The organism is Mucilaginibacter achroorhodeus (assembly GCF_007846095.1).
In the GTDB taxonomy this organism is placed as follows: Bacteria; Bacteroidota; Bacteroidia; order Sphingobacteriales; family Sphingobacteriaceae; genus Mucilaginibacter; species Mucilaginibacter achroorhodeus.
On sequence record NZ_VOEI01000007.1, the window covers coordinates 57068 to 286963 of the forward strand.

Genomic DNA, 229896 nt, shown 5'->3' on the forward strand with positions numbered 1-229896 from the left:
AGATCCACCATGTTACCTGCTTCTTTGGCTGCCTGGGTACCGCTGTTCATGGCTACGCCAACATCTGCCTGGGCAAGTGCAGGGGCGTCATTTGTACCATCACCCATCATGGCTACCAGTTTACCCGCAGCCTGTTCGGCTTTAATGTAACGCATTTTATCTTCAGGTTTAGCTTCGGCAATAAAGTCGTCAACACCGGCTTTTTCAGCAATAAATTTTGCAGTTAGCGGGTTATCACCTGTTACCATTACGGTTTTGATACCCATTTTACGCAGGCGCTCAAAACGCTCAGCAATGTCAGGCTTAATAATGTCCTGCAATTCTATCACACCAACAACTTCTTCGTTTTTAGCAACTACCAATGGGGTACCGCCTTTAGAAGAAATGGTTTTTACGCGTTCCTCAATCTCGTTGTCAAACTTATTACCGGCATTAATGGCCAGGTTGCGAATAGAGTCAAATGCACCCTTGCGAATACGTGTACCATCCGGCGTGTTAATACCGCTTGCCCTTGTTTCTGCAGTAAATTTGATAAACTCAGAATCCTTTGGCGCAGTTAACGCAAACTGACTAACGCTTTGTTGTGCAAGCTCAATGATAGATTTACCTTCTGGAGTTTCATCAGCCAATGATGATAGCACACAAGCCCTTACAAAATCATCCTGGGCTACGCCCGGTGCCGGCCAAAAATGAGTTGCTTTACGGTTACCTATGGTGATGGTGCCTGTTTTATCAAGCAGCAACACGTCGATATCGCCTGCAGTTTCTACCGCTTTACCAGATTTTGTGATCACGTTTGCACGCAATGCCCTATCCATCCCGGCAATACCAATTGCTGATAACAAACCGCCGATAGTGGTTGGTATCAAACAAACAAATAAGGAGATCAGCGCTGCTATAGTGATGGTTGTGTTAGCGTAAGCTGCAAAGGGCTGCAGTGTTACACATACAATAATAAATACCAGCGTAAAGCTTGCCAAAAGAATTGTTAAAGCGATCTCGTTAGGGGTTTTCTGGCGCGATGCACCTTCAACTAATGCGATCATTTTATCCAGGAAGCTTTCGCCCGGCTGGGTAGTTACCACCACTTTAATATTGTCTGATAATACTTTGGTACCACCGGTAACCGACGATTTATCACCACCTGCTTCGCGGATAACCGGGGCAGATTCGCCAGTAATGGCAGATTCGTCTATTGTAGCCAAACCCTCGATGATCTCACCGTCGGTTGGGATAGTATCACCAGCCTCGCAAACAAACACATCACCTTTAAGCAACTGGTTTGATGAGCGGGTTACGATAGAGCCATCGTCCTGTAGCACTTTTGCAGGTGTGTCCTCACGGGTTTTGCGCAAGCTATCTGCCTGTGCCTTACCACGTGCTTCGGCAATAGCCTCGGCAAAATTGGCAAACAACAAGGTTAGCAACAGTATGATGAAGATGCTTAAGTTGTAAGCGAACGAACCCTGACCAGCATGTGTGAAACTATAGAAAGTAACATACAGCATGATAACGGTACCAACCTCCACCGTGAACATCACGGGGTTGCGCATCATGGTTTTGGGGTTAAGTTTTATGAACGACTCTTTTAATGCGCTTTGCACTAAAGCCGGTTCAAATAATTTATTAGATGAAGTTTTCATTTTCCGTTTTCAGATAAACCCTCCCTTGCGAGAGGGTAAAGGGATATTATTTAAGCATTGTAAAATGTTCGGCAATAGGACCCAGAACCAAAGCCGGGAAGTATGACAGCGCATTAAGCACCAGGATAACGGCAAACGTCATGATACCAAAGGTTACCGTATCCGTCCTTAATGTACCGGCAGATTCCGGAATGTATTTCTTTTGAGCCAGCAAGCCGGCTATTGCAACCGGACCAATGATTGGCAGGAAGCGACCAAGCAGGATAATAATACCTGTAGATACATTCCAGAATATGTTGTTATCGCCCAAACCTTCAAAGCCCGAACCATTGTTGGCGTTAGATGAAGTATTCTCATATAACATCTCAGAAAAACCATGGTAGCTTGGGTTGTTTAGCCATGCTGACGGTTTTACCGCCCAGTTAGCAGCACCGTAATTTGTGAAAACATAGCTTGCCAAAGCGGTACCTGCCAGTATCAGAAACGGACTAAGCAAAGTGATCAAAGCAGCGATCTTAACCTCCCGAGCCTCTACTTTATGCCCAAGGAATTCGGGAGTACGACCCACCATTAAGCCCGAAATGAATACAGCTATGATAATGTAGATGAGGTAGTTTAATACCCCTACACCACAACCGCCAAAGAAGGCGTTAATCATCATGCCTAACATTTGCCATAAGCCGGTCAATGGCATGGTACTATCGTGCATACCATTTACAGAACCAGTTGATACGATAGTGGTTAGGGTACTCCAGTAAGCTGTCGCCATTGGGCCAACCCGAACTTCTTTACCTTCCATAGCACCGGTTGATTGGCTTACTCCCATTTTCGCGATGGCGGGGTTGCCACCCAACTCGCTAAATATCGTCGGGATCATCAGCATCAGCATACCAATGGTCATCACACCGAATATTACCCAACCCATTTTCTTCCTGCGGGTAAAATATCCAAAGGCAAGTACCATTGCGATCGGCACTAACATTTGTGCTACTATCTCTGCAATGTTGGTGGTGTAGTTAGGATTCTCTAACGGATGCGCTGAGTTGGCACCAAACCAACCACCACCATTTGTGCCCAGGTGTTTTATAGCAATAAACTGAGCAGCCGGGCCGCGCGATACGTTAACCGTATCGCCCTGCATGGATATAAATTGATCTTTGCCGGCGTAGCTTGCAGGCGTACCATTAAACGCAAGTATTAAAGCAAGTACAATTGATAAGGGCAGCAACAAACGGGTTACCGAACGTACCAGGTACACCCAAAAGTTGCCTACATCATTGGTTGTTTTATCGCGTAATGCTTTAAACACTGCAACAGCACAAGCTATACCGGTAGCAGCACTTGTAAATTGCAGAAACATAAAGATGAAGTGCTGTATAAGATAAGTAGCACCACTTTCACCGCTGTAATGCTGCAGGTTAGTATTAGCCACAAAGCTGATGATAGAGTTGAAAGCCAGATCGGCGGTCATACCCGGGTTACCATCTGGGTTAAGCGGAAGCTTGTCCTGGAACATCAGCATAAAAAAGCCGTAAACCAACCATAATGAGTTAATGGTGATCATGGCTTTCAGAAACTGCTTCCAGTTCATGGGCTGGGATGGGCTTATACCTGATAGTTTATAGATAAGGTTTTCGATGGGCTTCATAAAATCAGTCCATACCTTTTCGCCTGCAAACATCCTGGCCAGGTATTTACCAAGTGGTATTGCAATAAGCAATGTGATAGCGAACGAGATCAATATCCCGGAAAGTTCAGTATTCATTTTATGTTAAAATTTTTCGGGTTTAAGCAGTACATACACCATGTATGCGAACACTGCAAGTGAAATGATAAATAGTGCGATCATGATACTTTAGATTTTTTCGAACCAATCAATAGATTTAAAGAATAGCCGACAGCATACAAGCAGGGTCAGCAAAAGAATTATAGTGATCATTTTATTAAATGTTTGAACACCATAACCAACCGACATGCCATCAATTATAAAATATTGATTTACAGATAATTGAAATATTTTTAGAAAATACGTCAACAAAAAACCCTACCAAAATGGAAGGGTTCAATATCATTTTGAGAAGATTAAGCGTCTTTTTTCTCTTAAGAATAGTTATTGAGCAATCTTATACTCTTCAAGCTTGCGGTATAGTGTAGTTACGCCAATGCCAAGGAGTCGGGCAGTTTCGGCTTTATTGCCGTGGGTGCGGGCAAGTATTTTTTGGATGTGATGGCGTTCAATGGTTGCCAGATCTACCGCGTTAGAGTCCGTATTAGCGTATTTAAAATCCGGCGGGAGCAGATCAGCGGTGAGGATATCATTATCGGCAAGTATCATCACCCGCTCTATTACGTTCTTTAGCTCGCGTATATTACCTTTCCAATTGTGGCGGTTAAGCAGAGTTAAAAACTCATCATTCATTTTAGGCTGATTTTTACCTGCTTGCGCTGCAAAACCTTTAAGGAAGTAGTTAGCTAATAGTTCTATGTCCCCTTTTCGCTCGTTCAATGACGGAAGCTCAAGTGTGAAAACCGATAAGCGGTAGTATAGATCAAGCCTGAAATGACCTGCCTCTGCCTCTTTTTGTAAATTGCGGTTGGTAGCCGCAATAATACGGATGTTAACTTTGGTCTGTTGCGTATCACCAACCCTGATGAACGTTTTATTCTCCAGTACGCGTAATAACTTGGCCTGCAGATCGAGGCTCATCTCCCCTATCTCATCCAGAAATATGGTGCCATGCTGCCCTTCTTCAAGCAAGCCTTTTTTATCTTTCACAGCGCCGGTGAATGCTCCCGCTTTATAACCAAAAAGTTCGCTCTCTAACAGCTCTGCAGTGAAGCTGCTGCAATTAATGGCCACGAACGGCATTTGCCTGCGTTCGCTCTCGTTATGTATAGCAGCAGCAAAAACCTCCTTGCCCGTACCGGTTTCACCAAGTAACAAGACAGTAGTATTGGTTACAGCCACACGGCGGGCAAGCGAAACGACCTCTTGTATCTGTTTTGAATTGCCAATAACGCTTGAAAAACCAAGTTTTGCCCCTGTTTTCTTTTTTTCATCAAAGGTGCGCTTTTGAGCAACGGCCTTTTCTATAGCCTGGTTAACAAGCGGTATTATCTTGTCGTTATCATCGCCTTTGGTGATGTAATTAAATGCGCCGTTTTGAATGGCCCTTACCCCATCGGCAATGGTGCCATAAGCCGTAAGGTTGATCACCTCAACGTAGGGCTTTTTCTCTTTGATTACCTTAACCAGGTCTACCCCGTTGTAATCAGGTAGCTTAACATCGCTTAATACCAGTAAAACATCCTCTTGCTGCAATAGCTTTAAGCCATCTTTTCCGGTAAAGGCCTGCAATACCCTAAACCCCTCTAAACCAATGATCCGCGAAAGCAGGTCATTCAATTTTTTTTCGTCGTCGATAATGAGGATCGTGTGTTGCATTTTAAATGCAATACTATGATTAATAATTTAATTTGCTTAAGCGCAAAAATAAATAGTATCAGGCACTACCATTACATATAGCTTTAAAACAACAAAACTGCTTTACTTTGTTTTTCTTAGCGTAAGCGTTATCACATTTACCGACAGCGGTTCGATGTTTACAGGCTTGTTAGCTACCCACTTTACACTGCGAATTACAGGTTTAATGGCGTCCGGATTATCAACGCTGTTAAATGCAAGCTTATCTTTGTCGCTTAACTGCATCCACTGCATATCCTTACCAGATACTGTAGCACCCTGCAGATCAAAACTTACCTGTTTGGCCGTTAGTGAGGTGTTAACTACTTTGATTATTAATTTACCGTTTTCCCTATCAATGGTAGAACTGCTATATAAACTATCCTGGCCGGTTAATGCCTTGCCATTATCGGTAACGGGCACCACCTCCGATCCTTTGTTTGCAGAGAATGCTTGCTGTACATAATAATTGGGGGTAGCAACCGAACGTAGGTTATCAAACCAGATAAGGTCTGGTCGCCACTGCCATGCATCAACGTGGGCAAGCAGCGGTGCATATGAGGCCATGTTCACCACATCGGCATTGCGCTCCAGGCCGGTCATGAATGCAGCTTCGCAGAGTGCCGCCCACCAGGTGTTATGGCTTTCGGCATGCTTATCTTTCTGCGCATCATCTTTTATGTGTGCTGCATATTCTCCCGCGAAGATCTTTGTCTTATCTCGGCTGTATTTGTCGTAGCGGTTTGCATTACGCAAAAACCACTCGGGCGGCGCATAATAGTGCTCATCTATTAAACCGGCATTTTCTGCACGTAACGCCTTGTTCAGGTAATCGAAAAGTTCACCACCGGAGAACGGCCCTGCGCTGGTAACCATAGCAACCTCGGGATGTTTATTGTGGATAGCTGCGGCGAAAAGCTTGTAGCGTTCAAGGTATTGCTCGCCCCATTGTTCGTTACCTATACCAATAGTTTTTAAATTGAACGGCGCAGGGTGGCCCATATCGGCACGTAACCTGCCCCATTTGGTATTTAAACCACCGTTGGCAAATTCAATCAGATCAAGTGCATCTTGTATGAATGGGTCTAATTGATTGATTGAAATCACCTCGCCGCTGTTAAATTGGCAAGCCATGCCGCAATTTAAAATAGGTAATGGGGCTGCACCGATGTCTTCGCATAATTGAAAATAGTCAAAGAAGCCTAAGCCAAACGACTGAAAATAATCCGGAGCCGAACGGTAGCTGAACTCAGTGTTCCAGCGGTTGATGATCAATTGCCTGTCGCTTACATTGCCAACGGTCTTTTTCCACTGATAGCGGTTGGCCAGATCGCGACCCTCAACAATACACCCACCGGGGAAACGCATAAAACCGGGGTGAAGATCAGCCAGCTTTTGGGCAAGGTCAGCTCGCAAGCCATTTTTGCGGTGCTTAAATGTATTCTCAGGAAACAAGGAGATCATATCAACCTGCACACGACCTGTACCAGTGAAAATGAGTTTAAGGCTACCCTTCGCGGCATTTTGCGTACATTTCAGTTTTGCAGTAAGCGTTTTCCAATCTTTGGTAAATGGTTCAACGGCAGTTTGTGCTATTACCGCGCCGGCCTCGTTGACAGCCTGGATCTGCAGGTTGATGTTGCCTGTGCCCACCTTAGCCATCATGGATAGATTGTAATCTTCTCCACTTTTAAAACCCATCCCGCGGAACCCTTCGTTTATAAATTCAAATGTGCCTTTGTTATTCTCCAGGTTGATATCTGCGTAGCGCTGGTTACCGGTATTTAGCAAATTTCTGTTTACAACCAAAATGTTTCCTTTACCACCGTTTACTTCTTTCAGGTCCCAACCCATCAGCGGGTCGGCAAACTCAAATGAGCGATTTTTTACCATCTCGGCATACAACCCACCATCCGCGGCAAAATTGATATCCTCAAAAAATATCCCCCACATGGTTGGCGATATTTCAATTCCCGGCTTATCCACCTGTATGGTCAGTTTGGTTTGCGCCTGCAAAGCATTTATACCTAAAAGGCTTACCGCTGCTGTCAGGATGATATGTAAAAATTTTTTGTTCATATGCTCTAAACTTGGATATATCTCATTTAAAAACGCTAAGGTCCCAGCTATCTGACCAGTTGATCTCGATATCATTCCCCTTGAAGGCGATAGGCAACCATAAATACCGTCCGTCTATTGCATTCTTAGGCTCCCACTTATCGGCCATAAAAATAAATGCATCCTTTTTACCGCTCACAGGCAGTATGTAGGTGCTTTGGCCACCGTAAGTTTTATCGCTACCTTCTCCTTTACACGGATTGCCATGAAATGTCCATGGGCCAAACATCGATCTTGAAGTGAACCAGCGCGCAGCATTTGGCGCCCAGCCTGTACAGCCGGAGCCGATCATGTAATAAAGTCCATTGCGTTTAAATACTGCAGGCGCTTCGGTTTGATGGCCAATATAAACCCTTGAAAACTTGCCCGTATGCCCGGTGTAATCATCGGTAAGTTCTGCAACCTGTATGGTGTTGTTCTCTTCGGATGAATAAACATGGTAAGCTTTGCCATCATCATCAACAAATACGGTCATATCGCGCGCCATTTGGCCACCGGGCAGGTCGCGACAAAAGAACTGGTCGCTTTCGTTTTTCGGGCGCGAACAATCTACCATTTCGTCTGCAGGCGTACCTGCCGGGTAAAAAGGCAAACTATTTGGATTTGGGCGATAGCTTTTAAGGAACTTATACGGACCGGTAGGTTTCTTGCTTACAGCAACGCCCGCACGTGCTGCGCTGTAACCTTTGCCTTTTAACTCCAGATGGAACCACATTACATACATTTTGCTCTTGCGGTTATAAACTACTTTTGGTCTTTCCAAAATGCAACCCTGCGCAATGTCACTGGTGCTATCAGCAGACACAGGCAGAGCAATTCCTTCGTCTTTCCAGTTATAAAGATCTTTTGATGAATAACAATGCACGCCTACCATAGCGCTGTTACCCCGCTCTCCGGCAACTTTGTGTTCGCCAAACCAATAATACATGCCTTTGTCATAAAGCAAGCCTCCGCCATGGGCATTGATGTGCACACCTTTGTTATCGGGCCATATAGCACCCGGTGTAAATTTTAAAAAAGTTTTCTTGCTATTGGTTTGGGTGTAGCCTTTGCCTGCTGTAAGTATAAAAGCTGCAAAAAAAACTACTATGGCTAATGCTTTGCTTCTCATCTTTAAGTTTTAAATCCTTTACAAATAGTACGGATATATCATAGTTAGCGCAGGTAGTAAAAGTAACAGAAAAAACCTGGGATAAATTGCCATAAATTAACCCATATTGGCAAGGATTTAGCATCGCTACGCCTATTTAAAAACCAAGCGCCGACCGTTTCAACGATCAGCGCCGGGGAATATCGACTGTTAAGCGCTACGCTATTTGATTTCAGTCCCTTCCTTTAATTCATCGCCTGCATGAAGCACCACTTTTTCACCGGCCTTTATATTCCCGAAAACTTCTGTAAAATCACCGGAGCTGATACCCTCTTTAACATCTGAAAATACTGCTTTACCATCTTTAACGAGTATTACGTATTGTCGCTCGGTAGATTGGACGATGGCATTGCTGGTTACTAACAAAGATTTCGCACCCGAGCGAAGCGGTATCTTAACTTCGCTGTACATACCCGGTTTAAGCGAGCCATCTTTGTTGATGACGTCTATCTCAATAGCCTCAGAACGTAACGAGCCCAAAGCATTTGCCGACCTGCTGATGTAAGCACTGTTTTGTTTGCCCGGCAAAGCATTAAATACAAAGTCTACCTTTTGCTTCAAGTCAACTTTATCTACATAGTTTTCAGGGATCATCACCTCTAAACGCAGCTTTTGGTTGTCCTGCAGTATAAGCATGGGCTGGTCTCCGGCCTTGCCGGGACCAACCAATGCACCCGCAGAAACGTTACGCTGTACGATGGTTCCATTAAACGGGGCGCGGATGTTCAGGTAATCCTGCACATCTTTCATTGAAGCTACGTTTGACCTTTCTGATGACGCAACTGCCTCATCTGCTTTCATTTTCGCGAGGGCATTATCCAGATCGAGCGGAGATACTGCACCTGCTTCTTTTGAGGCTTCTTTTAAACGGCGATATTTTTCGCGACTGGCACCGGCGCTTTCCTGGGCCTGCAATAAACGGCCATTAGCAGCTTGTAATTGCGAGGTCATTTCAGGAGCTTCCAATACGGCTAATAATTGTCCTTTGTGTACTATCGAACCCCTGTCAACATAGATCTGTTTTACAAAGCTGTTTAACTTGGCAAAGATATTTACCTCGTTAAAGGGTTTTAGCTGCCCCGGCAACCTTACATAGCTGGATAAGGCCTTCTCGACGACTATGCCTGTCTCAAACTTATTTGAATTGCTGGCTTTTGTATTATCTGTTTTAGTCATATCAACCGGCTTTTGAGAGCCACCGCAACCGGCTGCTAATGCTGCAATAGCAGCCAGTATTATTAATTTATATTTCATTGTAGTGTGGTTCGTTAAGTTGCAATTGTGTTTCAGCATCATCTGGCATCAGCGAAGGCGATTGGTAGGTGGTTTTATTTTGTACCCAGGCAAATACCAGCGGCAGAATAAATAATGCTGCGATAGTAGAGGCGATAAGCCCGCCGATAACCGCCCGGCCAAGCGGCGCTGATTGCTCACCTGCTTCACCCAAGCCCGATGCCATGGGTATCATACCGGCTATCATGGCCAAGCTGGTCATTAAAATTGGCCTTAAGCGTATGGATGCGCTTGTTACAGATGCGCGGGTAGCATCCTGATATTCTAATCTTAATTTTTCTGCATTGGTTACGATAAGGATAGCGTTGGCCACCGATACGCCGGTAGACATGATCATGCCCATGTAGGATTGCAGATTAAGGGTTGATCCGGTACATAACAGCATCAGCAGCGAACCCAATATCACAGCAGGAACGGTTGAAAGCACGGTAAGTGAAAGTTTCAACGACTGGTAATTGGCCGCCAGCAATAAGAAAATAACCAATACTGCAAACAGCAATCCGTTTTGCAAACTGGTCAATGTTTCCGTTAAAAGATTTGACATTCCTTCAGTGCGTACTACAATGCCTTTTGGTGGAGTGCCTAATCCTTCGATCGCCTTTTGAACAGCTGTGGTAGCAGTTCCTAAATCTTTATGGCTGATATTTGCACTTACCGTTAAATAGCGCCGTGGACCGCGGCGATCATACTCGCCGGGAACGTACCTTGTTGCAAAATCGGCAACATCGCCCAAAACCGGGCTGCTCTGGCCTTTTACCAGGGGTATCTCCCGTAGTTCATCCATAGTATTCATCACAAACTCGGGCACCTGCACTTGCACCTGGTATGTATAAGCCGATTTTTCATCAAGCCAGAGGTTTTTCTCAGTGAAGCGGCTTGAGGAAGTACTTGCCGTTACAGAGCGCGCTATCTCAGAAACACTTAAACCCATTTGTGCAATCTTCAATCGATCGAGTTTGATATCGATGATAGGAAAGTGCAAAGGCTGGTTTATCTGAACATCGCGTAGATAATCAACCTTTTGCAGTTTGCTTACCAGTTTATCACTGTAAGCTTGCAACTGCCCCATATCACGCCCGGCAACCGTAACTTCTATTGGGGTTGATGCGCCTTGGCTCATGATCTTTTCTGTCATGTCAATAGGCTCAAAGGTAATTCGCATCTCCGGCAAGGCATAGGCAATGTTCTTACGCAGCGCTTCTTTAAAATCATCCATATTAACATGATAATCTTCATCAAGGTTAACCTGCATAACAGCCTCGTGTGTCCCGGTATTAAACACGTACAAATTGCTTACCCCGTAACTGCTTGGTATCAGTCCCACAAAGCCTGAGCTAATGGCTACGTGATGGTTAGAGGTACTGTCTATAATGTTAAGCACCTGTTTAAATTTGGCTTCGGTGCGTTCCAAACGGGTGCCGTCTGGTTCCTTTGTCCTTATCTGAAACTGGCCGTTGTTCAACTTGGGCATCATATCTTTGCCAATTATCACAAAGCAAATACCGGCCAATAAGAACACGCCTACAATGTAAATAGGAACTATGGCCTTTTTGCGAGGCATCCATTTATTGATGATGCCCATAAAACGCACCTTAACGCGTTCAAACAGGTCATTTTGCTCAGGATGCTTGTTTTCCTCTTTTAAATGAGCGTCCACCTGGTCGCGTTCCTCAGCATCAAGCCCTTCACCTGCATGTGCATGAACCTCAGCATGGTGATAGTGCTGGTACTGTTCCGCTTTGATCATCCAGTTACTTAAAATAGGTACCAGCGTTTGGGCAATAATGTATGAAACGATCATGGTTAAACCGATAGATAGCGACAGCGGCAAAAACATGGCCTTGGGCACGCCGCTCATCATAAACGACGGCGCAAAAACAGCAAGTATACAAAGCAGGATAAGCAACAGCGGGAAAGATATTTCCTCGCAGGCATCATATATGGCTAATCGCTTTGGTTTACCCATTTCCAGGTGCTGGTGTATGTTCTCAATGGTAACCGTAGCCTGATCCACGAGGATACCGATAGCCAGCGCCAATCCGCTCAACGTCATGATATTGATGGTTTGATGGAAAATACCTAACAACATCAGCCCGATGAGAATAGAAACCGGAATGGTGATCACAACAATCAGGCTGCTGCGCCAGTCGCGCAGGAAGAGTAACACCATCAAACCGGTTAATAAGGCACCTAAACCGCCCTCGGTCATGAGGCTTTTTACTGCGTTTATCACAAATATGGATTGGTCAAACTCGTAGGAAACTTTTACGTCATCAGGCAGTAAACTCTGTATATCCGGCAGTTTAGCCTTTAAAGCCTGCACTACTGACCAAGTAGACGCATCTGCTGTTTTTACCACTGGTATGTAAACAGACCTTTTGCCGTTTATAAGCGCATAACTAACGGTAACATCGGCACCGTCTGATACCCTTGCAACATCTTTGATAAAAACCGGGGTCCCCTTTTTTGTAATTACCGGTATGTTGCCAAAATTGTCTACACTTTTTATCAGCGTGTTCATGGTGGTAACAAACATGGTATTGTTCATGCGCAGGTTACCCGATGGCGACATTACGTTATATTTAGCCATAGCCTCTACTACCTCATCTGGTGTTAAGCTGTAACTGCGCAATTTGTTGGGGTCTACATTAATGATAACTGAACGGGAATTAGCGCCGAAAGGCGGCGGGGCCGAAAGGCCGGATATAGACGAGAACGTTGGCCGTACACGTGTTGATGCAAGATCATATATCTCTTTTAAGCTTCTTGTTTTTGATGACAGCACCAATTGGCCAACCGGCAGTGATGATGCATCAAACCTTACCACCTGTGGCGGGAGAGCACCCGGCGGAAATGCCTTCATTACCCGGTTTACCTGCAAGGCCACCTGGGCAGATGCTTCGGCCATGTCTGTGCCTTCATAAAAGCTAAGCTTAAGCAGGGTTAGGCCCTGTATATTTTTACTGGTGATACTTTTAATACCATTTACATACAGAAATTGATCCTGCATGCTGGATGAGAAAAACCCTTCCATTTGTTGCGGCGACATGCCCCCGTAAGATTCAATTACATAAATAGTGGGCATGTTCAGTTGAGGAAAGATATCTATGGGGATTTTTATTGCACTTAGCACTGAAAATATAAGCAGGCTCACTACGATAATTACCGTAGTTACGGGCCGCTTTAGTGCTGATGTAACCATTGACATATTTTTGATATTTAAAGTAGTTTGAGGATAGCGTCAACTTGATTTTCTACTACGGCTTTCTGGAACAGCGCGCGGCTGTAGCTGAATTTTGCCGACGTGTAATCTGTTTCTGCGCGATAAAGCAGGTTAAGCGCAGCGTTAAGCTCGATGATATCTGTAAGGCCGTTTTTATACAGCGCAAATTTTTGGCGGTATGCGGCGTTGGCTGCCTTTAACTGCTTAGGTATTTCCTGCAACCTATCAAGCGCAGATGCTACATTGGCATCTGCCTGGCTGCTTCCTGCGGCTATCAGCGCTTTTTGCTCCTGGAGTTTTTTTTCGGCATAAAGGGTGCTCGCCTTTTGGGTATTTAACTTAAGGCGGCGCTTATTAACGTTAAACAAATTGTAGCTTACACCTACCCCAACCAGGTAGTTACCTCTGTCAAAACCCCAACCGTTACCTAACGGTCCAAAGTGGTCATTGGCGTCAACACTTGCAGCACGGCCCCATGCAGCTGCCTCTAACATAATTTTTGGAGAATAGCTTTTTCTAACCAAGTTTTCTTTCTGCAAACTACTGTTATAAATTGAGCGGTAGTAGTTTATTATCGGGTGGTTAAGCGTATCAGCGTTGAACAAACTAAATTCGGCGGCGTTCCTGGCCAGTGATTGTTGTGTTGTGGTGTCAGCGACAATATCGTTGGCCGGTATGCCGCTAACGGCAGATAATTTTATCTGTATCTGTTTAGCCTGGTTAAGCAGATCGATATACGTTAACCTCGACTTCGAGATCTCGGCCTCGGCAATACTGGTGTCCACACCAGCGCGTATGCCGCTACGGGCAAGCGCTTGTATAGACCGCCTTATCTCCTGGTTGCGTTTAATATTTCGCTCCTGAATGGTAAGAAGATTCTGCAGTAAGCCTAACTGAAGATAATTATCAATGGTAGCAGCGGTAAGCGCATACTTTGATTGCTCAAATTGCCGTTGCTCTACATCTACGTCGGCGGCGGCTGCCTTGTTGGCAGCGCCATAGGCACCGAAATTATAAACCTCCCAATCAAGCGCGGCGATACCCAAATTTACCAAGGTGGCTGATGTGTTGCTTTCCGTACGCACGCCACGCGAGTTAGATGGCACTATACCGAAAGCGAAGTATGGACCAGCTACGTTGTTGTTAGTACCTACATCTGCCTGGTAATTTAAATTTAATGACGGCAACCAGTTGCTTTTTATGTCGCTGGCCTGTGCCTGCTTTACTTTTATAGCGGCTGCGTCGGCAATCAGGGCGGGCGCGTTATTATTCACTTTATCTAAGAGTGCATTTAAGCCGATGCTTTTGTTGTTTTGCGCGCAAACAGTAGCCGGCAGCATATATAAAAGCAGCCAGCATTTTTTTATACTGAACATTGTTGAATTTGAAATGAATGATTAAACCATTAAACCCTTGCCATTAGGCAATGATCGTAGCAATCATTCAGATCGAAAGATGACGGGTAGTGAGGTAAACCGGCTGCGAGGGCACAAGCGGTTGAAGGGAGAAATAGTTAAATGCGAAAGTTTTTTGAAGCAGCTTAAAGCGGCCAAATAAGAGGCTCAATAATGCTGCAATCCCAAATGCGAATGGAAGCAATGCCTGCGGAGTAAGGTCGCCGGTAACGTCTTTGCAAAACTCTGTGTCGTTAAGGCTATCTAATCGGTACTTGGTGAAGCTTTTTACCAATATGGTTGGATGCTCGTCAATAGATGAAAGCCGTGCATGCAAAACAAAACCAATAAAGGGCTTGGCGACAAAAAATATTGCTGCCAGCACAAATATTAGTTTAAAATATGTTTTGCGATTCATTTATGTTCCTCAACGCAAATCTCAACAAACAAAACATCACAATGTATATGCGTAACACGAATGTTGCAATTTATAAAAAATGTGCCTTTATAGAGCCGTGGGCTATAAGTTAGTGGCTATCAAGCGAAACCATATCGCTACAAATCTCTTCATACTTTAACAATTATCTAATTATGAAAAAGTATCTGTCATTATTATTACTTATAATTCTGTATATTCCGTTAAAAGCGCAAAACCTATCCTATAATAATCCAGGCGACACCATTTTAGGTGTGTGGCAAACGGCAGATCAGAAAGCGCAGATCACTATTACCAAAAAAGACAGTTTGTACTTCGGCAAGCTGAGCAATGCCACTTTAAGCATTGACAAGAAAGTAAACTTACATTTGCCGACAAGTTTATTAGGCATTTACATTTTGCAGGATTTCAAATTCTCAGGTGATAACAGATGGGACGGCATGATCTTCGACCCCAAGAGCAAAAAAACTTATAAGTGCTATCTCAAGATCGAGGATGACGGCACTATGAAGGTGAGAGGCTATAAGGGCATCTCGCTATTTGGCAAATCTCAGTACTGGACGAGGGTAAGGTGACCTTAGTAACGCAGAGTCAATAGTCTTAGTGAAAATGTCACCGTTCTCCGGAAATATATCTCATTGATTGTGTTTTATTCGATGTTTCCAATAAATAGTTATCTAAACAATGAGAAAAAGCTGAAGTAAAAACATAACCGGTCTTTTTTTATTTACAGTTAAAATGACGCGGAGATTTGCAAACACATCATTTTCAGATAAATTCGCAGAAATTTTACGATCAGGTATTAAATGCAAACCCCACATTTCACTAAGCTGTCTGCAGCAGGCGTATTAATCACATTAGGTATCGTTTTCGGCGATATAGGCACATCTCCGCTTTACACCTTTCAAACCATTATTAAAGAGGGAGGGCGGGCTGATGCTTTTCTCGTACTTGGTGCAATATCTTGCGTATTCTGGACGCTTACGTTACAGACAACTTTTAAGTACATCCTGATAACATTACAGGCCGACAATAGAGGCGAGGGTGGCATCTTCTCCCTATATGCGCTTGTCCGCAGATATGGTAAGCGCCTTGCCATACCTGCCATTATTGGCGCCGGCACCTTGTTAGCCGACGGTATAATAACACCGCCAATTTCGGTTACGTCGGCTATTGAAGGTTTAGGACTGGTACCTGCGCTTTCTAAAGACTTCGTCCCGGGCCATGACCTTATCATTGGTATTGTCATAGGCATCATATTACTGCTATTCTTTTTCCAGCAGTTTGGCACCAACGTAGTTGGGGCGGCATTTGGGCCCGTCATGCTTATCTGGTTTTTAATGCTTGGCGTGTTAGGCTTTGTCCAGGTAGCGCACTATCCTATAATTATTAAAGCGCTTAATCCCATTTATGCGTGGGATCTGTTAAGCCAGCATCCCAAAGGCTTCTGGTTATTGGGTGCGGTATTTTTGTGTACTACCGGTGCCGAAGCTTTGTACAGCGACCTTGGCCATTGCGGGCGCAAAAACATCCAGGCAAGCTGGATATTAGTGAAACTGACTCTTGTTCTGAATTACCTGGGCCAGGGTGCCTGGGTACTTACAAGGCCCCAGGGATATGACTTTAATGCCATAAATCCTTTTTTTGCCATAGTTCCGCACGCCATGTTGCTGCCGGCTATTGGCATAGCAACCTTGGCAACAATTATTGCAAGTCAGGCATTGATCAGCGGCTCGTTTACGTTGATCAGTGAAGCTATCAGCATGAGCTTTTGGCCAAGGGTAACGGTTAAATTCCCTTCAAATATTCGCGGTCAGATCTATATACCAAGTATCAATTGGCTGCTTTGCCTGGGTTGTATTGCGGTAACACTATATTTCAAAACATCAGAAGCCATGACGGCGGCTTACGGCTTTTCTATCACCGTAGCCATGCTCATGACCACTTACCTGATGTACTACTTTATGCGTTATAAAAAACACTGGCCACTATGGATAGTGGTGATTATCATTTGTGTTTTTGTTACCGTTGAAGGATCATTCTTTGTTACCAATGCTGTAAAGCTGTTAAAACGTTTGTTCTTCCTGGTGTTCGAGGTAGGATTGATATTTACCATGTATATCTGGTACCGTGCACGGAAAATAACCAATCGATATCTCAATTTTGTAAACCTGCAGGATTACATGCCTATGCTTAAGGCAGTAAGTTCTGACCAGGGCATACCCAAGTACTCAACCCATCTCATCTATCTCACCAAAGCCAATAACAGCAAACAGATAGAAGAACGGATAATCCATTCTATTTTGAGCCGCAAGCCAAAACGTGCCGACGTTTATTGGTTCATTCATATCGAGCGTACGGATGCTCCTTATACTATGGAATATGCTGTTGAGAAGTTGGAAGACGGCAAAGTAATACGCCTTGAATTCCGAATAGGTTTTAGGATCCCGCCAAAAGTGAATGTGCTATTCCGCAAAGCTGTTGAGGAAATGATAGAACGTAAAGAAATTGATATTACCAGTAAGTATGAGTCTTTAGGCAATTTTAAGTTACCTGCTGATTTCCAGTTTGTGCTGATAGAGCGCTTCCTGTCTTACAACAATATCTTAAGCAAGGTTGAAAGCTTTATCCTCAGCAGTTATTTCACGATAAGTGATCTGGCATTAAGCGATGCTAAGGCATTTGGATTAGATACCAGCGAAACAAGAATTGAAAAGATCCCGCTGATCGTAAATCCTTTAACAAACGTACATCTGGAACGGGTTGATATGTAAAGCCGTTATTGAGATTTATAAACCCAGCTTAATTACGTGATTGCTATATTTAGAGCGTGACTACTAAAAGAATTCTTTTCGCCGGTCTGCTTTCTATGACCGGATATTGTGCAGAGGCTCAAGATGCGTTTAAGAAAATGCCGCATCTTTTTACAACACCTAAAAATTACGTGGTTACTTACACCACCACAGTGCCAAAAATTGATGGCAATATCAATGACTTAGTATGGCAGCAAGCCGCCTGGACAGATGAGTTTGTTGATATTGAGGGCGATTTAAAGCCCAAGCCAAATTTAAGCACTAAAATGAAAATGCTTTGGGGCGATAGCTGCCTTTACCTTGCCGTAAAAATGCAGGAGCCGCACTTATGGGCAAATCTCACCGGGCATGACCAGGTAATTTTTCAGGATAATGATTTTGAGATCTTTATTGATCCGGACAATGATGCCCGCAATTACTTTGAGATAGAAATTAATCAGCGTAACAAGATATTCGACTTATTCCTCCCAAAGCCGTATCGCGATAAGGGCGATGCACTAATAAGCTGGGATGCAAACGGTATGCAAAACGCGGTACAGCTCCAGGGCACGCTGAATAACCCAAACGATAAAGACACAGGCTGGACTGCCGAGTTTAAAATTCCTTTCAGCAACATCAAGATGGGCTTTGGCAACGGCACACCAGCCGAAGGTACATTGTGGCGCGTCAATTTTTCGCGGGTAGAGTGGGATACCTATGTAAAGAACGGCAAGTACGTAAAGCAGAAAGACGCCAAAGGTAATAAGCTGCCCGAACGAAATTGGGTATGGTCGGCACCCGGCATTATAAACATGCACGCGCCCGAACGCTGGGGATATCTCCAATTTACAAAGAACAAATCAGCTAACGACCTAAAGTCTGAAGTGCCCTATGCCGATCTCCAAAAACAGTATCTCTGGCTAATTTATTATAACCAGCAAAAATACCGGCAGCAGTATAACACATATGCAAATAGTCTTGCAGATTTGGGCATAACATCTTCCGATGCAATAGTAGAAGGCATTAAAAATACATTATCTGTTGAGGGTTCAAAACATCAATACCTTGCCACCATTACTGATGCCAACGGAAAAACATGGACAATAAATAACGACGGCTTACTTCGTATGCAGAAGTAGTGCGATTAAAATGGCAGTTTTGATTGAAACAAAAAACTTATCGGCATTCTGTCTCACTTTTATTGGATTTACTTCGGTCATGACCTTTTATTAAACTTCCGAAGAAGATTTATCCAACATTCCTACAGAATGCTATTGTATATAGCATAAAATTTTCATCATGCTAAAATCTAATATTGCCAAAGCATTTTCAGCGCTTGGTATAGTGCTTACAGCGCTGGGTGCATCAGCACAGAATAAAACAGGTTTACATATCCTCAAAAAACATCCTATTAAAAGTAGCGGCGGTTGGGATTATATTACGGTTGATGCTGCAGAGAAAAAGATCTACGTATCTCACGGTACGCAGGTAAATATTTTAAGCACAGTTACCGGCGACTCCATAGGGGTTATTCCAAATACAAACGGCGTTCACGGGATTGCATTGGTTAAAACGTTGGAGAAAGGTTATACCAGCAACGGTCGCGATAATTCATGCACCATATTTGATCTTAAAACCAATGCCGAACTGGGAAGGATAGCTGTTGGCACCAATCCCGACGCGATATTTTATGATGACTTTTCTAAAAAAGTATATGCCTTTAATGGCCGCAGTAATGATGCCTCTGTAATAGACCCTGCAACTGATAAGGTTGTGGCGACTATCCCCTTAGGGGGTAAACCAGAAACCGGAGTTTCTGATGGCAAAGGCAGGATATTTGTGAATTCTGAAAATACCAATGAGGTGGTGGTAATTAATGCCAGCACATACAAAGTTATAGATCGTTACAAAATAAACGGAGGCGATGAACCATCAGGATTAGCCATAGATAGGGTTACCAAGCGCTTATTTGTTGGTTGCGGGGGCAATGCCACACTTGTAGTTATGGATGCTACTAATGGCCTAAACCTTGCAAAATTTAAAATTGGCGATTGCGATGGCGCAGCATTTGACCCGGCACTAAAGATGATCTATGTCTCTAACGGAGATGGCAATATGTCGGTTATCAAGGAGGTTGGCGCCAATAAATTTGTTTTTGTTGAGAATGTACCTACGGAAAAGAGTGCACGTACTATAGGCATAGATACTATTACCCATCACCTGTTTTTGCCTGCTGCACAAATGGAGGCCACGCCACCAACGACAGAGAATGCTCACCCATGGCCGCACATGCTGCCGGGTACTTTCCACGTAATTGAAATAGGTAAATAGTTTTACATTTAATGCCCACTACCTCTTGAAAAGTATATTAACACTCCTACTTTGCTGTATTATCAGTTTTAAAGCTTTTTCGCAGCAAACACAAACTGATACCGGTAAAAAAATAAATATTGCAGATACCTTAAAGAAAGATCTTTTTACTGCGCCTGATACCGTTAAACATCTGCGAAGCAAAGCTTGGGCGCTTGTCCCCCCGGCAGCACTGGTGGCTTATGGCACCAGCAACTTTTTTTTAAAGCCAGTACGCAGGCTTGATGTTAGTATCTACAATGACATTAATGAGGATGCACCAAACTTTAAACATCATCCCGAAAATTATTTCCAATATACACCCGTTGCCCTGGTTTACGCCTTAAACCTTGTTGGCATACATGGTAAAAATACTTTTGTAGACCGTTCTCTTATTTTTGTGATGGCCGAGGGCATGATGGGTTTAACCACTTTCGGCTTAAAGAAGGTTACACACAGGTTACGCCCGGATGGTTCTGATTACAACTCGTTCCCGTCTGGCCATACGGCTAACGCTTTTTTGGGTGCCGAATTTATGGCGCAGGAGTTAGGCGATAAATCAATAGGGTACAGTGTTATTGGTTATGGTTTTGCTACTGCTACGGGCATTTTACGCATGTATAATCGCGACCATTGGTTTAGCGATGTAGTAGCCGGTGCAGGTTTCGGCATACTATCTGCCAAAGCGGCTTATCTGCTTTACCCTTATATCCGCAACCGATTGTTTAAAGCCGGTAGGGAAAAAGAAGACAACCGCAACATACCTGATGAATTAAAAAAACAACCCAAAACAAGTTCTATTATAATGCCTTCTTATAATAATGGGATAGTAGGGTTAAATTTCGCTATGCAGTTTTAAACTCCAAGCAGCTATTTTTTAGGGAATACATAATTGCGGTAAAATATCCGCAGCATGCTTGGCAAAACTATCAGCAACAATGGCAACGCTGCTAAAAAGCCGCCTATCACTGCTATAGCTAACGGTTGGTGCAATTGCGCACCGGCACCAATACCCAATGCTAAAGGCATTAGGGCTATTATAGCGCCGAGCGCCGTCATTAATTTGGGGCGTAAACGGGTAGATATAGAATAAACGATCGCATCATCTATCGTACTTTCCCTGGCGCTCTCTCTGAACTGCCAAAAGGTAAAAATGGCATTTTCTCCTATTATACCCACTATCATGATCAAGCCTGTATAACTACCCACATTTAAAGGCGTGTTAGTGAGATATAGGGCCAGCAGGCTGCCTCCGATACCTAAAACAGCTATGATCAATATCAACAATGCAATCCTGAATTGTTTAAACAAGAACAATATCACCCCAAAAACCAGCAGGCTTGCTGTTATTAATATCGTCAACAGTTCCTTAAAGCTTTGTTGCTGCTCGGCATAGGCGCCACCATACGCTATGTGATAACCGGATGGCAGGTTTATTTTTTCGGCTATACCTTTTTGTATGGCGGGGATAACGCTTCCAAGGTCGCTATTCTCTAAGCGAGCGCTTACAACGCCCATAGCTTGTAAGTTCTCGCGCTCAACTTCCGCGTCGCCGGGGTGCAAATTTACTGTAGCCAATTGTGTAATAGGCAAAAGCCTGCCATCGGGTAAAAACAAGCTCAGCTTTTTTATACCCGCCACATCTTGCACACGATTGTCCGGGTAAACCATACGAATAGGCGACTGCTGTTCGCGCTCAAATAAATTGCCTATCACATTTCCCTCTAAGGCCGACTGTACTTGCGACTGCAGCGCCGCGGGTGTAATGTTGTATTGAGCAAGCTTGCTATAATCTGGTATTATATCTACTGAGGGGCCGGCGATAACAATACCATCAAACACATCAGCGGTCCCCTTAACAGCGGTTACGACAGCGGCAACCTGCTTAGATAGTTGCTGTAACTTAGCCTGATCATTGCCAAAAACCTTTATTTCTATTGGTTGCGTTGATGTCATCAGGTCACCAAGCATATCACCTATTACCTGCCCAAAATCTACACGCAACGCCGGCTGGGTTTCTTCGATATGCGCACGCAGATCACTAATTACCTCTTCTGATGTTTTCTTGTGGCCTTTTTTTAGCTGTATAAGATAATCGCCGGTATTGGGCTCTGTTATGAAAAAACCCATCTGCGTTCCGGTTCGGCGCGAATATGCTGCAACATCCGGCTCTTTGATGATCACCTTTTCTATCTCTCGCAGCATACGATCGGTCTCTTCAAGCGAAGTTCCGGGCGGCGAAGTATAATCTAATACAATGCTACCTTCATCCATATCCGGCAGGAAACCCGTTCCCAATTTACCGGGCACAAATATTATCACGGTAATAAGCACTAAAATTAAAACGATGCTTACTACTGGTCGCATAATAAAAAATGATACCCAACGCTGCCTCTTTACCTCATGCGCCACTTCTTTTTTACCTACATTATTTATTTCAGAATTTTTGGTAAGCAGCAGATAAATCACCGGTAAACCTATCCACGTAACAAAAAAGGAAGATACAAGGGTGATGATCATCGTATCTGTCATCACCTTAAAATAAGCGCCGGCAACTCCCGTCATCAGCAAAAAGGGAATAAAGATAACTATAGTACTTACCGACGAACCTACCATAGCGGGGAAAAGATAGTTGATAGCTTTTTGTAAAAGCGTTACGGTAGGTTCTTCAGGATGCTCCTCATGTGTTCGGTGAATCTGTTCCACCACAACAATGGCATCATCAATTATTAAACCGATGGCTGCGGCTATAGCACCTAACGTCATGATGTTTAAGGTGTAGCCAATAGCATATAAAATAACAAGCGTAAGGCCAAGAGTAACAGGTATAGTTATCAATATAGTGGCACTTGCTTTAACCGACCTAAGGAAAACTATAGCTACAATGATCGCCAGCACAAGGCCTATCCACAAACTATCACTTACGCTTTTTACCGATTCGTTTACAAAATCTGCCTGTACGTAGTAAGGTTTTATTGTTACACCTTTGGGCAGCACTTTTTGCAACTCGGCCACTTTGGTCGTCATTGCTGCAGAGATGTCCACAAGGTTAGCATTCGGCTGTTTGATAACCGCGATCAGTACACCCTCGTGACCGTTGGCGTTAATTTTAGTATATTCTATCCCGGGGTTAATCTGTATTTCGGCAATATCCTTTAGCTGAACAATGCGCTTCCGGTTGTTACTCAACACCAGGTTTTTCAATTGCTCGCTGGTGTTTACGCTGGCATCTGTGACGGTTAAGTACAGCATTTTAAAATCTGACAAATAGCCGTTTGATTTGATGAATGCTGTTTGCGCAAGCGTGTTAGTGATCATATCAGGCGTTAAACCAAGTGCGCTCATTTTTTGGCGGTTAAGCACCAGCCAATATTCCTTTGTTTTACCACCGATAACCCTTATTTCTGATACGCCATCAACCTGCGACAGAAAGGGTTTTACCGTATATGTAGCCAGCTGCTTTAATTCGATTGGTGACAGGTTATGGCTCTCAAGCATATACCCGCTCACCGGCAAAATGGAAGGGTTCATCTTTTCCACCGTGACGTTAACTTCGGGCGGAAGATTATTTTTTATTTGCGCAATGCGCGATTCGATGCGTTGCTGGCTCAGGTCGATATCGGCATTCCAATTCATATAGGCTGATATCTCGCAGCTGCCACGGCTGGTAGTACTGCGTACATAGTGCAGGTACGGAACTTGTTTAACAGCATTTTCCAAAGGCTTGGTAACCGTAACCATCATTTTGTTTACAGGTTGCAGGCCTGCATCTGCAATGATCTTTATTTTAGGAAAAGTGATCTCCGGAAAAAGGGAAGTTTGCAGCCGCGAGTAAGCAAAACCGCCACTCAACATCAAAATAAAAAGCACCAGGCTGATGGGCTTTTTATGCGTGATGAAAAAATTGTTAAGGTTATTCATTTATTTGACAATTTTAACCTTCGCAGTATCGGCTAAGCCATAATTTCCGGTCACAATCACGCGGTCGGCGGGTTTAAAGGCGGGTGCTAATATTTCTATCCTCCCACCAGATTCGATACCTTTTCTTATAGCCGTTTTTATTGCAGTGGTATCGTTTATCAGCTTCATTACCCAAAACTCCCTTTGTGTTTCGTTTGATAACACTGCCGATTTGGGTAACGATGGCGCGCTACTTTTTGCGGTTTTTATAATGGTTGCCTTAGCCACCAGGTTCTCGGGTATTGGATGAGTGTTATTCACTTTAATTACAATACCTTGTGTTTGGGAAAGGGTATCAACCGATGGCATTAGCGAAGCAATGTGGCCATTAAGTTTCTCACCATCGGGCAGCGTAAGCATGAGGTTTTGATTGCCCGGAATAACACCTCGCAATTCGTAAGGCAATTGCAACACAAAGGCAAAGCTTTCGCGGTCGCTAATTATAGCTAATTGCTGGCCGTCCTGCACGTAATCGCCAACCTGGTGCAGCAACTGCGTTACATAGCCGCTACGCGAGGCCTTAATCTTGTTAATACCCGAAAACTTAAAGGTAGTATCAAGCACATTGATGGTGTTACCAATACTTTGCGCCTCTTTGGTCTTTAAGGTAAACATCAGCTGGCCTTTTTGAACGTAATGCCCGGGCTGCACATTTACTTTTGTTATATAGCCAATAGCGTTAGCGCTTACGTAGTTTTTTTGCAGGAATAATGATGTTGCGTTCAGCTCAATAGAATCGGCCAGGGCACTGTTACTTACGGTAGCAACTGTAACCGGTGTTTGCGATTGTACTGCTGTATCCTCATCGGAAGGAGCATTGCCCTTGCAAGAGCAAATTGCAATAATGCTAACACAGACAAGTAATATGTTTATTGGCGTGTAATATCGGTTCATATATTATCGGCTCCAGTAATTAAGTTGATTAACAAGTTGCAGCTTGCTGATGATATTTTGCGTAAGCAGGTTTTTTATACTGAGGTAATTATTAACTGCCAGTATCAGGTCGGCAATTTTAAGGTCACCAGTTTGTAGTAGCTTGGTGTCAACTTTTATTAAGCTTTCCGAATATTTCAGTTGATCGGTGATCTCGGCTACCAATTTATCGTAATCGTTTATCTGCTGGTTTAGCTGGTTTATCTGCTGGGTGTACTGGTTGTTAAAAAAGGCTTTATAACTCTTGCTGGTTTCTTGCTCAAGCAATAGTTTTTTGTAAAGTAATTTACGCTGCCCTCCATCGTACAATGGCATACTTACGGTAAAGCCTATACTGGTACCAAAATTTCTGTAATACTGCGCTGTAAGATCGGAGTTGTAACCACCATCGGCAAAAACACTTAACCTTGGTCGGTAACTATAATCTATAAGTTTACGGCTATTAGCAAGGCGGACACTGTCTAACTGGTATTGTTTGAAAAAGATACTTGTGCTGCGGTTAGTCAGAGCTATATTCCGTTGCAGCTCGGGTTTGGCTATTTCAAAAATAGTAGTATCGGCTATGCCGGATAAATAGTTGAGCGTAGCGTAATCCGTTTTGTACTGCAAGCGCGATTGTGATAGTTGTAGTTGCGCCTGTTTCAGCGTAACCAAAAAAGTAAGATAGTCGCTTTGGCGGTACACGTTGCTGCGGGTAAGGCGTTTAAGCAAGTTTTCTTCCTTACCTAACAGGTCTACTACTTCCTGGTTAAAACGCTGTTGCTGCAGGCTGCCATAAGCACTTATGTACTGGCCGATGATGGTACGACGAAGATCTTGTTCGGATAACTTGATGCTATTACGCAAAGAGTCGTTTTGAATACCAAGAGCTGCGAACTGCGCATTTAAATATCCTTTACCAACAAAAGCCTTACTGACTGTTATCAACCCATTTAAGGATTGGCCATTGGTAATAGCCGAAGAATAGCCGTAACCCTTTATAACAGGCGCATATAAACCTGCGCTGCTTGCAGTAACCTGCGGCTTAAAACCTGCCCGTATGCGTACACTATCTAATCGCGCAGAGAGAATCTGATTGTTAAGATCCTTTATAAGCGGGCTGTTTTTGATGGCATGCTGCAAATAATCATCCAGCGTTTTACTTTGGCCAAAACAAGTTGTGCTAAATAAAAAGATCAGAAAAAAATTGATAACACGCCTCATGGGGTACGTTAGCTATTGGCTATTAAGTTAAATTTTTCAACTGTAAATCTCCCACTAAATTCTGTAGACATTTTGTGGAATAAAAAATGCTGTAGTGACAGTCCACAGCATAAATAACCGACTCTATACCGGTTAAATAATTACAAGCGGGAAGGGGGTTTTTAATCCTTCGCTATCTTTATAAATTTGCCCGCGCCGTCAAATAAGAGGTCTCTGCCTTTTACTTCTGCCTCATAGTTAACTTCGCCGGTGGCGGTTTTTGTAATTTTGGCGGCTTCTTTAATAGCAGCACTTTTGTAATGCTCTTTTATGTAAGCAATAACACTTGCCGGCAGTGCTGTGGCGCTTATCCCCGTTTCAGCCTCAAGCTGGTTGCCGTCAGCTTTAAAAGTTGCCGACATTTGGGTTCTGCCCTGTTTAAATCCAGCCTCAAAATCGCCTTTTTCCTTTTCCCATTTAACCACTTTTACCGCCGGATAGGCTTTTACAAAAGACGCCTTAACTGCCGGCGGAATTTGGATTGAGCGTTGAGCCATAACTGTTATGGCCGTTGAGGCTGCTATTAATATAGCCGCTGTTGTTTTAATTGATTTCATTAGCCTGGTATTTTTTATACTAATGTATCAGCTCAATCTGTACGCAATTTGGATTAGTGTTGTAGGAATTTGGGATAATTAAAATAGTACAGAAAAAACGTGACTATCCTTGTCTCCCTGATATTGCAACTTAAAGCCGTACTTATCACAGATCTGTTTACAAAGCGTTAAGCCCAGCCCTATACCTTCAGAACCGTCTGACTTTTGGAATCGTTTAAGCACCTGTTCGAAATTAAACGCATGCTTTCCGGTGTTTATGATGGATAACTTCTCAGCATCCAGCAGTATCGATAAACTGCCTGCCTGGTAATTGTGCCTGATGGCATTGCTGATCAGGTTATTAACTAATATCTCCATAAGCGCTCTGTTGGCGTTAAGCAGTTTGTTGCCGAGTTTGGTTTTTAACGTAATGCCCAATTGAAGGATCATTTCCTCGTGTTGGTAAATACTATCCTCTAAAACTTCTCTCATGTTAACTTGCTGGATATCCTGTATCAGCCCATTCTCAATTTTGGCCAATAAAAGCATAGATTTATTTAAGCGGGTTAACCTGGTAACGGTGCCGTAAATATCGTTTAGTAATTTGCTTTGCTTGTCGGTAAAATCATCGGTTTGAACCAGGGTATCCAGTTTGGAGTTGATCACAGAGATTGGCGTCATCAACTCATGAGAGGCGTTCTCCGTAAATACTTTTAAATTCTGATAATCGCTTTTTACCCTATCAGCCATGCTTGTAACGGCGTGGTCAAGTTCAGTAAATTCATCAATTGTTGATGGCGTGCTATTAACTGAAGCATTATCAGCAAGGCTAAAACCTTTTAATTGGGATAATACCTTGTAAAATGGCTTCCAAATACTTTTAAGAATTATTCGGTTTAACAGTAATAAAACCACCAGCAATATAACTATAACACCTATGGTGATTAAGAAAACTACCTGGATCAGGTCTTCGGTCTCTACTTTAGACTGCGTAACCAAGATGCTGTAGTTTTGCCCAGATACATTTACGGAACTAATTAACGCCCTCCCGGCTTCCATGTCTTTCTCATCCAGGTCATGATAAACGGTATCTACAAAGCGTCTTTTAACCTTTCCGCTTCCCAGCTTCATAAAAGCAATTTGCTGGTGGTTGCTTTCATAAACATCAGGAAGATGATGATTTTTGGATACATAGCTAAACACCTCGTTTTCTTCAAGCACAAGGTCTTTGTCTATCTGGTTAGTTAAAATATGGCTGATAGTGTAATAGTAAATTATGCCGGTAACCAGCATAATTATTACTGTTACTGCTACATTGATCCTGTTGTATTTGGTTAGCAGTTTCATGCAACTATAAATTTATAGCCCATGCCGTACGCTGCTTGTATGTAATCTTTAGCGCCTGCCTCAACCAGTTTTTTGCGTATGTTTTTAATATGCGAATAAATAAAATCGAAGTTATCAGCGATATCTATACTATCACCCCAAAGGTGCTCAGCTATGGCGCTCTTCGAGACCACTTTGCCTTTGTTGGCTATAAAATAAAGCAATAGGGAATATTCTTTACGGGTAAATTTTACAGCGGTGCCATTTACCTTTACCGCTTTTGCGTCCAGGTCAATGTCTATCTCGTTGAACTTAAGATTATTGCTACCGTTAAAAGCCCTGCGCCTTACAATTGCCATAACCCGCGATCTCAGTTCAGATAAATGGAACGGCTTAGTCAAATAATCATCAGCGCCAAGGTCAAGCCCGGTAAGGCGGTCATCCAGCGAGTTTTTTGCGGAGATTATAAGCACACCATCATCCCGCCCATTTTCTTTTAAATGCCTTACTATATCAAGTCCATTTCCCTGCGGCAAAGTTAGATCGAGTATAACGCAATCGTAGCGGTAAAGACTCACCTTTGCCAATGCTGACGAGAAATCGGCCGCCACTTCGCAGATACTATCACTGCCTGTAAAATAAGCTTCAATACTATCTCGCAAGCCTGTTTCGTCTTCTATTACTAAGATTTTCACTACATAAAATTAATACTTAAAGTTGGAGAAATACTGTTGGAGCTTTTTTAAAGATGATTGTAATCTAAAACCAATTAAACCTCTTTAAATATTAGGTATATATTGTCCAGTTGGTTTATTGCGACTTTGAATCACTACATCATTGATCATATTTGCAATATACATCGGAGTATCCGCTGGTCAACTTCATACTAAAACGGGCCCAGGATTGCGTTTATTGAGAACGGAGATGATTGGGCCTTTTAAAATGAGATTTGCAGTTTTAACCCCACATTATATTTTTTGACAGCTACTGTAATCTGATCAACGCTCTGAAGGTCCGGAAAACTTAACGCCATTTAAAGTTGAATATCCGAATGACTGACCGCTTTGCCGCAGCATGAACAAATGCTATATTTGATCTTATCGGTAAACATATCAGAAAACTACCGTTTGGCTTAATAAAAATAACGCAGATAATTGAAAGAACTGAAAGATATTGTAAAGGCTTACGACCTGGCACAAAGTGAAGGGAAGCAAACGGCATTGGCAACCGTTGTGCATGTTGAAGGTTCTTCTTACCGGAGGGCCGGTGCACGGATGCTGATCACAGAGGATGGGAAGCTTACCGGTGCCATCAGCGGCGGCTGCCTGGAAGGTGACGCTTTGCGGAAGGCGAGGTTAGCCATAGCAGAACAAAAGCCGATGCTGGTAACCTATGATACAACGGATGAGGACGATGCGAAATTTGGCGTAGGCCTGGGCTGTAATGGGATCATTCAAATACTAATAGAGCCGCTCCGCGTAGAAAATAATCCTGTCAGTTTCTTTAGATCTTTTTTGAGCAAGCGGGAACGCGCTGTTTTGGTTACTGTTTTCAATATGGCCGACCGGCACGCTATTCAATATGGTACCTGCATGTTTATTGAGAAGAATGGGCAGGTAACGGGAGATATAGCGGACAAGCATTTCGCAGGAATACTTATAAGCGACGGTTCGGATGTATTGAAACATGGTAAGCGATCCGAAAAAATCTACAGGAAACACGAAGAGTTCACCTATTTCATAGAATTACTGGAGCCCGAAGTTTCATTGATCATCGCTGGTGCCGGTAACGACGCCATGCCGTTGGTGCAAATAGCCAAGGTTTTAGGATGGTCTGTAACGCTGGCTGATGGCAGGGCAAACTACAACAATGCCGAACGTTTTCCATTAGCGGATCGGCTGATCATTGCCAGGCCTGAAGATGTGATGCGGCAAATAACGGTAGATAGCCGAACCGTTTTTATGCTGATGACCCATAATTACAATTACGACATGGCCCTACTCAAGGAATTGTTACCGATCGACTTGCCCTACATCGGTGCGCTCGGGCCTAAAAAGCGGTTATTACGCATGTTTGAGGAAATAGCAGGATCAACGATCAGTGAACCCTTAGAGCCTGAAAATGTTTATGGCCCCGCCGGTTTAGACATAGGTTCTGAAAATGCAGAAGAGATCGCTACTGCTATTATTGCCGAGATACAATCGGTTTTAAACCAGCGCAATCCGGCACCATTAAAAGCAAAACAATACATTCATGAGCGCGCCGAAACAATGGTTCAAAGACAACGTTAATTAATAAAAAATGATAAACGCCGTGATCCTTGCTGCCGGTTCCTCAAGCAGGCTTGGCCGTCCTAAACAGAACCTGGAATATCGTGGCCGTACCTTATTGCAGCAAGCTATTGCCTGTGCAGGAAATATTGCCGAAAAAGTGCTGGTGGTGTTGGGTGCTAATGAAGACCTTATCGCGGCAACCTTTGATAATGCTGGTGCTGAGATAATCTCAAACCCCGGTTGGCAGGAAGGCATGGCATCCTCTATCCGGGTTGCGATCACATATTTAGAAAAGAAATATCCGGTTACGAGCCATGTAATTTTGATGGTTTGCGACCAGCCATTTGTTAGTGCTGATTTTTTGGAAGAACTCAAAAGCACGGCGATGAACACAGGAAAAGGGATCACCGCAACCGCCTATGGTGATACCGTGGGCGTGCCCGTTATTTTTTCATCCGCTTATTTTTCTGCCTTACGGGAACTAACAGGTGATGAAGGTGCTAAGGCGATTTTGAAGATCAATTATCATGACCTGGTACAGGTGACGTTTAAGCAGGCATTAATTGATATTGATACAGAGACAGACTATCAGCATTTGCTTGGTAGTGAATAAAAGAAATATATGATCGAAGATTCTTTCGGACGGGTACATGACTACTTGCGGATATCGCTTACTGATAACTGTAACTTTCGGTGCTTTTATTGCATGCCTGATGAAGAATACGATTTTACGCCGGCATCGCGATTGATGCAGGCCAATGAGATTGTTACCCTTGCGGAAATATTTGTGGCAGAGGGTGTGAAAAAGATCAGGTTAACCGGCGGGGAGCCGCTTGTGCGGAAAGATGCTGCCCTCATCATTGCAGAATTAGGTAAATTGCCGGTAGAGTTGACCATGACCACTAACGGCAGTCGCCTGCACGACATGTTGCCTGCTTTGCTAAGTGCCAATATCCGTTCGGTCAATATTAGTCTGGATACCCTACAGGAAGAAAAATTTCTGCTCGCCACCCGCAGTAGATCCTTTAAACAGGTTTTAAGTAACATTGAATTACTGTTAGATCATGGCATTGCCGTAAAGGTCAATATGGTGTTGATGAAGGGCTTTAACGATAGCGAGATCAATGACTTTATTGCCTGGACCAAGTTCAAACCGCTTCAGATCCGCTTTATCGAATTTATGCCATTTAGCGGTAACCGTTGGACGAGTAATAAGGTCTTTTCTCAGCAGGAGATCCTGGACGTCATCAGCAGAGAATACATCTACCATGCAGTGGCTTCTAAGCCCAATGATACAGCAAGGCATTTTAAACTACCGGATCACTTTGGGTCTTTTGCTATTATCAGTACCATGACCGCCCCATTTTGTGATACCTGTAACCGCATGCGTTTAACGGCGGACGGTAAACTGAAAAATTGCCTATTTTCAAACGGGGAGACAGATCTGCTTACTGTGTTACGCTCCGGAGGTGACGTGTTGCCGGTCATAAAGACCTGTATCTGGCAAAAAGAAAAAGAACTTGGCGGGCAGTTGGGCAGAAACTTTGAAACGTTAAATGCTGAAATGTTGAATAACCGCAGTATGATCACTATAGGGGGATAAGAAATTGATCAGTGTAGAAGAAGCCAAAGCCCTTGTAATAAAAAATATACCCGCATTACCACCGGTAACTATCCCACTTTCGGAAGCCGCCGGCCACGTATTAGCCGCCGATATATTTGCCATTTGTGATATTCCGGCCTTCCGGCAATCATCAATGGATGGGTATGCGATCAGGTATAGCGACAAGGATTTGCTGTTACCGGTTAAAGGCGAGATGTATGCAGGAGTGCCGGAGCCTTTCACCATAGAACCTGGAGAAGCTTGCCGCATTTTTACAGGCGGCCCTTTGCCCGAGGGTGCCGACACCGTAGTTATGCAGGAAAAAGTATCTGTTTCGGATGGTCGGCTAAGAATTGTTTCCGACGACCTTAAACCCGGCGACAACGTAAGAGACAAAGGTGCGGAGATCCGATCGGGTGAACTGGCTATGCAAAACGGAACCTATCTGACGCCGGCCGCCATTGGTTTCCTGGCAGGAATAGGCGTAAGCGAGGTCAGCGTTTATCCGTCTCCAAAAGTTGCCGTTATTTTAACAGGTAAAGAATTACAGCAGCCAGGCCATACTTTAGCATTTGGCCAGGTTTATGAATCAAATTCATACTCACTAAGTGCTGCCCTTAAAATTGCAGGGGTTACATCAATAACACATTATTATGCAGACGACGACCTCGCAGAATTGAAAAACATACTTGTAAAAGCGATAACAGATAACGATATGGTATTGCTTACCGGCGGCGTTAGTGTTGGTGATTACGATTTTGTAGTTAAAGCTGCAGACCTTTGCGGTGTCACTCAGATATTTCACAAGGTTAAACAAAAACCCGGCAAGCCACTTTATTTCGGCAAGATGAACGATAGGGTGATATTCGGCTTGCCGGGTAATCCATCTTCTGTTTTGAGCTGTTTTTATAATTACGTTTCTTTGGCAATAGCAAGGCTGTCGCAACAACCGGATAAGGTAAAATTCTTGACTGCAACACTTGGCCATGCTATTAAAAAACCTGCAGGGTTAACTCATTTTTTAAAGGGGACATATACTGATGGAGTAGCGGCATCTTTAGGCGCGCAGGAATCTTTCCGCCTAAGTTCTTTCGCCCATGCCAACTGTCTTATCAGGTTAGCTGAATCACAGGATAGTTTTGCTAAAGGTGACGCAGTTAGCGTACTTTTATTACCTGAATAGTTATTATGCCACTTGATCCCATTTTTTTCTTTTTGCTGTTGTTCATGGTTGCGTTTTTATATGCTTCAGTGGGTCACGGTGGGGCAAGCGGTTACCTGGCATTGATGGCCATTTTCAGTGTTGCACCGGAGGTAATGAAACCCACAGCGCTTTTGTTGAACCTGTTTGTCTCTTCCACTGCATTTATCCAGTTTTATCGTGGTGGTCATTTCAGGCTCAAAGCATTTCTGCCTTTTGCCCTCGCTTCGATACCCATGTCTTTCTTTGGTGGTACAATGGCTATTGATGGTCTCTGGTATAAAAAGATATTAGGTTTACTGTTGCTTATTCCGGTCGTGCGTTTTTTCTTTTTTAAAAACGCCGATCCTAAAGAATTAAAAGAACCGAAAGTTGGATTATCGGTGATCATCGGGGCTGTTATCGGGCTGCTTTCAGGTATGATCGGTATAGGCGGCGGCATCATACTGTCTCCGGTATTGCTTCTCCTGAAATGGGCCGATCAAAAACAGGCAGCGGCTTTAAGCGCTGCATTTATTTTCGTAAATTCGGTAGCAGGGCTCTGCGGCCAGCTTATCAAGGGATTCACTTTTAATACGGACATGCTTAGTTATGTACTGGTGGCTTTTACAGGCGGACTTTGCGGGGCTTATTTTGGTGCGCTCAAATTCAGACAAACCGTTTTAAAGAATGTACTCGCCGTTGTGCTTGCACTCGCCGCTTATAAATTAATCTATGCATAGAAACATCAAATTAACAATCTTAGTACTACTGTTCATCGGCATATCAAATGCCCGCGCGCAGCAAAGCGAAAACTTTGTGGTCACCGGTAAGGTGTCAAATGAGCTGAACGTGAATATGACAATGCTAAATGCTTATAAAAGCTTTAGTATTGATAGCCTTGTTATTTATAATCACCTTATGGCTAAAAAAAGCGTGCTTAAACACATAAAGGGCGTTTTATTAAAAGATGTGATCGCTCGTTCAGGGATTGCCTCTGAATCGCCAAAAGTATTAAGTGAATATTATATTATTTGCAAGGCAACAGATGGCTATAAGATCGTTTATTCCTGGAATGAATTGTTTAATTCGAGCGCTGGGGATCAAACGTTGATCCTGACGTCTTACGACACGGAATCGGCAAAGACAGAAAAAGGAAACATCGCCATTGTTACACCGACAGACAAGGCGACCGGACGGAGATTTTTAAAGGGTTTAACAAGTGTAACGGTTTCGCGGGTAGATTGATATGGAAATAGATATAATCACATTTGGAAAGATCAGCGAAATCATACCAAACGGCATCATGTCTTTTGCAGCAGTAACAGATACTGATGAGTTAAAAGCCATATTGGAACAGAGATATCCGCAACTTGCCGGCATTAAATATAAATTAGCACTGAACAAAACTTTGATACAGGAGAATAAGCCGGTTACCGATGGCGTAACAGTAGCTATTATGCCTCCGTTCTCGGGTGGTTAAGAAGATGCTTATATGAGTGAAAGGTATAGCAGGCAAATCGTCTTACAGGTTTTTGGCGTTAACGGGCAAAATAAACTGTCAAAGGCAAGCGTATTGGTGATCGGTGCAGGCGGATTAGGCTGCGCGGCGTTGCAATATTTGACCGGCGCCGGAATTGGGCGTATTGGAGTGGTAGATGGTGATAGCGTTAGTTTAAGCAATCTTCATCGCCAGGTGCTTTACAGCACAGCAGACGTGGGGAAATTAAAAGCAGTTATTGCTTCGCAAAAGCTGACGGCCGCTAATCCTGAAATTGCGATTAAAGCTTTTCCTTGCATGATCAACGAAGATAACTCTTTGGACCTGCTGAAAAAATACGATGTGATCATGGATTGCAGCGATAACTTTGGTACCAGGTACCTTTTAAATGATGCTTGCGCCATGCTAAACAAGCCGCTGATATTTGCCGCAGTTTCTGGTTGGGAGGGGCAAATTGCAGTGTTTGATAACAATGAGCACGGCGTAAGGACCAATTACCGCGATATTTTTCAAAACCAGCCCGGCAACAGTGAGATACCCAATTGTGAGGAAAATGGCGTGATCGGCGTACTCCCGGGCATCATGGGAACCATGCAAGCTGCAGAAGCAATTAAACTGATCGCGGGATCAGGGCAGCCGCTGATCAACCAGTTATTAAATTATAACCTGCTTGATCAAAGCGTTTATACTGTTCATATTTTGCCTGCTCCTGCAGGATCTTACAAACTTCCAATAAGTTATGACGAATTTAAAGCAATACATTATCATCCAATTTCATTGGGGTATAATAAAGACGTGGAAGAGATTGATTTTGAAAAAATCCATGATCTGATCGATAAGGTTCCCACCCTGGTGATAGATGTCAGGGAAATTCATGAAAGGCCTTCGCTTTCCATTAAACATATACAGATACCGATGTCAGTATTTGATTTTTCACTTCCTCAAGAAATAGACGAGCAAAACATCGTGTTGGTTTGCCAACATGGCATCAGGAGTTTGGCGGCAGCTGAGAAACTAAGATCGAGGTTACCTGATCAAAAGAATATTTATAGTTTGGCAGGTGGTGTCGTGCGGTGGTACGGCCAATTATAAAAAGGAAAAATGAGCGATAAGAAAATAAAAAACATATTTATACAAGGCCCGGTTCCGCCATCGTTTATTGCGGAAAGCATCGGTAAACACAGTTCAAGAACTTCAATTGGTGCCCATCAGATTTTTTTGGGCCAGGTCAGGGGCGATGAAGTCAGCGGCAAAGTTGTTACAGCCATTGAATATACTGCATTTGAGGATCTGGCGCTTGAAAAAATGCACGTCATCCGTGAAGACTTATTTGGCAAATACCCGCTTACCTGCATGCATATATATCACAGCCTTGGCTTGGTTAAAACGGGCGAATTGTGTTTGTTTGTGTTCACTTCATCTGCTCACAGAGAGGCAGCAACCCAGGCGTGTGCCGAAGTTGTTGAACGTATAAAAGGAGAATTACCAATTTGGGGTAAGGAGCTGTTTGATGACAGCACCCACCAATGGAAGGAAAACAAATAGATGGTAGATATCACACAAAAATCAAACTCGTTACGCATTGCTATCGCTACTGCAACGGTCACCGTCTCCAAACCGGACACCATTGAAGCTATAGAGCAGCGCAAAGTGCCTAAAGGCGATGTTTTTGAATTTTCAAGGGCAGCCGGACTTTTTGGAGTGAAACGTACCAGCGATATGATTCCTGACTGCCATCCATTGCCTGTTGAATATACATCCATCACGCACCGCATAGAAGGACTAAATATTATCATTACAGTAGAGGTACATACTATTTATAAAACAGGGGTGGAGGTTGAAGCCATGCACGGTGCTTCGATAACTGCGCTTACCATGTACGATATGTTAAAGCCGATAGATAAACAGGTAGAAATACAGTCTATCAGGCTTGTGAAAAAATCAGGCGGTAAATCTGATTTTAAGGTAGCCGATTATGAACACATTAAGGCGGCAGTGATAGTATGCTCTGATAGCATCTCCGCCGGCAATGGCGAGGATGTTTCCGGCAGAACGATCATATCAAATTTGGATCAATTTGGTATCGAAACTCTAAAATATGAAGTCATTTCTGATGAATTTGAACGCATACAGTCGATAGCAAGATCTTTGCCTGCTGAAGGTATTAAACTGTTGATATTTACCGGTGGAACGGGTTTGTCTCCCAGAGATGTTACGGTTGATGCCATAAAGCCATTGATAGAAAAACCTATCGATGGTTTGATGGAAACATCAAGGCGCTATGGGCAAGACCGCATGCCATTTGCCATGCTTTCCCGCGGTGTTGCAGGTTTAATCGGTGAAACTTTGGTTTTAACTTTCCCCGGTTCGGTGAAGGGTGTAAAAGAAAGCATGGATGCGCTGTTCCCACAAGTCCTTCATGTTTTTAAGGTGATGCAGGGCAGCAGGCATTAATGGCTACTTTTTAATACTTCGTTACATTTCTCTAAAGTAAATTAAGTACGATGGGCGCTACCAGCTCACTATCTAAGAGGCTTGTTTAAACATAGCCTGCTGATGTCATTACTTTATGCCTGCTCTGGTCGAATGCTTAACTGCGGGTTCTGTTTATCATAGCTATACGCTCTTAAGTAAATGATCAAAAAGCCCATTACACTTAAAAAACATTCTTCGTTGATAAGTGTTTAATTAGTTGTAACTTACCATGCACTCTACCCCAGGCTTACCCTTAAATTTACGTTATGGAAGAACAACCTCTATTTTCTGACCTTTCGGAAGCAGAACGTAAGGCATTGGAAGAATTGATGCCCGATGAAATGGGTGAGATCATGTCCTCAGGAATCAAACGCCGGCATTTCTTAAAATTATTTGCCGTTACAGGTACAAGCCTGCTGGCAGCAAATCTTTTAGGTATCGAGCAATTAATGGCGCGCAGCATTCCGATCGAAGAACAGCCGCCAGTGCTGATCGAAAATGGGATAAATGTTTCGTTCCAGGTTAATGGCAGTACTCAAAAACTGATGGTGGATTCCAGAATGACGCTGCTTGATACCCTTCGGGAGCGTTTAGGCCTTACCGGTTCAAAAAAGGGTTGTGATCACGGCCAATGCGGGGCGTGTACAGTTATTGTAGATGACAAACGCGTACTGTCTTGTCTTACGCTTGCCGCTACCTGTGAGGATAAGAAGGTTACCACTATTGAAGGGTTGGCTACGGGCAATGAACTACATCCTATGCAAACCTCCTTCATTAAACACGATGGCTTTCAGTGCGGTTATTGCACACCAGGCCAGATCTGCTCAGCTGTAGCATTAATGGGTGAAGCAAAAAATGGCGATGCCAGTTATGTAACCGCAAATGTGCGGGAGAAGAAAAAAGCTGTTGAACTTTCAAACGAAGAGATCAGGGAACGTATGTCCGGCAATATCTGCCGCTGCGGTGCTTATCCAAATATTGTGAGCGCGATCAGAGAAGTGCATGGCGATAAAGCCGTAGCTCAGGTTTGGCAGTTCGCCGAAGGCACCATTTAACCTGTTATTTAACGAAGTTTCTTTTATTTTCAAATAAAGCGTCTGATATGAGGCCATTTAAATACTCAAATGCATCCGAAACCGCTGCGGCTATCAATGCTGTTGTGGTTAATCCTACAGCCAGGTTCCTTGGTGGTGGCACCAACCTGGTTGACCTGATGAAGGAAGACGTGATGCGCCCATCTGAATTGGTAAACGTGACCCGTTTAAAATTTTCGGCAGTTGAGAAAAAAGAAAACGGATTATCTATCGGCGGAACGGCAACTAATGCAGTTACCGCTAACCATGAGCTGGTCCGCGAAAATTATCCTTTACTTTCAATGGCGATATTGGCAGGAGCCAGTGCCCAGATCAGGAATATGGCGACCAATGCGGGTAACCTTAATCAACGCACGCGGTGTACTTATTTCTACGATGTAAACATGCCCTGCAACAAACGCGAACCAGGCAGCGGTTGCGGCGCATTACATGGCGTCAATAAAAATCATGCAATTTTAGGATGGTCGGAAAAGTGTGTAGCAACATACCCTTCTGATATGGCGGTGGCCCTGGCGGCACTTAATGCGGTAGTACATGTTGAAGGATCAGACAGCACTAAGCGGAGCATCCCATTTTCGGATTTCCACCGTTTGCCCGGAGACCATCCGGAAATTGATAATACCCTGAAACACGGAGAGTTTATTACATCGATAGACCTGCCGGCAAACAGGCTTGCTGAGAAATCTTATTATTTAAAGATCCGCGAACGGTCGTCTTATGCTTTTGCGCTGGTGTCCGTTGCGGCAGCTTTAGAAACAAGCGGTAACAGGATCAAAGATGTAAGAATTGCCCTCGGAGGCGTGGCTCATAAACCCTGGCGTGCCAGGATAGCTGAACAGTGGCTTACGGGCAAAGAAGCTACGGAGGCAAACTTTAAGGCAGCGGCATTAGCCGAATTAAAGAACGCGAAACCCTTAGAGCAAAATAAATATAAAGTAGGCATGGCCGCTAAGGCAATTGTACGTGCGCTTGAGGGTGCCATGCAGGGCGGTAATTATGGTGCTATGGAAGCGGATTTAACAACCACTAATTAAAATCAAGATCATGAGTGAAACCGGTAAACCCATTAGCCGCATTGATGGCCGTATGAAAGTTAGTGGCAAGGCGACGTATGCTGCGGAGTTTAATCAGCCAAACATGGCATATGCATTTCCTGTACGTGCATCAATAGCAAAAGGAAAGATCGCGTCGATCAATGATGACATTATCCGGAAGGAAGCCGGTGTAATAGCGGTGATCAGTTATAAGAACGCTTATAAGTTAAAACCACTGGATATGCAGGCGCAGATGAAAGCAGGTGCGGGTTTCCTCGGCGAAAATCTTCCGCCTTTGCAGGATAATACGGTACATTATCCCGGACAGTTTGTAGCGGTGATAGTTGCTGAAACTTATGAACAGGCACGCGCAGCGGCTTATAAACTGCAGGTGAAGTATATTGCAGATAAGGCCGCAGTTGATCTGAAAACGGAACTTCCAAAAAGCACCAAACCAAAAATGTTCATGGGCGAAGAGGCACAGGTGAATGAAGGTAAAGCCGCCGGTCCGCTCGCGGCCTCAGCCAAAAAGGTAGATCATACCTATTCGACACCGGTTGAACATCATCACCCTATGGAACCCCATGCAACAGTTGCAGTGTGGGAAGGTACTGATAAGCTAACTTTATATGATGCTACTCAGGGCGTGGGCCTTACCAGTGCAATAGCTGCCTATTTCTTTGGTCTGAAACAGGAGAATGTACGCGTTATGGCACCGTTTGTTGGCGGAGGCTTTGGCTCTAAGGGCCTTTGGCTGCACACCTTGTTGGTTGCTATGGCTGCAAAGGCGGCAAACCGGCCGGTAAAGCTGGCGCTTACAAGGCAAATGATGCAGACCAATGTTGGTCATCGCGCAGCAACTATCCAGCGTGTTGGTGTGGGCACTGATGCAGGCGGGCAACTGAATGTGCTACGCCATCACACAAACACTTATAATAATCTTACTCAGTTCTTTGAGCCAAGCGGGAAACAAACCCTGGTCTTGTATAAGGCCCGACTTAGAGAGGTCACTTATAATGTGGCGCATCTGGACCGCAGCACCCCAACTTTTATGCGCGCGCCGGGCGAAACCCCCGGAACTTTCGCATTGGAGTGTGCCATGGACGAGATGGCTTATCAGTTAAAAATGGACCCGGTAGAATTCAGGATCAAAAATCACACGACCAAAGACCCGGTAAAAGGCCATGACTTTTCGAGTGAGTTCCTGGTAGACTGTTACCGGACCGGCGCGAAACGTTTCGGCTGGGCAAGCCGCAGTATCGAACCAAGGCAAAAACGCCAGGGAAAATATTTAGTGGGATACGGGATGGCTACTGCAACCTATCCGGGTGGCCGAAGTGCAGCCTCCGTAAAGGTATTGATGAACAATAAGGGCGATGTAACGGTAATGACCGCATCTATTGATATCGGTACCGGAACTTACACCGTACTGGCCCAAACAGCAGCTGATGCGCTTGGTATACCTGTGGAAAAAATTGACGTAAAGATCGGTGATTCCAGCCTTCCGCCGGCACCATTGGCAGGGGGTTCGCAAACTACGGCAAGTATCCATCCAGCGGCTTTAGATGCCTGCGTATTGCTGCGAAAAGAACTTATCTCGATGGCCATTGCCGATCCGGGTTCGAAATTAAATGGCAGTAAACCTGACGATATCGATTTTGCCAACGGTAAGCTTTTTGTGAAAGGTAATAAAGACAAATCGGATACCTATTTAGATATTCTGAACAGGGCAAAACGCAACGAGATCGAAGCATGTGCAACAACTTTGCCCGTTTCAGGTGCGGGCCTTACGGTTCCCAGTGCACTTTGTACTCCAAGTCAAACCCCTGCTGAACAAAACAGCGATATCAAACAATATGCCTTTCATTCATTCGGTGCTCAGTTTGCAGAGGTTTGGGTTGATGAAGATCTTGGCACTATACGAGTTAAAAGGGTCACCAGCGTGCAGGATGTGGGCCGGATCATGAATGAGAAAACGGCAAGGTCGCAGATCATCGGTGGAGTTATTTTCGGTATAGGCGCCGCACTGATGGAAGCAACTGAATATGATAAACGCTGGGGCAACCCTGTTACCCGCACACTTGCTGACTATCATGTACCCGTGCACCTGGATGTTCCGCCTATTGATGTTCATTTCATCGGTAAACCTGATCCGCACATATCCCCTATCGGTGCCCGCGGCATAGGAGAGATCGGAATTACCGGAGTTTCGGCAGCAATAGCAAATGCGGTATTCAACGCAACAGGTAAAAGACTGCGGGACCTCCCATTAACGCCTGAAAAGTTTTTTGAGTCATAAATTAAGAAGTTTATCAGGCTTTTAACAAACGTCTAAGTCTGCCTTTTCAAACATCTTTGATACGCAGAAAGAGACGCTCTGCAAATAAGAAATTGTGAAAGGGCGGCTTTTCGATGCTGGTGTTTGAATTTTGCATAAGTCTATTTCAGCTTCATTCCGCGTCATTCGATTTCATAAAAATTTTACTAATTACGCGCCCCATCAAAAAAACGGAACCCCTTTTAAAATACGACACAACTATCTTATTCGATTAATAAAGATTTTTTTAAGGATAACAGAGAAGTTGTTACAGCGTATTCAAAAAGGTCTCATTGGCGACGAGCAGAAAAAGATACTTTTATCCTTGATTATCGCGTAACATTTTCTGCACACGATCAACTTAAATCTGCATCTTTCATAAGATATGAAAGAGACTTGATGCTTCACTGTGAGATTGATGATATAAAATCAGATGCCGTTCAAATAATTAAATTAAAGTCCAGAATGCATCGTTTCTTAGAAGACTTTATCGAGCAGAACAGTTTAGGATATTTTGAAAAATTAAATCTAAAACCAGTCGTGCTTCCTGAAGATCAAGTAGCGAGAGAAATTGAACAATTTGGTTTTCTTAAATACAAAAATAACTTTGAAAATCAGACGAAAGAAGATAAGGAATTGGAAAATTGGCTTGGGTATCAACAATTGAAAATTTATATAAAGTAACGAACTAATCTTAAATAAAGAATATTGCAGACGAAGCCCTATTTATCAAAAGTTGAAATACGCAAAGATCGTATCGTTTCATTTACTAAATTTCCTTTTAACATTCCGGCCATTAAAAATTTCTCTGAAATTAAGTTTCACGAGGATGTAACATTTCTTGTAGGAGAAAACGGTTCTGGAAAATCCACATTCCTTGAAGGATTGTCAGAATGGCTCGGGATATCACAAGAGGGTGGATCAAGGGGTACTCCTTCAAATATGGCACCATCGTTATTGTCAGAATTTATATATGGTTTGAAAAACCATAAAAAGCCTTCAGATTATTTTTTTTTACGAGCAGAGAACTTTTATAATTTTGTAACGTACTTGGATGAAAGATACGTTGAAGATCGTGACCTCTTTTATAGAACATATGGCCTGGATTCACTCCACGATTGTTCACACGGTGAAGCTTTCCTTACAATTTTGTCCCAAAGGCTTGGCAGGAATGGGTTGTATTTATTTGACGAGCCTGAAGCCGCCCTTTCACCGACGAGGTTACTTACTGCATTGTCATTGATTGACAATTTGGTCAAACAAGGCTCACAATTAATTATTGCAACGCATTCGCCTATATTATTAGCTTACCCCAATGCAGTAATTTACCAATTTGACGAAGAAGGCGTTAAAGAAATTACTTATGAGCAGTCACAAGCTTACATTATCACCAAGTCTTTTGTAAACAACTATAAAGGCATGATTGAGCTATTACTTCATTAATTGAGAGATTAATTGAATTAGTTGTTCAAACAAATAAAAAATTAAATACTAACAACCTGCTGCGGCAGTGATCGCGTAATATCCGTTGCTCGGCTGTGGGCATAAAGCTTGGCCGCACCAATCCATTCAGCAATATTGTGCAAAGCCATGTAAGTTATCCTAACCAAATCATTGTTATTCAACATAAGCTGAAAGATAATTTTCGTCATTGAATAGAAGCAAGTCTACAATCGTTCGGGCCTTTTCGTAATTCGCACCAAGGATACGTACTCTAAAACTGCCCCCTTCTTCCATTGCCTTTTGTAACCTATCCGCAACAGCATTGTCTGAAACGTAGTCCGCAGCAGTAAAACTGATAAAGTCACCATTGTTCGGAACATACAGAGCATCAACAATGGCTATAAATGTTTTACCATTATGCCCATTTGGGGAAAATTCGTATTCTTAGTTAAAATGCAATCTTAGGGTTAAATTCATCACCTGGTTTTTAAACACAATTTAGCGTTTATTTTAAAAACTGAATAAATGTATTCACACTCCTTTTAAAGAATTACACCGTATTGTGAGATTCTTTAGGTAAATGTCTTGCAAACCAGCTCAAATCTCTTTCAGTCATAATCTCGTGCCCATTTTAGCGGATTGGTGGAAACTTTGTTTACTGAAATGATAAGGAACAGTGTAATAGCGCGTGCTGTAGTTGCTCAATTAGATTCTTTACGGTATCAATCTCAATCGTTGTTTCCTCAAAAATTATCGTGTCGATCTCATTCTGTTGAGAATGAAAATTGCAGTATCTGTCCTTTGATATGGAAGAAACCACTTTTATTCATTTTGATTAAATGGTCGTAATTTAAGAAGCAACTTTGAAGAAGTGTGGCTACGTAACTAAGAACGAAGTACTTCGCCTTAAACTGTGCAAGTATTTCAATAATATCGTTTAGGTGCTTAGAAAATTTAATAAAATTTTACCCATTTTGATGATAGGTCAATTTGCTTAAACGTCACTTTCCAGGGAAGCTTTGCTGACAAAAGGCTGTGGTAAGGATCTGTTTGATTGCGAAATTCTGAACTTTGCAAAAGTCGTATTTCAGCATCATTCCGAGTTATTGAGTTTCATCAAAATTTTACCAATCACGCGCCCTATCAACAAAAAAACGCCGATCTCTTGTAAGAAACCGGCGTTTTTAGTAGCCCGTAGGGGAATACCCATACCTTTATAGCGATCTGATTATCAATATCTTACAACTTCAAAATTCCGCACTCACCAGCCGACTCACCGGTATTCCCGCACGACGCAAATCTTAAGTAAAGATAATCATTTTAACACATATACTGTTCGAATGTTATCCACGAAAAAGATTCAAAATTACGAGAACCCGCAAAAACATCGATTTCTGACTCCTTAAATTTGCTTTTAAAAACTTAAAAATCATTTATTATGGCTGCAGCATTTGTAGAACATCGACCGCATGCTTCAAGCGAGCATGTACCCACCTCACATTACGTCGTAATTGTAAACGGGGCCCAAGTAGGGCGAAATTTTTCTACCCAGAACGAAGCAAAAAAACTATGCGTGTAACCAAGGTTACCGCCCTGTACATGTTGCTCGCCAGCGACACTTGCAGGAAAGGACTCAGCCAGCTCACTGGAGATCAGATCCTTGTTAACTGATGTGATTGGAAAAGCCAGTGCTTAACGTCACTGGCTTTCTATATTAAATTAATATCTTGAGAAAGCTTGTTTCAAACTGGACGGGACTCGAACCATGCCTCGTTCTATCTCATTATCAATATTTTATCAGCCTGTTCGAAAGTGACTCACCAAAAACTCACTTTGGTTTTGAGGCTGTTTGAATTCAAATGATATACCATAAAAATAAGAATTTTCAAGTATTAAACAAATTGACAAAGCTTTTTAAAAACGATTAGGTGCCGCTGGAGCTCGACAGCAAACGTATCGCCCAATTGTTCAGCAACCTGCTCAGCAATGCGCTCACGCATGGCCAGGCGGATGAAACAGTAAATGTGAAAGCAAGTATAGTGGACGGGCAATTCCGGTTGCAGGTCAGCAACAGCGGCACACCGATCCCTGAAGCTTCCTTGGCGTCACTTTTCCTGCCTTTTTCGCGAGGGCGCGAGATGGTAAGGAAGGTTTGGGCCTGGGCCTTTATATTTCTGCTGAAATCGCCAAAGCGCATGGCGGCCGCATCGAAGTGAGTTCGGATGACCAACGAACGGTTTTTACGCTGCTCATTTAAGCGGAAAATGCGAAAAAGTTCAGGTGGCTTCTTACGGTGTTCCCGATATTCGAGCAGCATAGCGGAAGGATCTATGATCATCTTCTCGTCGTTGTATTCTCGCTGAAGTTGTAAATGTTTCAAAATAATAGAAAAACATTTGGTTACATTTGTAAACTCATGGATATCAAGGGCTATATAGACGGAGGCAACCTGGAACAATATTGTTTCGGGTTCAATACCGAACTTGGCAACGAGATCAGTGCTTTGCGTTTAGCCCACGCGGAAATTAATCAGGAACTGAACGAAATAGAATTGGCTATTGAATACTTGGCGTTAAGCCAGGCGATCGCGCCAAAGCCGCAATTGAAAAACAAGATCATGTCGGTGCTCTTTGCAGATGAGAATATCAATCTGAACAACCTACCACCAACCAGCAAATATTCAAACTATGAAAACTGGTTAAAAGCGGTAGAACACCTGATCCCCGCTGAACCCTTTGATGATTTTTTTGCGCATTTGCTTAAACAAGACGAAAAGATCGCGCAAACATTGGTTGTTACCAAACTGGATGTGCCCGAAGAAGTTCATGAAGTGATCTCCGAAAGCTTTTTTATCCTGAAGGGCACCTGTACCTGTAAAATAGGATCGAACATCTTCACGTTGAACGCCGGCGATCACCTGGAGATCCCACTGCATACTACCCATGATGTCCGGATCGATTCGCCGTACGTGGTAGCGATATTGCAGCACCGCTTCGCTTAACAAAAAAGGGGCCTAAACCCCTTTCCTGATGGAACGTCCTAACGACCTCCCAATCGTTATCACGTTTTACATTTTACCCATTTTCGAGGTGTCTTTTTTCATCTTCATTTTTTTCTTATCCATCTTCATCTTATCCTTTCCCATTTTATCCATTTTTGAAGTGTCCTTTTTCATCTTAGACATTTTGTCCTGGAAAAAGGTGTGGTTGGTAGCTGCATTAACGTCAACAGTTGCGATACAGATAAAGGCTAAGCTTAAGCCGGCGATCAGTGATTTGTACGATTTCATGTTTGTTTAATTTGATGTTTGCCTGTTAGTCGGGGCCGGCCGGCAAACCTTACACCAATTAATTTTTATTTATTTCGGCCGTTATTTGTGCCTGCAGCGCTTCTTTGAAGCTTTCATCCAGTTTGATCTCCGGCGGCTTTTCAGATTTGAGTAACTGCCGGACCATTTCATTGATCCTTTTGCTTTGCTCCATATAAATACCGCATACTTTGCACCCGATCAGGTGAATACGCAGTTCAACGGTTTCCCTGAAGGTTATACCGCCGATAAAGCGTTTATCGATCAGGTAGGTGGCCTTGCGACAATTATAAATTACTTTTGTTAACTCGTTCATCTCACATCCAGTTTCTTTGCAGGCAGGCCCGCAGATTTAATTTAGCGCGGTGAATGATCACCCAAAAATTGGCTTGGGTCAATCTTAGTTCTTTGCAGATCATCTCAGTCGCTTCGTCTTCCATATGTTTCATTGTAAAAACCGAAAACCACAGGGCCGGCAATTTTTGCAGGCATAATAGCAGCACCCTGTTAAGCTCCTTGTTGGCCAGCGGATCAAAATCATCCACGCCAAAAGCCTGGGGCTGGTGCTCTTGTTTCCAATGCCCGTCTTCATGAAAAAAATCCGGTTCTTCGCCTGTTTGATCGTTCATTTCTGCTGTTTTTAAACCGTTCACCTTTTTTCGGTACACATCATAGATCTTATTTTTCAGGATCGCGGTGAGCCAAGTACGCTCTGAACTTTTACCGGCAAAATTACGCTGGCTTTGCAACCCGGCTAAAAAAGTTTCCTGCACCAGGTCACGGGCCTGGTCTTCATTATTAACCCTGCTAATGGCATAGCGATATAAAAAGTCAGCATAAGCGCTCACCCAGTTTTGGGGATCAAGTAAGTGACGGGCGGGAGGAGTCGTCATTTTTCCATCAATAAACATTTATTGGTCGCATTGCGTAAACAAACCTTACAACAAATTTTGAAATTATTTGTAAGGATACTGATTTAAAGCCGACTAAACCCAAAATAAGCAATCATGAAAAGCACTAAAATATTTTCTTTTCTTTCCTTCGCTGTCTTAGCGGGCCTGGGATCTTTGTCGTTCAGTGACCAGAGCATTCAAAAAACACCGGTTGATAAAGGCTTCGCGGTGGTGGAACTGTTTACCTCTGAAGGCTGCTCCAGTTGTCCGCCTGCCGATGCGGTCGTTGCGAAGATCGAAAAAGAAATGAATGGTCAGCCGGTGTATATCCTGGCTTATCATGTAGATTACTGGAATCGCCTGGGCTGGAAAGATGTCTTCAGCAGCGCTGATTACTCCAAACGGCAAAACACCTACGCCAACTGGCTGAATTTAAGTTCGGTTTACACGCCGCAGATCGTGGTTAACGGCAAGACTGAGTTCGTCGCCTCGCAGGAAGGTACTTTAAGGAAAGCGATCAATACCGGATTAAAACAACCAGCCCAAACTGATCTTTCGCTGGATAACTTCAAAGTAAACAATGGATCGGCCACACTAAATTATCATACCGAAGCAGCACCCGGCCAGGTGCTCGTATTAGCCTTGGTCAAAAAACTGGCGACGATCGCGGTCAAGGCTGGTGAGAACAGCGGCCGTACTTTATCACATGTGCAGATCGTTACCAACATTCAAAATATACGAGTAAATGCCTCATCGGGTGAAGCCACACTGAAATTGCCCCCAGATTTTGGTGCAAAACAATTTGAACTAATTGCCTTTGTACAAGACAGCAAAACAGGCTCGATCAACGCTGCCACCAAATTGGCTTTATGAAACAGATCAAAGAAAAACACTCGGTGCTGATGCGCTGGACGCATTGGGTCAATTTCCCATTACTGACCATCATGATCTGGAGCGGGCTGCTCATCTACTGGGCCAATGATGTATACAGCATCACCTTGTTCGGGCACACCTATGTTAAATTTTTCCCGCGCTGGTTTTACAAGGCCTTGGATATTCCGGCGCACCTGGCCAAGGGTATGGCTTATCATTTTTTGTTCATGTGGTTTTTTGCTCTTAATGGGCTGATCTACGTTATTTATACCGTCGTGTCGGGTTCCTGGCGGGAACTGCTGCCGCAGCGCAAGTCGTTCATAGAAGCCTGGCAGGTGTTACTGTATGATCTGCATATCCGCAAAATGCAACCGCCGCAAAATAAATACAATGCCGCGCAGCGCATTGCTTACACCGCTATTATCGTGATGGGTTTTGGCTCAGTATTGACCGGGCTGGCCATTTATAAGCCGGTACAATTTGCCACCCTTACCTGGCTCTGCGGGGGCTATCATCTGGCCCGCATCATTCATTTTATATTGACCATCGGCTATGTATTCTTTTTTCTTATCCACATCACGCAGGTGATCCTGGCCGGCTGGAAGAATTTCTGGTCGGTCATCTCGGGTTTTGAGGTGATACGGTCAAACAAACCCATGAAAATAGTTCCAACAGCAAGCCCTGAAAATGATGAAAAACCAAAAGAAGACTAAACAGCCGCTGACCATCGATCAAAAGATCAAACGGCGCAATTTTTTATCGCTGGGTGTATTTGCATTAGGTTCGGCGGCGGCTTATAAGGGCTGGCGCTGGCTATCTACCTCGGCGGAAGAATTGACCGGCGTGACCGGTGGGGCGCAGGTGCCGCTGCGTAGGGCGCTGAACAAGACCGAGCTGTTTTTTCGTAATTTCTTCAGCCGGAACCACTTGGTCAAAACCTATCCGAAAGCCATGGCCGCTAAAAATGTGCGGCAAAATAGCGATATTGGTTTGGAAAGCGACATTGTACTGGCCGACTGGAAAATGGAAGTAAAACGTGCCAACGGAGAACTGATGTACATTACCATGGATCAGATAAAGACTTTGCCGAAGACTGAGATCGTTTATGATTTTAAATGCGTGGAGGGTTGGGATCAGATCCAGTACTGGGGTGGTTTGAAAATGTTGGACTTTATCGAACATTTCGGATTGGCGGAAGAAACCAAAACTCAATATATGGGGCTCATGACACCGGATAAGGAATACCAGGTCGGGCTGGACATGGATAGCGCGATCCACCCGCAAACGATCCTGGCTTACGAGATGAATGGCCAGCCTATACCACTTAACCACGGCGCGCCGCTGCGGCTCATTATCCCGGTCAAGTATGGTATCAAAAACTTGAAACGGATCGGTTATATGACCTTCAGCAATACGCGCCCGCCCGATTACTGGGCACGCGAGGGTTATGATTATTATTCTGGTTTATAGCCGATAATTGCCCGGAAGGTAGATTTGTTAGCGGTGGTAGATCGAACAAATCATTATTGTGGTTTTTTTAGTTTCTAAAAGAAGATTTGCGATAATGAAGTTGTTCTTTTTAGCCATAACTAAATCAAATATAATTATGTACAAGCTTTACATATGAAATATTTACAAACCGAGTTTAGACTGGAAATGACTCCCTAATTACGAATGTATCGAATGGAATAAGCTGAATAATTTGGTGTGCCCTAAAATGAACACCCCTTAAGATTATATCATCTAATGGAGTTTTACTGTTCTGATAATTGATTTTTGGAAATGAACAGACACAAACTCTTTTTTTCAATTAAAGTTATTTTAGCCAGAAATATCTATAATTCGAATTGTGTTATTCAAATGTCGCTTAACAAACGAAAATAGCTTGGAAGATGTGGAATCTACAACCTTTTATAATTTTTAAAAAAAAGTAACCCGAAGAGGAATCGAATCCCTCGAAAACTTTTATGTTTTTATGGAAGAAAATATCAATAAATACCTTAAAGAAATTTAGTATTTAAAACTAAGCTTTAATGCTTATCTTTAAGATAGTTCTTTCAAACTCAATCAAAACAAATACAAATATTCGGTTATCCTTGAATTTTGAGAAACATCAGATTATTGATAATAAAGCTATTGCGGAAAAGCCACCGAACACGTCCAGTTCGAACTTTTTGCGTATTAAAATCTCAACAATTACTAATATTTCATTAAGATTCTTTTGTAGCATAACTCGAGTTGGTGTCATAGCCCCTTTGGGGGATTGATTTGATAGATTAATAGAATCTAAATGGCTTAAAAAAAATAAATCATTATGGAGTGTAGCTTGTTTTTAAGCAAACACATCCTATGCCAACTCAAAGCCTCTACTTCAAATTCCGCAATCGTTTTGACTTTTCCCCTCACAGATATGAAGTTGGCAACCCGATCATTCAGAACAAAGCGTTAGAAGACAATTTCTTTTTGCTGAAGATCTACGATTTTGTTGAAGCGGATTTTGAGCCTTATTATAACTTTCATCTGAATTACTTTTTAGGGAGGCATCCGTCTGACGAAGAAGCATTCTTTGATCATGTTTCAGACATCGTCCGGGTCCGTATCGATTACTTCAAAAGGCAAGATCCGATCTCTGCGAAATATGCCCGCAACATGGCCAATGCAAAAAAGCTGGAGTCGTTCTTGTCGTTTTTGAAAACCATTGACCGCTGGCATAAGCTGGAGCCGATCGAATCTGTTGTAGCGGAAAAAGACCGCGAGATCGACAGGCTGAATGCGGAGGTCGTTGAGCTGAAAGGACTGTTAAAAGAAGCGACGAAGTACGACGTCAGCGAAAAGGTCAATATTACCAAAGGATATATCGCGGCCTTCATTAACGTCATCAAACAAATTCCTGATCTAAGTATCCCGGAAAGCGGCAGGTTGGTCAGCTCACAAACCCAGGCACCCTGGTATAAAATGATCGCTAAGTATTTCAAGCATGGCGACAAGGATATCTCAATCGATACTGCGCGTAATTACTTTCCTGCGCAGAAGGATGATAAGCCTGCCAAGTTTATTGAGATCGCTGAAAAGGATAAGCTCTTCAAGATCGTTCGTAAAGACGATAAATAGACTTGTAATCCCTCTCCAAATCTGACCAAACATTGTCATTGGTCATTCATTTCGCTCTTTTCTCTTTCACTTTTGAGTCGTTGGGTTCAGCGGAACGCTTTTGCTATTTCCGCTGAACCGGTTTGATTTATTTACTTAAAACAGGAGGAAGCATGAATGTGGAATTGATCACCAAAGAGGATCTGAGAGAGTTGGAGAACAAGTTGCTGACCGAGATCAAAAAGATCGTACAGGTAGGCGGAGAAACGGTGTCAAAGAAATGGCTGAAGAGTAACGAGGTAAGAAAACTGTTGAAGATCTCGCCTGGTACTTTGCAGAACCTGCGCATCAACGGTACGCTAAGCTTTACGCGTATCGGCAGTATCATCTATTACAAGCAGGAAGACATCAACAGATTACTGGAAGGAGGCTTGCAATGAATAAGCTTAATACTAAGTCCAGGTCTGTTTCTATCTCAAATGCAGAACTGAGCGGCTATGGTAAACTCCTGCGCCGGATGAGCAGGGATGAGCGGCTGAACGCCACACATTTCAGCCTGTTCAGCGGATTATTCATCCAGTGGCAGCGGAACAGCTTTGTCAGTCCTTTCGCCATTACCCGTAAGCTGCTAATGGCCTACAGCAGGATCGCTTCGATAGCGACCTATCACAAGTGCATCAAAGAGCTGGATGCGTATGGCTATATCCGTTACCAGCCTTCTTATCACCCGAAGAAAGGCAGCCTCGTTTACTGGCCTGCCGGATGGGAGATCGGATCGGTTTGAGGATTTTTATTTGGACTGTTGTGATGAGTTTACTGATGTATCTGTAAAACGGTATAGGTGTATATCTTAATAGCGATGCAGCGGTATATCTCATGTCCTCTCGCAGCATGCGGGGGGAGCGAGCGGAAGTCGGGCAAGCCCGACTTTTCCGCTCGCCCTGCGGGGCTATGGCGGTTTTGAGTATACCCTCAGTATACTTTGCCCCCCGCCTGATAGAATAAAAAAAGAAAACAGTATACCGTCCGGTATACGCAATGATGGAGTTTAAATGATTTTATGGGTAATACAGAAAACAACAAGACGGTACGGTTTACTGAAAAAACGGATGAAAGACTGATAGCCATCGCCCGTAAGAACGGGCTGTCCAAGCTGGATGCATTTGTATTCATGGTTGATTATTTCTATAAGACCAAGAAAGATCCGAGGGACCTGAATGATGAGTTACTAAAGAATGCCATTAACAGGAAGACAGATAATATCGTTGCTTTTATTAAAAGACAAGAGCAAGACCTGTTGATACCTATCAAGAAGGATGGGGAAAGGACAATGGCTTTTGAGCGAAGCATTATGCAAAGTTTCAAGCAGGATATTACCGAACATAATCTTTGGGAAAAAGAAGTATTAGCTGTTCATACGAGGGAGCTGAGATCTATCAGAGAGTATCTGGAAAGGATGGATAATGCGCATTTGGACAAAAGCCGGTTAAAGAAACAGGTCAGTGAGATACTGGAATACTATATCAGGCAAAGGGAGAAGCTGGGGATGCTGAGCAGCCAGGCGGACAAGGATGCCTTGTTGAATGAGGTGAGGCAGCGGGTGCTGAATTTATAGTTGAAGGATAAAGTGCTGACTATGCATATCAACATTACAAAGAGCGAGGCGGGTAATAATAAAGGTAGTTGCGAGCAATTGGTGGCATATCTAGAGAAAGAGAACAGGCTTGCAGAAGCTTTGGATAAGTTCGCTGTTCCTGAATCTTGGTTCAGCCATCAGCGGGATGATGTGCAGGTTTACGAGGTAAGGCAGAGCATCGATAACAACATCGCCAAGCTGTCCCGAGATGATGCTAAGTTCTTTTTGGTGAACATCAGCCCGAGCGAGAAAGAGCTATTGTATTTGAAAGGAAAGTATGGAGATAAAGCTGTTGATTATCTGAAAGCTTATGCGAAGCGAGTGATGGATGCTTATGCCGGTAACTTTAAACGAAGCGGTGTGGAGAGCGGTAAAGACCTGGTTTACTTTGGAAAGCTGGAGCACAACCGCTACTATACTTATAAAGACCTTGAAGTACGAAAAGGTAAAGCAAAGCGTGGTGAGGTCAAGCCGGGGCAGCAGATGCATGTACAGATCATTGTTAGCCGTAAGGATGCAAGTAACAATATCAAGTTAAGTCCGCTCAATAATTCCAAGGGAAAGAATGCGGAGCATAGCCTAAAGGTCGGGCAATTCGACAGGGTGGCTTTTAAGCAGTCTGCTGAATATTTGTTCGACCAGTTGTTTGAATATCCGAGGACATTGGATGAATCGTTTAAATACGCCAATACAATGAAGAATGGCAGTTACGAGGAACGTAAACAGATGAAGGATATACAACTTGCCTGGCAGGTTGCTTCGGGGCAAAAGATAGGTCAATCTTTTCCATTATTAAAAGCTTTGCTGGAGCCGGAGTTTATCGGTTCGCCTGCGGGATCTGGTATGGATGAGGAGTTGAAGCGACGTAAGAAAAAGAGGGGTTTGGGTCAGGGTTCAGATCAGTACAGAGGACCGTCTGTATAAGCTTACTGTTTGGCCTTGCAGCTGCGGCATGATAGCTACATTGCACCACGCGCTTCGCCGCCGGGTTCCATTGCGCATCAAGCCTCGCTGCCGCACGCAGGCAGGTCTGCGTGCCTTGACCAGCCCTGCTTTTCCAATCCTATCGAATTTCGGCATTGCACCGCCTTCACAAAGATAGCGGCGCAGGAAAACTGTCAAGGGTATATAAACGACGGCTGTCACCGTCGCCCTTGACAGTTTTACTGCTGCAGGCTTCGGTTGTTCAAGCGCTGAAATGGCTGCTTGTGGGTGCGTAATAAATAAGAAATCCCCGAACGCTCGCCGCCGGGGATTTCAACCTAAACCTTATCACATTTAACCGGTAGAATTACCGGTATTGAGTATGCAAGGTAATAACAATTTAAAGAGACCTTTTATTCTGTGATTGATTGTTGATTAATTAATGATTAGACCTTAATTCTTCAGCGTACTTATCAAGTTCCGCTTTAGGCACAACCAGGCATATTTCACAATCGTACAAGTAAGTATCAGGACGATGAAACCGAGATAAAACCAGCGTATAAAAAAGTTCGTAGTTTATTAAATCGGATCTCAATATTTAAGTAGACCCAATTACAATTCTAACTACCATGAAGAGCCAGCTGCACCGAAAACAAATCGATGCGATCATCGTCGCAGTCCGGAGAAAAAGGGAACAACTGAATTTTTCCCAGGAATATATGGCGGCCAAGATGTCTATTAAGCAGAATGCTTACAGCAAAATTGAACTTGGAAATAATAAGCTAACCGTTGAAAGGCTCATTAGCATCTGTGCACTTTTAGAAATGGACCTGTCTGAGCTTTTTGAAAAAACCCGTCCGGGCGTATCCCGGTTCAGTAATTTGCGGTTACATTTTTGATAGGTCAAGTGTAAAGTTGAAATTCACTTCTACTCTGTTTTAGGCTAAGGTATTCCAGAACAATCCTTATTTCATTAGGTTGTTTTTATAAACAATCTATCTATGAAATTTATAAAAAGTAAAAACACAGACGGTCAGGAGGTGAATCTATATTACGAGGATCTTGGACAAGGCAAACCCGCGATCCTGATTCATGGATGGCCTCTTGATCATCAAATGTGGGAGAACCAGTTTCAGGCCCTTGTTGAGGGTGGATACCGGGTGATCGCTTATGACAGAAGGGGATTTGGTAAATCAGATAAACCATGGACCGCATATGATTACAGTACCCTGGCCGATGATCTTAAAGCTGTTATCGATCAACTTCAATTGGAAGATGTTGCATTGATCGGATTCTCTATGGCTGGCGGTGAAGTGGTACGCTATTTTAGCCGACATGGAGGTGCAAAAGTGAGTAAGGCAGTATTGGTAAGTTCTATTGCGCCGTATATGCTGCAAACCGAAGATAACCCCGACGGTGTGCCGCAGGAAACTATTCAGGCTATCGGAGAGGGCTTGGAAAAAGACAGAGCCGCTTTCCTGGATGATTTTGGTAAACAGTTTTTTGGCGTTAACCTGCTCAATCATCCCGTAAGTAACCAGATGTTGGAATGGAACCTGCATGTAGCTATGCAAGCATCACTGCGAGCCACAACAGAGTGCGCCACCTCATTTGCGACTACGGATCTCCGCAGCGAGATGAGCAGCATCAGCGTGCCTTTGTTGGTGATCCACGGAGATGCCGATCAAACCGTTCCGATCAAAGCCACCGGAGAGCAGGCCGCTCAGCTCGTTCCGCATGCACAGTACATTATTTATGAAGGACAACCTCACGGCCTCTTCTACACGGCAAAAGAGCAGTTGAATGTTGACCTCCTTGAATTTCTTTCAAAATAACGATAAATATTATAAAGCGAACCTGTATCAGGTTCGCTTCGGTTTTACTCATTATCAGATAAAACTTTCGGAGCGAGATGTTATTTGTACACCATTTGGCTATACATAATTACCTGTGAATTTGAAACAGTTACAGAGGTGCCGGACGTTAATTCTTAACCACTATGCCAACAAAATTATCTATCAAACCGGTAATTAGGGCCGTAGCCTTATTTTTGACAGCCATTCTCCCGGGAAGCGCTTTAGCGCAGCAAAAAATTAGTTTAGAGCAAGCCATCGATAGCGCCTGCCTTAACAATATACAGGTGCGCCAGGCACAGTTTGAAGCAGCCATCAGCGATGAAAATGTTAAGCTGGCTAAAGGTGATCAGTTGCCCACGGTAAATGGTAGTATAGCTGCGTACCGCCTTTTTGGCCGTGCGGTTGATCCCACAACCTATCAGTATTCAAATGCAGCAACTACCGTTTCTCAGGGCAGTTTATACGCTAATGTTACATTATTTCAAGGCTTCGCCAAGATCAATACCATCAAACAGAATAAGTATTTGCTAAGCGCGGATAAGAGCAATGTAGATAAGATTAAGAACGATCTTACTTTATCTGTGCTCACCACCTATCTATCCGTTTTAACGAACCGCGACCTTCAGGCCGCCGCTAAGAAACAATTGGAAATTGCAAAGGAAGAGTTGGCCCGTCAAAAGAAGTTTTTTAAAGTAGGACAGAAAACTTTGGCTGATCTTTCGCAGGCTACCTCGCAGGTGGCTAATGCGGAAGCTAATCTGACCAATGCCCAAAACGAAATGGAAAGGGCTTACCTGACTTTATCGCATTTGATGGAGCGTGACGATCAGCCGTTTTTAGTGATCGATCCGCCAAAAAAAGCCATTGATGATATTAATACAGGTTTTACGCTTAACGAAGTTTATCAAAAAGCCCTCATCACCAATCCGGATATAACTATTGCGGGTAACCGAAGGCTGGCGGCAGAGAAAGGCATTGCTGTGGCTAAAGGTTTGCGTGCACCACAACTATCATTCGGCGGAGGCATCAATACCAGCTATTCCAGCGCTCAAAATACCGTAGTAGCTACCCAGATAGCAGGTTCGGTACCTATTGGTGTGGTAGAAAATTCAAATGCAACGGTTATTGCCCCTGTTTTTCAAAACCGCAACGTTCCGTTCGGCGAGCAATTGAAGAATAATTTTAACCAGGCGGTAGGCTTCACTTTATTTATCCCTATTGCCAATGGTAACCAAACCAATATCAACATCCGTAAGGCAAAACTGAATTATCAGAATGCTATGGCAACCGAAGATCTTACTAAAAATAATCTTCGCAAAGCGGTTGCCGAGGCCGTTTGGGATGTGAAGGCAACAAATAAGAGATACAAGGCAGCTCAGGTTACGCTAAAAGCTGCCGAAGATGCTTTTAGGGTAATGAGGCAGCGTTACAATGTTGGCCTGGCCAATAGCCTGGATATAAATGTTGCGGAGAATGAGTATAATATTGCAGAGTTTGCACTCATCCAGCTACGCTACGAGGTGTTGTTGAAAAGCAAAGTCATAGATTATTACCTTGGTAACAAAATACGATTTTAGCAAACTCAGGCTTTTGTCTGGTCTGTTTTGCGTTTAGTGGTTGCGTGTTTTTTTACCGGGGTGCCTGTTAACAACGTTTCGCTTGGGAATTGCTTTTTCCACATTTGGTGATATGCACCCTGAGCCTGCATCAGCGTTTTATGCTCACCTTCTTCTGCCAGTTTCCCTTTTTGTAGTACGATGATCTTATCTGCGTTCATGATGGTACTCAGGCGATGAGCAATAACGATGATGGTTTTCTGGCGCTCGCGCAGTAAGGCTACTGCATTCTGCACGTGCGATTCAGACTCAGAATCGAGCGATGATGTTGCTTCGTCCAGTATTAAAATTTCAGGGTCACGGTATAGCGCCCTTGCAATGGCAATACGCTGCCTTTGCCCCCCCGAAAGGTTAGTGCCATTCTCACCCAGGAAAGTATTAAACCCATTTGGTAACTGCTCAATAAAATCAGTGATCTCCAACTGGCTGCAGATCTCTAATACACGTTTCATGTCCGGCTCAACACTCCCCACTGCAATGTTTTCGGTTACGTTGCCGGCAAACAAATGTACATCTTGCGGAACTACACCAACCAGGCGGCGCAAACTTTCGTTAGTGATGTACTGTATGTCAAAATCGCCGATGAATATAGATCCGGAGAGTAAGGGATAAATATTTTGCATCAGCGATAGCAGGGTAGTTTTACCTGACCCGCTTTCGCCTACTACAGCAGTGATTTTACCTTTGGGGATATTCAGGTTTAATCCTTCAAAGATGGTGTTACGGGTGCCGTACCTGAAATGCACATTTTTGAAAGTCACGTCGCCTACCATATCGGCGGTAATTTCGGTGCGGTTCGTTGCCGGCTCCTGTTCGAGGTCCATGATCTCGAATAACCTGTCGGCTGCGATGCGGGCGTCCTGCAGGGTCTTATTCATGCCTATGAGGCTGGCAACAGGTCCCATAAAGTATCCAATAATAGCGTAGAATGATAATAGTTCTCCTGCGGTAATGATCTTGTCCAATACAAAAGCAGAGCCCGCCCAAAGCAGGATGACCGTAAAAATGGTTGATACAAAACTGCTGAAATTACCTACCCACAATGAGTTGTTAGCCGAACGGAAAACAGTCTTGAGCATATTAATGAAACGCGTCTCCGTTTTAAAATTTGCGTAATCTTCCAGCCCGAAACGTTTGATAGTGGGAATGGCGTTGACCGATTCTACCAATTGAGTTTGCAGATCGGCTGAGTCTTCCATCAACTTTCTCTGCGTGGTACGGTTCAATCGGTCTGATAATTTATAGATCAACGCAAACAGCGGTACAATGGCCAGCATAATGAGCGCCAGCTTCCAGTAGTATGTGAACATCAGTGCGAACGAAAAGATGAGGATGAACACATTAACAGCAAACATCACCAGCACCTCGTTAATAAAAGAACGGATCTTTACCGCGTCGTTTATTCTGGAGATGATCTCACCCACTCGCATACTATCAAAAAACTGCTGAGGCAATTTCAACAGGTGCTTGTAATAACCTAAGATGAGGCGGGCATCAATTTGCTGTCCGGTTTTTAGGGTAATAAGTGTGCGGGCGTGATTGATAAACACTTGTAAAAAAACGATCACTACCATTACCACACCCATCAAGTTTAGCAGGTTGCGGTTATCTTCCGGGAGTACGTTGTCAACAATTTTTTGCAGAAAAATAGAAGTTGATAAACCTAATAACGTGTATACCACAGCACCGAGTAATACCTGCAGCAACATGGCTTTATGTGGTTTGAGCAAGTACCAGAAACGCTTTTCTACCGAGATATTTCTGTCGCCTGCTATGAACTTCTCGTTAGGTGCTATCAACACCAATACACCTGTCCATACAGATTTGAAATTATCGTGTGTGAGTTTGTATAACACGCCGTCACCTGGGTCCATTACCTCAATAAAGCTATCGGTAATTCCATAAATAACTACGTAGTGCTGCAATTGATTCGGCAACAATACGTGTGCAATAGTTGGTACAGGTATCTCAAACAGGTTCTCGAAAGAGCCTTTTACACCTTTGGCAGAAAACCCCATTTTGTCGGCTGCCTCGATCAATCCTAAGACATTTGTACCCTTTTTATCAGTTGATGCCAGTTGCCTGATACGGGCTATGGGCATATCCAGCTTATAATATGCAGCAACAGAAGCGAGGCAGGCAGCCCCACAATCCATGATATCGTGCTGTTTTACCTGGATGCGTTTGCGTAATTGCTTATCATTTGATGCAGACTGCCAATTTTTAAAAAGCCATATGTTTGATAAGCGTTTGCCAATCTTCTGATAAACGGCCTCTACTTTTTCTATGAAATGATCGAAATTGGCCATAGTTATAGTTGCGCGGTTTCTTTAGCAGGTAGCCTGCCTGGGTTTAACCAATCACTGGTTTTATCATACAATAGCTGGAAAAGAGTACGGCGGGTCACAAAAAAGTTTGCCTGCAAGGTCATCCCTTTTTTGATATGACCGGCATAACCGTTCTTTAATTTCAGTTCGGTTTTATCCAGTAAACAGCGTACCTTAAAATAAGGTTGTTGTTTGCTGTCGGTAAATATATCATTGCTTACAGTGATTACTTTGCCGGTAAGCAGGCCCCATTGGTTATAATTGAAAGCATCAACCTGAAAATTTACTTTATTATCGGGTCTAATTAAGCCAACGTCTTTAGGTAATACGTAAACTTCGGCGATCATGCCGTTATCCGGTGATATTTCAGCGATCACTTCATTGCCCGCTATTACACTGCCTGTTTGTACCCCTTTTAAGTTTTGTAAAGTGCCGCTTACTGGTGCGCGCAAAGTATACAAGTCTTTCTCCTGCTCAATGTATTTACCTTCTGACGCCAGTGAGCGCAGTTTGCTCTTTAGATTATTTAGATCGGCCTGCCATATACTGGCCTGATCATCATAAATAAGTTGTAGGGCGCTGAGTGCATTCTGATACTGCAGGTGTACTGCATCATACTCTGCTGCAGAAATAGCTTTGTTGCGAAACAGATAATCGTAACGGTTATTGTTTTTGCTTGCCAGCTCAAGTGTGGCTTTAGCGTCGCGGGCTTTTTGCAGTAGTAAAGCAAACTGCTGCCCATATAATGACGAGGCTAACTGAGGTTTCTTACTCCAGTTATTTTTTTGGGCCATATTGGTAAGCACTTCGAGGTCGGCTAACTGTGCGGTATATTCGCCTTGCTGGGTGACAGCAGACTGCTGCTGTTCATTAATGGCAGCCGCAGTAAGCTTTACCAGTATCTGGCCTTTTGTGACCCGCATATTTTCTTTCAGGTTCATAGAATCTATCCGGCCGGATACAAGGGCTTTCAGATCTGTACGTTCTGTGGTTGATTTGATAGTGCCAAGGCTTTTTACGTTAATGTTTACCTTCACAAAAAATATGGCAGCGAAAGCCACCAGTACAAAGCCCAGTACCATTCTATATAAAATGTTACTTTTAGGATTATACTTCTGAAAATGAAATTCAGCCGTATTCGACATAAATTCAGCCGGAAATATCTTATCGTCAGTATCCATTCGCTATCAGCTATCGTTATCAATAAAGCAAAAAACAGGTAAACTGTTTGCCTGTGCTATTAAAAGCAAAATGGGATAGTTTTAACCTATCCCATTTAGTAATGTATATTTTTAAGCCCTTAATTAGCCTGTCAGTTGAACAATAAATTGAGATCGGCTTCGATATTGTTACCTGCAGAAAGTTTGTAACTGCGTGAGTTATTGCCTTGTTGCCAGTTAAACTCTATACTTAGTAAAGAATCTGCGCTACTGCTTAAAGACATGCTCGCGCCGTGTGTAGCGCCGCCATTGATGGTAGCAATTTCGTCACTGTTTAATTCGCGCAGTTGGGTGCTATTTTTTTTCGCTGTCATGGCTATGCATTTAGTTAGTTTAAAGGCATGACATCATCATGCTGTAAAATAACCGGGGCAACTTTCGCTGCCCCGGTATAAATTAAAATTACAAGCTGCTTGATCCTAAACCTAACAGGCCGCCCAGGCTTGAGGTAATGCCATTTCCTAATGAGAAAGAAGTGGCACTCTGCTGGTTGCCGTTTTGCTCATAGTTTTCATACGACAATAAATTGCCGATGCCTAATGAGCCTAAAAGGCCGCCGTTAGCTGAAGAATTACTGTTTCCAAAAATTGATCCGCCGTTTACTTCCTGTAACTCGGCAAGGTTCATTTCTTGCATTTTCATAGTATTTGTATTTTAATTTTTGCCTACTCTGTTAAAAGGTTTTCGGCGTGCCCTTTGATTTTACCTCACTTTAATAAGTGAGCATTTGGTTTGCAACAATTATATGCTGCTGGTACCTTTAGAGAAGATACCACCTAATGAAGTATCAATTCCATTACCTAACGAGAATGACGATGCACTGTGCTGGTCACCATTCTGGCTTTCACTACCGAATGAAACAAGATTACCAATGCCCAGGCTGCCCAAAAGACCACCTTGGCTTGATGATGAATTGTTTCCGAAGATCGATCCGCCGTTTACTTCCTGTAACTCGGCAAGGTTCATTTCTTGCATTTTCATAGTTCTAGATATTTAAATGTTGCCTACTCTGTTAAAGGTTTTCGGCGTGCCCTTGTGATAGTATTAACGGGAGTATTCGCGCCATAGATTTAATTATTGATTAAATAAACACAACTCAGGCGAATATCTTTATAGCAAAACGAGGTGTTAAAAGAGTAAATCTTACGAGATTAATTTTATACGCGCGCCTTTGAGAAAGACGGGAAATCTGCTCAGAATGTAATAGCATTTACACCATATGGTTGTTATTTTTTTCTTAACCAATACGTGTTTATATAAAGGGAAGCGTCTAAATTTCTTCGATTACGTGTTTTTTAAACGACAAATAATGCTTTTGAGACTCGTAATTCTTAAATAAATATCAAATCCGAGCTGATAAATAATCGTAAAGAAAGAGTTTAAGATTTTCAAAGCCAGTTTTGCGATTCGTACGTGGGTTGGTAAACGGCGGGTAATAGTTGAGGGTGAGGCGCAGCCTTCCTTTCTTCAGAGGCGTGTTTCTGATAGTGACTATCATAGGTGTTGGCTTGTGACCTGAAAATTAGGATTTTTCGAGATTATTACCCAAGTCAGGAAAGTTGACAGATTAAAATAGAAATCCCCGAACGCTCGCCGCCGGGGATTTCAACCTAAACCTTATCACAATCAACCAGTAGGTTTACCGGTTGTGAAGGCGCAAGATAGGTAATTAATATTGCGACACTATCGTAATAGTAAGCATATTTATTATAGCAAATCTCCTTAAAAAATTTGCAGTCAATCATGTTGTACATCCTTTTGCCTATGTACAAAAGATGTTGTATAGTTAATCGGCGGTCAAGATTTATGACCACCGATTTTTGTTATTTATTTCTGGCCTTAGATATAAGATAGTTAATCCGGCTTGTAGCCAATTCTTTTCTTGGTGAGCTACTTTTCCTTTCGATTAACTCATCCAGATATCTAAAAACGACCTCTATATTTTTGTCCTAATTATCTAGCCTCTTCTTCATTATTTCCATGTCTAACATAATTTCCATTGTATCATTGAGCATTTGCCGAAACCGGCTGAAAATCCTAACTATTTGAATATTGACCTGTATAGCTCTTTCACTATTTAAAATGCTTGACAACATCAACACGCCATGTTCTGTAAACACTTTGGGAAGCTTTCTTCTGCCTCCCCAACTTGAAGTCACAAATTGTGACATCAAAAAATTTCAAAAAGCAGTCTTAAATTAGAGTTCATCGTCAGGTTTATATCCCATTCTTTTACGTGGTTTTAAGGTTTCCCTTTGTTCAATCAATTCATCTAAATATCTAAATACAATTTCCATATTTTTATCTTGGTTATTCAGTTTTCCTTTTATTCGCTCGATTTGAAGCCAAAGTTCGCTTTGATCAGCTAAGGTTTCGCGCAGCTTTACAAACACATCAATAATTCTAATACTCACATCAATAGCAATAGCGCTTTTCAGGACATTAGATAACATTAGCACCCCATGTTCAGTAAACACATAAGGTAGATACTTTGAATGCTCGCCTCTCTTTAAGGTCACATTTTGTGACCTTAAAGAATCATATTCCTCTTGTGTTAGTTCAAACATATAATGACTTGGAAATCTATTGAGATTCCGTTTCACCTGCTGTTTTAATTTTTTAGTTTCTGTACCATACAACTCCGCCAGATCACCATCCAACATCACTTTCAATCCCCTGATCAAATAGATTTTACTAATAATCAAATCATCGATCAGCATTGGTTCGTTTTTCTTGTTATCCATTTTTGTTCGTTGTAACAGCTTTAATAATTAAATCGATTGCTTTTGTAACCTGACTTTAGAAAGCTTAAGCTTTTTCCTAAGAGAGCGCATATCCTGACTCACTTTCACATCAAGAATTTTGGCATAATGCTGAGTTGTCTTTAAAACAGTGTGTCCGAGCATTTTGCTCACAGTTTCAATAGGAACGCCGTTGGATAGCGTGACCGTAGTAGCGAAAGTATGTCGGGCCAGGTGGAAGGTCAAATGTTTACGAACATAACAAAGGTCAGCGATCTCCTTTAAATAGGCATTCATTTTCTGATTACTTAACACCGGCAGCACAATGTCTTTATGTTCGCACTGTGGATGATCTTTATACCTTGATAAGACTTTCAATGCTTCGGGCAGTAGGGGAATTCGTGAACTTGTCTCCGTTTTCTGCCTTGTAGTAAATATCCATTGCTCTCCATCTATTCCGCGCCCAATCTCACTTCTCTTCAATTTCTGAACATCGGCATAAGAAAGCCCTGTATAACAACAGAAAACAAAGATATCCCTGACCTGATCAAGGCGTTCAATTTCAAAGTCCTTAACCAAAATCCTGTCGAGTTCCTCCTGGGTAAGAAAGGTTCTTTCCTTTGCTTTCGCTGTAGACTTGAAATTTATGAAAGGGTTGGTGCTGATCCAGTTATTTGCAATGCAGTGGTTGACGATCTTCTTCAGATGCTTGATATACTTTGCGGCAGATACGCCGCTGCATTTGCATGAAGACTTAAGATAATACTCGAAGTCCACAATGAACGCATGATTGAGGGCTTTGATCTCAATATCTGTTTTTCCAAAGTTGGCCTTCAAAAATCCTGAAAGATGTTTGACCGATGTATTATAACCTTTAAGCGTGTTCGCCTCGAATCCGTTACCGATCAAATTTTGCATCCGTTTGTTATGTTCTTTAAAAATCTCCATCAGAAATCTGCTTTTATCAACATTACCGGTGAATTGATTTTTGAGATTTTCAGCATTGATCACCTGGCCACTCTCCAGTAATATCTGGTGAGCATGCCGCATTTTAGTCTGTAAAGTATCCAGGAACGCGTTGAGCATCTTTGATTCTTCCTTATTTCCGATACATCGTCCGGCTTTGGAATTCCACCTTGAAATTTCGCACTCTCTACCGACTGAAATCTCTGATCTTCTGCCACTTACAGTGACACGGAGATAGATGGGAATAGGACCCTTGGTCCATGTTTTTGACTTCTTTAAATAAAAAAGCAATGAGAATTTGTTGTACATAAACAAGCTTTTAAGGGTTAACAAATGTAAGCTTGCGATCGTGGGGCAACAAGATGTTTAATAATTGAATTAGCTGACATTCAATTAGTTAACATAATTTCGGTGAGTCTTTACCTATTTATAATTCACTCTCCAACTCACTCTCTTTTTTGGTGAGTTTTATTGAATAAAATGGCATTTTGACGAAAACAAAAAAGGCTGCAAATGTTTGATTTGCAGCCTTTTAGTGTGTTTTGATATTAATTTCAGTAGCCCGTAGGGGAATCGAACCCCTGTTTGAAGAATGAAAATCTCCTGTCCTAACCCCTAGACGAACGGGCCGTCTTTAAAGGTCAACGCTGTTAATTTCGTTTCCCTTATTTTGGGACTGCAAAGATATACGATTACTATTAAAATTAAAATATTTTTTTATAAAAAATTTAATGCGCTGATTTTCAGTTGTAAATTTTCTTATGCACAAACAAAAATTCACTTTAGTGAATTATAGAAGCTAATTGATAAGCTATATTTATCACAAATATCCACCAAATGAAAGCTATCTGGAACAACCAGGTTATTGCCGAAAGCAACGATACCATCGTAATTGAAAATAATCATTACTTCCCTAAAGAAAGTGTAAAGCAAGAATACCTGCGCGAAAGCAACACGCATACCACATGCCCTTGGAAAGGTTTAGCATCATACTACAACCTTGAAGTTAACGGGCAACAAAATAAAGATGCGGCCTGGTACTATCCCGAACCAAGGGCTGCAGCAGCGCAAATTGCAGGTTATGTTGCTTTCTGGAAAGGGGTGAAAATAACCAACTAATATGAAACAATACGATGCTATAGTTATCGGTTCGGGCCAGGCGGGTGCACCATTGGCAAAGAAACTTGCTTTGGCGGGCATGAAAACCCTGATAGTTGAAAAACGCTTTTACGGCGGCACCTGCATAAATGATGGTTGTACGCCTACAAAAACTATGGTGGCCAGCGCTCGCGTTGCTTATCTGGCCGGCAAGTGCAACGATATGGGCGTTACCATCAAAGGCTACAAGGTTGATATGCGACAAATAAAAAAACATAAGGACGAGATACTCCTTAAGTCGCGCAATGGCAGTTTAAAGGCTGCTGAAAGCACTAAGAATTTAGATGTTTTATTTGGCGAAGCAACTTTCACCGGGGAGAAAACCATTACCGTTCGCACAAAAAAAGATGGCTTAAAAGAATTTAAGGCAGATAAAATTTTTATCAATACCGGTGGCAAACCGATTATTCCGCACGATATTGAGGGAATTAACGAGATAGATTTCCTTACTTCAACTACTATACTCGATCTGGAAAAGGTTCCGGAGCACCTGGTAATTTTGGGCGGCAATTACATCGGGTTGGAATTTGGGCAGATGTTTGCCCGTTTCGGCAGTAAGGTTACCATTATAGAAAAGTCCAGTCGGATACTCTCCCGAGAAGATGAGGACATTTCTTTAGAGTTGACCCGCATACTGCAGGAGGAAAACATTACTATTCGCACTAACGCTAAGGTCGCCCGTTTTAAACAAAAAGACAAAGGCAAGATTACAGTTACCATCAAGACAGGAGATGCCGAGGAAAAAATAAAGTGCAGCCATGTTTTGGTTGCTATTGGCAGAGCGCCACAGACAGATACTTTAGGCTTAGACAAAACCGGCGTTAAAACTGATGACAAAGGCTACATCACTGTTAACACCAAACTGGAGACCAATGTTAAAGGAATTTATGCCTTAGGCGACGTAAAAGGCGGCCCGGCCTTTACACATATTTCATACAACGATTATACGATTGTATATCGTAACCTGATAGAAAAACAAAACCTCAGCATTCGAAATAGGCCTTTGCCCTACTGTATGTTTACCGATCCGGAATTAGGCCGTGTTGGCATAACGGAAACCGAAGCAAAAGAAAAGGGGTTGAACTACAAGGTGGCAACGCTGCAAATGTCGCACGTGGCCAGGGCGATAGAGACCGGCGATACCCGCGGGATGATGAAAGCTATTGTAGATGCCAAAACAAAAAAGATATTAGGCGTAGCCATTGTTGGCACCGAAGGCGGCGAGATCATGAGCGTTTTACAAATGGCGATGGAAGGCGGCATTACTTACGACAGGATCCGCTATTGTGTATTTGCACACCCCACCTATTCAGAATCGCTCAACAACCTGTTCATGACCTTAGAAGATTAGGCGGGCCGCATGATAAAAGTTAGCAACCTGGTTAAAACATTCGGGGCAACAAAGGCGGTAAACGATATTTCCTTTGAGGTAGCTAAAGGTGAGACCCTGGCACTATTGGGCACAAGCGGATGCGGGAAAACCACCACGCTCAAAATGCTCAATAGGCTCATTGAACCGGATAGCGGCACAATAGAAATAGACGGACAAAATATTTTAAGCCAATCTCCCGAATTGCTTCGACGCTCAATTGGTTACGTGTTGCAAAACAACGGTTTGTTTCCGCATTACACCGTCGCCGAAAATATTGCTATCGTACCTAATCTTTTAAAATGGGATAAAGCGAAAATTGAAAAGCGCACCAATGAGTTGTTAGAAAAACTTCATCTTCCTAAAGAGTATTTAAACGCTTACCCCGCTGAATTAAGCGGCGGTCAACAGCAACGCGTTGGTTTGGCAAGGGCTTTGGTTGCCGATGCACCGGTATTATTGATGGATGAACCTTTTGGGGCGCTGGATAATGTTACACGTTCAAAGATCCACGCTGAGTTTAATGTACTTGATGAACTTAAGCGCAAAACCATTATCATGGTAACTCACGATGTGCAGGAGGCATTCCTACTGGCAGACCGTGTGGCAATGATGGATAAAGGGCAAATTGTGCAGATAGGCGCTGCTAAGGAACTACTCTTTAACCCGGCTAATGATTTTGTAAAGGATTTTCTGAAAGAACAACATTTGCAACTGGAATTAAAAACCATTAAGTTAAGCGATATATGGCAATACTTACCTGCAGATGGTCGACGGATCAATACCTCTCAATTAGCAGCAAATGCAGGTGTATGGGAAGCTTTAGACACTTTTAAGTTTTATCCCCGAGAAAACATAAATATCATTAACCAGCAAACCAAAGAAGTGCGCTCTGTAACATTTGATCAGTTGATGTCTGCTTATTCACGCTTCAAAAATCAGGTCCCGCATGAATGAGCATCAGCAAACCCTTTTAGAGTTTATGCAGCAGCAAAGCGATAAACTACTGGTGCAAACCATGCAACATATCGGGCTTACCTTTATTTCGCTGTTTATCGCAGTTGTTACCGGGTTGCCGTTGGGTATCTACATCTCCCGCGTTCGCAAACTCTCCGGCCCGGTATTAGGCATAGCGGGTATATTACAAACCATTCCAAGCATCGCATTATTAGGCTTTATGATACCGCTGTTAGGTATTGGTGCCAAACCGGCTATCGTGGCTTTGCTGCTTTACGCACTACTGCCGATTGTAAGGAATACATACACGGGCATAACAGGCGTCGACAGCAACGTTAAAGAAGCTGCCGTGGCAATGGGAATGAACAAATGGCAAGTGCTTTTTAAGGTAGAACTACCTCTGGCGATGCCGGTGATACTGGCTGGTATCCGCACAGCTACGGTTATCAATGTTGGTGTGGCAACGCTGGCATCTTACATTGCCGCCGGCGGCTTGGGCGAATTTATTTTTGGAGGCATCTCCCTCAACAATACCAACATGATATTAGCTGGAGCTATCCCGGCAGCTATGCTGGCTATATTATTTGATTTCCTGCTGTCACTCTTGCAAAAATTAAACTTCAAAAAAGTGAAAGGCACAGTGAAGATAGCGCCAGTTTTGCTGATCATACTTTCATGTTTTTACTTTATACCATCAGCGTATGGCAGCAAGTTAACAGCCGGTTTTACGCCCGAGTTTATGGGCCGGCAGGATGGCAATCTTGGGCTCGTAAGCAAATATGGTTTAAAGATTCACACCATTGTGATCAGCGATGCCGTAATGTACAAGGCGGCGCAGGAAAAAGAATTGGACGTTATCAGCGGTTACTCTACCGATGGCAGGCTCAAAGCTTATGACCTAATAGTTTTAGATGACGATAAGAAAATATTCCCTCCCTATTATGCCGCACCGCTGGTGCGTGAAGACGCCCTAAAAAAGTTTCCTGAGTTAGAGGCAACTCTTAATAAGCTTTCGGGGCTGATAAATGATTCGGTGATGACTGAATTAAACTACCGTACTGATTATCTTCACCAAACGCCGGAGCGTGTGGCTAAAGATTTTTTACAAGCTAACGGTTTATATAAAGCCCCGCAGCAAAGCAACGGCGAGGTGGTACGATTAGGATCAAAAATATTTGGCGAGCAGTACATCCTCACTAATATCTACAGCATGCTCATTAAAGGTTATACCTATTACGGTGTTGAAACTAAAACAGGCCTGGGCGGCACCAAAATAGTGTTTGATGCCATGATCAATAACCAGATAGATGTTTACCCGGAATACACCGGCACAGGTTTGCTGGCCATATTACAGGCACCATCAAAAGTTATTGGGCAGCTGCAAACAAGTAAGGACAGCACTTACAACTATGTTAAAACAGAGTTTGAGAAGCGTTATAAAATAAAATGGTTAAAACCAATTGGCTTTAATAATGCGTATGCTTTAATGATGCGCAGGCAACAGGCAAATGAGTTGCACATCAAAACAATTTCTGATCTTAAACGCTATTTGAATACTAAATAATACCTATGGACTTAGCGGACTGTTACAAAAAAGTACGCCAGCGCACTGATGCAATTTGCGAACCGCTGCAAACCGAAGATTACGTTGTACAACCAGTTGTAGATGTGAGTCCGCCTAAGTGGCACATAGGGCACACCACATGGTTTTTCGAAACTTTTATCCTTAAGCCCTATTTTGCCGAATACCAGGAATTTGACCCTAATTACAATTTCGTATTTAACAGTTACTATGAAAGCGTAGGCACACGCGTAATTCGTACAGACAGGGGTAATTTAAGTCGCCCAACGGTTATTGATATCAAACGTTATCGTAAGTATGTGGATGATGCCATGTATAACTTTTTAGCCTGCGGCGATGTAAGTGAGGATATTGAAGAACTGCTTATATTGGGCTTTAACCACGAGGAGCAGCACCAGGAGCTTCTACTAACGGATATCAAATACATCCTTGGGCATAACCCACTGTTCCCGGCTTATTCTCATGATTGGCATGTGCCTAAGGTGCATCACGAAGAAAATGAATTTATTAAGGTAGAAGAAGGCGTCTATGAAGTTGGTTTTAATGGCGAGGGGTTTTGCTTCGATAATGAGCTCAACCGCCACAAGGTTTACCTTAATACTTATGAGATAAGCACAAACCTGGTCACCAATGCCGAGTATCTGGAGTTTATAGAGGCCGGAGGCTATCATGATTTTCGCCACTGGCATGCTGCCGGCTGGGATTGGGTAAATAGCAACCAGATTGAAGCGCCGATGTACTGGCACCAGATAGATGGCAAATGGCATAACTATACTTTTCATGGCTTGCAGCCGGTAAATTGGCACGAGCCATTAAACCATATCAGCTATTACGAGGCTTATGCTTATGCATCATGGAAAGGCATGCGCCTGCCTACGGAATTTGAATGGGAAATAGCAGCAACTAAATTCAAATGGGGTTTGCGCTGGGAATGGACAGAAAGTTCATACCTACCCTACCCCGGCTTTGCCAAAGCACCCGGTGCCATTGGCGAATACAACGGTAAATTTATGGTAGGGCAAAAGGTATTGCGTGGGGCATCAGAAGTTACCTCACCAGATCACAGCCGTCTCACTTATCGCAATTTTTTTCAACCTGAACTGCGCTGGCAATTTACTGGCATACGTTTGGCTAAATAACAATACATCATCTACAACTACCTATGGCATCTCAAGTTTTAACAAAAGCCACCGGCGAAACTACATCTATCACTGATCTTCAATTTTATAAAGATACCATTGCCGGCTTAACCGCCTCGCCAAAGTATCTCAATTCCAAATATTTCTATGATGCGCATGGTGATAAGCTTTTCCAGGATCTGATGAACTGCGAAGAGTATTATCCAACCAATTGCGAAATGGAGATCTTTACCAACCAGACAGCAGATATCTGCGAGGCGCTGATAGGTAACGGCGACGCTTTTGATTTGATTGAGTTGGGTGCAGGCGACGCTACCAAATCAACCAAACTGTTAAAATACCTGATGGATAACAAAGCAGATTTCAGCTATCTGCCTATTGATATATCAGAAAATGTGATCTCATACCTCAATATGACCTTGCCTGTTATATTACCGGGCATAGATATTACCGGCCTTAATGGCGACTATTTTGATATGCTGAAAAAAGCTGCAGACATATCTGACAAACGCAAAGTAGTGATGTTTTTAGGCTCAAATATTGGTAACATGCCGGTGGCGGATGCTGAGCAGTTTTGCAACGAACTGCGTAAACATTTATCGCCGGGTGATATGGTGTTGATCGGTGTCGATCTGAAAAAAAACCCTGCAACCGTGCTGGCAGCTTACAATGATAAAGAAGGTATTACCAAACGCTTTAATCTCAATCTGCTGGAGCGCATGAACCGCGAATTAGGTGCAACCTTCGATGTAAATCAGTTTGATCATTACGCTATGTATGATCCTGAGACAGGAGCCTGCAAAAGCTACTTGATTAGCGGAGCTGCTCAGGATGTGAAGATAGGTGAAGAAACTATCAGCTTTGCTAAAGACGAATATATCTACATGGAGATATCGCAGAAATACTCTGTCGAGCAAACGGATGAAATGGCTCGCAAATCGGGTTTTAAACCATCAACGCATTTCAGCGATAGCAAAGATTGGTTTTTAGATGCCATATGGCAGGCGGTATAAGCGTTTAGATATATCCTGGTTGCTCCTGACCGAGCAAAATTTTTTAATTACTTTCTACAAAGCGGTAGCCCCTATGGGGCAAGTACTTTGCATTTCAATAGCGCTTGCTTATTATGTGCCGTAGGCATAACCGCTTTGTAGGGCGATGCAAATAAAACATTGCGTGCAGTAGGTACGCAACCTGTCTACGCAATTTGTATTGATGAGATGATTAAATAAGGCTATCTTTATAAAAAATACAACCTAAATGGAAGCCTCATCTGTATTACTCTACATCTTTTTATTCTTCATTGTAATTGTTATTTTCTCATCATTTGTAACTGTTAAACAGGGTACAATCGTGGTGATCACGGTGTTTGGCAAATACCGCCGCATATTAACGCCGGGCTTAAATTTCAAGATACCGCTGATAGAGAACATTTACTCAAAAATATCCATCCAGAACCGCTCGGTTGAACTGGAGTTCCAGGCAGTAACGTATGATCAGGCGAATGTATATTTTAAGGCCATGCTGCTTTACTCGGTATTGAACCAGGAGGAAGAAACCATTAAAAACGTAGCCTTCAAATTTGTTGACGAGCGTAACCTGATGCAGGCGCTTATCCGCACCGTTGAAGGTTCTATCCGTGCCTTTGTAGCTACTAAACGCCAAAGCGAGGTACTGATACTCCGTCGCGATATTGTGGAGCACGTAAAAGAACAACTGGACAATATATTAGAAGGCTGGGGATATCACCTGCAGGACCTTCAGTTAAATGATATCACCTTTGATGATGTGATCATGAAATCGATGAGCCAGGTGGTGGCATCAAATAACCTGAAAGCCGCAGCTGAGAACGAAGGCCAGGCCTTATTGATTACCAAAACCAAAGCCGCCGAAGCCGATGGTAATGCCATCAAAATTTCGGCAGAGGCCGAGCGCCAGGCTGCGCAACTACGCGGACAAGGTATAGCACTTTTCCGCGAGGAGGTAGCTAAGGGTATGACCTCTGCTGCAAAGGAGATGCAAACGGCCAATATGGACACCTCGGTTATCCTGTTCACTATGTGGACAGAATCCATTAAACACTTCTCAGAAAACTCTAAAGGCAATGTTATTTTCCTTGATGGATCAAGCGACGCAATGCAGCGCACCATGAAAGAAATGATGGCTTTAAACCATTTGCATACAGACACCGTCAAAAAGTAAATTTACTTTACCCCCCCGACGGCTTAGATGAGATTGATTAAACTTTGCGCTATTTGCGCCGTGGCAGTTTTATGCCTTAAAACAAAGGCGGCTACAGCACAGCCTTACCGCATTTTAACGCAGGCTGATTTTTTAGGTACACCGAGACCTGACGGCAGAGGCGTTGTAGCTTACACTAACTGCACGCTCAACTTTAGCTACCAGTCTAACCACGTGAACAACGGTGAGTACCTTTTACACGCCAGCGTCCGTCTAACCATGAATAACTATAAGTCATGGTTAGACCGTTCCCGGATTATTAATAGTGAGCAACTTTTAGAAATATTGAAACACGAACAGGGGCATTACAATATTGCTTACCTGGAGCAGCAGGAAGTTCTGCGCACCTTAAGTCGCACACGCTTCACAGCAAATTACCGACAGGAGGCTATGGATATTTTTGACCGTATAGATGCCAGGTATAAGCAACTTAACCAGGATTACGAAGAAGATACCCAAAACATGGTTAACCGCCAGCAGCAACACAGCTGGGACGTTTATTTTGCAAAGCGCCTGCAATATATTTCAAGAGAAAACGCAAGCTTGTAATCATGTTTGCCATATGCCAATATTCCTGTACTTTTGAAGCCTATGCCCGTAGGTAAAAATTTATATTTCGCTTCTGATTTCCATTTGGGTGCTGTAAGTTATAGTTCATCGCGCGAACGGGAAGACCGTATTATACGCTGGCTGGATATGATCAAAGATGACGTTGCCGAACTATTTTTAATGGGCGATGTATTTGATTTCTGGTTTGAATATAAAACTGTTGTTCCCAAAGGTTACGTTCGTTTTTTAGGAAAACTGGCCCAACTTACCGATAGCGGTGTTAAGCTATATCTTTTTAAAGGCAACCACGATATGTGGATGTTCGATTATTTTGTGACGGAGTTTAATGCCACCATTATCACCAACGAACTGGAGATTGAGCGGAGCGGCAAAAAGTTTTACCTGCACCACGGCGACGGTCTCGGGCCCGGAGATAAGTTCTATAAATTCTTGAAAAAGTTTTTCAGGAGCGGTGTTTGCCAATGGTTATTTGCCAGGCTGCACCCTAATTTGGGTGTTGGTATTGCAAACGCATGGTCGAGACAGAGCCGTATTGCCGGCGCTAAAGATGAGCACAAGATGCAGTACCAGCAGGAATGGCTGGAAACCTATTCGCGAGAAATGCTCAAAACGCAACACTTCGATTATTTTGTTTTCGGGCACCGCCATTTGCCTCTTGACATTGCACTGCCAGATAATGCGCGGTACATTAACCTCGGCGAATGGGTAAATTACAACAGCTACGCGGTTTTCGATGGAACTGAGTTATCATTAAGATATTTCACTCAATAGCTATCAAGCGATTAATATTAATACTGTCTGTAAGAGTTTAAGATTCGCGCCTTCTGATTATTAAATTCAGCTTCTGATATTGCGCCGCTATCCAATAACTGCTTAAATTTTTCAAGCTCATCGGCAGATGACCGAGCGGGAAAAGCATAAGGGTCTTTATATCGAATCTTAGGTGTGCAATAGATAATTGCGATTCCAATAATATTCAGGAAGAAACCTAATAATAACCCGGGAATTGCACCAATTGTTCTTTCTGCACCTGCTTTATATCCCCATATAGGAAATATGATACATCCTCCTAATATTCCAAAAGCAACAATTATTAAGATTATCTCAGGTACGCCCAGGTTAAACATGATATTCAGGTTTATGATATTTATCCTAATATAGGATATTGTTGTCAATATGTTTAAAATGAAAATAAATTTTACAACCGTGATTGTTTGTTAAAGTAGTGTAATAAGCTCTAACTATAGATTAACTACAGGCTCCTCGCTAAATTATGTGACAGAAATTGCGTATTTTTGCATGTTTTTTGCGCGGTTTTTCTTACCTACCGCAAAATCTTTTACATAAAATGTTAGATAAATTAGAGTTAATATACCAACGCTGGAAAACTGTTGAAGGCGAGTTAAGCAGCCCGGAAGCAATGGCTGATATGAAGCGTTTTGCCCAGCTGAACAAAGAATATAAAGATCTTGCCAAGGTTGTTGATCAATACCACATTTACAAAAATGTTATCAGCAACATTGATGCAAACAAAGAGATTTTGGCTACAGAAAAAGACGAAGAATTTCGTGAAATGGCCAAGGGCGAGCTGGATGAACTTTTGCAAAAGCAGGATGAACTGGAAGAGGCTATCCGCCTGATGCTGATACCTAAAGATCCGGAGGACTCTAAAAATGCCATTGTGGAGATACGTGGCGGCACAGGTGGTGATGAAGCTGCCCTTTTTGCAGGCGACCTTTACCGCATGTACATGCGTTACTGTGAAAAACGCGGCTGGCGTACCGAGTTGGTAGATTATACCGAAGGTACTGCGGGCGGTTACAAAGAGATAGTTTTCAATGTGAATGCAGAAGATGCTTACGGTAACTTTAAGTATGAGTCAGGCGTGCACCGCGTACAGCGAGTGCCTGATACAGAAACACAAGGCCGCGTGCACACGTCTGCAGCATCGGTAGTGGTATTGCCTGAAGTTGATGAATTTGACATCGAACTTCATGCTGCAGATATCCGCAAAGATCTTTTCTGCGCATCGGGCCCTGGTGGTCAGTCGGTTAACACCACCTACTCCGCGGTACGTTTAACGCACATCCCAACAGGTATTGTTGCACAATGCCAGGATCAGAAATCGCAATTGAAGAATTACGATAAAGCATTGCAGGTATTACGTTCACGCGTTTATGAAATGGAATTGCAAAAACACTTGGAAGAAACCTCTAAAAAACGCAAGACCATGGTAGCTACCGGTGATAGAAGTGCCAAAGTGCGTACTTACAATTACCCACAAGGGCGTTTAACTGAACACCGCATAGGTTTAACCATATATAACCTCCCCGGCGTTATGAACGGCGACCTGCAGGAAATAATGGAAGCTTTGCAGTTTGCGGAAAATGCTGAAAAATTAAAAGAAGGCACTGTAGTATAAGCTATTGCCAATATAAAAATTAAAGCGCCCTATGGGTGCTTTTTTTGTTTATTAGCTGCTCATTTCATGTCAATTTCATGATGCCAATATAATTTAGCGTTTGTTAAGTCGCGTTTTGTTGCGGCTTTACGTAAGGGCTTTATAACAGTTAAAGTTTAATAAAAACGCTATCATCTATGCTGGCATTAAAAAATTTAGCAGAGAACACAACCATTTTCAGCCGTTCGGTAAGGTTAATGGGTACTGAATTTAATTTTGATCTGGTAACAGACAATGCTGTGTGGGCTTTGCAGCGTATTGAAAGTGCTGTCAATGAGATAAACCGCATAGAGAAGCTTCTAAGCACCTTTAATGAGGAAAGTTCCATTAACCTTATCAACCGCAATGCAGGCATTGCACCGGTAAAGGTTGATGCTGAAACCTTTAAATTAATAGATCGCGCAATACAGATCTCTGCCCTAACTTATGGCTCATTTGATATTGCGTACGGCATACCGGCGAGTAAAGAGCACGAAGGCACTGTTGTTATAAAAACCCGCACACTAAAAAAGAAAATAAGCCTTACAAATTATACCAATATAGATCTTGACCAGGCTAAGCAAACCGTATTTTTAAAAAATACGAATATGCGCATCAGCCTAAGTGCTCTGGCCCGTGGTTACGCAGCTGATAAGGCTAAAGTAACCTTACAAATGGAAGGCGTTAGCAGCGGTGTTATTAATATAGCTGGAGATTTGCTAACCTGGGGTTTACAGCCAGATGGCTCAGCATGGACCATCGCTGCTGCCGATAGCACTAAAGCAAATGAGATTTATAGCCATGTAGAAATAAGCAACATGGCGGTAGTAACTTCTGTTAATCCTGATCTTGTTGCTAACCGTGCGGTTATAAATGCTGAAAGCGGTTTCCCGGTGAGTGCCATCAAAAGCATCTCTATCATAAGCCCTACAGCGGAACTATCAGGCGCCATGACGGGGCCTATGTTTGGTATGGGTATTAACACAGGCCTGTATTTGGTAAATAAACTTAACCAGATAGCCTGTATAGCGGTTGACGATCATGAGCGTGTTTACACCTCAAAGCATATAAAGTTATAACTTGCCGGCGCTGCCGAAACTATAACCCTAATTTAATTTTGCGCTAAGCGGTAGGACAGATAGCCTAACGCTTGGCGCTTTTTTTACATAAACACATTTAGCTTAATAAGGGGGCACACCTTTATATTTACGTAATTTTTGCTTTCTGCTATTCACCTATAAATGACAAAGTGGTTTTTGTATATTGTTCTGCTGATGCTATTTGCACCGCTTTCGTCCTACCCGGAGGTGAGCAGAGCCTATCCCCCATCTACAGTTATCACAACATCGCCTGTATCAATTGACCAAAATTTTACGTTTCAACAACGTGATACTACTGTAACAAAAGGCAGGCAAAAGCCATCAGAAGAAGAAAAGAAAAAAATTAAGGAGATTGCGAAGGCAAAAAAAATGCCCAAGCCCGAGAAAATAGACGAAGTTAAAACCGATAAGCCAAAACGGCAGCGGCAGCGCAGGCCTGAAGGACTTGAGCGACCACCGGAAATTCCAAGAAGAAACGAGTAACCCAATTTATGCTAATGAAACATATTGGATCCCTCATATTAATAACACTGTGCATAACATTATCGGCATCGGCCAAGCCCCTGCTGATGACGTATAAGGCATACCATGCAGTAGCCGATACGGATACGGTTAAGCCCGTACGTAAAAGTTCAGCCTCAATTGGTGTAAGTTATGGTACTGATGCTTTGTTCTTTGGCCGCACCGGCCCTATCAGGTATCCTTTTGTATCAACAGATATTATCGTAAATACAAAACCCGGCTTTTTTGTATATGGATCGGGTTTAAAAGTTTTAGGCTACAAACCGCTGGTTGATGAGATAGATGTGGGTGGCGGCTATTATTACCGTTTGTCTAAAAAATATACGGGCACTATCAGTTATACCCGTTTCATTTTCAACAAAGAAGCCAATATTATCAAGTCGGCCTCTTCTAATGATATCAACTGGAAAAACACTTTCGACTGGAAATTTTTGAGAACCAGCATCACAGCAGATTACCTTTTTGGTAAATCTGATGATATATTTACCACACTAACCGCTTCTAAGTATTACGAAAGCAAATTCAGCGTTTTTACCGATCAGGATTATTTATCCATCACTCCTGCTGTAAGCATGATATTGGGCACCCAAAATTTTGTGCAACGGTATACCGATGATCATAACCGTAAGCTCGAATTTGATAACATTACCGATAAGAACATCAGGGCACGCAACTCCAGGTTTAATGCACTTAACTACAGCCTTAAATTTCCGCTTGCCTATAACACCCCTCATTATACACTCGAAGCATCTTACAGGTATTCAATACCTGTAAACGTAGAGGGTATTTTGCAGAACCGGAAAGAATCGTTTTTTAATCTCACGTTTTATTACGTTTTTTATTAGATGAACATACTTATCGTTGAAGATGAAAAGGCGCTTGCCCAGGAAATGGAGTTGTTTTTAACCAAGAACAATTACATCTGCGAGGTATGTTATAACGGCATCTCGGCATCAGAAAAAATTGCTGTAAACCTATACGATTTTATATTGCTTGACCTTGGCTTGCCTGACTATGAGGGCTTAGATTTATTGATCGAAGCACGCCGCACCAACCCGGAAGCTGCTTGTATAATTCTCACCGCGCGTGCCGAGGTGAACGACCGCGTTAAGGGCTTAGACCTGGGCGCCGATGATTACCTGGCCAAGCCGTTCTCCCTATTAGAGTTGCAAAGCCGTATGCAGGCCATCATCCGCCGTAAATTTGGTGTTCCACAGAATGTGGTTGATCTTGATGGTTTTTTGATAAACCTTACTGATCGTACCATTATGTACCATGTTAACCCGGTAAATGCTATAACAAAAAAGGAGTTTGACCTGCTGGCTTACCTGCTGCTGCATAAGAACCGCACGCTTACCCGTGCCCAATTAGGCGAACACATCTGGGGCAGCGTTATCAATGACGATTACGACTCTAACTTTATAGATGCACACATCAAAAATATCCGCAAAAAGCTGAGTGCATTTGCACCGGCCGATTGGCTTGAAACTGTGCGCGGATTAGGTTACCGTATCAAAACAAGCGTTTAAGATTTGAAGCTTCAGTTAAAACTTACGTTTTTCAATGCCATATCAAAACTGGTTATTGTAACCCTGTTTGTTTTGCTGCTGCCCGGCGTAATCGAAAACATCAACAAGAACTATGCTGATGACCGTTTGGTTAAACAGAAGGATAAGCTTTTAGAGATCGTTCATCGTGACGGAATAAAGGGCTACATTAGTAACGATGACGAAAGTTATGGCAGTTACCTGCCGCTAAAAGAAGAATACATAAGTTTAGCCGTAGCTGACCCCGTCTTTCATCTTGACACTATTGAGGATGAAAAGCGGATGGTTGAGCGCGACACGATAGATTACCGCATCCTTAGCCACACTTTCTACGTCGGTAAAAAAAACTACCTGCTTGAGATAGGCAAAAGCACAGATAGTATCAGCGAAACCACTAAACCTCTGCAAAACATTGCTTTCCAGATATTAATAGGCATGGTTTTATTGACCATCCTTGCCGATCAGGCTTTTTCGAGCTACATCCTGCGCCCCTTAAATACTATTATTCGTACAAAACTGGTTCGGCAAAAGTTCCCAAGTTTCACGTCTTACAACAGGGTACGCACCACTACTTCAGACTTTCAGTACCTGGATATCAGCATCCACCGCATGGTGCAGGCTATTGAACAGGCATTTCAAAAAGAACGGGAATTTATCTCCAATGCTTCGCATGAGTTAATGACGCCTATCTCTATCCTGCAATCAAAAATAGAGAACATGTTTGAACAGGATGATGTTGCCGACGAAACCAAGCTGCGTTTGCTGGAAATGCAAAAGATTTTATACCGTCTTAAAAGTATAACCAAAACCCTGTTACTAATATCACAAATAGAGAACGAACAGTTTTTAAAAGAAGACAAAACCACTACCGCCGAATTGCTGCAGGAACTTTATGATGAAATATCCATACGCCTGCAGGATAAGAACATCACGCTGAACATGCAGGTGATCGATAATGTTGAGCTTATCAATATCAATAAATTCCTGCTTTTTAACCTGCTTTTTAACCTGGTTAATAACGCTATTAAATACAATAGGATCGATGGTTTAATAACCGTAACCGCAAGCTGGAGTGGCGGTAGTTACCAGATCAGCGTTGAGGATACAGGTATTGGCATAGCCGAAGAAGACCTTCCTCATATCTTTAACCGTTTCAAAAAAATGAAGAAGGCCTTGTCAGAAGATAGCTTTGGGTTGGGCCTCCCTATAGTTAAATCTATAGCAGATTTTCATAACATCGATATCAGCATTGTTTCAGAACAGGGGAAAGGCAGCACCTTCACTATCAGCTTACCTGCCGGCAGCATTAATGCTTCGTTATAGAAGCAACCCTTGTACTAAATTTAATGCAGCATTTCGTTCTAACAAACACCTTTATTATTTACATCAACAATATATTTTCCTTCGTATTAAAAATATTTTGTTGAGATATAGTTTTGCTATCAAAATAATTTACTGTTTTACAATTACGCTAATTAAATGCTTTGGCATTCCCTTTGCAATTATGCCCAAAAACACACACAATTATTTAAGATGAAAACATTAAAGATAAAAATTGCTACTTATAGTATTGCATTAGCTTCTGTAGGCGTATTGGCAACAGGTTGCGACTCGTTAACTAAAACACAAAAAGGTGCTGCAATTGGTGCAGGTGCAGGTGGTACCATTGGTGCCGTTATTGGTAAGGCTGCTGGTAACACTGCGTTAGGTGCTATTATTGGTGGTGCCGTAGGTGGTACTGCAGGTGCCTTTATTGGCCGCAACATGGACCGCCAGGCAGCAGAAATTAAACAAACAGTACCGGGCGCTACCGTTACCCGCGAAGGCGAAGGTATTTTAGTGAAATTTGACTCAGGTATTTTGTTTGATACTGATAAATCTGATCTTAAATCAGCTGCGCGTACAAACTTAGCCAACCTGGCAACTTCATTACAAAACAACCCTCAAACCAACATATTGATCGTAGGTCATACTGATAATACCGGTAGCGATTCATACAACCAGAGCTTATCTGTTCGCCGTGCCGAATCTGTAAAATCATTCCTGACCGCTAACAGCGTATCATCATCACGTTTAAGCGTATCGGGCAAAGGTGAGAGTGAGCCAATTGCTGACAACAGCACTGCAGAGGGCCGCGCGCAAAACCGCCGTGTAGAGATCGTAATTGTTGCTAACCAGGCCATGAAAGATCAGGCCAAACAACAAACCGGTCAGTAACATATTATTTGATTTAATAAGTTTTTTAGAAACCCTGCGACAATATCGCAGGGTTTTTTGTTACCCTACCCTCTTTACGCGCAGCGAAGAAGGAGCCGACGATCCGCCGTATGGCTGAGATGTCGGGGTGAGTAAAATTTTGTAGATTTGCCGCATGGCATCCATCAAACCATCTGTACCAAAGGGTACACGCGATTTCTCTCCGGCCGAAATGGCAAAGCGTAACTTTATTTTCGATACCATAAAAAGCGTTTTTAGGAAATACGGCTACCAGCAGATAGAAACCCCATCGATGGAAAACCTAAGCACCCTTACCGGCAAATATGGCGATGAGGGTGATAAATTGATATTTAAGGTTTTGGATAGTGGTGATTTTTTGGAGAAAGCTGCGAGTATTAAGAAAGTTCAGGGTGAATTGCTCAATTTAGTAAATCAGGCTTTAGCAACAGATGAGTTACTTAAAGAACATTTGAATGCCTTTAAAGTGCAGAAGGGTGACGATTTTGAGGAACTTTATGAAATTTTTAAAGATGGGATGTCCACTATGATAAATAGTGAGGAACAAGTTATTGGCCTTTTTAAAACTTATTTAACATCCAAAAATATAGTTTCTGAAATCTCTGAAAAAGCCCTTCGTTATGATCTAACCGTACCTTTTGCGCGTTACGTGGTGCAGCACCAGAACGAGATCACTTTCCCGTTTAAACGCTTCCAGGTGCAGCCGGTATGGCGTGCTGATAGGCCACAGAAAGGCCGTTACCGCGAGTTTTACCAGTGCGATGCTGATGTGGTTGGTTCGCCATCATTACTCAACGAGGCCGAGTTTGTTTTGATTTACGATGAAGCCCTGAGCAAGTTAGGCCTATCTGATTTTACTATCAAGATCAACAACCGCAAGATACTATCAGGTATTGCTCAAGTGATAAATAAGCACGACAGTATTATCGACCTTACCGTTGCCATTGACAAGCTTGATAAAATCGGTTTAGAAGGTGTAATCAAAGAATTATTGGAACGCGGCTTTACTGAAGCAGATATAGAGAAGATAAAACCTATTATTTTGTTGCAGGGCACTAATGAGGAAAAATTAGTTAGTCTGCGCCAGGCTTTGGGAAACTCTGAAATAGGCCTGTTAGGCTGCGCCGAGATTGAAAAAGTATTCGAATACATAGCCGCGTGCAAACCGCTTGGCGCTATATTAGAGCTGGATATTACCCTTGCCCGTGGGCTAAACTACTATACCGGTGCCATTTTTGAAGTTAAGGCAAACGGTGTAGCCATAGGCAGCATTGGCGGCGGTGGCCGTTATGACGACCTTACCGGCATGTTCGGCCTTAAAGGGCTTACCGGTGCGGGTATCTCTTTTGGTGCAGATCGCATTTACGATGTGCTGGAGGAGCTAAACCTTTTCCCCGCATCAACAGACCAAAGCACGCAGGTATTGATCTGCTGTTTTGATGCAGAAGCAGAGGCTTTTGCCTTGCCATTACTGCAGCAACTACGCGCTAATAACGTTAACGCCGAGCTTTACCCGGCAGGTACCAAGATCAAAAAGCAAATGGATTACGCCAACAACAAGCAGATCCCTTTTGTGATACTGATAGGTACTGAGGAAATGCAAAGCGGACAGCTAAGCATTAAAAACATGCAAAGCGGCGAGCAGGAAAAACTTACTGCTGAGCAAGTAATCGCTAAATTCTAAATCAGCTGATATCCTTAAGGGCGATGATCTTATCGCCCTCAAAAGTAAAAACAGATTGTCCCGTAAGTTTTAATTCATCACCAACCTTCATACCGTTTGGGAGATCGATAGCTAAAGTAGCCTCATAGTCGATAGCTATTTCAGTTTCATTGCCCCTATGCATTAAATCAGTTATTGATTGTCTACGGCTGCTGAAATAGCTTTTTGCTTGCTCTGCCTGTTGGCGAAACGCTTGTAGTCCATTTAACGTCATGTTTACTTGTCCGCCGCTGATGTTTTCAAAAACTACGTCATCGGCCATGTCTTTCATCATGCCATCAATATCAAAGCTATTGTAAGCGTCAATGTAGTTTCTGATGGTCGCTTCTCTATTATTCATCTTATTTCAATGCTTTTGCTATTGCTTCATCGGTAACTTTAGCCATTATTTTGTAGCCTGCTTCATTAGGATGAACGCCATCGGTGGTAAGTTCAGCCTTTTGTCCGTTGCGCTCATCAACCAATGGCGAAAAGTAATCAAGCAGCACCAGTCGCTCTTGCCCGGCGTAAGCTTTAATAGCTTCATTTAATTCAATGATCTTATCTGCCGCTGCAAAACCTTTGCGCCATGGATATTCATAAACCGGTAGATATTCACATAAGATCACTTTGATATTATTAGCCTTTGCAATTTGCACCATCGAGCGGATGTTGTCCATTATCCGCCCGGTAGTTACGTGCCCTGTTGTTCCGGCAATATCATTGCTCCCGGCTAATATGATCACTGCATTTGCCTTCACGCCTACCACATCCTGCTGAAAACGAATAAGCAATTGCGGCGACATCTGCCCGCTGATACCACGGTCAATATAATTTTTATGCTCCGCGAAATACTGCGGCACCTTTTGTTTCCAGAATTCAAAAATCGAGCTGCCCAGGAAAACCACGCGCTTTTCACCTGCTGCAGGTTGTGGTAAATGGCTGTTCTCCGCTTCGTAATGACGGAGGTCGGCCCAGTCGTCTTTAAAATCGTCAGCAGATTGTTGTGCAAACGCCGAGGCAGAAACGAACAGAAACAGAATAAAAAGCGCTTTTTTCATAGCTTAAACAGATGTAACTCAAAAGTACAATATGCCTTTATTAAATTTCTATTAAAACCAATTTTAAAGGCAACCTTTATCCTACCTTTAAACGTAATACGCTAAAAACCCCCTGAAAAAAATAACACATGAAAAAAAATTTATTAAACCTTGGCGTTGCAGCATTGGTTTGCACCGCTTTGTTCAGCTCTTGCTCAAAAGAGAAAAATGCCTCAACTGCAGCGGCCCAAACCGAAATGGGATTCCAACTAACGGCAGATAATCAGCAAACAACTGTAGGCACAAACGCAGTTACAGATGGTAGAGAAGTTAATGCTACTGCTATCAGCACTGCGAGTATCAAATGGACATCGGTTATTGCCAATGTAAGCCGGTTTAAGCTGGAAGCTAAACGTAACGGTAAGGTAACGGAGATCACTACAAAAAATGTATCAAACCTTGATCTGCTTAACCTAAACTCATCGCCGATAACTGCCCTGGTTGATACCGGCCATTATCGCGAAATAGAGGTTAAGATACTGCTGGTTAAATCTTCAGGAACCGATATACCGCTTACTGCTAAAGGCACCTTTACCACAGCTGCCGGTGCAGCAGTACCAATTGAGTTTGATTATAACGATAATGCAATTATCAAAGGAGAATTGAAGGACGTTACCGTTGATGCTAATACCGGTGTTACTTCAAAGATCAACCTGCATTTGAACAAACTTTTAACGGGCATCCCGTCAACAATGCTTGATCAGGCTACTCGTACAAATGGCACAATCGTTATCAACAGCACTACAAATGCAGCAATTTATAACCGTGTAATTATTAACATTTTCCTTGCTTTTGAAGCACACGAGTTTGAACACCACAAAAAGTAATTAAGCGATTTTATTATATTTCAGCCACTTGTAAATGTTATGGGTGGCTTTTTTATTTGGAGCTAATCCGTTTTAAACAATTTTGCTTTATTTTATCTCCTGATATGGATGCACAGATCTCTGCAAAAAAATTCTGGGGTTTAACCGGTTACCAGTGGACCTGCATCCTATACATTGCCGTGGCTCTTTTTTGCTGGCAGCTCAAATACTTCAGGCATATTGATAATAATTACATCATATTCCGCACTTCTTTTTATCATTTTAAGGATCATGTAAACCTGTACCTGCTTTACCCTAATGAATACTACGATGTTTACATATACGGGCCGTTATTTACGGTTTTTATAGCGCCGCTATCGCTGATGCCTGAAGGCTGGGGTTTCTTTTTTTGGGAAGTTGGAAATGCCGCAGCATTTTTATGGGCTATTAATTTATTACCTTTTAATAATCGGACAAAAACTATCATCTTACTGCTATGCGCTATAGAGTTTGCAAACGCAAGCCACTACATGCAGTTTAACCCTATAATTGCCGCCATAATTATTGGCAGCTTTATGATGGTAAAAAAGCAAAAAGAGCAGTATGCCACCTTAGTGACCGTAGCCGGTACGCTGATGAAGATCTACCCGATAGTAGGTCTGGCATTCTTCTTTTTCTCTAAGAACAAAGCCAAATACATTATATGGTCGGTAATTTGGACGGCAATATTTTTGGTGCTGCCGGCCATTATCTCCGGACCAGGTTTTTTGATCCAAACCTACAAGGATTGGTTTGTTGCGCTAACTTCAAAGAACCTTACCAATCAAAGTTTAACTACGGGTTTCGACTGGTGTATGATGGGTGCCGTAAGGCGGGCCTTTCAGGACAGCTCCATCCCCAACTGGCCATTTCTGCTGATGGGAGCAGCTTCTGTAATTGGTGCGCTGGCAAGGGTTAAACAATATGAATCCTTAAAATTCCGGCTACAGTTGATGTGCTCATTACTGATAATGGTAGTGATATTTAGCACAGCATCAGAGCATCCTACATTTATTATTGCAACTGCGGGTGCAGTTATTTATATCATGATGCAGCCCAAGCCGTTTACACCATTTAACATCGTAATATTGGTACTGCTCTTGGTAGTCACAGGTTTAGGGCCCTCTGATGCATTCCCTAAACCGGCGCGTATATGGATGCAGAACTACGCCATTAAAGCGTATATACCGGTTATCATCTGGTTTAAAATTGCCTGGCAACTGTTGTTTACAGATTTTCGCGGGCAGGTAATTCCGGCCATTACGAAAGTGGATCAATAGGTGCTAAAACTTCCTAAACAAAACTTTCAATTCACAACAACTGTTAAATTCAATAACAATTAAATCGGCAATTTTTTGTCGAAACTTTTGAGCATTGTTGATTTAAATAAATAATTATTTAAAAAAATCATAACAAAACCAACAATTCTGCAATTAAAGCATTAACTTGAGTAAGTTTTTATTGATCATTTAAGCATTTTGGAACATCATAACATGCAGGGCTCACAATATTTTGAAAAATATGGCTTAATTAACGGCGTATGGGACGAAATGTACGATCAAAACCACATCGTTCGTGGGCATTATCAAAAAGTAATAGACTACCTGTCTAAAGAATCGGCCGAAGATCTTCATAAAAAAGAAGAATTAGCAAAACGCCTGTTTATGACGCAGGGAATCACTTTTACCGTTTACAATAGCGGTGAAGGTATTGAAAAGATTTTCCCCTTTGATATCATACCGCGCGTTATAACTGCTGCAGAGTGGGACTTTGTGGAGAAAGGCATAAAGCAAAGGCTCACCGCCCTTAACTTGTTCCTGAAAGATATTTATCACAATCAGTTCATCATAAAAGATGGCATTGTGCCCATAGATATCGTGTATTCGTGCCCGCACTTTTTGCGGGAGATGTACCAGTTAAATGTACCGTATGATGTTTATGTACATATTGCCGGTATTGATCTGATACGCGACCACGATGGTACTTTTTACGTACTGGAAGATAACCTGCGTACTCCATCGGGCGTTAGTTATATGCTGGAGAACCGGGAGATCACGAAACGCCTGTTTCCAGATTTGATACCGCATTGCGGGGTGAGAAGTGTAACCGAGTACCCATCTATCCTTTATAAAAACCTGCAGGCTTTATCTCCAAGGCAGGTTAGCAATCCAACCATCGTATTGCTTAGTCCGGGCATTTATAATTCGGCATATTTTGAGCATACCACGCTTGCACGCTTAATGGGTGTTGAGCTGGTTGAAGGGCGCGACCTGGTAGTGAACAACCACCGGGTGTACATGAAAACCACTACCGGTTTGCAGCAGATAGATGTGATTTACCGCCGCGTAGATGACGACTTCCTGGACCCGCTGGTATTTAACCCGAACAGCGTTTTAGGTGTTGCAGGCTTAATGGGCGCATACCGCAAAGGCAACGTTGCTATTGTAAACGCACTGGGCAATGGCGTTGCCGACGATAAAGCTACCTATATCTACGTTCCGGATATGATAAGGTATTATCTAAACGAGGAACCATTGCTTAAAAACGTACCAACACACCGCCTATCCAACCCGGATGAACGCGAATACGTGTTTGAGAATATCAATAAAATGGTTGTTAAAAAAACCAATGAAAGCGGCGGGTATGGTATGCTTATGGGCCACGCGGCCAGCCAGGAAGAGATAGAGAAATACAAGGTAGAGATCATGAAAGATCCGCGCAATTTTATCGCGCAGCCGACCATTAGTCTTTCTGCAGCACCTTGCTACATTAACGGCGTATTACAGCCCCGGCGGATAGACCTTCGGCCTTATGCGCTTTGCGGCCCTGATGGTATTGAGATAGTACCGGGCGGGTTAACCCGTGTAGCGCTAACAGAAGGTTCGCTGGTAGTAAACAGCTCTCAAGGTGGCGGAAGCAAGGACACATGGGTATTGGTATAAAGCCGAACTCCCTAACTCCCTAAAGGGAAAACCGAATTTTAATTCAAACAGACAATAATGCTATTAGCAAGAAATAAAAATATACAAATCAAAAGCTCCCCCTTCAGGGGGCTGGGGGGCTACTTATGTTAAGTAGAGTTGCAGCAAGTTTTTATTGGTTAAGCCGGTACATTGAACGTAGCGATGGTCTTCTTCGGATGCTAAAAACCAACTATGCCTCATCGCAAGATTCGGTTGCCGGTTTTAGCTGGGAGCCCATTATGCGTATTTTTTCTGGTGCTGATGATGATATGGTAAAGTCGTTGGGTAATGAGAGCCGTGCTGTATTAAAGTTTATGGTGATGGAGCGCGATAATCCTAACTCCATTGTTAATTTGATAACCCTGGCACGTGAAAATGCCCGCAGTGTGCAGGAACATATCCCTACCGACCTATGGCAGTGCATCAACGAATACTACCATACCGTAAAAGAACCCCGCATTGGTAACGGCTTAAGAAAAGATGACCCAATTGGCATATTGGACGTGCTTATAAAAGAAGTTATGCTTTATTATGGCACAGCGGAGATTACCATGGAACGCGGGCAGGCCCGTAGTTTTATGAACATCGGCAAATACCTGGAGCGGGCTATTCAATCTATTGATATCCTCGACGTAAAGTTTGGGCCGATAAATACCAACCCCGACCTGTTGCTGGATATCACCTATTGGAAACACTTGCTGCAGTCAATCGGTGGTTACGAGCTTTACCAAAAAACATATCGCGATGGGTTGGAGGCACATAATGTTATAGAACAGGTGATCCTAAATAACGATTTCCCGCGATCTGTGATCTATTCGGTGAATAACATCCAGCGCTATTTTGATAGATTAAAGAACAACAGCAACGTAAATGATTACCGTGAGATATCGTTTCAGATAGGTAAGCTGCAAAGCAATATCAAATACAGTTCAGTAAAAAGCATTAGCCAGATGGGGCTGCACCAGTACCTTACCGGCCTGCGCGACGACTTGTATAAGATCGGTAACTCAATGAACGAGTACTACTTTGCAAACTCATAAAATTAATTTGAAAACGAGATTCGATTTGAAAATGTGATGATTTGAAGATTTGAAATTGGTGCATCGATTGAAAAGGCCTTTTCAAATTTTCAAATCCTCAAATCAAAAAAATTAATACCATGCCCGAATTTAAGATACAGCATATCACCAAATACACTTATGATAACTTTGTACGCGATAGCGCCAACAAGATCATTCTGTACCCGATAAACGATCTTTTTCAGGAAGTGCTTAAGCATGATCTAACAGTAACCGGGCACCCGCAAGTAGATACTTATATAGATTACTACGGTAACCAAACAGGCAGCTTTACCTATATAGAGCCGCATCGGTCAATGATCATCAATTCTCAGTTATCGGTTATCACTCACCCACGGGCATTGCCAATAGACGATATGTTTGCGGCCGAGCAATGGAACGAATTATACAACATGCGAAACGTGATGCCTTACATTGACTTTCTGAAACAGGAATATTTTGAAGGTTTGAGCGAACTAAGGCCAATTGTACAAGCCGAGCGTAAAATAGAAGATACCCCTTACCACACTGCGCTTAACTTCTCTAAATACGTTTACAAAAATTTTGAATACATAAAAGGCGTAACAACTGTTGAGACCACGCTTGATGAGATCTGGAAACTGCGTGCCGGTGTTTGCCAGGATTTTGCCCATCTTTTAATGGTAATGCTGCGATACGTGGGCATCCCTGCCAGGTACGTAAGCGGATACATTTGCCCCAACAAGGATGGCATGCGTGGCGAAGGCGCAACCCATGCCTGGGCCGAGGCCTATTTGCCCGGTTACGGTTGGTTGGGTATTGACCCTACTAATAATTGTATTGCAAATGAGAACCACGTGCGCCTGGCCGTTGGCCGTAACTTTAGCGATTGCTCACCGGTGAAAGGTGTTTACAAAGGCAGCGCAGGCCACACGCTTGAAGTATCGGTATCAGTAGGTTACGAAGATGGGCTTGTCCACGAAGAAAAAGATATATTTACAACATCATCACACGCTCCAAAACCTGCGCAAAGCATGCCGCGGAACAGCTATGCAAAGTATATGGAGATGATACAGCAGCAACAACAGCAGCAATAGGGCCGAAGCGAAGCAGTGTATCAGGAAGCAAGCGACAAGACTGATCTTGATCCTCGATATTTTCGCTTCTATTCTCCTAAAAATTTTGATTCTTGATATCTTGCATCCTGATTCGCTTCAAAAAATATGACTTACTGTTTAGGTATAAAGGTTAAGGAAGGCCTTATAGCACTGGCCGATACCCGCATAACTTCGGGAACCGAAACAACCAATAAAAAGAAACTTACCGTAGTACAAAAAGATGGTGGCTCTATGTTTATCATGACGAGCGGCTTAAGATCTGTACGCGACAAAGCTGTTGTTTACTTTAATGAGCTTACGCAAACGCAAACCTTTGATAAGCTTTTCCAGGCGGTTAACGCATTTGGTGAACAGATCCGCCGCGTAGCCCAGGAAGATCGGACGACACTGGAGAAGGCTGGCTTTAAATTCGACCTGAATACCATTATCGGCGGGCAGCTAAAAGATGATAAGGACCATAAACTATTTTTGCTATACCCCGAGGGTAATTGGGTAGAGCTGGGTGAAGGTGCCCCATTTGTGGCTATTGGCAACTCGGGCCATGGTAAAGCGATATTGAACCGCACCATAGATGAAGATTCAAGCATGCATCTGGCTTTAAAGGCCGCATTTCTGTCGTTTGATTCTACACGAGTAAGCAGTAACAATGTGGATTTCCCTATAGATATCGCACTTTATAAAAAGGATTCGTTTGAGCTTGTTGAACAGCGCTATACCCAAAAAGATCTTGCCAGTGTATCCGCGCAGTGGGATGATGAATTAAAGGCGGCGTTACAAAATATATCAGGCGACTGGATGAAAAAAGCCTTCGCCAAATTACCGGGAGACAAGGATGAAGTTTAAGGTATCGGCCCAATTGGGCTACGCGGCAAAATCAACAGGTACTATTATACTGAACATACATGCCCTGAGAACCGAAAGGCAAAAGGTACTTGAAGAAACGTTTACCATAACCCCTCAAACGGATGCCGAAGAGTTAATTACCGCAACAACGAACAATCGTTTTATCCGCTTCGATATCAAGGAGCCGGGTGATTACAATATTACTTATGATGCCCTTGTAGATAATTATTTTGAGGTTCATAACTACAAAAAATACACTGACATAAGTATCAGCAATCTTCACCCTGATGTGCTGCTTTATCTAAGCCCAAGCCGCTACTGCCAGTCTGACAAGTTATACCGCCTTGCCGAGAACGAGTTTGGCAACCTGGCCAACAATTACAATAAGGCTGTTGCTATCACTAAATGGATACACAACCACGTAGAATACTTAAGCGGAAGCAGCACCTCAGAGACGTCTGCTTATGATACCGTTGCCCAGCAAGCCGGCGTATGCCGCGATTTTGCGCATCTGGGTATTGCGCTTTGCCGGGCGCTTTCTATCCCTGCACGGTACTTTACGGGCTACTCATATATGCTTATTCCGCAGGATTTTCATGCCTGTTTTGAGGCCTATATCGGTGGCGAGTGGTTGTTATTTGATGCTACGAGGTTATCCCCATTAAACGGGTTTGTAAAAATTGCCACCGGCCGCGATGCCGCCGATGCTTCCATTGCCAGTATGTTTGGCGATATCAACAATACCACCATAAAAGTAGATTGCCAGTTTGCCGATGAAGGTGAATTTAGCCCCTTCTATCATTATCCTTCAGTGTTTGATGCGGTAACATATATGTAGTGCGGCATCAGCTTTCTATCACATTTAACATCAAAGTTTTGGCTTAGGGCAAATACGAGTATCTTTGCCACGCAATGTCAGATAAAAAAGTCAGAGTTCGTTTTGCGCCCAGCCCAACAGGTGGTTTACATCTTGGTGGCGTGCGCACCGTTTTATTTAATTACCTGTTTGCCAAAAAGCACGGCGGCGATTTTGTTTTACGTATTGAAGATACCGACCAAACCCGCTACGTTGATGGTGCCGAGCAATACATTATGGATTGCCTTAAATGGTGCGGCCTTACGCCGGATGAAAGTCCGCTGGTGGGTGGCCCCTTTGCACCTTATCGCCAAAGCGAACGCAAACCGCTTTACCGCGAGTATGCAGAGCGCCTGGTTGAGAACGGCCATGCTTACTATGCCTTTGATACCTCAGAAGAATTAGAGCAGAAACGCAAGGATGTTCCCAACTTCCAATACGGCCATGCTTACCGCCATGAAATGCGCAACTCGTTGAGCCTGCCATTGCACGAGGTAGAGAAATTGCTGCATGATGGTACACCGCACGTTATCCGCATAAAAATGCCGGAAGACGAAACCATTGGTTTTGATGATATGATACGCGGGCATGTTACTTTTGATAGTAACCTGGTTGATGATAAGGTACTGCTTAAAGCGGATGGTATGCCAACCTACCACTTAGCTGTGGTGGTTGACGATCACTTGATGAAAATTACCCACGCCTTCCGCGGCGAGGAGTGGTTGCCAAGTGCCCCTGTACACATACTGCTTTGGAAGGTATTGGGCTGGGAAGCCGAGATGCCTGCATGGGCACACTTGCCACTGATATTAAAACCCGACGGCCACGGCAAACTAAGCAAGCGCGATGGCGCGCGCCTGGGTTTCCCGGTGTATGCCATGAACTGGCAGGACAACAAAACCGGCGAGCTAACCCCGGGCTTCCGCGAGTTGGGCTTTTTGCCGGAGGCGTTCCTGAACCTGCTGGCTATGTTAGGCTGGAACGACGGCACCGACCAGGAGATCTTCTCACTGGATGAACTTATAGAAAAATTTTCTATTGATCGTATCAGCAAAGCGGGTGCTAAATTCGATTTTGAAAAAGCCAAATGGTATAATGCCGAGTGGATCAAAAAGTCGGAAGCTGAAAGCCTGAAGCTAAAAGTTTGGGAGATCTTAAAAAGCAAAGGAATCGTGATAAAAGATGAAGCTTATTTGTTGAAAGTGATCGACCTGGTAAAAGAGCGTTGTGTATTGCTTGAGGATTTTTATCAGCAATCAGCATACTTCTTCCAGCAACCTGCAGAATACGATCTAAACGCGGTTAAGCCGAAATGGACGGATGCTAAAACCGATTTCTTCAACGCATTTATCAGCATATTAAGTTCTCCCGAGACCTTTGATGCAGCGGAGCTTGAGACCAGGTTTAAGGCCCTGGCCGAAGAAAAAGGATTAAAGGCGGGTGATGTGATGCTGCCGTTCCGTATTATGCTGGTAGGTGGTAAGTTTGGCCCTCATGTGTTCGACATAGCCAAGCTATTGGGCGAAAGTGAAGCCATAATTCGCATAGAAAAAGCCCTGGAAGCGTTTAATGCATAGTGTTCACGTTCACGCCATGAACACTCGTGAACACCGTGAACGCTGACAGGATCTTGTCAGTATATATAAATTATCGGCGGCGCGAGCTTCCAGCTCGTGCCAAAGCACCGTGTCAGCTTTCAGCTGGCGGAAGCTTTAAACAATGATAAACAGAAAAGCCAGAACAAATTGTTCTGGCTTTTCTGTTTATCTACCACAAGGGCTATTACATCTTCGGCATCCTGCGCATCATTTGTGCCATGGCTGCAGGGTTGCTCATTTGTTTCATCACTTTACGCATGTCCTCAAACTGCTTCATCAGGCGGTTCACTTCATTGATATCCGTACCCGAGCCTTTTGCAATACGCTGGCGGCGGCTCTGACTGATCAGATCAGGGTTTTCCTTCTCTTTCGGAGTCATAGATTGGATAATAGCCTCAATGCCTTTGAATGCATCATCGCCTACCTCAACATCCTTCATCATTTTACCAACACCGGGTATCATGCCAACCAGATCTTTCATGTTACCCATTTTTTTGATCTGCTGTATCTGGCCGTAAAAGTCGTTAAAGTCAAACTTGTTCTTACGGATCTTTTTCTGCAGCTCGGCAGCTTCTTTCTCATCAAACTGTTGTTGAGCACGCTCTACCAGGGAAACCACGTCGCCCATGCCCAGGATACGCGATGCCATACGGTCAGGGTGGAAAACGTCAAGCGCTTCCATCTTCTCGCCGGTACCAATAAATTTGATAGGCTTGTTTACAACAGATTTAATGGATAATGCAGCACCACCGCGGGTATCGCCATCCAATTTGGTTAAAACAACACCGGTAAAATCAAGGCGGTCATTAAACACCTTGGCGGTATTTACCGCATCCTGGCCCGTCATAGAATCCACTACAAATAAGATCTCGTGCGGGTTGGTAGCAGCCTTCACGTTCTCTATCTCCACCATCATGGCCTCATCAATAGCTAAACGGCCGGCGGTGTCAATGATGACCACGTTATTACCATTTTGCCTGGCCTGTGCAATACCTTCTTTAGCAATGGCAATAGGGTCGTTACTTTCGCGGTTGGCGTAAACCGGGATGCCTATCTGCTGGCCCAATACCTCTAATTGGTCTATCGCCGCAGGGCGGTAAACGTCGTCAGCAACCAATAAAGGCTTTTTGTTCTTTTGCGTTTTAAGGAAGTTGGCCAGCTTACCGGTAAAAGTAGTTTTACCCGCACCGTTCAAACCCGCTATCAGGATGATGGTTGGCGATGCTTTTAGGTCAAGCTCTGATGTGGTGCCGCCCATTAATTCGGTCAGCTCGTCGTTCATCAGCTTGGTAAGCAACTGCCCCGGCGAAATGGTAGTTAATACATTCTCGCCTAATGCTTTTTGCCTTACATCATCAGTAAATGTTTTGGCAGTTTTATAGTTTACGTCGGCGTCCAGAAGGGCTTTGCGTATCTCCTTCATGGTCTCGGCCACGTTAATTTCAGTTATTGATCCCTGTCCTTTTAGTACCTTAAAGGCCCTGTCCAGCTTATCCGAAAGATTTTCAAACATTATTATTCCTAATTTTTGAGGTTACAAAGGTAAGATTTTAAGGCAATTGATCGCTATTTTTGAAAAGCCTTTAGCGTTACGGTTAACATCGCCTTAAAGATCACAGCAGACATTTTATTTTCCTGGCAGCCGCGGGTTTATGTTTAAGCTTTATTTTATAATTTTAGCATGTGAAAACAACCTTAAAAGCCTTATCATTAGTCGTGGTTGCTATGCTTTTTATTTTAAGCGCCTGCAAAAAAGACCAACCTAATTTGCCTGATCCTATCGCGGCAACAGTAACCATCGAAAGTAAACCCATTAGCACTGCTACCAATGAAATATCGGTTAAGGGCCTCATAAGTTTATCTGATACTAATAGTGTTATAAACAGAGGATTTTGTATTTCTGCAACACCTAACCCTACAACTGCATCAATAATTACAAAAGTACCGGGCGGCAGCGGCACCCTTGCAACAAGCATTACCGGCCTTATGCCGGGCACCACGTATTATATCAGAGCTTTTGCCGTTACAGCAGCCGGCATTGCCTACAGCGATAACCTTAAAGTTACTACAGATGTGGTGGACATAGATGGCAACATTTATAAAACAGTAAACATTGGCAACTCAGTTTGGCTGGTGCAAAACCTTAAAGTTACACATTTTCGCAACGGGGAGCCTATTGATTATCTCACACGAGAAGATGACTGGCGTTATCTGAGTGGCTACTGTGATTATAACTTTGACAGCCTGCTGGGTGATACTTACGGGCATCTGTATAATTTTGCTGCCATAAGCGATACCAGAAATATATGCCCTGCGGGCTGGCGCCTGCCAAAGGGAGACGATTGGAGAGAGATATTCTGGCTACCGGGGCTCACCAATACGGCAACAGGTGCAATGAAAGAGGCCGGTACCGATCATTGGATAAGCCCTAATGTAGGTGCAACTAATCAAACCGGCTTCACGGGCTTGCCTGCTGGTATACGCAATAATCTTGGTTTTTACTCGCTCGGCACATCTACCATATATTGGTCAGATCCATCAGAAATATATACCACCACATTATTAAACAATGTAGAAACTGTTGCCGGCACCATGAACGGGCTTAGAGACGGTACAGGTATGATGGGGTGCTCGGTTCGTTGTGTTAAAATAGATTAACCTGTAACCTGCGGCAAATGAGCAGAGTATGTTTAACATGTAGTCTTCTCTTTATTTGTTTTGCCTTTCGGCTCAAAACAGTACTTTTGCGGGATTCAGAATTTTAAGCTATGCTAAGAACACACACTTGCGGACAATTACATATTGCCAATTTAGGTGAAACCGTTACGCTTTGCGGATGGGTGCAAAAATCACGCGACCTGGGCGGTACCACGTTTATTGACGTTCGCGACCGTTATGGTTTAACTCAGTTGGTTTTCAATACCGAAACCGACGAGAAACTGCGTGAAGCAAGCCGCAATTTAGGCCGCGAGTTTGTGATAAAAGTTACAGGTAAGGTTTTAGAGCGTTCTAACAAGAACCTTAAAATACCTACCGGTGAAATTGAAATAGCTGTTACCGAGCTTGAAGTATTGAATGCGGCTAAAATCCCACCGTTCCTGATTGAGGATGAAACCGATGGCGGCGAGGAACTGCGTGCCAAATACCGTTACCTTGATCTACGCCGTAACCCTATCCGCAACAACCTGGTGCTGCGCAGCAAAATGGCGCAGGAAGTACGCAAGTACCTTTCAGATCTTGATTTTATCGAGGTGGAAACCCCGGTACTGATCAAATCTACGCCTGAAGGTGCCCGCGACTTTGTGGTGCCAAGCCGCATGAACCCGGGCGAGTTTTACGCTCTGCCACAATCGCCGCAAACCTTTAAGCAATTGCTAATGGTGAGCGGTTTTGACCGTTATTTCCAGATCGTGAAATGTTTTAGGGACGAGGACTTACGTGCCGATCGCCAGCCGGAGTTTACCCAGATAGACTGTGAGTTATCTTTTGTTACGCAGGAAGATATCCTGAATATATTTGAAGGCTTAACCCGCCACCTGTTCAGCACGGTAAAAGGTGTTGAACTGGATGAGTTCCCGCGTATGCAATATGCTGATGCGGCGCGTTTGTATGGATCAGATAAACCTGATACCCGGTTTGGGATGCAATTTGTTGAACTGAATGACATTGCAAAAGGCAAAGGTTTTGGTGTTTTTGATAATGCCGAACTGGTTGTGGGTATTAACGCCAAAGGCTGCGCTGCATATACCCGCAAACAATTGGATGAACTGACCGACTTTGTTAAACGCCCGCAAATCGGCGCTACAGGTTTGATCTATGCCCGTCATAACGATGATGGCACCATCAAATCATCGGTAGATAAATTCTTTAACGAAGAAGAGTTAGCTAAATGGTCTGCCGCTTTCGAGACCGAAAAAGGCGACTTAATATTGATACTTGCCGGCCAAACTGATAAAGTACGTAAACAATTGAACGAGCTTCGCCTGGAGATGGGCGGCCGTTTAGGCTTACGCGATAAAAATAAGTTTTCGCCGCTATGGGTGGTCGATTTCCCGCTTTTAGAGTGGGACGAAGAAAGTGAGCGTTATCACGCTATGCACCACCCATTCACCTCACCAAAACCTGAGGATATCGCCCTGTTGGACACTAAGCCGGGCGAAGTACGCGCCAACGCTTATGACTTGGTGATTAACGGTACCGAGATCGGTGGTGGCTCTATTCGTATCCATGATCGTGAGCTGCAATCGCTAATGTTCAAACACCTTGGTTTCTCTAAGGAAGAAGCCCAAAAGCAATTCGGCTTCCTGATGGATGCCTTCGAGTACGGTGCCCCGCCGCATGGTGGTATCGCTTTCGGGTTTGACAGGCTGGCTTCTATTTTCGCCGGGCTGGATTCTATCCGCGATGTTATTGCGTTCCCTAAGAATAACTCGGGCCGTGACATCATGATCGATTCACCATCAACCATTGCTGATGCGCAGATGACCGAATTAAAAATTAAGTCTACTGTATCACCTGAGTAAATTATTACGTTAATAATAACATGAAAAAACACTTACTGATATTAAGCTTATTTTTAGCTGTATTTGCATCTTGTTCAAAAGATAAAGACAATTTTGACCCTGCCGTTCAGGCTGCCAAAGATGAGGCGGATATCCAAGCGTACATTAAAGCCAACCCAAGCATAAACGTTACCAAAGATGCTAACGGTGTTTATTACCAGGTATTAACTGAAGGTACGGGCGCTACACCTACTGCAAGCAGTACCGTAAGCGTGAATTACGTGGGCAAATTACTTAACGGCAGCCAATTTGATGCTGGTACCGGCACCACATTCCCTTTAAGTAACGTTATTAAAGGTTGGCAATATGGCTTAACCCATGTTAAGGCCGGTGGCCGCGTTTTCCTGATCGTGCCTTCGGCATTGGCTTATGGCAACAGCTCTCCGGGGGCCGGCATTCCGGCAAACTCGGTTTTAACATTCACCATTGATCTGCTGACCGTTAGATAATATAACTTTCCGAGATAAAAAGAAAAGCCGGTAATTGAACAATTACCGGCTTTTCTTTGAGCCTCTCCCCAACCCCTCTCCGAGGGAGAGGAGCTTAAGAATATCTTTTGTTTTAAAGTCTCCCCTTTCGGGGGAGATTTAGAGGGGGCTACACCCCTGCCTGCAGCGCTCTTTTATGCGTTTTGTGATGCACGGCCTTGCGTACCTTGTTGTTTTTTGCACCAGATTTTTTACGTTTACCCAGCCAAATGATAAACCCGGTTACCGGTAAACTTGCACAGATCAAACTCGCTATAAATGCTATTATCTTGGTGGTAACGCCGCCTATCTGGCCAACATGTATATCGTAGTTCATCTCGTTAAGCCTTAGGCCGGGGCTCTTTTTCTCCAGCGCGTAGGTTTTTAAAAGCTTGCCATTATACTTATCAAACTCATATCCACTGGCATTGGCATAATGCAGCGATTTTGGGTAAGCGCCAACACCGATAGCGCCAGAAAGTGTAGGATCATTGTGGATCAAAAACATTTGTGCCTTGGGTGATTGCTGCCTTGCGTAAGCAAAAGCCACATCAACAACGGGCTTTGCTGCCACACCCGATCTTTTAAGCGAATCTGATTTTGGTTCGCTCACTTCATCCTGGTATTTAATGCCGCGGCCTATGTTTGCAGTATTGTAGATGGCCCTGCTTACTGGTTCAAAAGCAATCGCCAGCCCGCTTATGCTTAGTATCAAGGCAATAGAAGTTGCATAAAACCCCAGAACATTGTGCAGGTCGTAATTTACCCTGCGCCAGCGGCCTCCCCATTTAATGGTAAAGCTGCGCTTTCGGTCGCTTTTGCGCTTGGGCCACCACAAGATAAGCCCGGTTATCATGATTACCATAAAGATGATCACAGCAACCCCTACTACCCATTTGCCAATTGCAGGCGGCAGCAGCAGGTAAAGGTGTATATATTCAACAATGATGAAAAAGTTAGTTTGCGGCGTTTCGTGATGAATGATCTTTCCTGTATAGGGGTTCAGGTATACGTATTCGTAGCCCTCTGCACCTTTGTTTGCCAATACACCTGCAGGCCTTTCTACACCGTAGTAATAAATATAATCAGGACTCGCTTTAGGGTAAGCTTTCTTTACTTCACTTATTAGCTGCGATGGCTCAACGTAGGGCTTACCTGTGTTTTCAACCGTGCGGTAGCTATGCATCGCATCCTGTATCTCATCCTGGAAACAAAAGATACAGCCTGTTATACTTACAATAAACACCACAAGCCCGGATATAAACCCGAGCCAGCGATGGCAAAAAAGTAAAGCTTTTTTAAATGCCGACATACCTAAAATTTATATGATGCACTCAACACTAACTGACGCAACCTTTGCGGGTTGATGGTGGTGTAACCGGTGTAGTATTCCTTGTTAGCCAAATTGTTCACGCTGAAACCGAAACGGTATTTTGGCTGCTCGTAAAATAAGTTGGCGTTTAGTATGGTGTATGCCGGTAATTCAAAAGTGCCCTGGCTTACGCTGTTGATGATCTTGTTTGCACTGGCGTAATTACCACCGAAACCAGCACCTAAGCCTTTCAACACAGTTGATGGCAAACGGTAGCTTGCATAAAAGTTAGCAAGGTAAGGCGAGCCGGCGGTGTTAGGGCGAAGGCCTTGCACATCAGCATCTGCCAGTGTAAATTTTGAATCGTTGTAGGCAAAACCGGCGATGATATTAACTGAGCTTATCGGGTTGGCTATGATCTCAGCCTCAAAACCTTTGCTGCTTTGGGTACCATCCTGTACCTGGATTGGTAAACCACCACCCGATCCTTGCACAGTACGCAACACGTTGGTAAGATTGATACGATAGTAGCTTAAGGTACCGTTCAACTTGCCGTTAAATAACGCCATTTTAACACCACCCTCTATTTGATTGGCATTTTGAACTTTCGCAACAACCGGTTGCGATTGCGCATCCCTGTATACACCCGGGTTTTGAAAACCATTTTGGTAATTGGCAAAGAATGATAAAGCCTCCTTTATTGGCTGGTACACCAAGCCGAATTTTGGAGAGAACGCAGTTTGACCAAATGCCGGTGCCGAATCTTGTGGCGTACCGTCAACGTTGTAGCTGCCTTTGTTCTCATAACGGTCAACACGTAAACCAACTGAGGCTATTAATTTATCAGTGATGTTAACTACATCTGAAGCGTAGGCACTGTAAGTATTGGTTTTGTAGATGTACGGGAATGCTGCAGCCGGATTATAAAGATTGGCATCAGTCAAGATTTTATTGAATGATCCGTAATCGTATTTGGGATCGTTGATGGGTGCTATACCGTATGAGCCCCCGTAGTAAATCTGGTTAGAGTTTTGGTGCTGAAAGTCTAATCCAACCACAAAGCGGTGGCGGGTACTGCCGATATTAAAATCGCCGTTGATATTCTCCTGTATTTCAATAGCGCTGAATTTGCTATGGTAGGTAGATTGGTCGTTGTTGTAGATATAATTTGCCTCACCCGGGCTATCAGGAAGATCGGCCACGCCTGGTTTGCGCGCAATCTTAATCGCGGTTGAATCACTCACCAGATAAAAATATGGGCTTGGGCCGTTAGAGTAGCTGTTTGTTGCCGAAAAAACGGTTTGTGATCTTAGCTTGTCCGAGAACTTGTAGTTCATGGTGGCAAAATAGTTGGCACTGCGGCTAAACGCTTTGATATCATCGTTAACGTAAGCGTTCTTGTAGTTGATATTAAGGTCGCTAACCTTGCTTACGCCCAATGTTTTTGGGGTATCATAAAAAAAGAAGAATGGCTTAGCAGAATTACGGCCAATAAAGATCTCGGACTCTAATAAAAAAGATAATTTATCGTTCGCTTTTATAGCCAGGCTTGGCGCCAGGGCAAATGAGCGATTTTTACCATAATTCTGGAAACTGCCCTCGTAATTATAAGCGGAGTTTAAACGGAAGGCTACGTTTGTGCCAAGCGGCGTGTTCAAGTCGATAGTGGTGCGGCTGAGGTCATAACTACCTACGGTGTGGCCAATTTCTAAACCAAAGGTTTCGTAAGGCTTTTTGGTAACCCGGTTAACCAAACCACCAAATGAAGTTAAGGTGCTGCCAAACAACGTAGCCGATGGGCCCTTGATAACCTCTATCTTGTCGATGTTAACTGCATCAATGCCGCTGGTAACCAAACCTGCAATGCCGTTTCTTAAACGGGTTTGGGTAACAAAACCACGCAAGGTAAAATAACCACCGCCATCACCTGCGCGGTTGGTAGCATCCCACATTTTTTGTATGCCGGGCGCGTTCCTCAATGCATCTTCTACGTTGAACACATTCTGCTCCTTTAAAAGCTCGGTAGTTACCACGCTGTAACTTTGAGAATTCTCCAGGTTGTTCAGTGGGATCTTTGCTACATCTGTACTTATCTTCCTGGTGAAGCGGTTTGCCCTGTTAGCAATTACGTTAACCTCGGTAAGCTGCGACTGGCTTGCACGAACAGTTATATCCTGCACGTTTGTTACCTGCCCAGCAGTAACTGTAACCGGTACTTCTACCCGCTCAACGCCTACATAAGAAATAATGATGGTATAAGAACCAGCCGGTGCTCTAAAAGAAAATGTGCCGTTATCTGCAGTTGTTGTACCGTAACCTGTACCTTCCAAACCGATGGAAACGTTTTCTGCGGGTTTACCACCATTGGTTAACACCTTACCTTGTATGGTGCCTTTGCTTTGTGCAAACACAACAACCGGTGTAAGGAATAATAGAAATGCGAATAACGCTGATCTGGAGATTGATAGTATAGGTTTCTTCATTATAAAAGCTCTGCGATACGAATAGTTTATTAAGACTAATTTTAAATAACGAGGCAAATATAACCGTGAGATGCTTAGCATCCAAATTATTTAGAATGATTATAAAGAAAGAAGCTTTGCAACAGCATCTTAAATGTGTAATTTTAACACTATGAAAAGAATAGCTATTGATATGGATGATGTGGTTGCCGACGCACAGGCACGCTTTGGCGAATGGTATGCCCGCGACTACGGCATCGAATTCACACCTGAGCAATTATACTCGGCCAGTGTACAGGATTTGATCAAGCCCGAGCACAGCAGCTGCATCCGCGAGTTTGTTTTTCATGACGACTTTTTTAAGGACCTGCCGGTTATCAAAGATGCAAAAGCGGTAATTGCCGAATTGTACAAAAAATACGAGATCTATTTTACTACAGCAGCTATGGAGTTTCCAAACTCGTTGTTGCCGAAACTGGCCTGGTTGGGTGAGCACTTTCCCTATGTTACCTGGAAGAACATTGTGTTCTGCGGTGATAAGAGCATTATCAATGCCGACTACATGATAGATGATAATGTGCGAAACTTCAACGGTTTTATTGGGCAAGGCATCCTGTTCAAAGCAGCGCATAACCACGATGTACGCTGGGATGTAAAAGTTAATAACTGGCAGGAAGTAAAGGAAATGCTGCTTTAATTACTTAGCTGCACCTTTAACCACCCTCCCGGCATTATCTTTTATAAAGGTTTCCCAGCCTGAGTACGCCTTTTTGCTTTTGGCCGCACCCTTAGGTGCCTTGGTGCTAATTTTTTGGAACGAATGGCAAACGGCAACAGCAAGCCCGTCCGTAGCGTCTAAAAAATCAGGCGTCTCTGTGAAGTTTAATAGCGTTTGCAGCATGGCGGCAACTTGCTCTTTGGTGGCGCTGCCATTACCAGTAATAGACTGCTTTATCTTGCGCGGCGAGTATTCTGTTATATCCAGGTTTCGGGATAAGGCAGCTGCCATGCAAATACCTTGCGCGCGCCCAAGTTTAAGCATCACCTGTATGTTTTTACCATAGAACGGCGCCTCAATGGCCAGGCAATCAGGTTTGTAGTTATCTATTAAAGCAACGGTTTTTTCAAAGATGCGCTGTAGCTTAAGCATATGGTCATCAAGCTTGCCCAGTTTTACAACACCGAGGCTGAGCAGTTCAATTTTGTTCCCTTTCTCAAGCACTAATCCGTAACCCATAACAGCGGTACCGGGGTCAATTCCCAATATGATACGCTCTTTAACATTCACCTGCTCCATCAGTAACAAAGCTACGTTTTAATGCGGTTATTATGCAGTATATCCACGTATTCCTGGCGTGGCATCATCCGCGCGCCCAGGCTTTCAAGATGTTCGGTATATACCTGGCAATCTATTAAAGCAAAATTGGTGTTCTGGCAAAGCCATATCAATGCAGTTTTAGATGCGTTACTTACTTTGCTGAACATACTTTCGCCGCAAAACACATTACCGGTCTCTACACCGTATAATCCACCCACTAATTCGTTGTCTTTCCAAACTTCAACAGAATGAGCAAAACCGAGGCGGTGCAGTTCTGCATATGCAGTCTTCATTTCGTTTGTGATCCAGGTACCGTCTTGTCCCTCGCGTGTAATAGATGAGCAACTATCGATCACGCTCCCGAAAGCTTTATTCAAGGTTACCAAAAACACGCCATCCCTTATTACCTTACGCATAGATTTGGAAACAACCAATTCATCTGGAAAAAGCACAAAACGCTCATGAGGTGAATACCACAAAATCGGCTCATCCGCGCTATACCAGGGAAATATCCCATTCTCGTAAGCAAGCATTAAGCGCCCGGCCGAAAGATCGCCGCCAACGGCAAGCAGTCCATCCTCTTCGGCCAGGGCTGGGTCCGGGAATATTAAACGCTCATCAAGCCTGAATATCATCAGGGCAAATTTATGCCTTCTTGCGTATCACCAGCTTTTTATTTTGAGCTTTGGCTATATTATCCATGTACTGCTGCATCTCGGTGTATTTTGCTGCCGGTATCACGTGATTATTCAGGTTAAAAGTGGCTGTACTTAACACCTGGTTTTTAGCGGCGTCATATTTATAATTCACGTCATAGCTACCGTAAGTAAACTTAAATGCCTGGTTAACCGGCAAAGTCTCTACCTCGTAGCCCTGCGGCAGATCAATTGTGGTAACACATGCTTTTTGCAGGGGTACAGAAAAGTAGAAATCATTTTTACGCTTTTCTAAAGGCGGCACAGTCAATTTCCACAGATCAAACAGGCGTGGCCTGTAAAACATTTTATTGCCGGCGGCTATGTCGCAAAACTTGTCAAACTCCAGCTCAAGGCTTAATTCTTTAACCCCGTCATTATCCGTTACCGGGCTTATCTCCAGCACATTGGGCTGCTTCATGTTTAACATTCTTATAAGCGTTTCCTTTTGTTCATCGCTTTTTAAAGATGCCATGCTGATAAAATCATCCCGGTATGCACCGGTAGTTATTGCCTTCATTTTTGCTTTGGCACCACCTTCAGCTTCAAACGTGATATGAACTTCGGTGTTAAACTGGTTGTCAAGCATTGAACTTTTAGGGGTATTTACCAAAACGCCGCCGTCGGCTGTTACCAACAACGCATTTCGGTTCTCCGTAAACGGACCAAGTTTACCGAATGGCCTGGTGCTGCTGGTACACTCCAGCCAGGTGGTATCACCCTTAAATGGCACACACAAAATAACGTGATTGAAAGGGTCGCTCGGGAAAGCTTTATCAGCCGGGCGTTCATTGTCTCCGGCTCTAACCATTGCATAATAAGATGGAATGTCAACTGCCTTTAGTAAGGCGTGCATGTAATTGGATAACGCTTTACAATCGCCATACTTTTTCTGATCTACAAAAGTTGCCGGGAAGGGCTTTAAACCACCTATACCTAATTGGATACTTACGTAACGCATGTTATCCTGCAGGTATTTATATAAGAACCTGGCTTTCTCTTTATCAGTTTTTAAATTGGCCGTCATCGCTTTTATTTCTTCCACACGTTGGGGCGGCAAGCTATTCACATCTGTATTTAAGCCTAACTGCCAGTTACCGTAGCTTTTCCAGGTTGTGAAATCACCGGGAATACCATCAAATGAGAAATAATTATTTGCAAAGGATATACTCGGGAAAACCTGCCAGTCAACCGCGTCGTCCTCGGGCTTTATTGCTTTAAGCGATTTTACCGTCCAGGTGTATTTATCCAGGCCATCCTGTGATGTTTTCACCGGGGCTATAGAGGTATTGTAATTTTTGTACCTGAACCCGTTTGCCGGGTCGGTTTGTACGCTATACTCGGCATACTGCACGGCCCGCTCAGGCGACAGATAACTCCATTCACTCAGATCGAAATAGCTGTTACGGGTAACCTCATAATTTATCTCAACCGTTGCGGGATAACTTGCAATGCTATGGCCCGCAACCAGCATACGGTCATCAGTTACTATAGAAATACCATCTACTGCTGCCCTATCATACATATCGCCTTTTTTATACTTTTTTAACTGCACGCCATCGGCATTGTAAATGATCATCTCGGCATCATTAACGCTGTTGAATTTCTTATCGTAGAACAAAACCAGCCTTGCAGCATCGTCGGCCTTTTCATTGAGGATAGTAACGATACTGTGATGTTTTATAACAAGTTTGTCTTTACGTTTTACAACCAACTCATCTGATGCGTAGCGTACAACAGCATTAGCACCCTCCTTTAAAGAATCGGGTATGGTTGATGCCTGCAGGTACTCTTTAAGATTTTTATTTTTTTGAGCGCTAACTTCTAAACTGCCGAATAGCAAAAAAGCAGCGGCACAAAGTGCCGCCTTAAGTAACTGGAATTTCATGTCAATTATGATTTCTTAAGCACGATCTGCTCGTTAAGCATCTCATACATTTTCTTATAGAACTCGTGTACCATCGGATAGATGTCCCTGCCATAGCTGATGGCTTTTTGGTCTATCTGGTAACGTATCATCAGCATACCGTTCTCGGCAGATGCTACACGCCTGAATAGGATGCTTTCATCTGGCATTTTCAACGTTACGTTCTTAGGCAACGCATCCAATTTATAATTTGCCGGTAGCTTGTAAGAGCCAATAATGGTGTAGCTTTTCTTGTAACCAAAGTCAATATCGGTACGCCTGTTCTCGCTCAGGAACGGATTAGCCTTTAAGGCGCTGAACATGTTAGGCACAAAATAGATATAGTTCTCATCAGATCCGGTAAGGTCTAATTTGAAATTAACGTTCTGGACAAGCGGTAAGCTATCAACTTCGGTATTCTCTAATTTAAGCGAACTGATGTTTAGGGCATTGTTATTATCCCTAAGATAATCTGTATATTTTTTCTCACCATCGTCCTTATATCTGTTAAGCGCATTTACCCTATTGTAGCTAAAGCTGCTTATTTGTGCATTACCGTCTAATTTACCATCGTTTGTTACCTCACCTTTCAACATCACCACCTGCCTAACGGCATCATCTCTCTGCAGCATCACTATATCATACTTTTCATTTTCCTTGTCTATGTATAAGCCGCTCGAGTTTAAAAGGTCATAAGGTGTTTCATTATATTGGTTGTATTTACCGGTAGCATCCAGTATATAGCTCTTGCCTTCGCCCATCGGCACATAAACCACTGCACGGTTAAACTGGTATAAGAATGTAAAATACGGCACAACCTTGCCATGCTCGCGTGTGCTAACTACCATCGGGAAGGCTTTAACATCAGCCTTTTTAAGTAAATGGTATAATATGATGTTTATTTCGGCAGAATTACCGGCTTTCTTTTCCCAGGCCTTAACAGTACCATCGTTGGTATACCACCTGTCAACACCGTTCCATTTCATACTGTTCCTAACCTCGTTAAAAAGGTATTGAATTTTTTGATCGTCAGTTTTTAAGCTTTTAGCTTTCGTGATCAATACTTCTTCATTTGCCAGTTTGCGTTTTAACTGGCTGCCAAAATCCTCATCATCCGCAAGTATACCGCCCACCTTAGCCCAACTATCTGAATATGACGGCGAGTAGGTACCTAAAGGCCTTACTGCGGTTAATTGATGCGCAATTTTTTGAAGGTTATCGGCGGAGGCTGTCATGTAAGCTTCATCGGGTAATGACGGCACGTTAGCAAGTGCCCTGTAAGTTGTTTCAAGGCTGTAAGATATGAGATTAGTGCCCGTGCCATAGCTGCGCCCTTCTGATTTGGCACTGTATTTTACCAAAGGCTGCTCTACATGTGCGTTTATCTGAAAGGTCATAAAATCGGGCACATAAGTCTTGAACTCGCTGTAACGGGTTGGTAATTTGCTTTGGAAATACCAATCTGGGAAGTTATTAAGTGAATTGCTTCTCAACGAATATTTATACTCGATGATAGAGCCAGCCTTTACATTCGGCATGCTGAATACCAGGGCAGATCTGTTCTTATCGATCTGTTCAGTGTAGATCAGTTTCTTATCAAGCTTTGTAATTTCAGGTTTGCCATCAACAAGGTTAATGGTTTGCGCCTGCAAACCGTTGATGTACTCAAGGCGGTTACCGCTGTAAAATTCAATGCGAATGTTTGCATTGTCCTTACCGTTGATATTAAAGATCTTGATGCGTTTATGCCTGTCTAAAGACAGGTCCATGTTAGGGTCATAACCTGCGCTGCCTATATCAAAAAGCACTTCGGCGTTGGCATCTTTCTCAAAATCACATGATTTTAGTTCAAGATCAGCTACTTCTACTTTGCCAAAAGGCTGGGCGGCTACATAATTTGAGTTGGTTTCTGCGCTCTGCGCGAGGGATAAAAAGGGAGCAATACAAAACGCTATTGCTGCAATAGTTTTGTTCATTGTAATTAAGGTTAAAAGCAACACTAAGATAATACAATACCGAGAATTGCAAGCAAATATTTTTACCGGTATTAAACTTAGTTACACAGGGTTTGTCAAACCTCACGTTTAACAACTTAGCGCAAATACCATGAGCGACTTAGGTAAAATAAAGCATCTATATGCCAGGGCTGGTTTCGGGCTAAATGTTGATGATCTGGCAACCTTTCAAAAAACATCTTTAAAGCACGCCACTGAGCAGTTGTTCAAGTCATCAGCTACCGCACAACCGCTTATGCTGATAACTGAAAATTTGAGCTTTAAAATGGCCAGTGCAGATAAAACAGATACGTTAACCCGTAAGATGTTTATGAAGCAACAACGCGAGCAGGAAAAAGACCTTAACATTGCCTGGCTCAATCAAATGAGCACCACGCCGGCACAGCTGCGCGAGAAGATGACCTTGTTTTGGCATAATCACTTTGCATGCAGATCTCAAAACCCCTACTACGCCCAACAACTTAATAACATTCAACGCAGCAATGCCTTAGGCAACTTTAAAACATTGCTGATGGAGGTATCGCAATCTCCGGCCATGCTGCAGTTTTTAAATAATCAGCAAAATAAAAAGGGGCACCCCAATGAGAACTTTGCCCGCGAGTTAATGGAGCTTTTTACCATTGGCCGGGGTAACTACAGCGAGCAGGATATCAAAGAATCGGCACGGTCTTTCACCGGCTGGGGTTTTAATAACAAAGGCGAATTTGTTACCCGCGAGCAGCAGCATGACGAGGGCACAAAAACCTTTATGGGCCAAACCGGCGCCTTTAAAGGCGAGGACATCATTAACATGCTGCTGCAAAATAAAAAAACAGCCTCGTTCATCTGCACAAAGTTGTATCGTTACTTGGTTAATGATGTTCCGGATAGCAGGCACGTGAGCGCAATGGCTGATGTTTTTTATAAAAGCAACTACGAGATAACGCCGCTTTTAAAGTTTGTTTTTGCTACCGATTGGTTTTATGCACCTGTAAATACCGGCAATTTGATCAAATCACCGATAGACCTGATTGTTGGCTTAAACCGGCAGTTTTACATCAACTACAACAACCCCGATGTAATGATGCAGTTTCAGCGTGCACTTGGGCAGGTATTGTTTTATCCGCCAAACGTGGCGGGATGGCCCGGAGGTAAAAGCTGGATAGACAGTTCATCATTAATGACGAGACTGAAAATACCATCAACGGTTTTAAATAATGGGATCATCGATTTCCACGGTAAGGCCGACCCGGAAGATGAGGCGCTATTGGCAACCATGCCCAACCGTAAACAGCAAACCCAAACGCCTGCACAAACAACGCCTGATTGGAATAAGTTTTTAAATGACATACCTAAAGGCACTACCAAAGACCAGGTAGCATCGGTGATATTAGCTGCGCCTATTGATAACAGCATAAAAGCGGTTATTGCTCAATCGTCAAACATCCGGTCAATGGTTGTGGAACTGGTTTCTACTCCTGAATATCAATTGTGTTAATTATGAAAAGAAGGGATTTTTTAAAGAACAGTGCGCTGGCATCCGGTGCCTTTCTTATACCATCATTTTTAAAACCATTTGAGGCGATGGCTTCCAATGAGCTAAGTGGTTTCAAAAACCTCGTTATCATACAGCTTTCAGGCGGTAACGATGGGCTTAACACCATTGTGCCTTATGGCAACGATATTTATTACCAAAAACGCAATACCATTGCCATAAAACCAACTGACCTGGTGAAACTGAATGATATGCAGGCGCTTAACCCCAACCTGTCGGCTTTAAAAGAACTTTACGACCAAGGCTGGATGAGCATTATTAATTCGGTAGGCTATCCTAACCCGGATAGATCGCACTTCCGTTCTATGGATATCTGGCAAACCGCCAGCGCATCAGACCAGTTTTTAACTACCGGTTGGATAGGCCGTTACCTGGATGCTAATTGCACCGTGAATAAAGACCCTTATACAGCCGTGGAAGTTGACGATACCCTTTCATTAGCTATGAAAGGCAATAAGATGAAAGGCATTGCCGTGCAAAATCCCGGCAAACTTTATAACAATACCCGCGAACCTTTCTTTAAAGAACTGGTTAGCGAACACGACCAGCATTTGAATGAGGACAACCTTGGGTATCTCTATAAAACAATGATAGAGACCTACTCATCGGCAGATTATATACAACAAACTTCAAAAACATATAAAACCGTTGCGCAATACCCACAAACAGGGTTTGCCAACCAGCTTAAAAACGTTGCTAAGTTTATCAACTCCGGCTTAAAAACCCGGGTTTATTATGTATCGCTTAGTGGTTTTGATACGCATACCACGCAATTGAACCAACAAGGCCGCCAGCTAAGGATCTATGGCGATGCAGTTGCGGCGTTTGTGAAAGACCTGAAACAAACGGGCAAGTTGGATGATACCCTGGTGACAACCTTTTCTGAATTTGGCCGCCGTGTTGAGCAAAACGCCAGCGACGGCACCGACCATGGTACAGCCAACAACGTGATGCTGTTTGGCGGTAGACTCAAAAAACAAGGTATTTATAATAATGCACCAGACCTGGGCCAATTAGACAATGGCGACTTGAAATACGAAGTGGATTTTAGGGATGTATATGCCACACTTCTTGATAAATGGCTTAACGTTAATAACAAGAGCGTGTTAGGCACGAGCTTCAGAGGATTGGATTTTGTATAGAACTACCTCCATGTCATTTCTCACCGCTCTCGCTCGTTCGAAATGACATGGAGGTTAAAAAGAAAGCCCCGATTGATGACAATCGGGGCTTTCTTATAGATCAGGATTAATTATTTCTTCACCCATCCATCTTTTAGCGTTACCGTGCGGTTAAACACTAATTTTTCCGGGGTCGATGTTTTGTCAACGGTGAAATATCCTTTTCGGATAAACTGTACGGGCTTGCCTTCAACGGCATTTAACAGATCAGGCTCTATAAAGGCTTTTTCTATCACCTGCAAGCTATTCGGGTTGATGTAATCTTTAAAATCTCCATCTTCGTTGCTTGGGTCTTCTACCTGGAACAGGCGGTCATACATACGTACTTCAGCTTCTTTGGCATGTTCAGTACTTATCCAGTGGATAGTTCCTTTTACGTTGATGCCGCTGGTGTCATTTCCGCTTTTTGATTCGGGGATATAGGTACAGTGTATCTCGGTTATATTACCATCAGCATCTTTAACCACGCTTTCGCCTTTTACAATATAAGCATGTTTAAGACGCACCATGGTACCAATACCCAGGCGGAAATACTTCTTAGGCGGGTTCTCCATAAAGTCCTCACGCTCTATCCACAGCTCACCGCTAAACGGTATATCGCGTCCACCTTCGCCACCTTCAACCTCGGGGTTGTTCTCTCCGTGCAGGGTTTCTGTCTGGCCTTCCGGGTAATTATCAATTATCAGCTTGACAGGGTCAAGCACTGCCATGCGGCGCCATGCTGTTTTGTTAAGGTCTTCGCGGATGCAGAACTCCAGCAAACCCACATCTATCATGTTCTCGCGTTTGGCAACACCAATACGTTCACAAAACTCGCGGATACTGGCAGGTGTATAACCACGGCGGCGAAGGCCGCTTATGGTTGGCATACGCGGGTCGTCCCAGCCATCAACAAAACCATCGGTAACTAATTGCAGCAGCTTGCGCTTGCTCATTACTGTGTAATTGAGATTAAGGCGGGCAAATTCGTACTGTTTGCTCGGGAATAATTCCAATTGCTCTATAAACCACTCGTACAACGGGCGGTGCGGCACAAACTCCAGTGTACAGATACTATGAGTGATCTCTTCAATCGCATCGCTTTGGCCATGGGCAAAATCATACATCGGGTAAATACACCATTTGTCGCCGGTGCGGTGGTGATGGGCATGTTTAATGCGGTACATCAAAGGGTCGCGCAGATGCATGTTGGGTGAGGCAAGATCACCTTTGGCACGCAGCACTTTTGCGCCGTCAGGGAATTTACCGGCTTTCATGTCGGCAAATAAAGCAAGGTTTTCTTCCACACTGCGGTTTCGGTATTCGTTGCCTTTGCCGGGTTCGGTTGGCGTACCTTTTTGTGCAGCTATTTCTTCGGCTGTGCTGTCATCAACATAAGCCAGGCCTTTTTTGATCAGTGTAACGGCAAACTCATAAAGTTTGTCAAAGTAATCAGAAGCGTAAAGCTCATTGGCCCACTCAAAGCCCAGCCACTTAACGTCCTCCTTTATACTGTCAACATACTCAACATCCTCTTTTACAGGGTTGGTATCATCAAACCTGAGGTTTGTTTGCCCATTGTATTTTTGCGCCAACCCAAAGTTAAGGCAAATGGACTTTGCGTGACCGATATGCAAGTAACCATTAGGCTCCGGCGGAAAACGCGTTAAAACACGTCCGCCGTGCTTGCCGGCAGCAATATCCTCTTCAACAATTTCCTCTATAAAATTAAGTGATCTTTCTTCGCTCATGATGTATGTAACAGGGTGCAAAAGTACGCAAAACTTCACATTATTTTACTTAACACTGTCATCCTGAGCTATAGCGAAGAATCTTATAAGCGATGGATAAGTGGTACTATGCTTCAATCCTCGCAATTAAGCCGTACAGAAAATTTCCTACATTTACCAAAACCAAATCGTCGCCATGAGCCAGTTTGATCGCCCTATACGTGTTTTAGTTGCCAAAGTAGGCCTTGACGGGCATGACCGCGGCGCTCGCATTATCGCCACATCACTACGGGATGCCGGCATGGAGGTTATCTACACCGGGCTGCGCCAAACAGCAGAAATGGTAGTGAACACGGCCTTGCAGGAGGACGTTGACGCCATTGGCATCAGCATATTATCCGGCGCGCACATGACGGTTTTCCCAAAAGTGCTGGCGCTGATGAAAGAAAAGCAAATGGACGACGTTTTACTTACAGGCGGCGGTATTATCCCGGCCGACGATATGGCCGAATTGAAAAAAATGGGTGCAGGGGAACTTTTTCCGCCTGGTACCAGCACGCATGACATCGTAAAATATATTACCGAATGGGTGCATACTCATCGTAATTTTTAAGAATAAACATCACCATGGAATTTGAGCATATCAAAGTTGAGACGATTGGTCGCTTACAATATATTACTATTGACAGGGAGAAAAAGCTAAATGCCCTAAACCGCTTTACACTTGCCGAGCTGCATGACGCATTTACTGCGGCTTTTAAGGACCCGGCCGTAGGCGGAATAATACTAACCGGTAAAGGTACCAAGGCTTTTGTGGCCGGTGCAGACATTGTTGAGTTTGATGGTTTGGGTTATGAGGGAGGCAAGGAAATAGCACAACGCGGCCAAAGCACTGTATTTGATATAATAGCAAATGGTAATAAGCCGGTGATAGCAGCAGTAAATGGCTTTGCACTTGGCGGCGGCTTAGAATTGGCTATGGCCTGCCATATCCGCATAGCTTCTGAGAACGCAAAAATGGGCTTGCCAGAAGTTACGTTAGGTTTAATACCAGGCTATGGAGGCACACAGCGACTTACGCAATTGGTTGGCCGCGGCAAGGCTTTAGAAATGATTATGACCGCAGATATGATAAGCGCTGCCGAAGCGTTACAATTGGGCCTGGTAAACCATGTTGTTTTTGCAGACGATCTTATACCAAAGGCAGAAGAAATAATAAACAAAATTCTTACCCGTTCGCCGATGGCTGTGGCAGCGGCTATAAGAGCCGTTAACGCCGGGCTGGTTGATCCTGGTAAGGGTTATAGTACCGAAATAGAAGAATTTGGAAAGTGCTTTGGTACGCCGGATTTTATTGAAGGCGTATCAGCTTTTATGGAAAAACGCCAGCCAAATTTTTAATACCCAGCGCGATTGATCTAAGCGCGCTTTTGAAAGCTGATCCTGTTTAGGCCAGAGCTGACCCTTTGTTGAACGGACGTTAAGGCATTGCCCGTTGCATATATAATGCCGCCAACTAACAGTCCCTTTAAAACAAGATACCCTAAATAAGTAGCGAGCACTGCGTCATTTCTACCGCCATAAAATCCATTAGCATATAATGCAGTAAGTTCAAAAAACCAGCTCAAGTTTATTAAAAGCGATATGGATAGCAGTACATATTTATTGCGTCCCTGGTTTTTATTGATCAGGAGCAGCGGAAGTATAGTGCTTGAGAAGAGTTTGATATAAAAGGCCCACCAATAATGGTCGTTCGCCTGCTCAGAAAAGCTGATTATCTCGGCAGAGCTGAAATGCCCAATCGCTATCTCGCAAATATTCAGTACTGCGTAACTTACAATTACCCATCTGATGATCTCTAAAGCCTTCCTGTTGTCAGTATTAAACAGCTTTCCGGCTAATATTACCGATATGATAGTTACGCACATTCCCCTTATCAGGAGATCACTAAAAAAGATGGATAAGCGTGTAAACTATCTGCATGTTTAAATTTACTAATAATTAGCAAGCACTCAACATCTATTTTAAATTGATGCTAACATCTTAATGTTAAGGAAATGTTATTAAAAATAGGCGATATCACCTTCCAATTTTAAACCTCAAAACTTATAAATCGCTGTTTTTCATCTTATTTTCACCGATTTCTGACACTCGTTTGACTATTTATACCCAATGGTCAAAATTAATTTATTGTTAATCAATCGATTGAATATTCGTGACAATAGGATGAAAATTCGAATGCTATTTGGTGCTTTACTTTGCCTCGTGCTAATGAAAAACAGCACACATTTAAATTAAATATGACCATGAAAAGTACATTAAAAATCGCAGCATTAGTTTTAGCATTTGCAGGTTTATCATACTCTGCCAAAGCACAAACTACAACAACAACTACTACTACAAATAATGGCGTTCGTTACAGCATCGGCGTTGAAACAGGCGTACCTATTGGCAATTTCAAAGACAGTCACAAATGGAACCTTGGCGGTTCGGTACAGGCTGATATCCCTGTAGCTCAACAATTATTTGTCACTGTTAACGCAGGCTTCAACAACTTCTTTGGCAAAACAATTGCAGGCGTTGATGTTCCTAACGTTCAGTTGATCCCGGTTAAAGCAGGTCTTAAATTCTTCCCGGTACAAAACTTCTACATCCAGGGTGAAGCAGGTGCAGCTTTCTTGTTGAACAAAGATTTCTACAATGACAAATCAACTGCATTTGTATGGGCTCCGCAAATCGGTGTTCAATTCCCGGTTAGTGCAAGTGGTAACTTTATTGATGCGGGTATCCGTTATGAATCAACCAGCAACTACGTAAGCAACTTTGATAGCAAAGTTAAATTCTTAGGCTTACGTTTAGCTTACGGCTTCTAAGCAAGATAAAAACCTACAAAAAACAACAATTGAATAAAAAAGGGAGACTTTAACAGTCTCCCTTTTTTATTTAGCGGCAAATTTTGTCTATAATTAAGCAAATAACAATATTTCTGATAATTTAGCGATTGTTTGCGGCATAAGCATGCAAACTACATTTACCGCCCCCAGATAGTACTGTATGAAGAAAATTCTCATCATTGACGATGAAGTGAACGTAGGGTTGTTGCTTTCAAAGTTTTTAACCCGCAATGGCTTCGAAGTGAGCACTGCAGCCAACGGCAGCGCAGGGATGGAATGCCTTAAGAAGGAAGAGTATGACCTTGTTCTTTGTGATTTCAGGCTGGAAGATACCGATGGCCGCGAAATGCTGAAAAGCATCAAGTCACTTTACCCCAAAACCGGCGTAATTATTATAACAGGCTATTCTGATATTAAAATGGCGGTTGAACTGATAAAGATGGGGGCGTATGATTATATCACCAAGCCACTTTATCCGGATGAGATTTTAAACACTATCACCAAGGCCATTGAAACCCAATACGCCTTACAGGAAATTGCGGCAAATGATTATAGCACACCTGCTAAAGTCACCAGTTCAAAAGAGATCAAAAAGCAGATCTTAACCGGCGAATTTGTGGTGGGTACCAGCAAAGCTTCAAAAGAGCTTTACAGGCAAATTGAGCTGGTTTCTCCAACAAATTACAGCGTTATCATCCTGGGCGAAAGCGGCACCGGTAAAGAATCGGTTGCTAAAAGTATACACATGAACAGCCAGCGGGCCAACCAACCCTTTGTGGCTATGGACTGCGGATCACTAACAAAAGAACTGGCTGCAAGTGAATTTTTTGGTCATGAAAAGGGATCTTTCACAGGCGCGTTGTATACCAAAATAGGCCATTTTGAAATGGCTAATGGCGGTACGCTTTTTTTGGATGAGGTAGGTAATCTTTCTTACGAGATACAGGCTGCTTTATTACGAACCGTACAGGAACGCAAAGTAAAACGCATAGGCAGCACCAAAGAGATAGACCTCGATGTACGTATCATTATAGCTACCAATGAAAACCTGCAGGAAGGCATAAATAAAGGCCGTTTCCGCGAGGACCTTTATCACCGCTTTAACGAGTTCAGCATTTACATGCCGCCGTTGCGGGAGCGTGGCAACGATATTATGATGCTGGCGGAACATTTCTTAAAAGTGGCCAACCAGGAGCTTGACCGAAACGTGAGCAGCTTCTCGCCTGATGTGATTGATTGTTTTATGAACTATCGCTGGCAAGGTAACATCCGTGAGTTAAAGAACGTAGTGAGGCGGGCAACTTTGCTTACAGAGGGTAATGAGATTACCATGAAAGTGTTGCCTTTAGAGATATCCAACTACAGGGTATCAGGTTTCGAACCGGCAATGTCGTCGTCTTCAGCATCAGCTATTTCAGCCGGTAGCGATGCAAAAGAACCAAAGCACGATCTTAAAAATGCCGCTCTTGGGGCCGAGCATGAAACTATTTTAAGAGTATTACGCGAAGTTAATTTCAATAAAACTAAAGCTGCCGAGATATTGAATATTGATCGCAAAACGCTATATAATAAGATGAAAGCCATTAATCTGAAATAGAATGGCGACAGAGGAGCAACAAAGCCTACAGGGCGACGGCGATTTTTTAAAGCTAAGGCACGATATACGTAACCAGCTATCCAACATACAATTGGCGTTAGCCGGGCTTGAGTTTGAGTGCGACCAAACCAATGAGGACCTTGCCCTTTATTTAAGCAGCATTGCAGAGTCTGCCAAAAGGATCGACAAGCTATTGGCCGATCACAAATAATATTAACACAAAGCGCTAAACTTTTCGGCGCTTTTTTGTTTTATAGCAAACACTAAACTTTACGGTGTAACGGGCCATGTCCATTTTCAATTATAAGCAGCGTAACAATATTATACTGGTAAGCATAATTGTGCTTGGCTGTTTCTTGCTATACGCATTAACCGAACTTTTCAGCTCGATACTTGGGGCCATTGTACTATTCACCATTTTCAGGCCTTTCTATTTATGGATGGTTGAGCGGCGCAGGTTTAACCGCGCGCTGGCAGCAACCATTATCATTGTATTATCCTTACTGGTTATCGTGATACCGTTCCTGTTCATCAGTATCATGGTTATCGGCAAAATATCCAGCATTAACAGGGAAACAATACCAATTGATAAGTGGACACAAAAGATAGACGCATTTACGGCGACCAACCTGGGCCAACCGCACTTTGCAGAAAATACACTGCAAAAGCTTGGAGCATACGCTGCCGACCTTTTCCCCTCGTTGTTAAGCAGTGCTGCCAGCATTGTACTTACTTTGTTGGTGATGTACTTTCTGTTATATTTTATGTTTGTGCAAATGCGCGAGTTTGAAATTGGCTTGTTAAAATATGCACCCTTTCGTGAGCAGCATGCTTTAAAGTTTGCTACAGAACTGCGTAATTCCACCTACTCAAATGTGTTAGGCCAGGGCATTATAGCCATTGTACAGGGCGCGCTGCTCGCTAACGGTTTCTGGCTTGCCAAAATACCTGATCCTATTTTCTGGGGTATAATCGGTGCGTTTATTTCGTTTCTCCCTGTTGTGGGTGCGCCTACATTATGTATCCCCGCATCTATCATCCTGTATGCCAATGGCGATAAGTGGCAGGGCGTGGCCTTGCTGCTATATGGCATCCTTTTCATCGGTAATGTGGATAACGTGCTACGCCTTATCATTAACCGCCGCATAGGTAATACGCACCCTATCATAACCGTTATTGGGGTGTTTATAGGTTTGCCTTTATTTGGTATACTTGGGTTAGTTTTTGGCCCGGTATTGTTATCATATTTCCTATTATTGTTAGAGATATATGAAACCAACAGGATGGCCGCAGACAGATTAGAGCGCATACGCGTTGGGCCTGATGCGCCTTAAGTGGCTGCCAAAAGACACTTATTTAATAATTAATAAAACAAATACTCAACTTAAAAATTTATACAATTATGAACGATAACGCAAAAGTGGCAGTTGCCCTGCTTGCCGGATTAGCCGCAGGCGCAGCATTAGGGATTTTATTTGCCCCTGACAGAGGTTCTGAAACCCGCGATAAACTATCTGAATCATTGGCTAACCTTGGCGATTCTATCAAGGAGACCGCCGCTGCAGAAATTGACAAACTTGTTGGCATGAAAGACAAGGTTGTAGAAAATATAATGAACAAAGTAAAGGGTGCTGAAGAAGAGTACCAGGACGATCTGGAACACGCATAATTAACCCCTGTGGCCAATACCACCAGGAGCTAAACAAAAACCATGGAACAAGCTAAAGAAAAAGAACAACACGAGCCGGTACGCCCTATAATTGACCAGTTAAAGGAGTATGCCGAAACCCGTTTTAAACTGATCAAATACGAGGTGATCGAGCGCAGCACTTCAATAGTTGCTGACATTATTACTGATATTGTGATCATCATACTTTGGTTGCTCGCTTTCCTTTTCCTGAGCTTTACACTTGCATTGTGGGTTAGCGACCTGTTGCATTCATACTGGCAAGGCTTTGGTTGTGTAACTGCGTTTTATGCCTTGCTGGCATTTATAATTATGGCGGCCAAGCGCACATTCGAGCGTCCGCTTATTAACATTATGGTTAGGAAGCTATTTAAGTAAGCGCATGGAAACACCTATCAGAGACATACAAGAATTAAAAAGCGAAATAGCGCGCTTAAAAAACCTGGAAGTAATACAAAGCGGAGCTTTAAAAGCGCGCTTCTCCGGCCCGGGAGCAATATTTTCAACCGTGCTATCATTATTTCCGGGCACATCATCAACTATTGATGGGGTAAAAAGCGCAGGTTTTTTTAAGCAGGATTTCCTGGGGCTTATATCAAGGTTCCTGTTGCCATTAACGCTTAACAAAACCTTGTTCCGCAAATCAAACTTCATTGTTAAAACCATAGTAGGCATTTTATCACAAAAAGCTTCGGGTTATATCAATGAGGAGTCGGTAACAAGTGTTTGGGATAAAGCAAAGGGCATTTTTAATAACCTGTTTAAAAAGAAAGAAAAACCTGTAAAAGTTAAAGTTGAGGTGATCAAACCGCAACCAATACTTCCGCAGGTGTAAGATACCGGTCCTGTTGCGAAACACAACCGTGAAAGGGATAAGCGCCATGCGTTTATCCCTTTAGCTTTTTAAGGAACTTGTGTAAGTATGGCTTCGTCCTTCTTTCTCCCAAATTTCATTATTTTTGCAGCCTGATGGGAAAAGACAAATTAAGGCGTTTTGCTGAAATTGAAACGTTTGATAACGTGGTACAACTGGAGGCCGGGCAACCTTACAAAGGTAAGTGGGCCATTGATTTCTTTAAGAATGAAAACCCGGTAGTACTTGAGCTGGCCTGTGGCAAAGGAGAATACACGGTTAACCTTGCCCAAATGTTCCCACAGAAAAATTTTATTGGTATTGACTATAAAGGCAACCGAATTTGGCGCGGTGCTAAAACAGCCATTGAAGACGGTGTGCCCAACGTGGGCTTTCTGCGCATACAAATAGAAAACCTTTTAGATTATTTTGCTCCTGGAGAAGTGGATGAAATATGGATCACCTTCCCCGATCCGCAGCCCCAGCTAAGCAGAGAAAAAAAGCGCTTAACATTTCCCCGTTTCCTGGAAAAATATAAGGAATTGTTGAAACCCGGCGGCTTTGTTAACCTTAAAACAGACAACGACGGCTTGCACGCTTACACGGTAGAAAAGATACTGGAATTGGGACTGAATATTGCGGCGAGAACAGAAGACCTTTATCATTCTCCATATGCTGATGAAGTGCTTTCTATAAAAACCTACTACGAGAAGAAATACCTGGCAAGCAATAAGAATATCAACTACGTTAAATTCTCTTTTTAACATGGCAGAGGACTACAACTTTTACGACAACGTTTATGATGTGGTTCGCCAGATACCTAAAGGGAGAGTAACCTCATACGGAGCTATCGCCTCCTATCTTGGCGCAAAAAGATCATCGAGGGTTGTTGGCTATGCCATGCAGGTAGCCGGTTCGGCAAACCCACCTGTACCGGCGCACCGGGTTGTAAACAGGAGTGGTCTTTTAACAGGCAAATTCCATTTTGGCGGCAATACTATGCAGGATCTGCTGGAAAGCGAAGGCGTGGAAGTAAAAGAAGACCAGGTGCAAAATTTTAAAGCACTATTTTGGGATCCGGCTATAGAATTGGAGCTTTAACTCCATCCCTGCTTTTATCATAGTCAGAAAACACTACTACGATAAACCAAAAGATCCCCAAGCCAAGATAATATCCCCGGGCGCGCTCATCATATTTAAAGATCGTGAAAGCGGCAACTACCATCCCAACACAAAGCAATAGCTCTATGATACCATGTACTTTTAATGGTATAGCCCTAAACATGCCGAAGCTATAATTGGTAACAATTGTGAGCAACATCTGCACCACCGCCAAAGTGTAAACCTGCGCACTGGTTTCGCTGGTCATGCTGAATGCCACTGGCGACATGAACAGGAAAATGATGAGCATATAGTCAATAATGCCGTGTAATTTGGGGGATATCAACTTCATTGTACGCGTTTTGCATACATACGCAGAAATCAGGCCATGCAGATTGTATTACTCATATTAGTTGTAATAACTCCATGCGGTTACCAAACGGATCAATAAAAGCAAACCGTTTGCGGCCGGGAATAACGGGTTCTTCAACTATTTCGATATTGTTTTCTTGTAATAGTTGGCGTGCAACATCAACATCCTCAACTTCAAAAGCGGTGTGCCTTATGCTGTGTGGCAAAGCAGGTTCAACACCGATGTGCAGTTGCACGTTGCCTATGTTAAACCAATAACCGGCTGATGAAAATAAGTGATCGGGGCGATCTATCAATTCCAGCCCTAAAATATCGGCATAAAATATTTTTGCTTCTTCCAACCTTTCGGGTGGTACACAAACGTGGAAGTGATCGAGGCGTTTAAATTGGACCATTATGCGTCGTGCTCTGCAAAAGTTAAAACGTAGTTGTTGTTATCAAGTATAGTAAACTCAGTTGCGCCATAAAAGGTCTTTTCGAGAGCTTTCAACACGGTAACTTTATTTTTTATTCTATCAAACAAAGCCTTGATATCTTTAACGCTGATGTAAAGCAACAATGAACCGCCATTGGTACGGGAAACGTGGGGCAGATTATCATCTGATTCATCAAGGCTTGCAAGTGTTTGGAACATAAAGGTAACTTTGCCATTTTTCATCATCGCCCAAACCATATGTTCTCCATCTTCGGGCACGGTCATTTCGGTTGTAAAGCCTAAAATTTTATAGAAATTAACAGTTTGTTTGATATCGGTAACGAAAATGTTGGGTGATAAAGATTCCATGATGTATTTAATTATGCAGTAAATTTATGATTTAAGCTATTGCAGCCAAATAAACATTTTTACTTTCGTATTTAGCATTTACTATACCGATAGCTATCGGCACAATCACTAATAAAATGGGACAATTAATAAACGATTTTGAAGCCTATCGTACCAAAATGAACGACAGGATAATGGAGACCGCCAATACCAACATCAAACGCTTTTTTGCGCTGGATACCACCACTTATGCCGATGGTGTCTTGGATGTAAAGACCAAGGAAATGCTGGGGCTGGTTGCCTCAATGGTTCTTCGCTGCGACGACTGTATCAAATATCACCTTGGCAAATGCCATGAAGCTGGGGTAAATAACGATGAAATGAACGAAGTATTCATGATAGCGAATCTTGTAGGCGGCTCAATTGTGATCCCTCACTACCGAAGAGCGGTTGAGTATTGGGATGAGTTAAATGGTTTATAACTTTCACTATGTCATTGCGAGCGATAGCGCGGACAACCGACCGTAGGGAGCTCATTGATACCATATTCTTAAAGGTATATACATCAATAATCTCAGCATATCTACTTGTACTCTGAGATTGCCACGTCGCTACGCTCTCGCAATGACATATAAATATATTGTATGTCAATTAAAGAACTAACCCGCTGCTCCTGGTGCGGTACCGACCCATTATACATGGAATACCATGACAAAGAATGGGGTAAAACCGTTCACGACGATAAAATATTCTTTGAGTTTCTAACCCTTGAGGCTGCGCAAGCAGGCCTAAGTTGGATCACCATATTGCGTAGGCGCGATAACTACAGGAAAGCTTTCGCCGGTTTCGATGTAAAAAAAGTTGCCGTCTTTACCGACAAGGATAAGGAACGTTTGCTCAATGATGCAGGCATAATCCGTAACCGGTTAAAGATCAGTTCGGCTATCCGCAACGCCCAGCTGTTCATCGATATACAGAAAGAGTTTGGCTCTTTTGATAAATACTTGTATAGTTTTATGCCTGATGGTAAACCTGTAACCGCCTATACCGGCCCTCATGTAAGCACGCCCGAGTCTGACGCCATTGCTAAAGACATGAAAAAGCGCGGCTTCAAATTCTTCGGCACCACCATCTGCTACGCCTTTATGCAGGCCACGGGCATGGTGAACGACCACGTGCCTGAGTGTAGCTTTAGATAATGAGAGCCATAATAAGCCCTCTTGTGTTAAGTGCCACGTCCGTGTAGTTGACTCACCCGGTCTACGCTACGCTGGACCACCCTCTCTGCTGCAAGCAGCAAAGAGGGTAAGAGAAAAATAGAAGCTAAAACAGCCCCCCTCTTTACGCTTGCGTAGAGAGGGGTGACGAAGCGTAGCGATGTCGGGGGGAGTCGATGTAAACGCGATTTCTACAACACGCTCTCAAATAATCTTGAACAAACCTGTGTTCAGCATTTCTTATTCGGTGTTCGATATTAATCCCATGAAATTGTACTTTTGATACATCGGCGAGATCGATCCAACAATCGGTGCATCCAGAAAATAATCATGAAAAAGCTATTCCTTTTAGACGGTATGGCCCTGATATACCGGGCCCATTTTGCGTTAAGTAAAAGTCCGCGTTTTACATCGGGCGGTTTAAACACCTCTGCTGTAATGGGTTTTACCAATACGTTGCTCGATGTTCTGAAAAAGGAAAAACCTACTCACATGGCGGTGGTATTTGACACCGATGCACCAACCGAGCGCCATACCGATTACGTTCATTATAAAGCGCACCGCGAAGCTATGCCCGAGGACCTGGCCAAAGCGATGCCGTATATATTTAACGTAGTGCTGGGTTTTAATATTCCACTGATCACTTCTGACGGTTACGAGGCCGACGACATCATAGGCACCCTTGCCAAAAAAGCTGAGGCTAAAGGCTACCAGGTATACTGTATGACGCCCGATAAGGATTTTGCGCAGCTTGTATCAGAGAACATCCGTATCTACAAACCGGCCCGTATGGGTAACGATATGGAGATATTGGGCGTTGAAGAAGTTTGTAAAAAATGGGAGGTTGAACGCGTAGAACAGGTTATAGATATCCTCGGCCTTTGGGGCGATGCAGTGGATAACATCCCCGGCATACCGGGCATTGGCGAGAAAACTGCGAAAGCACTGATCAAGCAATATGGCTCCATGGAGAACATTATTGCCCACAGCCATGAGTTGAAGGGTAAGTTGAAAGAGAACGTGGAAACTTACGCCGAGCAAGGTCTCCTTTCAAAAAAATTAGCAACTATTCTGTTAAACGTTCCTGTGGAACTAAATGAGGCAGGCCTGGAAATGTGCGCCCCAAGCAAAGACCTGCTGGAGCCGCTTTTTGCCGAGCTGGAGTTCCGTACGCTGGGCCGCCGGGTATTTGGCGACGATTTCAGTATTACCGAAACCCGTGCCGCATCCGTGCAAACCGATCTGTTTGGCAACCCCGTTGCTGGCGGCCGTACCCTGGAGGTCGAAGTTCAGGACATTTATGATCCGCCTGCACCGGTTGAGATCAAGAACATCAATACCATTGAGCACGAATACATTCTGGCCGATACGTTTGAAAAACGCGCCGAACTGATCGATATACTTAAAGCGCAAAAGCACATCTGTTTTGACACTGAAACCACAGGTACCGATGCCAACTTCTGCGAGTTGGTAGGCCTGTCGTTCGCAGTGAAACATCACCAGGCATGGTACGTGCCGGTACCTCATGATGAAGCCGAGGCCAAAAAAATAGTTGCTGAATTTAAACCTGTATTTGAGGATGCTAACATTGGCAAAACAGGCCAGAACCTCAAGTTCGACATCCTGATGCTAAAATGGTATGATGTGGAAATGAAGGGCGACCTCTTTGATACCATGATGGCGCATTACGTTATCGACCCTGATACCCGCCACAATATGGATATCCTGTCTGAAAATTATCTGAGCTACAAACCGGTTTCAATTACTGAGTTGATAGGTCCTAAAGGCAAAAACCAGGGCAACATGCGCGATGTGGAGATTGAAAAAATAAAAGATTACGCAGCCGAAGATGCCGATGTAACCCTGCAGCTCCGCACCGTTTTTGAGCCGAAGATAAAAGAAGTGGAGGCCGAAAAACTGCTTCACCAAATAGAGAACCCGCTTATTTACGTATTGGCCGATATAGAACACGAAGGCGTTAAAATTGATAACGATACACTGCGCGAATTCTCCAAAGAACTGGAAACCGATATAGCCAAACTGGAAAAAACAGTGTATGAAAAGGCTGGCGTGCGTTTCAACATTGCATCGCCAAAGCAATTGGGCGAGGTATTGTTTGAAAAGCTGATGCTTGATCCCAAAGCCAAGAAAACCAAAACCGGTCAGTACCAAACCGGCGAAGATGTGCTTTTAGCCTTAGCTGCAAAGAGCGACATTGTAAGAGATATATTAGATTTCCGCCAGTTGCAAAAGCTGAAATCAACATATGTAGACGCGCTGCCAACTATGGTGAATGCCAAAACTGGTCGTGTGCATACCTCATATAACCAAGCTGTGGCCGCAACCGGCAGGTTAAGTTCAACTAATCCTAACCTGCAGAACATACCTATCCGCACTGAGCGTGGCCGCGAGGTGCGCAAGGCCTTTATCCCAAGAGATGAGAACCACATCATCGTATCTGCAGATTATTCGCAGATAGAGCTGCGCATCATTGCCGAGATAAGCAGGGACCCTAACATGCGCCAGGCTTTTATCGATAATGTGGATATCCACACCGCTACTGCCGCCAAAGTTTATGGCGTGGCTTTAGAGAAAGTGGATAGCACGCAGCGCCGCAACGCCAAAGCCGTTAACTTCGGTATTATTTACGGGCAGTCGGCATTTGGTCTATCGCAAAACCTGGGCATCCCGCGTAAGGAGGCTGCCGATATCATCGAACAGTATTTTGCGCAATACCCGGGCATTAAACAGTACATGAGCGATACCATGAATTTTGCCCGGGAGAATGGTTACGTAACCACCCTGATGGGCCGCCGCCGTTACCTGAGGGATATTAATTCGGCCAATGCAACAGTACGTGGCTTTGCAGAACGAAATGCCATCAACGCACCGATACAAGGCTCTGCAGCGGATATGATCAAGATAGCCATGATCAACATTCATCGCGAAATGAAGGCCAAAAACCTGCAATCAAAAATGACCATGCAGGTGCATGATGAGTTGGTGTTTGATGTTGTAAAAAGCGAGCTGGAGATCATGAAACCCATCATCACCGAAAACATGAAGAACGCCATCAAAACCGAAGTACCGATTATGGTGGAGATAGGTACGGGGTTAAATTGGCTGGAAGCGCATTAATTTTTCTGAGCAAAGTGATTAAGGGTTGCTCCTTACGGAGCAAAATTCGTTTCTTATATATTTCCTACAAAGCGGTAGTCCCTACGGGACAGATTTGGCAATGGGTGTAAGTAGATAATCAAGCTCAGAAAACTTATTGTCAGTCATATCTCGTTAGAGATTGCCACACCGCAATAAATGGATTTCTCTACAAAGCGGTAGTCTCTAAGGAACAGATTTGGCAAAGGGTATAAATAGCTGACCAAGCCTACCAAATCATTTGCTTGGCATACCTCATTAGAGGTTACCGCTTTGTAGCAAAAACAAATACATTAACTTTTGCCTCTTAGAGGCTACCCGCAACCAGTGAAATGCATTAGACAGTAATTTTTCAATTGCATTTCTTCCCAATTACCCCCAACTTCGCAGTCCTGGTATTTTGAAATTGCATCGGTGCAATCCTCAAATAATCGGCGAAATCACAAACCAAAATGGAATACAATATAAAAATAGCACAGGAACTTTCTGTTGGCAGCAAACAGGTAGCGGCAACAATTGCTCTGCTTGATGAAGGTGCAACGGTTCCCTTTATATCACGTTACCGTAAAGAACTTACCGGCAGTTTGGATGAGGTGCAGGTAGCCGACATCCGCGACCGCGTGCAACAACTGCGCGATCTGGATAAACGCCGCGAAGCCATCCTGAAATCACTGGCCGACCTTGGCAAACTTACGCCCGAGTTGGAGCAACAGATCAACGCTGCCGAAACCATGGTATTGTTAGAGGATATTTACCTGCCATATCGCCCTAAACGCAAAACCCGCGCAACCGCAGCCCGCGAAAAAGGCCTGCAGCCATTGGCAGATGCGATTTTGGCGCAAAAAACTTTCGACGTAGAAAATGAAGCTGCCAAATATATCGACGAAGAAAAAGGCGTGAAAGATGCCGCTGACGCTTTGGCCGGCGCCCGCGATATCATTGCCGAATACATCAGTGAGCATGCCGAAACACGATCCATGATGCGCCAGCTGTTTACAGAGAAAGGTGTATTTGAGTCAAAAGTTATACCGGGCAAAGAGGAAGCAGGCATCAAGTACAAAGACTATTTCGAGTGGACGGAGCCGGTTAAATCGGCGCCATCACACCGCGTATTAGCCATGCGCCGCGGCGAAAAGGAAGAGATCCTATGGCTGGATATCAAACCTACGGAAGAAGATGCCATTGACCTGTTAAAGCGCGAGTTCATCAGTGCCAACAACGCCGCTGCAGCACAAATGAAACTGGCTATCGCCGATGGTTACAAGCGTTTGCTTAAACCATCGATGGAGACTGAGATCCGCCTATTTACCAAAAAAAATGCAGACGAAGAAGCTATCCGTGTTTTTGCGGAGAACGCCCGCCAGTTATTGCTTGGTGCACCGCTTGGTCAAAAACGCATGATGGCTATCGACCCGGGCTTCCGTACGGGTTGTAAGGTAGTTTGTTTGGATGAGCAGGGGAAACTGTTAGAATACACAGCCATCTTCCCGCATACCGGTGCCGGCCAGGCCCGCGAGGCGGAGAAAACTGTTGAGCACCTGTTTAAAAAATACGATATAGAAGCCATTGCTATTGGTAATGGTACTGCCGGCCGCGAGACTGAGGTTTTTGTTCGCAAGCTGAACCTGCAGGGTGCAACCATCGTGATGGTGAACGAGAGCGGCGCTTCTATCTACTCGGCATCTGACGTGGCCCGCGAGGAATTTCCTGACCAGGATGTTACCGTGCGTGGTGCCGTATCTATCGGTCGCAGGCTGATGGATCCGCTGGCCGAGCTGGTAAAGATCGACCCGAAATCCATCGGCGTAGGCCAGTACCAGCATGATGTGGACCAAAACAAATTACAAACCTCACTGGACGATACCGTTATCAGCTGTGTGAACGCTGTAGGTGTCGAGCTGAATACGGCATCAAAACAGATCCTGGCGTACATCTCAGGCCTTGGGCCGCAACTGGCGCAAAACATTGTAGATTACCGTAACCAAAATGGTGCTTTTAAACAACGTAACCAGTTAAAGAAAGTGGCTCGTTTGGGCGATAAAGCATTTGAGCAAGCAGCAGGTTTCCTACGCATTCGCGGAGCGGAGAACCCGCTTGATGAAAGCGCCGTTCACCCCGAGCGTTATGCCCTGGTAGAACAAATGGCCGCCGACCTCAAATGCAGCGTACGCGACCTGATGCGCGACCAAAAGCTACGCGCTTCTATCCCTCTACAAAAATACATTTCGGATACCGTGGGCTTACCAACACTTAACGATATCATCGCCGAGCTGGCCAAACCCGGCCGCGACCCGCGCGAGCAGTTCGAGGCGTTTAGTTTTACGGATGGTGTAAATGATATTAATGATCTAAAAGTGGGCATGAAATTGCCGGGCATCGTAACCAACATCACTAATTTTGGTGCCTTTGTTGATATCGGCGTTCACCAGGATGGTTTGGTGCATTTGAGCCAGATAACAAATCGTTTTATAAAAGATCCAAATGAGGTTTTAAAAGTTCACCAACAGGTTGAAGTAACTGTTACCGAAGTTGATGTGAACCGCAAGCGCATTTCCCTCAGCATGAAGGAAAGCGAAAAGCGCGAACCGAATACCAATAGCCAGAATAATCGCCCTAAAGAGCACCGCCCAGCTAACAAGCCATTCAACCAGCGCCCTCAGCAAAGGCAGGAGCCGGAGACGGATATGGCTATTAAGTTAGCTGCGTTGAAGGGGAAGTTTAAATAATGGACGATTAATCAAATCATTACTGAGATGTAAGTTCATTGGGCTTCGCCTTCATCCAAATACCTGTTATCTATTTGCTTATTTGCCTTTGCACCTAATTTTTTGATTTTCTCGGCCGTGACGGTAAGGTTCCCGGTACCATCAGTTAGTTTGTTAAAAGCATTGGCGTATGCGGTTTGCGTTTGGCCAATGTTTTTGCCAATGCTTTCCATGTCGCTCACAAAGCCAACAAACTTATCGTACATGGTGCCGCTAAGGCGGGCTATCTCCATAACGTTACGGTTTTGGCGTTCCTGTTTCCACATGCTGGCAATAGTGCGCAAGGTTGCAAGAAGCGTGCTCGGGCTAACAATAACTACCCGTTTTTCCCAGGCATCGCTAAACAACTCGGCATCCAGCTGTACGGCAAAACTGAACGATGATTCTATTGGCACAAACAACAGGACAAAATCAGGCGAGTTTACCTGGTGCAGATCGTGGTAGTTCTTTGATGAAAGGTTGTGCACATGCCCGCGGATGGATTCGACATGGCCTTTTGAGTATAACTTACGCTCTTCTTCGGTTTCGGCATTCACCAGGCGCTCATAAGCTATCAATGACACCTTTGAATCTATTATCAGGTGCTTATTGTCCGGAAGATCAATGATCACGTCGGGCTGGAAGCGGCCTCCGTCGGTACTGTTCAAACTGGCTTGTATACGATACTCGCGGTCGCGCAGCAAACCGCTTCTTTCCAAAACTTTTTCCAGTATCACCTCGCCCCAGTTGCCTTGCTTTTTGTTGTCGCCCTTTAGCGCCCTCGTTAAATTTGATGCCTCTGCGCTAATGGTCTGGTTCAGTTCCATCAACTGCGTAATAACACCTTTTAAGGTATTACGCTCGGCAGCTTCCATGTTGTAAACCTTATCTACCTTCTCCTCAAATTGTTTGATATTGTCCTTAAGCGGATTAAGTAAAGCATGAATACTGTTTTTGTTTAAATCTGTAAATTCGCGCGATTTTTCTTTCAGCAATTTCTCGGCTATGTTCTCAAACTCGCGTTGAAAATGGAGACGGGTATTTTCAATCTCCTGCTTTTGTTCGGAAAGTTTCTCCTGTTGAGCCTTAAAGTAAGAACGGGACGACTCTAAAGACTGGTTAACCTGTGCCAGCTGAGAGCGCTCGTATGAAAGTTCATCCAAAAGTCTGGTTTGGGCATCCTTAAAATGCGCCACTATGTTTTCCTTTTCGGCCGATACGTTGCTCGCTTTTTCTTCCGCCCGGGCAAGGGCAATTTTCAGTTGCTCAATTTCTGCGCGTGACCGGTCGGCATCTGCCAAAGGTATACCGGCGGTTGCCCCTTTCTTAAAAACAAAGGTTAATATCGCTCCAGCCAGCAACCCGCAAACGGCATAAATCACCTCATTCATTCTGATAATATTTTTAGCAAAACGAATGTAGGTAATTTATAATTGCTAAAAAAGCAGGCTAATGGGTTTTCACCGTGTCTTTAGGCATATTGGTTGTGCCTGCGCCATTACCTGTAGAATCTTTACCACCGGTTTCAACAGGCGTTGCAGGTAATTTTCCGGTGTCGGTAGGAGATTGGTTGCCAACATGTTCTTGTCCGCTATCTGCAGCACTTGTGTCTGATGCTGATTTTGAACCGTTCCCTTTGCATGCAGCAAGGCTTACCATACCTGCAATACAGAAATATAAAATACGCTTTTTCATCATCCTATTTTTTGGTTGTGTCTACTGTAGGGTTAGTAACACCTTTACCCGTGGTACTGGTATCGGTACCAGATGTGCCTGCCGGTGTAGGAGAACTGGTGCCTGATTGGCCGGCGCTATCAGGTGTCGCCCCTGAACTGCCAACGTTGGTAGCGCCAGAATCAGCCTTTGCGCCGCCGGTTTGCCCGGTTGAGTTTCCTTTGCAAGCCGCCAGTGAAGTAACTGCCAACACCGCTAAATATATAAACAGCTTTCTCATGCTCTAACTTATTAGTAATTATAGTACAAACAGTTACGGGGCATGTTTTAATTAAAATGAAAGTTATGGATCGCTGAAGCAAACGCGTCTTTTATCGCTAAGCGGCAGAGGCATAAGATGAAATAAAAAAGTCCCGACTGTTTGCCGGGACTTTCATTATTACTTTGCTCAGATTATTACGCTTTCACTCGCTCTACGTAAGAACCGGTAGCGGTATCAACCTTTACTTTATCACCAATATTGATGAACAACGGAACGCGGATCTCAGCACCAGTTTCAACTGTTGCCATTTTCAAAGCGCCGCTTGAGGTGTCGCCTTTTACAGCGGGTTCAGTGTAGGTGATCTCTAGCTCAGCCGAATTTGGTATCTGGCCCATAATAGGTTCATCACTTTCAAAGGCAACAATCACGTTCATTCCTTCTTTCAGGAACTTAACGGCAGGCCCAAAAAGCGCTTTGGGTACATTATGCTGATCGTACGAGGTGTTGTCCATTATCACTAATGAATCGCCATCTTCATACAGGTATTGATAATCATTGGTTTCAACACGGGCAATATCTACCTCTTCGTCGGTACGGAAACGGTACTCAACCAATTTACCGGTTTTTACGTTACGCATACGTGCTTGGTAAAAAGCGCGAAGGTTACCCGGTGTGCGGTGTATAAATTCTTCTACCTGTACCAGCTCGCCATTAAAGCGCAGAATATTACCATTTTTTACATCAGATGCTTTAGCCATATAACTTATTATAATTGAGGGGCAAAATTAGGTAAATCTTTTAAATTAAGACAGATGGATTTCAAAGATTACTCATTTGCAGCTTCACCTCAAAAAGTTGTAACCTAATTTAAGTGCCGCCGTATAATGCAATAATCCCCCTCTAACAATAACATAGTACTTATCACAAATTAACATGCCTGTTGAGGTTGCTACATATAATGCTGAACTGTTTTTTGAACTTTCTGCCGATCTGCTTTGCATTGCCGGATACGACGGATATTTCAAAAAGGTGAATCCTGCTGTTGTAAGCACACTTGGTTTTAGTGAACAGGAGCTACTCTCAAAGCCTGTTAATGAATTTGTACACCCGCAAGACCAGCACTTGACACAACAACATCGTGTTAACCTGCATAACCGAATCCCCCTTCTAAATTTTGAAAACCGTTATCTCACCAAAAGTGGAGATACGGTTTGGTTGTCATGGACGTCAATACCCGATGATGACACGCAAACGGTTTATGCCATTGCAAAAAATATTACGCATAAAAAGAAAATTGAAGAAGAACGCAACGGCCTTATCAAAGATCTGACCACCTTAAACCAGGATCTAAGGCAGCTAACGTATGCAACATCACACAACATGCGATCACCGGTTAATAACCTTATTGCCATATTCAGCATGCTCGACAGGTCAAAGATACGGGACACAGAAACCCTGGAATTTATTGATGTGATGCAATCTGCCGTGGGCAATCTTCGCGAGATGCTTAATGGTTATGTTGATGGGTTGAAAGGGCAATCAACTTTAATTACCAGCAAAACACAAGTTTGTTTAACTGATATTATAGACTCGGTAATGTTATCTATCAGCTCGTTGATCAGTGCATCAGGTACAACTATCGTTTCAGATTTTACCATGTGGGATACGGTTGAGTTTAATGAGTGTTATATGGAGAGCATCTTCCTAAACCTCATGACCAATTCAATTAAATACGCTAAGCCTGGTTTAAAAGCCGAGATAAGGATAAGAACGGACATAGTGAATGGCGTTAAACAGTTGTTATTTGAAGACAACGGTATCGGGTTTGATCTTCCTGCCATTGGAAGTAAGCTGTTTGGGCTTAACCAGCAGTTTCATCAAAACGATGACAGTAAGGGCATAGGCTTGTATTTGGTTCATAGCCACATTACCAGTTTAGGTGGCAGCATTACCCTGGATAGCCAGCCGAGCAAAGGCGCAACATTTACACTGTCTTTCCGGGGGTAGTTATAATCCTTCTATCAACTTTCCTTTCGAATTTATTGTTCGCTTTTCAACAAGGTTGCAAAGCGCTATATCTTACCTTTCCAACTGTAACAGCCAATCTACATAAATGGCAAACAAGAGCTACTTTTGATTAAATTATAGCAGAATTTTAAACTTATTTTTAAGATTATCTGTTTGTTCATTTGGGGAAATGTTTAGTACCTTAACCCCTATATCCACCCAAATGAGAATATTCCATTTAAGTGCCGAGTGTTATCCTGTTGCCAAAGTTGGCGGCCTTGCCGATGTTGTTGGTGCGCTGCCAAAGCACCAGAACCAGGCAGGTTTGCAGGCGGCAGTTGTGATGCCTTTTTACAATCGCAAATTTGTGCACGAAAGCCAGTTTGATATTGTTTTTCAGGGAACATCGTTACTTGGCACACGCCGGATCTATTTTGAGATTTTAAAAGAACAAAGCGATAAACTTGGTTTTGAACTATACCTGATAAAAATACCGGGATTGTTAGACCGGGAGAATGTTTACAGCTACCCCGACGAGCGCGACCAGTTCCTGGCCTTTCAGCTTTGCTTTTTAGATTGGATAAACTGGAGCGGCCAAAAGCCTGATATAGTACATTGCCATGATCATCATTCAGGGTTAATACCGTTTATGATGTACCATTCGGCGTTATACACAAGCCTGGCCCATATCCCTACAGTGTTCACTATCCATAACGGACAGTACCATGGCGCTTTTGGCTGGGATAGATTGGAGCTTTTACCCGAAGTTGACTTTTATAAGACCGGCCTGCTTGAATGGGCTGGCGGTATCAATCCGCTGGCATCAGCCGTTAAATGCTGCTGGAAGTATACCACTGTTTCCCCAAGTTATTTATACGAGCTTACCAAAAGCAGCAATGGGCTGGAGTATTTATTTTATATAGAAGGGCAAAAAGGTGTAGGCATATTAAACGGTATAGATACCGAAGTTTGGAACCCTGCTACTGATCCAATGCTGCCTTCACATTATAATGCAACTACGGTTACTAAGGGTAAAGCCGCTAATAAAGCCGCTTTGTGCCAGCGTTTTGAAATTGACAAAGCGAAACCTTTGGTAGCTTTTATAGGCCGTTTGGTTGATGAAAAAGGCTCAGACCTTTTACCGGCCGCTATTGAAAGAAGTATTGAAGAACACGGCGATACAGTTAACTTTTTAGTTTTAGGTACCGGCGATGCAGAAACCGAGGAGGGTTTGAAGCAATTAAAGGAAACCTATCCGGCACAGTGTGCAATTTTCATTGGTTATGATGAATCACTGGCGCACCTGGTATATGCAGGTTCAGATTTTTTACTGATGCCATCTCGTGTAGAGCCCTGCGGCTTAAACCAAATGTATGCAATGCGTTACGGCACGTTACCAATGGTGCGCAGCACCGGGGGCTTGCGCGATACCGTTATAGATTTTGGCGATGAGGGCGGTTACGGCATACGTTTTGACCAGGTAAGCGTAGATGACATCTGCTCATCAATAAACCGGGCAATAGATTTATATAAAGATAGCCGTAAATTGCAAACACTGCGTAAGCGGATGATGGCATTGGATTTTTCGTGGGGACGTTCGGCAAAAGAATACACAGATCTGTACCAAAGTTTAATTTCTTAAGATATGACATCGAAAGTAATCAGTATTGTACTTGGAGGCGGGCAGGGCAGCCGCTTAGCACCTCTAACCCAAACCCGTTCTAAACCCGCTGTACCCATTGCCGGTAAATATCGTTTGGTGGATATTCCTATCTCTAACTGCCTGCACTCGGGTATTGACAGGATATTCGTGCTAACGCAGTTTAACTCGGCATCGCTAAATAAGCACATCAAAAACACCTATCACTTTAGCACTTTCAGTAAGGCTTTTGTTGATATTTTGGCGGCCGAGCAAACGCCAACAAGCGGGCATTGGTTCCAGGGTACGGCAGATGCGGTTAGGCAAAGCCTTCACCACCTTAACGTACACGATTTTGAGTATGTGCTGATCCTATCAGGCGACCAGTTGTATCAGATGGATTTCCATGAAATGATACAGCAGCATATCGAAAAGGAAGCAGACATCTCTATTGCAACTATCCCGGTACACGCCAATGATGTTCCCGGCTTTGGTATCTTAAAAACGGATGAGAACAGCCTGATCACTTCTTTTGTTGAAAAGCCTAAAACAGATTTTGAAGACCTTGTATCAGAAGTGAGTGATGAGATGAAGGCGCAAGGGCGTTTATACCTTGCATCAATGGGTATCTACATCTTTAATAAAAAGCTTTTATACGAACTGTTAGAAAGCACAGAAGAAACTGACTTTGGTAAAGAGATCATCCCGCAGTCTATAGTAGGGCATAAAGTAGTAAGCTACCAATACGAAGGTTACTGGACAGATATTGGTACCATACCATCTTTCTTTGATGCCAACCTTGGCCTTACTGATGATATTCCGCAGTTTAACCTGTTTAACAGCAACCAGATATTTACCCGTGCACGTATGTTGCCGCCAACTAAAATATCGGGCACCACTATGGAAAAATCTATTATTGCCGATGGTTGTATCATTAACGCAAGCCTGGTTAAACGTTCTATAATAGGTATCCGTACCCGTATAGGCTTTAATTCGCAGATAGAGAATTGTTATGTGATGGGTAGCGACAGCTATCAAAACCTTGATGAGATAGAACTATCCAAACAAAATGGTACGCCGGCAATGGGTATTGGCGACAGGTGCTGTATAAAAAATGCCATCATAGATAAAAATACCTACATAGGCGACAACGTGACCATTAATTGCGGCAGCAAGCTACCAGATGGCGATTACCCAACGTATACTGTTGTAGACGGGATAGTTATTATAAAGAAGCGTGCTGTTATACCAAATGGCACAGTAATTTAACATAAATTTAATTAATAAGACAGAACACTAAATGCTGGTTAATTTGTAGTACAAGTAGAGAAACTTAAAAACTTAAATTAACTAACCATGAAAAAGACAATTGCAACCATCGCCATTGCTGCTATTTCGTTTGGAAGTATTAACGCTTTTGCAGCGCCAATGCAAACCCAGCAAGACACAACCAAGATGAAAAAAGAGCACAAAAAGAAGATGAAGAAAAGCAAAAAAATGTGGACCGATTCCTCTAAAATGAAGAAAGACACCACGAAAATGTAATCTTTAACTTTGTGAACTATCTTATTCAAACAGAAATGGCCCCAAAAAACTTCGGGGCCATTTCTGTTTGGAGATTGTTTTAATTACAACTCTATACTTTCGCCAATTGCAGGCAGCTTAAGATTTAAGCCTGCTTTAAGGAATTTCTCGGCTACTTCATCTTTGTTGATCTTGATAACCGGGAACGAATCATAGTGTATACCTACAATGTTTTTACAGTTAACAAATGCTGCAGCCTTAATTGCATCATCGGCACCCATGGTGTAGTTATCGCCAATTGGCAACAGCGCCCAGTCGATGTTTTCATCTTCCAGTAACTTCATGTCGTAAGTTAGGGCTGTGTCACCTGCAAAATAGACGGTTTTGCTTCCGCCGTAGACCACAAAACCTGCAGGGTTGCCACCATTTGAGCCATCGGGCAGTGCGCTTGAGTGAATGGCGTTTACCATTTTAACGCGACCGAAATCAAAGTTAAAAGCACCGCCAATATTCATGCCGTGTACATTTTCAACACCCTGGTTGCCCAACCAGTTAGCAATTTCTGCAATGCAAATAACTTTTGCACCTGTGCGTTTGGCAATATCAACCAGGTCACCAACATGGTCGCCATGGCCGTGCGATACCAGGATAAAATCTGGTTTTAGTGTATTAACGTCAACATCTTTTGCTAAGGGGTTGCCGGTTATGAACGGATCAAATAACAAGGTCTTACCGTCAACAACTATCTCCAGTGTAGACTGACCATAATATGTAAGTTTCATAGTATTGTTTTAAAAGATGTACTGCAACTTATTTGCCAAAAAGATTACCGAGGCCACCCATCCCGCCTAACATTGCACTGGTCATGGCAGCCATTTCACTCTGGCTAACATTCTCAGCTTGTTCTAAGGCTTTGTTCACAGCAACTACAAGTAGTTCTTCAAGCTCCTCTTTACCGGCTTCTTTCAAAAATTCCTCATCAATAGCAATTGATCTAACAACCTTGTTACCGTTTGCCTGAACGGTTATCTTGCCACCTTCTGCAGTACCGGTAACTGTAATGGCATCTAATCTTTTCTTTACTTCGCCAGCCTTTTGCTGGGCTTCCATTAATTTATCGAACATAATGTTTGCCCCCTATTCCCCTAAAGGGGAAATAAAAGTTAATATTTTGAGTTAATTGTCTTATCCATTTTAATCCTACTCCCCCTTTAGGGGGCTGGGGGGCGAGCTTTAATCCTCCGCCGTATCTCCGGCACCGTTGTAGGCCCCTTTGCGTACAATAGGCATGCCTGTCATTTTAAACAGATCATCCAGGTGCAGCAAGCTGCCGTTTACCATATTACCTAACAAAACAATGGTAACATCGTTTTTAAGATCGCGCAGATAAATATGCCTGAAACCATGCCACCAGCCGGTGTGGTAAACCACCTTTTGCCCCGGCGATTCAAATATCCGCCATCCATAGCCGTAACTAAAGTGGCCACGTATCATAGGGTTATGGGCGGTATAAGCAGAATCTTGCGTAGCAGGTTTTATCAGTTTGCCCGCCTTAAGCGCCTGGTCGAACACAAAAAGGTCACCCACAGTACTGTAAATACCTTTATCGCCCACCGGGCCGTCTAAGAAATTTTGCGCTACAGAATATCTCCAGCTATTACGATCATGACCAACAACATCAACAGGTATCTTATCATAAACCGCCTTTGAGTAAACGGCTGTGTGTGTCATACCAGCTGGTTTAAAGATGTTCTCTTTCATATAATCGGCGTAGGTTTGGCCGCTTACCTTTTCAATAATGGCACCCAGCACCATAAAGTTGCTGTTGTTGTACAGGAAACTGGCGTTTGGTTTATTAAAACGGGCCGGTTTGTATTTGGCTATCATTGCCATAGCTTCCTGGTTGGTTAAGCCTTTCTTTTGGTTTAGGTGTTGTGTGCGATAAATGTTGTCTACAAAATACACGTAGTTCATCATACCGCTGCGGTGTGTGAGTAACAGGCGAATGGTTACACCTTCATAAGGAAAATCAGGGAAAAAGTCGCGCACATCCTGGTCAAGCTTTATTTTTCCGCGTTCCCACAACTGCATAATGGCGGTGCCGGTCATTGTTTTACTAACCGATGCAAGCTCAAACTGAGAGCTAAGTTTTAAGCTATCGCGGGTTAAATGGTTGGCCCAGCCATAAGAACCTTCATAAATTATTTTACCTTTTTTGGCAACAAGCACATTGCCGTTGAAGCCGCTTACCCTGTGAAGGTGCTCCATAAACTCCGCTATCTTTTTATCACCGTCTTTCGGGTTATACTTAAGTATCTCGGTGGGATTAAATGGCTTTCCATTGTCGGCCTCGCCGGGTTTATTATGGCCCGGGTTTGAATGGCACGCAGATAAGGAAATCAAAGAAAAAGCAAAGGAAATGACAGTAGAACACACTTGTCTCATAGGTAAAAAATCAATCACAAAACCAAAGGCGAAAATTAGAAATTATATAGCACGTAAAATATTAAAATGCTATTAATGTTCAGAAATGTTGATAACTCCCAAGGTTTCTGCGTGCTGTCAGGATATCTTCAGCACTATCTTACCAAACTGTTTTGATGCACCCATTTTTTCAAAGGCCGCTTTTGCATCGGCAAGGGGATAAATCTCATCTACTACAGGCACAATGTTGTGCTCGTTAACAAATGCAAGCATCGCTTTAAATTCTTCCTGCGTACCCATAGTTGTACCCAGGATCTGGATCTGTTTCCAGAATAACGGTCGCGCATTTATTTCAGGGATGTTACCTGCCGTACCGCCGAAGAAAACGATCCGGGCGCCCGGATTGCAAACATCGGGTATTTTGGCAAAATCAGGGCCCAAAGCGCTATCAACCACAATGTCAAAGCCGCCTGCAAGATGTTTTAACTCCTGCGCCCAATCTTGTGCCTTATAATTTACGCCTGCCGATGCCCCAAGCTGTTTGGCCCGGTCTAATTTATCACCACTGCCGGATGTTACAAAAACCTGTGCGCCTGCAGCCACAGCCCATTGCAACAGGAAAGTACCCGTACCCGCGCCAACGCCAACTATCAAAACCTTATCGCCCTTTTTTAAATGCGCTTTGGTAAACAATGCACGGTAAGCGGTTAAACTGGCCAAAGGTATGGCTGCCGCCTGCTCCCAGTCCAAATGCGTCGGTTTCGGGTAAAGATATTCCGCCTTTACCAAAACGTATTCGGCCATGGTACCATCATCAGGCAGCCCCAGTATCTTAAAATCCTTTCCCTGGAACTCGGCATGTTCACCCCAGTTATGAGATGGGTTGATGATCACTTCTTTGCCCATCCAATCGGCCCCACCTTCGCCGGCTTCAGTAACTATGCCTGAGCCGTCGGCACCCAGGATGGTCGGATATTTTATCCCCGCATATTTACCCTGCGTAATCCAAAAATCTCTGCGATTTAATGCAGCTGCTTTTATCTGCACCAATACCTCCCCTGCGCCGGGTGATGGTTTGGAAACTTCTTTAACTATTATCGGGTTTTCTGCTGATTCGAGTACTACGGCTTTCATGGAATAATGTTTAATTATTTTGGCCTCACCCTACCCTCTCCAAAGGAGAGGGTTCTAAAAGACTCTTTTCTCCAAGTCCTCTCCTTTGAAGAGGATTTAGGTGAGGCTTATGTATGTAATATTACTAAATAAAAAAGCGGCAGATTGTTTACCTGCCGCTTCATATTTCTTAAGCCTTCTCCTTAAGAGAAGGCTTGGATGACGCCTTATGCTATCGCTTTAGCGTATAACTCAGAAACGTGGTTCCAGTTGATCACGTTCCAGATCGCTGCTAAATAATCAGGGCGACGGTTTTGGTATTTAAGGTAGTAAGCGTGTTCCCAAACGTCGATACCCAGTATAGGCGTACCTTTTACTTCAGCAATATCCATCAACGGGTTATCTTGGTTAGGAGTTGAAGTAACCGCCAATTTTTTATCGGCACCAACAATTAACCATGCCCAGCCAGAACCAAAACGGGTTGCGCCTGCTTCAGATACTTTGGTTTTAAAATCAGCAAATGAGCCAAAAGTGCTTTTAATAGCATCAGCTAACGGGCCTGTAGGTTCGCCGCCGCCGCTTGGTGAAAGCAAAGTCCAAAACAGAGAGTGATTGTAATGACCACCACCATTGTTGCGTACAGCAGCAGGGTATTTTGATATATTTTTGATGATATCTTCAATTTTGCCATCAGCCTCAGGCTTACCTTCTAAAGCTTTGTTTAGGTTGGTAACATATGCCTGGTGGTGTTTACCATGGTGAATTTCCATAGTAGCTTTATCAATGTGTGGTTCAAGGGCGTCAGTAGCGTAAGGTAACGCTGGAAGGGTAAATGCCATAATATTAAAATTTAATGGTTAAACTATATCGTGATGTAGCAAATATAAGCGCAGATATTACTTTTTGTTCTAATGAAATGTCATTTAATAATATGATAACCTGACGCCATTTCAGCCATCATTAATACTGCCCTACCGATAGCAACACCAATGTACATGCGTAATCTGTGTCAATACCGTTTTCGTTTGCCATTCGGCGGAGTTCAGAATTTTCCGTACCGGGATTAAAGATGATCCGCTTGGGTTTGGTTTTGATTATGTAATCATACAAAGGCGGCTGGTTCTGCGGCCCTACATAAAGTGTGATGGTATCTATATCTGTATGGATAGTTTCAGGCTTCTCGATCTTTACGCCCGCTACCTCACCGGTTTTAATACCCACGTTAACAATACTATGCCCGTGACTAACCAGCCTATTGGCGGCCAGGTAAGCATATCGGCTCGGGTCTGGTGTGGCGCCTAATATCAATGTTTTTTTATCAGCCATAAGTTTATAACAGGTAAGGTTACCGTTGGTTTTTTTGTGGAGCGGGATATCGGTGCGAGAGCGGGAACTAATTTGTCAAAAAGGGCTCTAACAGTGAATAATGAATTCAATGCTTGACGAAAAGATCTATTTATATCAAACCGGATTGTCCCTGCTCTAACAACGCGCTCCACCCTTCTCTCAAAAAAATTAAAAAACTTTAAAAGGTTCTAAAAGCACGGTCGTCATTACCTTTATAAAACCTACAAAGTTGGAAATCGTAGCAATGCCCCAGGATAAAAACAGCCACATCATACAAACAATAGCATCGTATGGTAAAAGCTTGTTGGGTTTTATCCGCAAGCGGGTAAAGAACGATGCCGATGCCGAAGACATTCTGCAGGATGTTTGGTACCAGTTCAGCAATGTGGTTGATACCAGTACAATTGAACAGACCGGTGCATGGCTTTATCGCGTAGCACGCAACAAGATACTTGATAAGCATAAAAAACATAAAGAAAGCTTGTTAGATGATCTTTCGCCTGCCGGTGATGAAGATGGTGATGACCCCGACTTTGCCGGGATACTTATGCAGGAGGCCACAACTCCCGAGACCGAATACATCCGCAACCTTTTTTGGGAACAACTTTTTGCCGCTCTTGATGAGCTGCCTGAGAACCAGCGCCAGGTTTTTGTATGGCACGAGCTTGATGATATTCCGTATGAAGAAATTGCCAAACGCACAGGTGAGAATGTGAACACCCTGGTATCGCGCAAACGCTATGCGGTACTGCACCTGCGTAGCAGGTTAAAACAATTGTACAAAGAGATAACAGAATATTAAAGACATAAAGAGAATCATGAACAGAAAATTAAAATTCATACTGATGCCGTTTTGCTTCGCCGGGATACTGGCTCTGGTAAGCCTGGCAGTAATGTCACTGTGGAACGGTTTATTGCCAGATATACTACACGTTGGCCCAATAAATTACTGGCAGGCCATGGGCATTTTTGTACTGAGTAAGATATTATTTGGTTTTGGAGGCCCGCGGGGTGGCGGTGCGCCATGGATGCGTAAAAAACGCATGATGGAAGAAAAATTCAGGAACATGAGCCCGGAAGAGCGCGCCCGCTTTAAAGAGCAATGGCAAGACCGTTGCCGATGGGGCAAACGCCGCGGCGACTGGATGAAGGATTTCAAAGACCCGGTTACACAGCCTGCCTACGAGCAAAAAGCAGAGTAGATCCCAAAAAGTCATGCTGCCCGCCAGATGACAGACAGCATGACTTTTTGAAAATATATGCCTCTATAAAACATAAAACACCATGGATGTACTGATATTTAAAACAAGTGTAGCCAGCCAGCAGGATGCAGGCAGGGTACAATTGATGCTTTCGGCCATGAAAGATATTAAGCAATACAATTTTGACCTGGAGGACTGCGATAACATATTACGGGTAGTGAGTTACGGATTGGAACCGCAAACCATTAGCCATGCCCTGCACGTAGCCGGCTTTATGTGCGAGGAGTTGCCTTATTAGACAGTCTGCGGTTGGCGGTATGCGGGTTGCAGTAGAAAATTCTAAGCTTGTGCTGCAAACCGCCCAATGGTAACTGCAAACTAACCAACTATCCTTCTATATTTACGCATGCAAATTTTACATGCATTGCAGGTATGGTGGCAGCATCAAACATGGCAAGAGTTAACGGCAGCCATTACATCTCTTGTATGCGTTTATTTGGCTGCCAAAAACCATATCCTAAACTGGCCAATTGCTATCCTAAGCACGGCTTTGTACATCTATGTTTATCAACAGGCCGCATTTTACGCAGATATGCTTCAAAACGTTTACCTATGCGTGATAAGCATGTATGGCTGGTATCATTGGAGTCGTAATACGATTACGGAGAATAAAGCACCGATAGTTTCAATAAGCAAGCGACAAACACTTTATGCACTATTATTTATTGCTGTTTTTACTCCTGTTTTAGGGTTTACACTTATCACTTTTACACAAAAGCTAAATTATCGCCCACCAGTATATCCTTATCTTGATAGCTTTTGCACTTGCTGTAGCTTTGTAGCTCAATTTTTCTTAACCCGTAAAGTGCTTCAGAACTGGTTGCTATGGGTTTTTGTCGATATCATTTATACGATTATCTATTTCAAAAAAGATTTACAAGCTACGTCTATCTTGTTTTTTATTTTATTGATAATTGCCGCTTTAGGATACCGTGATTGGAAACGGGAATATCAGCAACAGCAACCTCAGAATTAAGACTAATGACATCAAACATCATCAAAATAGCAGTAGTAGGTCCGGAGTCGACAGGTAAATCAACCATGTCGGCCTTTTTGGCTAAGCATTACCAAACCGTTTGGGTGCCTGAGTATGCCCGTGGCTACTGCGAAAAGCTGACCGAGCCACCAACCTGGCAGGATGAGATCAACATGTTTTACGGGCAGCTTGCGCTTGAAGAAAAATTGGAACCGCAGGCCAACAAATTGCTCATCTGCGATACCACTTTTATAACGGTAAAAATATGGAGCGACCAGATGTTTGGTTCATCTCCTCAGGAAGTTCTGGATGAGCTGCCTAAACATCCGTATGATCTTTACCTCCTTTTAAATATTGACCTTGCCTGGGAAGATGACCCATTGCGAGATTTTCCTGATATGCGCGAACATTTTATGAGCGTTTGGCATCAGGAGCTTAAAGCCCTTAACGCCAATTACACCGTAATATCAGGCACCGGGCCCGAGCGGTATGAGAGAGCGGTGGCGGCGATAGATAGTTATCTGAATCAGAATTTGCAACATTAGAGAATTTTCTCGCCACATAGCATTTGCTGGATTAAAGAGATTTTACAGGCATTTTCTCCATTTTAAAATTCTGTAAATTCAGATCCCAACACTTTTTTTCACCCTCCGTGCAACGTTGTTGAATGCCCTGCGTCATTTAATCTGAAACCTGTCAACAATTTTGGAAGCCGTATACGTAGATAAACATTACAATCTGGTGGTTGAGTGCAAGCAGGGCAATAAAAAAGCCTGCTATGAGCTTTACCGCCTGTATGCTAAAGCAATGCTGAACGTTGCCTTTAGAATTACAGGCAATATTGGCGAGGCCGAAGATGTGCTGCAGGAATCTTTCACGGATGCTTTTAACAAGCTGAAGGACTTTAGGCAGGATACCACTTTTGGCCTTTGGCTTAAACAGATCGTAGTGAACCGCTCTATCAACCTTTTGCGCAAACGGCGGTTAGAGCTCGTGGAAATAGAAGACGGCCACCTGGATAATGTGCCTGACGAAGAACCATGGGATGACGAGGATGTACAATACCAGGTAGCGCAAATAAAAGAAGCCATGAAGGAATTACCTGAAGGCTATAGAGTAGTGCTATCCTTATACCTGTTAGAAGGATACGACCACGAAGAAATAGGTCAAATTTTAAACATTAGCGAAAACACATCCCGCACGCAGTTTTTGAGAGCAAAGCGAAAACTGAGCGAGATATTGATGAAGAAAGGAATAACGAGATGAGCAAGCGTTTGGAAGATTTTATTAGCCAGAACCGGGAACAATTTGACGACCTGGAACCACGTGCCGATATATGGGCAAACATTGCCAAGGAGCTTGACACTTTTGACGAGCAGCAGGCGCAGCTACCTATAAAAAAGGAAGCAAAAACCTTTTCGTTAAGCTTTGTGCTAAAAGTTGCGGCATCGGTTATCGTAGTAATGGGCTTAGGCTTTGCGGTGTATCTTAAAACCTTAAAAACCAATAACAACGGTGTTGATCTTGCAGACATCAATCCATCTTATGCCAAACAGCAGGTACACCTGGTATCGGTTATTGAAACACAGAAAAACGAGTTAAAGCAGATCGCCAAGTTTGACCCTCAGCTATACCAGGAGTTCAACGGCGAGATCACGAGGATGCAATCCATCTATAAAAAATTAAATGCTGAGTTAGCAACATCACCCAACCAGGAACGTGTGTTACGTGCAATGATCCGGAACTTGCAAATACAAACGGAAGTGCTTAACCAGCAGCTAAGTGTAATTCAACAGTTTAACGACAGTAAGAACGAACAACATGAAAAAAGTATTTAATATAGCCTTTATAGCAATCATTGTTGTATTGGCTGCAGGTTCCGGCGTGCTTGCACAAATAAGCCCACCATTGCCACCGCTTCCGCCAGAAAATTATAAGCTGGACAAAAACTTCGACACTGAAGGTTTCAACAAAAACATGGCAAAGCTTGATGCAAAATTGGCCGACCTGAGCAAAAAAATGGCAAAGCTATCTACCGATCAAACAAGGAAGATGAGCCTTTCCATGAAAAACTTTAGCAGGAAGTTTAAAGCTGATTTTAAGGATTTCGGAAAAGATTTTTCAGGCAGCTTTAACGATCTTATTCCGCAGGGAAACCTCGATTTTAATGGCAGTAATTTATCCGATGAGGAATACCGCCAAAAAGTAGCCAGCGGCGAGATCAAAGAAAAAACAAAGGTATACAGCAAAAACTACCCAGCAGATGCAAACGATATCCTGCAGATCAGCAATCGTTTTGGTAAAATTAAAGTTAACACCTGGAACAAGAACGAATTTAAGGTTGACGTATCAATGAAATTCGCATCAGAAGATGCAAGCCTGGTTGATGAGATGGCCGACGGGACTTCGATCATCGATAGCAAGAATGGATCAGTAGTATCATTTCGTACCAAAACATGGAGCAACAAAGAAGGCAGAAACAATACCAGGCAAACCATGAACATAGATTATGTGATATACATGCCTGCAGGAAACGCCCTGGATATTGATAACAAGTTTGGCTCGGTAACCTTACCAAATCTAAGCGGAAAGGCTACTTTAAAAGTTCAATTTGGCTCATTGATAGCCCAACAACTTACCAATGCCCAAAATGATGTATCCATTAAATTTTCACAGGACAATCCTTCAACTATTGCCTTTTATAACGGAGAGCGTTTGAAGGTAGAGTTCAGCAAGTTTAAGGCAGGTACGATCGATAATAGTGCAGCATCATTTAGCTTTTCTGATGTAAGCATTGATAAATTAAAAACATCTGCAGATATCAGCGTAAAATTTGGTGATGGCTTAAGCATTGGCGCTATTGATAAAACGATGAAAAACCTGAACATCAATGCATCAAACACAAAAATCAATCTCGATTTTGCCCAAGCCCTTAACTTTAATTTTGATGTGACTACCAGATTAGGCAGCTTTAACTTTGACGATGATAAAGTAAAAATTATCACCAAAACGCCGTCAGACGAAGATAAAGGCTGGTCGCAAACCAAAACCTACAAAGGCTATGTAGGTAAAAATAACAGCGGCCCCAATGTAGTGGTAAACGCAAGATTTGCGGAGATACAGTTTAAGTAAATTTAGGTTAACCTAACGTGCCATTACGAGGAGGAACGACGTGGCAACCTCGTCGCCTACGTAAACTAAACGCAAGGAGATTGCCGCGCTTCGCTCACAATGACATCCTTTAATAGAAAAATATCACACCCTTGCCAACAAAGGCAGGGGTTTTTCTATTTTAGTAGCAACAATAAACATCTGCATGGAAATATTTACCGACCCGGAGGCCTGGATCTCTCTTGTTACGCTCACATTTCTGGAAATTGTACTGGGTATAGATAACGTGATATTTATATCTATCCTGGCCGATAAGCTTCCTAAAGAACAACAAAATAAAGGGCGCAGGCTGGGTTTGGCCATGGCCATGATAACCCGTGTGTTGTTACTCTTTGGTATAAGTTGGGTAATGAAACTTACTGCACCATTATTTAACCTATCAGGCATAGTGGGCATAACCAATGCAGAATGGGTAGAAAAACTCGCTATTTCGGGAAGAGACTTAATCCTTATAGTAGGTGGTTTATTCCTTATTTATAAAAGCACAGCCGAGATCCATCATAAAATTGAGGGCGATGAAGAGAGCGGAGATAATGTTAAAGCCCATTCTTTTTGGGGAACAATTGTGCAGATCATGCTGCTGGATATCGTTTTCTCCCTCGATTCTGTAATTACTGCTGTTGGTATGGCGCAGCACATAGAGATAATGGTAGCTGCAGTGGTTATTGCTGTTGGCATTATGATGTGGTCATCTGCCGGGGTTGCCAACTTTGTAAATAAGCACCCAACGGTAAAAATGCTGGCCTTATCATTCCTATTGCTGATAGGCGTTTCGCTTTTAGCCGAAGCATTTGAACAACACATCCCTAAAGGTTATATCTATTTTGCCATGGCGTTCTCCGTATTAGTAGAGATGCTGAACCTGAAGATGAAATCGAAAAACGCAAAAGGTAGCAAGCTTAAAAAACCAGCAACTAAATAATTACCAAACGCGGCAAAGCAGGCCTTTAAGGTATTCACCCTCCGGGAATGATGCCCTTACAGGGTGGTCTTCAGGCTGGTTAAACTGGTAGATAAATTGTACTTGCTTACCTGCATCTAACGCAGCCCAGGCAAGCACTTGTTTAAAGGTTTCCATATCCATAGCGCCCGAGCAGGAGAAAGTGGCAAGTAAACCGCCACTGTTTAGTAATTGAATGCCGATGCGGTTAAGATCTTTATAAGCCCGTGATGCCCTGTCAAGCGCGGAGCGTGATGGCGCATATTTAGGTGGATCGAGCACGATGATATCAAATTTTGCTTCCTCGTCCCTGAACTTGCGCAATTGCGCGTTCACATCAGATTTAATTGCGGTGTGCTTTTCGCTCTCAAATTTATTTAGGCGGATGTTTTCCTGCAGCGTCTCTATCGCCAATGCGGAACTATCCACACTGGTAACCGACGCAGCACCATTATAGAATGCATTCAAGCTAAAGCCGCCGGTATAGCAAAAGCAATCTAACACGTTTTTGCCTTTAGCATAGTGTGCCAATATACGCCGGTTGTCGCGCTGGTCGCAGTAGAAGCCGGATTTTTGGCCTTCGGCGATGTTAATTCCATAGGTAATGCCGTTCTCTTTCACCATCACCAGCTCCGGTGGATTGGTGCCCGCTAATAAAACGTTTGAAGTTTCCAAACCTTCATGTGCACGGGATGTAGCGTCGCTCTTATCAAAAATACTGGTTGGCTTTAAAAGATTGTTTAGTTCATCTATAATTACCGGCATCACATTCTGGATGCCTGAGGTAAGCACCTGCACAGCCAGATTGTCGGCGTATTTATCAACAATAAGACCAGGTAGGTAATCAGATTCGCTGAAGATCAATCGGCAAGTATCTGTTTGCCCATCTGACAAAACATCAGCACGACCTGCAACGGCCATTCTTACTTTCTGGCGAAACCATTCATCGTTAATATCTACATTCTCATCCCACTCCAGCAAACGAACAGCCACACGCGATTGATCGTTATAAAAACCGTAAGCAAGAAAAGCTTTTTTCCCATCAAGCAAACGGATCACTTCGCCGTTAACGGGTTTGCCTTTTACATGCTCAATAGCACCCGAAAATACCCATGGGTGCCTTTGTAAAACAGCTTTCTCTTTGCCTTTCTTTAATACAACGTCAATCATGCGGCAAAGGTAATAATATCAAAGGGCATTATCAGCCATGCCCGGCATAGGGGTTACCTGCAAAGCCTTTGCAACTGCAACAATATTGTTGGCAGCAGCTTTAGCGACCTCTATCGACCAATCTTTGCGGTAATCACTTTCCAGGTATTTGCCACCTGGGCCGGGGCCATTGTTCCAATAAGTGTATGATTGCGGCGCAATGGTAAAACCAACATCCATCAATGCCCCGGCAATTTCTGTTACCACATGCCTTGCACCATCTTCTTCTCCGGTTACTACAAAGCCGGCTACTTTGTTAAAGGTTACCGGCCGGCCCTGCTCGTCCTTGGCGGGGTAAAGTCCGTTCATACGCTCAAGCACCTTAAGCGCCATGCTCGACATGGTGCCTACCCATGTTGGCGTAGCAAATATCAATATCTCCGAATCCAGCAATTCTTTAAGAATAACAGGCCACCCATCGCCCTCACCCATGTCTGATTTTGTACCGACGGCAATGTTATGATCTGCTACGCGAATGATTTTTGTACTCACGCCCAGGCGTTGCATTTCGGCAACAACTTCGTTGGCCAAAGCCTCGGTGTTAGAAACCTCCGGTGATCTTTTTAGTGTGCAGTTGAGCACCAATGCTTTCATTAGTCTTGCGTTATTGGTTGGTGGTGTTCATGGCAGGCCTCGGCACACTCGCGGCAAGCAGCAGCGCAACGCTGGCAATGTTCGTGGTCATGCATACCACATTCTTCTGCACACATGTGGCATATTTCTTCGCAAAGTACCAGGTATTGATGTGCTATTTCAGAACGGCGCTCTAAAAGCCTTGCCGCTTGTGAACATATATCGGCACAATCTCTATCAAGGCTGATGCAGCGTACCATAGGTTTTACTTCCTGCTCATTTAAACAAGCGGTAGCACAATTTTCGCAAGCTTCAACGCAAGCTAACAGCTTTTTTATCAGGGCGGTGTGATCATGATTTTCCATAGTATATTCTTTTAATGATATTATAGGAATATACCCTCGATTAAAAATGTTTCGATTAATTAAAAATGCACTAAAACAAAAAAGCGGAGGTGATTGAGACCTCCGCTTTTTATGAAGCTAATGTTCAGAAATATTATTGTTGGTTATCGTCACCCTGATCTTCTTCGGTTGACAGGCCAACAACTTTGTAAACCTTTTTATTGTTCTCATCGCGTTGCTCCTGGAAATAAGTACCATCAGGAGAAACCCACAGTTTTTCGCCGTTTACTTTTATTTTGCGGCTATCCTCTGGTAATGAAGTGATAATGTCACCTACCTGGTAAGCTTGGTAGTCGCCTTGGTCACCGCCACCATTGCTGGTTTCCAGTTGGCCATCTTTACCGGCAACTTCGTAAGTTACTGTACCATCATCTTTAGTCACTGCGCGGTAGTATACACCGTTAGACTCGTAGAACTGCTCGCCGTTAATGGTGATCGGCTCTGCTTTTGATGGTAGTGATTTTACTTCAGCACCTACCGGTGGCTCTACCACTGTGTATTGGTTATCGTTATATTGATAGTACAAACCATCAGCATAATAATACTGATAATTGTTCCACCAGAAAGGATAATAACCAAATGGCAGTACACCTATGCTAAAACCAATACGTGGTAAATAGTAAGAATTGTAGTAACCGCGGTAGTTATAAAAACCATAACCAAAGTAACGCGGGCCATAATAGTTACTGCGGTAGCCGTATCCATAAGGACGGCCATAGCCATAACCGTAACGGCCACCGTAGTAACCGCGTGAGTATGAACCACGTGAATTTACACCCATTGAAGGGCGACCTGCGTAATTACCACGGTTGCTAAAACCGTAGCTGCTTCTGCCTTGTACCGCGCCACCCATCTGTGGGCGGGTACCACCGAAGCTACCCCGGTTAGGAGCTGCCCCCATTGAAGGACGGCTAAAAGAACCTTGCGGGCGAGACATCCCCATTGATGGCCTGCTAAAGCCACCGCCAGAAGGACGACTGAAGCCGCCACCACCGCCGCCGCCAAATGACCCACGACCGCCTCCACTAAATCCACCACCGCCGCCGCGAGCGCCACGCTGAGCGTTTGCGTCTAAGCCTAAGCCAAGGAACATCATTCCGCTTAAGGCTATTGTTAATAATTTTTTATATGCTGTTCTCATCTTGAATTTATAAAAGCACCAGCGCCCTTACGCTAATGTTACTATTTGACTAAACAAGGCACTAACGGTTTAATGCCATTTAAATTATTTTTACACAAAAAGTAAGCCGATATTTTATTCGATCTCTTCGGAAATAAAAACAAATGGATCTTCAAACTCCAAACTGAAAAAACCATCATGATTGGTGAGATAAGACCGGCTTGATTGCAAGCTTAACCCACTGATTTTCAAACTTGAAGATATGGATAATATTTCGACAATTTCGTTACCCGGTTTCCATTTTTTAAAGCCGTTTGTTACCGGGTATATTTTGCGGTTACCACTATATAATACAATGTTGATCTTGCTGACGTAGGGTTCAAAATCAGTTAGTATGAGATCGCTTGCAATTACGTTAATTGATGGATAGCTATTATTGATAAGATAAGTTAACGCTGCAGCTACCGGCGTTTGTGATGCAGGCGGTATAATTTTTACGTCTGATTGCGCAAAATGTGAGGATTCATTACTAATAATAACATCTACTTTTATTTCATAGATAGCCAGCTGTTCGGCAACCTCAGCAACAGCAATAACAGTTGGGCTCCACTCTAATAATTGGCCTAAAAGTTCGTGCGAAAAATTATCAAGGCTTATTATAAGCAAAGCCGGCTCTTGTTTTTCGCGAACAATGTGATGTGATGACATATTATACCTCAATAACCCTTTTGGCAAAGGTATGTTAAATTAATAGCTTTGATTAAATGGCACAGGAACATGGGAAACAACAACGCAAGATCATCCATATAGATATGGATGCATTTTACGCGTCTGTTGAACAACGCGACTTTCCTGAATACCGCGGTAAACCGCTTGTGGTAGGCGGCCTGCCCGAAGGCCGCGGCGGCGTGGTAGCAACAGCAAGCTACGAAGCACGCAAATTTGGCGTACGATCGGCCATGCCCTCAAAACAAGCTTTAAAGCTTTGTCCGCATGCGCTGTTTGTAAGGCCTCGCTTTGCTGCATACAAAGAAGTATCGCAAAAGATCCGCGAGATATTTAGCAGGTATACGGATCTGATAGAACCCCTCTCGCTTGACGAAGCCTACCTGGATGTTACCGCAGATAAGCTGAACATCGGCTCGGCCATTGAGGTAGCGCACCAGATAAAGCAGGCTATAAAAGATGAATTGCAGCTAACCGCCTCTGCAGGGGTATCTGTCAATAAATTTGTTGCGAAAATAGCATCAGACCTAAAAAAACCCGATGGACTTACTTTCATAGGACCATCATCCATCGAAAAATTTATCGAAAACCTGCCGGTTGATAAATTTTACGGTGTGGGCAAAGTAACTGCAGATAAAATGAAAAAGCAGGGTTTATTTACAGGTGCCGATCTGAAAGCGCTGAGCAAAGAAGATATGGTTAGCCGTTTTGGTAAAGCAGGCGGCTTTTACTTTGACATTGTTAGAGGCGTAGATGACCGCCCCGTGCAGCCGCATCGCGAGACCAAATCTGTTGGGGCCGAAGATACTTTTCCTTACGACCTGACAACGGCAGAAGAAATGTACGCTGAACTGGAGAAGATCGCGAAAACTGTGAACGAGCGACTGTTGCGGTATCAGTTAAAAGGCCGTACAGTAACACTTAAAATAAAATACAGTGATTTTAAACAAATAACACGCAGCCAATCTTTTACTGAAGGTGATAATGATGCCAATTTCATTGCCGATACTGCAAAACGTTTGCTCGACGCCACCGATCTGGAAAATTCCAGCGTTAGATTGCTTGGAATAACGCTTTCTAATTTTTATCCGCCGGAAATCCGTACGAAAACTTCCTCAGAACAGTTAGATCTCTTCGATCAGCAGATTTAATCTTCCCTAATCTTCTGTTTTCTTTTAAAACATTAGTTTTTAGTAGTCTTTTACTTGCTTAAAAACCGCTGAAAAATCTATTATTTTCATAAATGTGATATTTTTTGAAATAAAATTTCAAAAAAAAGTGTTTTTTATTGACAATATTATTTTAAAGTCGTTATTTTAGCTAAATAAACAATAAGAAAAATAAATATTCTTGATGCTCTAACGGTTTAACAGAAGAATACTTCTATTTAAAGTGAGATTCCAACTGATTTTAATTAAACATTGAGAATATTATGGAAATATGAGCCCTGAATTGGTTGTTGAAAGGGACAAATATTGTTTTATTGAATACACATTGCGTTTTAAAATGTAAATACAGGCCGATATGGTGGCCAAAAAATATTTTACCCTGATTTTACTGACTAACTAACTATTAATTAACTGATCAATTAACTAAACTTTCACTTAAACTAACGAAATGAAAAAAATTGTACCCTTTCTCATTCTTGTTATCGTGGTGGTGCTTGCCCTGATTTATCCGGGCGCTACTGTTGCAGCAAAGCCTGCTACCACTTACAACGGTGCGGATATAGCATGGATGCTTATCTCAACCGCGCTGGTATTATTAATGACGCCCGGCCTCGCCTTCTTCTATGGCGGTATGGTGCGTAAAAAGAACGTAATATCAACCATGCTTCAAAGCTTTGTATGTATGGGCCTCATTACTATTATTTGGGTAGTATTTGGTTTCAGCATGGCATTTGGTGATGATATTGGCGGTGGCTTTTTGGGCAATCCCAAAACATTTTTCATGATGCAGAATACCCTGGGCGTTGCTTGGCTTGGCGGTACAATACCGGTAATACTTTTTGCAATGTTCCAGCTTAAGTTTGCGGTTATCACCCCGGCGTTGATCACTGGCGCATTTGCAGAACGTATCCGTTTCAATTCTTATCTTATTTTCATCACATTATTTATAGTGGTGGTATACATTCCCCTTGCACACGCTACATGGCACCCTGATGGTTTCTTCTTCAAAATGGGAGTGCTTGACTTTGCCGGTGGTACCGTTGTACACATGTCTGCAGGTTGGGCTGCTTTAGCTTCGGCTCTTTATCTTAAAAAACGTAATGAGGTGCCTGAGTCGCATACCCCTGCGCGTATCAGCTACGTAATATTAGGTACCGGTTTACTATGGTTCGGCTGGTTTGGCTTTAACGCAGGTTCTGCGTTGGCATCAGGCGAATTAGCGGCAACAGCCCTGGCTACTACTACAACAGCCTCAGCAGCTGCAGCAATGTCATGGATCTTCTTTGATATCCTGAGAGGTAAAAAACCATCTGCAATGGGTGCCTGTATTGGCGCAGTTGTAGGTTTAGTTGCTGTAACCCCTGCTGCCGGTTATATCACCGTATCAAGTTCACTTGTAGTAGGTATTGTAGCTGCAGTAGTAAGTAACCTTGTAGTGATCTGGAGAAGCAAAACCAACATTGATGATACGCTTGACGTATTCCCTTGCCACGGTGTAGGTGGCATGGTAGGAATGCTGTTAACAGGTGTTTTTGCTACAAAAAGCGTTAATGCTGCCGGTGCGAATGGCTTGTTTTACGGTGAAACCGGATTGTTTGTAAAACACCTTATTGCACTGGTTGCGGTTTCTGCATTTGCCTTTATAGGTGCATTCATCCTGTTAAAAGTTACCGACCTGATAAGCCCTCTGCGTGTTACACCTGAGGATGAGCTTGCCGGTTTGGACGTTTCACAGCACGACGAAGAATTATAGAATTCAAACCTCAACTATCATACACTAAACTAACTAACTAACTGGAAAGGGGCTTCGGCCCCTTTTTTTGTTTTTTGGCTTGCAGGCTCCAATTGTAACCATAGCTTTGTTTTATGACGGCATGTAACAACCTAAAACTTCCTCTCATTTTAATTGCTCTTTTGCTATTAGCCCCAAACGTCGTTAGCGCGCAGATAAAGAACTTTGACAACAAAGGAAGGCAGATTGTGCGTTACAGCACAGCCGGAGACGCTGTTGACGCGCACGATGGTGAAATTGCGCAGTTCCACGGTGTTTATTATTTATATGGCACCAGTTACGATTGTGGCTTTGAGTGGGGCAACAAAGGAGCCCCGTTTTGCGGATTTAAAGTTTACTCCTCGAAAGACCTGAACAATTGGACCGATCGCGGATACTTGTTTGACGCCAAAACAAAAATCTGGCAAACACGCTGCGATGGTAAAACTTATGGATGCTTTAGGCCACATGTTATTTATAACAAGCTTACTAAACTTTATGTGCTTTGGATAAACGTTTATGATAATGTAGTTGGATACAGGGTGTTCACATCCAGGTCGCCGGTTGGGCCTTTTACCGAGGTGGCCGAACCTATACTTGCCGTGAATGGCGATATGCCTGCTGCCGGCCTTAACAATGGCGACCACGATACCTTTGTTGACGATGACGGGATAGCATACTTAGCTTATACCGACTGGCGAACAAAGGGCACAATCGTGATCGAAAAATTAAGCGCAGATTACCTCACCGGTACAGGCGAGCATGTTAAAGCGGTTACCAGTGGCGAAACGGAAGCGCCGGGTTTGTTTAAACGCAATGGCAGGTATTACGTAACTTACTCTGACCCAAACTGTGGTTACTGCTCCGGCACAGGAACGTCTTATAAAACCGCGATGTCTACGCTGGGCCCATGGTCTGAGGGCAAGCGGATCAGCGACAATTCATGCGGAGGGCAGCCTTCATTTGTGTCAACAATAAAGATCAATTCGCAAGCAGTATATCTCTATGGAAGTGACCTATGGAATAATGCAGCTAAAAATGAGGCCCTTGCAAATTACTACTGGGCTCCCTTAACTTTCGCGGCAGACGGTTCTATCAATCCTTTAAAATGTTATGAAACTTACCGCCTGCCTAAGGCTATGCCGCAATCAGCCGCAGGCTCGGCTACAAAAAACTTTTTATCAAAATGTGATATAGCCGGTGACTTGCAACGTTCACAATCTTTTGTTGCAGGCAAAACAGGTAAACTATCTCGTTTAAGCATTACTGCTTTTAAAACCGGAAGCACGGATCAAAACCTTGAAATAGCTATTTACGCTGCTGATGAAAACGGGCTGCCGCAAGGCAAGCCTCTATATAAAAGCAATGTCGATGCTAAGAACATAGGTTGGTCTGCGAAGAACATTTATCTAAAGCCTTCGCTATCGGTACATAAAGGAAATCGTTATGCTATCGTTTTAAATTCAAATACCACAACGGGTTGCTATGGTGTTGCCTTAAGCGATGAAGTGAATTCTAATAATGGCGTCGCTTCTATCAGCAATAACGGCGGGCAATCTTTTAAGCCCGATGTAAAAGTATTGAAATTTAAGGTTATTGTAAATTAGAACCTGCTTGGCAACAATTATTCTCTTCAGTTGTAATTTCTAAAAAGCCTAACTATGAACGATCAGGAATTTAGAGAATTACACCAGCCACTGCACGTACCGGCACATTATGACACTGCGGCTTCGCTTAAAGAAAATCTGGCTTATGCCTTAGCTGATCTTGGCGAAGGTACAGCAGATGAAGTGATAGCGCACTTGCACGAGCTATCCGGCGGAGACGATATTGAACGCGAACATGCTTGTGAATTGCTGGAGCTTTGGTACAAGAACGGCATGGTTACCGTTAACGAGGAAAATAAGCCACGCAAATACAACCTGCATAAAATAACCCAGGCCAACAGCGGCAGCGTAAACCCAAGGCTGATAGAGCCCGGGGTGGATTAATTCATGCTTTTCTCGCCCGAAAATATTTGAAGTTGCAATCCACAGCTTATGCAGCAATCTGCAAATTGAGGATTGCAGCATTTAAATATACCCTATCGCAATAACATGATTGATTTACCCTGCTTTAAACGCATTCCATCCCTGTGCCTTTAATTCATGTACATTGCCAGATTTGGTTATCAATGTATAACCTTCATTAGGTTCGGTGATGTAGCCAATGATAGAGAAATCCATTTTGTGCTTTATCTTATCGTAGTCCGCTTGTTTAACTGTAAAGAGCAGCTCATAATCTTCGCCGCCGCTTAAGGCACACACGGTTGGATCGAGGCCAAACTCGCGGGCTGTTTCGTACGTCATCGGATCGATAGGGATTTTTTCTTCGTACAGTTTAGCCCCCTTATTGCTTTGCTTGCAGATATGCAGAACTTCTGATGCCAAACCGTCTGATACATCTATCATGGAAGTTGGTTTAACACCAAGTTCCTGCAGCAGGTCTATGATATCTTTACGCGCTTCGGGTTTCAATTGGCGTTCAACAATATAATCCTTACCCTCCAGATCAGGCTGAATATTGGGATTCTCCATATAAACCAATTTTTCACGCTCTAATAACTGCAAACCGATATAAGCCCCTCCAAGATCTCCGGATACGCAGATCAGGTCGCCCGTTTCAGCGGTGTTACGGTAAACCACATCGTTCTCATCAGCATAGCCTAAAGACGTTACGCTTATCACCAAGCCCTGGCGCGATGCGGATGTATCGCCCCCAACCAGGTCAACATTGTAGTTTCCGCAAGCAAGATAAATGCCTTCGTAAAGTTCTTCAATTGCTTCTAACGGGAATTTACTGCTCATACCTATGGATACAGTTACTTGGGTGGCCGTACCGTTCATGGCGTAAATATCGCTCAGGTTTACCTGGATGGCCTTGTACCCCAAATGTTTAAGAGGAGTATATGCAAGATCAAAATGTATGTTTTCTAACAGCAGATCTGTAGATACAAGGGTGCGTTTGCCTTCGTAATTTAGCACGGCAGCATCATCGCCGATGCCCTTTACCGTACTTTTTTGTACCAGTTTTATATTTTTTGTGAGATGGCTGATCAAGCCAAATTCACCTAATGATTCCAGATTGGTTTTCTCTTCGTTCTCGAACATATTTTATATGATTTCAGCGATTGATCTGCAAAAATACGCAAAGCTTATTACAATTGATTACTTAATAGCTTAAGCTACTTTGGCTTGATTTCAATTGTAAAACTTACCATGCATAAAGTTATTTAACATAGGATTAACAAAACCGTCATAGCTTTGCTCTGGAAAATACATTTATATGAAATTCAGAAAATTACTCATCGTCTATCTATCTGTTCTGGTGGTTGTTGCAGGCTGTAGAAAAGACATTACACAACAACCAACCAACCCCGGAAATGGTACCGAAACACCGCAGCCTCCTAAACCATACAAAGTAACAGAAGATTTTGAGACCGGCTCTAAAACAGCCTATGCTGCAGCAGACGTACAGTTAACCACCGGCGCGTGGACTTTTAACGATGCTCTTTTGGGTACCCTTGCGGCTGATGCAAAGAACGGTTCAAAATCAGTAAGACTAAGAACCGGTGATATTACCATGAAATTTGATATAAGCAACTTACAGCAGATAAAAATAAGCCACGCTAAATATGGTACGGACGCAAATTCTACCTGGCAGCTAATGATCTCTGACGATGGGGGTGCTACATTTAAACAAGTGGGCTCAGACATATCGGAAACTAGCACAACTCTTGTGGCCGACTCATTTAAGGTAACCACTACCAAACCCGTCAGGTTCCGTATACAAAAAACAGGCACAACCCGCATCAATATAGATGATATCGTATTTACCGGCACCGGCGATTCTGGCATTATCATAGGCACTGACCCGGGCACAGGCGACGGAGATAATGGCGCAGGCACAGGTTCTGCAGCACCTGAACGCGGGGTAACCGCAGGCAGCGATGCACAGCCAGCATCCGGAGATAACAGCAACCTATTGTTTGGCAACCCTTCAAACGCGCAAACATCTGTAACTGTTGCTGATAATTACCTGATAGATCAGAGTTATTACGTAGAATCGTATAGCGCTATGCGTGGCACACCGAATTGGGTAAGCTGGCATATTGATGCAAATACCATCAATAACACCGCTCCGCGATCAGACAATTTTGCGGGTTTTATAGGTTTGCCATCAACGTTTTATCACGTTGAAAGTAATAGTTACCAAAGCTCTGGTTTCGACAGAGGGCATAATTGTCCGTCGGCAGATAGGACCAGCTCTGCTAATGCTAATGCTGCAACTTTCCTGATGACTAACATGATACCTCAGGCACCAAATAACAACCAGCAGACATGGGCCAATATGGAAAATTACCTGCGCGACCAGGTGAAGGCAGGTAATGAGGTGTACGTTATCATGGGCAGCTACGGCATGGGCGGTACAGGTTCAAATGGAACATTCAATAAGATCAATGGTGATAAGATAACCGTACCAAGTAATGTTTGGAAGGTGGCGGTAATTATCCCAACAGGAGATAATGATGTTAATCGTGTTACTACCTCAACCCGTGTTATCGCCGTGAACACGCCAAACATTAATACCATCAACACCGACTGGAAGCAGTACCGTGTAAGCGTTAGGGCCATTGAGCAGGCAACCGGTTACAACCTGTTATCGGCACTGCCGCAAAGCGTGCAAGATGCTGTAGAAACTAAAACGGATAATTTATAGGCCTTTTATTCTTCATGTCATTTCGAACGAGGAACGAGGAGAAATCTTCTACGCGCGACTTACAAAGCAGAGGATTTCTCCTCGCTACCGCTCGTTCGAAATGACAATTTTTTAATAGTCGATTTGCATTAGCCCAAGGCCGGGCGCATAACTCAACTCCCATTTTCCCTGACTGAAAGCCGGGTTTTGATATGGATTATTGGAAACCAATAAGGGCCCGTCAAGATCGGCCCAGTCACATTGGGGGGCAAGGGCAGCAGCGGCAAGTGTGGCGCAACTGGTTTCGCTCATGCAACCTATCAATACCTTTAGGCCTAACTCGAGAGCTCTATCCAACATCCGTTTTGCCTCATGCATACCGGCTGATTTCATGAGCTTAATATTGATGCCATGATAAACACCGGCAGCCTTATCTACATCAGCAAACCGTTGCACCGCTTCATCGCCAATAATTGGTATGGGGCTATGCTCGGTGATCCAGGCATTGCCGTCAACATCGGTTTTTAACATGGGTTGCTCAATCAGTTTCACGCCCTGCTCCTGCAGCCAGTAAATAAAGTCGAGGCTTTGTTTGCGATCTGTCCAGCCCTGGTTGGCATCTACATACAGTGGCTTATCGGTTACCGAACGGATGGTTTGTATGAGGTCCTTGTCCGTATCACGCCCAAGCTTTACTTTGATCACTTTAGCCTCGGGAGCTTCGTGTATTTTTTGAATAATCACCTCTTTGGTATCAATACCAACGGTGTAACTCGTAACCGGCATCAAAGCGGGATCGCTTCCTAACAATTGCCAGCAGGGTACTCCTTTCAATTTACCTTCCAGATCATGCAAGGCAATATCTATGGCTGCCTTTACAGCCGGGTTACCGGGCGCAATGTTATCGAGGTACGCAATTATGGCATCAAAATCAAAGGGATATTTGAACAGGTTAACATCTACCTTATTTAAAAATTCTGCAGCGCTTTGGTGGCTCTCGCCCATATAGGGCACCATAGATGCTTCGCCATAGCCTGTATGCCCTTCGTGATTGATCTTTACCAGCATCAACGGCGTAGAATTGCGCGAGAATTTGGCAATGGTAAAAGTATGCTTCAGAAGAAGCTCGTATGGCTGGTAAGTAAGCTGCATGTCAAATATCAAAGCTAAAATTTTAATTTTCATATACTGCTTATCTTTGCGGCTATGTCGGCAAAAATTTACGCCCCGTTTGAGCGCTTCAACTTCAGCAATAAAAACTGTTTCCTTAGCGGGGAGGCACTAAAAAGCGAGGAAGAAAAGATCCAGGTTTTCCCGCAGTGGCTGATGAGCCAGTACGCTTTGGAAGACAAGCCGTTCAAAATGCTCGACGAGAACATTGCTACCTACAAAGATCTTAAGCTGCCTTGCTCGAGCCATATAAACGATGATTTTCTGGAGCCGCTTGAAGAAGAAATTGCCAATGTTTTTGAAAAGGGTTACGAAGGTGTAAAGGCCCTTGATGAACTGAAACTTTTCCAATGGGCTGGTAAGCTACTATATGGCATCATCTTTAACGAGATACAATCGGGCATCAGGCTAATGCACTCGCAAGGCGAGGAATTCAGCATGTCGCAATCTATTCTTTTAAAATTCAGCCAGTTGCATTTGATGCTGCAGAGCATTAACCTGCCTATCATTTTTGAAGACTTTAAACCCTTTAGCATCTTCCTGTTTAAGGTGAACAATAATCATGAAGAGTTTGGTTACCGGGATGAAATAAATACCCAAACATTCGCGCTCCGCATAAAAGATTTTGGGATGGTAATTTGCCTGCAGGACAATGCTTCAAATTATTACTATCACAAAAAGATATACGAACAGATCAAAGACGAGACGCTGCACCCTATCCAGTTTGAAGAATTTAGTGCCCGCGTTTTTTACTCTAACTACCTTTTCAACCGCTTGCCCGAATACAACATTTTGCCGGTCAATGATGAGATCTATATAGAGGAAATGCCCTTACGTGGCTTAAGCAGCAAGCCGCTTTTTGACGAATGGCAAAATAAAACCTACGGCCAGGTATTGGAAAATTTCTGGAAGAACTGGGGCTTTTTGTTACTGGAGATCATCAAAGATCCTGAGCATCCGGTGAGCTACCTGTTTGATAAAGATGGCAACAAAATAGCTGCTGATAGTATTTCACTTAGCCTCTAAAATTTCCTGAAAAATTCATTAAGCACATTGTGGTTGAGTATAACGGTAATGATGATGCCACTTATAGCACCAAAAAAGTGTGCATCGTGGTTAATGTTATCCCGCGCGTGCTTTGATGCAAAGTGGCAGTATACCAGGTAGAGAATACCAAATATCCAAGCCGGTATAGCTATGGGTATAAACAGTATGCTCATACCTGCTGTTGGCTGAAATAGTATAAAGCTAAATATCACCGCACTGATAGCGCCTGATGCGCCCAAACTATTGTACCAAATATCGTTCTTATGCTTACGAATAGTTGGCAGATCGCTCAATATTAAACTTACTATGTACAGCGCCCCAAACTGCCAATGCCCCAGGTAAACCTCTAACTGAAAGGCAAAGAAATAGTACGACAGCATGTTAAAGAACAGGTGGTTCCAATCCTTATGGATAAGGCCGCTGGTTAAAACGGTGTATACCTTATGGCCTCTTGATACATTGTATGGGTTAAGGATAAAGTTGCCGTAAATGTTATGGTTTGAAAATGCCCATAACGATGTCGCCAGCGTGAGAACAAATATGATAGACGCTACCGGGGCGTACTGTAAGTATTCAATCATCTAAGGTCGAGTTTGGTAGTTTGTAAAAGCCTGCCTACAGGGTAGCGCAGGTATGTTTTTTCAAAGTAAGGCGAATTTCGGTAAACCCAGTTAAGCTGGGCGGCTGCACTACCTGCAAGTTTAGGGTCGGCAGCTTTGGCGTCGTCAAGTTTCTTTCTCAAAGCAGGGTCTTCCTTCAGCATTTTGGCGGCTACATCCTCAAAAACGTAGTCAGAAAAATATTCTTTTTGCCCCAGCATGCTATCAAAAAAATTCCATGCAAAAAAAGAGTCCACACCCTGCGGTTCCAGCGTTTCTACAATATAACGGTTAATGGGCTGGTTTACATAAACCACATAGTCGCCTTCATAAAACCTTACTTTAGCATCAACAGGGTTTAGCTTTACATTGCTGTGCAGGTAATGTCCTTCGTAGGGCCGGTTGCCGGTCTTATAATCGGCAATATAATACATCTGCAAATCAAGCGTGGTATCATGTGCCAGTCTGCTCATGGCTACTTTATTTAATTTAAACAGATCAATAACCTTAGCCCAGGCCTGTGGTATAATATAGGCAACGGGCTTATCGACAGTGGCTGTAATTTTATAAGTGTTGTAAAACTTTACTGTTTTAGTGTAAGGCTTGTTGCGGTCATAATAAAGGCGTTTTAAGCCACTTACATCACTTGTTTTATATTCTGCAGCATAGCCCTTAAAAGTGATAGTATCTATCTTGCTTTCATCAACCTGCCAGTTCAGTCCGAAAGTTTTTTGCTGTGCAACTTCGGCATCTACTTTTTTCTTCATTTCGCCAAGCAGTTTAGCATCGCGCTGACAAATACCAATGAGGTTTTGCATAAAGGCATAAGTTGCCCATACGCGCTTATCGAAGGGCTTAAGCATGTGCGTTTCGGTCATGTAGCTGATGATATTGTGCTGCGCAGCATAGCCTGTTGAAAAGCGGGGCGTTTCCATAAAGCTTACAATGCCACTATCAGGAAGGCCCTGCTCGCCGGCACCATAAGGTATCATCTCAAAACCGCTTTTTTTCATACCCTTGTAAAGGTCGGGCGTTAGTGTCTTATCTGTGTAAGCCGCAAGAGTTGGGTTTTGTTTATCCTTTTGCGTTTCAATAAGCGTCATCACGTACTGGTAATCTGCACCATCGCTGGTGTGGTTATCCAGGAAAACTTCGGGCTGCCAGGTGTTAAGTATCTGTGCAAACGCCAATGCATTACGACTGTCGGCCTTTATAAAATCACGGTTAAGGTCAAGGTTACGGTAGTTCCCTCTAAACCCGTAAGAACGTGGGCCGTTCTGGTTAACACGTGAAACTCCGCGGTTCATGCTGCCATCAATATTATATAGGGCAATAACGCACAACACTACATCTTTTGGAAGCTGGTTCTTCTTTAGCAGGTCGCGCACCAGCATCATGCTTGCATCAATACCCTCCGGCTCGCCGGGATGGATACCGTTATTGATGAGTAACACCCGCTTATTTTGTTTTTTTATCTGAGCAGGATCAAAAACCTTGTCTTTTGAAAGTACAACCAGCGTAAGCGGCTTGCCAATGTCTGTACTGCCATAATTAAACAAGCGCATTTGCGGTTGCTGTTTGGCCAAAGCTTGGTAGTAGGTAATTACCTGCTGATATGTTGCTGTGTAATTTTTGTCTTTACTTTGTTCAAAAGGTGTAAGTTGTGCATCAGCTATCGCGGTAAATAATAACGGAAAGATCAGCAGGATTAATTTCTTCATAGGTTATTATTTGCCTGCAATCTCCTCGCGCAGTTTCTTTGGTAAACCAGCCAATACTAAATTATAAGAGTGGTCTATCATTTCCTTTAATTGCTTGGCAGTAAGGGAACCATCAGTGAGCACGGTGTTCCAGTGTTTTTTATTCATGTGATAGCCGGGCTGCACTTCATTAAATTGTTCACGTAGCTCAATGGCGCGCTCCGGGTCGCATTTTACATTAAAGCTGTTATCACCAAGGCCGGTAAGTAAAAATACTTTTTCACCAACTTTGAACACCAGCGTTTCCTCGCCAAACGGGAAGCCTTCTGTAACACCGTGTTTGGACAGGCAGTAATCGCGGATATCCTCAATGTTCATATCAGTAGCCTTTGATCTCCTTATCGTAGCTTCTTTCGCCGGCGAAGTTAACCTTTATGCCAACAGTGATCTGACGGTATTGATCCAGCGCGTTATTTTTGAACTTTGTTGAAGGGTCATTGTAACCATCTAATCCCTCACCAAAAGTAAGATTATGCTGGTAACCAATATCTAAACGTATGTTAGGCTGGTCGTACCCGTTGTATATCTTAAACTCATAACCAAAACGTAGCGGCACCATAAAATTTAGTCCACTATCCTTGCCCTCAAAACCATGTTTCTCGCCAATTGCACCATTTTCTATAAACAAATTCTCGCGCTGTATATCAGCCATGTTATTGTAAATCCCTCCCAGGCCGGCACCTGCATAAAAGTTTTTCACGAGATTTAAGAACGTGTTACCCTGATAGTTGATCACCTCACCAAGTTGTACATCCATGTGCAGCAACAGGGCTTTATAATCGTTTTTGTAGGTACGGCCGTAAGCATCAAGCTCGCGGGTGCGTCCACCGCCTGATAGGGTGCCAAACTGAAACTCAAGGCCAATTGGCACATATGGTGTAAAAAAATAGTTCCCTGTTACGGCGTATGACATATTATCATCAACCCTTTTGGTATCCGCGTATGGCCTGTTGCGGCTTATACTTACACCGATACCAAATGCTGCGTAATTTAAACTGCTTTGAGCTTTTGCCTCCGACAAAAAAAACAGTGTTACAAGAATTAAAAGATACTTTTTCAATGAATTTGTATGTTTGATTATAGGGGTCGCCCGGCCGGCAAAGCTAGCTTAAGGCCAAACAAAAAATAATTTTACTAATATAGGTTTTATATGGATTTAAACGCATCGCTTGGTTTTACAGTTACAGAAAGGTTTCTGGATTATGTTAAGATCGACACGCAATCAGACCCTAATTCGAACTCTACGCCATCAACCGAAAAGCAGAAGGACCTTGGCCGTGTACTGGTTAAAGAACTACTTGATATGGGTGTAAACGATGCCCATCTTGATGAATATGGCTATGTTTATGCAACCATCCCAGCAAATACAGATAAAGCCGGTGTGCCCGTGATATGCTTCTGCTCCCACATGGATACCGCACCTGATTGCAGCGGTACAGGTGTTAAACCTATCGTACATAGCAATTACCAGGGAGAAGATATTATTTTGCCAGACGATAAAATCCAAGTGCTTAAAATGAGTGAACACCCTGATTTGAAAAACCAGATCGGGAACGATATTATTACTGCCTCGGGCACTACACTTTTAGGCGCAGATAATAAGGCTGGTGTAGCCGAGATCATGGATGCCTGCTACCAGCTGGTTAATCACCCAGAGATAAAACACGGCACGATAAAAATTTTGTTTACACCTGATGAAGAGATAGGCCGCGGGGTTGATAAGGCCGACATAGCCAAGATTGGTGCTTTTGCCTGCTACACTATGGACGGAGAAAGCGCAGGCAACATGGAGAACGAGACGTTTAGCGCTGACGGCGCACGTTTGACCATCAACGGTGTAAGCAGCCATCCCGGCTTTGCCAAAGGCAAAATGGAGAGCGCCATTAAGATTGCGGGGCAGATCATAGCAGCGTTGCCTGATGATCTTTCGCCGGAGCATACCGAAGAGATGCAAGGCTTCATTCATCCGGTTGATTTTGGTGGCCATGTAGAAACAGCAACCATCGACTTTATCATTCGCGATTTTGAGGATGCCAACCTGCCTAAGCACGCTGATGTGATACGTAAGGTGGCTGACGAGGTACTAAAGCGTTTTCCAAACTCCACCTACACATTGGAAACTTATGAGCAGTACCGCAATATGAAGCATGTGTTGGCGCAAAACCCGCAAATTGTTGAGTACGGTATGGAAGCTATTCGCCGTGCCGGCTTGGAAGCCAAGCTCTGCAGCATCCGCGGTGGCACCGATGGCTCGAGGCTATCATTTATGGGTTTGCCAAGCCCCAATATTTTTGCAGGTGAGCATGCTTTTCATAGCAAGCAAGAATGGGTATCTGTACAGGATATGCAAAAGGCTGTAGAGACGATTTTGCATTTGTGTGCAGTGTGGGAGGAGAACAGCGCCTCCCAGCCTCCTGAGGGGGAAAGCAGAATAATACCTTTCAAAAAACAAAAAGCCGATTGAAACTTAATCAATCGGCTTTTTTGTATCGGACTTTTAAACTCCTACTCCCACTTTAGGGGGCTGGGGCTTATCTTAATACAGCAAATTATCATACGGATATCTCTCCGTGTGCACTTGCTTTACGTAATCATAAAGCAGGTTGCGGAACTCCTCTACATTTTCTTTCTGCGTTGCAGAGATGAAAATAGCCGGGCTATTGTTCTTGGCCATCCAACTGTGGCGGAAATCGTCAAGCGTTATCGGCTCCTGTTCCGTGTTGATGTTATGGTCTTCGGGTTTAAAAGCATCTATCTTGTTGAAAACCGTTATCATGGTTTTATCGATAGCGCCAAGATCCTTCAGCGTTTCGTTTACCGTATGGATCTGATCTTCAAAGTTTGGATGTGAAACATCCACCACATGGATCAGGATATCAGCTTCGCGAACCTCATCCAAAGTAGATTTAAAGCACTCTACCAAATGGTGAGGTAGCTTGCGGATAAACCCAACCGTGTCTGACAGCAGGAACGGCACATTCTCGATCACCACTTTCCTAACCGTAGTATCCAGCGTTGCGAACAACTTGTTCTCGGCAAATACCTCAGATTTCGACAGCATGTTCATGATGGTTGATTTACCAACGTTGGTATAACCCACCAAAGCCACACGTATCAATTGCTGGCGATTTTTGCGCTGTGTCTCGTTTTGCCTGTCAATCAGCTTTAAACGTTCTTTAAGCAACGATATCTTGTTCAGGATCAAACGCCTGTCCGTCTCTATCTGCGACTCGCCCGGACCACGCATACCAATACCACCTTTCTGGCGCTCTAAGTGGGTCCAGAGGCGGGTAAGGCGTGGCAGCAGGTACTGCAATTGGGCCAGTTCTACCTGGGTTTTAGCCTGCGCGGTTTGGGCCCTGCCGGCAAAAATATCCAATATGAGATTGCTTCTGTCCAGTATCTTTACCTGCAGCTCGTTCTCAATGTTACGCAGTTGTGATGGCGACAGTTCGTCGTCAAAAACAACCATATCTATCTCTTCCGACTTTACATAGTCGCGTATCTCTTCCAGCTTTCCGGTACCTACAAAAGTTGCACGCTCCGGGCGCTGCAGTTTTTGGGTGAAAGCCTTTTCGGTTTTACCACCGGCAGTCATCACCAAAAACTCTAATTCCTCTAAATATTCTTTCTCCTGGGCCTCGGTCTCGTTGGGTGTTATCACACCTACTAACACAGCCCTTTCCTGCTTCACAGCAGTATCATAAAATTTTTGTCTCATTCAGTAAACTGATTATAGCCTCGCCCCAACCCCTCTCCAAAGGAGAGGGGCTTTTGAATTATTCTTATCCAAATTCTATCCCTTTTAGGGATATTTAAGAAAAGAGTCGGAATTAAACCACAAAGGTAAGCATTATGCTACCTCATTAATAAACACATGGATGTGGTTATGTTTTACATAGCAATTGGTATAAATAGTTAATAATGCCTTTTGGCGATGTAGATAATATAAAATGATCACTCAATTTGGTGACGGTTGCCTATCGGCTGAAACAACAGATTGTTGTATGATGATGAAGTATTACATGCAGATAAAAATACAGTGCAAATATAAAAGTAAAAGGCCTGAATTACAAGCCCTTTACAAATTCGCGTATAGCAGCACCCGGATCAACCTGGCGCATAAAGTTCTCGCCGATTAAAAATCCACGAAAACCAACCTCCTTTAGTTCTTTAATAACCTTGGTATTGCTGATGGCACTTTCTGAGATCTTGATGAACTCATCAGGAATGTGCTCCGCCAGTTCAAATGAGTTTTCTACCGATACCGTAAAATCGGCCAGGTTACGGTTGTTTACACCGATAGCATCCAGGTTGAGGTCGATACTGCGCTCCAGTTCTTCCAGATTATGAACTTCCAACAGTACGCTTAAGCCATGGCTTTTAGCGGCGGCCGCCAAATGTTTGATCTCAGCTGGAGTAAGAATAGCGGCTATCAGCAGGATCACATCTGCACCGATAGCTTTTGCCTCCAATACCTGGTACTCATCTATCATGAAATCCTTACGCAGGATGGGGATATTGTTTACTTTGCGGGCCGTTGTTACATCTGTTTGTGCACCGCCAAAAAATTGCTCGTCGGTAAGTACAGATAAAGCTGATGCCCCAGCCTCAGCATAAGCCTGCGTTACATCTTCAACTAACACCTTGTCGTTGATGATTCCCTTTGATGGTGACCGGCGCTTAAACTCGGCAATAATGCCGGTCCTGTCCGGTGCCAGCAGGAAATCTTTGAAAGAGTGCGTCGTCCTGTCAAAATATGCAGAAGCTTCCAGATCAGTAATGCTTACCAGTTGCTTTGCTGCAGCTACTTCTTTCTTTTTTTGCGCTACAATTTTATCGAGTATGGTCATTTGTTCTTTTGATTGCTTGTCATACTGAGCGTGGCGAATTATCTGTTCGTCGGTAGATTCTTCACTATCGTTCAGAATGACAAAAATGCTTTTAATAATCTCAGTTATGCGTTCAACCAGTTCTGCATCATTTCTTTCCCATATTCTGTTAACACAGATTCCGGGTGAAACTGTACACCACGCACATTATATTTTTTGTGGCGTAACGCCATTACCGACCCATCATGCTCATCAATAGCGGTAATTTCCAAGACCTCAGGCAATTCTTTTTCAACCACCCACGAATGGTAACGCCCAACCTTAAAACTCTCCGGTAACGATTTAAACAGCGGTTCTGAGTCATCGGTCACTTTAATAGGTGTTGCGATGCCATGCATGGGCTGCGGCAGATTATAAAGCTTGCCGCCGAACACTTCTGCAATAGCCTGCTGGCCTAAACATACGCCAAACATGCTTTTCGTTGGCGCGTATCTTTCTATCACCTGCAACAATAAACCCGCCTCTGACGGTATGCCCGGCCCCGGCGACAGGATGATATGGCTAAATTGGTCCACATCTTCCAGCTTAAACTGGTCGTTCCTCCAAACCTCGCACTGCAGACCAAGTTCGTTCACCAGGTGCACCAGGTTATAGGTGAAAGAATCGTAATTGTCTATGATTAAAATATTTTTCATTTTTTACACACCCCTAACCCCTCTCAATAGGGGAATTAAATTCGTTTGTACTAATCTCTGCTCTCTGATCACTAATCAACCCGCGAAGCGGCTTACAATTCCTGCGCCAGGTCTATCGCCCTGCGCAATGCTGCAATTTTGTTATCTACTTCTTTTAATTCACTTTCGGGTACCGAGCCGGCTACAATACCCGCACCAGCCTGGTAATGCAGTGTGTTATTTTTGCTCAGGAATGAGCGGATCATGATGGCGTGATTGAAATCGCCGTTGAAACCCATAAAACCTATGGCGCCGCTGTAGAAACTACGTTTGGTTTTCTCGTTCTCGTCAATGATCTCCATAGCGCGGTATTTCGGAGCACCACTTAGCGTACCCGCCGGGAAAGTATCTGCCACAATTTTAAATGATGATACACCTGGTTTAAGTTTACCGCTTACGTGCGACACCAGGTGGATCAAATGCGAGTAATACTGCACTTCTTTAAATGCTTTTACACTTACATCCTCACAATGGCGGCTCAGGTCATTGCGGGCGAGGTCAACCAGCATTACGTGCTCTGCAGATTCTTTAGGGTCGTTTTCCAGCGCGCGGGCTATTTCTGCATCTTTCTCATCGTCGCCGCTGCGTTTAAAGGTGCCGGCTATCGGGAAAATACTGGCCACGTTGTTTTTGATGGTGATCTGCGCCTCTGGTGATGAACCAAAAATCCTGAAATCGCCAAAATCAAAATAGAAAAGGTAAGGCGACGGGTTGATAGACCTGAGCGCACGGTAAACGTTGAACTCATCTCCCTGAAACTGTTTGGAGAATGCCCTTGATGGCACTATCTGGAAAACATCACCACGGTAAATGTGCTGTTTCATCTTCTCCACAGTAGCAATAAACTCTTCTCCGGTAAGGTTCGATCGTTCTTCAGCCGCACTGCTAAAAGCATATTCAGGGAAGTTCTTGTTCTTGATCAGATCGGCCAGGCGGTCTAAGCCGTTGCTTTTCTCCTGACCCTCTACCTGGTTATGAAAAATATAAAGCTCGTTTTTAAAATGATCTATGGCTATGATGTAACTGTAAATGTGATACTGCATTACCGGTATCTTGCGGTCGGTATCGCTATGCTCTTTAAGCTTTAGCGTTTCAAAATGCTCAACTGCCTCATGGGTAAAGTAGCCGAACAGGCCATTACTCAAGATCTTTGAATTATTTGCCTCAACCTCAAAGCGGTTGATATAGCTATTTATCTCATCAACCAATTCAAATTCTCCGGCTTTGCTTACTTCTTCGCTGCCGTCGGGGAACTTTCTTTTAAGCTCGCCATCATTAAGTACTATGCCACTAAAAGGCTGGCAGCAAACAAAGCTTAAGCTGTTTTCGCGACTGTGATAATCAGAGCTCTCCAACAGCAAAGAATTAGGAAACACATCCCTTAAGCGCAAATAAATACTCACCGGCGTGGTAGTGTCTGCCAGCAGCTTTTTATAGGTAGTTGTTATTTTATATTTTTTCATTTTGTTGTCTCAAAGCGTATTAAACAAAAAAACCCGGCGAATTGAGCGTTCGCCGGGTTTCAAAATAGGTTTACATTTGATTAGTGCTGCAAATTCACGAAACTATCCGGCTGTCTTACTTTTGTAAGGTGCCACCAATTGTTATGGTTGATAGTTTTGTTCATCGCGGTAGCAAAAATATAAAGAAATTTGAATTAACAAATTTTTTGTCGACTTTTTTAGTGGGACATTCCGAAAAAAGGTCGGTGGCTCTGTATAATAGCTACCACAACGGTAACCAATGCCAGTAAATAAAACAAAGCAATTACGCGGTGTTTCTCGCTCGGGAGGCTGGCTTTCTTTGATTTGGAATGACCTATGGTGATCAATACTATCGCAAAGATCATCATAGCAAGGTGCTCAACTGTCCAGTAACGCGCGTTAGGGTCTCTCATTACACCACCCTCAAACTTTACAAACGGGCTTAAAAAATACAGAACCAGGCCTATCAGCAATTGTGTGTGTGCCGAGATCATGGCAAATAAGTTAAGCTTGCGGTTACCATTGGTATAAGGTTTTTTGCCTAAAAGACTGGCGAAAGCGACGAGTATTGCCAGCAATACCAACACCATTACAATGTACCTGAAACCCGAGTGAAATTCGAGGAAGAATTTATATGCGTTCATGAGCGTTTGTTTTTTTGGTTCGAATATAAGGATTTTTGCCTCACCCTGCCCTCTCCAAAGGAGAGGGATCTAAAAATCCCTTTTTATAAATAATGTCATTGCGAGCGATAGCGTGGCAATCTCGTCGCATGCAGAAAATCTCGAGGAGATTGCCGCGTCTCCCGATATGCATCGGGATCCTCGCAATGACATGGTATTAATGTTACCTCGCAAAACTAAACTTTCCCATCAATACCGCAGGATTAGCCCCTATCTGCATTGGCTCACCATAAATTGCCTCATTACCCAGTGCAGCAAACAGAATAGCCTCTTTAGCGTCCGGATCAATACCAATATCGGATGTATTTCCAATTGAAACTTTTTGCAATGCCTTCTTAATCATCTCCATTACAAAGGGATTGCGCGCGCCGCCACCGCTGGCGAAGATCTTTAGTCCATCCACCGGGAAATTGCCGGCGATAAATCTTACTATGGTAGTGGCTGTAAAGGCACTAAGTGTGGCAACCAGGTCTGCTTTCGCGATGTTGAGATCGCGGGTTGCCTGCTGGGCGTTGGCTACATATTCCAGGTTAAATAACTCCGGGCCAGTGGTTTTGGGTAGCTGTTCATTAAAGAAAGGATGATGCAGCAATGCCTCAAGCAGGGCATCATTCACGGTGCCCGAGTAGGCTATCTTTGCGTTAGCATCATAAGGCTTATCAAAATACTCGCGACAGGCGGCATCAATAAGTGTATTGCCCGGACCAATATCGGTCGACATCACTTTCGACAGGTTATCGTCTCCCGGCAAATAGGTAAGGTTAGCTATGCCCCCGATGTTAAGTAAAATACGATGTTCTCCGGGTTTACTGCCTAAAATCACATCGCCATATAAAGCCAGTGGCGCGCCTTCGCCGCCTGCGGCAATGTGTTTCTGGCGGAAATCGCTGATTGTTAAAATGCCTGTCTTTACGGCGATATGGTCACCATCGCCAATTTGCAGGGTAGCGTTGTTGTAACCTGCCTGCCCGTGCTGGTGCTTGGGCGCATGGTAAATAGTTTGCCCGTGACTGGCGATAAAATCAACCTGCGATGGTTGGATATTCCAATCAGCCAGGGCTTGTAAAATCAATTCCGCATGGTAAGTGCCTATATAAGCATTTAATAAAGTAACCTGCTGCAGATCAGCCTGGCGTTTGGCAAATACCTGTTTTACTTCATCTTTAAATTTATCCTGGTAAGGAATAGTTGTAAAATTGATGAGCTTAAAGCTCGTCTTCATGCCGCTGCCGGTAAAACTGCACAAGGCGATATCCAAACCATCTAACGATGTGCCCGACATGAGGCCGATACACAAACGTTCAGGTTTTTGGGTGATAGCGAAAAGCTTTTGCAGGTTTTGATTCATGGCCTACTTTGCAGCCGCTAAAGTTGCTTTAACCGTTCCGCATTCCAGCATGTCATTGCCATAGTATGGGTTACGGATGTCTTTGCTTTCACTTAGCCATGCAGCCTTTTTCATAGGGCAGTATTGTTGGTATAATGTTGTACCGTTCAGCTTTAAAGCTGATAGCATGCTGTACATGTTATTAGACAGGCTTTGAAAATGCTCGCGTTGGTGGTCTATTTTGGTAGTCTCGCTGATATGGCGACTATCGAATTTTAATTTATCCAGGTAAATATTAACTGTTTTTTGCTGCGCGGGTGTAAGGTCTTTGATAGACGAAAAAGCATCAAGCAATTCTTTTGATCGGGTTTTTGCCAGGGTAGCGTTGCTGCCAACCAGCGCGTTTTTAACACCAATGTATGCCGAGGCTATTTTATCAACCGATGCATTTTGGGCTTTTGATATGTAAACCGAAAGCATCAGAAATAAACTCAGGATTATCTTTTTCATACTGGGTAAACGTTTTTTTGATAAAGATAATATCAAAGGCCGGTAAAGCAAAAAAGCATCAGCCTGTTGACTGATGCTTTTCCTAATTTTTTTACTTCTGCCTGAACCAGACCTGTATAGGTGCTCCGTTAAACTCGAAATTCTCGCGGAGCTGATTTTCTATAAAACGATAGTACGGGTCTTTGATGTATTGCGGCAAATTACAGAAAAACGCAAACATTGGGGTTGAACCGGCGATCTGTGTGATGTATTTAATCTTCACGTATTTACCTTTTAATGACGGCGGCGGATATTTCTCAATGATCGGCAGCATCACCTCGTTCAGTTTCGAAGTTGGTATCTTGCGTGCACGGTTCTCGTAAACCTTGTTAGCAACATCAATCACCTTTAAAACACGTTGCTTCTCTAATACTGATGTAAATACGATAGGCACATCGGTGAACGGTGCTATCTTTTGGCGGATCTGATCTTCGAATACCTTAATGGTTTTGCTGTTCTTCTCAATCAGGTCCCACTTATTCACTACGATCACAACACCTTTTTTGTTCTTTTCGGCCAGGTGAAAGATGTTGATGTCCTGCGACTCGATACCTTCAACAGCATCAATCATCAGGATGATCACGTCTGCTTCTTCCAGTGCCTTAATGGTACGCATTACCGAGTAAAACTCTATATTCTCTTTTACCTTGGTTTTCTTACGCATCCCGGCAGTATCTATCAGCATAAAATCATGCCCGTACTGGTTGTAGTGGATATGTATTGAATCGCGTGTAGTGCCGGCAATTGGGGTAACAATGTTGCGGTCTTTACCTATCAACGCATTGATTATTGAAGATTTGCCCACGTTAGGCCTGCCTACAATGGCATATTTGGGGCGGGTATTCTCTTCCAGCGGAACATCCTCAAAATGTTTAACCACATCGTCAAGCAACTCGCCTGTACCTGAACCGGTCATGGACGATATGGTATATATTTCGCCCAGGCCGAGGCTGTAAAAATCGCTGGCATCAGCCACTTGCGAAGTATTGTCAACTTTATTCACTACTACAAACACAGGCTTGTTGCCCTTACGCAGCAGGGTGGCAATTTCATCGTCAAGGTCGGTAATTCCGGTAGTAACATCAACCACAAACAGGATAGCGGTAGCTTCCTCAATGGCAATGATCACCTGCTCACGGATGGCGGCTTCAAAAACATCTGCTGAGTTGGCCACGTAGCCGCCGGTGTCTACTACGGTAAACTGGTGGTTGGTCCACTCCGAGCTGCCGTAATGCCTATCGCGCGTAACGCCGCTAAAGTCATCAACAATAGCTTTACGGCTTTCGGTTAAACGGTTATATAATGTGCTTTTGCCAACGTTTGGGCGGCCTACTATAGCTACTATGTTACTCATGCTATTTGAGAGTCAAGGGTCAGGATGTCAGGAGACACGACTGTAAAGCCTTTCTCCGGCCCATGACCCGGTGTATTACAAATTTAAAAGTTCTGTCTTGAATCTTGATGTCTTATATCCCGATTCTCTATTGATTATTCGTACCCAAATTTCTTCAGGTAATTCTTTTTACTGCGCCAATCAGGGATCACCTTTACAAACATCTCCAGGAATATTTTGCGTTGAAAAAACTCTTCCATTTCGCGGCGGGCATAGGTGCCTACAATTTTCAGCATCTCACCTTTGTTGCCTATGATGATGTTCTTTTGCGAATCGCGCTCCACAATGATCTCTGCGCTGATGCGGTAAATCTTCGGGTCTTCTTTAAAAGCAGTTACAATAACCTCGGTGCTGTATGGGATCTCTTTTTTGTACTGTTTAAACACTTGCGCACGTATCATTTCTGAAGCAAAGAAACGGTCGTTACGGTCGGTAAGAGCATCTTTCTCATAATACGGCGGATGCACGGGCAGGTTCTCCAGTACAAAATCGAATATGCCTTTGATGTTATGATCATGCAGGGCAGAAATCGCGAAAACCGCTTTAGGGTTCAACTTCTCCTGCCAGTAAGCAGCCTTTGTACGAACTTCTTCCTCGTTGCTTAGATCTATCTTGTTGATCAGGACAGCTAACGGCGCTTCAGATTTTTCAAGCTTTTTTAAAACGTCCTGTTCATCATATTCTTCATTGATATCGGTAACCAGCAATATCAGGTCGGCATCAACAATAGAACCCTCTACCTGGTGCATCATGCTTTCGTGCAAAGCATAGTGCGGTTTGATGATACCGGGCGTATCCGAAAAAACCACTTGGTAATCATCGGTGTTAACAATACCCAAAATACGGTGACGCGTTGTCTGCGCTTTTGGAGTGATGATGGACATTTTTTCGCCAACCAGGGCATTCATAAGAGTTGACTTGCCTGCGTTAGGCTTACCAATTATGCTTACGAAACCTGCTTTATGCGACATAAAAATTATTTTTAAATATTATTTGGACTGCAAAGAAACGAATTATATCTTTGCAGTCCAATTAAAACGGAGAGCAAATTGCTTTTTTGACAATTGGAACAAACATTTCGGAGTTATGCCCGTTATGTATAATACCAACAAAACAGTGCGGGATGGAGCAGTTGGTAGCTCGTCGGGCTCATAACCCGAAGGTCGTAGGTTCGAGTCCTGCTCCCGCTACCGAGAAAAGAAAAAGCCTCTTAGAGAAATCTAAGAGGCTTTTTTGTTTAACGAAAAGGCTTGTACCAAAGAAATGAAACCGGTAGCTGCATCAACATATAAAATTCTTGCTCATACTGCTGTCAAAGACTTTAATTACAGTGATACAGTTGATTGGGCTGGGGAGATGATGATGTTAGGGCATGAAACCGAGAACCTTTTGATTTTAGCATCGCTAACGAAACCGGTCAATTACTTTGAGACTGTTAAGTATCTAAATGCAGCAATAAGTGAATTGGGTTTGTCATTAGCTCTCGGTAAGGATGGCATCATCAGTTACAGCAGATATTACATTATACAGATTGCGAAGGGTCTCAATGTGAAACAAAACCTGGAGAGAATTTGCAAGTTTGCGATCGATATTGACTATAAGTCTTCAATCTATGATTTCTGTAAATTAAGTTGGGCTTGGCACGATCTTGACTGGACAGACAACAACGGAATGCAATGGTATTGGGAAGGTGCGACAAAAGATAACATCGAGCAGATTTCTATTGATACTGCTAAACAATGGTTAACTGATAATAAATCTCACATCGACAACTGGCCAGTGCAATGATAGCCCACCATTGTTCCGTTATAATAAATCCGGGCAGATAGTAAATCGTTAAATTTATACTAAAGTTGCTATTTTAGCGTAAGCTTGTTTTGGTAAGGCTAAAGTGGTTAACAGCTGATTATGAGAAGGGTTCTGCTCCTGTTTTTTATTCTATTTCCGATTACGTTTTCAGCAATTGCAGCAGATGGTGATCTTTTTGGGCAACTAAAGGCTGAATTTTCAAAAAAAGCAATATACGACCGTCAGAAAGAAGCACATATAACTGCCTTAAAAGCAAACCTTAAGCAACTGCAACCAACCGATCTGCAGAAACAATTTGCTGTTTGCAATAAATTATACGATGAGTACAAGTCTTATCAGTATGATTCCGCTTATGTATATGTAAATAAGTTATTATCGATTAGTGAAACGCTTAAGGACAGGTCAAAAGAAGACCTTAGCAAGATTAAAATGGGGTTTATTTTGCTTTCGTCCGGGATGTTTAAGGAAACTTTTGAAAGCATGCAGGGTGTTAATGTTAAAAACCTGGAAACTCCTGCAAAAGTTGAATATTACTCAATTGTTATGCGCGCCTATTATGACCTGGCCGCCTATAACAACGATAAGCATTACACGCCAATTTACACGGCTGCTGCCAACAGGTATATCGATTCTGCAATTGCTATCAGCAAACCAGGCTCTTATGATAACATTTACCTTACCGGTTATAAAAGTTACAAAAACGGAGCTAATGAGCCGGCAGTAGCTTTGTTCAGCCAATTATTAAGTTCGAATAAACTTACCGAACACCAGAAGGCAATAGTTGAATCTACGCTGAGCAATGTTTATCAAAGCATGTCGCAGCCGGATAAAAGCGTAGGCTTGCTCATCAAAGCTACTATTAATGATATCCGGTCATCTACAAAAGAAACCATCGCTTTATTTTGGCTGGCAGAGATACTGTATAAAAAAGGCGATATCAAGAATGCTTATTTAGCGCTGGAGCACGCACTTGATGATGCTGAGTTTTATGGTGCAAGGCAGCGTAAAGTGCAAATAGCCTCGCTGTTACCTATAGTGGCCTCAGAAAAACTATTGTTTATAGAGCGCGAAGAGAAGTTGTATATCAGAAGCCTAAGCGTGATAACCGCTTTGGCAGTTGTTATTGTTGTGGTATCTGTACTGCTGTATAAACGCAACAAAAAGCTCAAATCAAAAGAGAAGATCATTGAAAAGGTTAACGAAAAATTGATGGAAGGCACCAAAATAAAGGAAGACTACATTGGTTATTTTTTCAACGTTATCTCCGGTTACATCCTACAGTTAGAAAGAATAAAACGCTCTGTTGATACCAAGCTGCCCGCAAAAAAGTACGATGACATCCAGTTGATGGCCAATAACATCAACATCAAAAAAGAGCGGGAAACCTTGTTCAATACTTTTGACCAGGTGTTCTTAAAAATCTTTCCAAATTTTGTAGAAGAGTTCAATAAACTTTTTAAAAAAGAAAATCAGATCTGGCCTAAGGAAAACGAGGTACTTACCACCGATCTGCGCATTTTCGCCTTAATGCGGATAGGCATTACTGATACCGAAACCATTGCCAAGATATTAGAGTATACTGAGAAAACCATTTACGTTTATAAGATGCGCATTAAGGCAAAAGCACTTATTCATGGCGATGAATTTGACCAACGCGTTATGGCCATCAAAGCCGTTGATATAGATGGCAAAAAATCCTGACCTAAGCTTTCAATTTTGATAGCCTACCCCCATTCTTATATAATCACGCCTTCAAAGACCTTTCCTTCCCACAATTTCAAGTTCGGTCAAAACATAGCTTAAAACCACCCGTAAAATCGGGATTTTTTATGGTGTAATTTATACGCTTAGTGTATTGAAACATCACCATAAGCGTTAAATTTTTTGATTTTAAAATATTTTAATTGACTGATTATCAAAGTATAAAATTTAAATAAATCTCAATTTTATTAAATTTTATATAAAAAAATAGGTTGCGGTTTTTCGTCTCAACAAATTTGTATTGCTGAAGAGAACACGCATATAAACCCGCGACTCCGCTTCACAAAAACCAATTATAATTTTTAACGGCTTCAAATTTTCCTTCCGATTTCGCAAAAGTGAACACGGCATTTTTTTGTCGCCATCAAAGTTTTTTAATGGCCTGTGCTAAAGAGACCTCCGTTTTGTCCGGTGCGATATGCCGTATTGGATGATTTTGATCGTGTAATGAGCAGCAGCCAAAGTATTGACATTAAACACCAACAAATTAACTCAAATCCAAATTTTAAATGAGAAACAATTACCTTAAAAAGTTTATGTTCCTTTTTGCTGTGCTGCTTTTATCGCAGGCGATACACGCACAGTCGGGGAGCATTTCCGGTAAAGTAGTCGACGAGAACAATGCACCCTTACCCGGCGCAACTGTATTGATCTCGGGCACCACCATAGCAGGCGCCGCAGATGCAAACGGTAACTACAAGATCGCAGGCGTAAAAGCAGGCTCTTACACTCTTACGGCAAGTTTTATTGGTTACACTTCGCAGCCAAAAACGGTTACGGTAGGAGCCGGAGCTTTAACTGTAAATTTTAACATGCAGCCTTCATCAAAATCACTTAACGAGATTGTGGTTATTGGTTACGGTACTGTTAAAAAGAAAGATCTTACCGGATCGATCACTACCGTAAGTTCAAAGGATTTCCAAACAGGTAATATCACATCGCCCGAGCAATTGATCGCCGGTAAGGTGGCTGGTGTTTCCATAACCTCAAACGGCGGCGCGCCGGGTGCAGGTAGCACTATCCGCATTCGTGGTGGTGCATCATTAAGCGCCAGTAACGACCCGCTTATTGTTGTTGATGGTGTGCAGTTAAGTAACGATGCTATACCAGGATCACCAAGCCCGCTTACTTTGATCAACCCTAACGATATCGAAACCTTCACCGTTTTAAAAGATGCATCAGCAACCGCTATTTACGGTTCACGTGCGTCAAACGGCGTTATCATCATCACTACCAAAAAGGGTGTAGTTGGGAAACCGGTTATCAATCTAAACACACAGGTATCGGTATCAACACTGGCCAGGGAGGCACAGGTATTAACCGGCGACCAGCTACGTGCTTATGTTAAAGCTAACGGTAACGCTGCTTTCCAGGCCTTGTTGGGTAACGCAAATACCGACTGGCAGAAAGAAATTTATCAAACTGCTGTAAGTAATGATAACAACCTAAGTGTAAGCGGCGGATTGAAAAATATGCCGTACCGAGTTTCAGTAGGTTACCTCGATCAAAAAGGTATACTTAGAACCGGGTATCTTAACAGGGCTTCGGCAGCAATTAACCTTTCGCCGCGCTTGCTTGATAATCATTTAAAAATTGATATTAACTTAAAAGGATCGCAAAGCAAGGCACGTTTTGCCAACCAGGATGCTATAGGTGCAGCAGTTAGCTTTGACCCAACAAAGCCTGTATTATCGGGCAATAACAACTACGGTGGTTATTACGAGTACCTTGATGCAGGCTCTGCATCCGGGCTTAGGCAATTAGCCCCGCGCAACCCAGTTGGTTTGCTTGAGCAAAAATTTGACAAAAGCGACGTGCTAAGAAGCATTGGTAACGCACAGGTTGATTACAAATTCCATTTCCTGCCAGACTTGCACGCTAACGTAAACTTTGGTTATGATGCATCTCAAGGCAAAGGAACAATTGTTATCCCGGAGACAGCAGCATCAAGCTACTACCGCTTTAAAGATGCCAACAATGTGCTGCATAGCGGTGTAAACAACCAGTACCGTACCGATATATTGAACACCACCTTTGAAGCTTACTTAAACTACGCCAAAGACCTGAAATCTATCAACAGCCGTATTGATGCAGTTGCCGGTTACGCTTATTACGATTACGCCACTAAAAATTATAATTACCCGGATTTAACTACCGATGGTACCGTTGTAAGCCAACCAAACTTTCCTTTTGACAAGCCGCAGCACAGGTTGTTATCATACTATGCGCGTTTAAACTACACGTTTGATGACAAGTATTTATTAACCGGTACAATCCGCCGGGATGGTTCATCAAGGTTTAGCCCAACTAACCGTTATGCAGTATTCCCATCTGGCGCTTTTGCCTGGAAGATCAAAGAAGAATCTTTCTTAAAAGACAGCAAAGTATTGTCTGACCTTAAATTACGGGTTGGTTACGGTGTAACCGGTCAGCAGGATGCGATTGACAACTATGCATACACTTCATACTATGCATTAAGCTCACAAACAGCATCTTACCAGCTGGGTAATAACTTTTACCAACTGTACCGTCCTTCGGCCTATGACCCTAACCGCAAATGGGAGCAAAGTGCTACTACAAACGTGGGTTTTGATTACGGGTTCCTTAACAATCGAATCACCGGTTCAATTGATGCCTACTATAAAACTACTAAAGACTTGATAGCACCTGTTAACGTTTCTGCAGGGGCCGGGTTCTCAAATATCATCGTTACCAACGTAGGTAGTATGACCAATAAAGGTATCGAGGCTGCTATCAACGCGCAGATAGTACGCAGCAGTACAGTAACCTGGGATGTTGCCCTTAACGCTACTTACAACGTTAACAAGGTAACCAAGTTAACTTTTGTGAACGACCCTAACTCAACAGGTTTGGCAACCGGTGGAATATCAGGCGGTACTGGTAACAACGTGGAACGCTTTTATGTAGGCCAGCCTCGCGGCGTATTCTACGTATATCAGCAAGTTTATGGCAGCGATGGTAAACCATTGGACAACGTTTATGTGGACCGTAATAACGATGGTGTTATCAACGATAAAGACCTTTACCTGTACAAACAGCCCGATCCAAAGTATATCCTTGGTTTCTCAAGTAATGTTAGGTACAAAAAGTTTAACCTGGCAGTGGTTATGCGTGCCAACCTGGGTAACTATGCTTACAACAACGTGTTCTCGAACACCGGCACCAGAAACAACATCCTTAACCCGCTTCAATTCCTTAACAACGGTTCTACAAATGTATTGGAGAGCGGCATAATTGGCGCAAATGACAAGAATGTACTGTCTGATTACTACGTGCAAAATGCATCGTTCCTGAAAATGGATAACGCAAGCCTTGGTTACAACTTTGGCAACATATTCAGCAGCAAAGCCCAGCTAAGCATCAGCGGGAACGTGCAGAACGTTTTTGTGATCACCAAATACAAAGGTGTTGATCCGGAAGTGAACGGCGGTATCGATAACAACATCTATCCTCGCCCGCGCACTTATGTATTAGGCTTAAACCTTAAATTTTAACTCATTAGTGTATCAATACATACATACAGCTAATTAATAAAGCGACATGAAAAAGAACTTAATGATAAAGGCAGCTACAGTAGTATTGCTTGCAGGCAGCTTAACCGCCTGTAACAAAAAGCTGGACCTACTGCCTACTAACGATATAACAGCTGCTACTGTGTACGCCACCCCAACCGGCTACAAACAAGCATTTGCAAAAGTTTACGGTGCTTATGCATTAACCGGCAACCAGGGCCCGGCAGGTAATGGCGACGTACAAGGAATTGATGAGGGAACTTCAGACTTCTTACGCCTGTACTGGAAAGCGCAGGAATTAAGCACAGACGAAGCAGTGATTGCCTGGGGCGATGTGGGTATACAGGATTTCCATAACATGAACTGGTCATCTGCAAACCCGTTCTTAAAAGGCTTGTACTACCGCAGCTTATACCAGGTTACCCTGGCAAACGATTTTATCAGGCAATCAGCAGACGCTCAATTGAGCAGCCGCGGCATTTCTGGTGCTGATGCAGATGCTATCCGCCAGTACCGTGCCGAAGCTCGTTTCTTACGCGCTTACCAATATTGGGTATTGCTTGACCTTTTCGGTAGCGTACCATTGGTAACCGAAACAGATGTGATCGGTATAACTGTGCCAAAACAGGCAGACCGCAAAACTTTGTTCAACTATGTTGAATCTGAACTAAAGGCAATTGAGTCAACCCTTGCCGCACCAAAGGCAAATGAATATGGCCGTGCAGACCAGGCAGCCGAGTGGGCTTTATTAGCGAGATTGTATCTGAACGCCGAAGTTTACACCGGCACCAAAAGATATGACGATGCTATCCTTTATTCAAATAAAGTGATCAACGCAGGCTATTCCTTAGTAAGCAACTACCAGTGGTTAATGCTTGCCGATAACCAGCAAAACACCAACGAGAACATACTGACCATCAATTATGATGGCTTGCGTACACAAAGCTATGGTGGTACTACATTTTTAACCCACGCGCCGGTTGGCGGATCAGAGTCGGCCAGTTATTTTGGCATCAATGGCGGTTGGGGCGGTACACGTACCACTAAAAACCTGCCTAATCTTTTCCCTGATTATACCGGCACAGCAGATAAACGTTCTCAGTTTTACACAAACGGCCAAAACCTCGAGATCAAAGACCAAACAGCCTTTACCGATGGCTTCGCAGTTACCAAATACCGTAACGTGAACCGCGCAGGTGCACCGGGCCAAAGCCTGGATTATGCAGATGTTGATTTCCCACTATTCCGTTTGCCGGAAATGTACCTGATCTACGCAGAGGCCGTTTTACGCGGTGGCGCTGGCGGCAACCTGGCTACAGCAGTTGATTACATTAACAGGATACGCACCCGTGCTTATGGTAATGCAAACGGTAATGTTAACACCATCAATCTTGATTTCATTCTTGATGAGCGTGCACGCGAATTATATTGGGAAGGTTTCCGCCGTACGGATCTTGTACGTTATGGCAGGTTTACTACCGGCAGTTATTTATGGCCGTTTAAAGGCGGCGTTGCCGGTGGCCGGTCTGTAGAAGATTACCGCAATATCTACCCAATCCCCAAAGACGATATTACAGCTAACCCTACAATTAAACAAAACCCGGGTTACTAAAGCAAACAGGCAGGCCTATTAAAGCAGGCCTGCCCTATCAAAAGCATAAACGTGTTTAAATAAGCATTAACATGAAAAAAAACATTACTAAATTTTTAGCTTTTAGCTGCATGGCCATCATGTTACTGGCATCATGCAAAAAAGATGAAGTACGAACCGTAGCACAAACTGCCAAGGGCGGCTCGCTAACGGTATCAACCACAACACCGGCATTAACAAAATCTAATCTTAGCGCTAATGCCATAACCTTAACCGGTTCGGCACAATCATACGGATACAGCGCGGCACCAACCTATACTTTTCAGATAGCTGTTAAAGGAACCGATTTTGCTAAGCCAACTGAGGTTACGTTACCAGTAGGCGTGTTTGCCAAAAGCTATAATGTACAGGACTTTAACAACCTGCTATTATCCATGAATTTGCCAACCGGTACGCCGGCTCAATTAGAGATGAGGCTGAAAAGTTCGCTTAGTTCATCGGCTACTGAAGGTACTGCATATTCAAACGTGGTTACGGTAACCGCTACGCCGTTCGCTTTAGTATCATACATATACGTACCGGGCGCATACCAGGGCTGGAACCCGCCAACGGCGGATAGCTTACAGTCGCCTACAGGTAATGGTGTTTACACAGGTATTATCAATTTTACTGCAGGCAACCTCGATTTTAAGATCACGCCTCAAAAGAAATGGGATGTTGCTTATGGCAGCAGCGGTGCCGGCAAGATCAGCACAAGTGGTGGCAATATATCAGCCCCGGCAGCGGGTAAATACTACTTTACGGTTGACCTGAACAATGGTACGATTACCATGGCACCAGCAGATTACATGTCGGTTATTGGTAACGCACCTGTTGGCAGCAACTGGAGCGCCGATATCGATCTGAAGTATAATAATGGCACACTCGCCTGGGAAGGCGCAGTACCAATGGTGGCCGGCGAATTTAAATTCAGGATGGGCCACGATTGGGCAAATAGCTACGGTGTACCTAAAACCGGCGGCGATGGCACATTCCTAAACAATACTGAGAATAACAATATCCCTATCACTACAGCAGGTACATACAACGTAAGCATTACAACAATTTACAGTGATTATACTACTGATATAAGCAAACTTGGTAAAATAGACAGATCAGCAACTGCGAAATATTCTGTAGTAAAACAATAATTTTATAAGTACCGGCTGGGCGTTTCCAACCGGTACTTTTCTTATAAACACCTTGCTTAGCTACAACCGCCCGGCAAGAGTTACCAATTAAAAATGATGAGACGGACGCTTAATATTACCCTTGCCTTTTTGCTGCTATGCACCTGTGTAATGGCCCAAATGCCGGCATTAGAAAGAGTGGAACCTGCTTTTTGGTGGGTTGGGTTTAAGAACCCCAAACTGCAACTGATAGTTCATGGTGATAAGATAAGCTCAAGCAACGTAAGCTTAAATTATCCTGGCGTAAAACTAACGGCAGTGCATAAGGTAGAGAACGGTAATTACTTATTTCTCGATATTACGATCAGTCCGGCTACCCGGCCCGGTAAATTTCCCATCACTTTTAAGCAGGCTGGTAAAAAAGACCTGGTTTATACCTACGAGCTAAAGCAGCGTAATTACACAGCACAGTGGGCACAAGGGGTAACCAACAAGGATCTTATCTATCTTTTAATGCCTGATCGTTTTGCGAACGGAGACCCATCTAATGATGTGGTTAAAGGCATGCTTGAAACCGGACTGCACCGCGACTCCATGTACTCGCGCCATGGTGGCGATATTCAGGGGGTAATAGATCACTTAGGATATTTAAAAGACCTTGGGGTAACCGCTATCTGGATGACGCCGGAAATTGAGAATAACGAGCCGCATGCCTCGTACCACGGCTATGCGGTTACCGACTACTATAAAATTGATCCGCGCTATGGCACAAACGAGTTATTTAAAACATATGTTGCCAAAAGCCATACAATGGGTTTAAAGGTTATAAAAGACCTTGTACATAACCATATCGGTACCGAAAGCTGGCTGATACAAGATATGCCCATGAAAAGCTGGGTGCACCAATGGCCTAAGTACACCAACTCTAATTTCAGGGATGCCGCGGTGATGGATCCGCATGGCGATGCTGCAGATAAAAAGCAGATGCTCGACGGCTGGTTTGATAAACGTATGGCCGACCTGAACCAGAATAACCCGTACGTACAAAACTACCTTACGCAAAACCACATCTGGTGGGTTGAGTATGCAGGTATAGATGGATTTAGGTTAGATACTTACCCTTATAACGATGCCGTTTACATGGCCGATTGGGCAAAGAAGGTAAAGGCCGAGTTTCCGCGCTTATCCATCTTTGGTGAAACGCTGGTTTGGTCTGTAGCTAACCAGGCTTATTTCACACAGGGGAACACCGTAAACCGGGGGTTTGATACCCAATTACCAGGCATAACTGATGCCCAGATAAAAGATGCCATTACCGAAGCATTAAATGGCAAGGAAGGCTGGACTGATGGGGTAAACCGCATCTACAACATTGTAGCGCAGGATTTTATGTATCAGGACCCAACCCGTAACACCATCTTCCTGGATAATCATGACATGAGCCGTTTTTACTCTGTAGTGAATGAAGACTTTACCAAATTCAAATCAGGTATGGCAATGCTGCTTACCATGCGTGGTGTGCCTCAAATGTATTATGGCGACGAGATACTCATGAAAGGTTATTCAAACCCTGATGGCTTGGTTCGTGAAGATTTTGAGGGAGGATGGAAAGGTGACAAAAAAGATAAGTTCACCGCTGGCGGTCGTGATAAAAAGGAAAATGAAGCTTTCAACTATGTCCGCACATTGGCAAACTATCGCAAAAACACCCCGGCATTACAAACAGGTAATCTGATGCAGTATATCCCGCGCAACGGCATTTACACCTACTTTAGGTATGATGCAAACAAGACCGTGATGATAGCTTACAATGGTGGCGAAAAAGAATCGACTTTAAACACCGATTATTTTGTTGAGCGCATGGCCGGCTTCAACAGCGGTACAGATGTCATCACCGGGCAAAGGATAAGCAACATCAAAGAACTGGTTATCCCGGCCAAAACAACACTGATAATAGAATTAAGCAAATGATAGCCGAAGAGCAAAAAAATCAAACACAGCCATCAGCTAAAAAGCCGGCAGCTGTGCAAAAGCCAAAGCTTACCTTTTGGCAGATCTTTAACATGAGTTTCGGCTTTTTGGGTATACAGTTCGGCTTTGCATTGCAGAATGGTAATGCGTCGCGCATATTACAAAGCTTTGGTGCCGATGTAGAACATCTATCGCTGTTTTGGCTGGCAGCCCCTATAACAGGTATGATTGTTCAGCCAATCATCGGGCATTACAGCGACCATACCTGGAACCGCCTTGGCCGTCGTAAGCCATACTTTTTAACAGGGGGTATCTTATCCGCGCTTGCACTATTCTTTCTGCCAAACTCGGCAGTGCTGATGTTCTTGCCGCCGGTTATGGTTGGTGCCGGCATTTTAATGATCATGGATGCATCTTTCAATGTAGCCATGGAGCCATTTCGTGCGCTCATCGGCGATAACCTGCCCGATAGCCAGCGAAGCCTTGGCTTTTCGGTACAAACCTTCCTTATCGGCATTGGTGCGGTTACAGGATCAGTGTTGCCGTGGGTAATAAGCTATTTTATCGGCACTCAAACGGCAACGCCCGGGCATGTACAGCCAAACGTTACTTACTCCTTTTACGTGGGTGCCCTGGTGATGATAATTTGCCTGTTGTGGACCGTTCTGAGGACCAGGGAATATTCACCATCAGAATACGCGAACTTTCATCCGGAAGAAGCCGGAGAAGAACCAAAACGCGGATTAAGCCAGATCTTTAAAGATTTTAAAAACATGCCAACAGCCATGCGACAGTTGGGTTTGGTTCAGTTCTTTTCATGGTTTGCTTTATTCTCCATGTGGGTGTTTGCATCTCCTGCTATCGCCACACATATCTTTCATGTTGATCTGAAAGATACAACCTCTGTAAAAGCTGCGGAGGCTGGTGACTGGGTAACGTTAATGTTTGGCGTTTATAACGGCGTATCGGCGCTTTACGCACTTTGCCTTTCGGCAATTGCCCGTGCTACAAGTCGAAAACTGGCGCATGCGTTTTCGTTAATTGCCGGCGGTATTGGGCTGATCTCCATCTTCTTTATACAAAACCCTCATATGCTGATATTGAGCATGGTTGGCGTAGGTTTAGCCTGGGCGAGTATTTTGGCGATGCCGTACGCAATTCTTTCAGGCTCTATCCCGGCGAAAAAGATGGGCGTATACATGGGCATTTTTAACTTTTTCATCACCTTCCCGCAAATTGTAAACGGCTTTTTTGGTGGCTGGATAGTGAAAAATTTATTCGGCGGACAAGCCATTTATGCTTTAGTGCTTGCCGGCATTTTTATGCTGTGCGCAGCCGTATCAGTGATATACGTACAAGACGGAAAAGACATTAAATACGCAAAAAGCTGAGGCTTGTTTTCAACAGCATTCCTTTAAATCATCAACCAATTTTATGAAACGGATAATTTACTTAACAGGCCTTATTTGCGTAATGCTGGCAACAGCAAGCTGCAGGAAAAACGATATCCAACATTCTTCACCCGGCTCGCCTACAGGCGGTGAAGTATCGGTGCCTAACGGCAAGCCATTGCCAACCGGCGCTGGCGACGGGGTAACATTCCTTAACTCGGGCACGTCCGCGATCTTTAATATCTACGCCCCCGGCAAAACATCAATGGCCGTTATCGGCGAGTTTAATAATTGGTCGCCCACTGCCATGACCGTAACGCCCGATGGCAACAACTGGTGGGTACAAATAGATAACCTTGACGCTAATAAAGAATACGCCTACCAGTACCTTGCAGATGGCACTTTAAAGGTTGCAGACCCTTACTGTGAAAAGGTCCTTGATCCGGATAACGATAAATACATCCCGGCATCAGTATATCCAAACTTAAAGGCATACCCTGCGGGCCAAACCGGTATTGTGAGCGTAATGCAGGCAAACCAGCCAACCTATGCCTGGAAGAACACCAATTTTACACGCCCGGATAAAAACAAGCTGGTGATATACGAATTACATGTGCGCGATTTTGTTGGCACCCACTTTTACAAAACCATTGCCGATACGCTTAGCTACCTGAGCAATTTGGGTGTAAATGCCATTGAGCTGATGCCCGTGAACGAGTTTGAAGGTAACTCATCATGGGGATATAATCCATCGTTCTACTTCGCAGTAGATAAATACTATGGAACTAAAAACGATTTAAAGGCACTGATAGACGCCTGCCACGCAAAAGGCATGGCAGTGATATTAGATATGGTGCTTAATCATTCTTTCGGGCAATCGCCAATGGTGCAGTTGTACTTTGATAAGAATACGCAAAAGCCACTAAGCACTAACCCCTGGTTTAATGTAGACCCACGGCACCCATACAACGTCGGCTATGATTTTAACCACCAAAGCGCGGCAACAAAGTATTTCGCTAAAAACGTGATGAAGTTTTACATGCAGCAATACCATATAGACGGCTATCGCTTCGACCTGGCAAAAGGCTTCACTCAAACCTTAAGTACAGATGATGCTTCCTTTGCTGCTTATGATGCAAGCCGTGTAGCCATCTGGAACGACTATAAAAATTTCATTAACAGCATAGACAACAATAACTTTTACACCATCCTGGAATTCTTCGGTGGCGACCGCGAGGAAAAAGAACTATCAGACAACGGTATGATGTTGTGGAACAACCTGAATTATAATTTTAATGAGGCAACCATGGGCTACGTCCCAACGTCAAATTTCTCGCGCCTTTACTTCAGCAACCATAGTGGCTTTACACAGCCGGAAAATATTGTAAGCTATATGGAAAGCCACGACGAGGAGCGCCTGATGTTTAAAAACATCACCTACGGCAATAGCAGCGGCGCTAATGGCTATAATGTAAAAACACTTTCCACGGCTTTAGCTCGCCAGGAAACTGCAGCAGCATTTTTATTTACCGCCCCGGGCCCTAAAATGCTATGGCAGTTTGGCGAATTGGGTTATGATGTATCTATCGATGTAAATGGCCGTACCGGTGAAAAGCCGTTGCACTGGGAGTATAATAACGATGCTTTACGCCATAAGCTTTATGCAACGTTTGCCAAGCTCATTAAAATGAAGATCAACAACCCGGTGTTTACAACATCTACCATCACCTATAATTCATCGGGTTCCATCAAAACAGCTAACCTTACCGGTGCCGACGGTACAATGGTGGTTGTAGCTGGCAACTTTGATGTAAATAGCCAGGCAGTATCTATTGCCTTCCCGAGCGCGGGTACTTGGTATGACTACATGTCGGGCACAACTGTTAATGTAACCGCACCGTTTACGGCCACTTACGCTCCTGGTGAATACCACATCTACAGCAGTAAAGCCTTAAAATAATAGATCTGATCTCTGAGTGAGAAACGTATCACTCCTCACTCAGAGACTTTTGATTAGCTAACTTCATCTCAACTATTAAAGAACACTAAACAGCCTTACCACAGGTTTACCGGTCTGATTAAAAATATCAGTCACGGTCAATCTTGCTTTGTATCTCCCTTTCGGCAAAGCAGTTTTTATTGCCGCCGATTTTTTTTCAGGCAGCAGCCATTCTTCCTTTTGCAAAATCTTGCCTCTATTATCCAAGATCTCCACCTTTGATGAAAACTGCGGTGCAGTTTTGTTATCTGTGGACCAACTTACCCGGATGGATTTTGCTGCGTATGATGCCGTAAGTTTTGCGATAGCGCCAACACTTAATTTTGGTGCCTCACCCTGTTGTGCTTGTTCCGGCAGATCCAGTCTTCGGCTATCTCCAAATGTTTCATTTGGCTTTGTTTCACCGCCATGCTGCATATAGTAGGCATCTTCCTTTGGGTCATAACCGGCATCAAAGCTGCGGTCATATTTCCCGTTTCTGGCCTTGTCATTCCCGTTTGCGTTAAAGAAACGGCGATTGTGCTTTTCCCATTTATTATCGGTAGTTAATGCCCAGCAATCCTTAAAAAATGCTTTCCTGATGTAACGCCCATCCCAGGCGGGGTTAGTTCCATCCCAGTTCTCTAAAAAGGCATCATCACGCTTTCCTAAAAACCCCTCCCTATCGGCCTCAGCCAGGGTTGAGGTATGGAACCAGCTACCGGTGCTCATGTCCTGTATAAACGTAGCCACAAAAAACTCACCGTTGCTTTTCCATGAACGTATAGCAATGTTGTACCAGGTATTTAACCTCCATTTGTATGGGTTTATAGTTTTCCATCCGTCTCCCTCGCCGCCAAAGCGGCTGGTGAAAGTTTTAGGCCCGGCGTATGACACTCTCGATAATACCTTTCCGGCTGTGTTAGGGTCCCATAGGGAGGCTATCAATATATTCGGCGTGCCAAAATCCTTGTCCGGCGTTTGCTGCAGCCCATCATAACCGCCCCTAAAATTGTGAACAGAGAAATACTCAGCATCTGCCGAACGCGTGATCTTAATCTTATGGATGCGCGCAACTGCATCTGACGAGAAATCAAAGAAAATGTGCTGCGACGGCGCTGCGTTCTCGGTTTGCGTTTCACTGCCGTTCTGCGGTAGCGTTGTATCCTTTGATTGTGCATGGACCTCAAAAGCGTTTAAAATTAATATAACCGATATCAAAAAGGCAGATGTAAAAAGTCTTGTTTTCATTAATTATTGGTGATTAATAGTAAACCTGCACCATAATGGCTTGATATGCAATATCAATCGCTAAAACTAAAAATTTACATTTAGCGTTCCTACAATTATGAAACTTCTGTTTTATGTATGTTTGGTATTGCTTTTTGTTTCAACTACCGCAGAAGCGCAGAACAAACCTTTTATTGCTTTCGCCAGTGATACCCAGGAACCTATGTGGGTTGAAAAATTGTTCCTTAAATCGAACAATAACCTGCTGGCTACCAAAATGATATTTAAGGATGTTGACAGCCTGCAGCCCAAAGCCTTTTTCATTCTGGGAGATGTGGTATCTGTCGGCCGCAAAAAAAAAGCCTGGAAAAATATAGATACTTATCTGGCCAAACTGGTTAAAGATTCCATCCCTGTATATGCCACGTTGGGCAACCACGAGGTGATGTTCAACGCCAAAAAGGGCATCACTAACTTCAGGAAACGCTTCCCGGCGTATGATCCATCCGGCTATACTGAAATAGTAGATTCCGTTGCCGTGATACTGCTTAACAGCAATTTTTCAAAAATGCAGGTTGCGGAAATTGCGCAGCAAAACAAGTGGTATGCTGATAAAATAAGTGCGTTAGACGCTGACCCGGCCATTAAGCTCATTATTGTGGGTTGCCACCACTCGCCCTACACCAACAGCTCTATAGTAAGTCCATCAGCAATAGTGGGCGATAGTTTTGTTCCGCCGTTTATCAAATCAAAGAAAGGTGCACTGTTTCTCTCAGGCCACTCCCATAACTTCGAGCGATTCAAGATGCTGGGCAAAACCTTCCTGGTAATTGGCGGCGGTGGCGGGCTGCACCAGCCACTCAGCAAAAAAGACAGGCAAATGAAAGACCTTGCGCCGGATTACAAACCCGATTTCCACTACCTTACCGTAAGCCGCGATGGCGACAAACTCAAGATCCTGTCCCGCAGGCTTAAGCCTGACTTTAGTGCATTTGACAATGGCTATAAATTGGAGGCGGGTAAGTAGGAAATATTTTTAAGCTTTTATTTCTGCCGCTTTACCATCTCATTTATCCAGATCGGTGCAAACGGAGAAACGCAGCCTTTTGATGTAGGGTAATCTCGGAAAATACCTAAACGTTCGCCTATTTCAAGCGCCCGGTCGCGATATGCGGTATGATTGATGCCAATTTGTGCAAGTGCGGTGTTCATTGTCCATTGTACTTCAGGCGCAGCAACGGGCATTTCAGCTTCTATACGGTCAAGGATAGCCGGGATGTCGATTCCCTGCGCACTGCGGGCAATACGGCCGCTGGTTAAGCCCCAGCCCAGGCGTGCGGGCATTCCGCTTATACCTGTCTGCATCCATTGCTGCCGCAACTCTTCCTTATCAGGATGTTCTTTTAAAATATTAGAGGATAGCCAGTCTATTACGTGAGGGAACTGCTCCGACTTTGCCATTTCAGTTACTTCTGCTGCCGAAAGCTGGGCTGGCTTCATGATCAAGGTTGCAATAAAACGAGCTTCTACATTGCCTGTGGCCCAAAGTGCTTTGCCCAATTCGTGATCGGTTTTGATCTTGTTGGCAATGGCGCGTATATCGCCCATTTTAACGCCAAACTGGTTATCACCTGCACCGAACTTTTTGTTATGCGCGCGTACCTTTTCGTTACCGAGTGCCTTAAGCTGGTCTAACACTTCGTTTACTGTCATAAAACTAATTTATGATTTTATTAAATACAGGGCAACCTTGTCAACCCAAGTTTGTTGACTAAGAAAACTCAACATGGAAATAAAACGCATAGGGACCCAAGCATCAGGCAAAGGCCCTGCAGAATATTTTACCGGCACCGTAAGGATAGATCCGCTTAATAACCCGCCTGAACCCTCAAACGTAGTTATGGCGCTGGTAACTTTTGAGCCGGAAGCACGTACTGCGTGGCACACGCACCCGCTTGGGCAAACGCTTATTGTAACGGCAGGTTGCGGTTGGGTGCAGCGCGAGGGCGGTAGTATTGAAGAAATACACCCAGGAGATGTTGTTTGGTTTCCGCCGGGAGAAAAACACTGGCATGGTGCCACGTCGACAACGGCTATGAGCCATATTGCTATTCAGGAAAAGCAAAACGGTTCACCGGTTGATTGGATGGAGCAAGTAAGTGATGAGCAATATATGGCAAAGGGCTAACTAGCCAGCCTGGCCTTCTCGACTATCTTTTTGCGGATAGCATACCCGCCATAAACAAATATCAGCCCGATGAATACATAGACGCCAAAATGGATGTTACGCCCGGCGATAATAAAATATAGGTAAGGGATGCAGAAGCATAATGCGGCAAAAAGCAGGATCATGGTAAATGGCTTTTTAGCGCGCATATTCCTGATCATTAAGGCCAGCATAATGATTACAGATACCTTGCTTACAATATAAAGTATGCCTAATAAAAGCGGATCAACACCGTGCTCCTCGCTGAGGTCGCTCAGCATTTCCTTTAGTTGTGCAAGCAAGTTATCCATTGGTATGCAAGTTAATCAAATCTTTGTAGTGTTAGCGATCAATATTTTTGATAAACGTTATAAAGCACATCCAGGTCAAACTGAGTGAACCTGATAGAGTCTTCGCGCTGTACAAAATGGCGCTTAAAAGCACCTATGGCAGCAGGCAGGTTGCTGGTATCATATCCAATAAGGCGCAATGCCGTTGTGCTGTCAAAGTTTGCCGGGGCGGGCACAATCAGCATATCACTGTAAAAGCCAAAGCCTCTATTGGCTAATTGCTCCCATGGGAATCTGATCCCGGGATCAGGTTTACGGCCCGGCGCAATATCACCATGGCCGATAAAATTGGCCCTTGGTATATTGTAATCTTTCTTCAATTTAGCCAGCAGCAATAACAGGCTATTGATCTGCGGTTGTGAGAACGGCTCGTTGCCTTTGTTGTCTAATTCAATCCCTATCGACGAACTGTTCATGTCAGTAACGTTGCCCCACTTGCTTACACCGGCATGCCAGGCACGCATGTAATCGTTAAGCATGTGTATTACTTTACCGTCTTTTCCTATCACATAATGGGCGCTTACCTGCGTCCTGGTTACAGTAAACGTGCGCAAAGTCTGGGGTACAGAATCCTGTGCAGTATAGTGGATAATAACGTAGTTAGGTTTGCGCAGATTAAAATTAACCGTACCTATAAACTCAGATGGTACCGGCCTGCCCAGGCTATCTACCAGCATGGCCGGGTTGGTAGCCAGCAACATCTGGCTCAAAGTATCGGCATGCCCGGTGTAGATCTTGTTTGTAGCATCATAGGCACTGTTTGTTTTTACGATCTGCTTTTTGCTTGAGCAGGCGGAAAATATCAGGGCAGCAATGAGCAGTAGCAGGTATTGTTTTTTCATACGGTGCTAAGCTAAACAATTTTTAGGCCGCTAAAGTTTACGCTAAATATTCTTGCCGTCCACTATCTTGAAGAAATCCTCGCGGTAGGTATCCCCTACCGGGATTATCTTATCGCCAATAAAGATGCGGCTGCGCTCTATACTGTCTATTTTGTTGATGGATACGATGTAAGATTTATGTACCCTGATAAAATGCTTCTCGGGCAATGCATCCTCCATCTTTTTCATGTTCTGCAGCGTAATAATGCGCTCGCTTGGGGTAAAAATGGAGATGTAATCTTTTAATCCCTCTATAAACAAAATATCGTGCAGGTACACCTTTTGTATCTTATGCTCGGTTTTGACGAATATAAAATCGCTCATAAAATCGTCCTGCTGCACCGGCTCGGGAGCTGCGGCAGGTTTGGCCGCGGGTTGTATAATGCTTTGGCCCTTTTGTACCGATTTATAAAACCTGTCGAAAGCAATAGGCTTTAACAAGTAATCAACCACATCCAGTTCGTAGCCCTCCAATGCATATTGCGGATAGGCAGTGGTGAGTATCACCTTTGCTTTTCCGTTAGCTATTTTTAGGAACTGAATGCCAGTAAGCTCAGGCATCTGCACGTCAAGGAAAACAAGATCTATGCCGCCATCCTGCACCATGGTAAGTGCTTCAATAGGATTGGTAGTGGCTTTCACTAACTGAAGAAAGGGTATTTTGGATATGTAATCTTCCAGTATGTTCAGGGCCAAAGGCTCATCATCAACTACAAGGCATCTGGTCATGGCTATAAAACTAAAGATAATTGACAAGTATAGGTATCTGCTTCGTCCCTAATTTCTAAATTATATTTTCCGGGATAAAGCAGATCCAGCCGGCGGCGCACATTTGGCAAACCAATGCCGCCAATGGCATCGCGGTTATGGCTGTGTTTTTTATTTTGGATGAAGAAGAACAAACGGCCATCTTCAACATTAATGCGTAATACTATCGGCTGGTGAGGGTCATTAGCAATGCCATGTTTAAAGGCATTTTCTATAAATGATATCAACATCAGCGGCACTATCTGCTGATTGGTAACTTCACCCAATACCTCAAAATTAATAAATGCTTTGTTGCCAAAACGGATCTTCTGCAAGTCGATATAATTTTGAAGATATTGTAGTTCTTTGCTCAGATCTACCTTATTATCGTTGCACTCGTAAAGCATATAACGCATGATCTCTGATAGCTTTAAGATAGCCTCTGGTGTGGTATCAGACTTTTGATAGGCCAGCGAATAAATGCTGTTAAGCGAGTTGAATAAAAAATGCGGGTTGATCTGTGATTTGAGAAATGATAGCTCGGCAGTTAATCGCTGGTTTTCCAGGTCGCGCTGTACTCGCTCGTTCAGGAACCAATCTATGGTAAATTTCAGTACCGTACTCAGGAACAGGAAGATCAGCGTTATGAAGAAGGTATTGAGAAAATACTTCCAAAAGCCCAGCGACTCGCCCTTCATCCTATCCAGGATAATATCACTAAAGATTAAACCAAAGCCGTACTTAACCAGTCCATATACTACAAGTGTTGTAATGATTGATAATGCAAAAAGCTTGTATTGTTTCCTGTTAAGGAACCGGGGTATAAATACAAGATAATTAACATAAAATACGCTGATATTAATAATACCATAAAGGCCAAAAACAACCGCAACTGCTTTAGGGGTCATTTTGCCGCTATAGCGTGCAATAGACGCAAAAAACGCAATTACGCATATCCATGATACGATGTGCCAAAATATTTGCCAGCTTTTTTTCACTGCATCTAAAGTAATATTTTGGCTTAAATATAAACGTGCTATTATATGTAGCTAATTATTTTGCCGATGAACCGGTTCAAATATCCGATGAACGGGTTGGTGGTATATAATGGGCGTTCATCTACATTTGATGCCTGTTGGTCTAATTGATTTTAGCAGGGAAATAAATATTTATTCCTTTGTTGTGTAAATCAATCACAACACCAACATGAAAAAGTTAGTTTCAAACTCAAATCCATTTATAGTTTTATTGGCACCTGTAGTATTTGCCATTATAATGGGCGTTAGTTACCAGTTTGAACAAAATAAACAATCTGTAGCACACAGCAATGCAGTTAAAGCCACCTCGCTTTTTGTTAAAGGCCTGGGCGTTGTTAAAACTGTTGCATCTGTTGCTGTAGAAAAATTATGGTAATCCGTACACAAGGTTTATCATTCAGTTTTGGCAACCAGCAGGTTGTTAAATCACTATCGCTTGAGGTTCCGGCCGGGAGCATTTACGGGTTCCTTGGGCCAAACGGCGCCGGGAAAACTACTACTATAAAAATGCTGCTTAACTTGCTGCAGGCAAGCGAAGGCAGCATTCAGATTTTTGAAAAGGATCTGCAAACCAATCGCATCGAGATCCTTAAACAAATAGGTTCGCTTATTGAGCAACCTGCCATATACCAGCACCTTACCGGTAAAGAGAACCTGATGAACCGCGCTATGCTTTTGCAGGTAAGCGAAGAAAGGGTTAATGATATGCTTAACCTGGTGCAGCTCACTTCTGCCGCAGGTAAAAGGGCCGGTCAGTATTCGCTGGGTATGAAACAGCGCCTGGGCATTGCGCTGGCGTTATTAGACGACCCCAAACTGTTGATATTGGATGAGCCGACCAACGGACTTGACCCCAACGGCATCATTGAAATACGCGAGTTGATGATGCGTATTGTAAAAGAGGGCAAAACCGTTTTCGTATCAAGCCACTTACTTTCTGAAGTTGAAAAGATGGCTACCCACGTTGGTATCATCAACCATGGTAAAATGATGTTCCAAGGTACTATCACCGATCTGCAGAACATCAGCCAGCCGCACATTTATATAGAAACTGATAACAGCGTTGATGCAGCCAACCTGCTTAAGCGTAACCAGATAGATATTGCCGAAGTTGAGGCCAACCACCTGTTAGTGCCTTTTTTATCTACGCAGCAAATGGGCACCATCAATACCTTGCTTGTGCAAAACGGCATTACGGTATATACCATCAACAAGCAGTATAAAGACCTGGAAAAACTATTCCTTGATATCACCAAAAGCAACTAAATACCTATGAAAGGATTTTTACTATCATTTGGGTCTGAATTTTACAAGACCCGCAAAACCCTTGGCTTTTGGGGATCAATTATTCTGCCCCTGGCAATTACGTTATTGGCGTTTGTAGCCATTTATAGCAAGAGCGATCATTTTGCCAATAAACCCGGTATGATGGTTTGGATACAATTCAGTATGATAAGCCTGGGCAGCATGGGAACCTTGTTACTACCTATTTATACAATATTTGTTGCCTATTCGGTAAACAATGTGGAACACAAAGCCGACACCTGGAAAACCTTGTTCAGCCTGCCTATTTCTCGTTGGGCAGTTTATGGCGCTAAATATGCCTATGCATTTTTCCTGCTTACCATGTGTATGGCCCTGTTCACTTTGCTTAATATTGGTTTCGGTAACCTGCTGGGTGTTATAAAACCAGAGCTAAAATTTAGCGAATACCACATGGAGTTGCAGTTGGCCCAGGTGTTTTTTAAACTACTACTATCTGCGATGGGTATTCTTTCCATCCAGTTTTTGTTAAGCCTGCTTTGGTCAGATTTTTTGAAACCAATGGGGCTTGGCTTCGTAGCTACGGTAACAGGGGTAATATTGGCCACCAACGATTGGAAGTATGCCTATCTATTTCCTTACGCGCAACCAATGGCTGCTATTAAAAGCATGATCAAACACCAGCGCGGCCCGGCAGATCATTTTGAGATAAACGTATTTACGCAAGACGTTTATGTAAGCTTAATAATCGCCGTTATCGTGTTTTTTGCAGGTTATGTAATAGTGCAAAAGCGCAGCGTAAAGTAACATCAATGTTACACGTCGATTTATTGGATTCCCTATCTTTAAACATGCTTTTAAGCAACACTATTTTAGCACAAACCACAAGCAATACCTGGATGTACATTTTTCTGGTATTGGGGATATTGTATTTTGGTTTGATATTATTTTGCCTAATGGATGTGTTAAAGGCAACCTTTAAAGATCCTATTCAAAAATTTATATGGATAGCATTGATATTGTTCTTTCCCGTTTTAGGCTCCATTGTTTATTTATACATGGGCCGCAAAAATAAAATATCCTGAAACACCTTAACCTGATCATCATATCCTTTAAGAGACCGGCCTTCGCCGGTTTTTTGGTTTAAAAACCTTTCTTGCGCGTTACGCCAGCCCTGCGCGACCGAGGTTTAACCGGCTCTGCCACATCATCAACCTGGTACTGGCGGGCCATTTTGGCAATACGCTCTTCAAGTGTTTCTGTGGTCAGCTTTTCACGGCCGAGGCTATCAACCATTATCGGGAAAGCAAAAGGTGTTGGGCGTTCAATCGTTTTTAAAATGATACTTTGGGTGCCGATGCGTTGTAGTGCGGCACGCAGCCTAAATTCTTCTAACTGGAAAGCTAAAGCTTCGTTGTAAGCCTGCCTCACCAGCAAATTGTCCGGCTCGTATTCATTAAATACTTCGAATAAAAGCGAAGTTGAGGCCTGCAAATGTTTATTCTTTACCTGCTGACCCGGGTAGCCGGTAAACACCAATCCCCCGATGTGGGCTATATCCCTGAATTTCCTCCTTGCCATTTCATTGGCGTTCAAACTATGCTGAATATCCTCTATCAGGTTTTCGATAGAAAAGAATGCAGCATCTTCCAAAGCCTCTTCGATAGGAATATCATCATCGGCCAGTAACTCGAAGCCATAATCATTCATGGCGATGGAAAAACTTGCCGGCCTGATCTTGGAGATGCGGTATGCAAGCAACGATGCCATACCCTCGTGAACTAATCTGCCTTCAAACGGGTAAAAAACCAGATGATGCCCTTCGCGGGACTTAAATGACTCGATCAAAAACTCATGGCTTTGCGGCAAATGCGATAACTGCGCCTGCAGATCAAATAGAGGTTTTAATGCTTTAACTTCCACATCACTTTCCTGCCCGTGCGCTACCTCGTCGAGCTTATCCCTGAATACCGCCGATAACTGCGACGACAACGGCATCCGCCCGCCTGCCCAGCTCGGGATCAACCCTTTTGTAGCTTTTGATTTTTTAACATAGGCTGTCATGTCTTTCACCTTTACAAATTCAAGGCTGCGGCCTGCAAACCAAAAGGTATTCCCTGGTTTTAGTTTAGAGATAAAGCCTTCTTCAAGCGTACCTAAACTACCGCCGCTTAACCATTTAACGCGGATGCTTAACTCGCTGGTTATGGTACCAATGCTAAGGCGGTGCCTCATCGCCACCCGCCTGCTGTTTACCTTATACAGGCCATTCTCTACCTCAACCTTTAAAAACTCATCATAAGATGCCAGCGTTTTACCCCCATTCACAATAAAATCAAGCAGCTGATTGAATTCCTCGCGGCGCATATCTGCAAAGGCGAAAGTGCTTTTCACTTCATTAAAAAGTTCGTTAGCATAAAACCCATCAGACACTGCCAGGGTAACCATGTACTGTATCAGCACATCATAGGTAAGCAACATAGGATCGCGGCTTTCAAACACGCCTTTTTTGATGGCGCTTTTGAGCGCTGCGCCTTCGAGCAATTCAAGTGAATGCGTAGGTACATAATAAGCCTTAGAAATAGCGCCCGGATGGTGACCGCTTCGCCCCGCGCGCTGCATAAATCGGGCAACTCCTTTGGGGCTGCCTACCTGTACTACGGTGTCAACCGGCCTAAAATCGACCCCCAAGTCCAGACTTGAGGTGCAAACCACCAGTTTTAGCGCTTCGGCATGCAGGGCCTGCTCGACCCAGTTGCGCAACTCGTTATCCAATGAACCGTGGTGCATGGCCATAATGCCGGCATACTCCGGGTAGTTATCTATAATGGCGTGATACCAGATCTCGCTTTGCGAACGTGTATTGGTGAAGATGAGCGTGGTTTTGCTTTTGGCAACTATTTCCATCACCTGTGGCAGAAGCTTCACCCCAATATGCCCGGCCCATGAGTAGTTCTCGATATTCTCTGGAATAACAGATTCTATCACGATCTTCTTATCCACATTTGCCCTCACCATTCTTATCTGGTCAGGGTCAAAATCGTTGCCCAGCAGCACCTCAGCAGCCTGCTCCAGGTTGCCTATGGTGGCAGAGATACCCCAGATCTTGAGTTTTGTGGTGCGGGATTCGAAGTTCGGGGAGCGGGAATGGGTTTCCGATGAGCTCGCATCCGGCTCTTGAAATCTCGCTCCCAAAGCTTTCAGTTTACTTAAGCCCAGCTCTACCTGTACGCCACGTTTGGTACCCAGCAATTCATGCCACTCATCGCATACCATTACCTGCAGGCCTTTAAATACTTTGGCGTATTCTTTTTGGGCAAGCATCAGGTGTAAGCTCTCGGGCGTAGTAAGCAGTACTTCGGGTAGTTTACGCTTAAGGGCAGCTTTATCAGCAGCAGAAGTATCACCGGTCCTGGTCATGATACGCCAGGGCAGGCCTATTTCATCGCAAGCCTCCTGCATGGCCTTACGGATGTCGTTTGTTAAGGCACGCAGCGGCGTAATCCAAAGCATTAGCAAACCGTTATCCTTACGGGTTTGATAGTCTTTTGGATGGTTATTGATAAACTCCGCCAGGAATGGCAAAAAAAGCGCGAAGGTTTTACCACTACCTGTTGGTGCGTTAAGTAAACCCGAGTAACCCGCAAGGTAAACCTCTTCCATCTCCTTTTGAAAAGGAAATTGATGCCAGTTTTTTTGCTTGTACCACTGCTCAATTACATAGTGCCCTTTAGTTGTCATTAGTTGCTACAACAAAATACTTGGTTATTAGTTATAAATACCAATTACCAAAATAATAAAACCAATATTATGAAGATGCGCCATTATTTAATTGTTTCAATGTGTGCCATCGGTTTGTTTGCCTGCAAGCAAAAAAGCCAGCCATCAGACAGCGACAGCACATCAACTGCTATTGCTCAAGAAGAAGCCGATACTGCCAAAGCTAAAAAAAGCGATACCTCTGCAGTTGACATGCCCGGTGAAAAAGCCGTTCCGCTGGCGCAACTTATTGTACCAGGCACCAGCCTTGGGCAAACAGCTATTAATGAAACTGCCGAAAATGTACATAAACGCCTGGGTAAGCCGGATGATGGTGATGCCGCTATGGGCAAGAGCGTTTCAATCTGGTACGCAGATCATAATAAAAAAGGTTACGCCACACATATGTATTTTGTAACCGATATGGGTAATGATCCCGATCCGCGGGTAAAGGTGATCCGCGTTAGTTCTCCATCTTTTAAGGTAAATAACAAGATCTACACCGGCGTACTCCTTAAAACCGCTGAAGAGCTTTACAAGCTAAAAAAGATAGGTACGTACAAGTTAAATGGCAGCGACCGAAATATATTTGATGATGAAAAAGCCGGAATAGCCTTTGATGCCGATCGCAGCGGCACCGTTACCGGTATCGCTGTGCATGAGACAGGCAAAAGCCCTATAACTGCCTACATGGCATTTTTCCAGGGAGTAACACAGGCCCAATAAACAAAGAAGCCCCGCTTTTGCGGGGCTTCTTTGTTTTAAAATATTATTTCTTCTCCGGCAGTAATATTACCCTTGCCAGGTTAGTCATGTTAAGATATTTAACTGCGGCATCTTTTGTGGTTTGAGGTGTTACCGTATCCAGGTTTTTTACGTGTGATAGTATCTGGTCGGGGTTCTCATTGTTTTGTGCCGATGATGCCAGCAAGCCCAGCCAGGCTACGTTTTGCTTCAGCTGTACTTGAGTTGAGCGTGCATCTTCAGCTTTAAACTTGTCGATATCTGCCTGGGTAGCGCCGGTTTGCTTAATTTTGTTTATTTCTTCCAGGGCAGCTGCTATCAGCTTATCAACGTTTGCAGTAGCACAAGTAAATGCAATGGTTACGGTGTAACGGCTTTCCGGATTTTTTACATAGGTTGCTTTAATGCCCGGCGCGTAACTTCCGCTCTCCTGCTCACGCAGGCGCTCGGTTAGTTTAATATTTAACACTTCTTCAAGTGCATCCATCTGGATGTTGTTCATGTCATTATACATGTACGGGCCGCTAAATATCAGCTGAACATTAGCCTTATCGTCAATACCTTTATTTACAGTTTTGGTATAAGCACCCGGCAGCGGGTACATTTTAAGGTTCCTGAAAGTTTCTTTTTTATTTGTTGACGGCAACGAACCCAGGTAAGCTTCTAACATTGGCCTTATTAGTATTGGGTCAAAAGAGCCTACCAGTACAAAGGTGAAGTTGCTTGCATCGGCAAAGCGGTCTTTGTAGAAATTGTAAGCTTTGTCAAGCGAAGCGCTGCTTAAACGGGCAACGGTGGTTGGCATGCCACGAAAGTTATTACCGCTTAAAACCGATGATACCGTATCCTGATAAACACTTCCTGGATCGAGGTTGCGGTTGGCAAGCAAGGCTTTTGTTTGATTTATATTTCCTTGCCAGATATCCTGGTCTTTACGTGGTTGGGTGATATACAGATTAGTAAGCTGCATAGCCGTCTCCAGGTCGCGTGGTGAGAATACCCCGCGGATACCTTGCGTGGTCTCGGTGATGTATGGCGAGATACTTACATTTTTATCTGCCAGCATTTTATCCAGTTGGCCCTGGTTAAACTCTGAGATACCGCTGCTGCCGATGATGGATGCCGCAAGACTGGCCGATGTATAATCATTATCGCTGGCCAGCGAGGTACCACCTGCCGCAAAGCCGTTTAGCAATATCTGGTCGTTTTTAAAATCGGTAGGTTTCATGATCACCTTAACACCGTTTGATAAGGTCAAGGTGGTTGTGCCCATGGTAGAATCCTGTGTTTCAGCCACAATTTTACCTGGTTGCGGGGCTTTTTCCATCAGCGGCTTGCTGGTAACATTATCTACATAAGCGGTAATGCCGTTGCCTGCGGTGCCTATCCAGTTAAGGATGGTTTTCTCATCCGGCAATTTGTCTTTGTCTTTCTCCGGGCCTTGTACAACAATGGTGCGGTTCTGGTCGCTGATGTATTTGCCGGCCATGGCGTTCATCTCCTCAAGGCTTATCTTGTTCATGTTTGAGATGTAGTAATTGTACTCAAACTCGATACCGGGAATGGCCTCGCCTTTTAAGAAGTTTTGCTGGTACTCTCTTACGTAATTGGCCGAGTTGGTTTTGTTGCGCTCGTAAAATGCGTTTTGCATACCAATCAAAGCCGCCTGCCTTGCACGCTCAAACTCAGTAAGGGTAAAGCCAAACTTGCGGGCGCGTTCAACTTCGGCCATCATGGCCTTTACCGAGTTTTCAAAATTATCAGGCTTACCTACAACAACTGCAGAGAATGCATCCATCTTTCCGATAAGCGGTCCGTAGCTTGCACGGGCATATAAAAAAGGCGGATCAGGACGTTGCTGCAGTTCATTCATGCGCTGGCTCAGCATGTAATTGAACAGGTTAACGCGCATATCTTGCATTAAACCGGCTTCTGTTTTAGCAACCCGTTGCGGATGTTTCATGATGATCTGCGCCATGGTGTACGGGAACTCTTTATCCGTTGCTATCTTAACAACGGTGCCCGGCATCGGCGGTACTGCGTAATCAGGCCTTGGCTTTTCGTTAGGCGGGTTTTGCAAGCCCGAGAAATTTGCCTTGATCAGTGCTTCAACTCGTTTTACATCAAAATCACCAACGGCTATTACCGCCTGCAGATCAGGGCGGTACCAGTCGTGATAAAAGCTTTTAATGGTTTCCGGTGTAAATGATTTTAAAATATCCTCTTTACCGATGGGGATCCTGTTAGCATAACGTGAGTTATTTAAAAGCGCCGGTAACGTTTGCTGGCTTAAACGCTCTTGTGCGTTTTTTCCACGCAGGCGTTCCTCTTCAAGTACAACGCCGCGCTCCTTGTCAATTTCGGCAGGGTCAAAGCTTACGTAGCCGGCCCAGTTGGCTAATATTTTAAAGCCGTTCTCAAACACTGCAGCGCTATCTGTTGGCAGGGGCAATTGATATACGGTTTCATCAAAAGATGTATAAGCGTTAAGGTCGGCACCAAACCTGATACCCGATTTTTGCAGGTAATTAACCAGCGCATTTTTAGGGAAATCACGTGTGCCGTTGAAGGCCATGTGCTCGGTAAAGTGTGCAAGACCTTGCTGGTTATCATCTTCCAGTATAGAGCCCACTTTGTTTACCAAATAAAGCTCGGCACGGTTCTGCGGCTGCTCGTTGTGGCGGATGTAATAGGTTAAACCATTGGGTAATTTACCGATAACAACATTTTTATCGGTAGGAAGTGCTCCGTCAGCAACCAACTGCGATCTGGATATTCCTGGTTTGTTACGTGGTGATGGTTGAGGCGCTCGTTTTTTTACCTGCGCGTTTGCTGTACCTGCAGCAATTATCAGTGCCAACGCGGCAACCGATAAGGTTCGGTTAAAATTCATAGTTCAATTAAAAAGGGAGTATAATTCAGCTAAAATGCTAAACGAATTTCTTAGTTACAAATTGTATTATTTACTATCCTTAAATGCAGCTTCCATCATCTGCTGCAATTCAACCTGATGGCTTTGCACCATTTGCTGGCCTATCTCTGCCCCTTTGCTTACCAATGCAGGTTGTTTTGCCAAAAGTTTCTTGCCGAGGTCAGTGCTGTAGAAGGCAATAAGTCCTTTGAGTTCAGCAGCCGTAAATTCTTTTGCATAAGCGGCAGCCATTTGGTCTCGCAACGTTTCCCAACTCACATATTTGGCAACAAAAGTATTCATAACCTCAATAAATTTGGCGCGTTTATCTTCGGGGATGTTGGTGCTTGCCTGCTTTAACATGGTGCCCATGTTTTGTTTAAACAGCATATCTGCCTGGGTTACCTTAAGCAGGTCTTCTGCCGCTTTCAGATGGGCAGGTGTAATATCAGGTGTGGTTTGCGCCCTGGCACCCGCGCAAAAAAGCAGGGCTATGATCAATAGTTTCAACTTCATAATTAAGGGATTTAAAAAATCGTGTTAAATTAAATAAAAAAGGCCTTGCAGATAGCAAGGCCCTAACTAAAATAATAACGATTTATTGACTATGATGCGTTTACGTAGGTATTGATCACCTTTATCGTCTCCGCCTTGTTTTTATCTGAACTCCATTTTTCCTTCTCAGACTTATCGGCCAGATCAAATAATTGCTCATAAAGCAACTTGCCATCCTTTTTACCAGCCAGCTTTATAGACGGGCTTTTAGCGAATATATCATCCCAGGCCTTGCGTGCATCGGCCCAGTAACCTTGCTGACCGGCCCACCATTTTTTTGCATAGGCAAATTTGGCTTCATCAACTTTAGTGAACTCCTCATATCCTTTTTCTTGGGCGATTACCTTGTCGCCACTTGCAGAACGCACCACTTTATTATTATCCTGCTCATACATCCAGCCTTGCGGTGTTAAGTATATGCGGTTGCCACGTGCAAGTACATTGTAATCATTGCGTTTGGTAAACTCGCGGCGCGGCAGCGGCGAATCAGTTTTGCTTTGCCACTCGTGGCGGCCATCAACATGTACCCAGGTGCCAATGCTTTCATAACGCGGGCTATCATCTACCTGGTAAACCTTTTGCACCCAACGGCCTTTTACTTCTGCCGGTTTAAGGGTTACCTTTTTCCAGGTGTTGTCTTTGTCGTATTGCAGCATAGTTGGCTGTTCGTAAACCCAATCCTCGCGCCAGTGCTTTATTACGGTGCTATCCTCAACAACAAGTAAATGCTGTATAGCAATTTTCTTCGGCGAGTCTTCCACAATGGTTGCCCACTCGTAACCCCATGAATGGTAACGGGGGTGAAATTTGTAAGCGGTATCCGCTGCGAAGGTCTCCGCATAGTTAAATGTAACCTTGTAATAACCGGCAAGCGCTTTAATGGCAGCCCTGTCCTGGTCTAATTTTGATTGTGCCGATGCGCTTGTGATGATAACGCAAAGGATAAGGGTAGATATAATTCGTTTCATATTTTTATTTAGATTAAATCTAAACAAAGTAAATATATTCAGATTATTTATGCAAGGGGGAAATAATAATTTTCAACTTAATAGTTTGAAATCAAGAACTTAATTGAGTACTTTGTAAAATGATGAAGAGAACTGGAATATTATTGTTAGTGCTGCTGTACACCGTTACGGCATCCGGCTTTAATATTAATCTTCATTTTTGCGGGGACCGAGTTGCCGATTTTAAGATAAATGTCCCGGCAAAAAGTTGCCTTAAGCCAATGGCTAAGAGCAAAATGAAATGCTGCAAAGATGCTAAGATAGATGTAAAGGTTAAGGATAGCCACGAGCAGCAACAGGCTGCCTCTGTGCAAAAATTACAGGCTGCAGATGCACCCAACCTATCTTTTACTGATTTCTTTTTGCCTATACAGCAGGCTATCATAGAAAAACTATTTGACCGTGGCCCCCCTGATAAACCCAGGCCAACGGCAGACGTGCTGATTAAAAATTGTACTTTAAGGATCTGATGGATGATTATTTGATTAAATCAACCTTATTACCTGTCAAATATTATCCATTAACATTACAATTTTTTAAAATGAAATCCCTTAAAATATTCATTATAGCATTACTGGCAACTGTTTCTATAGCCAAAGCACAATCAACCAAAGCAGAATTACAAGTAAGCGGCCTTACCTGCTCCCTTTGCGCAAAAACCACGGAAAAGTCGCTTAAGGCGCTACCTTTCGTGAGCGAAATAAAGCCTGACCTTATCCGTAATGTTTATACCATTACCTTTAAAGATGGTGTGCCTTTAGATCTTTCGCAGATCAGCAAAAAGGTAAAAGATTCGGGCTTTAGCGTGAGCTATTTTAAAACCACACTAAACTTTGATGATATAAAAGTTGCCGATAATACCTTCACTTATGCAGGCAACACCTTTAAATTACTAAATGCTGATAAGCCACTGAGCGGACCGGTATCGTTAACTGTAGTTGACAAGGGTTTTGCACCAAATTCTATCACCAAAAAACATCTTGGTAAAAACCCGGAGCAACCGTCGGCAAGTAACCCTGTTTATCACGTAGCTATATAAGGCTCATATATTTTTCAAATTATGAGATCTTTATTAGTGGCGCTATGCCTTATGGCATGGGTGTGCGCTGCATTTGGCCAGGAACTGTATGTAAATACGGAGCCGGCCAGCAATATGGCAGCACGCTCATTAGGCATACGTATTGAGAACCAGGGATTCTTTAACCCCAATTTTAAGAACCGCACAACACTTGAGGCTATGTTTGGCGCCAGCGGCAAACTGATGCTGCATGGTGCAGCATACGTGTCTGATTTTTACCAGCCTCAGCAACGTTTTGAGGGTGCCAGCTTTTACGGCAAGTACCGGTTTTTATCTGTGGATGATGTTCACAGGCATTTTCGCGGGTCGGTGTTTGGTAAAGTTTCAACTAGCCGTAACCCATACCAAATGCAGGAGCTGGCGCTTGAGGGAGATAACTCCGGCGTACAGGGCGGCCTGGTGTTTACGCAGTTGCTGCACAAATTTGCGCTATCAGCATCGGGCAGCTACATACACGGTTTAAATAGCGCAAATCCTTATGGTAATATCACCGGTGCGCGTGAGGCAATCGGCTACACACTATCTGCGGGCTACCTGCTCCTGCCCAAAAAGTATGAGAACTACAACCAGATTAACGTTAACCTGTATGCCGAGCTGCTGGGTAAAAGCAACCCGGGTTACGGGCAAAGCTACCTTGATGTAGCCCCAGCGATACAATTCATCTTCAACAGCGTGTGCAGGTTAGATCTATCGTACCGCACGCCATTGTATAACAACATGCTCCGTAACAGTGCCAATATGTACCTGCTACGGTTTGAGTATAACTTTTTTGAACTATGAAACACTTACCTATAATAATATTATTGATGGTGGGTAGCACTGCGCTTGCGCAAACTAACCACATGCAGCACATGAAAACAGATAGTGCTGCACATAAGCAAACCATGCCGCATGACCATGCTAAAATGATGGCCGACATGCAACACGATACCACCAAACACATGATGATGATGACCAGCCAGTTCTCGCGCGACCTGCCCATGAACAGGGATGGTTCCGGAACATCATGGGTGCCTGATGAAACGCCGATGTATATGTATATGGTGCACAGTAAAAACTGGATGCACATGTTTCACGGAAGTTTTTTTGCGAGATATAACGACCAGGATGTGTTTAACAAAGGCCGCCGGGGCGGCAGCCAGTTTGATGCGCCCAATTGGTTTATGTACATGGCCCAGCGTAAAGTTGGTAACAACGGCTTGTTTTCTGTAAACACCATGTTCTCGTTCGATCCCTTTACCGTTGGGCCCGGAGGCTATCCCTTGCTTTACCAAACAGGCGAATCTTACAAAGGTGCCAAACTGGTTGATAAACAGCATCCGCACGACCTTTTTGCTGAGCTAAGCGTGGCATATACCCAGCGCGTGGCTAAAAATACAGATGTTTACCTATCAGTAGGTATGCCTGGAGAACCGGCCCTTGGCCCACCGGTGTTTATGCACAGGCTATCGGCAATGAATAACCCCGATGCGCCATTGAGCCATCATTATGCTGATGCAACACACATTACTTTTGGGACGGCCACATTAGGCTTCAGATACAAAAATGTAAAATTGGAAGGTTCTGTATTTACTGGGCGCGAGCCTGATGAATACCGCTATGATTTTGATAAGCCACGGTTCGATTCTTACTCCGTTAGACTGTCTGTCAATCCATCAAAAGAATGGGCGTTGCAGGTTTCAAACGGATGGCTTAAAAGCCCTGAGGTTGCCGAGCCGAATGACAATGTTAACCGCTTTACCGCATCGGCCATCCACACCAAAATGCTGGGCGATGACAGCTACGTGGCAACAACTTTGGTTTATGGGCAAAACCGGCATCATGGCCGTACACAGCCGGCTGTGTTGTTAGAGAATAGCCTGCAATTGCACAAGACCGCCATATATGGCCGTTACGAATATGTGCAAAAAGATGCCGGTGAACTTGACCTGGAAGATATGTTTGCTAATGATCCTAACTTTAACATTAATGCCGTAACCCTTGGCGTTAACCGTATATTGGCAACGGTAAAGCAAACTAACCTTACCATGGGTTTGCAGAGCACCCTTAACTTTTCGCCTGCCGCTTTAAAGCCATTATACGGCAGCAGCCCGGTTGCTTTTCAGGTGTACCTGCGCATAAACCCTGCGTTAATGAAAATGGGAGAAACCAAGCGCTCTCATCAAGAAATGAATATGGACATGTAATAAAAGAGGCTGCCTTTACGGGCAGCCTCTTTTATTTATATAGACTTTATTATTATTTAAGCGTTATGCTGGTTTTGCCCATGGTATAACCATCTGCATATAATAACACGGTGTACGTACCTTTCTGAAACGGCAGCGGGTTAACCCAATCAATTGTGTATAAGCTACCATCATCGCGGAAATCTATAGCGGTTTTGTAGGTGTATTGCAAGTCTTGCCCATCTGCAGCAAATGTCCCAGAATCTGTTTGGGTTATCAGGTTACCGGTTGGGTCAATTATCCTTACAAAAATATCATGCAGGCCTTTCTCAGCAACCTCGTTGGTTGCAACATTAAAGTTGATCTTAATTTTAGTTGCCTGCTTGGCTTTTGTAACATCGCTTTCCTTGCCGCTGTTTTTAACCTTGTAGGCCACCACCTCGGCGTTAGACACTTTAATGGCTGATGCCACCTTAACTTTAGTATCCAGCTCCTGGTTTTTTTGCTCCAGGTCAGTAGCCTTCTTACTTACGGTAGCCAGGTTATTCTTAAGCGTATCCCGCTCTGTGGCAAGCGTAGTATTTTGTTTTTTAAGCTCTTCTATATCAGCAGTATACTTAGTAACAAAGTATCTAAGCTGCTTAATGTCTTCCTGGGCTTTGTTCAGTTCGGCTGTGGTCAGCTTTCCTTTAGCAAGCTCGCTGCGCAACACGCGGATCTTTAAACGCAGGGAATCATTTTTAGCCTGCATTGTGGTCGTCATTTTAGCACGGCTTGCGTTTACTTGCTCTATCTGTGCTTCAAGGCTATCAAGTTCCGTTTGCAGGCGAGTTTTCTCATCATTCTGATATACGATCTTGATATCAGACTTATTCTTCTGCATGTACAGGTAAACATCAGTTCCCAACAATGCAACTACAACAGCTATAAGAAAATAAATTACGTTCGAGTTCTTTTTTGGCGCTTGTTCAGGTTGGTTATCGGTAGATTGATATTCCATAGTAATTAGTTAAAGGTTATATCGCATTAAAGGCTTTTTTTACCGTTAAAGCTATTTTTCTTCAAATGATATTCTAATAAATATAGCAAAATCAAACAACTTAAAATTTGCTGCTCTTGTTTGCTTATAACAGATGTATAACGGCTAAAGTAAGTACAATATGATTAAAACACAAAATGACCGCATTTATTATAACTAATACTAAAACAGCTTACCGCTGAGTTTATATCTTTGGGCTCCAATTAAAATAACGGCTTAATGCGTTTAAATAAATATTTCTTCTGCTGTCTTTCCGCAATAATTTTACACCTAACAGCCAATGCGCAAGGCCCGTTAAAAGGCGATACCACAACTGATATTTTACTTGATACGGTTAAGCAACCAAAATACGAGATGCGGGCTGTTTGGATAGCCACCGTTGTGAACCTGGATTGGCCAACCAATGCCCGCGCCACCGCAGAAGCGCAAAAAAGAGAGCTTGCGGAGGAGATGAATGTGCACCAAAAGATCGGCATAAATGCCATTATGTTCCAGGTAAGGCCGGCGGCCGATGCCTTATATGCCAAAAGCCGCGAGCCGTGGTCAAAATACCTGACCACCAGGCAAGGCCAAAATCCGGGTTATGACCCGCTTGAGTTTGCCGTTACCGAAGCACACAAACGCGGAATGGAACTGCATGCCTGGTTTAATCCATACAGGGCTACGTTCGATGGCAAATTCTCAACATTGGCACAGGACCATATTACGCGCACCAAGCCGGATTGGTTCTTTATTTACGATGGTATAAAATTATTTAACCCGGGATTGCCTGAGGTGCGTGAATACATTGTGCAGGTAATACTTGATGTAGTAAAGAACTATGATGTAGATGGCATCCACATGGATGACTATTTCTATCCGTATCCGGTACGCGGTCAAGTGATCAATGATGCCGATGCTTTTGCGAAGTATGGTGGCGATTTTGATAACATTAAAGACTGGCGCCGCAACAACGTTGACCAACTGATACACATGCTGGCCGATAGCATACATAAATACAAGCCTCATATGAAATTCGGTATCAGTCCGTTTGGGATATGGGCCAATAAAAGCCAGCATCCGGATGGCTCTGCAACTAATGGAGGATCATCATACATCGAGAACTTTGCCGATACCCGAAAATGGATGCAAGAGGGCTGGATAGACTATATTAGTCCGCAGATATACTGGCAGATAGGAAACCGTGCCGCAGCCTTTGATGTACTGTTAGACTGGTGGAGCAACAATACCTATAACCGTCACCTGTATGTGGGGCAGGCCCCTTACCGCTTCTACGAGGCGCGGAGCCCGGCGTTTAAGAACCCCTCTGAGATACCTAACCAGTTAAGACTTATCCGCGCTAACCCGCGGGTGCAGGGGAGTATCTACTTCAGGTCGCAATCGCTTATCGCAAATGCTAATCATATAGCGGATACGCTTAAACGTGATTTTTACCGTTACCCTGCCATGCCACCGCCCATGCTTTGGTTAGATTCGGTACCGCCTTACCCGGTACAAAACTTTACCGCCCGGGCAGAAAATAAAGGCATTATGCTGAAATGGACCGCACCGCCGCCGGCAGAGGATGGTGAGCCTGCGTATGGCTTTGTAGTATATCGTTTCCAGGCGAATGAGAAGTTTGACCTGGCCGACCCAAAGAATATCATACACATACAGTACGACGCTACACCGTATTACTTTGATACCAATATACAGCGCGGACAGACCTACTTCTACGTTGTAACGGCCATAGACAGGCTTAAAAATGAAAGCGAAAGGTCGCCAACCATGACGATAGTGGCACCTTAGCAAGTGTTCACGTTCACGGCATGAACACTTGTGAACGCCGTGAACGCTTGACCCGTCCTGAAAAAATTTACAGAGGATGGATTAATACTTTAGTGAATTTACACTTGATCATTCAATACCGCTCGTCAATAATACTTTCCTCGAAATGTTTTTGCAGGTAACCTTGATGCAATTGTCATAAGGGTATCTTATAATAAATGTTTAAACACGCATTTAAAATGTTAAATTATATTATGTGTAATTTTGCGGGTTAATACAGGTATTATGGCATATAAAGCAATAATTGCCGGTGCAAGCGGCTTAATAGGTAGTAAACTGTTAGAAATACTGTTACAAAAAGCACAGTACAGCGAGGTATTGGTCTTAGTTAGGAAAGAGTTACCAGTAAGCCATCCAAAATTGGTGCAGTTGGTAATTAATTTTGATGAACTGGATAAACACGCTGCAGCTATTACCGGCCATGTTGTATTTAGTTGCCTGGGCACTACTAAAGCACAAACTCCGGATAAAAATGAATACCGAAAGATAGATCATGATTATCCGGTAAAGCTTGCACAATTAGCCAGGCAAAACGGCGTTAAACATTTCCATTTGATAAGTGCAGTTGGCGCAAACGAAAATTCGTCTAACAGTTATCTTAAGTTGAAGGGAGAAGTTGAGCGCGATGTTGAGAAGGTAGGCTTACCTGTTCTTCATATCTACCGGCCGTCAATGCTGGTGGGTGAGCGGAAAGATCGTCGCATTGCAGAGACTATCATTAATGGCCTGTTTAAAGTTATTGATCCGTTGCTGGTTGGCGGCTTAAAGAAATATCAAAGCATAAAAGCCCCGCAACTGGCATGGGCCATGTTTAAAAAATCATTGGATAATGCCGAAGGCACATTTATACATACCACAGATAAAATCAAACTGATAAAGTGAGTGCATCTTTTATATCGGCCGAAAACTTAGGCCATTCTTTTCATGACAACTGGTTATTTAAAAATGTAACCATTGGCATAAACCGCGGCAGGCGTGTTGCTTTAGTCGGCGTTAATGGCGCGGGCAAAAGCACGCTATTGAAAATACTTTCAGGAACGCTTAAGCCTACAGAGGGCAAAGTAGCACAGGCTAAGGAACTTAATGTTGGTTACCTGGAGCAAGACCCCGACTTTAAAGGCGCACTTACTATAAGCGACTACATTTTCCACGCTGATAATAAACAACAGCAAGCTATTCGTAAATATGAAGAGTTATTAGAGAATGACCCTGATAATATGGACGCCCTTAACAAGGTGATGGAGGAGTTAAGCGAAATAGATGCGTGGGAGTATGAATACAAGATCAAGACCATTCTCGGCAGGCTGGATATCCATCATCTTAACCAACAGATCAACACACTATCTGGCGGGCAAAAAAAACGTTTAGCTCTTGCTAAACTTTTAATTGAAGATCCGGAACTATATGTTTTAGATGAGCCAACCAACCACCTTGATATTGATACCATTGAGTGGCTGGAGAAATTACTTACAGAAGGTAATAAAACCATTTTGATGGTTACTCACGACAGATATTTTCTGGATAACGTTTGTAACGAGATATTAGAGATAGATAAAGGCAAGATAATCCCTTACGCAGGTAACTACGCCTACTACCTTGAAAAGAAAGCTGAGCGAGAAGCTTCGGATGAAGCCTCTTTTCAAAAGAACAGCAACTTGTTGCGTAAAGAGTTAGAATGGATGCGCCGCCAGCCAAAAGCAAGGGGTACTAAATCAAAGTCGAGGATTGATGCCTTTTATGACCTGGAAGCGAAAACTAAAAACGGTAGCCCTAAGCAAAATGTTGAACTAAGTGTAAAGACAGCGCGCCAGGGAAATAAAATAATGGAGCTGCACAACGTCACCAAAGGGTTTAGCGGCAATACGTTCGTAAACGACTTTACTTACACTTTTAAAAAGGGTGACAGGATAGGCCTTGCTGGTAAAAACGGCAGCGGCAAATCAACACTGCTTAATTTGATCACGGGCAACTTACTGCCGGATGGAGGAAAAATAGACACCGGGGAAACTACCGTATTAGGCTATTTTAATCAGGCGGGATTAACTTTTAAAGACGACGACCGGGTTATAGATATTGTTAAGAACGTTGCCGAGTTTATTACCATGGCGGATGGCAAAACCATTTCGGCTTCTGCGTTGCTTACATTGTTCCTCTTCCCTCCTGCTAAGCAATATGGCATGGTAGCTAAGCTAAGCGGTGGCGAAAAGAAACGTCTTCATTTAATGAAGATATTAATGAAGAACCCAAACTTCCTGATACTGGATGAGCCCACAAACGATCTTGACATAGATACTTTAAATGTGTTAGAAGAGTTCCTGATCACTTATCCGGGTATTTTGATGCTGGTATCTCACGACCGTTACCTGCTTGATAAAATGGCAGAGCAGTTGTTTATTATGGAACCCGGTGGCCATGTAAGAATATTTAACGGCAACTATTCTTCGTATCGTACTGAATTAGAAGAAAGCAAACAGCAAGCAAAGAAACCTGCGCCTGTTACTGCCCCGGTCGAAACATCGCAACCAAAGAAGAGCAAGCTTTCATTTAAAGAAGAGAAAGAACTGGAAAGTTTAGAAAAAGAAATTGCTTCCATTGAAGATAAAATACAAGTAGGCAATGATTCGTTAAACAAAACAGATATAGACCAGCAAACTTTAAGTGATACCACCGCTCTATTGAGCAAACTTAACGATCAACTTGAAGAAAAAACGATGCGTTGGTTAGAACTATCTGAGCTTAAAGAAGCATGAAAAAGTCGGATATAATTGCTTCCATAGGCGTTACTATATTATTGGTTGCATTTGTTCTTAATCTTTTCAAGGTGATTAGCACTCAAAGCAAGGTTTACTCTGCTTTGAATTTTATAGGAGCAGCTTTGTGCGGCTATTCGTCGTACTTGATACAATTTTACCCATTTGTGATATTAGAAAGCATTTGGGCTGCGTTTGGGTTATATTCATTTTTCAATGTTCCACGTGGAACATCTAAGTAGAATTTGTAAAATGTTCCACGTGGAACATCAGATTATATATGTTTAAAAAGTATAATGTAATCGTTGTAGGTGCCGGGCATGCGGGCTGTGAAGCCGCCGCTGCTGCGGCTAATTTAGGTTCATCAGTACTATTGATAACCATGAATATGGGAACAATTGCGCAGATGAGCTGTAACCCTGCTATGGGCGGTGTAGCTAAGGGGCAGATAGTGCGAGAGGTTGATGCATTGGGTGGATATTCGGGTATTATCACCGATAAAACCTCTATCCAATTCAGGATGCTCAACCAATCTAAAGGGCCCGCTATGTGGAGCCCGCGTGCACAAAGCGACCGTATGCGCTTTGCTGAAGAATGGCGCTTGGCGTTAGAACGTACTCCAAATGTAGATATGTGGCAGGATACCGTTACCTCCCTTCTAATTAAAAACAACGCCATTACCGGTGTGAAAACGTCTATTGGTGTAGAGATAGAAGCCGATGCAGTAGTACTTACAAATGGTACTTTTTTAAATGGTATTATTCATATAGGCGAAAAGAAATTCGGCGGTGGCCGAACCGGAGAAAAATCTTCAACAGGTTTAACAGAACAGTTGGTTACCTTAGGGTTTGAGGCCGGTAGAATGAAGACCGGTACCCCTCCCCGCGTTGATGGCCGAAGCCTTAATTACTCCCTTATGGAAGAACAATGGGGAGATGAAGTGCGTGGTAAATTCTCATATACTGATGTAAAAGGTATTGAAGAACAACGCTGCTGCTGGATCACTTACACCAACAGTAACGTACACGAGACGCTGAAAGAGGGCTTTGAAAAGTCGCCCATGTTTACGGGGCGTATTAAAGGTTTAGGCCCTCGGTACTGCCCTTCAATCGAAGATAAAATAAACAGGTTTGCGGAACGCGACAGGCACCAGATATTTGTAGAACCTGAAGGATTAAATACGGTTGAAATCTATGTAAATGGTTTCTCAACTTCGCTTCCAGAAGATGTGCAATACCGCGCACTAACGCAAATACCCGGATTTGAAAACGCCAAAATGTTTAGACCGGGATATGCCATCGAATATGACTTCTTCCCTCCTACACAGTTAGGCTTAACGCTTGAGACAAAACAGATCAGCAATCTCTATTTTGCAGGCCAGATAAATGGCACCACCGGATATGAAGAAGCGGCATCGCAAGGTTTTATAGCAGGCATCAATGCGCATCAGAAAATAAATGATAAGCACGAGCTGATCCTTAAAAGGTCAGAGTCTTACATCGGTGTATTGATAGATGACCTGGTTACAAAAGGAACAGAAGAACCTTATCGCATGTTTACCTCACGTGCTGAGCATAGGTTACTTCTTCGCCAGGATAATGCCGATATAAGGTTAAGCCCTATTGGTCATGAGTTAGGTTTGATAAGCGATGAAAGATTAGATAAAGTGAACGCCAAGATCAAAAACTCTGACGCGATAGTTGGGTTTGCAAAAGCTAAAAGTATTGAGCCGGCAAAGGTTAATGCTATTTTGGAAGAGAATGGTACTTCAGCAATCAATCAAAACACCAAGCTTTTCAATTTATTAAGCAGGCCACAGGTAGGCTTTGATGAACTGAATGCTGTAGACGACTCATTACAAGAGCTACTATCGAAATATGATAAAGAAACAATTGAGCAGGCTGAAATAAAAATCAAATACGAGAGTTACTTTATCAAAGAAATGGAAATAGTTGACAAGATGAAAAAGATGGAAGATCGGGAGATCAATCCAAATTTTGATTATAGTCAGTTAGGTTCATTATCAAAAGAAGCACGCGAAAAATTATCAAGGATAAAACCGCGGACTTTAGGCCAGGCGTCGAGAATTTCCGGTGTGTCACCATCAGATGTATCGGTTTTGATGGTGCATGTATCAAGATAATTAATAAGTTACTGATTTACAGTTATTTATAAAATATTAATTTTAAGCCATTATTTCAAATTTTTGATATTGGCGATCATAAAAACATAAAAATCGTTTATAGGGCTTAAAATCTATGTTAAATCAAAAACCTGCCTTTTTTGCCAAAAATGTTTCCTTAATTTTTGTGATCCTGTTTGTTTTTGGCTGCGCTGCTATCCAAAGGCCGCAGGGAGGCCCTCGGGATCTCACCCCACCCAAACTGGTTAAGGCTACTCCGCCAAACATGACCAGAAATTTTAATGCAAAAGAAGTGACCCTGGAGTTTGACGAATTTTTTAAACTCACCAACACTTACCAGGAAATAACCATGAGCCCTACGCCGGAAAAACCACCGGAGTACAATGCCAACAGGAAAACACTGCAGATTAAATTTAAGGATACGCTGATGAAGAATACCACTTACGTTATCAACTTCGGTAAAGCCATCCAGGACGTGAACGAAAGTAACGTGCTTAAAAATTTTACGTATGTGTTTTCGACCGGGCAACACATCGATTCGTTAAGCATGTCTGGCACCGTGGTTAACAGCACAACGCAAGAGCGGGAAAAGGACGCAACCGTGATGATCTTTCCTTTAAGCCAGGATTCTGTTTACTTCGGTAAACGCAAGCCATCTATATTCACTACCACAGACTCATCTGGTAATTTTTCATTGAATAACCTGCACGAAGGATCTTACAGGATCTATGCCTTAAAAGAATCGAGCCCCAATAAAATATTCGACAACGATAAAGAACTTATCGCGTTCTCTAAAAAACCCATAGTGCTTAGTAAAGATACCAGCAACATCAGGCTGGCTTTATTTAACCAAGTACCCGACAAGTTTAGGGTTGAAAAGAAATTCGGTAACGACGGCGTGCTATCCTTACTATTTAACAAGCGGTTGGCTAATCCATCCGTCAAGGTAATTTATCCGGCAGCGCTAAATGATGAGAAAATAGTTGAGCTGTCAAAAAACAAGGATACGGCAACCGTTTACATGCGTAATATGAACTGGGATTCCCTTCGCGTAGCTGTTTACGACGGTAATAAGCCTTTGGATACTGTTTACCAGCGCAAGCAATTAAAAGAATCCTTTGTACGTAACCTGGGCTTTAAATATGGTATAAACCGTGATAACCGTTTAAAACCGGGATCAGATCTTTCCATTACAGCTACCCTGCCTATAGCATCTTACGAACAAGGTCTGATGATCCTTAAAGAGGATTCTACAACCATTCAAAACTTCACTATCACAAAAGATACGGCCTCTACAAGAACGGTTTATCTCAAGTACCGTTTCAGGCCGGGCAGAAAGTATCAGTTGCTTTTAAACGAAGCAGCCTTTACCGACATCTATGGTGATAAAAATAAACGTACGGCAGTTAATTTTGAGGGTGATAAACAAGAAAATTATAGTCAGCTAACCTTAAAAGTAACCGTTCCTGAACAAGGCAAAAGTTACGTAGTAGAATTGCTTGACGACCAGAAAAACCTTTTAAGAAGTGACCCGATAACGGGCAACACTTCCATCGTTTACAAAAACTATTTAACGGGCAAATATCGCATACGGGTGGTGTATGATAATAACAAGAACGGCCGTTGGGACAGTGGTAACGTGAGGCAAAAACAACAACCGGAGAACATTTGGGTTTACGACAAAGAGCTGCTGCTGAGGCCAAACTGGGAGTCAGAAGAACCCTTAGCGATACCTAAGGAACAAATTAATCCTTAAACCAACCGGAATACATAATATAATTGTTAGGCAGTTTATCCAATAAAGCCCTTTGCTCATTAGTAAGGGGCTTTATTTTTTTAGCGGGCGAACCTGCATACAAATAGCCCGATTCGCATATGGTGCGTTCTAAGACCACAGAACCGGCACCGATGATCACATATTCCTCAACTACAGCATCGTCCATTACAATGGCTCCCATACCTATTAAAACATTGTCTTTAAGTGTGCAGCCATGTACAATGGCATTATGGCCTATAGAAACGTTACTACCAATGTTAGTAGGTGATTTTAAATAAGTTGCATGTATGCAGGCGTTATCCTGTATGTTGGTATTGTTACCTATTTTAATGTAATGCACATCTCCGCGGATAACGGCATTAAACCACACCGAACAGTTATCACCCATCACTACATCACCAACAATGGTTGCATTAGGCGCAATAAAAACATCATTACCGATAACAGGAGATTTATCTTTAACAGGAAGGATTACAGGCATATTTTAATGAGTGATTGAGTGAATTATTGAATGAGTGAATATTTTATTAAGTTTGACATTGTAAGCGAAAATAGCTCAGCTGGTAGAGCATCAGTTTCCCAAACTGAAGGCCGCGGGTTCGAATCCCGTTTTTCGCTCTATTAGTATTCTATAAAGCCCCAGGGAATTTCTTCTTTAAATACGTTTATATAATACTCCATATCAGCAAGGCTAATTTCTTTATTCCATAAAGTTATCACCCTGCTCTTATCGGTATCGTCTCTAAAAATTTCTAATATCAATTTATTGTCCTCGTAAACCTCGATTCCGATACCATCCCGGCTATGTACGTCACTTGCGATCTCAATTCTGTTTGGGTTTATTTCCATAAGTCTTGTATTTAAAAAACCGTATCCTCTAAAACCTCTTGATGCGCAGGGTAATCTGTAGTATAATGTAGTCCCCTGCTTTCTTTACGCATCATGGCTGATTTTACTACAATGTAAGATACCTGTATTAGATTACGCAGCTCACAAAGCTTTACCGACAGCTTGGTACGCTTGTAAAACTCTTCGGTTTCTTCATACAATAAACGCAGGCGGCGCATAGCACGTTCTAACCTAAAATCGGAACGAACGATACCCACATAGTCGTTCATGAGCTTTTGCATTTCGCGGATATTGTGGGTAACCAGGATATCTTCATTCAATAACTGCACACCCTTTTCATCCCAATCGGGTATATTATCCGGGACTACAATATTGGAGAAATCAACAATAGCATCCTTATATATCCGGTGCGCAAAAACCAACGCCTCTAACAACGAATTAGAAGCTAATCGGTTGGCACCATGTAACCCGGTAGAAGAACACTCGCCGCAGGCGTACAACCTGTTGATAGATGATCTGCCGCTATGATCTACCATAACACCACCACACATGTAATGGCATGCAGGCGCAACAGGTATCATATCGCGTGTCATATCAATGCCCATATCTAAACACTTGGCATAGATATTCGGGAAATGCTGCAGGATATCTTCCTTCTTTTTATGACGAACATCCAGGTAAACATAATCCTCACCTGATTTTTTGATCTCGGCATCTATCGCACGTGCAACAATATCCCTTGGCGCCAATGACTTACGCGGATCATATTCCTGCATAAACTCTTCGCCATTAGTACGTTTTAAAATACCGCCAAAACCCCGTACAGCTTCTGAAATGAGGAATGACGGATATTCACCCGGGTTATACAAAGCTGTAGGATGAAACTGGATAAACTCCATGTTACGTACTTTACCCTTTGCACGGTACACCATGGCCACACCGTCGCCGGTAGCGATTATAGGGTTAGTAGTTACCGAGTAAATGTGACCGGCACCACCTGATGCCATCACCGTTATCTTAGAAAGTATCTTTTCAACATGGTTTGTTTCTGTATTAAAGGCATAAATACCGTAGCATTTGATGTCATCTGTAGATTTATCTACAAACTCGCCTAAGTGGTGCTGCGTTATCAAATCAACAGCAAAATAATGCGTTAAGATCTCAATATTAGGTTCTGCATGTATTTGTTCTAATAAAGCCCGCTCTATTTCAAAACCGGTAATATCTTTATAATGGAGTACTCTAAACTCTGAGTGTCCGCCCTCTTTTGCAAGGTCGTAAATGCCGTCATTTGTCTTATCGAAGTTGGTTCCGTAATCGATAATCTCGTTAATTCTTTCCGGACCCTCGGTAACAACCGCCCTTACAACTTCAGGGTCACAGAGGCCATCGCCGGCAATTAAGGTGTCATTTATGTGCTTTTCAAACGAATCTTCTTTTTTATCCACAACTACTGCCACGCCACCCTGGGCGTACTTAGTGTTGCTTTCGTCCTCGTTGGCTTTTGTAACTATCAGAACCTTACCGTGCTTTGCAGCTTTAAGTGCAAAACTTAATCCGGCTATCCCCGATCCTATAACAAGGAAATCAACATTTCTGGTCATGTTTGGTATATGTATTGTGTAAAATTAGGTTTTATGTTAATAAGCGGGGTAAAAGGTGTTAAATTTGTGTAGGAAAAAAATCAGAAAAAGTCTTGACTGTTGATAACCCTGATTTTTGAAGATTTCGCCGGATTTTATGAGCGATTTATAAGACAGTTTCACATCGAAATCAACATTTTTACACACCGGTAATTATTAACAAATAAGTATTTAAAGTAAAAGTTGTTTGTGATATAGCTTTAAAAATCAAGTAAATGAAAAATATAAAAGCGTTTAAAATTGTTAATAACAATGGAAAAACAACTTTTTAGCTAATTAGTATCTCAACTTTTTAACATAACTAACACCTTAACAAACAATAGTTTTATTTTAATATAAAAAGAAGCTATTATTAATTGATTTGTGGAATGGATATCTTCGAAGAAATAAAAGTGAAAGGTTTTGCCGACGAATACATCGACCCGTCGCTTGATCTTTTCGCCGAAATAGATAGGCTCAAAAAAGAAAAAAATGCAGTTATACTGGCCCATTATTACCAGGAAGGAGATATACAGGATATTGCCGATTATATTGGCGATAGTTTGGGCCTTTCGCAGCAGGCTGCTAAAACAGATGCCGACATTATTGTTTTTGCCGGTGTACATTTCATGGCCGAAACAGCTAAAATATTATCACCAAACAAGAAAGTTCTGTTACCGGATCTGAAGGCCGGCTGTTCACTGGCCGACAGTTGCCCCCCGCATTTGTTCAGAAAGTTTAAAGAGCAATACCCTGATCATTTGGTAATTACCTACGTGAATTGTACTGCAGAATTGAAAGCTTTAAGCGATATTGTTTGTACATCAAGCAACGCGGTACAGATTGTAGAAAGCCTGCCAAAAGACCAAAAGATCATCTTTGGGCCAGACAGGAACCTGGGTGCATGGGTGGCTGAGAAAACCGGCCGCGATCTTGTACTATGGAATGGTGCTTGTATGGTGCATGAGATCTTTAGCCGGGAGAAGATAACCAAACTGAAGGAACGCCATCCTAACGCTAAGTTACTTGCCCACCCGGAGTGTGAAGAAGTGATACTGCAAATGGCAGATTACATAGGCTCTACTACCGGTATACTTAAGTATGCTACCAATAGCCCTGAAAAGGAATTTATTGTAGCTACCGAGTCGGGCATTATGCACCAGATGCAAAAGGAAAATCCGGACAAAACATTTATTCCGGCACCACCAAATAACCATTGCGCTTGTAACGATTGCCCACACATGAAACGCAATACGCTTGAGAAACTTTACCTGTGCTTAAAAAATGAAATGCCTGAAGTTGAAGTTCCTGCGCACATCATTAAAGATGCAGTTAAGCCTATTGAGCGCATGTTAGAAATATCAGCCAAATTAGGTTTATAGGCCTTTTAAGACATTTAGCCTGCGGAGAGGTGTCTGAGTGTGATCAATCGCAAATAGTGCGTTAAACGGTCGCTATTGGGAAACTCAGGTAAAAGGTTGTCCCTACATCAGTAGCGGTATCAAACCAAACCTTTCCGTTGGCATTTTCTATAGAGTTTTTAACAAAGGCCAAACCTAAACCAGTGCCCGAACTTTTGGTAGTAAAGTTTGGTTCAAATATCTTTTCGCGCATATGCTCCGGTATGCCGCTGCCATTGTCTTTAATGGTTAACAGGATGTTTTTTGTAGTGATAAGGTAGTTGATCTCTATCTCACACTGTTTATCATCAGGTGTAGCTTCTATGGCGTTTTTAAGCAGGTTGTTAAAACAACGCAAAAGCTGATCGCGGTCGGCATCTATATTAAACAAGTCTTCCGGTGCCTGGTAAATTATCAATACGTTATCCATCTGTTTAAAAATGGTAACGGCCTGGTTAAGGATATCGAATATGTTGAGTCTTTCTATCCTCGTATCGGGCATCTTAGCGAAAGCGGAGAACTCTGATGCAATGGATGATAAACTTTCTATCTGCTCAACAAATGATTTGCTGAAACGCTCAAATTTCTGATCGAACTTAGGGTCCTTATCCTTCCATGATTTATCCAGCAGCTGCAAGCCTAACTTAAGTGGCGTAAGCGGATTTTTGATCTCGTGTGCAACTTGTTTAGCCATTTCGCGCCATGCGCTTTCACGTTCAGACTGGGCAAGTTTTACAGCGCTTTGCTCAAGTGCCGCTATCATCTTGTTATACTCTTTGATCAGTGCACCTATCTCGTCGTCCCTGTCCCAATGGATAGGTTCGTTCTTTTTGCCGTAGATGGTTTTACTTAAGTTGTACTGTATAAAGTTTAATGGTGCAGTTATCTGCCTTGCAATAATAACTGCAAATAAACCTATGGCTATAAATATCAATGCATAAACGTTTATCATGATATTTAATAACGATCCTATCCTTTCGGTGTAATCGGCCTGGTTGGCAAAGTAAGGTAGTTGCAGGTAGCCGATGGTTTCATGTTTTACGTTTCTTATGGGAGCATAAGCTGCTTTATAAGCTAAGCCGCCAATTTTCTCCTCGTTTAAAACTTCTGACTTTTGTAAACCGCTTAAAGATAAAAATGCCTTGCCGTTTATTTGTGGCCTTAATAAACCGTAGTCATATATTTTAGGCTGGGTAGTGAGCAATAATTTACCGTTAAGGTCAAACAAGCTTAAGTCTGATGAATAGTTACCTGCAAGGTTATCAAAGTTAACTTTTGCCTGCTCGTCGATAACGTTCAGCCTGTCTATCAAAGGGCCTACTTCAAAAGCGGTGGCTATTTGTAATATCTTATTCCTGATGGTTTTCTCCTGCTGTATCTGGAACTGAGAACTGATAGAGAAGAAAGTAATGATACCTACCAATAACAGTGTTAGTACCACTGCAAATATCATGGAGAATTGTATCCTTGTGCGGTATAATATCTTATCCAGGTTTATTTTAAACCCCCATTTTATACGGTTATTATTTACGGTTAAAATACGTACCCTTATCCATATTAACCTGAGCAGTATAACCACAGTGCCAAATATCAGCAGTACCACAAAAAAGAAAGTTAGCGCTGTAATATTTGAAAGAACGGTATTGTACTCCTGCGTAACCACTATCAGGTTACGTTCGCTTTGCTTATATAACAAGTGCTTATATTGGGTAAAGCGGCCGCCAAGTGCGTTATTAATGCCCTTTGTTACTTGGGTGGTGTAGTCATGTAGTTTACCTTTAAATTCGGTGTTTTTAACGCTGTAAACGTAGTTTCCGCTTTGCGCAACAAGTCTGTTATCGGTGTAAAAGGCGTATGAATAATTTTTAAATTCGTCGCTGTTACCCTTAACATCTTTATCTATCAGCAGGTCCGGGAATGATCCGGGTGTTAATAATGGTTTAGATTTTAACTCTATAACTACGGTACCAAGGTTATCTTTGTTATCGTAAACCGGCAGTATGGCAAAGTAGCTTTGAAAACCAAATGATTCGTTTTCGCGATAAAAGTAGTCTGATACCTTGTAGGAATTGTAGACCACCATGTCCTTAAACACGTCAAGGGCGTAGTTTTTCTCTACAGATATTGGTGTTCCATTTTTATCATAGCCATGTACATTAAAATCATATTTAGACAAGTACTGGTCAAAGTAGATCTTTTTTAAACGCGTCTCCAGGTAATCGTCGCTACGGTCAGCATTTTTAAAGTAAGATACCAGTAGCGAGTCCTTACTCAGGTCTTTTTCTATTTTTTTGAAGATACCATCGGCAATAGCATCATCAGGCATTTCTAATTTCTGGATAAGTACTTTACGCAAGCCCTCTTCCCGTATCTGTTCAAAATGGTTAAGTTTTGTGGCCGATATAATGGTACATAGTAATATGATCCAGATAAAAGTTATGGAACTAAAGCGCCTGTCATCAAACTGGTAAGCATACCCCCTAACCAGTATGATCAGCATCCACAAAAAGTTGAATATGCTGAAATCCCATACCACGGTAAAAACAATGGTAGTTACAACAACAACTCCTAAAAGAATAAGTGCTTGAGTAAGTACTGGAATGTTTAATGAAAAGCAAACGCTTAAAGCTATCTCTGTGATGAGATAAAACATCAGGAAGCTGAAACACATCATCAGCACGCCCATGTAGCTAAACCCGTTCAGGTTTAGGATGTTGTTTACATCAAAGTTTATTTTAGAGTTGATTACCAGGCCATAGAATACGTTTAGCAGGCCTGTGGTTGTAAAAACAATTACGCCTATGATACAGGCAAGTATGACATAACTAAGCGGCTTGCCCGGTTTTTTAGTTAATAATTTATTGCGTTGCGTATAGGCGAAAGCAAAGAACCAGCACAGGCAAAGTATATTGATACAAAAATCGCCCAAAGAGCGGAATATGGGCGATGAAGCATACAAATGCGGACTAAAAATGGTTAGCTGATCTGTAAAAACCGGGATACCAAACGCTAAGTTTATTACCCTGATTATCACAAGGGAACCTGCCAGGAAAAGTAATGAGGCATAAACCCGTTTGCGGGCCAGGTGTTGGGTTATATTTTGTATTAGTATACAAAGTGTGATAATGGCCAATAGCCAAAAGCCCACCACCAAATTAAAAAAGCTGCGGTTAACACCTTTGGTAAGCTTTAAAGAAAATAGGTAAGTACCTTTTACATTATGAACAGGATATACCTGCTTATCGGTGAAATCGGCAATGTCAATGTTCTTATCAGTTGTGAGGTCTTTAATAAAAACATTGTTTAAATACTCGTTACCAAAAGGGTAATTGTTTTTAACGGGGATAAAGAACATTACTACCGTTTCACCATCGGTTTTGCGGATAGATTCGTAATAACCGTTGGGTTGGCTGATAAAAGAGCAACCCTCTTTAATGCGCTGCAGGGCTTTTTGAGGAATTACCCTAATACCCGACCAAAAATCTAACTTCCCTTTTTTGTAAACCAGGGTCCATATACCTTTATCTGTTGTATAGTCCTGTATATATTGTATGCCCTTATCCGGGGTGTTTCTTAAATTTTTAAGCTCTTCAAAAGCCTTTTTGTTATTGATAATATCATATACAAGGGCCTCTTTTTTATGAAGATTATTTTCGAAAAGGCGGGCTGATTGTACCAGGTTGTTGGCAGGCGTATAGGTGCCTTCTATCGCCAATGCTGTAAACAACAAACTGGCAAATACCAAAGCTAACAATACCCGTATCTTCCCTGCCGTTGACAATTTTCTTATATTTATAATTTAATAATAAAGCCACCTGAAATAGGTGGCTCAAGGTATTTTATTGTACAGCAGCGCTTGATGTAGCTACCTCGCGGTTAACCTTTTTAACCAGGCCTTGTAAAACTTTACCGGGGCCAACTTCTGTAAAGCTGGTAGCACCATCCTCAAGCATGTGCTCTACAGTTTGTGTCCAGCGTACCGGCCCTGTAAGTTGGGCAATTAAATTATGTTTTATCTGCTCAATATCAGTGTAAGGTTTTGCATCTATGTTCTGGTAAACAGGGCAAACCGGGGTGTTAAAATTAGTATTAACAATGGCATGCTCAAGTTCAACACGTGCGGCTTCCATTAATGGTGAGTGGAAAGCACCACCAACGTTTAATTTCATGGCGCGTTTGGCACCTGCAGCAGTCATTTTTTCGCAAGCAGCATCTATACCGGCAACCGTTCCTGATATAACCAATTGACCGGGGCAATTATAGTTGGCAGGCACAACCACATCAGTTAATTGCTGGCAAATGTCTTCAACCGTAAAATCATCTAAAGCTAAAATAGCGGCCATCGTGCCCGGCTGTATCTCGCAGGCTTTTTGCATGGCGTTAGCCCGCGCAGCTACCAGGCGTAAGCCATCTTCAAAAGATAAGGCACCCGATGCTACAAGCGCAGAAAACTCGCCTAAGGAGTGACCTGCAACCATATCTGGTTCAAAATCGCTACCCATAACCTTAGCCAATATCACCGAATGCAGGAATATGGCAGGCTGGGTTACGTTGGTTTGTTTCAGATCTTCTTCGGTTCCTTCAAACATCACATCAGTAATGCGGAAACCTAAAATCTCGTTCGCTTTTTCAAATAACTCGCGGGCCTGTTCGCTTTGTTCGTAAAGGTCTTTACCCATGCCCGGAAACTGGGCACCCTGCCCAGGGAAAATATATGCTTTCATTTCTTTAGTTTATAAGTGCATTGGTTCAATGGTTAATTGGTAGTAATACCAACATTCATCCTAATGAACTAATGAACGATTAAGCCAATGAACTAACTTAATCGTGATGATATCAAATTCAAAAACTCTGTCCTGGTTTTTTCTTTTAAAAATTCGCCGGTAAATGCTGATGTGGTGGTTACCGAATTTTGTTTTTGCACACCACGCATGCTCATGCAAAGGTGGCGGCACTCTATCACCACGCCAACACCGATAGGGTTAAGCGTTTCCTGTATGCAATCACGTATCTCGTTTGTTAAACGCTCCTGCACCTGCAGCCTGCGTGCAAACACATCAACTATACGCGGTATTTTGCTTAAGCCTACAACATAGCCATTTGGAATGTAAGCCACATGCGCTTTGCCAAAAAACGGCAGCATATGGTGCTCACACATCGAGTAAACCTCAATATCCTTAACAATTACCATTTGGCTATACTCCTCTTTAAACATGGCCGATTTTAGGATGCTTTGTGCATCCAGGTCATAGCCATGGGTAAGGTAAAGCATTGCCTTGGCAACACGTTCAGGTGTTTTAAGCAGGCCTTCACGTTCAGGGTCTTCGCCTATCTCTTTTAAAACTTCGTGGTAATGTCCCGATAGGTTGGCAATCAGCTCGGGATTGTAGCGGTCTATCTTTTGATAACCATTAATACCGGCGTCCCTGTCAGGGATGTTGTCGTCGTCGTCGATCATGTATCAGCTTTTAACCGCCAAAGTACTCGGCAGAATTATTTTCGGTTTCAAATAACTTTACAGAGTGTAGAAATACACCCTCGTGCGCTTCAATAGGGCCTCTTAACTGATTAAATATCTCAATGGTAAGTAACTCTGTCGAAGCCATTTTGCCTGCCATAAAATCAACATCCTTATTGATGTTCTTATGGTCCAGTTTTTCTATCACGTATTCGTTAATGATCTGTTTAAGGTCTTTCAGATCTATCAGGTATCCGGTAGCATGGGTAACCTCACCCTTAACAGTTACAAAAAGGTTATAATTATGGCCGTGCCAGTTGGGGTTTGCGCATTTGCCAAAAACCTCAAAGTTTTTTTCGGCACTCCACTCTTCGCGGTACATGCGATGTGCCGCGTTAAAATGTTCCTTGCGCGTTATATGTATCATCATAAATTTACTGGTGCAAATATACAAAACAAAAACAGGCCAGTTGTTTTATCTTAGCCATCAAAAATTAGCTTATGCGGGTATTATTTGTAGCAGCTACGGAATTTGAAGTAGGCGAGTTAAAGTCAAAAGTCAAAAGTCAAAAGTCAAAACAGAATAATGATGGACAAGGCGGCCAACTGCCAATTGATAACTGCCAACTTCTAATAACCGGCGTAGGCATGGTGGCAACAGCATATGCCCTTGGCCGTGAGCTGTCAACCAACCGTTATGACCTTGCTGTTAACTTGGGTATCGCTGGCAGTTTTGACAGGAACATTGCCCTGGGAGAAGTGGTTGAAGTTATAATAGATACCCTTGCCGAATTAGGTGCCGAAGATGATGAAAAGTTTTTGCCGATAGATGAAATGGGCTTCGGAAAAGGCGCCTTCGCCGCAAGCAGATCACTGAACGAAATAGCAGACCTCGGATTGAAAAACTGTAGCGCCATAACCGTAAATACCGTTCACGGGAATGAACATTCTATAGCTAAATTGAAGCAAAGAATGAACGTTGAGATAGAAAGTATGGAGGGAGCGGCGTTCTTCTATGCATGTACCGAGGCCAAAGTAGCATGCTTCCAGCTACGTTCTGTATCAAACTACGTGGAGAAACGCAACCGTGATAACTGGCAAATTGGCCTTGCCGTCAAAAACCTTAATGAGGTGGCTATCCGGTTACTGGATGCCCTTGCAGCGCAAAATTAAGATGACAAGATATGTCTTGTCCTGAAATAGGTTTACACAAAAAAGTAAACGATGAACAGTATAAAAGCGTTATTGATAAGACATGACCGCGAGTTGTGCGGTTTAAGTTTTCGTAGCTTAGCAAGCAAACACGGGATACCGGCAAGCACGATACATAAGATGTTAAGCAAAAAGGAAGCAGAAGAACCACTTTGTGGTGCAGGGGGCAGCAGATCGGAGCAGTCAGAGATAGCGCTGCTGAAGGCACAGCTCCGCAAGGAGCAGCTCAAGAATGAGCTACTCAACAATATGCTCGATATAGCCAGTAAGGAGCTGGGTGTTGATATCAGAAAAAAGTCTGGCACCAGGCGGTCGAAATAAGCATGAGGAGCCGTTCACGCGGCTTGCGTGGATTATGCAGAC

217 protein-coding genes and 3 tRNA genes (1 of these 220 running past the window's edge) are annotated in these 229896 nt (G+C 43.3%); 128 read left to right on the plus strand and 92 right to left on the minus strand.

What is annotated here, in order from left to right:
- The 10 genes from kdpB to FPZ42_RS16830 form a co-directional block, all read right to left on the minus strand.
- Positions 1 to 1643, minus strand: the 5' portion of a protein-coding gene (kdpB, locus tag FPZ42_RS16785) for a potassium-transporting ATPase subunit KdpB (RefSeq protein ID WP_146273023.1). 394 nt of this gene lie to the left of the window's left edge; only the first 1643 of its 2037 coding nucleotides appear in the window; the start codon lies at positions 1641 to 1643; its stop codon lies off the left edge, out of view.
- Between the two features lie 46 nt (positions 1644 to 1689).
- Positions 1690 to 3408 (minus strand): potassium-transporting ATPase subunit KdpA, encoded by a 1719-nt coding sequence (gene kdpA / locus FPZ42_RS16790; RefSeq protein WP_146273024.1) that lies wholly within the window; start codon positions 3406 to 3408, stop codon positions 1690 to 1692.
- 6 nt (positions 3409 to 3414) lie between these two features.
- The gene (gene kdpF, locus FPZ42_RS16795) at positions 3415 to 3492 is read right to left on the minus strand and encodes a K(+)-transporting ATPase subunit F (protein WP_146273224.1); all 78 of its coding nucleotides are present in this window, start codon (positions 3490 to 3492) and stop codon (positions 3415 to 3417) included.
- A 261-nt stretch (positions 3493 to 3753) separates the two neighbouring features.
- Complete coding sequence (locus FPZ42_RS16800) at positions 3754 to 5088, minus strand: sigma-54-dependent transcriptional regulator (protein WP_146273025.1); 1335 nt, start codon at positions 5086 to 5088, stop codon at positions 3754 to 3756.
- Between the two features lie 102 nt (positions 5089 to 5190).
- Complete coding sequence (locus FPZ42_RS16805; RefSeq protein ID WP_146273026.1) at positions 5191 to 7185, minus strand: alpha-L-arabinofuranosidase C-terminal domain-containing protein; 1995 nt, start codon at positions 7183 to 7185, stop codon at positions 5191 to 5193.
- A 22-nt stretch (positions 7186 to 7207) separates the two neighbouring features.
- Positions 7208 to 8335: a glycoside hydrolase family 43 protein gene (locus FPZ42_RS16810; RefSeq protein ID WP_146273027.1), complete on the minus strand. Its 1128-nt coding sequence runs from the start codon at positions 8333 to 8335 to the stop codon at positions 7208 to 7210.
- Positions 8336 to 8536: 201 nt separating this feature from the next.
- Positions 8537 to 9628, minus strand: a complete 1092-nt coding sequence (locus FPZ42_RS16815; RefSeq protein ID WP_146273028.1) for an efflux RND transporter periplasmic adaptor subunit — start codon at positions 9626 to 9628, stop codon at positions 8537 to 8539.
- Positions 9618 to 12875: an efflux RND transporter permease subunit gene (locus FPZ42_RS16820; RefSeq protein ID WP_146273029.1), complete on the minus strand. Its 3258-nt coding sequence runs from the start codon at positions 12873 to 12875 to the stop codon at positions 9618 to 9620. The genes FPZ42_RS16815 and FPZ42_RS16820 overlap by 11 nt, the downstream gene beginning before the upstream one ends.
- An 11-nt stretch (positions 12876 to 12886) precedes the next feature.
- Positions 12887 to 14266 carry a TolC family protein gene (locus FPZ42_RS16825; RefSeq protein WP_146273030.1) on the minus strand — a complete coding sequence of 460 codons (1380 nt, stop codon included), beginning with the start codon at positions 14264 to 14266 and terminating at the stop codon, positions 12887 to 12889.
- 67 nt (positions 14267 to 14333) lie between these two features.
- Positions 14334 to 14702: a hypothetical protein gene (locus tag FPZ42_RS16830; RefSeq protein WP_146273031.1), complete on the minus strand. Its 369-nt coding sequence runs from the start codon at positions 14700 to 14702 to the stop codon at positions 14334 to 14336.
- Positions 14703 to 14875: 173 nt separating this feature from the next.
- Here FPZ42_RS16830 and FPZ42_RS16835 point away from each other — a divergent pair, with 173 nt between their 5' ends.
- The 5 genes from FPZ42_RS16835 to FPZ42_RS16855 all read left to right on the plus strand — a co-directional run bounded on the left by FPZ42_RS16835 (position 14876) and on the right by FPZ42_RS16855 (position 20720).
- Positions 14876 to 15295 carry a DUF2147 domain-containing protein gene (locus tag FPZ42_RS16835; RefSeq protein ID WP_146273032.1) on the plus strand — a complete coding sequence of 140 codons (420 nt, stop codon included), beginning with the start codon at positions 14876 to 14878 and terminating at the stop codon, positions 15293 to 15295.
- 231 nt (positions 15296 to 15526) lie between these two features.
- Positions 15527 to 17494 carry a KUP/HAK/KT family potassium transporter gene (locus FPZ42_RS16840; protein WP_146273033.1) on the plus strand — a complete coding sequence of 656 codons (1968 nt, stop codon included), beginning with the start codon at positions 15527 to 15529 and terminating at the stop codon, positions 17492 to 17494.
- A gap of 56 nt (positions 17495 to 17550) precedes the next feature.
- Entirely contained in the window at positions 17551 to 18651 is a 1101-nt protein-coding gene (locus FPZ42_RS16845) for a carbohydrate-binding family 9-like protein (protein WP_146273034.1), read from the plus strand.
- A 160-nt stretch (positions 18652 to 18811) separates the two neighbouring features.
- Positions 18812 to 19843 carry a YncE family protein gene (locus tag FPZ42_RS16850; protein ID WP_146273035.1) on the plus strand — a complete coding sequence of 344 codons (1032 nt, stop codon included), beginning with the start codon at positions 18812 to 18814 and terminating at the stop codon, positions 19841 to 19843.
- A gap of 25 nt (positions 19844 to 19868) precedes the next feature.
- Positions 19869 to 20720: a phosphatase PAP2 family protein gene (locus FPZ42_RS16855; protein WP_146273036.1), complete on the plus strand. Its 852-nt coding sequence runs from the start codon at positions 19869 to 19871 to the stop codon at positions 20718 to 20720.
- 11 nt (positions 20721 to 20731) lie between these two features.
- On the opposite strand, the gene FPZ42_RS16860 is transcribed toward FPZ42_RS16855, so the two are convergent.
- The 6 genes from FPZ42_RS16860 to FPZ42_RS16885 form a co-directional block, all read right to left on the minus strand.
- Entirely contained in the window at positions 20732 to 23782 is a 3051-nt protein-coding gene (locus FPZ42_RS16860; protein ID WP_146273037.1) for an efflux RND transporter permease subunit, read from the minus strand.
- On the minus strand, positions 23783 to 24715 hold the full coding sequence (locus FPZ42_RS16865; RefSeq protein ID WP_146273038.1) for an efflux RND transporter periplasmic adaptor subunit: 933 nt from the start codon (positions 24713 to 24715) through the stop codon (positions 23783 to 23785).
- A gap of 3 nt (positions 24716 to 24718) precedes the next feature.
- Positions 24719 to 25957, minus strand: a complete 1239-nt coding sequence (locus FPZ42_RS16870) for a TolC family protein (protein ID WP_146273039.1) — start codon at positions 25955 to 25957, stop codon at positions 24719 to 24721.
- A gap of 161 nt (positions 25958 to 26118) precedes the next feature.
- The gene (locus FPZ42_RS16875) at positions 26119 to 26553 is read right to left on the minus strand and encodes a PepSY-like domain-containing protein (protein WP_146273040.1); all 435 of its coding nucleotides are present in this window, start codon (positions 26551 to 26553) and stop codon (positions 26119 to 26121) included.
- 78 nt (positions 26554 to 26631) lie between these two features.
- Positions 26632 to 27879, minus strand: a complete 1248-nt coding sequence (locus FPZ42_RS16880; RefSeq protein ID WP_146273041.1) for a sensor histidine kinase — start codon at positions 27877 to 27879, stop codon at positions 26632 to 26634.
- Positions 27876 to 28553, minus strand: coding sequence for a response regulator transcription factor (locus tag FPZ42_RS16885; RefSeq protein WP_146273042.1), 678 nt, complete (start codon positions 28551 to 28553; stop codon positions 27876 to 27878). Before FPZ42_RS16885 ends, FPZ42_RS16880 begins: the two co-directional genes overlap by 4 nt.
- A 459-nt stretch (positions 28554 to 29012) precedes the next feature.
- Here FPZ42_RS16885 and FPZ42_RS16890 point away from each other — a divergent pair, with 459 nt between their 5' ends.
- The 15 genes from FPZ42_RS16890 to FPZ42_RS16960 all read left to right on the plus strand — a co-directional run bounded on the left by FPZ42_RS16890 (position 29013) and on the right by FPZ42_RS16960 (position 42778).
- Complete coding sequence (locus FPZ42_RS16890) at positions 29013 to 30149, plus strand: XdhC family protein (protein WP_146273043.1); 1137 nt, start codon at positions 29013 to 29015, stop codon at positions 30147 to 30149.
- Between the two features lie 10 nt (positions 30150 to 30159).
- Complete coding sequence (locus FPZ42_RS16895) at positions 30160 to 30744, plus strand: nucleotidyltransferase family protein (protein ID WP_146273044.1); 585 nt, start codon at positions 30160 to 30162, stop codon at positions 30742 to 30744.
- 9 nt (positions 30745 to 30753) lie between these two features.
- Positions 30754 to 31734, plus strand: coding sequence for a GTP 3',8-cyclase MoaA (gene moaA, locus FPZ42_RS16900; RefSeq protein WP_146273045.1), 981 nt, complete (start codon positions 30754 to 30756; stop codon positions 31732 to 31734).
- A gap of 4 nt (positions 31735 to 31738) precedes the next feature.
- Positions 31739 to 32917 (plus strand): molybdopterin molybdotransferase MoeA, encoded by a 1179-nt coding sequence (locus FPZ42_RS16905; RefSeq protein ID WP_146273046.1) that lies wholly within the window; start codon positions 31739 to 31741, stop codon positions 32915 to 32917.
- A 5-nt stretch (positions 32918 to 32922) separates the two neighbouring features.
- On the plus strand, positions 32923 to 33657 hold the full coding sequence (locus FPZ42_RS16910; RefSeq protein ID WP_146273047.1) for a sulfite exporter TauE/SafE family protein: 735 nt from the start codon (positions 32923 to 32925) through the stop codon (positions 33655 to 33657).
- On the plus strand, positions 33650 to 34162 hold the full coding sequence (locus tag FPZ42_RS16915; RefSeq protein ID WP_146273048.1) for a molybdopterin-binding protein: 513 nt from the start codon (positions 33650 to 33652) through the stop codon (positions 34160 to 34162). The genes FPZ42_RS16910 and FPZ42_RS16915 overlap by 8 nt, the downstream gene beginning before the upstream one ends.
- A gap of 1 nt (position 34163) precedes the next feature.
- On the plus strand, positions 34164 to 34397 hold the full coding sequence (locus tag FPZ42_RS16920) for a MoaD/ThiS family protein (protein ID WP_146273049.1): 234 nt from the start codon (positions 34164 to 34166) through the stop codon (positions 34395 to 34397).
- A 12-nt stretch (positions 34398 to 34409) separates the two neighbouring features.
- The gene (locus tag FPZ42_RS16925; protein WP_146273050.1) at positions 34410 to 35507 is read left to right on the plus strand and encodes a HesA/MoeB/ThiF family protein; all 1098 of its coding nucleotides are present in this window, start codon (positions 34410 to 34412) and stop codon (positions 35505 to 35507) included.
- Between the two features lie 9 nt (positions 35508 to 35516).
- Entirely contained in the window at positions 35517 to 35960 is a 444-nt protein-coding gene (locus tag FPZ42_RS16930) for a molybdenum cofactor biosynthesis protein MoaE (RefSeq protein ID WP_146273051.1), read from the plus strand.
- Positions 35961 to 36869 (plus strand): bifunctional molybdenum cofactor biosynthesis protein MoaC/MoaB, encoded by a 909-nt coding sequence (gene moaCB / locus FPZ42_RS16935; protein WP_146273052.1) that lies wholly within the window; start codon positions 35961 to 35963, stop codon positions 36867 to 36869.
- A gap of 287 nt (positions 36870 to 37156) precedes the next feature.
- Positions 37157 to 37945, plus strand: a complete 789-nt coding sequence (locus FPZ42_RS16940) for a 2Fe-2S iron-sulfur cluster-binding protein (protein WP_146273053.1) — start codon at positions 37157 to 37159, stop codon at positions 37943 to 37945.
- Positions 37946 to 37992: 47 nt separating this feature from the next.
- Complete coding sequence (locus FPZ42_RS16945; protein WP_146273054.1) at positions 37993 to 39018, plus strand: FAD binding domain-containing protein; 1026 nt, start codon at positions 37993 to 37995, stop codon at positions 39016 to 39018.
- Positions 39019 to 39028: 10 nt separating this feature from the next.
- Positions 39029 to 41317, plus strand: a complete 2289-nt coding sequence (locus FPZ42_RS16950; RefSeq protein ID WP_146273055.1) for a xanthine dehydrogenase family protein molybdopterin-binding subunit — start codon at positions 39029 to 39031, stop codon at positions 41315 to 41317.
- Positions 41318 to 41734: 417 nt separating this feature from the next.
- A complete protein-coding gene (locus FPZ42_RS16955) occupies positions 41735 to 42019 on the plus strand; it encodes a hypothetical protein (protein WP_186458804.1) in 285 nt (94 codons plus the stop codon).
- A 24-nt stretch (positions 42020 to 42043) separates the two neighbouring features.
- A complete protein-coding gene (locus FPZ42_RS16960; protein ID WP_146273057.1) occupies positions 42044 to 42778 on the plus strand; it encodes an AAA family ATPase in 735 nt (244 codons plus the stop codon).
- A gap of 1924 nt (positions 42779 to 44702) precedes the next feature.
- On the opposite strand, the gene FPZ42_RS19530 is transcribed toward FPZ42_RS16960, so the two are convergent.
- A complete protein-coding gene (locus FPZ42_RS19530) occupies positions 44703 to 45158 on the minus strand; it encodes a hypothetical protein (RefSeq protein ID WP_261382332.1) in 456 nt (151 codons plus the stop codon).
- Between the two features lie 36 nt (positions 45159 to 45194).
- Here FPZ42_RS19530 and FPZ42_RS16975 point away from each other — a divergent pair, with 36 nt between their 5' ends.
- Positions 45195 to 45779: a cupin domain-containing protein gene (locus tag FPZ42_RS16975; protein WP_186458805.1), complete on the plus strand. Its 585-nt coding sequence runs from the start codon at positions 45195 to 45197 to the stop codon at positions 45777 to 45779.
- Between the two features lie 66 nt (positions 45780 to 45845).
- Here the strand turns inward: FPZ42_RS16975 and FPZ42_RS16980 are convergent, their stop codons facing one another.
- From FPZ42_RS16980 to FPZ42_RS16990, 3 genes are read right to left on the minus strand one after another with little or no spacing between them, the layout of a single operon-like run.
- On the minus strand, positions 45846 to 46067 hold the full coding sequence (locus FPZ42_RS16980; RefSeq protein ID WP_146273061.1) for a hypothetical protein: 222 nt from the start codon (positions 46065 to 46067) through the stop codon (positions 45846 to 45848).
- 58 nt (positions 46068 to 46125) lie between these two features.
- Positions 46126 to 46401 (minus strand): hypothetical protein, encoded by a 276-nt coding sequence (locus FPZ42_RS16985; RefSeq protein ID WP_146273062.1) that lies wholly within the window; start codon positions 46399 to 46401, stop codon positions 46126 to 46128.
- A gap of 1 nt (position 46402) precedes the next feature.
- Complete coding sequence (locus FPZ42_RS16990; RefSeq protein ID WP_146273063.1) at positions 46403 to 46978, minus strand: sigma-70 family RNA polymerase sigma factor; 576 nt, start codon at positions 46976 to 46978, stop codon at positions 46403 to 46405.
- A gap of 114 nt (positions 46979 to 47092) precedes the next feature.
- On the opposite strand from FPZ42_RS16990, the gene FPZ42_RS16995 reads away from it, so the two are divergent.
- The 11 genes from FPZ42_RS16995 to FPZ42_RS17045 all read left to right on the plus strand — a co-directional run bounded on the left by FPZ42_RS16995 (position 47093) and on the right by FPZ42_RS17045 (position 56934).
- Positions 47093 to 47851: a DUF1223 domain-containing protein gene (locus tag FPZ42_RS16995; protein ID WP_146273064.1), complete on the plus strand. Its 759-nt coding sequence runs from the start codon at positions 47093 to 47095 to the stop codon at positions 47849 to 47851.
- Positions 47848 to 48564, plus strand: a complete 717-nt coding sequence (locus FPZ42_RS17000) for a cytochrome b/b6 domain-containing protein (RefSeq protein WP_186458806.1) — start codon at positions 47848 to 47850, stop codon at positions 48562 to 48564. Before FPZ42_RS16995 ends, FPZ42_RS17000 begins: the two co-directional genes overlap by 4 nt.
- Positions 48539 to 49321, plus strand: a complete 783-nt coding sequence (locus tag FPZ42_RS17005) for a molybdopterin-dependent oxidoreductase (protein WP_261382333.1) — start codon at positions 48539 to 48541, stop codon at positions 49319 to 49321. Before FPZ42_RS17000 ends, FPZ42_RS17005 begins: the two co-directional genes overlap by 26 nt.
- An 879-nt stretch (positions 49322 to 50200) precedes the next feature.
- Positions 50201 to 50962, plus strand: a complete 762-nt coding sequence (locus FPZ42_RS17010; RefSeq protein WP_146273065.1) for a hypothetical protein — start codon at positions 50201 to 50203, stop codon at positions 50960 to 50962.
- Between the two features lie 152 nt (positions 50963 to 51114).
- A complete protein-coding gene (locus FPZ42_RS17015) occupies positions 51115 to 51381 on the plus strand; it encodes a helix-turn-helix domain-containing protein (protein WP_146273066.1) in 267 nt (88 codons plus the stop codon).
- Positions 51378 to 51725, plus strand: coding sequence for a hypothetical protein (locus tag FPZ42_RS17020; RefSeq protein ID WP_146273067.1), 348 nt, complete (start codon positions 51378 to 51380; stop codon positions 51723 to 51725). Before FPZ42_RS17015 ends, FPZ42_RS17020 begins: the two co-directional genes overlap by 4 nt.
- 276 nt (positions 51726 to 52001) lie before the next feature.
- Entirely contained in the window at positions 52002 to 52556 is a 555-nt protein-coding gene (locus FPZ42_RS17025; RefSeq protein ID WP_146273068.1) for a BfmA/BtgA family mobilization protein, read from the plus strand.
- A gap of 21 nt (positions 52557 to 52577) precedes the next feature.
- Positions 52578 to 53501: a DUF5712 family protein gene (locus tag FPZ42_RS17030; RefSeq protein WP_146273069.1), complete on the plus strand. Its 924-nt coding sequence runs from the start codon at positions 52578 to 52580 to the stop codon at positions 53499 to 53501.
- A gap of 629 nt (positions 53502 to 54130) precedes the next feature.
- Positions 54131 to 54400, plus strand: coding sequence for a helix-turn-helix domain-containing protein (locus FPZ42_RS17035; protein WP_146273070.1), 270 nt, complete (start codon positions 54131 to 54133; stop codon positions 54398 to 54400).
- Between the two features lie 102 nt (positions 54401 to 54502).
- On the plus strand, positions 54503 to 55336 hold the full coding sequence (locus FPZ42_RS17040) for an alpha/beta fold hydrolase (protein WP_146273071.1): 834 nt from the start codon (positions 54503 to 54505) through the stop codon (positions 55334 to 55336).
- 164 nt (positions 55337 to 55500) lie between these two features.
- Positions 55501 to 56934, plus strand: a complete 1434-nt coding sequence (locus FPZ42_RS17045) for a TolC family protein (protein WP_146273072.1) — start codon at positions 55501 to 55503, stop codon at positions 56932 to 56934.
- Between the two features lie 5 nt (positions 56935 to 56939).
- On the opposite strand, the gene FPZ42_RS17050 is transcribed toward FPZ42_RS17045, so the two are convergent.
- The 9 genes from FPZ42_RS17050 to FPZ42_RS17090 form a co-directional block, all read right to left on the minus strand.
- Positions 56940 to 59282: a peptidase domain-containing ABC transporter gene (locus FPZ42_RS17050; protein WP_146273073.1), complete on the minus strand. Its 2343-nt coding sequence runs from the start codon at positions 59280 to 59282 to the stop codon at positions 56940 to 56942.
- Between the two features lie 2 nt (positions 59283 to 59284).
- The gene (locus FPZ42_RS17055; protein WP_146273074.1) at positions 59285 to 60481 is read right to left on the minus strand and encodes an HlyD family secretion protein; all 1197 of its coding nucleotides are present in this window, start codon (positions 60479 to 60481) and stop codon (positions 59285 to 59287) included.
- Between the two features lie 131 nt (positions 60482 to 60612).
- Positions 60613 to 60834 (minus strand): hypothetical protein, encoded by a 222-nt coding sequence (locus FPZ42_RS17060; protein WP_146273075.1) that lies wholly within the window; start codon positions 60832 to 60834, stop codon positions 60613 to 60615.
- An 88-nt stretch (positions 60835 to 60922) separates the two neighbouring features.
- Positions 60923 to 61162 (minus strand): hypothetical protein, encoded by a 240-nt coding sequence (locus tag FPZ42_RS17065; RefSeq protein ID WP_146273076.1) that lies wholly within the window; start codon positions 61160 to 61162, stop codon positions 60923 to 60925.
- A 99-nt stretch (positions 61163 to 61261) separates the two neighbouring features.
- Positions 61262 to 61501, minus strand: a complete 240-nt coding sequence (locus tag FPZ42_RS17070) for a hypothetical protein (RefSeq protein WP_146273077.1) — start codon at positions 61499 to 61501, stop codon at positions 61262 to 61264.
- Between the two features lie 968 nt (positions 61502 to 62469).
- Positions 62470 to 62691: an ORF6N domain-containing protein gene (locus tag FPZ42_RS19515; protein WP_370630581.1), complete on the minus strand. Its 222-nt coding sequence runs from the start codon at positions 62689 to 62691 to the stop codon at positions 62470 to 62472.
- Between the two features lie 27 nt (positions 62692 to 62718).
- Positions 62719 to 63264, minus strand: a complete 546-nt coding sequence (locus FPZ42_RS17080; protein WP_186458807.1) for an ORF6N domain-containing protein — start codon at positions 63262 to 63264, stop codon at positions 62719 to 62721.
- A 27-nt stretch (positions 63265 to 63291) separates the two neighbouring features.
- On the minus strand, positions 63292 to 64536 hold the full coding sequence (locus FPZ42_RS17085) for a site-specific integrase (protein WP_146273078.1): 1245 nt from the start codon (positions 64534 to 64536) through the stop codon (positions 63292 to 63294).
- A gap of 249 nt (positions 64537 to 64785) precedes the next feature.
- Positions 64786 to 64857, minus strand: a tRNA-Glu gene (locus FPZ42_RS17090).
- Between the two features lie 207 nt (positions 64858 to 65064).
- Here FPZ42_RS17090 and FPZ42_RS17095 point away from each other — a divergent pair.
- The 9 genes from FPZ42_RS17095 to FPZ42_RS17135 all read left to right on the plus strand — a co-directional run bounded on the left by FPZ42_RS17095 (position 65065) and on the right by FPZ42_RS17135 (position 74014).
- Positions 65065 to 65346, plus strand: coding sequence for a DUF427 domain-containing protein (locus tag FPZ42_RS17095; RefSeq protein ID WP_146273079.1), 282 nt, complete (start codon positions 65065 to 65067; stop codon positions 65344 to 65346).
- Between the two features lies 1 nt (position 65347).
- A complete protein-coding gene (gene lpdA / locus FPZ42_RS17100) occupies positions 65348 to 66736 on the plus strand; it encodes a dihydrolipoyl dehydrogenase (RefSeq protein ID WP_146273080.1) in 1389 nt (462 codons plus the stop codon).
- Between the two features lie 9 nt (positions 66737 to 66745).
- Complete coding sequence (locus FPZ42_RS17105) at positions 66746 to 67711, plus strand: ABC transporter ATP-binding protein (RefSeq protein ID WP_146273081.1); 966 nt, start codon at positions 66746 to 66748, stop codon at positions 67709 to 67711.
- Positions 67704 to 69275: an ABC transporter permease/substrate-binding protein gene (locus FPZ42_RS17110; RefSeq protein WP_146273082.1), complete on the plus strand. Its 1572-nt coding sequence runs from the start codon at positions 67704 to 67706 to the stop codon at positions 69273 to 69275. Before FPZ42_RS17105 ends, FPZ42_RS17110 begins: the two co-directional genes overlap by 8 nt.
- Positions 69276 to 69280: 5 nt before the next feature.
- Positions 69281 to 70432, plus strand: a complete 1152-nt coding sequence (egtB, locus tag FPZ42_RS17115) for an ergothioneine biosynthesis protein EgtB (RefSeq protein WP_146273083.1) — start codon at positions 69281 to 69283, stop codon at positions 70430 to 70432.
- 23 nt (positions 70433 to 70455) lie between these two features.
- Positions 70456 to 71445, plus strand: a complete 990-nt coding sequence (gene egtD / locus FPZ42_RS17120) for an L-histidine N(alpha)-methyltransferase (protein ID WP_146273084.1) — start codon at positions 70456 to 70458, stop codon at positions 71443 to 71445.
- A gap of 247 nt (positions 71446 to 71692) precedes the next feature.
- Positions 71693 to 72634 carry an SPFH domain-containing protein gene (locus FPZ42_RS17125; protein WP_146273085.1) on the plus strand — a complete coding sequence of 314 codons (942 nt, stop codon included), beginning with the start codon at positions 71693 to 71695 and terminating at the stop codon, positions 72632 to 72634.
- A gap of 60 nt (positions 72635 to 72694) precedes the next feature.
- The gene (locus FPZ42_RS17130; RefSeq protein ID WP_186458808.1) at positions 72695 to 73222 is read left to right on the plus strand and encodes a DUF922 domain-containing protein; all 528 of its coding nucleotides are present in this window, start codon (positions 72695 to 72697) and stop codon (positions 73220 to 73222) included.
- A 42-nt stretch (positions 73223 to 73264) separates the two neighbouring features.
- Entirely contained in the window at positions 73265 to 74014 is a 750-nt protein-coding gene (locus FPZ42_RS17135) for a UDP-2,3-diacylglucosamine diphosphatase (protein ID WP_146273087.1), read from the plus strand.
- A gap of 17 nt (positions 74015 to 74031) precedes the next feature.
- Here the strand turns inward: FPZ42_RS17135 and FPZ42_RS17140 are convergent, their stop codons facing one another.
- Positions 74032 to 74370, minus strand: coding sequence for an SHOCT domain-containing protein (locus FPZ42_RS17140; RefSeq protein WP_146273088.1), 339 nt, complete (start codon positions 74368 to 74370; stop codon positions 74032 to 74034).
- Positions 74371 to 74591: 221 nt separating this feature from the next.
- On the opposite strand from FPZ42_RS17140, the gene prfA reads away from it, so the two are divergent.
- From prfA to hisS, 8 genes are all read left to right on the plus strand, one after another.
- Entirely contained in the window at positions 74592 to 75665 is a 1074-nt protein-coding gene (gene prfA / locus FPZ42_RS17145) for a peptide chain release factor 1 (RefSeq protein ID WP_146273089.1), read from the plus strand.
- Positions 75666 to 75841: 176 nt separating this feature from the next.
- Complete coding sequence (locus tag FPZ42_RS17150; protein ID WP_146273090.1) at positions 75842 to 76762, plus strand: FAD:protein FMN transferase; 921 nt, start codon at positions 75842 to 75844, stop codon at positions 76760 to 76762.
- A gap of 162 nt (positions 76763 to 76924) precedes the next feature.
- Positions 76925 to 77266 (plus strand): hypothetical protein, encoded by a 342-nt coding sequence (locus FPZ42_RS17155; protein ID WP_146273091.1) that lies wholly within the window; start codon positions 76925 to 76927, stop codon positions 77264 to 77266.
- A 14-nt stretch (positions 77267 to 77280) separates the two neighbouring features.
- Positions 77281 to 78150: a hypothetical protein gene (locus FPZ42_RS17160; protein WP_146273092.1), complete on the plus strand. Its 870-nt coding sequence runs from the start codon at positions 77281 to 77283 to the stop codon at positions 78148 to 78150.
- Positions 78151 to 78834 (plus strand): response regulator transcription factor, encoded by a 684-nt coding sequence (locus FPZ42_RS17165; protein ID WP_146273093.1) that lies wholly within the window; start codon positions 78151 to 78153, stop codon positions 78832 to 78834.
- A gap of 3 nt (positions 78835 to 78837) precedes the next feature.
- Positions 78838 to 80175, plus strand: a complete 1338-nt coding sequence (locus FPZ42_RS17170; protein ID WP_146273094.1) for a sensor histidine kinase — start codon at positions 78838 to 78840, stop codon at positions 80173 to 80175.
- A gap of 210 nt (positions 80176 to 80385) precedes the next feature.
- On the plus strand, positions 80386 to 81069 hold the full coding sequence (locus FPZ42_RS17175) for an OmpA family protein (RefSeq protein WP_146273095.1): 684 nt from the start codon (positions 80386 to 80388) through the stop codon (positions 81067 to 81069).
- Between the two features lie 154 nt (positions 81070 to 81223).
- On the plus strand, positions 81224 to 82771 hold the full coding sequence (hisS, locus tag FPZ42_RS17180) for a histidine--tRNA ligase (protein WP_146273096.1): 1548 nt from the start codon (positions 81224 to 81226) through the stop codon (positions 82769 to 82771).
- A gap of 1 nt (position 82772) precedes the next feature.
- Here hisS and FPZ42_RS17185 read toward each other — a convergent pair whose 3' ends face one another.
- Positions 82773 to 83150 (minus strand): nuclear transport factor 2 family protein, encoded by a 378-nt coding sequence (locus FPZ42_RS17185; RefSeq protein WP_146273097.1) that lies wholly within the window; start codon positions 83148 to 83150, stop codon positions 82773 to 82775.
- A gap of 1 nt (position 83151) precedes the next feature.
- Positions 83152 to 83850, minus strand: coding sequence for a GDSL-type esterase/lipase family protein (locus tag FPZ42_RS17190; protein ID WP_146273098.1), 699 nt, complete (start codon positions 83848 to 83850; stop codon positions 83152 to 83154).
- Positions 83851 to 83978: 128 nt separating this feature from the next.
- Between FPZ42_RS17190 and FPZ42_RS17195 the strand changes: the two genes are divergently transcribed.
- From FPZ42_RS17195 to gltX, 8 genes are all read left to right on the plus strand, one after another.
- Positions 83979 to 84716 carry a hypothetical protein gene (locus FPZ42_RS17195; RefSeq protein WP_146273099.1) on the plus strand — a complete coding sequence of 246 codons (738 nt, stop codon included), beginning with the start codon at positions 83979 to 83981 and terminating at the stop codon, positions 84714 to 84716.
- Positions 84717 to 84820: 104 nt separating this feature from the next.
- Entirely contained in the window at positions 84821 to 86014 is a 1194-nt protein-coding gene (locus FPZ42_RS17200) for a glycosyltransferase family 87 protein (RefSeq protein ID WP_146273100.1), read from the plus strand.
- A 198-nt stretch (positions 86015 to 86212) separates the two neighbouring features.
- A complete protein-coding gene (locus FPZ42_RS17205; protein WP_255563237.1) occupies positions 86213 to 87676 on the plus strand; it encodes a circularly permuted type 2 ATP-grasp protein in 1464 nt (487 codons plus the stop codon).
- A 125-nt stretch (positions 87677 to 87801) separates the two neighbouring features.
- Entirely contained in the window at positions 87802 to 88737 is a 936-nt protein-coding gene (locus tag FPZ42_RS17210) for an alpha-E domain-containing protein (protein WP_146273101.1), read from the plus strand.
- Between the two features lie 119 nt (positions 88738 to 88856).
- Positions 88857 to 89831 (plus strand): transglutaminase family protein, encoded by a 975-nt coding sequence (locus tag FPZ42_RS17215; RefSeq protein ID WP_146273102.1) that lies wholly within the window; start codon positions 88857 to 88859, stop codon positions 89829 to 89831.
- Between the two features lie 126 nt (positions 89832 to 89957).
- Positions 89958 to 90695, plus strand: a complete 738-nt coding sequence (locus tag FPZ42_RS17220) for a peptidase (protein WP_146273103.1) — start codon at positions 89958 to 89960, stop codon at positions 90693 to 90695.
- Positions 90685 to 91533, plus strand: coding sequence for a transglutaminase-like domain-containing protein (locus tag FPZ42_RS17225; RefSeq protein WP_146273104.1), 849 nt, complete (start codon positions 90685 to 90687; stop codon positions 91531 to 91533). Before FPZ42_RS17220 ends, FPZ42_RS17225 begins: the two co-directional genes overlap by 11 nt.
- Positions 91534 to 91607: 74 nt before the next feature.
- On the plus strand, positions 91608 to 93128 hold the full coding sequence (gene gltX, locus FPZ42_RS17230; RefSeq protein ID WP_146273105.1) for a glutamate--tRNA ligase: 1521 nt from the start codon (positions 91608 to 91610) through the stop codon (positions 93126 to 93128).
- 205 nt (positions 93129 to 93333) lie between these two features.
- Here gltX and ffh read toward each other — a convergent pair whose 3' ends face one another.
- Positions 93334 to 94662, minus strand: coding sequence for a signal recognition particle protein (gene ffh / locus FPZ42_RS17235; protein WP_146273106.1), 1329 nt, complete (start codon positions 94660 to 94662; stop codon positions 93334 to 93336).
- Positions 94663 to 94832: 170 nt separating this feature from the next.
- On the opposite strand from ffh, the gene FPZ42_RS17240 reads away from it, so the two are divergent.
- The 3 genes from FPZ42_RS17240 to FPZ42_RS17250 all read left to right on the plus strand — a co-directional run bounded on the left by FPZ42_RS17240 (position 94833) and on the right by FPZ42_RS17250 (position 98160).
- Positions 94833 to 95807 carry a fibrobacter succinogenes major paralogous domain-containing protein gene (locus FPZ42_RS17240; RefSeq protein ID WP_146273107.1) on the plus strand — a complete coding sequence of 325 codons (975 nt, stop codon included), beginning with the start codon at positions 94833 to 94835 and terminating at the stop codon, positions 95805 to 95807.
- Positions 95808 to 95917: 110 nt separating this feature from the next.
- Positions 95918 to 97672, plus strand: a complete 1755-nt coding sequence (gene aspS, locus FPZ42_RS17245; RefSeq protein ID WP_146273108.1) for an aspartate--tRNA ligase — start codon at positions 95918 to 95920, stop codon at positions 97670 to 97672.
- A 20-nt stretch (positions 97673 to 97692) separates the two neighbouring features.
- Complete coding sequence (locus FPZ42_RS17250; RefSeq protein WP_146273109.1) at positions 97693 to 98160, plus strand: FKBP-type peptidyl-prolyl cis-trans isomerase; 468 nt, start codon at positions 97693 to 97695, stop codon at positions 98158 to 98160.
- Between the two features lie 148 nt (positions 98161 to 98308).
- Here FPZ42_RS17250 and FPZ42_RS17255 read toward each other — a convergent pair whose 3' ends face one another.
- A complete protein-coding gene (locus FPZ42_RS17255; RefSeq protein ID WP_146273110.1) occupies positions 98309 to 99490 on the minus strand; it encodes a PepSY-associated TM helix domain-containing protein in 1182 nt (393 codons plus the stop codon).
- Between the two features lie 2 nt (positions 99491 to 99492).
- Positions 99493 to 101973 (minus strand): TonB-dependent receptor, encoded by a 2481-nt coding sequence (locus FPZ42_RS17260; protein WP_146273111.1) that lies wholly within the window; start codon positions 101971 to 101973, stop codon positions 99493 to 99495.
- A gap of 151 nt (positions 101974 to 102124) precedes the next feature.
- Between FPZ42_RS17260 and FPZ42_RS17265 the strand changes: the two genes are divergently transcribed.
- On the plus strand, positions 102125 to 102649 hold the full coding sequence (locus FPZ42_RS17265) for a 5' nucleotidase, NT5C type (RefSeq protein ID WP_186458809.1): 525 nt from the start codon (positions 102125 to 102127) through the stop codon (positions 102647 to 102649).
- Here FPZ42_RS17265 and ruvC read toward each other — a convergent pair whose 3' ends face one another.
- The 4 genes from ruvC to FPZ42_RS17285 are packed head-to-tail and all read right to left on the minus strand — an operon-like array spanning position 102650 to position 107847.
- Positions 102650 to 103249 (minus strand): crossover junction endodeoxyribonuclease RuvC, encoded by a 600-nt coding sequence (gene ruvC / locus FPZ42_RS17270; RefSeq protein WP_146273229.1) that lies wholly within the window; start codon positions 103247 to 103249, stop codon positions 102650 to 102652.
- A gap of 11 nt (positions 103250 to 103260) precedes the next feature.
- Positions 103261 to 103905: a leucyl/phenylalanyl-tRNA--protein transferase gene (aat, locus tag FPZ42_RS17275; protein WP_146273113.1), complete on the minus strand. Its 645-nt coding sequence runs from the start codon at positions 103903 to 103905 to the stop codon at positions 103261 to 103263.
- 10 nt (positions 103906 to 103915) lie between these two features.
- Positions 103916 to 105853 (minus strand): DUF3857 domain-containing transglutaminase family protein, encoded by a 1938-nt coding sequence (locus tag FPZ42_RS17280; protein ID WP_146273114.1) that lies wholly within the window; start codon positions 105851 to 105853, stop codon positions 103916 to 103918.
- A 5-nt stretch (positions 105854 to 105858) separates the two neighbouring features.
- On the minus strand, positions 105859 to 107847 hold the full coding sequence (locus FPZ42_RS17285; RefSeq protein WP_146273115.1) for a DUF3857 domain-containing protein: 1989 nt from the start codon (positions 107845 to 107847) through the stop codon (positions 105859 to 105861).
- A 130-nt stretch (positions 107848 to 107977) separates the two neighbouring features.
- Here FPZ42_RS17285 and FPZ42_RS17290 point away from each other — a divergent pair, with 130 nt between their 5' ends.
- Together FPZ42_RS17290 and FPZ42_RS17295 are read left to right on the plus strand one after the other, a co-directional pair.
- Entirely contained in the window at positions 107978 to 109363 is a 1386-nt protein-coding gene (locus FPZ42_RS17290; protein WP_146273116.1) for a DUF1800 domain-containing protein, read from the plus strand.
- Positions 109364 to 109365: 2 nt separating this feature from the next.
- Positions 109366 to 110562 carry a DUF1501 domain-containing protein gene (locus FPZ42_RS17295; RefSeq protein ID WP_146273117.1) on the plus strand — a complete coding sequence of 399 codons (1197 nt, stop codon included), beginning with the start codon at positions 109366 to 109368 and terminating at the stop codon, positions 110560 to 110562.
- 110 nt (positions 110563 to 110672) lie between these two features.
- Here FPZ42_RS17295 and FPZ42_RS17300 read toward each other — a convergent pair whose 3' ends face one another.
- Positions 110673 to 112331: a glutamine--tRNA ligase/YqeY domain fusion protein gene (locus tag FPZ42_RS17300; RefSeq protein WP_186458810.1), complete on the minus strand. Its 1659-nt coding sequence runs from the start codon at positions 112329 to 112331 to the stop codon at positions 110673 to 110675.
- Between the two features lie 175 nt (positions 112332 to 112506).
- Between FPZ42_RS17300 and FPZ42_RS17305 the strand changes: the two genes are divergently transcribed.
- Together FPZ42_RS17305 and FPZ42_RS17310 are read left to right on the plus strand one after the other, a co-directional pair.
- A complete protein-coding gene (locus tag FPZ42_RS17305; protein WP_146273118.1) occupies positions 112507 to 112923 on the plus strand; it encodes a cobalamin B12-binding domain-containing protein in 417 nt (138 codons plus the stop codon).
- 14 nt (positions 112924 to 112937) lie between these two features.
- A complete protein-coding gene (locus FPZ42_RS17310; protein ID WP_146273119.1) occupies positions 112938 to 113711 on the plus strand; it encodes an enoyl-CoA hydratase/isomerase family protein in 774 nt (257 codons plus the stop codon).
- A gap of 17 nt (positions 113712 to 113728) precedes the next feature.
- On the opposite strand, the gene FPZ42_RS17315 is transcribed toward FPZ42_RS17310, so the two are convergent.
- Positions 113729 to 114238: a hypothetical protein gene (locus FPZ42_RS17315; RefSeq protein ID WP_146273120.1), complete on the minus strand. Its 510-nt coding sequence runs from the start codon at positions 114236 to 114238 to the stop codon at positions 113729 to 113731.
- A 378-nt stretch (positions 114239 to 114616) separates the two neighbouring features.
- Between FPZ42_RS17315 and FPZ42_RS17320 the strand changes: the two genes are divergently transcribed.
- The 9 genes from FPZ42_RS17320 (at position 114617) to FPZ42_RS17360 (ending at position 120442) form a co-directional block, all read left to right on the plus strand.
- A complete protein-coding gene (locus FPZ42_RS17320) occupies positions 114617 to 115183 on the plus strand; it encodes a hypothetical protein (protein WP_146273121.1) in 567 nt (188 codons plus the stop codon).
- Positions 115184 to 115364: 181 nt separating this feature from the next.
- Complete coding sequence (locus tag FPZ42_RS17325) at positions 115365 to 116801, plus strand: sigma-54-dependent transcriptional regulator (protein WP_146273122.1); 1437 nt, start codon at positions 115365 to 115367, stop codon at positions 116799 to 116801.
- 1 nt (position 116802) lies between these two features.
- A complete protein-coding gene (locus tag FPZ42_RS17330) occupies positions 116803 to 117012 on the plus strand; it encodes a histidine kinase dimerization/phospho-acceptor domain-containing protein (protein ID WP_146273123.1) in 210 nt (69 codons plus the stop codon).
- A gap of 76 nt (positions 117013 to 117088) precedes the next feature.
- Positions 117089 to 118135, plus strand: coding sequence for an AI-2E family transporter (locus tag FPZ42_RS17335; protein WP_146273124.1), 1047 nt, complete (start codon positions 117089 to 117091; stop codon positions 118133 to 118135).
- Positions 118136 to 118203: 68 nt separating this feature from the next.
- Positions 118204 to 118470, plus strand: a complete 267-nt coding sequence (locus tag FPZ42_RS17340; RefSeq protein WP_146273125.1) for a YtxH domain-containing protein — start codon at positions 118204 to 118206, stop codon at positions 118468 to 118470.
- Between the two features lie 42 nt (positions 118471 to 118512).
- A complete protein-coding gene (locus FPZ42_RS17345) occupies positions 118513 to 118866 on the plus strand; it encodes a phage holin family protein (protein WP_146273126.1) in 354 nt (117 codons plus the stop codon).
- Between the two features lie 4 nt (positions 118867 to 118870).
- On the plus strand, positions 118871 to 119323 hold the full coding sequence (locus FPZ42_RS17350; RefSeq protein ID WP_146273127.1) for a hypothetical protein: 453 nt from the start codon (positions 118871 to 118873) through the stop codon (positions 119321 to 119323).
- A 134-nt stretch (positions 119324 to 119457) separates the two neighbouring features.
- A complete protein-coding gene (gene trmB, locus FPZ42_RS17355; protein WP_146273128.1) occupies positions 119458 to 120105 on the plus strand; it encodes a tRNA (guanosine(46)-N7)-methyltransferase TrmB in 648 nt (215 codons plus the stop codon).
- Position 120106: 1 nt separating this feature from the next.
- Positions 120107 to 120442, plus strand: a complete 336-nt coding sequence (locus tag FPZ42_RS17360; protein ID WP_146273129.1) for an MGMT family protein — start codon at positions 120107 to 120109, stop codon at positions 120440 to 120442.
- Here the strand turns inward: FPZ42_RS17360 and FPZ42_RS17365 are convergent.
- The 3 genes from FPZ42_RS17365 to FPZ42_RS17375 are packed head-to-tail and all read right to left on the minus strand — an operon-like array spanning position 120423 to position 121598.
- Positions 120423 to 120794 carry a hypothetical protein gene (locus FPZ42_RS17365; RefSeq protein WP_146273130.1) on the minus strand — a complete coding sequence of 124 codons (372 nt, stop codon included), beginning with the start codon at positions 120792 to 120794 and terminating at the stop codon, positions 120423 to 120425. The genes FPZ42_RS17360 and FPZ42_RS17365 overlap by 20 nt on opposite strands.
- A 52-nt stretch (positions 120795 to 120846) precedes the next feature.
- Entirely contained in the window at positions 120847 to 121209 is a 363-nt protein-coding gene (locus FPZ42_RS17370) for a VOC family protein (protein ID WP_146273131.1), read from the minus strand.
- Positions 121209 to 121598, minus strand: coding sequence for a VOC family protein (locus tag FPZ42_RS17375; protein ID WP_146273132.1), 390 nt, complete (start codon positions 121596 to 121598; stop codon positions 121209 to 121211). Before FPZ42_RS17375 ends, FPZ42_RS17370 begins: the two co-directional genes overlap by 1 nt.
- A 116-nt stretch (positions 121599 to 121714) precedes the next feature.
- Here FPZ42_RS17375 and FPZ42_RS17380 point away from each other — a divergent pair, with 116 nt between their 5' ends.
- The 4 genes from FPZ42_RS17380 to FPZ42_RS17395 all read left to right on the plus strand — a co-directional run bounded on the left by FPZ42_RS17380 (position 121715) and on the right by FPZ42_RS17395 (position 128676).
- The gene (locus FPZ42_RS17380) at positions 121715 to 122059 is read left to right on the plus strand and encodes a carboxymuconolactone decarboxylase family protein (RefSeq protein ID WP_146273133.1); all 345 of its coding nucleotides are present in this window, start codon (positions 121715 to 121717) and stop codon (positions 122057 to 122059) included.
- A 162-nt stretch (positions 122060 to 122221) separates the two neighbouring features.
- Positions 122222 to 122776 (plus strand): DNA-3-methyladenine glycosylase I, encoded by a 555-nt coding sequence (locus FPZ42_RS17385; protein WP_146273134.1) that lies wholly within the window; start codon positions 122222 to 122224, stop codon positions 122774 to 122776.
- A 348-nt stretch (positions 122777 to 123124) separates the two neighbouring features.
- Positions 123125 to 125932: a DNA polymerase I gene (gene polA, locus FPZ42_RS17390; RefSeq protein WP_146273135.1), complete on the plus strand. Its 2808-nt coding sequence runs from the start codon at positions 123125 to 123127 to the stop codon at positions 125930 to 125932.
- Between the two features lie 470 nt (positions 125933 to 126402).
- Entirely contained in the window at positions 126403 to 128676 is a 2274-nt protein-coding gene (locus FPZ42_RS17395) for a Tex family protein (RefSeq protein ID WP_146273136.1), read from the plus strand.
- A 35-nt stretch (positions 128677 to 128711) separates the two neighbouring features.
- On the opposite strand, the gene rmuC is transcribed toward FPZ42_RS17395, so the two are convergent.
- From rmuC to efp, 4 genes are all read right to left on the minus strand, one after another.
- Entirely contained in the window at positions 128712 to 130085 is a 1374-nt protein-coding gene (gene rmuC / locus FPZ42_RS17400; RefSeq protein ID WP_146273137.1) for a DNA recombination protein RmuC, read from the minus strand.
- 58 nt (positions 130086 to 130143) lie between these two features.
- Complete coding sequence (locus FPZ42_RS17405) at positions 130144 to 130389, minus strand: hypothetical protein (RefSeq protein ID WP_146273138.1); 246 nt, start codon at positions 130387 to 130389, stop codon at positions 130144 to 130146.
- A gap of 4 nt (positions 130390 to 130393) precedes the next feature.
- A complete protein-coding gene (locus FPZ42_RS17410) occupies positions 130394 to 130648 on the minus strand; it encodes a hypothetical protein (protein WP_146273139.1) in 255 nt (84 codons plus the stop codon).
- A 176-nt stretch (positions 130649 to 130824) separates the two neighbouring features.
- On the minus strand, positions 130825 to 131388 hold the full coding sequence (efp, locus tag FPZ42_RS17415; protein WP_146273140.1) for an elongation factor P: 564 nt from the start codon (positions 131386 to 131388) through the stop codon (positions 130825 to 130827).
- A 175-nt stretch (positions 131389 to 131563) separates the two neighbouring features.
- Between efp and FPZ42_RS17420 the strand changes: the two genes are divergently transcribed.
- The 4 genes from FPZ42_RS17420 (at position 131564) to FPZ42_RS17435 (ending at position 135821) form a co-directional block, all read left to right on the plus strand.
- Positions 131564 to 132637: a sensor histidine kinase gene (locus FPZ42_RS17420; protein ID WP_146273141.1), complete on the plus strand. Its 1074-nt coding sequence runs from the start codon at positions 131564 to 131566 to the stop codon at positions 132635 to 132637.
- Between the two features lie 223 nt (positions 132638 to 132860).
- Positions 132861 to 134279 carry a glycogen synthase gene (locus FPZ42_RS17425; protein ID WP_146273142.1) on the plus strand — a complete coding sequence of 473 codons (1419 nt, stop codon included), beginning with the start codon at positions 132861 to 132863 and terminating at the stop codon, positions 134277 to 134279.
- 3 nt (positions 134280 to 134282) lie between these two features.
- Complete coding sequence (locus tag FPZ42_RS17430) at positions 134283 to 135545, plus strand: glucose-1-phosphate adenylyltransferase (protein ID WP_146273143.1); 1263 nt, start codon at positions 134283 to 134285, stop codon at positions 135543 to 135545.
- An 87-nt stretch (positions 135546 to 135632) separates the two neighbouring features.
- Positions 135633 to 135821, plus strand: a complete 189-nt coding sequence (locus FPZ42_RS17435; RefSeq protein ID WP_146273144.1) for a hypothetical protein — start codon at positions 135633 to 135635, stop codon at positions 135819 to 135821.
- An 83-nt stretch (positions 135822 to 135904) separates the two neighbouring features.
- On the opposite strand, the gene FPZ42_RS17440 is transcribed toward FPZ42_RS17435, so the two are convergent.
- The 6 genes from FPZ42_RS17440 to FPZ42_RS17465 form a co-directional block, all read right to left on the minus strand.
- The gene (locus FPZ42_RS17440) at positions 135905 to 136582 is read right to left on the minus strand and encodes a metal-dependent hydrolase (protein ID WP_146273145.1); all 678 of its coding nucleotides are present in this window, start codon (positions 136580 to 136582) and stop codon (positions 135905 to 135907) included.
- 28 nt (positions 136583 to 136610) lie between these two features.
- Positions 136611 to 136925: a YbaB/EbfC family nucleoid-associated protein gene (locus FPZ42_RS17445; protein WP_146273146.1), complete on the minus strand. Its 315-nt coding sequence runs from the start codon at positions 136923 to 136925 to the stop codon at positions 136611 to 136613.
- 108 nt (positions 136926 to 137033) lie between these two features.
- Positions 137034 to 138245, minus strand: a complete 1212-nt coding sequence (locus FPZ42_RS17450) for a serine hydrolase domain-containing protein (RefSeq protein ID WP_146273147.1) — start codon at positions 138243 to 138245, stop codon at positions 137034 to 137036.
- Positions 138246 to 138362: 117 nt separating this feature from the next.
- Positions 138363 to 139358 carry a zinc-binding dehydrogenase gene (locus FPZ42_RS17455; protein ID WP_146273148.1) on the minus strand — a complete coding sequence of 332 codons (996 nt, stop codon included), beginning with the start codon at positions 139356 to 139358 and terminating at the stop codon, positions 138363 to 138365.
- A 206-nt stretch (positions 139359 to 139564) separates the two neighbouring features.
- Positions 139565 to 140176, minus strand: a complete 612-nt coding sequence (locus tag FPZ42_RS17460) for a superoxide dismutase (protein WP_146273149.1) — start codon at positions 140174 to 140176, stop codon at positions 139565 to 139567.
- 121 nt (positions 140177 to 140297) lie between these two features.
- Complete coding sequence (locus FPZ42_RS17465; RefSeq protein WP_146273150.1) at positions 140298 to 140663, minus strand: CoA-binding protein; 366 nt, start codon at positions 140661 to 140663, stop codon at positions 140298 to 140300.
- Positions 140664 to 140913: 250 nt separating this feature from the next.
- On the opposite strand from FPZ42_RS17465, the gene FPZ42_RS17470 reads away from it, so the two are divergent.
- From FPZ42_RS17470 to FPZ42_RS17510, 9 genes are all read left to right on the plus strand, one after another.
- A complete protein-coding gene (locus FPZ42_RS17470; RefSeq protein WP_261382337.1) occupies positions 140914 to 141486 on the plus strand; it encodes an RNA polymerase sigma factor in 573 nt (190 codons plus the stop codon).
- A gap of 16 nt (positions 141487 to 141502) precedes the next feature.
- Positions 141503 to 141886: a hypothetical protein gene (locus tag FPZ42_RS17475; RefSeq protein ID WP_186458811.1), complete on the plus strand. Its 384-nt coding sequence runs from the start codon at positions 141503 to 141505 to the stop codon at positions 141884 to 141886.
- Between the two features lie 82 nt (positions 141887 to 141968).
- The gene (locus FPZ42_RS17480; RefSeq protein ID WP_146273151.1) at positions 141969 to 142184 is read left to right on the plus strand and encodes a hypothetical protein; all 216 of its coding nucleotides are present in this window, start codon (positions 141969 to 141971) and stop codon (positions 142182 to 142184) included.
- 108 nt (positions 142185 to 142292) lie between these two features.
- Entirely contained in the window at positions 142293 to 142922 is a 630-nt protein-coding gene (gene pnuC, locus FPZ42_RS17485; protein ID WP_146273152.1) for a nicotinamide riboside transporter PnuC, read from the plus strand.
- 5 nt (positions 142923 to 142927) lie between these two features.
- Positions 142928 to 143467 (plus strand): AAA family ATPase, encoded by a 540-nt coding sequence (locus tag FPZ42_RS17490; RefSeq protein WP_146273153.1) that lies wholly within the window; start codon positions 142928 to 142930, stop codon positions 143465 to 143467.
- Between the two features lie 160 nt (positions 143468 to 143627).
- Positions 143628 to 144188 (plus strand): RNA polymerase sigma factor, encoded by a 561-nt coding sequence (locus tag FPZ42_RS17495; protein ID WP_186458812.1) that lies wholly within the window; start codon positions 143628 to 143630, stop codon positions 144186 to 144188.
- Positions 144185 to 144760 carry a hypothetical protein gene (locus FPZ42_RS17500; RefSeq protein WP_146273155.1) on the plus strand — a complete coding sequence of 192 codons (576 nt, stop codon included), beginning with the start codon at positions 144185 to 144187 and terminating at the stop codon, positions 144758 to 144760. Before FPZ42_RS17495 ends, FPZ42_RS17500 begins: the two co-directional genes overlap by 4 nt.
- The gene (locus FPZ42_RS17505) at positions 144744 to 146054 is read left to right on the plus strand and encodes a hypothetical protein (RefSeq protein WP_146273156.1); all 1311 of its coding nucleotides are present in this window, start codon (positions 144744 to 144746) and stop codon (positions 146052 to 146054) included. Before FPZ42_RS17500 ends, FPZ42_RS17505 begins: the two co-directional genes overlap by 17 nt.
- Before the next feature lie 184 nt (positions 146055 to 146238).
- Positions 146239 to 147015 carry a TerC family protein gene (locus FPZ42_RS17510; RefSeq protein ID WP_146273157.1) on the plus strand — a complete coding sequence of 259 codons (777 nt, stop codon included), beginning with the start codon at positions 146239 to 146241 and terminating at the stop codon, positions 147013 to 147015.
- Here FPZ42_RS17510 and FPZ42_RS17515 read toward each other — a convergent pair whose 3' ends face one another.
- The 5 genes from FPZ42_RS17515 to FPZ42_RS17540 form a co-directional block, all read right to left on the minus strand.
- Positions 147016 to 148203, minus strand: a complete 1188-nt coding sequence (locus FPZ42_RS17515; protein ID WP_146273158.1) for a class I SAM-dependent rRNA methyltransferase — start codon at positions 148201 to 148203, stop codon at positions 147016 to 147018.
- Positions 148204 to 148221: 18 nt separating this feature from the next.
- A complete protein-coding gene (locus FPZ42_RS17520; RefSeq protein ID WP_146273159.1) occupies positions 148222 to 148836 on the minus strand; it encodes a flavodoxin family protein in 615 nt (204 codons plus the stop codon).
- The gene (locus FPZ42_RS17525; RefSeq protein WP_146273160.1) at positions 148836 to 149180 is read right to left on the minus strand and encodes a four-helix bundle copper-binding protein; all 345 of its coding nucleotides are present in this window, start codon (positions 149178 to 149180) and stop codon (positions 148836 to 148838) included. Before FPZ42_RS17525 ends, FPZ42_RS17520 begins: the two co-directional genes overlap by 1 nt.
- A gap of 133 nt (positions 149181 to 149313) precedes the next feature.
- Positions 149314 to 150360, minus strand: a complete 1047-nt coding sequence (locus FPZ42_RS17530) for a DUF6515 family protein (protein WP_261382338.1) — start codon at positions 150358 to 150360, stop codon at positions 149314 to 149316.
- 114 nt (positions 150361 to 150474) lie between these two features.
- Positions 150475 to 151047: a thiamine pyrophosphokinase gene (locus FPZ42_RS17540; protein WP_146273161.1), complete on the minus strand. Its 573-nt coding sequence runs from the start codon at positions 151045 to 151047 to the stop codon at positions 150475 to 150477.
- Positions 151048 to 151103: 56 nt separating this feature from the next.
- Here FPZ42_RS17540 and dinB point away from each other — a divergent pair, with 56 nt between their 5' ends.
- The 4 genes from dinB to FPZ42_RS17560 all read left to right on the plus strand — a co-directional run bounded on the left by dinB (position 151104) and on the right by FPZ42_RS17560 (position 155996).
- Positions 151104 to 152216 carry a DNA polymerase IV gene (gene dinB / locus FPZ42_RS17545; RefSeq protein ID WP_146273162.1) on the plus strand — a complete coding sequence of 371 codons (1113 nt, stop codon included), beginning with the start codon at positions 151104 to 151106 and terminating at the stop codon, positions 152214 to 152216.
- Positions 152217 to 152682: 466 nt separating this feature from the next.
- Positions 152683 to 153987, plus strand: coding sequence for an ammonium transporter (locus FPZ42_RS17550; protein ID WP_146273163.1), 1305 nt, complete (start codon positions 152683 to 152685; stop codon positions 153985 to 153987).
- Between the two features lie 161 nt (positions 153988 to 154148).
- Positions 154149 to 155612, plus strand: coding sequence for a family 43 glycosylhydrolase (locus FPZ42_RS17555; RefSeq protein WP_261382339.1), 1464 nt, complete (start codon positions 154149 to 154151; stop codon positions 155610 to 155612).
- Positions 155613 to 155666: 54 nt separating this feature from the next.
- Positions 155667 to 155996 (plus strand): hypothetical protein, encoded by a 330-nt coding sequence (locus tag FPZ42_RS17560; RefSeq protein WP_146273165.1) that lies wholly within the window; start codon positions 155667 to 155669, stop codon positions 155994 to 155996.
- A 114-nt stretch (positions 155997 to 156110) separates the two neighbouring features.
- On the opposite strand, the gene thiL is transcribed toward FPZ42_RS17560, so the two are convergent.
- Positions 156111 to 157154 (minus strand): thiamine-phosphate kinase, encoded by a 1044-nt coding sequence (thiL, locus tag FPZ42_RS17565; RefSeq protein WP_146273166.1) that lies wholly within the window; start codon positions 157152 to 157154, stop codon positions 156111 to 156113.
- A gap of 175 nt (positions 157155 to 157329) precedes the next feature.
- On the opposite strand from thiL, the gene FPZ42_RS17570 reads away from it, so the two are divergent.
- Positions 157330 to 158763, plus strand: coding sequence for a DNA/RNA non-specific endonuclease (locus FPZ42_RS17570; protein ID WP_146273167.1), 1434 nt, complete (start codon positions 157330 to 157332; stop codon positions 158761 to 158763).
- A gap of 111 nt (positions 158764 to 158874) precedes the next feature.
- Here FPZ42_RS17570 and FPZ42_RS17575 read toward each other — a convergent pair whose 3' ends face one another.
- Entirely contained in the window at positions 158875 to 159927 is a 1053-nt protein-coding gene (locus FPZ42_RS17575) for a dipeptide epimerase (RefSeq protein WP_261382340.1), read from the minus strand.
- Between the two features lie 21 nt (positions 159928 to 159948).
- On the opposite strand from FPZ42_RS17575, the gene FPZ42_RS17580 reads away from it, so the two are divergent.
- Entirely contained in the window at positions 159949 to 160938 is a 990-nt protein-coding gene (locus tag FPZ42_RS17580) for a hypothetical protein (RefSeq protein WP_146273168.1), read from the plus strand.
- On the opposite strand, the gene FPZ42_RS17585 is transcribed toward FPZ42_RS17580, so the two are convergent.
- Genes FPZ42_RS17585 through FPZ42_RS17600 form a run of 4 tightly spaced genes read right to left on the minus strand, consistent with a single transcriptional unit; the run spans position 160935 to position 164378 of the window.
- Complete coding sequence (locus tag FPZ42_RS17585) at positions 160935 to 161540, minus strand: rhomboid family intramembrane serine protease (protein ID WP_146273169.1); 606 nt, start codon at positions 161538 to 161540, stop codon at positions 160935 to 160937. The two genes, FPZ42_RS17580 and FPZ42_RS17585, sit on opposite strands and share 4 nt — an antisense overlap.
- Positions 161537 to 163279 (minus strand): M14 family zinc carboxypeptidase, encoded by a 1743-nt coding sequence (locus FPZ42_RS17590; protein WP_146273170.1) that lies wholly within the window; start codon positions 163277 to 163279, stop codon positions 161537 to 161539. Before FPZ42_RS17590 ends, FPZ42_RS17585 begins: the two co-directional genes overlap by 4 nt.
- Before the next feature lie 6 nt (positions 163280 to 163285).
- Entirely contained in the window at positions 163286 to 163636 is a 351-nt protein-coding gene (locus tag FPZ42_RS17595; RefSeq protein ID WP_146273171.1) for an MmcQ/YjbR family DNA-binding protein, read from the minus strand.
- A 1-nt stretch (position 163637) separates the two neighbouring features.
- Positions 163638 to 164378, minus strand: coding sequence for a porin family protein (locus FPZ42_RS17600; protein ID WP_261382341.1), 741 nt, complete (start codon positions 164376 to 164378; stop codon positions 163638 to 163640).
- A gap of 90 nt (positions 164379 to 164468) precedes the next feature.
- Between FPZ42_RS17600 and pepT the strand changes: the two genes are divergently transcribed.
- Positions 164469 to 165782: a peptidase T gene (pepT, locus tag FPZ42_RS17605; RefSeq protein ID WP_146273173.1), complete on the plus strand. Its 1314-nt coding sequence runs from the start codon at positions 164469 to 164471 to the stop codon at positions 165780 to 165782.
- Between the two features lie 72 nt (positions 165783 to 165854).
- Here pepT and hflX read toward each other — a convergent pair whose 3' ends face one another.
- From hflX to era, 9 genes are all read right to left on the minus strand, one after another.
- Positions 165855 to 167039 carry a GTPase HflX gene (gene hflX, locus FPZ42_RS17610; RefSeq protein WP_146273174.1) on the minus strand — a complete coding sequence of 395 codons (1185 nt, stop codon included), beginning with the start codon at positions 167037 to 167039 and terminating at the stop codon, positions 165855 to 165857.
- Positions 167040 to 167388: 349 nt separating this feature from the next.
- Positions 167389 to 168171 carry an indole-3-glycerol phosphate synthase TrpC gene (gene trpC / locus FPZ42_RS17615; RefSeq protein WP_146273175.1) on the minus strand — a complete coding sequence of 261 codons (783 nt, stop codon included), beginning with the start codon at positions 168169 to 168171 and terminating at the stop codon, positions 167389 to 167391.
- A 104-nt stretch (positions 168172 to 168275) separates the two neighbouring features.
- Entirely contained in the window at positions 168276 to 168845 is a 570-nt protein-coding gene (locus tag FPZ42_RS17620; RefSeq protein WP_146273176.1) for an anthranilate synthase component II, read from the minus strand.
- A gap of 92 nt (positions 168846 to 168937) precedes the next feature.
- Positions 168938 to 170347 carry an anthranilate synthase component I family protein gene (locus FPZ42_RS17625; protein ID WP_146273177.1) on the minus strand — a complete coding sequence of 470 codons (1410 nt, stop codon included), beginning with the start codon at positions 170345 to 170347 and terminating at the stop codon, positions 168938 to 168940.
- Positions 170348 to 170565: 218 nt separating this feature from the next.
- Positions 170566 to 171012: a cytochrome B gene (locus FPZ42_RS17630; protein WP_146273178.1), complete on the minus strand. Its 447-nt coding sequence runs from the start codon at positions 171010 to 171012 to the stop codon at positions 170566 to 170568.
- A gap of 202 nt (positions 171013 to 171214) precedes the next feature.
- Positions 171215 to 172399 (minus strand): anhydro-N-acetylmuramic acid kinase, encoded by a 1185-nt coding sequence (locus FPZ42_RS17635; protein WP_146273179.1) that lies wholly within the window; start codon positions 172397 to 172399, stop codon positions 171215 to 171217.
- 3 nt (positions 172400 to 172402) lie between these two features.
- Complete coding sequence (locus tag FPZ42_RS17640) at positions 172403 to 172888, minus strand: DUF3347 domain-containing protein (RefSeq protein ID WP_146273180.1); 486 nt, start codon at positions 172886 to 172888, stop codon at positions 172403 to 172405.
- Between the two features lie 91 nt (positions 172889 to 172979).
- Positions 172980 to 174281: a ribosome biogenesis GTPase Der gene (der, locus tag FPZ42_RS17645; protein WP_146273181.1), complete on the minus strand. Its 1302-nt coding sequence runs from the start codon at positions 174279 to 174281 to the stop codon at positions 172980 to 172982.
- A 134-nt stretch (positions 174282 to 174415) separates the two neighbouring features.
- Positions 174416 to 175291: a GTPase Era gene (gene era / locus FPZ42_RS17650; RefSeq protein ID WP_146273182.1), complete on the minus strand. Its 876-nt coding sequence runs from the start codon at positions 175289 to 175291 to the stop codon at positions 174416 to 174418.
- Positions 175292 to 175437: 146 nt separating this feature from the next.
- Here era and FPZ42_RS17655 point away from each other — a divergent pair.
- The 9 genes from FPZ42_RS17655 (at position 175438) to FPZ42_RS17695 (ending at position 189505) form a co-directional block, all read left to right on the plus strand.
- Positions 175438 to 175510, plus strand: a tRNA-Met gene (locus FPZ42_RS17655).
- A 73-nt stretch (positions 175511 to 175583) separates the two neighbouring features.
- Entirely contained in the window at positions 175584 to 176108 is a 525-nt protein-coding gene (locus FPZ42_RS17660) for a hypothetical protein (RefSeq protein ID WP_146273183.1), read from the plus strand.
- A gap of 120 nt (positions 176109 to 176228) precedes the next feature.
- Complete coding sequence (locus FPZ42_RS17665; RefSeq protein ID WP_146273184.1) at positions 176229 to 177830, plus strand: DUF6377 domain-containing protein; 1602 nt, start codon at positions 176229 to 176231, stop codon at positions 177828 to 177830.
- Between the two features lie 569 nt (positions 177831 to 178399).
- Positions 178400 to 181405 (plus strand): SusC/RagA family TonB-linked outer membrane protein, encoded by a 3006-nt coding sequence (locus FPZ42_RS17670; RefSeq protein ID WP_146273185.1) that lies wholly within the window; start codon positions 178400 to 178402, stop codon positions 181403 to 181405.
- A gap of 46 nt (positions 181406 to 181451) precedes the next feature.
- Positions 181452 to 183035 (plus strand): RagB/SusD family nutrient uptake outer membrane protein, encoded by a 1584-nt coding sequence (locus FPZ42_RS17675; RefSeq protein ID WP_146273186.1) that lies wholly within the window; start codon positions 181452 to 181454, stop codon positions 183033 to 183035.
- A gap of 71 nt (positions 183036 to 183106) precedes the next feature.
- Complete coding sequence (locus FPZ42_RS17680; protein WP_146273187.1) at positions 183107 to 184204, plus strand: SusE domain-containing protein; 1098 nt, start codon at positions 183107 to 183109, stop codon at positions 184202 to 184204.
- A 96-nt stretch (positions 184205 to 184300) separates the two neighbouring features.
- On the plus strand, positions 184301 to 186154 hold the full coding sequence (locus tag FPZ42_RS17685; RefSeq protein WP_146273188.1) for a glycoside hydrolase family 13 protein: 1854 nt from the start codon (positions 184301 to 184303) through the stop codon (positions 186152 to 186154).
- Complete coding sequence (locus FPZ42_RS17690) at positions 186151 to 187545, plus strand: MFS transporter (RefSeq protein WP_146273189.1); 1395 nt, start codon at positions 186151 to 186153, stop codon at positions 187543 to 187545. Before FPZ42_RS17685 ends, FPZ42_RS17690 begins: the two co-directional genes overlap by 4 nt.
- 43 nt (positions 187546 to 187588) lie before the next feature.
- Positions 187589 to 189505: an alpha-amylase family glycosyl hydrolase gene (locus FPZ42_RS17695; protein ID WP_186458814.1), complete on the plus strand. Its 1917-nt coding sequence runs from the start codon at positions 187589 to 187591 to the stop codon at positions 189503 to 189505.
- Between the two features lie 75 nt (positions 189506 to 189580).
- Here the strand turns inward: FPZ42_RS17695 and FPZ42_RS17700 are convergent, their stop codons facing one another.
- Positions 189581 to 190774, minus strand: coding sequence for a DUF3472 domain-containing protein (locus tag FPZ42_RS17700; RefSeq protein WP_146273190.1), 1194 nt, complete (start codon positions 190772 to 190774; stop codon positions 189581 to 189583).
- Positions 190775 to 190871: 97 nt separating this feature from the next.
- On the opposite strand from FPZ42_RS17700, the gene FPZ42_RS17705 reads away from it, so the two are divergent.
- Positions 190872 to 191780 carry a metallophosphoesterase family protein gene (locus FPZ42_RS17705; protein WP_146273191.1) on the plus strand — a complete coding sequence of 303 codons (909 nt, stop codon included), beginning with the start codon at positions 190872 to 190874 and terminating at the stop codon, positions 191778 to 191780.
- A gap of 17 nt (positions 191781 to 191797) precedes the next feature.
- Here the strand turns inward: FPZ42_RS17705 and FPZ42_RS17710 are convergent, their stop codons facing one another.
- Entirely contained in the window at positions 191798 to 192466 is a 669-nt protein-coding gene (locus FPZ42_RS17710; RefSeq protein WP_146273192.1) for a DNA alkylation repair protein, read from the minus strand.
- A gap of 73 nt (positions 192467 to 192539) precedes the next feature.
- Between FPZ42_RS17710 and FPZ42_RS17715 the strand changes: the two genes are divergently transcribed.
- Positions 192540 to 192941 carry a (R)-mandelonitrile lyase gene (locus tag FPZ42_RS17715; protein WP_146273193.1) on the plus strand — a complete coding sequence of 134 codons (402 nt, stop codon included), beginning with the start codon at positions 192540 to 192542 and terminating at the stop codon, positions 192939 to 192941.
- Here FPZ42_RS17715 and FPZ42_RS17720 read toward each other — a convergent pair.
- Genes FPZ42_RS17720 through FPZ42_RS17735 form a run of 4 tightly spaced genes read right to left on the minus strand, consistent with a single transcriptional unit; the run spans position 192938 to position 195935 of the window.
- Positions 192938 to 193270, minus strand: coding sequence for a hypothetical protein (locus tag FPZ42_RS17720; RefSeq protein ID WP_146273194.1), 333 nt, complete (start codon positions 193268 to 193270; stop codon positions 192938 to 192940). The two genes, FPZ42_RS17715 and FPZ42_RS17720, sit on opposite strands and share 4 nt — an antisense overlap.
- A 38-nt stretch (positions 193271 to 193308) precedes the next feature.
- The gene (locus FPZ42_RS17725) at positions 193309 to 194151 is read right to left on the minus strand and encodes an N-acetylmuramoyl-L-alanine amidase (protein ID WP_146273195.1); all 843 of its coding nucleotides are present in this window, start codon (positions 194149 to 194151) and stop codon (positions 193309 to 193311) included.
- Between the two features lie 42 nt (positions 194152 to 194193).
- On the minus strand, positions 194194 to 194919 hold the full coding sequence (locus FPZ42_RS17730; protein WP_146273196.1) for a LytR/AlgR family response regulator transcription factor: 726 nt from the start codon (positions 194917 to 194919) through the stop codon (positions 194194 to 194196).
- 2 nt (positions 194920 to 194921) lie between these two features.
- The gene (locus FPZ42_RS17735; protein ID WP_255563244.1) at positions 194922 to 195935 is read right to left on the minus strand and encodes a sensor histidine kinase; all 1014 of its coding nucleotides are present in this window, start codon (positions 195933 to 195935) and stop codon (positions 194922 to 194924) included.
- A 208-nt stretch (positions 195936 to 196143) separates the two neighbouring features.
- On the opposite strand from FPZ42_RS17735, the gene FPZ42_RS17740 reads away from it, so the two are divergent.
- The 4 genes from FPZ42_RS17740 to FPZ42_RS17755 are packed head-to-tail and all read left to right on the plus strand — an operon-like array spanning position 196144 to position 198322.
- A complete protein-coding gene (locus FPZ42_RS17740; protein ID WP_146273197.1) occupies positions 196144 to 196350 on the plus strand; it encodes a hypothetical protein in 207 nt (68 codons plus the stop codon).
- The gene (locus tag FPZ42_RS17745; RefSeq protein WP_146273198.1) at positions 196344 to 197240 is read left to right on the plus strand and encodes an ABC transporter ATP-binding protein; all 897 of its coding nucleotides are present in this window, start codon (positions 196344 to 196346) and stop codon (positions 197238 to 197240) included. Before FPZ42_RS17740 ends, FPZ42_RS17745 begins: the two co-directional genes overlap by 7 nt.
- Positions 197241 to 197246: 6 nt before the next feature.
- Positions 197247 to 198044: an ABC transporter permease gene (locus FPZ42_RS17750; protein ID WP_146273199.1), complete on the plus strand. Its 798-nt coding sequence runs from the start codon at positions 197247 to 197249 to the stop codon at positions 198042 to 198044.
- 44 nt (positions 198045 to 198088) lie between these two features.
- A complete protein-coding gene (locus FPZ42_RS17755) occupies positions 198089 to 198322 on the plus strand; it encodes a PLDc N-terminal domain-containing protein (RefSeq protein ID WP_186458815.1) in 234 nt (77 codons plus the stop codon).
- Positions 198323 to 198380: 58 nt separating this feature from the next.
- On the opposite strand, the gene FPZ42_RS17760 is transcribed toward FPZ42_RS17755, so the two are convergent.
- Positions 198381 to 200978: a ligase-associated DNA damage response DEXH box helicase gene (locus tag FPZ42_RS17760; protein WP_146273201.1), complete on the minus strand. Its 2598-nt coding sequence runs from the start codon at positions 200976 to 200978 to the stop codon at positions 198381 to 198383.
- 69 nt (positions 200979 to 201047) lie between these two features.
- Between FPZ42_RS17760 and FPZ42_RS17765 the strand changes: the two genes are divergently transcribed.
- Entirely contained in the window at positions 201048 to 201722 is a 675-nt protein-coding gene (locus FPZ42_RS17765; RefSeq protein WP_146273202.1) for a hypothetical protein, read from the plus strand.
- A gap of 43 nt (positions 201723 to 201765) precedes the next feature.
- Here FPZ42_RS17765 and FPZ42_RS17770 read toward each other — a convergent pair whose 3' ends face one another.
- The 3 genes from FPZ42_RS17770 to FPZ42_RS17780 form a co-directional block, all read right to left on the minus strand.
- Positions 201766 to 204633 (minus strand): M16 family metallopeptidase, encoded by a 2868-nt coding sequence (locus FPZ42_RS17770; RefSeq protein WP_146273203.1) that lies wholly within the window; start codon positions 204631 to 204633, stop codon positions 201766 to 201768.
- Between the two features lie 66 nt (positions 204634 to 204699).
- Positions 204700 to 205167, minus strand: a complete 468-nt coding sequence (locus tag FPZ42_RS17775; protein WP_146273204.1) for a DUF2059 domain-containing protein — start codon at positions 205165 to 205167, stop codon at positions 204700 to 204702.
- Positions 205168 to 205256: 89 nt separating this feature from the next.
- The gene (locus FPZ42_RS17780; RefSeq protein ID WP_186458816.1) at positions 205257 to 206174 is read right to left on the minus strand and encodes a DUF6607 family protein; all 918 of its coding nucleotides are present in this window, start codon (positions 206172 to 206174) and stop codon (positions 205257 to 205259) included.
- Positions 206175 to 206293: 119 nt separating this feature from the next.
- Between FPZ42_RS17780 and FPZ42_RS17785 the strand changes: the two genes are divergently transcribed.
- The 4 genes from FPZ42_RS17785 to FPZ42_RS17800 all read left to right on the plus strand — a co-directional run bounded on the left by FPZ42_RS17785 (position 206294) and on the right by FPZ42_RS17800 (position 209477).
- A complete protein-coding gene (locus tag FPZ42_RS17785) occupies positions 206294 to 206683 on the plus strand; it encodes an HYC_CC_PP family protein (protein WP_146273205.1) in 390 nt (129 codons plus the stop codon).
- Positions 206684 to 206754: 71 nt separating this feature from the next.
- Complete coding sequence (locus tag FPZ42_RS17790; RefSeq protein ID WP_186458817.1) at positions 206755 to 207252, plus strand: heavy-metal-associated domain-containing protein; 498 nt, start codon at positions 206755 to 206757, stop codon at positions 207250 to 207252.
- Between the two features lie 21 nt (positions 207253 to 207273).
- Positions 207274 to 208071, plus strand: a complete 798-nt coding sequence (locus FPZ42_RS17795; RefSeq protein WP_146273207.1) for a hypothetical protein — start codon at positions 207274 to 207276, stop codon at positions 208069 to 208071.
- Positions 208068 to 209477, plus strand: a complete 1410-nt coding sequence (locus FPZ42_RS17800; RefSeq protein WP_146273208.1) for a hypothetical protein — start codon at positions 208068 to 208070, stop codon at positions 209475 to 209477. The genes FPZ42_RS17795 and FPZ42_RS17800 overlap by 4 nt, the downstream gene beginning before the upstream one ends.
- Positions 209478 to 209529: 52 nt before the next feature.
- On the opposite strand, the gene FPZ42_RS17805 is transcribed toward FPZ42_RS17800, so the two are convergent.
- Positions 209530 to 210456 (minus strand): hypothetical protein, encoded by a 927-nt coding sequence (locus tag FPZ42_RS17805; protein ID WP_146273209.1) that lies wholly within the window; start codon positions 210454 to 210456, stop codon positions 209530 to 209532.
- A gap of 258 nt (positions 210457 to 210714) precedes the next feature.
- Here FPZ42_RS17805 and FPZ42_RS17810 point away from each other — a divergent pair, with 258 nt between their 5' ends.
- The 6 genes from FPZ42_RS17810 to FPZ42_RS17835 all read left to right on the plus strand — a co-directional run bounded on the left by FPZ42_RS17810 (position 210715) and on the right by FPZ42_RS17835 (position 218971).
- Entirely contained in the window at positions 210715 to 212283 is a 1569-nt protein-coding gene (locus tag FPZ42_RS17810; RefSeq protein WP_146273210.1) for a glycoside hydrolase family 10 protein, read from the plus strand.
- Between the two features lie 264 nt (positions 212284 to 212547).
- Positions 212548 to 213204: an NAD(P)H-binding protein gene (locus FPZ42_RS17815; RefSeq protein ID WP_146273211.1), complete on the plus strand. Its 657-nt coding sequence runs from the start codon at positions 212548 to 212550 to the stop codon at positions 213202 to 213204.
- Complete coding sequence (locus FPZ42_RS17820) at positions 213201 to 215072, plus strand: ABC-F family ATP-binding cassette domain-containing protein (protein ID WP_146273212.1); 1872 nt, start codon at positions 213201 to 213203, stop codon at positions 215070 to 215072. Before FPZ42_RS17815 ends, FPZ42_RS17820 begins: the two co-directional genes overlap by 4 nt.
- Positions 215069 to 215314 (plus strand): CBU_0592 family membrane protein, encoded by a 246-nt coding sequence (locus tag FPZ42_RS19535; RefSeq protein ID WP_449288810.1) that lies wholly within the window; start codon positions 215069 to 215071, stop codon positions 215312 to 215314. The genes FPZ42_RS17820 and FPZ42_RS19535 overlap by 4 nt, the downstream gene beginning before the upstream one ends.
- Before the next feature lie 38 nt (positions 215315 to 215352).
- Positions 215353 to 217215, plus strand: a complete 1863-nt coding sequence (gene mnmG, locus FPZ42_RS17830; RefSeq protein WP_146273213.1) for a tRNA uridine-5-carboxymethylaminomethyl(34) synthesis enzyme MnmG — start codon at positions 215353 to 215355, stop codon at positions 217213 to 217215.
- Between the two features lie 115 nt (positions 217216 to 217330).
- The gene (locus tag FPZ42_RS17835; RefSeq protein WP_146273214.1) at positions 217331 to 218971 is read left to right on the plus strand and encodes an Ig-like domain-containing protein; all 1641 of its coding nucleotides are present in this window, start codon (positions 217331 to 217333) and stop codon (positions 218969 to 218971) included.
- On the opposite strand, the gene FPZ42_RS17840 is transcribed toward FPZ42_RS17835, so the two are convergent.
- Positions 218961 to 219473 carry a gamma carbonic anhydrase family protein gene (locus tag FPZ42_RS17840; RefSeq protein WP_146273215.1) on the minus strand — a complete coding sequence of 171 codons (513 nt, stop codon included), beginning with the start codon at positions 219471 to 219473 and terminating at the stop codon, positions 218961 to 218963. The two genes, FPZ42_RS17835 and FPZ42_RS17840, sit on opposite strands and share 11 nt — an antisense overlap.
- Before the next feature lie 64 nt (positions 219474 to 219537).
- On the opposite strand from FPZ42_RS17840, the gene FPZ42_RS17845 reads away from it, so the two are divergent.
- A tRNA-Gly gene (locus FPZ42_RS17845) sits at positions 219538 to 219610 on the plus strand.
- Between the two features lie 3 nt (positions 219611 to 219613).
- On the opposite strand, the gene FPZ42_RS17850 is transcribed toward FPZ42_RS17845, so the two are convergent.
- Together FPZ42_RS17850 and nadB are read right to left on the minus strand one after the other, a co-directional pair.
- Complete coding sequence (locus tag FPZ42_RS17850; RefSeq protein ID WP_146273216.1) at positions 219614 to 219841, minus strand: hypothetical protein; 228 nt, start codon at positions 219839 to 219841, stop codon at positions 219614 to 219616.
- Between the two features lie 11 nt (positions 219842 to 219852).
- Positions 219853 to 221445: an L-aspartate oxidase gene (nadB, locus tag FPZ42_RS17855; RefSeq protein ID WP_146273217.1), complete on the minus strand. Its 1593-nt coding sequence runs from the start codon at positions 221443 to 221445 to the stop codon at positions 219853 to 219855.
- 407 nt (positions 221446 to 221852) lie between these two features.
- On the opposite strand from nadB, the gene nadA reads away from it, so the two are divergent.
- Entirely contained in the window at positions 221853 to 222845 is a 993-nt protein-coding gene (nadA, locus tag FPZ42_RS17860; RefSeq protein WP_146273218.1) for a quinolinate synthase NadA, read from the plus strand.
- 61 nt (positions 222846 to 222906) lie between these two features.
- Here the strand turns inward: nadA and FPZ42_RS17865 are convergent, their stop codons facing one another.
- From FPZ42_RS17865 to FPZ42_RS17880, 4 genes are all read right to left on the minus strand, one after another.
- Positions 222907 to 226644: an ATP-binding protein gene (locus FPZ42_RS17865; RefSeq protein WP_146273219.1), complete on the minus strand. Its 3738-nt coding sequence runs from the start codon at positions 226642 to 226644 to the stop codon at positions 222907 to 222909.
- A 58-nt stretch (positions 226645 to 226702) separates the two neighbouring features.
- A complete protein-coding gene (fabD, locus tag FPZ42_RS17870; protein WP_146273220.1) occupies positions 226703 to 227587 on the minus strand; it encodes an ACP S-malonyltransferase in 885 nt (294 codons plus the stop codon).
- Positions 227588 to 227679: 92 nt separating this feature from the next.
- Positions 227680 to 228321, minus strand: a complete 642-nt coding sequence (gene folE, locus FPZ42_RS17875) for a GTP cyclohydrolase I FolE (RefSeq protein WP_146273221.1) — start codon at positions 228319 to 228321, stop codon at positions 227680 to 227682.
- A gap of 10 nt (positions 228322 to 228331) precedes the next feature.
- On the minus strand, positions 228332 to 228748 hold the full coding sequence (locus FPZ42_RS17880) for a 6-pyruvoyl trahydropterin synthase family protein (RefSeq protein ID WP_146273237.1): 417 nt from the start codon (positions 228746 to 228748) through the stop codon (positions 228332 to 228334).
- 74 nt (positions 228749 to 228822) lie between these two features.
- Between FPZ42_RS17880 and mqnB the strand changes: the two genes are divergently transcribed.
- Positions 228823 to 229494 carry a futalosine hydrolase gene (gene mqnB, locus FPZ42_RS17885; RefSeq protein WP_146273222.1) on the plus strand — a complete coding sequence of 224 codons (672 nt, stop codon included), beginning with the start codon at positions 228823 to 228825 and terminating at the stop codon, positions 229492 to 229494.
- A 51-nt stretch (positions 229495 to 229545) separates the two neighbouring features.
- A complete protein-coding gene (locus tag FPZ42_RS17890) occupies positions 229546 to 229854 on the plus strand; it encodes a helix-turn-helix domain-containing protein (protein WP_146273223.1) in 309 nt (102 codons plus the stop codon).
- Positions 229855 to 229896: the final 42 nt, after the last annotated feature.

Excerpts from the sequence above, each read along its gene's own strand:
- FPZ42_RS17705 (WP_146273191.1), top strand. The coding sequence starts at position 190,872 with ATGAAACTTCTGTTTTATGTATGTTTGGTATTGCTTTTTGTTTCAACT.
- FPZ42_RS17435 (WP_146273144.1), top strand. The coding sequence starts at position 135,633 with ATGAAAAAGACAATTGCAACCATCGCCATTGCTGCTATTTCGTTTGGA.
- FPZ42_RS17695 (WP_186458814.1), top strand. The coding sequence starts at position 187,589 with ATGAAACGGATAATTTACTTAACAGGCCTTATTTGCGTAATGCTGGCA.
- FPZ42_RS17050 (WP_146273073.1), bottom strand. The coding sequence starts at position 59,282 with ATGGCCAATTTCGATCATTTCATAGAAAAAGTAGAGGCCGTTTATCAG.
- lpdA (WP_146273080.1), top strand. The coding sequence starts at position 65,348 with ATGAAACAATACGATGCTATAGTTATCGGTTCGGGCCAGGCGGGTGCA.
- moaCB (WP_146273052.1), top strand. The coding sequence starts at position 35,961 with ATGGTAGATATCACACAAAAATCAAACTCGTTACGCATTGCTATCGCT.
- FPZ42_RS16940 (WP_146273053.1), top strand. The coding sequence starts at position 37,157 with ATGGAAGAACAACCTCTATTTTCTGACCTTTCGGAAGCAGAACGTAAG.
- FPZ42_RS17460 (WP_146273149.1), bottom strand. The coding sequence starts at position 140,176 with ATGGCATTTACCCTTCCAGCGTTACCTTACGCTACTGACGCCCTTGAA.
- FPZ42_RS17365 (WP_146273130.1), bottom strand. The coding sequence starts at position 120,794 with ATGAAGTTGATATCCCCCAAATTACACGGCATTATTGACTATATGCTC.
- FPZ42_RS17290 (WP_146273116.1), top strand. The coding sequence starts at position 107,978 with ATGAGCGACTTAGGTAAAATAAAGCATCTATATGCCAGGGCTGGTTTC.
- FPZ42_RS17730 (WP_146273196.1), bottom strand. The coding sequence starts at position 194,919 with ATGACCAGATGCCTTGTAGTTGATGATGAGCCTTTGGCCCTGAACATA.
- FPZ42_RS17675 (WP_146273186.1), top strand. The coding sequence starts at position 181,452 with ATGAAAAAGAACTTAATGATAAAGGCAGCTACAGTAGTATTGCTTGCA.
- FPZ42_RS17000 (WP_186458806.1), top strand. The coding sequence starts at position 47,848 with ATGAAACAGATCAAAGAAAAACACTCGGTGCTGATGCGCTGGACGCAT.
- FPZ42_RS19515 (WP_370630581.1), bottom strand. The coding sequence starts at position 62,691 with ATGTCACAATTTGTGACTTCAAGTTGGGGAGGCAGAAGAAAGCTTCCC.
- thiL (WP_146273166.1), bottom strand. The coding sequence starts at position 157,154 with ATGTTCGAGAACGAAGAGAAAACCAATCTGGAATCATTAGGTGAATTT.
- FPZ42_RS17315 (WP_146273120.1), bottom strand. The coding sequence starts at position 114,238 with ATGTGCGTAACTATCATATCGGTAATATTAGCCGGAAAGCTGTTTAAT.
- FPZ42_RS17030 (WP_146273069.1), top strand. The coding sequence starts at position 52,578 with ATGCATATCAACATTACAAAGAGCGAGGCGGGTAATAATAAAGGTAGT.
- FPZ42_RS16850 (WP_146273035.1), top strand. The coding sequence starts at position 18,812 with ATGCTAAAATCTAATATTGCCAAAGCATTTTCAGCGCTTGGTATAGTG.
- FPZ42_RS17110 (WP_146273082.1), top strand. The coding sequence starts at position 67,704 with ATGAATGAGCATCAGCAAACCCTTTTAGAGTTTATGCAGCAGCAAAGC.
- FPZ42_RS17795 (WP_146273207.1), top strand. The coding sequence starts at position 207,274 with ATGAGATCTTTATTAGTGGCGCTATGCCTTATGGCATGGGTGTGCGCT.
- FPZ42_RS17685 (WP_146273188.1), top strand. The coding sequence starts at position 184,301 with ATGAGACGGACGCTTAATATTACCCTTGCCTTTTTGCTGCTATGCACC.
- FPZ42_RS17835 (WP_146273214.1), top strand. The coding sequence starts at position 217,331 with ATGTTAAATCAAAAACCTGCCTTTTTTGCCAAAAATGTTTCCTTAATT.
- FPZ42_RS17165 (WP_146273093.1), top strand. The coding sequence starts at position 78,151 with ATGAACATACTTATCGTTGAAGATGAAAAGGCGCTTGCCCAGGAAATG.
- FPZ42_RS16945 (WP_146273054.1), top strand. The coding sequence starts at position 37,993 with ATGAGGCCATTTAAATACTCAAATGCATCCGAAACCGCTGCGGCTATC.
- FPZ42_RS16950 (WP_146273055.1), top strand. The coding sequence starts at position 39,029 with ATGAGTGAAACCGGTAAACCCATTAGCCGCATTGATGGCCGTATGAAA.
- FPZ42_RS17790 (WP_186458817.1), top strand. The coding sequence starts at position 206,755 with ATGAAATCCCTTAAAATATTCATTATAGCATTACTGGCAACTGTTTCT.
- FPZ42_RS17125 (WP_146273085.1), top strand. The coding sequence starts at position 71,693 with ATGGAAGCCTCATCTGTATTACTCTACATCTTTTTATTCTTCATTGTA.
- FPZ42_RS17255 (WP_146273110.1), bottom strand. The coding sequence starts at position 99,490 with ATGTCGGCATTTAAAAAAGCTTTACTTTTTTGCCATCGCTGGCTCGGG.
- FPZ42_RS17550 (WP_146273163.1), top strand. The coding sequence starts at position 152,683 with ATGAAAAAAATTGTACCCTTTCTCATTCTTGTTATCGTGGTGGTGCTT.
- FPZ42_RS16915 (WP_146273048.1), top strand. The coding sequence starts at position 33,650 with ATGCATAGAAACATCAAATTAACAATCTTAGTACTACTGTTCATCGGC.
- FPZ42_RS17510 (WP_146273157.1), top strand. The coding sequence starts at position 146,239 with ATGGAAATATTTACCGACCCGGAGGCCTGGATCTCTCTTGTTACGCTC.
- FPZ42_RS16840 (WP_146273033.1), top strand. The coding sequence starts at position 15,527 with ATGCAAACCCCACATTTCACTAAGCTGTCTGCAGCAGGCGTATTAATC.
- FPZ42_RS17775 (WP_146273204.1), bottom strand. The coding sequence starts at position 205,167 with ATGAAGTTGAAACTATTGATCATAGCCCTGCTTTTTTGCGCGGGTGCC.
- FPZ42_RS16835 (WP_146273032.1), top strand. The coding sequence starts at position 14,876 with ATGAAAAAGTATCTGTCATTATTATTACTTATAATTCTGTATATTCCG.
- FPZ42_RS17250 (WP_146273109.1), top strand. The coding sequence starts at position 97,693 with ATGAAAAAACACTTACTGATATTAAGCTTATTTTTAGCTGTATTTGCA.
- FPZ42_RS17710 (WP_146273192.1), bottom strand. The coding sequence starts at position 192,466 with ATGACAGTAAACGAAGTGTTAGACCAGCTTAAGGCACTCGGTAACGAA.
- FPZ42_RS16880 (WP_146273041.1), bottom strand. The coding sequence starts at position 27,879 with ATGAAACTGCTAACCAAATACAACAGGATCAATGTAGCAGTAACAGTA.
- FPZ42_RS17640 (WP_146273180.1), bottom strand. The coding sequence starts at position 172,888 with ATGAAAAAGATAATCCTGAGTTTATTTCTGATGCTTTCGGTTTACATA.
- FPZ42_RS17160 (WP_146273092.1), top strand. The coding sequence starts at position 77,281 with ATGAAACATATTGGATCCCTCATATTAATAACACTGTGCATAACATTA.
- FPZ42_RS17635 (WP_146273179.1), bottom strand. The coding sequence starts at position 172,399 with ATGAATCAAAACCTGCAAAAGCTTTTCGCTATCACCCAAAAACCTGAA.
- hflX (WP_146273174.1), bottom strand. The coding sequence starts at position 167,039 with ATGAGACAAAAATTTTATGATACTGCTGTGAAGCAGGAAAGGGCTGTG.
- ffh (WP_146273106.1), bottom strand. The coding sequence starts at position 94,662 with ATGTTTGAAAATCTTTCGGATAAGCTGGACAGGGCCTTTAAGGTACTA.
- FPZ42_RS17150 (WP_146273090.1), top strand. The coding sequence starts at position 75,842 with ATGCTGGCATTAAAAAATTTAGCAGAGAACACAACCATTTTCAGCCGT.
- FPZ42_RS17220 (WP_146273103.1), top strand. The coding sequence starts at position 89,958 with ATGACTTACTGTTTAGGTATAAAGGTTAAGGAAGGCCTTATAGCACTG.
- FPZ42_RS17025 (WP_146273068.1), top strand. The coding sequence starts at position 52,002 with ATGGGTAATACAGAAAACAACAAGACGGTACGGTTTACTGAAAAAACG.
- FPZ42_RS17785 (WP_146273205.1), top strand. The coding sequence starts at position 206,294 with ATGATGAAGAGAACTGGAATATTATTGTTAGTGCTGCTGTACACCGTT.
- FPZ42_RS17370 (WP_146273131.1), bottom strand. The coding sequence starts at position 121,209 with ATGGTCCAATTTAAACGCCTCGATCACTTCCACGTTTGTGTACCACCC.
- FPZ42_RS17800 (WP_146273208.1), top strand. The coding sequence starts at position 208,068 with ATGAAACACTTACCTATAATAATATTATTGATGGTGGGTAGCACTGCG.
- FPZ42_RS17770 (WP_146273203.1), bottom strand. The coding sequence starts at position 204,633 with ATGAATTTTAACCGAACCTTATCGGTTGCCGCGTTGGCACTGATAATT.
- FPZ42_RS16800 (WP_146273025.1), bottom strand. The coding sequence starts at position 5,088 with ATGCAACACACGATCCTCATTATCGACGACGAAAAAAAATTGAATGAC.
- FPZ42_RS17665 (WP_146273184.1), top strand. The coding sequence starts at position 176,229 with ATGAGAAGGGTTCTGCTCCTGTTTTTTATTCTATTTCCGATTACGTTT.
- prfA (WP_146273089.1), top strand. The coding sequence starts at position 74,592 with ATGTTAGATAAATTAGAGTTAATATACCAACGCTGGAAAACTGTTGAA.
- FPZ42_RS17815 (WP_146273211.1), top strand. The coding sequence starts at position 212,548 with ATGGCATATAAAGCAATAATTGCCGGTGCAAGCGGCTTAATAGGTAGT.
- FPZ42_RS17720 (WP_146273194.1), bottom strand. The coding sequence starts at position 193,270 with ATGGATAACTTGCTTGCACAACTAAAGGAAATGCTGAGCGACCTCAGC.
- FPZ42_RS17880 (WP_146273237.1), bottom strand. The coding sequence starts at position 228,748 with ATGATACATATAACGCGCAAGGAACATTTTAACGCGGCACATCGCATG.
- FPZ42_RS17095 (WP_146273079.1), top strand. The coding sequence starts at position 65,065 with ATGAAAGCTATCTGGAACAACCAGGTTATTGCCGAAAGCAACGATACC.
- FPZ42_RS17380 (WP_146273133.1), top strand. The coding sequence starts at position 121,715 with ATGGGACAATTAATAAACGATTTTGAAGCCTATCGTACCAAAATGAAC.
- nadA (WP_146273218.1), top strand. The coding sequence starts at position 221,853 with ATGGATATCTTCGAAGAAATAAAAGTGAAAGGTTTTGCCGACGAATAC.
- FPZ42_RS16865 (WP_146273038.1), bottom strand. The coding sequence starts at position 24,715 with ATGAACCGATATTACACGCCAATAAACATATTACTTGTCTGTGTTAGC.
- FPZ42_RS17065 (WP_146273076.1), bottom strand. The coding sequence starts at position 61,162 with ATGAAAATGCAAGAAATGAACCTTGCCGAGTTACAGGAAGTAAACGGC.
- mqnB (WP_146273222.1), top strand. The coding sequence starts at position 228,823 with ATGCGGGTATTATTTGTAGCAGCTACGGAATTTGAAGTAGGCGAGTTA.
- FPZ42_RS17040 (WP_146273071.1), top strand. The coding sequence starts at position 54,503 with ATGAAATTTATAAAAAGTAAAAACACAGACGGTCAGGAGGTGAATCTA.
- FPZ42_RS16920 (WP_146273049.1), top strand. The coding sequence starts at position 34,164 with ATGGAAATAGATATAATCACATTTGGAAAGATCAGCGAAATCATACCA.
- FPZ42_RS17155 (WP_146273091.1), top strand. The coding sequence starts at position 76,925 with ATGACAAAGTGGTTTTTGTATATTGTTCTGCTGATGCTATTTGCACCG.
- FPZ42_RS16830 (WP_146273031.1), bottom strand. The coding sequence starts at position 14,702 with ATGAATCGCAAAACATATTTTAAACTAATATTTGTGCTGGCAGCAATA.
- polA (WP_146273135.1), top strand. The coding sequence starts at position 123,125 with ATGAAAAAGCTATTCCTTTTAGACGGTATGGCCCTGATATACCGGGCC.
- FPZ42_RS17080 (WP_186458807.1), bottom strand. The coding sequence starts at position 63,264 with ATGGATAACAAGAAAAACGAACCAATGCTGATCGATGATTTGATTATT.
- FPZ42_RS17410 (WP_146273139.1), bottom strand. The coding sequence starts at position 130,648 with ATGAGAAAGCTGTTTATATATTTAGCGGTGTTGGCAGTTACTTCACTG.
- FPZ42_RS17045 (WP_146273072.1), top strand. The coding sequence starts at position 55,501 with ATGCCAACAAAATTATCTATCAAACCGGTAATTAGGGCCGTAGCCTTA.
- FPZ42_RS17330 (WP_146273123.1), top strand. The coding sequence starts at position 116,803 with ATGGCGACAGAGGAGCAACAAAGCCTACAGGGCGACGGCGATTTTTTA.
- FPZ42_RS17840 (WP_146273215.1), bottom strand. The coding sequence starts at position 219,473 with ATGCCTGTAATCCTTCCTGTTAAAGATAAATCTCCTGTTATCGGTAAT.
- trmB (WP_146273128.1), top strand. The coding sequence starts at position 119,458 with ATGGGAAAAGACAAATTAAGGCGTTTTGCTGAAATTGAAACGTTTGAT.
- FPZ42_RS17630 (WP_146273178.1), bottom strand. The coding sequence starts at position 171,012 with ATGAACGCATATAAATTCTTCCTCGAATTTCACTCGGGTTTCAGGTAC.
- FPZ42_RS17385 (WP_146273134.1), top strand. The coding sequence starts at position 122,222 with ATGTCAATTAAAGAACTAACCCGCTGCTCCTGGTGCGGTACCGACCCA.
- FPZ42_RS17200 (WP_146273100.1), top strand. The coding sequence starts at position 84,821 with ATGGATGCACAGATCTCTGCAAAAAAATTCTGGGGTTTAACCGGTTAC.
- FPZ42_RS17515 (WP_146273158.1), bottom strand. The coding sequence starts at position 148,203 with ATGATTGACGTTGTATTAAAGAAAGGCAAAGAGAAAGCTGTTTTACAA.
- FPZ42_RS17105 (WP_146273081.1), top strand. The coding sequence starts at position 66,746 with ATGATAAAAGTTAGCAACCTGGTTAAAACATTCGGGGCAACAAAGGCG.
- FPZ42_RS17570 (WP_146273167.1), top strand. The coding sequence starts at position 157,330 with ATGAAATTCAGAAAATTACTCATCGTCTATCTATCTGTTCTGGTGGTT.
- FPZ42_RS16815 (WP_146273028.1), bottom strand. The coding sequence starts at position 9,628 with ATGAAATATAAATTAATAATACTGGCTGCTATTGCAGCATTAGCAGCC.
- FPZ42_RS17420 (WP_146273141.1), top strand. The coding sequence starts at position 131,564 with ATGCCTGTTGAGGTTGCTACATATAATGCTGAACTGTTTTTTGAACTT.
- egtD (WP_146273084.1), top strand. The coding sequence starts at position 70,456 with ATGGCATCTCAAGTTTTAACAAAAGCCACCGGCGAAACTACATCTATC.
- FPZ42_RS17035 (WP_146273070.1), top strand. The coding sequence starts at position 54,131 with ATGAAGAGCCAGCTGCACCGAAAACAAATCGATGCGATCATCGTCGCA.
- FPZ42_RS17620 (WP_146273176.1), bottom strand. The coding sequence starts at position 168,845 with ATGAAAAATATTTTAATCATAGACAATTACGATTCTTTCACCTATAAC.
- FPZ42_RS17070 (WP_146273077.1), bottom strand. The coding sequence starts at position 61,501 with ATGAAAATGCAAGAAATGAACCTTGCCGAGTTACAGGAAGTAAACGGC.
- FPZ42_RS17060 (WP_146273075.1), bottom strand. The coding sequence starts at position 60,834 with ATGACAGCGAAAAAAAATAGCACCCAACTGCGCGAATTAAACAGTGAC.
- FPZ42_RS17750 (WP_146273199.1), top strand. The coding sequence starts at position 197,247 with ATGAAAGGATTTTTACTATCATTTGGGTCTGAATTTTACAAGACCCGC.
- FPZ42_RS16985 (WP_146273062.1), bottom strand. The coding sequence starts at position 46,401 with ATGAACGAGTTAACAAAAGTAATTTATAATTGTCGCAAGGCCACCTAC.
- FPZ42_RS17405 (WP_146273138.1), bottom strand. The coding sequence starts at position 130,389 with ATGAAAAAGCGTATTTTATATTTCTGTATTGCAGGTATGGTAAGCCTT.
- aspS (WP_146273108.1), top strand. The coding sequence starts at position 95,918 with ATGCTAAGAACACACACTTGCGGACAATTACATATTGCCAATTTAGGT.
- egtB (WP_146273083.1), top strand. The coding sequence starts at position 69,281 with ATGGACTTAGCGGACTGTTACAAAAAAGTACGCCAGCGCACTGATGCA.
- FPZ42_RS17135 (WP_146273087.1), top strand. The coding sequence starts at position 73,265 with ATGCCCGTAGGTAAAAATTTATATTTCGCTTCTGATTTCCATTTGGGT.
- FPZ42_RS17580 (WP_146273168.1), top strand. The coding sequence starts at position 159,949 with ATGTCGGCAAAAATTTACGCCCCGTTTGAGCGCTTCAACTTCAGCAAT.
- FPZ42_RS17700 (WP_146273190.1), bottom strand. The coding sequence starts at position 190,774 with ATGAAAACAAGACTTTTTACATCTGCCTTTTTGATATCGGTTATATTA.
- FPZ42_RS17210 (WP_146273101.1), top strand. The coding sequence starts at position 87,802 with ATGTTAAGTAGAGTTGCAGCAAGTTTTTATTGGTTAAGCCGGTACATT.
- FPZ42_RS17185 (WP_146273097.1), bottom strand. The coding sequence starts at position 83,150 with ATGAATAATAGAGAAGCGACCATCAGAAACTACATTGACGCTTACAAT.
- FPZ42_RS17395 (WP_146273136.1), top strand. The coding sequence starts at position 126,403 with ATGGAATACAATATAAAAATAGCACAGGAACTTTCTGTTGGCAGCAAA.
- FPZ42_RS17765 (WP_146273202.1), top strand. The coding sequence starts at position 201,048 with ATGAAGATGCGCCATTATTTAATTGTTTCAATGTGTGCCATCGGTTTG.
- FPZ42_RS17780 (WP_186458816.1), bottom strand. The coding sequence starts at position 206,174 with ATGAAACGAATTATATCTACCCTTATCCTTTGCGTTATCATCACAAGC.
- FPZ42_RS17465 (WP_146273150.1), bottom strand. The coding sequence starts at position 140,663 with ATGGCTGATAAAAAAACATTGATATTAGGCGCCACACCAGACCCGAGC.
- dinB (WP_146273162.1), top strand. The coding sequence starts at position 151,104 with ATGGCACAGGAACATGGGAAACAACAACGCAAGATCATCCATATAGAT.
- FPZ42_RS17140 (WP_146273088.1), bottom strand. The coding sequence starts at position 74,370 with ATGTTTAACCTGGGCGTACCTGAGATAATCTTAATAATTGTTGCTTTT.
- rmuC (WP_146273137.1), bottom strand. The coding sequence starts at position 130,085 with ATGAATGAGGTGATTTATGCCGTTTGCGGGTTGCTGGCTGGAGCGATA.
- FPZ42_RS17585 (WP_146273169.1), bottom strand. The coding sequence starts at position 161,540 with ATGATTGAATACTTACAGTACGCCCCGGTAGCGTCTATCATATTTGTT.
- FPZ42_RS17225 (WP_146273104.1), top strand. The coding sequence starts at position 90,685 with ATGAAGTTTAAGGTATCGGCCCAATTGGGCTACGCGGCAAAATCAACA.
- FPZ42_RS17520 (WP_146273159.1), bottom strand. The coding sequence starts at position 148,836 with ATGAAAGCATTGGTGCTCAACTGCACACTAAAAAGATCACCGGAGGTT.
- FPZ42_RS19535 (WP_449288810.1), top strand. The coding sequence starts at position 215,069 with ATGAAAAAGTCGGATATAATTGCTTCCATAGGCGTTACTATATTATTG.
- FPZ42_RS17175 (WP_146273095.1), top strand. The coding sequence starts at position 80,386 with ATGAAAACATTAAAGATAAAAATTGCTACTTATAGTATTGCATTAGCT.
- FPZ42_RS17010 (WP_146273065.1), top strand. The coding sequence starts at position 50,201 with ATGCCAACTCAAAGCCTCTACTTCAAATTCCGCAATCGTTTTGACTTT.
- FPZ42_RS17530 (WP_261382338.1), bottom strand. The coding sequence starts at position 150,360 with ATGAGAACAGCATATAAAAAATTATTAACAATAGCCTTAAGCGGAATG.
- FPZ42_RS17690 (WP_146273189.1), top strand. The coding sequence starts at position 186,151 with ATGATAGCCGAAGAGCAAAAAAATCAAACACAGCCATCAGCTAAAAAG.
- FPZ42_RS17480 (WP_146273151.1), top strand. The coding sequence starts at position 141,969 with ATGGATGTACTGATATTTAAAACAAGTGTAGCCAGCCAGCAGGATGCA.
- FPZ42_RS16805 (WP_146273026.1), bottom strand. The coding sequence starts at position 7,185 with ATGAACAAAAAATTTTTACATATCATCCTGACAGCAGCGGTAAGCCTT.
- FPZ42_RS17755 (WP_186458815.1), top strand. The coding sequence starts at position 198,089 with ATGCTTTTAAGCAACACTATTTTAGCACAAACCACAAGCAATACCTGG.
- FPZ42_RS17345 (WP_146273126.1), top strand. The coding sequence starts at position 118,513 with ATGGAACAAGCTAAAGAAAAAGAACAACACGAGCCGGTACGCCCTATA.
- FPZ42_RS17295 (WP_146273117.1), top strand. The coding sequence starts at position 109,366 with ATGAAAAGAAGGGATTTTTTAAAGAACAGTGCGCTGGCATCCGGTGCC.
- gltX (WP_146273105.1), top strand. The coding sequence starts at position 91,608 with ATGTCAGATAAAAAAGTCAGAGTTCGTTTTGCGCCCAGCCCAACAGGT.
- FPZ42_RS17670 (WP_146273185.1), top strand. The coding sequence starts at position 178,400 with ATGAGAAACAATTACCTTAAAAAGTTTATGTTCCTTTTTGCTGTGCTG.
- FPZ42_RS17260 (WP_146273111.1), bottom strand. The coding sequence starts at position 101,973 with ATGAAGAAACCTATACTATCAATCTCCAGATCAGCGTTATTCGCATTT.
- ruvC (WP_146273229.1), bottom strand. The coding sequence starts at position 103,249 with ATGGAGCAGGTGAATGTTAAAGAGCGTATCATATTGGGAATTGACCCC.
- FPZ42_RS17280 (WP_146273114.1), bottom strand. The coding sequence starts at position 105,853 with ATGAAATTCCAGTTACTTAAGGCGGCACTTTGTGCCGCTGCTTTTTTG.
- FPZ42_RS17020 (WP_146273067.1), top strand. The coding sequence starts at position 51,378 with ATGAATAAGCTTAATACTAAGTCCAGGTCTGTTTCTATCTCAAATGCA.
- FPZ42_RS17445 (WP_146273146.1), bottom strand. The coding sequence starts at position 136,925 with ATGTTCGATAAATTAATGGAAGCCCAGCAAAAGGCTGGCGAAGTAAAG.
- FPZ42_RS17440 (WP_146273145.1), bottom strand. The coding sequence starts at position 136,582 with ATGAAACTTACATATTATGGTCAGTCTACACTGGAGATAGTTGTTGAC.
- FPZ42_RS17055 (WP_146273074.1), bottom strand. The coding sequence starts at position 60,481 with ATGGATACTGACGATAAGATATTTCCGGCTGAATTTATGTCGAATACG.
- FPZ42_RS17335 (WP_146273124.1), top strand. The coding sequence starts at position 117,089 with ATGTCCATTTTCAATTATAAGCAGCGTAACAATATTATACTGGTAAGC.
- FPZ42_RS17320 (WP_146273121.1), top strand. The coding sequence starts at position 114,617 with ATGAAAAGTACATTAAAAATCGCAGCATTAGTTTTAGCATTTGCAGGT.
- der (WP_146273181.1), bottom strand. The coding sequence starts at position 174,281 with ATGAGTAACATAGTAGCTATAGTAGGCCGCCCAAACGTTGGCAAAAGC.
- FPZ42_RS16910 (WP_146273047.1), top strand. The coding sequence starts at position 32,923 with ATGCCACTTGATCCCATTTTTTTCTTTTTGCTGTTGTTCATGGTTGCG.
- FPZ42_RS16930 (WP_146273051.1), top strand. The coding sequence starts at position 35,517 with ATGAGCGATAAGAAAATAAAAAACATATTTATACAAGGCCCGGTTCCG.
- FPZ42_RS17500 (WP_146273155.1), top strand. The coding sequence starts at position 144,185 with ATGAGCAAGCGTTTGGAAGATTTTATTAGCCAGAACCGGGAACAATTT.
- FPZ42_RS17430 (WP_146273143.1), top strand. The coding sequence starts at position 134,283 with ATGACATCGAAAGTAATCAGTATTGTACTTGGAGGCGGGCAGGGCAGC.
- FPZ42_RS17805 (WP_146273209.1), bottom strand. The coding sequence starts at position 210,456 with ATGGAATATCAATCTACCGATAACCAACCTGAACAAGCGCCAAAAAAG.
- folE (WP_146273221.1), bottom strand. The coding sequence starts at position 228,321 with ATGATCGACGACGACGACAACATCCCTGACAGGGACGCCGGTATTAAT.
- FPZ42_RS17015 (WP_146273066.1), top strand. The coding sequence starts at position 51,115 with ATGAATGTGGAATTGATCACCAAAGAGGATCTGAGAGAGTTGGAGAAC.
- FPZ42_RS17505 (WP_146273156.1), top strand. The coding sequence starts at position 144,744 with ATGAAAAAAGTATTTAATATAGCCTTTATAGCAATCATTGTTGTATTG.
- FPZ42_RS17810 (WP_146273210.1), top strand. The coding sequence starts at position 210,715 with ATGCGTTTAAATAAATATTTCTTCTGCTGTCTTTCCGCAATAATTTTA.
- FPZ42_RS17215 (WP_146273102.1), top strand. The coding sequence starts at position 88,857 with ATGCCCGAATTTAAGATACAGCATATCACCAAATACACTTATGATAAC.
- FPZ42_RS16810 (WP_146273027.1), bottom strand. The coding sequence starts at position 8,335 with ATGAGAAGCAAAGCATTAGCCATAGTAGTTTTTTTTGCAGCTTTTATA.
- moaA (WP_146273045.1), top strand. The coding sequence starts at position 30,754 with ATGATCGAAGATTCTTTCGGACGGGTACATGACTACTTGCGGATATCG.
- pepT (WP_146273173.1), top strand. The coding sequence starts at position 164,469 with ATGGATTTAAACGCATCGCTTGGTTTTACAGTTACAGAAAGGTTTCTG.
- FPZ42_RS17360 (WP_146273129.1), top strand. The coding sequence starts at position 120,107 with ATGGCAGAGGACTACAACTTTTACGACAACGTTTATGATGTGGTTCGC.
- FPZ42_RS16980 (WP_146273061.1), bottom strand. The coding sequence starts at position 46,067 with ATGAAATCGTACAAATCACTGATCGCCGGCTTAAGCTTAGCCTTTATC.
- kdpA (WP_146273024.1), bottom strand. The coding sequence starts at position 3,408 with ATGAATACTGAACTTTCCGGGATATTGATCTCGTTCGCTATCACATTG.
- FPZ42_RS16875 (WP_146273040.1), bottom strand. The coding sequence starts at position 26,553 with ATGAAATCAATTAAAACAACAGCGGCTATATTAATAGCAGCCTCAACG.
- FPZ42_RS17850 (WP_146273216.1), bottom strand. The coding sequence starts at position 219,841 with ATGGAAATAAACCCAAACAGAATTGAGATCGCAAGTGACGTACATAGC.
- era (WP_146273182.1), bottom strand. The coding sequence starts at position 175,291 with ATGTCGCATAAAGCAGGTTTCGTAAGCATAATTGGTAAGCCTAACGCA.
- FPZ42_RS17285 (WP_146273115.1), bottom strand. The coding sequence starts at position 107,847 with ATGAACAAAACTATTGCAGCAATAGCGTTTTGTATTGCTCCCTTTTTA.
- FPZ42_RS17475 (WP_186458811.1), top strand. The coding sequence starts at position 141,503 with ATGAACAGAAAATTAAAATTCATACTGATGCCGTTTTGCTTCGCCGGG.
- FPZ42_RS17740 (WP_146273197.1), top strand. The coding sequence starts at position 196,144 with ATGAAAAAGTTAGTTTCAAACTCAAATCCATTTATAGTTTTATTGGCA.
- FPZ42_RS17540 (WP_146273161.1), bottom strand. The coding sequence starts at position 151,047 with ATGTCATCACATCACATTGTTCGCGAAAAACAAGAGCCGGCTTTGCTT.
- FPZ42_RS17350 (WP_146273127.1), top strand. The coding sequence starts at position 118,871 with ATGGAAACACCTATCAGAGACATACAAGAATTAAAAAGCGAAATAGCG.
- FPZ42_RS16995 (WP_146273064.1), top strand. The coding sequence starts at position 47,093 with ATGAAAAGCACTAAAATATTTTCTTTTCTTTCCTTCGCTGTCTTAGCG.
- FPZ42_RS17305 (WP_146273118.1), top strand. The coding sequence starts at position 112,507 with ATGAGCCAGTTTGATCGCCCTATACGTGTTTTAGTTGCCAAAGTAGGC.
- hisS (WP_146273096.1), top strand. The coding sequence starts at position 81,224 with ATGGCATCCATCAAACCATCTGTACCAAAGGGTACACGCGATTTCTCT.
- FPZ42_RS17325 (WP_146273122.1), top strand. The coding sequence starts at position 115,365 with ATGAAGAAAATTCTCATCATTGACGATGAAGTGAACGTAGGGTTGTTG.
- FPZ42_RS17525 (WP_146273160.1), bottom strand. The coding sequence starts at position 149,180 with ATGGAAAATCATGATCACACCGCCCTGATAAAAAAGCTGTTAGCTTGC.
- mnmG (WP_146273213.1), top strand. The coding sequence starts at position 215,353 with ATGTTTAAAAAGTATAATGTAATCGTTGTAGGTGCCGGGCATGCGGGC.
- trpC (WP_146273175.1), bottom strand. The coding sequence starts at position 168,171 with ATGACCATACTCGATAAAATTGTAGCGCAAAAAAAGAAAGAAGTAGCT.
- FPZ42_RS17745 (WP_146273198.1), top strand. The coding sequence starts at position 196,344 with ATGGTAATCCGTACACAAGGTTTATCATTCAGTTTTGGCAACCAGCAG.
- FPZ42_RS17340 (WP_146273125.1), top strand. The coding sequence starts at position 118,204 with ATGAACGATAACGCAAAAGTGGCAGTTGCCCTGCTTGCCGGATTAGCC.
- FPZ42_RS17455 (WP_146273148.1), bottom strand. The coding sequence starts at position 139,358 with ATGAAAGCCGTAGTACTCGAATCAGCAGAAAACCCGATAATAGTTAAA.
- FPZ42_RS17560 (WP_146273165.1), top strand. The coding sequence starts at position 155,667 with ATGAACGATCAGGAATTTAGAGAATTACACCAGCCACTGCACGTACCG.
- FPZ42_RS17715 (WP_146273193.1), top strand. The coding sequence starts at position 192,540 with ATGGAAATAAAACGCATAGGGACCCAAGCATCAGGCAAAGGCCCTGCA.
- FPZ42_RS17760 (WP_146273201.1), bottom strand. The coding sequence starts at position 200,978 with ATGACAACTAAAGGGCACTATGTAATTGAGCAGTGGTACAAGCAAAAA.
- FPZ42_RS17195 (WP_146273099.1), top strand. The coding sequence starts at position 83,979 with ATGAAAAAAAATTTATTAAACCTTGGCGTTGCAGCATTGGTTTGCACC.
- FPZ42_RS16990 (WP_146273063.1), bottom strand. The coding sequence starts at position 46,978 with ATGACGACTCCTCCCGCCCGTCACTTACTTGATCCCCAAAACTGGGTG.
- FPZ42_RS17375 (WP_146273132.1), bottom strand. The coding sequence starts at position 121,598 with ATGGAATCTTTATCACCCAACATTTTCGTTACCGATATCAAACAAACT.
- FPZ42_RS17085 (WP_146273078.1), bottom strand. The coding sequence starts at position 64,536 with ATGTACAACAAATTCTCATTGCTTTTTTATTTAAAGAAGTCAAAAACA.
- FPZ42_RS16895 (WP_146273044.1), top strand. The coding sequence starts at position 30,160 with ATGATAAACGCCGTGATCCTTGCTGCCGGTTCCTCAAGCAGGCTTGGC.
- FPZ42_RS16825 (WP_146273030.1), bottom strand. The coding sequence starts at position 14,266 with ATGTTCAGTATAAAAAAATGCTGGCTGCTTTTATATATGCTGCCGGCT.
- FPZ42_RS16860 (WP_146273037.1), bottom strand. The coding sequence starts at position 23,782 with ATGAATAACCTTAACAATTTTTTCATCACGCATAAAAAGCCCATCAGC.
- FPZ42_RS17660 (WP_146273183.1), top strand. The coding sequence starts at position 175,584 with ATGAAACCGGTAGCTGCATCAACATATAAAATTCTTGCTCATACTGCT.
- efp (WP_146273140.1), bottom strand. The coding sequence starts at position 131,388 with ATGGCTAAAGCATCTGATGTAAAAAATGGTAATATTCTGCGCTTTAAT.
- FPZ42_RS17450 (WP_146273147.1), bottom strand. The coding sequence starts at position 138,245 with ATGAGACAAGTGTGTTCTACTGTCATTTCCTTTGCTTTTTCTTTGATT.
- FPZ42_RS17190 (WP_146273098.1), bottom strand. The coding sequence starts at position 83,850 with ATGAAAAAAGCGCTTTTTATTCTGTTTCTGTTCGTTTCTGCCTCGGCG.
- FPZ42_RS17300 (WP_186458810.1), bottom strand. The coding sequence starts at position 112,331 with ATGAGCGAAGAAAGATCACTTAATTTTATAGAGGAAATTGTTGAAGAG.
- kdpF (WP_146273224.1), bottom strand. The coding sequence starts at position 3,492 with ATGATCGCACTATTTATCATTTCACTTGCAGTGTTCGCATACATGGTG.
- FPZ42_RS16820 (WP_146273029.1), bottom strand. The coding sequence starts at position 12,875 with ATGTCAATGGTTACATCAGCACTAAAGCGGCCCGTAACTACGGTAATT.
- FPZ42_RS16925 (WP_146273050.1), top strand. The coding sequence starts at position 34,410 with ATGAGTGAAAGGTATAGCAGGCAAATCGTCTTACAGGTTTTTGGCGTT.
- aat (WP_146273113.1), bottom strand. The coding sequence starts at position 103,905 with ATGATATTCAGGCTTGATGAGCGTTTAATATTCCCGGACCCAGCCCTG.
- FPZ42_RS17490 (WP_146273153.1), top strand. The coding sequence starts at position 142,928 with ATGACATCAAACATCATCAAAATAGCAGTAGTAGGTCCGGAGTCGACA.
- FPZ42_RS17575 (WP_261382340.1), bottom strand. The coding sequence starts at position 159,927 with ATGAAAATTAAAATTTTAGCTTTGATATTTGACATGCAGCTTACTTAC.
- FPZ42_RS17425 (WP_146273142.1), top strand. The coding sequence starts at position 132,861 with ATGAGAATATTCCATTTAAGTGCCGAGTGTTATCCTGTTGCCAAAGTT.
- FPZ42_RS17725 (WP_146273195.1), bottom strand. The coding sequence starts at position 194,151 with ATGAAAAAACAATACCTGCTACTGCTCATTGCTGCCCTGATATTTTCC.
- pnuC (WP_146273152.1), top strand. The coding sequence starts at position 142,293 with ATGCAAATTTTACATGCATTGCAGGTATGGTGGCAGCATCAAACATGG.
- FPZ42_RS17310 (WP_146273119.1), top strand. The coding sequence starts at position 112,938 with ATGGAATTTGAGCATATCAAAGTTGAGACGATTGGTCGCTTACAATAT.
- FPZ42_RS16975 (WP_186458805.1), top strand. The coding sequence starts at position 45,195 with ATGGATATCAAGGGCTATATAGACGGAGGCAACCTGGAACAATATTGT.
- FPZ42_RS17625 (WP_146273177.1), bottom strand. The coding sequence starts at position 170,347 with ATGAAAAAATATAAAATAACAACTACCTATAAAAAGCTGCTGGCAGAC.
- FPZ42_RS17680 (WP_146273187.1), top strand. The coding sequence starts at position 183,107 with ATGAAAAAAAACATTACTAAATTTTTAGCTTTTAGCTGCATGGCCATC.
- FPZ42_RS16955 (WP_186458804.1), top strand. The coding sequence starts at position 41,735 with ATGCTTCACTGTGAGATTGATGATATAAAATCAGATGCCGTTCAAATA.
- FPZ42_RS17590 (WP_146273170.1), bottom strand. The coding sequence starts at position 163,279 with ATGAAGAAATTAATCCTGCTGATCTTTCCGTTATTATTTACCGCGATA.
- FPZ42_RS17595 (WP_146273171.1), bottom strand. The coding sequence starts at position 163,636 with ATGAACATTGAGGATATCCGCGATTACTGCCTGTCCAAACACGGTGTT.
- FPZ42_RS17265 (WP_186458809.1), top strand. The coding sequence starts at position 102,125 with ATGAAAAGAATAGCTATTGATATGGATGATGTGGTTGCCGACGCACAG.
- FPZ42_RS16870 (WP_146273039.1), bottom strand. The coding sequence starts at position 25,957 with ATGAGGCGTGTTATCAATTTTTTTCTGATCTTTTTATTTAGCACAACT.
- nadB (WP_146273217.1), bottom strand. The coding sequence starts at position 221,445 with ATGACCAGAAATGTTGATTTCCTTGTTATAGGATCGGGGATAGCCGGA.
- FPZ42_RS17890 (WP_146273223.1), top strand. The coding sequence starts at position 229,546 with ATGAACAGTATAAAAGCGTTATTGATAAGACATGACCGCGAGTTGTGC.
- FPZ42_RS17005 (WP_261382333.1), top strand. The coding sequence starts at position 48,539 with ATGATGAAAAACCAAAAGAAGACTAAACAGCCGCTGACCATCGATCAA.
- fabD (WP_146273220.1), bottom strand. The coding sequence starts at position 227,587 with ATGAAAGCATATATTTTCCCTGGGCAGGGTGCCCAGTTTCCGGGCATG.